226 protein-coding genes and 1 tRNA gene (2 of these 227 only partly in view) are annotated in these 226171 nt (G+C 70.0%); 109 read left to right on the top strand and 118 right to left on the bottom strand.

Annotated features, from left to right (window positions below):
• Positions 1-665: the 5' portion of a hypothetical protein gene (locus tag ABD798_RS09665; RefSeq protein WP_344872820.1), read on the bottom strand. Its footprint begins 130 nt before the window's first position; 665 of the gene's 795 nt are visible here — the first part of the coding sequence; it begins with the start codon at positions 663-665; its stop codon lies beyond the left edge, outside the window.
• Positions 666-721: 56 nt separating this feature from the next.
• Positions 722-1240, bottom strand: a complete 519-nt coding sequence (locus ABD798_RS09660) for a SigE family RNA polymerase sigma factor (RefSeq protein ID WP_086827684.1) — start codon at positions 1238-1240, stop codon at positions 722-724.
• A 122-nt stretch (positions 1241-1362) separates the two neighbouring features.
• On the opposite strand from ABD798_RS09660, the gene ABD798_RS09655 reads away from it, so the two are divergent.
• On the top strand, positions 1363-2394 hold the full coding sequence (locus tag ABD798_RS09655) for a threonine aldolase family protein (protein WP_344872817.1): 1032 nt from the start codon (positions 1363-1365) through the stop codon (positions 2392-2394).
• Positions 2358-2954, top strand: coding sequence for an HAD family hydrolase (locus ABD798_RS09650; protein WP_344872815.1), 597 nt, complete (start codon positions 2358-2360; stop codon positions 2952-2954). Before ABD798_RS09655 ends, ABD798_RS09650 begins: the two co-directional genes overlap by 37 nt.
• 13 nt (positions 2955-2967) lie before the next feature.
• Here ABD798_RS09650 and ABD798_RS09645 read toward each other — a convergent pair whose 3' ends face one another.
• Together ABD798_RS09645 and ABD798_RS09640 are read right to left on the bottom strand one after the other, a co-directional pair.
• Entirely contained in the window at positions 2968-3126 is a 159-nt protein-coding gene (locus ABD798_RS09645) for a hypothetical protein (RefSeq protein WP_344872813.1), read from the bottom strand.
• Positions 3127-3185: 59 nt separating this feature from the next.
• Positions 3186-4343 carry a pyridoxal phosphate-dependent aminotransferase gene (locus tag ABD798_RS09640; protein WP_344872811.1) on the bottom strand — a complete coding sequence of 386 codons (1158 nt, stop codon included), beginning with the start codon at positions 4341-4343 and terminating at the stop codon, positions 3186-3188.
• A gap of 226 nt (positions 4344-4569) precedes the next feature.
• Here ABD798_RS09640 and ABD798_RS09635 point away from each other — a divergent pair, with 226 nt between their 5' ends.
• Positions 4570-5355, top strand: coding sequence for an SdrD B-like domain-containing protein (locus ABD798_RS09635; protein ID WP_344872810.1), 786 nt, complete (start codon positions 4570-4572; stop codon positions 5353-5355).
• Between the two features lie 56 nt (positions 5356-5411).
• Here ABD798_RS09635 and ABD798_RS09630 read toward each other — a convergent pair whose 3' ends face one another.
• From ABD798_RS09630 to ABD798_RS09620, 3 genes are all read right to left on the bottom strand, one after another.
• Positions 5412-6056, bottom strand: coding sequence for a Uma2 family endonuclease (locus ABD798_RS09630; protein ID WP_344872808.1), 645 nt, complete (start codon positions 6054-6056; stop codon positions 5412-5414).
• Positions 6057-6159: 103 nt separating this feature from the next.
• The gene (locus tag ABD798_RS09625; protein ID WP_344872806.1) at positions 6160-8424 is read right to left on the bottom strand and encodes a (Fe-S)-binding protein; all 2265 of its coding nucleotides are present in this window, start codon (positions 8422-8424) and stop codon (positions 6160-6162) included.
• Between the two features lie 230 nt (positions 8425-8654).
• Positions 8655-10826 (bottom strand): LPXTG cell wall anchor domain-containing protein, encoded by a 2172-nt coding sequence (locus ABD798_RS09620; protein ID WP_344872804.1) that lies wholly within the window; start codon positions 10824-10826, stop codon positions 8655-8657.
• Between the two features lie 410 nt (positions 10827-11236).
• Here ABD798_RS09620 and dnaK point away from each other — a divergent pair, with 410 nt between their 5' ends.
• The 5 genes from dnaK (at position 11237) to ABD798_RS09595 (ending at position 16749) form a co-directional block, all read left to right on the top strand.
• Positions 11237-13084, top strand: coding sequence for a molecular chaperone DnaK (gene dnaK / locus ABD798_RS09615; RefSeq protein ID WP_344872802.1), 1848 nt, complete (start codon positions 11237-11239; stop codon positions 13082-13084).
• Complete coding sequence (gene grpE / locus ABD798_RS09610; RefSeq protein ID WP_344872800.1) at positions 13081-13779, top strand: nucleotide exchange factor GrpE; 699 nt, start codon at positions 13081-13083, stop codon at positions 13777-13779. Before dnaK ends, grpE (ABD798_RS09610) begins: the two co-directional genes overlap by 4 nt.
• A gap of 27 nt (positions 13780-13806) precedes the next feature.
• Entirely contained in the window at positions 13807-15006 is a 1200-nt protein-coding gene (dnaJ, locus tag ABD798_RS09605) for a molecular chaperone DnaJ (RefSeq protein WP_344872798.1), read from the top strand.
• On the top strand, positions 15006-15479 hold the full coding sequence (locus ABD798_RS09600; RefSeq protein ID WP_344872796.1) for a heat shock protein transcriptional repressor HspR: 474 nt from the start codon (positions 15006-15008) through the stop codon (positions 15477-15479). Before dnaJ ends, ABD798_RS09600 begins: the two co-directional genes overlap by 1 nt.
• A 133-nt stretch (positions 15480-15612) precedes the next feature.
• Complete coding sequence (locus ABD798_RS09595; RefSeq protein WP_344872794.1) at positions 15613-16749, top strand: sialidase family protein; 1137 nt, start codon at positions 15613-15615, stop codon at positions 16747-16749.
• 38 nt (positions 16750-16787) lie between these two features.
• Here the strand turns inward: ABD798_RS09595 and ABD798_RS09590 are convergent, their stop codons facing one another.
• Positions 16788-17891, bottom strand: a complete 1104-nt coding sequence (locus ABD798_RS09590; protein WP_344872792.1) for an FAD-binding oxidoreductase — start codon at positions 17889-17891, stop codon at positions 16788-16790.
• Positions 17892-18447: 556 nt separating this feature from the next.
• Here ABD798_RS09590 and ABD798_RS09585 point away from each other — a divergent pair.
• The 13 genes from ABD798_RS09585 to ABD798_RS09525 all read left to right on the top strand — a co-directional run bounded on the left by ABD798_RS09585 (position 18448) and on the right by ABD798_RS09525 (position 32002).
• Positions 18448-19143, top strand: coding sequence for a pyridoxamine 5'-phosphate oxidase family protein (locus tag ABD798_RS09585; RefSeq protein ID WP_344872790.1), 696 nt, complete (start codon positions 18448-18450; stop codon positions 19141-19143).
• Between the two features lie 348 nt (positions 19144-19491).
• Positions 19492-19947, top strand: coding sequence for a MarR family winged helix-turn-helix transcriptional regulator (locus ABD798_RS09580; RefSeq protein ID WP_344872788.1), 456 nt, complete (start codon positions 19492-19494; stop codon positions 19945-19947).
• A gap of 57 nt (positions 19948-20004) precedes the next feature.
• Positions 20005-20490, top strand: coding sequence for a MarR family winged helix-turn-helix transcriptional regulator (locus tag ABD798_RS09575; protein WP_344872786.1), 486 nt, complete (start codon positions 20005-20007; stop codon positions 20488-20490).
• Positions 20487-22163: an MDR family MFS transporter gene (locus tag ABD798_RS09570; RefSeq protein WP_344872784.1), complete on the top strand. Its 1677-nt coding sequence runs from the start codon at positions 20487-20489 to the stop codon at positions 22161-22163. The genes ABD798_RS09575 and ABD798_RS09570 overlap by 4 nt, the downstream gene beginning before the upstream one ends.
• Before the next feature lie 121 nt (positions 22164-22284).
• Entirely contained in the window at positions 22285-24885 is a 2601-nt protein-coding gene (clpB, locus tag ABD798_RS09565; RefSeq protein WP_344872782.1) for an ATP-dependent chaperone ClpB, read from the top strand.
• A 115-nt stretch (positions 24886-25000) separates the two neighbouring features.
• A complete protein-coding gene (locus ABD798_RS09560; protein ID WP_344872780.1) occupies positions 25001-25714 on the top strand; it encodes a type III secretion system chaperone family protein in 714 nt (237 codons plus the stop codon).
• A 63-nt stretch (positions 25715-25777) separates the two neighbouring features.
• Complete coding sequence (locus tag ABD798_RS09555; protein WP_344872778.1) at positions 25778-26557, top strand: SDR family NAD(P)-dependent oxidoreductase; 780 nt, start codon at positions 25778-25780, stop codon at positions 26555-26557.
• A gap of 60 nt (positions 26558-26617) precedes the next feature.
• Positions 26618-27136, top strand: a complete 519-nt coding sequence (locus ABD798_RS09550) for a MarR family winged helix-turn-helix transcriptional regulator (protein WP_344872776.1) — start codon at positions 26618-26620, stop codon at positions 27134-27136.
• Positions 27137-27155: 19 nt separating this feature from the next.
• Positions 27156-27704, top strand: coding sequence for an orotate phosphoribosyltransferase (gene pyrE, locus ABD798_RS09545; protein ID WP_246843412.1), 549 nt, complete (start codon positions 27156-27158; stop codon positions 27702-27704).
• 4 nt (positions 27705-27708) lie between these two features.
• A complete protein-coding gene (locus ABD798_RS09540) occupies positions 27709-28353 on the top strand; it encodes a TrmH family RNA methyltransferase (RefSeq protein WP_344872772.1) in 645 nt (214 codons plus the stop codon).
• A gap of 62 nt (positions 28354-28415) precedes the next feature.
• A complete protein-coding gene (locus tag ABD798_RS09535) occupies positions 28416-29585 on the top strand; it encodes a glycoside hydrolase family 76 protein (RefSeq protein ID WP_344872770.1) in 1170 nt (389 codons plus the stop codon).
• 11 nt (positions 29586-29596) lie between these two features.
• Positions 29597-30853, top strand: coding sequence for a phosphoribosylamine--glycine ligase (gene purD, locus ABD798_RS09530; RefSeq protein WP_344872768.1), 1257 nt, complete (start codon positions 29597-29599; stop codon positions 30851-30853).
• Between the two features lie 144 nt (positions 30854-30997).
• A complete protein-coding gene (locus tag ABD798_RS09525) occupies positions 30998-32002 on the top strand; it encodes a cation diffusion facilitator family transporter (protein WP_344872766.1) in 1005 nt (334 codons plus the stop codon).
• On the opposite strand, the gene ABD798_RS09520 is transcribed toward ABD798_RS09525, so the two are convergent.
• Positions 31944-32489 (bottom strand): DUF7507 domain-containing protein, encoded by a 546-nt coding sequence (locus ABD798_RS09520; RefSeq protein ID WP_344872764.1) that lies wholly within the window; start codon positions 32487-32489, stop codon positions 31944-31946. The two genes, ABD798_RS09525 and ABD798_RS09520, sit on opposite strands and share 59 nt — an antisense overlap.
• 49 nt (positions 32490-32538) lie before the next feature.
• Positions 32539-33123, bottom strand: coding sequence for a dCTP deaminase (dcd, locus tag ABD798_RS09515; protein ID WP_344872762.1), 585 nt, complete (start codon positions 33121-33123; stop codon positions 32539-32541).
• A 67-nt stretch (positions 33124-33190) separates the two neighbouring features.
• Between dcd and ABD798_RS09510 the strand changes: the two genes are divergently transcribed.
• Together ABD798_RS09510 and ABD798_RS09505 are read left to right on the top strand one after the other, a co-directional pair.
• Positions 33191-33261: transfer RNA gene (locus tag ABD798_RS09510), tRNA-Gly, on the top strand.
• Between the two features lie 258 nt (positions 33262-33519).
• A complete protein-coding gene (locus tag ABD798_RS09505) occupies positions 33520-34014 on the top strand; it encodes a hypothetical protein (protein WP_344872759.1) in 495 nt (164 codons plus the stop codon).
• Between the two features lie 91 nt (positions 34015-34105).
• On the opposite strand, the gene ABD798_RS09500 is transcribed toward ABD798_RS09505, so the two are convergent.
• Entirely contained in the window at positions 34106-35320 is a 1215-nt protein-coding gene (locus ABD798_RS09500) for a DivIVA domain-containing protein (RefSeq protein WP_344872757.1), read from the bottom strand.
• Between the two features lie 167 nt (positions 35321-35487).
• Here ABD798_RS09500 and ABD798_RS09495 point away from each other — a divergent pair, with 167 nt between their 5' ends.
• Together ABD798_RS09495 and ABD798_RS09490 are read left to right on the top strand one after the other, a co-directional pair.
• Positions 35488-36123 carry a TetR/AcrR family transcriptional regulator gene (locus ABD798_RS09495; protein WP_344872755.1) on the top strand — a complete coding sequence of 212 codons (636 nt, stop codon included), beginning with the start codon at positions 35488-35490 and terminating at the stop codon, positions 36121-36123.
• On the top strand, positions 36120-36617 hold the full coding sequence (locus tag ABD798_RS09490) for a nuclear transport factor 2 family protein (RefSeq protein WP_344872753.1): 498 nt from the start codon (positions 36120-36122) through the stop codon (positions 36615-36617). Before ABD798_RS09495 ends, ABD798_RS09490 begins: the two co-directional genes overlap by 4 nt.
• On the opposite strand, the gene ABD798_RS09485 is transcribed toward ABD798_RS09490, so the two are convergent.
• The 3 genes from ABD798_RS09485 to ABD798_RS09475 form a co-directional block, all read right to left on the bottom strand.
• Positions 36618-36818 (bottom strand): DUF433 domain-containing protein, encoded by a 201-nt coding sequence (locus ABD798_RS09485; protein WP_344872750.1) that lies wholly within the window; start codon positions 36816-36818, stop codon positions 36618-36620.
• Positions 36819-36893: 75 nt separating this feature from the next.
• The gene (locus tag ABD798_RS09480; RefSeq protein ID WP_344872748.1) at positions 36894-38390 is read right to left on the bottom strand and encodes a sodium:solute symporter family protein; all 1497 of its coding nucleotides are present in this window, start codon (positions 38388-38390) and stop codon (positions 36894-36896) included.
• Positions 38391-38564: 174 nt separating this feature from the next.
• Positions 38565-39161, bottom strand: a complete 597-nt coding sequence (locus ABD798_RS09475) for a TetR/AcrR family transcriptional regulator (RefSeq protein WP_344872746.1) — start codon at positions 39159-39161, stop codon at positions 38565-38567.
• A gap of 61 nt (positions 39162-39222) precedes the next feature.
• Between ABD798_RS09475 and ABD798_RS09470 the strand changes: the two genes are divergently transcribed.
• From ABD798_RS09470 to ABD798_RS09455, 4 genes are all read left to right on the top strand, one after another.
• Positions 39223-40389 (top strand): MFS transporter, encoded by a 1167-nt coding sequence (locus ABD798_RS09470; RefSeq protein WP_344872744.1) that lies wholly within the window; start codon positions 39223-39225, stop codon positions 40387-40389.
• A gap of 259 nt (positions 40390-40648) precedes the next feature.
• Positions 40649-41278 (top strand): LysE family translocator, encoded by a 630-nt coding sequence (locus tag ABD798_RS09465; protein ID WP_344872742.1) that lies wholly within the window; start codon positions 40649-40651, stop codon positions 41276-41278.
• A 133-nt stretch (positions 41279-41411) separates the two neighbouring features.
• Complete coding sequence (locus ABD798_RS09460; RefSeq protein WP_344872740.1) at positions 41412-43244, top strand: acyl-CoA dehydrogenase; 1833 nt, start codon at positions 41412-41414, stop codon at positions 43242-43244.
• 181 nt (positions 43245-43425) lie between these two features.
• Positions 43426-43827, top strand: a complete 402-nt coding sequence (locus tag ABD798_RS09455; RefSeq protein ID WP_344872738.1) for a hypothetical protein — start codon at positions 43426-43428, stop codon at positions 43825-43827.
• A 52-nt stretch (positions 43828-43879) separates the two neighbouring features.
• On the opposite strand, the gene ABD798_RS09450 is transcribed toward ABD798_RS09455, so the two are convergent.
• Positions 43880-44662 carry a DUF1206 domain-containing protein gene (locus tag ABD798_RS09450; protein WP_344872955.1) on the bottom strand — a complete coding sequence of 261 codons (783 nt, stop codon included), beginning with the start codon at positions 44660-44662 and terminating at the stop codon, positions 43880-43882.
• A 156-nt stretch (positions 44663-44818) separates the two neighbouring features.
• Between ABD798_RS09450 and ABD798_RS09445 the strand changes: the two genes are divergently transcribed.
• Positions 44819-45199: a hypothetical protein gene (locus tag ABD798_RS09445; protein WP_344872736.1), complete on the top strand. Its 381-nt coding sequence runs from the start codon at positions 44819-44821 to the stop codon at positions 45197-45199.
• Positions 45200-45255: 56 nt separating this feature from the next.
• On the opposite strand, the gene ABD798_RS09440 is transcribed toward ABD798_RS09445, so the two are convergent.
• The 14 genes from ABD798_RS09440 to ABD798_RS09375 form a co-directional block, all read right to left on the bottom strand.
• Positions 45256-48771, bottom strand: a complete 3516-nt coding sequence (locus ABD798_RS09440; protein WP_344872734.1) for a VanW family protein — start codon at positions 48769-48771, stop codon at positions 45256-45258.
• Positions 48772-48845: 74 nt separating this feature from the next.
• Entirely contained in the window at positions 48846-49166 is a 321-nt protein-coding gene (locus ABD798_RS09435; RefSeq protein WP_344872732.1) for a GroES family chaperonin, read from the bottom strand.
• Between the two features lie 108 nt (positions 49167-49274).
• Positions 49275-51119, bottom strand: coding sequence for an NHL domain-containing thioredoxin family protein (locus tag ABD798_RS09430; protein WP_344872730.1), 1845 nt, complete (start codon positions 51117-51119; stop codon positions 49275-49277).
• Positions 51120-51180: 61 nt separating this feature from the next.
• Positions 51181-51516: a hypothetical protein gene (locus ABD798_RS09425; RefSeq protein WP_344872728.1), complete on the bottom strand. Its 336-nt coding sequence runs from the start codon at positions 51514-51516 to the stop codon at positions 51181-51183.
• A gap of 2 nt (positions 51517-51518) precedes the next feature.
• On the bottom strand, positions 51519-51764 hold the full coding sequence (locus ABD798_RS09420; RefSeq protein WP_344872726.1) for a hypothetical protein: 246 nt from the start codon (positions 51762-51764) through the stop codon (positions 51519-51521).
• 499 nt (positions 51765-52263) lie between these two features.
• Positions 52264-52485: a hypothetical protein gene (locus ABD798_RS09415; protein WP_344872724.1), complete on the bottom strand. Its 222-nt coding sequence runs from the start codon at positions 52483-52485 to the stop codon at positions 52264-52266.
• 57 nt (positions 52486-52542) lie between these two features.
• Positions 52543-52917 (bottom strand): PIN domain-containing protein, encoded by a 375-nt coding sequence (locus tag ABD798_RS09410; protein WP_344872722.1) that lies wholly within the window; start codon positions 52915-52917, stop codon positions 52543-52545.
• Between the two features lie 42 nt (positions 52918-52959).
• Complete coding sequence (locus tag ABD798_RS09405; RefSeq protein ID WP_344872720.1) at positions 52960-53223, bottom strand: hypothetical protein; 264 nt, start codon at positions 53221-53223, stop codon at positions 52960-52962.
• Positions 53220-53534 (bottom strand): PadR family transcriptional regulator, encoded by a 315-nt coding sequence (locus ABD798_RS09400; RefSeq protein WP_344872718.1) that lies wholly within the window; start codon positions 53532-53534, stop codon positions 53220-53222. Before ABD798_RS09400 ends, ABD798_RS09405 begins: the two co-directional genes overlap by 4 nt.
• A gap of 240 nt (positions 53535-53774) precedes the next feature.
• Entirely contained in the window at positions 53775-54296 is a 522-nt protein-coding gene (locus tag ABD798_RS09395) for a GNAT family N-acetyltransferase (protein WP_344872716.1), read from the bottom strand.
• Complete coding sequence (locus ABD798_RS09390) at positions 54281-55648, bottom strand: serine hydrolase domain-containing protein (RefSeq protein ID WP_344872714.1); 1368 nt, start codon at positions 55646-55648, stop codon at positions 54281-54283. Before ABD798_RS09390 ends, ABD798_RS09395 begins: the two co-directional genes overlap by 16 nt.
• Before the next feature lie 92 nt (positions 55649-55740).
• Positions 55741-56235, bottom strand: coding sequence for a hypothetical protein (locus ABD798_RS09385; protein ID WP_344872712.1), 495 nt, complete (start codon positions 56233-56235; stop codon positions 55741-55743).
• Between the two features lie 181 nt (positions 56236-56416).
• Positions 56417-57217 (bottom strand): SAM-dependent methyltransferase, encoded by an 801-nt coding sequence (locus ABD798_RS09380; protein WP_344872710.1) that lies wholly within the window; start codon positions 57215-57217, stop codon positions 56417-56419.
• Between the two features lies 1 nt (position 57218).
• Positions 57219-57860 carry a phosphatase PAP2 family protein gene (locus tag ABD798_RS09375; RefSeq protein ID WP_344872708.1) on the bottom strand — a complete coding sequence of 214 codons (642 nt, stop codon included), beginning with the start codon at positions 57858-57860 and terminating at the stop codon, positions 57219-57221.
• A 163-nt stretch (positions 57861-58023) separates the two neighbouring features.
• On the opposite strand from ABD798_RS09375, the gene ABD798_RS09370 reads away from it, so the two are divergent.
• From ABD798_RS09370 to ABD798_RS09360, 3 genes are read left to right on the top strand one after another with little or no spacing between them, the layout of a single operon-like run.
• Positions 58024-58503 (top strand): MarR family winged helix-turn-helix transcriptional regulator, encoded by a 480-nt coding sequence (locus ABD798_RS09370; RefSeq protein WP_344872706.1) that lies wholly within the window; start codon positions 58024-58026, stop codon positions 58501-58503.
• Positions 58475-60997, top strand: coding sequence for a PEP/pyruvate-binding domain-containing protein (locus ABD798_RS09365; protein WP_344872704.1), 2523 nt, complete (start codon positions 58475-58477; stop codon positions 60995-60997). Before ABD798_RS09370 ends, ABD798_RS09365 begins: the two co-directional genes overlap by 29 nt.
• 45 nt (positions 60998-61042) lie before the next feature.
• Positions 61043-61507, top strand: a complete 465-nt coding sequence (locus ABD798_RS09360; RefSeq protein WP_344872702.1) for a hypothetical protein — start codon at positions 61043-61045, stop codon at positions 61505-61507.
• Positions 61508-61673: 166 nt separating this feature from the next.
• Here the strand turns inward: ABD798_RS09360 and ABD798_RS09355 are convergent, their stop codons facing one another.
• Together ABD798_RS09355 and ABD798_RS09350 are read right to left on the bottom strand one after the other, a co-directional pair.
• Positions 61674-61937 carry a DivIVA domain-containing protein gene (locus ABD798_RS09355; protein WP_344872700.1) on the bottom strand — a complete coding sequence of 88 codons (264 nt, stop codon included), beginning with the start codon at positions 61935-61937 and terminating at the stop codon, positions 61674-61676.
• A 68-nt stretch (positions 61938-62005) separates the two neighbouring features.
• A complete protein-coding gene (locus tag ABD798_RS09350) occupies positions 62006-62143 on the bottom strand; it encodes a hypothetical protein (protein ID WP_344872698.1) in 138 nt (45 codons plus the stop codon).
• A 423-nt stretch (positions 62144-62566) separates the two neighbouring features.
• Between ABD798_RS09350 and ABD798_RS09345 the strand changes: the two genes are divergently transcribed.
• Complete coding sequence (locus tag ABD798_RS09345; protein ID WP_344872696.1) at positions 62567-63952, top strand: NsdA family TPR-like regulatory protein; 1386 nt, start codon at positions 62567-62569, stop codon at positions 63950-63952.
• Here ABD798_RS09345 and ABD798_RS09340 read toward each other — a convergent pair.
• Both ABD798_RS09340 and ABD798_RS09335 read right to left on the bottom strand, forming a co-directional pair.
• Entirely contained in the window at positions 63944-65410 is a 1467-nt protein-coding gene (locus ABD798_RS09340; protein WP_344872694.1) for a PH domain-containing protein, read from the bottom strand. The two genes, ABD798_RS09345 and ABD798_RS09340, sit on opposite strands and share 9 nt — an antisense overlap.
• On the bottom strand, positions 65407-65907 hold the full coding sequence (locus tag ABD798_RS09335) for a PH domain-containing protein (protein WP_344872692.1): 501 nt from the start codon (positions 65905-65907) through the stop codon (positions 65407-65409). The genes ABD798_RS09340 and ABD798_RS09335 overlap by 4 nt, the downstream gene beginning before the upstream one ends.
• A gap of 79 nt (positions 65908-65986) precedes the next feature.
• On the opposite strand from ABD798_RS09335, the gene ABD798_RS09330 reads away from it, so the two are divergent.
• Both ABD798_RS09330 and ABD798_RS09325 read left to right on the top strand, forming a co-directional pair.
• Positions 65987-66610, top strand: a complete 624-nt coding sequence (locus ABD798_RS09330; protein WP_344872690.1) for a TetR/AcrR family transcriptional regulator — start codon at positions 65987-65989, stop codon at positions 66608-66610.
• A 69-nt stretch (positions 66611-66679) separates the two neighbouring features.
• On the top strand, positions 66680-67609 hold the full coding sequence (locus ABD798_RS09325) for an NAD-dependent epimerase/dehydratase family protein (protein ID WP_344872688.1): 930 nt from the start codon (positions 66680-66682) through the stop codon (positions 67607-67609).
• On the opposite strand, the gene ABD798_RS09320 is transcribed toward ABD798_RS09325, so the two are convergent.
• The 3 genes from ABD798_RS09320 to ABD798_RS09310 all read right to left on the bottom strand — a co-directional run bounded on the left by ABD798_RS09320 (position 67583) and on the right by ABD798_RS09310 (position 68849).
• Positions 67583-67720, bottom strand: a complete 138-nt coding sequence (locus ABD798_RS09320; protein WP_344872686.1) for a hypothetical protein — start codon at positions 67718-67720, stop codon at positions 67583-67585. The genes ABD798_RS09325 and ABD798_RS09320 overlap by 27 nt on opposite strands.
• Positions 67721-68030: 310 nt before the next feature.
• Entirely contained in the window at positions 68031-68177 is a 147-nt protein-coding gene (locus tag ABD798_RS09315; RefSeq protein WP_168200670.1) for a hypothetical protein, read from the bottom strand.
• A 165-nt stretch (positions 68178-68342) separates the two neighbouring features.
• A complete protein-coding gene (locus ABD798_RS09310) occupies positions 68343-68849 on the bottom strand; it encodes a GNAT family N-acetyltransferase (RefSeq protein WP_344872683.1) in 507 nt (168 codons plus the stop codon).
• Positions 68850-68992: 143 nt separating this feature from the next.
• Between ABD798_RS09310 and ABD798_RS09305 the strand changes: the two genes are divergently transcribed.
• Positions 68993-69598 (top strand): SIMPL domain-containing protein, encoded by a 606-nt coding sequence (locus ABD798_RS09305; protein WP_344872681.1) that lies wholly within the window; start codon positions 68993-68995, stop codon positions 69596-69598.
• On the opposite strand, the gene ABD798_RS09300 is transcribed toward ABD798_RS09305, so the two are convergent.
• On the bottom strand, positions 69599-70894 hold the full coding sequence (locus tag ABD798_RS09300) for an acetyl-CoA C-acetyltransferase (RefSeq protein ID WP_344872679.1): 1296 nt from the start codon (positions 70892-70894) through the stop codon (positions 69599-69601).
• 82 nt (positions 70895-70976) lie between these two features.
• On the opposite strand from ABD798_RS09300, the gene ABD798_RS09295 reads away from it, so the two are divergent.
• From ABD798_RS09295 to ABD798_RS09280, 4 genes are read left to right on the top strand one after another with little or no spacing between them, the layout of a single operon-like run.
• Positions 70977-72314 (top strand): 3-oxoacyl-ACP reductase, encoded by a 1338-nt coding sequence (locus ABD798_RS09295; protein ID WP_344872677.1) that lies wholly within the window; start codon positions 70977-70979, stop codon positions 72312-72314.
• Positions 72314-73153, top strand: a complete 840-nt coding sequence (locus ABD798_RS09290) for a MaoC family dehydratase (RefSeq protein ID WP_344872674.1) — start codon at positions 72314-72316, stop codon at positions 73151-73153. The genes ABD798_RS09295 and ABD798_RS09290 overlap by 1 nt, the downstream gene beginning before the upstream one ends.
• Positions 73137-73466, top strand: coding sequence for a hypothetical protein (locus ABD798_RS09285; protein ID WP_344872672.1), 330 nt, complete (start codon positions 73137-73139; stop codon positions 73464-73466). The genes ABD798_RS09290 and ABD798_RS09285 overlap by 17 nt, the downstream gene beginning before the upstream one ends.
• A 12-nt stretch (positions 73467-73478) precedes the next feature.
• Complete coding sequence (locus ABD798_RS09280; RefSeq protein WP_344872670.1) at positions 73479-74051, top strand: TIGR03086 family metal-binding protein; 573 nt, start codon at positions 73479-73481, stop codon at positions 74049-74051.
• On the opposite strand, the gene ABD798_RS09275 is transcribed toward ABD798_RS09280, so the two are convergent.
• Positions 74044-75021: a TAXI family TRAP transporter solute-binding subunit gene (locus ABD798_RS09275; protein WP_344872668.1), complete on the bottom strand. Its 978-nt coding sequence runs from the start codon at positions 75019-75021 to the stop codon at positions 74044-74046. The two genes, ABD798_RS09280 and ABD798_RS09275, sit on opposite strands and share 8 nt — an antisense overlap.
• A complete protein-coding gene (locus ABD798_RS09270) occupies positions 75014-77005 on the bottom strand; it encodes a TRAP transporter permease (RefSeq protein WP_344872666.1) in 1992 nt (663 codons plus the stop codon). Before ABD798_RS09270 ends, ABD798_RS09275 begins: the two co-directional genes overlap by 8 nt.
• A 180-nt stretch (positions 77006-77185) precedes the next feature.
• Here ABD798_RS09270 and ABD798_RS09265 point away from each other — a divergent pair, with 180 nt between their 5' ends.
• Positions 77186-78322: a glycerophosphodiester phosphodiesterase gene (locus ABD798_RS09265; protein WP_344872664.1), complete on the top strand. Its 1137-nt coding sequence runs from the start codon at positions 77186-77188 to the stop codon at positions 78320-78322.
• 7 nt (positions 78323-78329) lie between these two features.
• Here the strand turns inward: ABD798_RS09265 and ABD798_RS09260 are convergent, their stop codons facing one another.
• Positions 78330-78668 (bottom strand): helix-turn-helix domain-containing protein, encoded by a 339-nt coding sequence (locus tag ABD798_RS09260; RefSeq protein ID WP_344872662.1) that lies wholly within the window; start codon positions 78666-78668, stop codon positions 78330-78332.
• A 120-nt stretch (positions 78669-78788) separates the two neighbouring features.
• Positions 78789-79166, bottom strand: coding sequence for a peptidase inhibitor family I36 protein (locus ABD798_RS09255; RefSeq protein ID WP_344872660.1), 378 nt, complete (start codon positions 79164-79166; stop codon positions 78789-78791).
• Positions 79167-79427: 261 nt separating this feature from the next.
• Here ABD798_RS09255 and ABD798_RS09250 point away from each other — a divergent pair, with 261 nt between their 5' ends.
• Together ABD798_RS09250 and ABD798_RS09245 are read left to right on the top strand one after the other, a co-directional pair.
• The gene (locus ABD798_RS09250; protein WP_344872658.1) at positions 79428-79892 is read left to right on the top strand and encodes an effector-associated constant component EACC1; all 465 of its coding nucleotides are present in this window, start codon (positions 79428-79430) and stop codon (positions 79890-79892) included.
• Position 79893: 1 nt separating this feature from the next.
• Positions 79894-81249 carry a caspase family protein gene (locus tag ABD798_RS09245; RefSeq protein ID WP_344872656.1) on the top strand — a complete coding sequence of 452 codons (1356 nt, stop codon included), beginning with the start codon at positions 79894-79896 and terminating at the stop codon, positions 81247-81249.
• 82 nt (positions 81250-81331) lie between these two features.
• Here the strand turns inward: ABD798_RS09245 and ABD798_RS09240 are convergent, their stop codons facing one another.
• A complete protein-coding gene (locus ABD798_RS09240) occupies positions 81332-82618 on the bottom strand; it encodes an adenylosuccinate synthase (RefSeq protein ID WP_344872654.1) in 1287 nt (428 codons plus the stop codon).
• 75 nt (positions 82619-82693) lie between these two features.
• Here ABD798_RS09240 and ABD798_RS09235 point away from each other — a divergent pair, with 75 nt between their 5' ends.
• Together ABD798_RS09235 and ABD798_RS09230 are read left to right on the top strand one after the other, a co-directional pair.
• A complete protein-coding gene (locus ABD798_RS09235) occupies positions 82694-83350 on the top strand; it encodes a hypothetical protein (protein ID WP_344872652.1) in 657 nt (218 codons plus the stop codon).
• A 141-nt stretch (positions 83351-83491) separates the two neighbouring features.
• Positions 83492-84133 carry an HNH endonuclease family protein gene (locus ABD798_RS09230; protein ID WP_344872650.1) on the top strand — a complete coding sequence of 214 codons (642 nt, stop codon included), beginning with the start codon at positions 83492-83494 and terminating at the stop codon, positions 84131-84133.
• A 49-nt stretch (positions 84134-84182) separates the two neighbouring features.
• Here the strand turns inward: ABD798_RS09230 and ABD798_RS09225 are convergent, their stop codons facing one another.
• Entirely contained in the window at positions 84183-85019 is an 837-nt protein-coding gene (locus ABD798_RS09225; RefSeq protein WP_344872648.1) for a hypothetical protein, read from the bottom strand.
• 101 nt (positions 85020-85120) lie between these two features.
• On the opposite strand from ABD798_RS09225, the gene ABD798_RS09220 reads away from it, so the two are divergent.
• The gene (locus ABD798_RS09220; protein ID WP_344872646.1) at positions 85121-85381 is read left to right on the top strand and encodes a hypothetical protein; all 261 of its coding nucleotides are present in this window, start codon (positions 85121-85123) and stop codon (positions 85379-85381) included.
• 7 nt (positions 85382-85388) lie between these two features.
• Here ABD798_RS09220 and ABD798_RS09215 read toward each other — a convergent pair whose 3' ends face one another.
• The 9 genes from ABD798_RS09215 to ABD798_RS09175 form a co-directional block, all read right to left on the bottom strand.
• Positions 85389-86480 carry an FUSC family protein gene (locus ABD798_RS09215; RefSeq protein WP_344872644.1) on the bottom strand — a complete coding sequence of 364 codons (1092 nt, stop codon included), beginning with the start codon at positions 86478-86480 and terminating at the stop codon, positions 85389-85391.
• A gap of 3 nt (positions 86481-86483) precedes the next feature.
• Positions 86484-87068, bottom strand: coding sequence for an SRPBCC family protein (locus tag ABD798_RS09210; protein WP_344872642.1), 585 nt, complete (start codon positions 87066-87068; stop codon positions 86484-86486).
• 4 nt (positions 87069-87072) lie between these two features.
• Entirely contained in the window at positions 87073-87489 is a 417-nt protein-coding gene (locus ABD798_RS09205) for a DUF3151 domain-containing protein (protein WP_344872640.1), read from the bottom strand.
• 88 nt (positions 87490-87577) lie between these two features.
• Positions 87578-88612: a class II fructose-bisphosphate aldolase gene (gene fbaA / locus ABD798_RS09200; RefSeq protein WP_344872638.1), complete on the bottom strand. Its 1035-nt coding sequence runs from the start codon at positions 88610-88612 to the stop codon at positions 87578-87580.
• Between the two features lie 118 nt (positions 88613-88730).
• Positions 88731-89378 (bottom strand): dihydrofolate reductase family protein, encoded by a 648-nt coding sequence (locus tag ABD798_RS09195; protein WP_344872636.1) that lies wholly within the window; start codon positions 89376-89378, stop codon positions 88731-88733.
• Positions 89379-89440: 62 nt separating this feature from the next.
• Complete coding sequence (locus ABD798_RS09190) at positions 89441-89965, bottom strand: hypothetical protein (RefSeq protein ID WP_344872634.1); 525 nt, start codon at positions 89963-89965, stop codon at positions 89441-89443.
• Between the two features lie 58 nt (positions 89966-90023).
• Positions 90024-90536, bottom strand: coding sequence for a snapalysin family zinc-dependent metalloprotease (locus tag ABD798_RS09185; protein WP_344872632.1), 513 nt, complete (start codon positions 90534-90536; stop codon positions 90024-90026).
• 118 nt (positions 90537-90654) lie between these two features.
• Positions 90655-90993, bottom strand: coding sequence for a thioredoxin (gene trxA / locus ABD798_RS09180; RefSeq protein WP_344872630.1), 339 nt, complete (start codon positions 90991-90993; stop codon positions 90655-90657).
• Positions 90966-91355, bottom strand: coding sequence for a MerR family transcriptional regulator (locus ABD798_RS09175; RefSeq protein ID WP_344872628.1), 390 nt, complete (start codon positions 91353-91355; stop codon positions 90966-90968). Before ABD798_RS09175 ends, trxA begins: the two co-directional genes overlap by 28 nt.
• Positions 91356-91513: 158 nt before the next feature.
• Here ABD798_RS09175 and ABD798_RS09170 point away from each other — a divergent pair, with 158 nt between their 5' ends.
• Positions 91514-91903, top strand: a complete 390-nt coding sequence (locus ABD798_RS09170; protein ID WP_344872626.1) for a hypothetical protein — start codon at positions 91514-91516, stop codon at positions 91901-91903.
• 217 nt (positions 91904-92120) lie between these two features.
• Here the strand turns inward: ABD798_RS09170 and ABD798_RS09165 are convergent, their stop codons facing one another.
• Positions 92121-93098 carry a response regulator transcription factor gene (locus ABD798_RS09165; RefSeq protein ID WP_344872624.1) on the bottom strand — a complete coding sequence of 326 codons (978 nt, stop codon included), beginning with the start codon at positions 93096-93098 and terminating at the stop codon, positions 92121-92123.
• 161 nt (positions 93099-93259) lie between these two features.
• Here ABD798_RS09165 and ABD798_RS09160 point away from each other — a divergent pair, with 161 nt between their 5' ends.
• Positions 93260-93772, top strand: coding sequence for an RNA polymerase sigma factor (locus ABD798_RS09160; protein WP_344872622.1), 513 nt, complete (start codon positions 93260-93262; stop codon positions 93770-93772).
• Between the two features lie 11 nt (positions 93773-93783).
• Here ABD798_RS09160 and ABD798_RS09155 read toward each other — a convergent pair whose 3' ends face one another.
• Positions 93784-94065 (bottom strand): YciI family protein, encoded by a 282-nt coding sequence (locus tag ABD798_RS09155; RefSeq protein WP_344872620.1) that lies wholly within the window; start codon positions 94063-94065, stop codon positions 93784-93786.
• A gap of 143 nt (positions 94066-94208) precedes the next feature.
• On the opposite strand from ABD798_RS09155, the gene ABD798_RS09150 reads away from it, so the two are divergent.
• The 6 genes from ABD798_RS09150 to ABD798_RS09125 all read left to right on the top strand — a co-directional run bounded on the left by ABD798_RS09150 (position 94209) and on the right by ABD798_RS09125 (position 98741).
• Entirely contained in the window at positions 94209-94814 is a 606-nt protein-coding gene (locus tag ABD798_RS09150) for a SigE family RNA polymerase sigma factor (RefSeq protein WP_344872618.1), read from the top strand.
• A gap of 53 nt (positions 94815-94867) precedes the next feature.
• Positions 94868-95788 (top strand): ROK family protein, encoded by a 921-nt coding sequence (locus tag ABD798_RS09145; protein ID WP_344872616.1) that lies wholly within the window; start codon positions 94868-94870, stop codon positions 95786-95788.
• Positions 95785-96930, top strand: coding sequence for an N-acetylglucosamine-6-phosphate deacetylase (gene nagA / locus ABD798_RS09140; protein ID WP_344872614.1), 1146 nt, complete (start codon positions 95785-95787; stop codon positions 96928-96930). The genes ABD798_RS09145 and nagA overlap by 4 nt, the downstream gene beginning before the upstream one ends.
• A gap of 18 nt (positions 96931-96948) precedes the next feature.
• Positions 96949-97221 (top strand): hypothetical protein, encoded by a 273-nt coding sequence (locus ABD798_RS09135; protein WP_344872612.1) that lies wholly within the window; start codon positions 96949-96951, stop codon positions 97219-97221.
• Between the two features lie 66 nt (positions 97222-97287).
• Positions 97288-97965: a DedA family protein gene (locus ABD798_RS09130; RefSeq protein WP_344872953.1), complete on the top strand. Its 678-nt coding sequence runs from the start codon at positions 97288-97290 to the stop codon at positions 97963-97965.
• A 38-nt stretch (positions 97966-98003) separates the two neighbouring features.
• Complete coding sequence (locus ABD798_RS09125) at positions 98004-98741, top strand: hypothetical protein (protein WP_344872610.1); 738 nt, start codon at positions 98004-98006, stop codon at positions 98739-98741.
• A 15-nt stretch (positions 98742-98756) separates the two neighbouring features.
• Here the strand turns inward: ABD798_RS09125 and ABD798_RS09120 are convergent, their stop codons facing one another.
• Together ABD798_RS09120 and ABD798_RS09115 are read right to left on the bottom strand one after the other, a co-directional pair.
• On the bottom strand, positions 98757-100142 hold the full coding sequence (locus tag ABD798_RS09120) for an FAD-binding oxidoreductase (RefSeq protein WP_344872608.1): 1386 nt from the start codon (positions 100140-100142) through the stop codon (positions 98757-98759).
• Between the two features lie 43 nt (positions 100143-100185).
• A complete protein-coding gene (locus ABD798_RS09115) occupies positions 100186-100941 on the bottom strand; it encodes an MBL fold metallo-hydrolase (protein ID WP_344872606.1) in 756 nt (251 codons plus the stop codon).
• A 69-nt stretch (positions 100942-101010) separates the two neighbouring features.
• On the opposite strand from ABD798_RS09115, the gene ABD798_RS09110 reads away from it, so the two are divergent.
• Entirely contained in the window at positions 101011-101676 is a 666-nt protein-coding gene (locus ABD798_RS09110) for a DedA family protein (protein ID WP_344872604.1), read from the top strand.
• Here the strand turns inward: ABD798_RS09110 and ABD798_RS09105 are convergent.
• From ABD798_RS09105 to ABD798_RS09085, 5 genes are all read right to left on the bottom strand, one after another.
• Positions 101659-102144, bottom strand: a complete 486-nt coding sequence (locus tag ABD798_RS09105; RefSeq protein WP_344872602.1) for a hypothetical protein — start codon at positions 102142-102144, stop codon at positions 101659-101661. The two genes, ABD798_RS09110 and ABD798_RS09105, sit on opposite strands and share 18 nt — an antisense overlap.
• 294 nt (positions 102145-102438) lie before the next feature.
• The gene (locus ABD798_RS09100) at positions 102439-103062 is read right to left on the bottom strand and encodes a nucleoside/nucleotide kinase family protein (RefSeq protein ID WP_344872600.1); all 624 of its coding nucleotides are present in this window, start codon (positions 103060-103062) and stop codon (positions 102439-102441) included.
• The gene (locus ABD798_RS09095; protein WP_344872598.1) at positions 103059-103856 is read right to left on the bottom strand and encodes an ATP-binding cassette domain-containing protein; all 798 of its coding nucleotides are present in this window, start codon (positions 103854-103856) and stop codon (positions 103059-103061) included. The genes ABD798_RS09100 and ABD798_RS09095 overlap by 4 nt, the downstream gene beginning before the upstream one ends.
• The gene (locus tag ABD798_RS09090; RefSeq protein WP_344872596.1) at positions 103853-104815 is read right to left on the bottom strand and encodes an ABC transporter permease; all 963 of its coding nucleotides are present in this window, start codon (positions 104813-104815) and stop codon (positions 103853-103855) included. The genes ABD798_RS09095 and ABD798_RS09090 overlap by 4 nt, the downstream gene beginning before the upstream one ends.
• A gap of 5 nt (positions 104816-104820) precedes the next feature.
• The gene (locus tag ABD798_RS09085) at positions 104821-105840 is read right to left on the bottom strand and encodes a substrate-binding domain-containing protein (RefSeq protein ID WP_425549182.1); all 1020 of its coding nucleotides are present in this window, start codon (positions 105838-105840) and stop codon (positions 104821-104823) included.
• Positions 105841-105953: 113 nt separating this feature from the next.
• On the opposite strand from ABD798_RS09085, the gene ABD798_RS09080 reads away from it, so the two are divergent.
• Positions 105954-106946 carry a LacI family DNA-binding transcriptional regulator gene (locus tag ABD798_RS09080; RefSeq protein WP_344872949.1) on the top strand — a complete coding sequence of 331 codons (993 nt, stop codon included), beginning with the start codon at positions 105954-105956 and terminating at the stop codon, positions 106944-106946.
• A 49-nt stretch (positions 106947-106995) separates the two neighbouring features.
• The gene (locus ABD798_RS09075) at positions 106996-107763 is read left to right on the top strand and encodes a sugar phosphate isomerase/epimerase family protein (RefSeq protein WP_344872594.1); all 768 of its coding nucleotides are present in this window, start codon (positions 106996-106998) and stop codon (positions 107761-107763) included.
• 6 nt (positions 107764-107769) lie between these two features.
• On the opposite strand, the gene ABD798_RS09070 is transcribed toward ABD798_RS09075, so the two are convergent.
• Together ABD798_RS09070 and ABD798_RS09065 are read right to left on the bottom strand one after the other, a co-directional pair.
• Positions 107770-108411, bottom strand: coding sequence for an NYN domain-containing protein (locus ABD798_RS09070; RefSeq protein ID WP_344872592.1), 642 nt, complete (start codon positions 108409-108411; stop codon positions 107770-107772).
• Between the two features lie 120 nt (positions 108412-108531).
• Entirely contained in the window at positions 108532-109500 is a 969-nt protein-coding gene (locus ABD798_RS09065) for an alpha/beta hydrolase (RefSeq protein WP_344872590.1), read from the bottom strand.
• Between the two features lie 417 nt (positions 109501-109917).
• On the opposite strand from ABD798_RS09065, the gene pdhA reads away from it, so the two are divergent.
• From pdhA to ABD798_RS09050, 3 genes are read left to right on the top strand one after another with little or no spacing between them, the layout of a single operon-like run.
• Entirely contained in the window at positions 109918-111147 is a 1230-nt protein-coding gene (pdhA, locus tag ABD798_RS09060; protein WP_344872589.1) for a pyruvate dehydrogenase (acetyl-transferring) E1 component subunit alpha, read from the top strand.
• Positions 111147-112169 carry an alpha-ketoacid dehydrogenase subunit beta gene (locus tag ABD798_RS09055; protein WP_344872588.1) on the top strand — a complete coding sequence of 341 codons (1023 nt, stop codon included), beginning with the start codon at positions 111147-111149 and terminating at the stop codon, positions 112167-112169. Before pdhA ends, ABD798_RS09055 begins: the two co-directional genes overlap by 1 nt.
• Before the next feature lie 19 nt (positions 112170-112188).
• Complete coding sequence (locus ABD798_RS09050) at positions 112189-113673, top strand: dihydrolipoamide acetyltransferase family protein (protein ID WP_344872586.1); 1485 nt, start codon at positions 112189-112191, stop codon at positions 113671-113673.
• Between the two features lie 208 nt (positions 113674-113881).
• On the opposite strand, the gene ABD798_RS09045 is transcribed toward ABD798_RS09050, so the two are convergent.
• Positions 113882-114211: a YnfA family protein gene (locus ABD798_RS09045; RefSeq protein ID WP_344872584.1), complete on the bottom strand. Its 330-nt coding sequence runs from the start codon at positions 114209-114211 to the stop codon at positions 113882-113884.
• 111 nt (positions 114212-114322) lie between these two features.
• Here ABD798_RS09045 and ABD798_RS09040 point away from each other — a divergent pair, with 111 nt between their 5' ends.
• The 4 genes from ABD798_RS09040 (at position 114323) to ABD798_RS09025 (ending at position 117811) form a co-directional block, all read left to right on the top strand.
• Positions 114323-114943, top strand: coding sequence for a hypothetical protein (locus tag ABD798_RS09040; RefSeq protein ID WP_344872582.1), 621 nt, complete (start codon positions 114323-114325; stop codon positions 114941-114943).
• 128 nt (positions 114944-115071) lie between these two features.
• Positions 115072-115803: a guanitoxin biosynthesis heme-dependent pre-guanitoxin N-hydroxylase GntA gene (gene gntA, locus ABD798_RS09035; RefSeq protein ID WP_344872580.1), complete on the top strand. Its 732-nt coding sequence runs from the start codon at positions 115072-115074 to the stop codon at positions 115801-115803.
• Positions 115804-115964: 161 nt separating this feature from the next.
• A complete protein-coding gene (locus ABD798_RS09030; RefSeq protein ID WP_344872578.1) occupies positions 115965-116852 on the top strand; it encodes an SGNH/GDSL hydrolase family protein in 888 nt (295 codons plus the stop codon).
• 74 nt (positions 116853-116926) lie between these two features.
• Positions 116927-117811 (top strand): SGNH/GDSL hydrolase family protein, encoded by an 885-nt coding sequence (locus ABD798_RS09025; RefSeq protein WP_344872576.1) that lies wholly within the window; start codon positions 116927-116929, stop codon positions 117809-117811.
• A 111-nt stretch (positions 117812-117922) separates the two neighbouring features.
• Here the strand turns inward: ABD798_RS09025 and ABD798_RS09020 are convergent, their stop codons facing one another.
• Complete coding sequence (locus ABD798_RS09020) at positions 117923-119134, bottom strand: acyl-CoA dehydrogenase family protein (RefSeq protein WP_344872574.1); 1212 nt, start codon at positions 119132-119134, stop codon at positions 117923-117925.
• A 10-nt stretch (positions 119135-119144) separates the two neighbouring features.
• Positions 119145-119699 carry an SCP2 sterol-binding domain-containing protein gene (locus tag ABD798_RS09015; RefSeq protein WP_344872572.1) on the bottom strand — a complete coding sequence of 185 codons (555 nt, stop codon included), beginning with the start codon at positions 119697-119699 and terminating at the stop codon, positions 119145-119147.
• 92 nt (positions 119700-119791) lie between these two features.
• Between ABD798_RS09015 and ABD798_RS09010 the strand changes: the two genes are divergently transcribed.
• Entirely contained in the window at positions 119792-120472 is a 681-nt protein-coding gene (locus ABD798_RS09010; protein WP_344872570.1) for a TetR/AcrR family transcriptional regulator, read from the top strand.
• Positions 120473-120689: 217 nt separating this feature from the next.
• On the opposite strand, the gene ABD798_RS09005 is transcribed toward ABD798_RS09010, so the two are convergent.
• From ABD798_RS09005 to ABD798_RS08955, 11 genes are all read right to left on the bottom strand, one after another.
• On the bottom strand, positions 120690-121568 hold the full coding sequence (locus ABD798_RS09005) for an ROK family protein (protein WP_344872568.1): 879 nt from the start codon (positions 121566-121568) through the stop codon (positions 120690-120692).
• Between the two features lie 85 nt (positions 121569-121653).
• A complete protein-coding gene (locus tag ABD798_RS09000; RefSeq protein ID WP_344872566.1) occupies positions 121654-122427 on the bottom strand; it encodes a DUF7158 domain-containing protein in 774 nt (257 codons plus the stop codon).
• The gene (locus tag ABD798_RS08995; protein ID WP_344872564.1) at positions 122424-126641 is read right to left on the bottom strand and encodes a glycoside hydrolase family 38 N-terminal domain-containing protein; all 4218 of its coding nucleotides are present in this window, start codon (positions 126639-126641) and stop codon (positions 122424-122426) included. The genes ABD798_RS09000 and ABD798_RS08995 overlap by 4 nt, the downstream gene beginning before the upstream one ends.
• Positions 126642-126654: 13 nt before the next feature.
• A complete protein-coding gene (locus tag ABD798_RS08990; protein ID WP_344872562.1) occupies positions 126655-127485 on the bottom strand; it encodes a carbohydrate ABC transporter permease in 831 nt (276 codons plus the stop codon).
• Positions 127482-128336: a carbohydrate ABC transporter permease gene (locus tag ABD798_RS08985; protein WP_344872560.1), complete on the bottom strand. Its 855-nt coding sequence runs from the start codon at positions 128334-128336 to the stop codon at positions 127482-127484. The genes ABD798_RS08990 and ABD798_RS08985 overlap by 4 nt, the downstream gene beginning before the upstream one ends.
• Positions 128337-128814: 478 nt before the next feature.
• Positions 128815-130161: an extracellular solute-binding protein gene (locus tag ABD798_RS08980; RefSeq protein ID WP_344872558.1), complete on the bottom strand. Its 1347-nt coding sequence runs from the start codon at positions 130159-130161 to the stop codon at positions 128815-128817.
• A gap of 123 nt (positions 130162-130284) precedes the next feature.
• Positions 130285-130623, bottom strand: coding sequence for a hypothetical protein (locus ABD798_RS08975; RefSeq protein WP_344872556.1), 339 nt, complete (start codon positions 130621-130623; stop codon positions 130285-130287).
• A 1-nt stretch (position 130624) separates the two neighbouring features.
• The gene (locus tag ABD798_RS08970) at positions 130625-131383 is read right to left on the bottom strand and encodes an amino acid ABC transporter ATP-binding protein (protein WP_344872552.1); all 759 of its coding nucleotides are present in this window, start codon (positions 131381-131383) and stop codon (positions 130625-130627) included.
• 1 nt (position 131384) lies between these two features.
• Positions 131385-132209, bottom strand: coding sequence for an amino acid ABC transporter permease (locus tag ABD798_RS08965; RefSeq protein ID WP_344872550.1), 825 nt, complete (start codon positions 132207-132209; stop codon positions 131385-131387).
• 68 nt (positions 132210-132277) lie between these two features.
• Positions 132278-133081, bottom strand: coding sequence for an ABC transporter substrate-binding protein (locus ABD798_RS08960; protein WP_344872548.1), 804 nt, complete (start codon positions 133079-133081; stop codon positions 132278-132280).
• A gap of 129 nt (positions 133082-133210) precedes the next feature.
• Positions 133211-134629: a M20/M25/M40 family metallo-hydrolase gene (locus ABD798_RS08955; RefSeq protein ID WP_344872546.1), complete on the bottom strand. Its 1419-nt coding sequence runs from the start codon at positions 134627-134629 to the stop codon at positions 133211-133213.
• Between the two features lie 128 nt (positions 134630-134757).
• Here ABD798_RS08955 and ABD798_RS08950 point away from each other — a divergent pair, with 128 nt between their 5' ends.
• Complete coding sequence (locus ABD798_RS08950) at positions 134758-136356, top strand: hypothetical protein (protein WP_344872544.1); 1599 nt, start codon at positions 134758-134760, stop codon at positions 136354-136356.
• A gap of 13 nt (positions 136357-136369) precedes the next feature.
• Positions 136370-137062 (top strand): ubiquinone/menaquinone biosynthesis methyltransferase, encoded by a 693-nt coding sequence (locus ABD798_RS08945; RefSeq protein ID WP_344872542.1) that lies wholly within the window; start codon positions 136370-136372, stop codon positions 137060-137062.
• Positions 137063-137088: 26 nt separating this feature from the next.
• On the opposite strand, the gene mctP is transcribed toward ABD798_RS08945, so the two are convergent.
• Both mctP and ABD798_RS08935 read right to left on the bottom strand, forming a co-directional pair.
• Positions 137089-138747: a monocarboxylate uptake permease MctP gene (gene mctP / locus ABD798_RS08940; protein ID WP_425549181.1), complete on the bottom strand. Its 1659-nt coding sequence runs from the start codon at positions 138745-138747 to the stop codon at positions 137089-137091.
• Positions 138744-139037: a DUF3311 domain-containing protein gene (locus ABD798_RS08935; protein WP_344872540.1), complete on the bottom strand. Its 294-nt coding sequence runs from the start codon at positions 139035-139037 to the stop codon at positions 138744-138746. The genes mctP and ABD798_RS08935 overlap by 4 nt, the downstream gene beginning before the upstream one ends.
• A gap of 167 nt (positions 139038-139204) precedes the next feature.
• Between ABD798_RS08935 and ABD798_RS08930 the strand changes: the two genes are divergently transcribed.
• Complete coding sequence (locus ABD798_RS08930) at positions 139205-140089, top strand: septum formation family protein (RefSeq protein ID WP_344872538.1); 885 nt, start codon at positions 139205-139207, stop codon at positions 140087-140089.
• Here ABD798_RS08930 and ABD798_RS08925 read toward each other — a convergent pair.
• Entirely contained in the window at positions 140055-141305 is a 1251-nt protein-coding gene (locus ABD798_RS08925) for a hypothetical protein (protein WP_344872536.1), read from the bottom strand. The two genes, ABD798_RS08930 and ABD798_RS08925, sit on opposite strands and share 35 nt — an antisense overlap.
• Before the next feature lie 308 nt (positions 141306-141613).
• On the opposite strand from ABD798_RS08925, the gene ABD798_RS08920 reads away from it, so the two are divergent.
• The gene (locus ABD798_RS08920; RefSeq protein WP_344872534.1) at positions 141614-142882 is read left to right on the top strand and encodes an SGNH/GDSL hydrolase family protein; all 1269 of its coding nucleotides are present in this window, start codon (positions 141614-141616) and stop codon (positions 142880-142882) included.
• Here ABD798_RS08920 and ABD798_RS08915 read toward each other — a convergent pair.
• The 3 genes from ABD798_RS08915 to ABD798_RS08905 form a co-directional block, all read right to left on the bottom strand.
• Positions 142879-144546, bottom strand: a complete 1668-nt coding sequence (locus tag ABD798_RS08915; protein ID WP_425549180.1) for a glycosyltransferase family 87 protein — start codon at positions 144544-144546, stop codon at positions 142879-142881. The two genes, ABD798_RS08920 and ABD798_RS08915, sit on opposite strands and share 4 nt — an antisense overlap.
• Before the next feature lie 107 nt (positions 144547-144653).
• Positions 144654-147353: a transglycosylase domain-containing protein gene (locus tag ABD798_RS08910; RefSeq protein WP_344872532.1), complete on the bottom strand. Its 2700-nt coding sequence runs from the start codon at positions 147351-147353 to the stop codon at positions 144654-144656.
• A gap of 94 nt (positions 147354-147447) precedes the next feature.
• A complete protein-coding gene (locus ABD798_RS08905) occupies positions 147448-147849 on the bottom strand; it encodes a DUF5318 domain-containing protein (protein WP_344872530.1) in 402 nt (133 codons plus the stop codon).
• A 165-nt stretch (positions 147850-148014) separates the two neighbouring features.
• Between ABD798_RS08905 and ABD798_RS08900 the strand changes: the two genes are divergently transcribed.
• Positions 148015-148542 carry a PadR family transcriptional regulator gene (locus tag ABD798_RS08900; RefSeq protein ID WP_344872528.1) on the top strand — a complete coding sequence of 176 codons (528 nt, stop codon included), beginning with the start codon at positions 148015-148017 and terminating at the stop codon, positions 148540-148542.
• Between the two features lie 20 nt (positions 148543-148562).
• Positions 148563-149654 carry an inositol-3-phosphate synthase gene (locus ABD798_RS08895; RefSeq protein ID WP_344872526.1) on the top strand — a complete coding sequence of 364 codons (1092 nt, stop codon included), beginning with the start codon at positions 148563-148565 and terminating at the stop codon, positions 149652-149654.
• Between the two features lie 43 nt (positions 149655-149697).
• Here ABD798_RS08895 and ABD798_RS08890 read toward each other — a convergent pair whose 3' ends face one another.
• Complete coding sequence (locus tag ABD798_RS08890) at positions 149698-150372, bottom strand: type 1 glutamine amidotransferase domain-containing protein (RefSeq protein ID WP_344872524.1); 675 nt, start codon at positions 150370-150372, stop codon at positions 149698-149700.
• Positions 150373-150466: 94 nt separating this feature from the next.
• Between ABD798_RS08890 and ABD798_RS08885 the strand changes: the two genes are divergently transcribed.
• From ABD798_RS08885 to ABD798_RS08875, 3 genes are all read left to right on the top strand, one after another.
• The gene (locus tag ABD798_RS08885; RefSeq protein WP_344872522.1) at positions 150467-151321 is read left to right on the top strand and encodes a LysR family transcriptional regulator; all 855 of its coding nucleotides are present in this window, start codon (positions 150467-150469) and stop codon (positions 151319-151321) included.
• Positions 151322-151336: 15 nt separating this feature from the next.
• Complete coding sequence (bla, locus tag ABD798_RS08880) at positions 151337-152242, top strand: class A beta-lactamase (protein ID WP_344872520.1); 906 nt, start codon at positions 151337-151339, stop codon at positions 152240-152242.
• A gap of 91 nt (positions 152243-152333) precedes the next feature.
• The gene (locus ABD798_RS08875) at positions 152334-152639 is read left to right on the top strand and encodes a DUF6355 family natural product biosynthesis protein (protein ID WP_344872518.1); all 306 of its coding nucleotides are present in this window, start codon (positions 152334-152336) and stop codon (positions 152637-152639) included.
• Between the two features lie 25 nt (positions 152640-152664).
• Here ABD798_RS08875 and ABD798_RS08870 read toward each other — a convergent pair whose 3' ends face one another.
• Both ABD798_RS08870 and ABD798_RS08865 read right to left on the bottom strand, forming a co-directional pair.
• Positions 152665-153468: a hypothetical protein gene (locus ABD798_RS08870; RefSeq protein WP_344872516.1), complete on the bottom strand. Its 804-nt coding sequence runs from the start codon at positions 153466-153468 to the stop codon at positions 152665-152667.
• A 230-nt stretch (positions 153469-153698) separates the two neighbouring features.
• Complete coding sequence (locus ABD798_RS08865; protein ID WP_344872514.1) at positions 153699-154454, bottom strand: DNA-processing protein DprA; 756 nt, start codon at positions 154452-154454, stop codon at positions 153699-153701.
• Between the two features lie 107 nt (positions 154455-154561).
• Between ABD798_RS08865 and ABD798_RS08860 the strand changes: the two genes are divergently transcribed.
• Genes ABD798_RS08860 through ABD798_RS08845 form a run of 4 tightly spaced genes read left to right on the top strand, consistent with a single transcriptional unit; the run spans position 154562 to position 159809 of the window.
• On the top strand, positions 154562-155239 hold the full coding sequence (locus ABD798_RS08860; protein ID WP_344872512.1) for a nucleoside/nucleotide kinase family protein: 678 nt from the start codon (positions 154562-154564) through the stop codon (positions 155237-155239).
• Between the two features lie 7 nt (positions 155240-155246).
• A complete protein-coding gene (locus ABD798_RS08855; protein WP_344872510.1) occupies positions 155247-156536 on the top strand; it encodes a hemolysin family protein in 1290 nt (429 codons plus the stop codon).
• Positions 156533-157000: a hypothetical protein gene (locus tag ABD798_RS08850; RefSeq protein ID WP_344872507.1), complete on the top strand. Its 468-nt coding sequence runs from the start codon at positions 156533-156535 to the stop codon at positions 156998-157000. Before ABD798_RS08855 ends, ABD798_RS08850 begins: the two co-directional genes overlap by 4 nt.
• Positions 157001-157046: 46 nt before the next feature.
• Positions 157047-159809 (top strand): FAD-binding and (Fe-S)-binding domain-containing protein, encoded by a 2763-nt coding sequence (locus tag ABD798_RS08845; protein WP_425549193.1) that lies wholly within the window; start codon positions 157047-157049, stop codon positions 159807-159809.
• A gap of 1 nt (position 159810) precedes the next feature.
• On the opposite strand, the gene ABD798_RS08840 is transcribed toward ABD798_RS08845, so the two are convergent.
• Complete coding sequence (locus tag ABD798_RS08840; protein ID WP_344872503.1) at positions 159811-160335, bottom strand: SgcJ/EcaC family oxidoreductase; 525 nt, start codon at positions 160333-160335, stop codon at positions 159811-159813.
• Between the two features lie 221 nt (positions 160336-160556).
• Between ABD798_RS08840 and ABD798_RS08835 the strand changes: the two genes are divergently transcribed.
• Together ABD798_RS08835 and ABD798_RS08830 are read left to right on the top strand one after the other, a co-directional pair.
• On the top strand, positions 160557-161000 hold the full coding sequence (locus ABD798_RS08835) for a MarR family winged helix-turn-helix transcriptional regulator (RefSeq protein ID WP_344872501.1): 444 nt from the start codon (positions 160557-160559) through the stop codon (positions 160998-161000).
• A 138-nt stretch (positions 161001-161138) separates the two neighbouring features.
• Positions 161139-163208 carry a PhoX family protein gene (locus ABD798_RS08830; protein WP_344872943.1) on the top strand — a complete coding sequence of 690 codons (2070 nt, stop codon included), beginning with the start codon at positions 161139-161141 and terminating at the stop codon, positions 163206-163208.
• A 67-nt stretch (positions 163209-163275) separates the two neighbouring features.
• Here ABD798_RS08830 and ABD798_RS08825 read toward each other — a convergent pair whose 3' ends face one another.
• Entirely contained in the window at positions 163276-163638 is a 363-nt protein-coding gene (locus ABD798_RS08825; protein WP_344872499.1) for a hypothetical protein, read from the bottom strand.
• A 136-nt stretch (positions 163639-163774) separates the two neighbouring features.
• Here ABD798_RS08825 and ABD798_RS08820 point away from each other — a divergent pair, with 136 nt between their 5' ends.
• Positions 163775-164167 carry a hypothetical protein gene (locus ABD798_RS08820; protein ID WP_344872497.1) on the top strand — a complete coding sequence of 131 codons (393 nt, stop codon included), beginning with the start codon at positions 163775-163777 and terminating at the stop codon, positions 164165-164167.
• On the opposite strand, the gene ABD798_RS08815 is transcribed toward ABD798_RS08820, so the two are convergent.
• On the bottom strand, positions 164146-165453 hold the full coding sequence (locus ABD798_RS08815) for an MFS transporter (RefSeq protein WP_344872495.1): 1308 nt from the start codon (positions 165451-165453) through the stop codon (positions 164146-164148). The genes ABD798_RS08820 and ABD798_RS08815 overlap by 22 nt on opposite strands.
• A gap of 54 nt (positions 165454-165507) precedes the next feature.
• On the opposite strand from ABD798_RS08815, the gene ABD798_RS08810 reads away from it, so the two are divergent.
• Positions 165508-166194, top strand: a complete 687-nt coding sequence (locus tag ABD798_RS08810; protein WP_344872493.1) for an SDR family oxidoreductase — start codon at positions 165508-165510, stop codon at positions 166192-166194.
• A gap of 136 nt (positions 166195-166330) precedes the next feature.
• Here ABD798_RS08810 and ABD798_RS08805 read toward each other — a convergent pair whose 3' ends face one another.
• The 6 genes from ABD798_RS08805 to ABD798_RS08780 form a co-directional block, all read right to left on the bottom strand.
• Positions 166331-167662 (bottom strand): amidohydrolase family protein, encoded by a 1332-nt coding sequence (locus ABD798_RS08805; protein ID WP_344872491.1) that lies wholly within the window; start codon positions 167660-167662, stop codon positions 166331-166333.
• A 27-nt stretch (positions 167663-167689) separates the two neighbouring features.
• Positions 167690-168910: a VanZ family protein gene (locus tag ABD798_RS08800; RefSeq protein WP_344872489.1), complete on the bottom strand. Its 1221-nt coding sequence runs from the start codon at positions 168908-168910 to the stop codon at positions 167690-167692.
• Positions 168911-169025: 115 nt separating this feature from the next.
• Positions 169026-170198 carry a nitric oxide synthase oxygenase gene (locus ABD798_RS08795; protein ID WP_344872487.1) on the bottom strand — a complete coding sequence of 391 codons (1173 nt, stop codon included), beginning with the start codon at positions 170196-170198 and terminating at the stop codon, positions 169026-169028.
• 165 nt (positions 170199-170363) lie between these two features.
• Positions 170364-171083, bottom strand: coding sequence for a tRNA (guanosine(46)-N7)-methyltransferase TrmB (gene trmB / locus ABD798_RS08790; RefSeq protein WP_344872485.1), 720 nt, complete (start codon positions 171081-171083; stop codon positions 170364-170366).
• A 31-nt stretch (positions 171084-171114) separates the two neighbouring features.
• Complete coding sequence (locus ABD798_RS08785) at positions 171115-172953, bottom strand: Hsp70 family protein (RefSeq protein ID WP_344872484.1); 1839 nt, start codon at positions 172951-172953, stop codon at positions 171115-171117.
• A 36-nt stretch (positions 172954-172989) separates the two neighbouring features.
• Positions 172990-173604 carry a hypothetical protein gene (locus tag ABD798_RS08780; protein ID WP_344872483.1) on the bottom strand — a complete coding sequence of 205 codons (615 nt, stop codon included), beginning with the start codon at positions 173602-173604 and terminating at the stop codon, positions 172990-172992.
• A 391-nt stretch (positions 173605-173995) separates the two neighbouring features.
• Between ABD798_RS08780 and ABD798_RS08775 the strand changes: the two genes are divergently transcribed.
• A complete protein-coding gene (locus ABD798_RS08775) occupies positions 173996-174445 on the top strand; it encodes a universal stress protein (RefSeq protein WP_344872481.1) in 450 nt (149 codons plus the stop codon).
• Between the two features lie 189 nt (positions 174446-174634).
• The gene (locus ABD798_RS08770) at positions 174635-175069 is read left to right on the top strand and encodes a PPOX class F420-dependent oxidoreductase (RefSeq protein ID WP_344872479.1); all 435 of its coding nucleotides are present in this window, start codon (positions 174635-174637) and stop codon (positions 175067-175069) included.
• Positions 175070-175090: 21 nt separating this feature from the next.
• Here the strand turns inward: ABD798_RS08770 and ABD798_RS08765 are convergent, their stop codons facing one another.
• Together ABD798_RS08765 and ABD798_RS08760 are read right to left on the bottom strand one after the other, a co-directional pair.
• Positions 175091-175750, bottom strand: coding sequence for a response regulator (locus ABD798_RS08765; protein ID WP_086818661.1), 660 nt, complete (start codon positions 175748-175750; stop codon positions 175091-175093).
• A gap of 69 nt (positions 175751-175819) precedes the next feature.
• The gene (locus ABD798_RS08760; RefSeq protein ID WP_425549179.1) at positions 175820-177082 is read right to left on the bottom strand and encodes a sensor histidine kinase; all 1263 of its coding nucleotides are present in this window, start codon (positions 177080-177082) and stop codon (positions 175820-175822) included.
• Between the two features lie 75 nt (positions 177083-177157).
• Here ABD798_RS08760 and ABD798_RS08755 point away from each other — a divergent pair, with 75 nt between their 5' ends.
• The 5 genes from ABD798_RS08755 (at position 177158) to ABD798_RS08735 (ending at position 184091) form a co-directional block, all read left to right on the top strand.
• The gene (locus tag ABD798_RS08755; RefSeq protein WP_344872474.1) at positions 177158-178744 is read left to right on the top strand and encodes a dynamin family protein; all 1587 of its coding nucleotides are present in this window, start codon (positions 177158-177160) and stop codon (positions 178742-178744) included.
• A 5-nt stretch (positions 178745-178749) separates the two neighbouring features.
• The gene (grpE, locus tag ABD798_RS08750; protein WP_344872472.1) at positions 178750-179151 is read left to right on the top strand and encodes a nucleotide exchange factor GrpE; all 402 of its coding nucleotides are present in this window, start codon (positions 178750-178752) and stop codon (positions 179149-179151) included.
• Entirely contained in the window at positions 179148-181013 is a 1866-nt protein-coding gene (locus ABD798_RS08745) for a dynamin family protein (protein WP_344872470.1), read from the top strand. The genes grpE (ABD798_RS08750) and ABD798_RS08745 overlap by 4 nt, the downstream gene beginning before the upstream one ends.
• Positions 181014-181107: 94 nt before the next feature.
• Positions 181108-181908 carry a DUF6802 family protein gene (locus ABD798_RS08740; RefSeq protein ID WP_344872468.1) on the top strand — a complete coding sequence of 267 codons (801 nt, stop codon included), beginning with the start codon at positions 181108-181110 and terminating at the stop codon, positions 181906-181908.
• A gap of 371 nt (positions 181909-182279) precedes the next feature.
• Entirely contained in the window at positions 182280-184091 is a 1812-nt protein-coding gene (locus ABD798_RS08735) for a phosphoenolpyruvate carboxykinase (GTP) (RefSeq protein ID WP_344872466.1), read from the top strand.
• A gap of 68 nt (positions 184092-184159) precedes the next feature.
• Here the strand turns inward: ABD798_RS08735 and ABD798_RS08730 are convergent, their stop codons facing one another.
• On the bottom strand, positions 184160-184930 hold the full coding sequence (locus ABD798_RS08730; protein WP_344872464.1) for a deoxyribonuclease IV: 771 nt from the start codon (positions 184928-184930) through the stop codon (positions 184160-184162).
• A gap of 168 nt (positions 184931-185098) precedes the next feature.
• Here ABD798_RS08730 and ABD798_RS08725 point away from each other — a divergent pair, with 168 nt between their 5' ends.
• From ABD798_RS08725 to ABD798_RS08690, 8 genes are all read left to right on the top strand, one after another.
• Positions 185099-186103 carry a hypothetical protein gene (locus ABD798_RS08725; protein WP_344872462.1) on the top strand — a complete coding sequence of 335 codons (1005 nt, stop codon included), beginning with the start codon at positions 185099-185101 and terminating at the stop codon, positions 186101-186103.
• A 137-nt stretch (positions 186104-186240) separates the two neighbouring features.
• Positions 186241-186543 (top strand): 30S ribosomal protein S6, encoded by a 303-nt coding sequence (gene rpsF / locus ABD798_RS08720; protein ID WP_344872461.1) that lies wholly within the window; start codon positions 186241-186243, stop codon positions 186541-186543.
• A 21-nt stretch (positions 186544-186564) separates the two neighbouring features.
• On the top strand, positions 186565-187077 hold the full coding sequence (locus ABD798_RS08715; RefSeq protein ID WP_344872459.1) for a single-stranded DNA-binding protein: 513 nt from the start codon (positions 186565-186567) through the stop codon (positions 187075-187077).
• Between the two features lie 64 nt (positions 187078-187141).
• Complete coding sequence (gene rpsR / locus ABD798_RS08710) at positions 187142-187390, top strand: 30S ribosomal protein S18 (RefSeq protein ID WP_086818670.1); 249 nt, start codon at positions 187142-187144, stop codon at positions 187388-187390.
• A gap of 21 nt (positions 187391-187411) precedes the next feature.
• Positions 187412-187867 (top strand): 50S ribosomal protein L9, encoded by a 456-nt coding sequence (gene rplI, locus ABD798_RS08705; protein ID WP_344872455.1) that lies wholly within the window; start codon positions 187412-187414, stop codon positions 187865-187867.
• 276 nt (positions 187868-188143) lie between these two features.
• Complete coding sequence (gene dnaB / locus ABD798_RS08700) at positions 188144-190342, top strand: replicative DNA helicase (protein ID WP_425549178.1); 2199 nt, start codon at positions 188144-188146, stop codon at positions 190340-190342.
• Positions 190343-190417: 75 nt separating this feature from the next.
• Positions 190418-190846, top strand: a complete 429-nt coding sequence (locus tag ABD798_RS08695) for a VOC family protein (RefSeq protein ID WP_344872941.1) — start codon at positions 190418-190420, stop codon at positions 190844-190846.
• Positions 190847-190862: 16 nt separating this feature from the next.
• Positions 190863-191309, top strand: coding sequence for a nitroreductase family deazaflavin-dependent oxidoreductase (locus ABD798_RS08690; RefSeq protein WP_344872451.1), 447 nt, complete (start codon positions 190863-190865; stop codon positions 191307-191309).
• On the opposite strand, the gene ABD798_RS08685 is transcribed toward ABD798_RS08690, so the two are convergent.
• Positions 191293-192531 carry a serine hydrolase domain-containing protein gene (locus ABD798_RS08685; RefSeq protein ID WP_344872449.1) on the bottom strand — a complete coding sequence of 413 codons (1239 nt, stop codon included), beginning with the start codon at positions 192529-192531 and terminating at the stop codon, positions 191293-191295. The genes ABD798_RS08690 and ABD798_RS08685 overlap by 17 nt on opposite strands.
• A gap of 100 nt (positions 192532-192631) precedes the next feature.
• On the opposite strand from ABD798_RS08685, the gene ABD798_RS08680 reads away from it, so the two are divergent.
• Positions 192632-193288 carry an isochorismatase family protein gene (locus tag ABD798_RS08680; RefSeq protein WP_344872447.1) on the top strand — a complete coding sequence of 219 codons (657 nt, stop codon included), beginning with the start codon at positions 192632-192634 and terminating at the stop codon, positions 193286-193288.
• 31 nt (positions 193289-193319) lie between these two features.
• Positions 193320-194486: an MFS transporter gene (locus ABD798_RS08675; protein ID WP_344872445.1), complete on the top strand. Its 1167-nt coding sequence runs from the start codon at positions 193320-193322 to the stop codon at positions 194484-194486.
• On the opposite strand, the gene soxR is transcribed toward ABD798_RS08675, so the two are convergent.
• Positions 194463-194978, bottom strand: a complete 516-nt coding sequence (soxR, locus tag ABD798_RS08670; RefSeq protein WP_344872443.1) for a redox-sensitive transcriptional activator SoxR — start codon at positions 194976-194978, stop codon at positions 194463-194465. The genes ABD798_RS08675 and soxR overlap by 24 nt on opposite strands.
• 51 nt (positions 194979-195029) lie before the next feature.
• On the opposite strand from soxR, the gene ABD798_RS08665 reads away from it, so the two are divergent.
• Both ABD798_RS08665 and ABD798_RS08660 read left to right on the top strand, forming a co-directional pair.
• Positions 195030-195431 (top strand): PPOX class F420-dependent oxidoreductase, encoded by a 402-nt coding sequence (locus tag ABD798_RS08665; RefSeq protein WP_344872441.1) that lies wholly within the window; start codon positions 195030-195032, stop codon positions 195429-195431.
• A 50-nt stretch (positions 195432-195481) separates the two neighbouring features.
• The gene (locus ABD798_RS08660; protein ID WP_344872439.1) at positions 195482-196426 is read left to right on the top strand and encodes a ribose-phosphate diphosphokinase; all 945 of its coding nucleotides are present in this window, start codon (positions 195482-195484) and stop codon (positions 196424-196426) included.
• Positions 196427-196438: 12 nt separating this feature from the next.
• On the opposite strand, the gene ABD798_RS08655 is transcribed toward ABD798_RS08660, so the two are convergent.
• On the bottom strand, positions 196439-197428 hold the full coding sequence (locus tag ABD798_RS08655; protein WP_344872437.1) for an SMP-30/gluconolactonase/LRE family protein: 990 nt from the start codon (positions 197426-197428) through the stop codon (positions 196439-196441).
• A gap of 99 nt (positions 197429-197527) precedes the next feature.
• On the opposite strand from ABD798_RS08655, the gene ABD798_RS08650 reads away from it, so the two are divergent.
• The gene (locus ABD798_RS08650; RefSeq protein WP_344872435.1) at positions 197528-197968 is read left to right on the top strand and encodes a MarR family winged helix-turn-helix transcriptional regulator; all 441 of its coding nucleotides are present in this window, start codon (positions 197528-197530) and stop codon (positions 197966-197968) included.
• On the opposite strand, the gene ABD798_RS08645 is transcribed toward ABD798_RS08650, so the two are convergent.
• The 3 genes from ABD798_RS08645 to ABD798_RS08635 are packed head-to-tail and all read right to left on the bottom strand — an operon-like array spanning position 197953 to position 199166.
• Positions 197953-198360 (bottom strand): type II toxin-antitoxin system death-on-curing family toxin, encoded by a 408-nt coding sequence (locus ABD798_RS08645; RefSeq protein ID WP_344872433.1) that lies wholly within the window; start codon positions 198358-198360, stop codon positions 197953-197955. The two genes, ABD798_RS08650 and ABD798_RS08645, sit on opposite strands and share 16 nt — an antisense overlap.
• Before the next feature lie 3 nt (positions 198361-198363).
• Entirely contained in the window at positions 198364-198561 is a 198-nt protein-coding gene (locus ABD798_RS08640) for a ribbon-helix-helix protein, CopG family (RefSeq protein ID WP_344872431.1), read from the bottom strand.
• A gap of 32 nt (positions 198562-198593) precedes the next feature.
• Positions 198594-199166 (bottom strand): maleylpyruvate isomerase N-terminal domain-containing protein, encoded by a 573-nt coding sequence (locus tag ABD798_RS08635; protein ID WP_344872429.1) that lies wholly within the window; start codon positions 199164-199166, stop codon positions 198594-198596.
• Positions 199167-199380: 214 nt separating this feature from the next.
• Between ABD798_RS08635 and ABD798_RS08630 the strand changes: the two genes are divergently transcribed.
• A complete protein-coding gene (locus ABD798_RS08630) occupies positions 199381-200238 on the top strand; it encodes a sensor domain-containing diguanylate cyclase (protein WP_344872427.1) in 858 nt (285 codons plus the stop codon).
• A gap of 162 nt (positions 200239-200400) precedes the next feature.
• Here ABD798_RS08630 and ABD798_RS08625 read toward each other — a convergent pair whose 3' ends face one another.
• From ABD798_RS08625 to ABD798_RS08615, 3 genes are all read right to left on the bottom strand, one after another.
• Positions 200401-203505: a beta strand repeat-containing protein gene (locus ABD798_RS08625; RefSeq protein WP_344872425.1), complete on the bottom strand. Its 3105-nt coding sequence runs from the start codon at positions 203503-203505 to the stop codon at positions 200401-200403.
• Between the two features lie 249 nt (positions 203506-203754).
• The gene (locus tag ABD798_RS08620) at positions 203755-204513 is read right to left on the bottom strand and encodes a hypothetical protein (protein ID WP_344872423.1); all 759 of its coding nucleotides are present in this window, start codon (positions 204511-204513) and stop codon (positions 203755-203757) included.
• Positions 204514-204820: 307 nt separating this feature from the next.
• Positions 204821-207037 carry a translocation/assembly module TamB domain-containing protein gene (locus tag ABD798_RS08615; RefSeq protein ID WP_344872421.1) on the bottom strand — a complete coding sequence of 739 codons (2217 nt, stop codon included), beginning with the start codon at positions 207035-207037 and terminating at the stop codon, positions 204821-204823.
• A 123-nt stretch (positions 207038-207160) separates the two neighbouring features.
• On the opposite strand from ABD798_RS08615, the gene ABD798_RS08610 reads away from it, so the two are divergent.
• Positions 207161-208282 (top strand): AI-2E family transporter, encoded by a 1122-nt coding sequence (locus ABD798_RS08610; protein ID WP_425549177.1) that lies wholly within the window; start codon positions 207161-207163, stop codon positions 208280-208282.
• A 194-nt stretch (positions 208283-208476) separates the two neighbouring features.
• Here the strand turns inward: ABD798_RS08610 and ABD798_RS08605 are convergent, their stop codons facing one another.
• The gene (locus tag ABD798_RS08605) at positions 208477-209679 is read right to left on the bottom strand and encodes a GGDEF domain-containing protein (RefSeq protein WP_344872419.1); all 1203 of its coding nucleotides are present in this window, start codon (positions 209677-209679) and stop codon (positions 208477-208479) included.
• 114 nt (positions 209680-209793) lie between these two features.
• Between ABD798_RS08605 and macS the strand changes: the two genes are divergently transcribed.
• From macS to ABD798_RS08590, 3 genes are read left to right on the top strand one after another with little or no spacing between them, the layout of a single operon-like run.
• Positions 209794-210900, top strand: a complete 1107-nt coding sequence (gene macS / locus ABD798_RS08600) for a MacS family sensor histidine kinase (protein WP_344872937.1) — start codon at positions 209794-209796, stop codon at positions 210898-210900.
• Positions 210897-211574 carry a response regulator gene (locus tag ABD798_RS08595; protein ID WP_344872418.1) on the top strand — a complete coding sequence of 226 codons (678 nt, stop codon included), beginning with the start codon at positions 210897-210899 and terminating at the stop codon, positions 211572-211574. Before macS ends, ABD798_RS08595 begins: the two co-directional genes overlap by 4 nt.
• Entirely contained in the window at positions 211567-212142 is a 576-nt protein-coding gene (locus ABD798_RS08590; protein ID WP_344872416.1) for a DUF1707 SHOCT-like domain-containing protein, read from the top strand. The genes ABD798_RS08595 and ABD798_RS08590 overlap by 8 nt, the downstream gene beginning before the upstream one ends.
• Here the strand turns inward: ABD798_RS08590 and ptsP are convergent.
• The 10 genes from ptsP to ABD798_RS08540 form a co-directional block, all read right to left on the bottom strand.
• Positions 212139-213788, bottom strand: a complete 1650-nt coding sequence (ptsP, locus tag ABD798_RS08585) for a phosphoenolpyruvate--protein phosphotransferase (RefSeq protein WP_344872415.1) — start codon at positions 213786-213788, stop codon at positions 212139-212141. The two genes, ABD798_RS08590 and ptsP, sit on opposite strands and share 4 nt — an antisense overlap.
• A gap of 239 nt (positions 213789-214027) precedes the next feature.
• Positions 214028-214417 (bottom strand): D-ribose pyranase, encoded by a 390-nt coding sequence (rbsD, locus tag ABD798_RS08580; RefSeq protein WP_344872414.1) that lies wholly within the window; start codon positions 214415-214417, stop codon positions 214028-214030.
• Positions 214414-215310: a ribokinase gene (locus ABD798_RS08575; protein WP_344872412.1), complete on the bottom strand. Its 897-nt coding sequence runs from the start codon at positions 215308-215310 to the stop codon at positions 214414-214416. Before ABD798_RS08575 ends, rbsD begins: the two co-directional genes overlap by 4 nt.
• A complete protein-coding gene (locus ABD798_RS08570) occupies positions 215307-216236 on the bottom strand; it encodes a substrate-binding domain-containing protein (protein ID WP_344872410.1) in 930 nt (309 codons plus the stop codon). Before ABD798_RS08570 ends, ABD798_RS08575 begins: the two co-directional genes overlap by 4 nt.
• Before the next feature lie 40 nt (positions 216237-216276).
• The gene (locus ABD798_RS08565) at positions 216277-217221 is read right to left on the bottom strand and encodes a substrate-binding domain-containing protein (protein ID WP_344872408.1); all 945 of its coding nucleotides are present in this window, start codon (positions 217219-217221) and stop codon (positions 216277-216279) included.
• Between the two features lie 28 nt (positions 217222-217249).
• Positions 217250-218218 carry an ABC transporter permease gene (locus tag ABD798_RS08560; protein ID WP_344872405.1) on the bottom strand — a complete coding sequence of 323 codons (969 nt, stop codon included), beginning with the start codon at positions 218216-218218 and terminating at the stop codon, positions 217250-217252.
• Positions 218215-219813, bottom strand: coding sequence for a sugar ABC transporter ATP-binding protein (locus tag ABD798_RS08555; RefSeq protein ID WP_344872403.1), 1599 nt, complete (start codon positions 219811-219813; stop codon positions 218215-218217). The genes ABD798_RS08560 and ABD798_RS08555 overlap by 4 nt, the downstream gene beginning before the upstream one ends.
• Positions 219810-220796 (bottom strand): LacI family DNA-binding transcriptional regulator, encoded by a 987-nt coding sequence (locus ABD798_RS08550; protein WP_344872935.1) that lies wholly within the window; start codon positions 220794-220796, stop codon positions 219810-219812. The genes ABD798_RS08555 and ABD798_RS08550 overlap by 4 nt, the downstream gene beginning before the upstream one ends.
• Positions 220797-221042: 246 nt before the next feature.
• Positions 221043-223577 (bottom strand): MMPL family transporter, encoded by a 2535-nt coding sequence (locus ABD798_RS08545; RefSeq protein WP_344872402.1) that lies wholly within the window; start codon positions 223575-223577, stop codon positions 221043-221045.
• Positions 223578-223841: 264 nt separating this feature from the next.
• The gene (locus ABD798_RS08540) at positions 223842-226019 is read right to left on the bottom strand and encodes an MMPL family transporter (RefSeq protein ID WP_344872400.1); all 2178 of its coding nucleotides are present in this window, start codon (positions 226017-226019) and stop codon (positions 223842-223844) included.
• Positions 226020-226158: 139 nt separating this feature from the next.
• Here ABD798_RS08540 and ABD798_RS08535 point away from each other — a divergent pair, with 139 nt between their 5' ends.
• Positions 226159-226171, top strand: partial view of a TetR/AcrR family transcriptional regulator gene (locus ABD798_RS08535; protein ID WP_344872398.1) — the start only. It continues 713 nt past the right edge of the window; 13 of the gene's 726 nt are visible here — the first part of the coding sequence; its start codon is at positions 226159-226161; its stop codon lies beyond the right edge, outside the window.

The raw sequence follows: 226171 nt of genomic DNA, 5'->3' as shown, positions 1-226171 counted from the left end.
GCGGAACCGGGCGGGAGGTCCTTGGTGCCGATGTCGTCAGAGCCGATCTTGGCGTCCGGCGGACCGAGGATCACCGAGACCACTCCGCTCACGCCGCCGTCGCGGACCAGGACCGACATCGCCCTGGAACCGGGGCCGCAGGAGCGGGCCGCCGGGGTCGGCGTGAGCCCGGCAGCGGCCGGGAGCTCGTGGGCGAGGGCGACCGCGAGCTCCCGGTCCGCCGGTCCGCACCCGGTCGGGGTGCTGCTGGTCGGTCGACCAGCTCTTCCCGGATCGTCATCCCCCTGCTTGGACGTCGACTCGGGAATGCTCTTGGGCGGGGCCTGGGTGGTCCTGCCCGGCGGAACCGGTCCGCTGGGCATCGGTTGGTTCGGTCCTGCTGTGAAAGGGACGAGGGGGGTGCCGCTGTCGGTTGCACCGTATTCGGAAGAATTTTGGGCGGCGGCGAGGCTGCCCTCGTCGGGTCCTGGGTTCAGCGCGTTCGCGCCGAACACGGCGACCCCCGCGAGCACCACGACGCCGAAGGCCGAGCCGGTCGCCACGCGCATCCGGTGCCGCGCGGTCGCCAGCTTCGAGGCTCCCAGTACGTCCTGCTCGTCGAACGATGCCGGTGGCGCTTCCCGCACGGCATCGCGGAACAGGTCCGCGAGCTTGTGCTCGTCCACCTAAATCCACCTCCTCGACCGGCGAAGGTCGCCGCACCCCGGCTCGGTACCGGTGTTCACGACGCCGAACGCAGGTCGTCCAGCGCGTCTCCCAGCGAGGTGCGCAGGGCTTCGAGCCCGCGCGCCGTCTGGCTCTTCACAGTTCCCTCGGTGCACTTCAAGGCCGCCGCTGTCGCCGCGACGTCCAAGCCTTCGAGAAACCTCAGCACGAGCACCGCCCGTTGCCTCGGCGGCACCTTGGCCAGGCCGGCGAGCAGCGTCTCCCGCGTGGCGACCGACTCGCCGACCTCGGCATCGGTGACGGGCGCGTCGGGGAACTCCTCGACGGTCCGCTCACGTCGCCACGGCCTGCGAGACTCATCGATCGAGGCTCTGACCAGCGTGCGCCGCACGTAGGCGTCCAGGGCTCCCTTGTCCCTGACCTTCTTCCACCGTCTGTGCAGCGCGACGAACGCCGTCTGAGCCAGGTCGTCCGCACGGTGCCAGTCGCCGCAGAGCAGGTACGCCGTCCGTCTCACAGCCTCGCGCCGTGCGACGAAGTACTCCGCGAACTCCTGTTCTTCGCGCTGGTCCACGCGGGACTCTCCGCTCGTCGTGTCTTGCACTGGTGGGACGGAGCGAGCCGTTCCCAGGGTTGCATCGTGCCGCACTCGAATTCCTCCTGGCCACCGGCCCGGGGTGATGATCTGATCGAGTGGTGAGCCCCGTGGACCTGCGCTCGGACACCGTCACCCGCCCCGACGAACGGATGCGCTCCGCCATGGCGACCGCCGAGGTGGGTGACGACGTGCTCGACGTCGACCCGACCATGCGGCGCCTTGAGGAGCGCGCGGCGGACCTGCTGGGCGTGGCCGCCGCGCTGTGGGTGCCCACCGGCTGCATGGGCAACACCATTGCTTTGATGACCCATATCCAGCGAGGTGATTCGTTCCTCGCGGTGCGGGACGCGCACGTGATCAACAACGAGCTGGGCACCCCCGCGTGGCTGGCCGGGGGCATGCCGCAGGCGCTGCCGGAGCTGACCCCGGAGGCCGTGCGCGCGGCCACGCTCACCGCCGGTCCCTACTACTCGATGCGCACCTCGTTGCTCTGCGTCGAGAACACCCACAACGCCGGGGGCGGCACGGTGCTGTCTCCCGAAGCGCACGCGCGGCTGGTCGCGGTCGCCAAGGAGCTGGGCCTCGCCGTCCACCTCGACGGCGCCCGCGTGTGGAACGCGGCCGTGGCCACCGGGGTCTCGCCTGCCGAGCTGACCGCGGGTGTGGACACCGTGCAGGCCTGCCTGAGCAAGGGCCTCGGCGCTCCGATGGGCTCGGTGGTCGGGGGCTCGGCGGACTTCGTGGCGGAGGCCAGGCGGATCAGGAAGATGCTCGGCGGCGGTGTGCGCCAGGGCGGTGTGGTCGCGGCGGCCGGACTCGTGGCGTTGGAACGGATCGAGGACTTGGCCGTCGACCACGAGAACGCGCGGGTGCTCGCGGACGGGCTCGCCGAGCTGGGTTGGCGGGTGCGCGCGCCCGAGACCAACATCGTGCTGGCCGAGGCGCCCGAGATGACCGTGCCCGCCGCGCTGGAGCGGCTGACCGAGCTGAAGGTGCTCGCCGGGCCGATGGCCGGGCTGGTCCGCTTCGTCACCCACCGGGACGTGGGCAAAGCGGACGTCGACGAGGTGCTGAACCGGATGAAGGGGTTGGCGTGGGCTGGATCGTCTTCGACTACGGCGAGGTCCTGAGCAGGCGTTCGACGATGCTGCCGAAGCACGCCGAGGTCTACGGCGTGGCCGAGGAGGAGTTCGCGCCCGCGTACTGGAAGGTGCGCGACGCCTACGACCGGGGACAGCCCGACCTGGAGTACTGGCGCGCGGTCGGCGCGGAGCTGGGCGTCGAGGTGGACGAGCTGACCTCGGCCGCGCTGACGGAGGCCGACATCTCCGGCTGGCTCGAACTCGACCCGGATTCGGTGGTGCTGCTGGACGAACTGGCCGAGGCCGGGGTGCCGCTGGCGCTGCTGTCCAACGCACCCACGTCCTTCGCCGCGGCCGTGCGCGAGCAGAGCTGGGCGAAGCGGTTCCGGCACCTGGTGTTCTCCGGTGAGCTGGGCGTCGCCAAGCCGGACGCGGAGATCTGGGCGGCGCTGCTCGACCAGCTCGGCGCGCCCGCCGCCGACTGCCTGTTCCTGGACGACCGGCAGGTCAACGTCGACGGGGCGCTGCGAGCCGGGCTGGACGCCGAGCTGTGGGCAGGCGCGACGGCGATCCGGCCGCGCCTGCGCGAGCTGGGCGTGCTGCCCTAGGGCGTGTGCCGTCCTAGTACTTGGGGGCCTTCTTCTTCACCGCGCCGTAGGCGGCGGTCGCCAGGAATGCGATGCCACCGATCACGGCCAGCCAGAACAGGCCCTTGAAGATGAAGCCGATGATGGTCAGCGCCAACCAGATGATCAGCAGCGTCGCGATGATGGCGAGCATGGTGTCCTCCCCTGAGTCCTCTTACTGGCTGAACGGTTGCCGGGGACGTGAAGTTCCCGTCAGCTCAGCCAGCCGCCGATGCGGTGCACCGCTTCGTGCACGTCCTCCAGCGAGCCCGCGAAGGACATCCGGATGAAGCGGTTGCCGTCAACCGGATCGAAGTCGATCCCGGGCACGACCGCCACTCCGGTCTCGGCGAGCAGCCGTTCGCAGAAGGACATCGAGTCCTGCGTCAGGTGCGAGACGTCGGCGTAGGCGTAGAAAGCGCCGTCGGCGGGCGCGACCTTGTCGATGCCGATCTTCGCCAGCCCGGCGAGCAGCTCGTCCCGGTTGCGGCGGTAGCGGGCGACGTGGCCGTCCGCCTCGGCGTAGCCCTCGTCGGTGAAGGCAGCGACACCCGCGTACTGGGCGAGCGCGGGCGGGCAGAGCGTGAAGTTGCCGGTGAGGCAGTCCACCGCGCGCAGCAACGGCCTCGGGAGCAGCATCCAGCCGAGCCGCCAGCCGGTCATCGAGAAGTACTTCGAGAAGGAGTTGACGATGATCGCGTCGCGGGAGGTCTGCCACGCGCAGCCGAGCGGGCGCTCGTAGCTGATGCCGTGGTAGATCTCGTCGCTGATCAGCCGAACCCCGTTGTCCTGGCACCACTGCGTGATCGCGGCCAGCTCCGCCGGGTCGAGCACGGTGCCGGTGGGGTTGGCCGGGCTGGCGACGATGAGCCCGCGCACCGGCTTGTCCAGTGCCTCCAACATCTCCACGGTCGGCTGGAAGCGGGTGCTCGCGTCGCACGGCAGGTCGACGACCTCGCAGCCGAGCGCGGACAGGATGTTGCGGTAGGCCGGGTAGCCCGGCCTGGCCAGCGCCACCCGGTCCCCCGCGTCGAAGGCGGCGAGGAAGGCGAGCAGGAAGGCTCCCGACGAGCCGGTCGTGATCACCACGTCCTGCGGCGCGACGTCCAGGTCGTAGCGGCGGCCGTAGTGCCCGGCGATCGCCGCGCGCAGCTCCGGGATGCCGAGCTGTTCGGTGTAGCCGAGGGTCTGCCGGTCCAGCGCCGCCGCTGCCGCCGCGCGCACCGGCTCCGGGGCGGGCGTCGCGGGCTGGCCCGCCGCGAGGGAGATGACGTCGCCGAACTCCCGTTGCCGCCGCGCCGCCGAGGAGAGGACCTCCATCACGTGGAACGGCGGGACGATGGCGCGCTGAGCGGCGGTGGCGAAGGACATGGGCGTCAGCGTGCCACGCGCCGGGCACTGCTCCATAGGAGTGGCGACGCAGTCCACATCAGACGGTCGGACTGAGCTGTTCCGGTGACGCCACCGCCCTCGCGTTTTAGATCTTCGGAGTGAAAGTAAGATCCCGGGCAACCCGCGTACCGGACGGGGCGTCTCCCTAGCGCCGACGCTCGCAGCACCGGCACCGAGCACCACTTTCCGCGAGGGGAACCACGTCATGTCCAGGGGCATCAGCCGGTCCGCTTACACCGTCCTCGGCGCCGGGATCTCGGCGGCCGTCCTGATGAGCTTCGTGCCGTCGGCCGGCGCGATCTCCAGCACCCTCGGCGCGATCGACGGCTCGGTCTTCTTCGACCGCAACGGCAACGGCCTGATCGACCGCAGCACCACCGGCGGCGAGGCCGGCGCCGACAAGGCCGAGGTCCGCCTCTACAACGCCAACGGCGACGTGGTCGCCGACGCGGTCGCCGACGCCAGCGGGAAGTTCCGCTTCACCGACCTGCGCCCCGGCACCTACAAGCTCGACGGCAGCCAGACCGGATTCGTCTCCACGACCGACGCCGAGCGCAAGGTCGAGGTGCGCAGCAGCCAGACCGAGTTCGTCCGCTTCGGCATCCGCGGCGGCAGCATCAGCGGCCTCGCGTGGGTGGACGAGAACGGCGACGGCATCCGCCAGGAGACCGAGAAGGCGCTGACCGCCTCGCGCGGCTTCATCCTGAGCGGCGCCACCGACCACTACGGCAGGTTCGCGCAGCGCACCGCCAAGGTCGACGAGAAGGGCGAGTACTCCTTCGAGGACCTGCCCTCCGGCCGCTACACCGTGCAGACCACCGCGCCCGAGGGCAGCACCGTCTCCAAGTCCGAGGCCGGTCCCGACGCCACCACCGACTCCGACTTCACCGGCAAGACCGCCACCGTGAAGTCCGAGAAGATCCAGCTCGCGCCCGGCGCGGGCATGGTCAGCCTCGACGCGGGCTTCACCCGCGCCGCCACCACCAACTGACCCTCAGCACGGCGAAAGGGGCGGCTCCCACCACGGGAGCCGCCCCTTTCCTTGTGTCAGCCCTCGGGTTCGATGAGCGCGGCCGTGTCGAAGGCGAGCGGGAAGGGCAGTTCCGTCTCGAACCGCTCGCCGGAGAACACCTTCACCAGCGGCCGGTACCGACCGTTGCGGAGCTGGAGCAGCTCCACCTCGATGTCTTCCCCGTCGATCTCCACCCACATGAAGAAGGGGACACCCGCCTCAGCGCACAACGCGGGCTTGTCGATGCGATCGCGCCGCCTGCTCGACGGTGACACCAACTCGATCGGCATCAGCAGACGCTCGACCGGAACCCAGGTCAACCCTTTGATCGGCTGCTTCAGCACGTTGATGTCCGGCTGAATCCACCGCTGCGGCCCGGGACCCAACGCGATGTTCAGCGTCGGGTACACCGGGCGGTTCGCTTCCTTGGCGGGGCTCCGCATCAGCGCCATGAGTTCGACAACGGCGTACCCGTTCGGACTCCCCTCGTACGGACTCATGATCAGATTCCCGTCCAGGCACTCGTACTTCACCAACGGAGTGCCGGGGATCGGCAGGTATCGCTCTGCCAACTCTGTGGTCCACATGCCCGCGAGATCGATCAACGGATCGAAATGCGGGTCATCAGGCGCGTACCGCGTGCTCGCGGGGTCGTACGGTTTGCCGACCAACTCAGCCACCACCCTCAACCACCTCCGGCCGCGACGTTATCGCCGGAGAGCACGCGAAATCAGTGCAGCACAGATTTGCCCCCTTGTCAGGGCGCCTGCGCGCCGCAGTTGATCACGCTCCGTCAGATTTGTCCTGCTCGGCGAGCGGGGTGCCGGTGGGCGTCTCATCCGTCGGGGTGTCCTGCTCCGCGGGGCGGCCTCGGCGCACGGACTCCAGCAGCATCTGCGCGACGTCGATGACCTGGACGCTCTCCTCGGCCTTGCCCTCGTTCTGCCGCTGGGTGAGGCCGTCGGTGAGCATCACGCGGCAGAACGGGCAGCCGGTCGCGATCTTGGTCGGCGCGGTGCCGAGCGCCTCGTCGACGCGGTCGACGTTGATGCGCTTGCCGATCCGCTCCTCCATCCACATCCGCGCACCGCCCGCGCCGCAGCACATGGAGCGGTCGCCGTGACGCGGCATCTCGCGCAGCTGCGCGCCGGTGGCACCGATCAGATCGCGCGGCGGCGAGTAGACCTTGTTGTGGCGCCCCAGGTAGCAGGGGTCGTGGTAGGTGACGTCCTCGGCGACGGGCGCGACGGGGACCAGGCGGCGCTCGCGGACGAGCTTGTTCAGCAGCTGCGTGTGGTGCACGACCTCGAACTGCCCGCCGAGCTGCGGGTACTCGTTGGCCAGGGTGTTGAAGCAGTGGGCGCAGGTCACGACGACCTTGCGCTGCTTGGCTTCCCGGCCCTCGAAGACGGAGTTGAGCACCTCGACGTTCTGCTGCGCGAGCATCTGGAAGAGGAACTCGTTGCCCGCGCGGCGAGCCGGGTCACCGGTGCAGGTCTCCTCGGAGCCGAGCACCACGTACTTCACGTCGGCCATGTGCAGCAGTTCGGCGACGGCCTGCGTGGTCTTCTTGGCGCGGTCCTCGAAGGCACCCGCGCAGCCGACCCAGAACAGGTACTCGGTCTCGTCGGCCAGTTCTCCGTCGAACACCGGGACCTCGAAGTCCAGCGCCTCGGTCCAGGCGAGCCGGTCCTTGGCGTTCTGGCCCCACGGGTTGCCCTTGTTCTCCAGGTTCTTGAACATCCCGCCCAGCTCGGTGGGGAAGTTCGACTCGATGAGCACCTGGTAGCGGCGCATGTCGACGATGTGGTCGACGTGCTCGATGTCCACCGGGCACTGCTCGACGCACGCGCCGCAGCTGGTGCAGGACCACAGCACCTCGGGGTCGATGACGCCCAACTCGTCGGGGCCGCCGATCAGCGGGCGCTCGGACTCCGCCAGCGCGAGCACGTTGATGTTGGCGAGGCGGGCCTCGGCGTCGTCGCCGGTGATGCCGACCTCGTCGCCGCCCATGTCCTTGCGGCCACCGGCGAGCAGGTAGGGAGCCTTGGCGTAGGCGTGCTCGCGGAGGCTGGTGATCAGCAGCTTCGGCGAGAGCGGCTTGCCGGTGTTCCACGCGGGGCACTGGGACTGGCACCGGCCGCACTCCGTGCAGGTGGTGAAGTCCAGCCAGCCCTTCCAGCCGAAGTCCTCGATCTTGCCGGCGCCGAAGACGTCCTTCTCCGGGTCGGCCTCCTCGAAGTCCAGCGGCTTGCCACCGCTCATCATCGGCTTGAGGGCGCCGAGCGCGACGCCGCCGTCGTCCTCGCGCTTGAAGTAGATGTTGAAGAACGCGGTGAACCGGTGCCAGGCGACGCCCATCGTCATGTTGCGCGCGATGACGATCGCCCAGGTGCCGGAGATGAAGACCTTCAGCGCCGCCACGATCGACACGGCGAGCAGGCTCGCGGGCAGCAGTGCGCCGAGGCCGTGCGAGATCGGCGCGGCCCACACCGGGTACGGCAGCAGCCCGTTGGCGGACTTGAAGGCGCGGATGCCGAAGATGCACAGGCCGACGCCGAGGATGACCGCCTCGACGAAGTAGGCCTGGCGGAAGTTGGAGCCGGAGAAGCGGGACTGGCGGTCGGCCCGGCGCGGGTGGTTGCGCTGCCGGATCGCGATCAGCACGAGGATGCCGACGACCGTGGTCAGGCCGATGAACTCGACGAACACGCCCCAGACGGTCCAGTGACCGAGGATCGGCAGCTCGAAGGTCGGGTCGAAGACCTCGCCGTGCGCCTCGACCAGCGTCAGCACCAGCGAGCCGAAGCCCACCATGACGAACCAGTGCGCGGCGCCGACCGTGCCCCACTTGAGCATCCTCGTGTGACCGAGGACCTCCTTGAGCATGTTCTTCAGCCGCGGCACCACGGGGCCGTTGCGTGTCGGGTCGGGTTGGCCGAGCCGAATCGTGCGCACCATGCGGATGACGGTCTGCGTCAACATCGTGACCCAGACCAGCGTCATCGCGACGCAGATCAGGCCCAACACGACGTGCAAGGCGCCCATGCAACGGCCTTCCTGTCCGGAATCCAACGTGCCGGGAGACTACGCCATATTACTGACCAGTAACCACAGGGAAGTGGCGGTAGTCGCACCGGCTTCGGAGATCAGCTCGCATCCTCGCAAACGCCGCGAACCCACACCGACTGAGCGCTCCCTAACCCGGACGTGAAAGAACGCCGGTGAGTGGCGCCCTGTGCCACTCACCGGCGTTCTACCGCCTTCCGCTCAGGTCATCAGACCTTGCGGCGGCGGAACTTCAGCATCAGCGCGCCACCCGCGACGAGGGCGACGAGACCGCCGACGATCATCTGCCACACGAAGTCGACACCGGTGTCGGCGAGGTCGCCGTTACCGCCGCCGCCACCCGGCTTGTTGTTGCCGGGCTGCGGCTGGGCCGCACCCTTCACCGTGTAGCGGACGCTGGTGACCTCGGAGTCGATCTTCTCGACCGTCTGCCGGGCACCGATCACGCGCTCGCCCACCGCCAGGTCGGCGGTCAGCGGCAGCGACCACTTGCCGTCGGCGGCCACGGTGGCCTCGCCGACCTTCTTGTTGTCGACGGTCACGGTGACCAGCGCCTTGGCGACACCGGTGCCCGCGACGGCGGGGCGGGCGTTGTCGCTGGTGGTGCCGGTCTTCGGCTCGGTGATCTGCGGGGCGACGGGGACCACGGTGAACTTCGAGGCGGTCTCCTTGGAGGAGGTGCCCTTCAGGGTCTGCTTCACCTTGACCTCGTGCGCGCCGAGCGCCAGGTCGGAGCTGACCTTGAGGGTCCACTCCGCCTTGTCGGTGCCGGTGACCTCGCCGAGGTCCTTGCCGTCGAGCTGGACGCTGACCTTGGCGCCGGGCTTGGCGAAACCGCCGAGCGTCGGCTTGGTCTCGGTGATCCTGGCGTCGGCCGCCGGGTCCTTGACCGTGGCCGGGCGCAGGTTCGGCTCGTCCGGGTCCAGGTGCGCGGCGATGCCGTCGCCGTTGGCGTCCTTGGTCTGGGTCGGGTTGGCCGACAGCTCGTCGACGTCCTTGACACCGTCGCCGTCCACGTCACCGGCGGTGGTGAGCACGGTCAGCTTGTTGTTGTTGAACTCCGGCAGCGTGAGGATGTCGGTCGCCAGGCTCTCGCCGAGGTTCTGGTAGGTCATGTTGCCGTTGTTGTCCGGCACCTTGATGCACTTGCCGTCCTCGAAGTACGCGCCGGTGCTCCAGCCGAGCGCGGCACCGCCCGCGACGATCGCGCCGCCGCTGTCGCCACCGGCGACGCAGGCACCGTGGAACTCGAAGCCGAGCTGGGCCTTGCCCTTCTCGGAGCCGTCACCGATGTACCAGAGCGAGCGCTCGTTGACGACCTTGCCGCAGGTCCAGCCCGTGGTGCGGCCCGACTTGCAGACGTTCATGCCGACGATGGCCTGGCTGACCGAGTCGACCTTGACGTTGCCGCCGTTGGCGCCCCAGGTGTAGACCTCGGGGACCGCGCGCACGGCCGGGTTGGTGACCCGGATGGTGGCGTAGTCGTTGCCCTTGCGCTCGTCGATCTGGCCGTTGCCGTTGTCGGCGGTGTCCCACACGGTGGTGGCGAAGGCGCCGATCTTGTCACCGAAGGTCGACTGGCCGCCCTGCTTGACCTCGACGAAGACCTCCTTGAGCGCCGGGGTGTGCATCAGCGCGCAGTGGCCTGCGGTCAGCGGGGTGAGCTTGCCGCTCTGGTCGACGGCGTTGAAGCCGATGGAGCACAGCCCGTAGCTCGGGTTCGCCCCGCCGCTGGAGCCGATGTAGCCGCTGCCGTTGAGCAGGTTGGCCGGGGCCTTCGGCTGGAGCTTGCCGTACTTCACGTCCTGGGAGACCTGCGGCTTCGGCATCTTGCCCTCGATGCGACGGCCGTCCTCGGAATCGGCCAGCACGATGTTGAGCTTGCCTGCCTTGACGTCGATGCTCGCGGAGAAGACCAGCTTGCGCTCGGCCTCCGGCAGCGACTTGACCCAGGCGGACAGCGCGTTGAGCGCGTCCTTGAGCTTGGCCTCGGTGGTCGGGCGCACGTGCGCCTCGGCACCGGCGGCGCGGGCCTTCTTCGCCGCGGCCTCGGAGGTCACCGCGATGTTGACCTTCTTGCTGGCCGGGTCGAACCAGACGCCGCCGAACTCGCGGCCGAGCTCCCTGCGCAGCTCGGCGCCGGTGGCGGCGGCCTTCTGCGCGGCCTTGGCGTCGTTGACGTAGGTGGTGGCGTCGGTCTTCAGGTCGCGCTGGATGGCGTCCTTCAGGCCGGGCGGGAGCTGGCGGACAGTCGCCTCGGTCGAGGCCGCGTCCGGCTCGGCGGCCGGGGCCACGCCGGCGCTGAACGCCACCGACAGGGCGACCAGACCGGTCACCGCCGCAGCGGCGACCAAGCCCCTGCGGAGTCTTCCCTCGGACAATTGATCTCCATTCCCCAGTGACATGCATGCCACCCGGGTCAGCTAGCTCAATCGGGTGACGGGCGGGACCTTAGACACACGGGGAGCGACTCCGTATCCACTTTGTGAAAGAAAGGGCGAGCTTTGTTATCCAGATTTCACCTGCTCAACGTGCCACTACTCCATTCGGACGCATACTTACGTCGTCCGTCGTACGGGTGATCATGATCAACAGAGTGTGACCGCCGTCGCCCCGGTCCCGGGAACCGCGCGGAGGCCCGGCGCGTTGACCCGGTCAGAAAGCTTGAGCGCGGATCACTCAACTTCGGTTTGACGAAGGAGCCGGGGAGAATCCAGACTTGAGCCAGGCGCGCTCAAGGCCCAACGGCGGGGCGCGCGACCACAGACACCGATTCACGGAGGAAACTGCAATGGCGCGAGCGGTCGGAATCGACCTCGGGACGACCAACTCCGTCGTCGCCGTCCTCGAAGGCGGCGAGGCCACTGTCGTCGCCAACTCGGAGGGCTCGCGCACGACGCCCTCCATCGTGGCCTTCGCCAAGAACGGCGAGGTGCTCACCGGACAGCCCGCCAAGAACCAGGCGGTCACCAACGTCGACCGGACCATCCGGTCCGTGAAGCGCCACATGGGCACCGACTGGAAGGTCGAGCTCGACGGCAAGAAGTACACCCCGCAGGAGATCAGTGCCCGCGTGCTGATGAAGCTCAAGCGCGACGCGGAGGCCTACCTCGGCGAGGAGATCACCGACGCGGTGATCACCGTCCCCGCCTACTTCGAGGACGCCCAGCGCCAGGCCACCAAGGAGGCCGGCCAGATCGCGGGCCTCAACGTCCTGCGCATCGTCAACGAGCCGACCTCCGCCGCGCTGGCCTACGGCCTGGACAAGGGCGAGAAGGAGCAGACCATCCTGGTCTTCGACCTCGGTGGTGGCACCTTCGACGTCTCGCTGCTGGAGCTCGGCGACGGCGTCGTCGAGGTCCGCGCGACCAGCGGTGACAACCACCTCGGCGGCGACGACTGGGACCAGCGCGTCGTCGACTGGCTGGCGGAGAAGTTCAAGGTCAGCAGCGGCATCGACCTGACCAAGGACAAGATGGCGATGCAGCGGATCCGCGAGGCCGCGGAGAAGGCGAAGATCGAGCTCTCCAGCTCCTCCACCGCCAGCATCAACCTGCCGTACATCACCGTCGACGCGGACAAGAACCCGCTGTTCCTGGACGAGACGCTGACCCGCGCCGAGTTCCAGCGGATCACCTCGGACCTGCTCGACCGCTGCCGCGCGCCGTTCAACAACGTGATCAAGGACGCCGGCATCCCGATCGGCAACATCGACCACGTCGTCCTGGTCGGCGGCTCCACCCGGATGCCCGCCGTCGCCGAGCTCGTCAAGGAGCTGACCGGTGGTCGCGAGCCGAACAAGGGCGTGAACCCGGACGAGGTCGTCGCCATCGGCGCCGCGCTGCAGGCCGGTGTCCTCAAGGGCGAGGTCAAGGACGTCCTGCTGCTCGACGTCACCCCGCTGAGCCTGGGCATCGAGACCAAGGGCGGCGTGATGACCAAGCTCATCGAGCGCAACACCACGATCCCGACCAAGCGCTCGGAGATCTTCTCCACCGCCGACGACAACCAGACCACGGTCGGCATCCAGGTCTACCAGGGCGAGCGCGAGATCGCGGCCTACAACAAGAAGCTCGGCACCTTCGACCTCGTCGGCCTGCCGTCGGCCCCGCGCGGCGTGCCGCAGATCGAGGTCACCTTCGACATCGACGCCAACGGCATCGTGCACGTGCAGGCCAAGGACCTTGCCACCGGCAAGGAGCAGGGCATGACCATCAGCGGCGGCTCCGCTCTCGGCAAGGACGAGATCGACCGCATGATGAAGGACGCCGAGGCGCACGCGGACGAGGACAAGAAGCGCCGCGAGGAGGCCGAGGTCCGCAACCAGGCCGAGACCCTGGTCTACCAGACCGAGAAGTTCCTCAAGGACAACGACGAGAAGGTCCCCGCCGAGGCCAAGGAGAAGGTCGGCGCGGCCATCTCCGGCGCGCAGGAGGCGCTGAAGGGCACCGACATCGCCGCCATCAAGGACGCGGTGGAGAAGCTCAACGCCGAGTCCCAGGCCCTCGGCCAGGCCATGTACGCCCAGGCCGCGCCCGAGGGTGCCGCCGGTGCGGGCGCGCAGGGCGCCGGTGCCGATGCCAAGGCCGACGACGTGGTGGACGCCGAGATCGTCGACGACGAGAAGGGCAAGAAGTGACGGCGGGGCACTCGGAGCACCAGGAGGGCGAGCCCCGCGTGGTGGTCCGCGACCGGCGCCGCGTCGACCCGGAGACCGGCGAGGTCCGCCCGCCCGCTCCCTCCGGCGAGGAGCCCGGCTCCGGCCCGGTGGCACAGGACGGCGGCAGGCACGCCGCCACCGAGGCGGCCGACGTCATCGACGCCGAGCAGGCCGCGCAGCCCTCGGTCTCCGTTGAGGAGGCCGAGGCGCTGCAGGCCCAGCTGGCCGAGCGCACCGCGGACCTCCAGCGGCTGAGCGCCGAGTACGCCAACTACCGCAAGCGCGTGGAGCGCGACCGGGAGGCGGTGATCGCGGGTGCGAAGGCACAGGTGGTCACCGACCTGCTCGGCGTGCTCGACGACCTGGAGCGGGCCGAGGCGCACGGCGACCTCACCGGCGCGTTCAAGTCGGTCGCCGACAAGCTCGGCGCGGCGCTCACCAAGGCCGGGCTTGAGCCCTTCGGCACGGAGAACGAGCCGTTCGACCCGTCGGTGCACGAGGCGGTCCAGCACAGCACCTCGCCCGAGGTCTCCGGACCGACGGTGACGCTGGTGATGCGGCGCGGCTACCGCTTCGGCGACCGCGTCGTGCGCCCGGCGCTGGTCGGCGTGACCGACCACGAGCCGGCCGCGCAGGTCGTCGAGCCGGACTCCGGCGACCGTGGCGAAGGCTGACCGAGGTTCGAGGGGAGGGGACGCCCGATGAGTGCGCGGGACTGGATCGAGAAGGACTTCTACGGCGAGTTGGGCGTCTCCTCGTCGGCGACGGCCGAGGAGATCAAGAAGTCGTACCGGAAGCTGGCGCGGGAGCTGCACCCCGACGCCAACCCCGGTGACGCGGCGGCCGAATCCAGGTTCAAGTCCGTCTCCGAGGCCTACGCCGTGCTCTCCGACCCGGAGAAGCGCAGGCAGTACGACGAGGCCCGCAGCCTCTTCGGCGGCGGGCGCGGCGGCTTCGACGGGTTCAGCGGCGGCAACACCGGCTTCGACTTCGGCAACATCTTCGGCGGAGGCGGCGGTGCCGGCGGCGGCCAGGGCGCCGGTGGGGGTGGCGGTTTCAGCGACCTCTTCGGCGGCCTGTTCGGCAAGCGCGGTGGCGGCGCGGGCTCGGCGAACCGGGCCCGGCGCGGCTCCGACGTCGAGGCCGAGGTGCGCATCGAGTTCGTCGACGCGGTCAAGGGCGCGACGGTGCTGCTGCGCCTGTCCAGCCCGACCACGTGCGGAACCTGCGGCGGCGACGGCGCGGCCCCCGGCACCTCGCCGAGGATCTGCCCGAGCTGCTCGGGTTCCGGTCTGGTCACCCGCAACCAGGGCGCGTTCGCCTTCAGCGAGCCGTGCCGGGACTGCCGGGGCAACGGCAAGATCATCGACACGCCGTGCGGCGAGTGCGGCGGGGACGGGATCAGCACGCGGACCCGCGCGCTGAACATCCGGATTCCCGCCGGGGTCGAGGACGGCCAGCAGATCCGGCTCTCCGGACAGGGCGAGCCCGGCCGCAACGGGGCCTCCGCCGGTGACCTCTACGTCCGGGTGCACGTCAGCCCGCACGAGGTGTTCGGCCGTTCCGGCAACGATCTGACGCTGAGCGTTCCGGTGACCTTCCCCGAGCTGGCGCTCGGGACCACACTGACCATCCCGACGCTGGACTCCTCCGTGACCGTGCGGGTGCCCTCGGGCACCGCGAGCGGCCGGGTGCTGCGGGTCCGGGGCCGGGGTGTGGTCCGCAAGGACGGGCAGGCGGGCGATCTGCTGATCACCTTGCAGGTGCACGTTCCGTCCACGGTGGACGACAAGGCACGCGCCGCGCTGGAGGCCTACGCCGAGGCGAGCGCGGGCGCCGACCCGAGGGCCGGCCTGAACGCGTTGCTGCAGGAGAAGAAGAAGGACCCAGGGGAGACGTGATGAACCCCAACCCCGGCCGGCAGGGCATCCCGGCGGCTCCCGGCACCGACGAGGACACCCCGGTGTTCGTCATCTCGGTGGCGGCGCAGCTCGCCGGGCTGCACGCGCAGACGCTGCGCACCTACGACCGGCTGGGGTTGGTCTCCCCCGGTCGCTCCTCAGGCGGCGGGCGCCGCTACTCCGCCCGCGACATCACCCTGCTGCGCCAGGTCCAGCGACTCTCGCAGGAGGAGGGCATCAGCCTCTCCGCGATCAAGCGCATCATCGACCTCGAACAGCACGTGGACGCCTTGGGCGCCAAGGTCTCCGAGCTCACCGAACGCCTCGCCGACGCGCATGAGCAACTGGCCGCGGCCCACGCCGCAGCCGAGAGCGCGGCCGCCGCGGTGCACGCCTCCTACCGCCGCGACCTCGTGCCGGTGAAGCCCCAGTCCACCGCGCTCGTCATCTGGCGCCCCCGCCCCCGCCGCTGACCGGTCCACGGGCCTTCACGCGGAGTCGATCACTGCGCCGAATGGGGCAAAAGGCCTAGGGTGATGCGACGTTCGGCCCAGCGGAATGGGAAAGTGTGCCTCCCCGACACGCTCTCCTTCCCCGAGGAGCCCCATGCATCGCCGTGCAGGCCAGGTTCTCCTGGCCGTACTCGTGCTGCTCGCGAGCGCCGTTCCCGCGCTCGCGGAGCCCAGCCCGGTGCGGCCGCTCGAACAGACGCACGCGACCTACCCCAGGGCGATCCGCCTCCAGCACTCCGGCCCGTTCAACGGCCGCGTCATCGCCACCACCACGACCTACACCAACGGCGCCGGGATCGGTTCGATCTACGAGAGCCGCGATGACGGCAAGAGCTTCCGCAAGATCGGCGCGATCAAGGATCCCCTTGCGGCGCACGGGTTGTGCTGCACGCACCTGTACGAGCTGCCGCAGAAGGTCGGCAAGCTGGCCAAGGGCACGCTGCTGTGGGCGGGCAGCGTCGGCCAGGACGAGCGGAACATGTCGCTGCGGGTCTGGCAGAGCCGCGACCGCGGGCGCACCTGGTCGCAGCTGACCTCCTGCTACGACTCCCCGAACGGGCAGGGCCTGTGGGAGCCGGAGCTGTTCGTCGACCGGCAGGGGCGGCTGGTCTGCCAGTTCGCCGACGAGACGGAGAAACCGCGCTTCGACCAGCTGATCGCGCAGCGGGTGTCGGTCGACGGCGTCACGTGGGGCCCCAAGACGCACGTGGTGACGAGCGGGAACCGTTGGCACCGACCGGGAATGCCGAACGTTCGGCGCCTGGGCAACGGCGGCTTCTTCATGACCTACGAGATCTGCGCGCAGTTCGGCAAGTACTTCTGCGCGGTCTACCACCGCAGCTCCGAGGACGGCGTGAACTGGGGCGACCCGTTCAACTTCGGCACGCTGGTGGAGAGCACGCACGGGCGGTACTTCACGCACACGCCGACGATCGCGCTCACGCCGCAGGGCAGGCTGCTGCTGATCGGCCAGATCCTGCAGAACGCGGACGGCTCGGTCGCCCCGGGCAACGGGCGGACGCTGTTCGTCAACGACACCAACGGGAACGGCCGGTGGACCGAGGGCGTCGCCCCGGTTCCGGTTCCCGGCGCGCGGGACAACTACTGCCCGAACTACAGCCCGACGCTCGTGCCCTCGCTGGACGGCAAGCGGGTGCTGGAGATCTCCACCGACTACGTCGCGGACCAGAGCTGCCGGGCGTTCTTCGCCACCGGCCCGCTACCGGCCTGAGGCGGTGCGTGGCGGACCCGGGCGGGTCCGCCACGCACTCAGTCGAGGGTGAACGGGTCGTACTTGATCCGGTCGAGCGGTGTTCCCGCGACGAGCATCCTGGAGACGGTCGCGCGGATCATCGCGGGCGAACCGCAGACCAGCACGTCGCGGTCGTTCCACGAGCCGTAGCGGGTGACGACGTCGGCGAGCGAGCCGTGTTCGACGCCGCGCGCACCGGGGTCGGCCTCCAGCGCGGGCACCACGGTCAGCCACGGGTTGGCCATGGCCAACCGCTGGAGGTTCTCCAGGTCGTACAGGTCGGCGCGGGTGCGGCCGCCGACGAACAGGTTGACCCTCGGGTTCTCGCCCCACTGGGCCATGTCGTCGACCATCGCGCGCATCGGCGCGACACCGGTCCCGCCCGCGACCATCAGCACGTCGCGGCCGCTGGTGCGGTCGACGCCCATCCGGCCCATCGGCGGACCGATCCGCCAGACGTCGCCGATCTGGGCGTGCCCGACGATCGCGCGGCTGACCCAGCCACCCTCGACCGAGCGGACGTGGAACTCCATCATCCCGTCCTCGCGCGGGCCGTTGGCGGGCGAGAGGTAGCGCCACAGGCGGGGGCGCTGCGGGGTCTCGACGCTGACGTACTGGCCGGCGCGGTAGGGGATCGGGTACTCGGTCTGCACGCGCACGACCGCGAGGTCCCAGCTCAGCCGCTGGTGACCGACGACCTGGCCGTTCCACCAGGCAGGGCTCTCATCGGCGTTGGCCGCCTCCTGCATGGTGCGGGCCATGATCGTGTAGGCCTCGGCCCACGCGCGTTCGACGTCCGAGGTCCACGCGTCGCCCGCGTACTTGCGCACGGAGGACAACAGCGCGGTGCCGACAGCCTCGTAGTGGCTGGCCACGACACCGAACTTGCGGTGGTCGCGGCCGAGCTGCCGCAGGAAGGGGACAAGGTCATCGGGGCGGTCCACCATCTGAACGACGTGGACCAGCGCACGCAGCAGTCGGCTGCGTTGCACCTCCATGTTCGCCGGGAACAGCTCGCGAGTGGCCGGTGCGAGGCTGAAAAGCATCCCGTAGAAGAACCTGGCGACATCCTCGGCCACCGGCTCGACGACCGCGAAGCTCTCCCTGATCATCCGCACCATGGCGGAGACCTGGGCAGGGGGCTGGCGGTTAGGTTGCGAGGGTGGCACTGGCATAAGCACGGCGTTCGCGGTCATGGTCCGGGCGCGTCTTCTCCACGTTGTACGGCGTACCGCCTTGGCACACCATTGGTCGATGAGCGTCCCCCGACAGGGTGGACACTAACTCTTCATCCAGCCCAGTGGCCCCTTGATGCCACCTTCGAGTGCAATTTGCTTACTGCGTGTGTACAGACTTCCGGCCAACGGGCGAACCTCCCACCTGCATGTGCGTGGACCCACCTGATCGTGACACCGTGGCGCGGTGATCCCCGACTCCCCCGTCCCGACCGGCACCGCCGGTCCTGACCTACTGCTACTGGAGCTGGCCGAGACACCGCCACGTCCCCCGACCGTGCCGGTGACCCGTCCAGTCGATCACGAGCGGCAGCGGACTCCCGGTGCGTCGAGCGCGGTTCCGCTCCCCCATTCTCCCGTGCGACGGGGTGTTCCAGAAAGCCCTTCCGGCGCACCTGTTCGCCCCACCTCCGACCAACCGACCCAACTGCTCCGGCGGCCGGTGCCCGCCGAGGCGCCGACCAGGCTGATCGCCCTCCCGCCGGAGGACCCGCACGCCGATCCCGGCGACCGGTTGCCCGGCTCGCGCGGCGAACACCTGCTGCAGAACGTGTACGGCACCCACAAGCGGGCCGAGCGCTTCTACAACGACCAGGTGCTCGACCACCTCAACGAGAAGATGGTCGAGTTCGTCGGCCGGATGGAGATGCTGTTCGTCTCCACCGCCGACAACAAGGGCGAGTGCGACGCCTCGCTGCGCGCCGGGCCGCCCGGATTCGTCCGCGCGCTCGACTCCGGCCACCTCGCGTACCCCGAGTACCGGGGCAACGGCGTGATGGCCAGCCTCGGCAACATCAGCGAGAACCCGCACGTGGGCATCCTGATGATCGACTTCGCCGAGGACGTGATCGGCCTGCACGTCAACGGGCACGCCAGGATCGTGGAGGACGCCGACCTGCGCGCCGAGCACTCCGATCTACCGACGGACTTCGAGAAGGGCCGCACGCCCGAGCGCTGGGTGGTGGTGCAGGTCGAGGAGGCCTACATCCACTGCCGCAAGCACATCCCGCGCATGGTGCCGGTCGGTCGCGACCGCCCGTGGGGAACCGACGACGCCAAGCGCAAGGGCGGCGACTACTTCGGCGCGAAGGAGCTGCCCAAGTCCTGGCAACCCACCCAGGCGGGCCACCGCGACTGACCCACCCCGCCCAGACGCACGCCAATGCCGCGTTCGGTCCGTTGAAGTAGCTGAATGACTCATTGAGGTACTTGAGCGCCCTCAATGACTCATTCAGCACGCTCAACCACATGAACGAGTCATTGGCGCGCGTGGCGGGGAGCCCTGAACGACCCGATTGGTGCGTTGAGGGCGCTGAACGGGTCGTTTGGTGCGTCAGGAGCCCTGAACGGGTCGTTTGGTGCGCTCAAGTACCTGAAGGGGTCGTTCAGGGCTCTGCGGGGTGTGCCACCCGGATGGTCACGGGGATCGAACAGGGGTGTGGCCTAGGTTTCCCTTTTGGGCGGTTCGAGGGAAGACCAGGGGACGATGAGCGACGAGGACACGGCGCACTCGCACCGGCGCGCGGCCGGGGACGCGGTGGAGCGCGAGCTGTCGGTGCTGTTCCGGCGCGCGCGGAGCCTGTCGCTGACACTGGCCGCCCGGCTGCACCCGGACCTGGACGCCGCCGCGTACGGGCTGCTGGTCTTCATCGCCGACAGCGAACCGGTGCGCGCCGCCGAGCTGGCCGAGCGCTTCGGGCTGGACAAGTCGACGGTGAGCAGGCAGCTCGCGCAGCTGGAGTCGCTGGAGCTGATCGAGCGCGTCGCCGATCCCACCGACGGCAGGGCGCGGCTGGTGCAGCTGACCGAGAGCGGCAGGCAGCGGCTGGTCGCGGTGCGCTCCGAGCGCAGGCAGCGGTTCTGGCAGAACTTCGCCGACTGGGAGACCGACGACATCCGCGCGCTCGCCGACCTGCTCGGCAAGCTCAACGAGGACCTCTAAGCCCCCACAAAAGGTTGCTGAGCACAACTAACTCCCTTATAGTTGTATTGTGCAACCATGAGGGAGGCAGCCGTGGCACCCACCACCGAGACCTGCGTCGAACTCATCCAGCAGGTCCGCGAACTCGTCCAGCTCCGGCACGCGGTGGCGCACCGCCAGGTCGAGCAGGGCGAACCCAGCCTCGCGTTGATCAGCCTGCTCTCCGAGTTCGAGCGGCGCGGCGAGTGCGCGGGCGGCACGCTCGCCCAGGAACGCGCCGTCGACCCGTCCGTGGTCAGCAGGCAGATCGCCCAGCTGGAGCGCGCGGGCCTGGTGAGCCGCCGCCCCGCGCCGGGCGACGGGCGCGTGCACCTGATCAGCGCGACCGCCAAGGGCATCGAGGTGCTCGACGGGTGGCGACGACGGCAGACGGAATGGCTCCGCCGAGCGCTCGACAGCTGGCCGGATGACGATGTGCACCGGGTCAGCTCACTGATCGAGGCCATGGCGCGCGCCGTCCGCGAAGCGCTCGAACCGACAACTCCGACCGGAGCCACCCGATGAACGAAACACCCATGTCGCACCGCGAAGTCCTGCGGGCGATGACGGGGTTGTTGCTGGCGCTGCTGGTGGCGATCCTCAGCTCGACCATCGTGGCCAACGCCCTGCCGACGATCCTCGCCGACCTGAAGGGCACGCAGAGCCAGTACACCTGGGTCGTCACCGCCACCCTGCTCGCCTCGACCGCGACCACGCCGCTCTGGGGCAAGCTCGCCGACCTGTTCAGCAAGAAGCTGCTCTACCAGGTGGCGATCGGCCTGTTCACCTTCGGCTCGGTGCTCTGCGGGCTGGCCCAGTCGATGCCGGAGCTGATCGCCTACCGCGCTGTGCAGGGCCTCGGGCTCGGCGGCGTGCAGGCGCTGGCCCAGGTGGTCATCGCGGCGATGGTCAGCCCGCGCGAGCGCGGTCGCTACAGCGGCTACACCGGTTCGGTGCTGGCCGTCGCCACCGTCGCGGGGCCACTGGCAGGCGGGTTCATCGTGGACACCGACTGGCTCGGCTGGCGCTGGTGCTTCTTCGTGGTGGTGCCGCTGGCGCTGCTCGCGATGTACGTGATCGGCAGGACGCTGCACCTGCCCGTGCTGCGCCGCGAGGTCAGCATCGACTGGGCGGGCGCAACGCTGATCACCGGCGGCGTGAGCCTGCTGCTGATCTGGATCTCCTTGGTGGGCAAGAACTTCCCGTGGCTGTCCTGGCAGAGCGCCGCGTTCGTGCTCGGCTCGGTCGTGGTCCTCGGGGCCGCGCTGGTGGTGGAGCGCAGGGTGCGCGAGCCGATCATCCCGCTGCGCCTGTTCCGCAACCGCACGCTCGTGCTCGGCGTGCTGGCGAGCATCGCGGTCGGCACCGGGATGTTCGGCGCGTCGGTCTTCCTCGGCCAGTACTTCCAGCTCGCGCGCGGGTTCTCGCCGACGATCTCCGGTCTGCTCACGCTGCCGCTGATCTTCGGACTGCTCGTCTCGTCGACGCTGTCCGGGCAGATGATCACGCGCACCGGGCGGTGGAAGGGCTTCCTGGTCTCGGGCGCGGTGCTGATGGTGCTCGGCCTGGCGCTGATGTCGGGCGTGGACCACGGCACCTCGCTCTGGCTGCTCGGCGGCTACCAGCTGCTGCTCGGGCTCGGCCTCGGGTTGAGCACGCAGAACCTGGTGCTGGCGGTGCAGAACTCCACCGACGTCCGAGATCTCGGCGCGGCCAGCTCGACGGTGACCTTCTTCCGCTCGCTCGGCGGCACGGCCGGGGTGTCGGTGCTCGGCGCGGTGCTGGCGGCCCAGGTCTCCGGGCTCGTCACCGAGAAGCTGCACGGTGCGACCGGGGGCGGCGGTTCACTGGACCTCGCCCACCTGCCCGAACCCGTGCGCACCGTGGTCCGCGACGCCTACGGGGACGCCACCGGAGTGCTGTTCCTGATCGCTGCGGTGATCTCACTGGTCACACTGGCCTCGGTGTTGTTGATCAAGGAGGTACCGCTGCGCGGTTCATCCACAGCCCCTGAGGACAACCCTGTGGACAACGAACTGGGGATTGGGGATAACTCCACCCAACCTGTGGGTACTGGTGTGAAGCATGTGAGTGATGTGGCGCTACCTGGGGGTAAGCCGGGCCAACGTGTGGAGCAGCGCGACGGATCTGTGGATTCTCCTGTGGACAGCTGGGAACCATCCACAGGCCACAGATGACGTGACTCGCGGGGTGACGGACGCCACCCCGCGATGCGGCACCTCAGCTAAGTTGAGCGGAACACACTCAACCTTTCGCACGTTGGTCCGGGTGTTGGCCCGGTTCTGATGAGGTGGGGGAATGGACGCTTTCAATCCGACCACGAAGGCACAGCAGGCGATCTCCGCCGCGATCCAGGCGGCGACCGTCGCCGGGAACCCGGACGTGGGCACGGTGCACCTGCTCGGCGCCCTGCTGGCGCAGGCGGACGGCCTGGCCGCGCCGCTGCTGACAGCGGTCGGTGCGGACCCCAGGAAGGTCCGCGACGAGCTGGACAAGCTCGCCACCGGGCTGCCCGCGGCCTCGGGCACGACGGTGAACGCGCCGAACTTCTCCGGCGACGCCGTCCGGTCGATCACCCACGCGCAGCACCTCGCGACCGAGATGGGCGACGAGTACGTCTCCACCGAGCACCTGCTGGTCGGCCTCGCGGCCAAGGGCGGTCAGGTCGGCGAGCTGCTGGTGCGGCACGGCGCCAACGCCGACGCGATCCGCGAGGCCTTCGCCAAGGTGCGCGGCACCTCGCGGATCACCAGCCCCGATCCCGAGGGCACCTTCAAGGCGCTGGAGAAGTACGGCGTCGACCTGACCGAGCGCGCGCGGCGCGGCGAGCTGGACCCGGTGATCGGCCGCGACGCGGAGATCCGCCGCGTGGTCCAGGTGCTGTCCAGGCGCACCAAGAACAACCCGGTGCTGATCGGCGAACCCGGCGTCGGCAAGACCGCGATCGTCGAGGGCCTCGCCCAGCGCGTCGTCGCCGGTGACGTGCCGGAGTCCTTGCGCGGCAAGCGGGTCATCTCGCTGGACATGGGCTCGATGGTGGCCGGGGCGAAGTTCCGCGGCGAGTTCGAGGAGCGGCTCAAGGCCGTGCTCAAGGAGATCACCGACTCGGCGGGCCAGGTGATCACCTTCATCGACGAGCTGCACACGATCGTCGGCGCGGGCGCCTCCGGTGAGGGGGCGATGGACGCGGGCAACATGATCAAGCCGATGCTGGCGCGCGGCGAGCTGCGCATGGTCGGCGCGACCACGCTGGACGAGTACCGCAAGCACATCGAGAAGGACCCCGCGCTGGAGCGGCGCTTCCAGCAGGTGCTGGTCGGCGAGCCCAGCGTGGCCGACGCGGTGGGCATCCTGCGCGGGCTCAAGGAGCGCTACGAGGTCCACCACGGCGTCCGGATCACCGACAGCGCGCTTGTCGCCGCCGCGACGCTGTCCGATCGCTACATCACCGCGCGCTTCCTGCCGGACAAGGCGATCGACCTGGTCGACGAGGCCGCGTCCCGGCTCCGCATGGAGATCGACTCGCGGCCGGTGGAGATCGACGAGGTCGAGCGCTCGGTGCGGCGCTTGGAGATCGAGGAGATGGCACTGTCCAAAGAGGACGACGCCGCCTCGAAGGTCCGGCTGGACGCGCTGCGCGCCGAGCTGGCCGAGCAGCGGGAGGCGCTCGCCGCGCTGACCGCGCGCTGGCAGAACGAGAAGGGCTCCATCGAGCGCGTCCGCGAGCTGAAGGAGCAGCTGGAACAGCTGCGCGGCGAGTCGGAGCGGGCCGAGCGCGACGGCGACCTCGGCAGGGCCGCCGAGCTGCGCTACGGCCGGATTCCCGCGCTGGAGAAGGAACTCGACGCCGCGACCGCGGCCGTGACGGCCCCCGACGCCGACGTGATGCTCAAGGAGGAGGTCACCGCCGACGACGTCGCCGACGTGGTCAGCTCCTGGACCGGCATCCCCGCAGGGCGGCTGCTGGAGGGCGAGACCGCCAAGCTGCTGCGCATGGAGGAGGAGCTCGGAGCGCGGGTGATCGGCCAGGCCGAGGCCGTGCGCGCGGTCTCCGACGCCGTCCGCAGGGCGCGCGCGGGCGTCGCCGACCCCGACCGCCCGACCGGCTCGTTCCTGTTCCTCGGCCCCACCGGCGTCGGCAAGACCGAGCTGGCCAAGGCGCTGGCGGAGTTCCTGTTCGACGACGAGCGGGCGATGATCCGCATCGACATGAGCGAGTACGGCGACAAGCACACGGTCGCGCGGCTCGTCGGCGCTCCGCCCGGCTACGTCGGCTACGACCAGGGCGGTCAGCTGACCGAGGCGGTGCGGCGGCGGCCGTACAGCGTCGTGCTGCTCGACGAGGTGGAGAAGGCCCACCAGGACGTCTTCGACGTGCTGCTCCAGGTGCTCGACGACGGCAGGCTGACCGACGGCCAGGGCCGCACCGTGGACTTCCGGAGCACGATCCTGGTGCTGACCTCCAACCTCGGCTCGCACGCGCTGACCGACATCGCGCTGGACGAGCGGCAGCGCCAGGAGGCGGTGCTCGGCGTGGTGCAGCGGCACTTCAAGCCGGAGTTCCTGAACCGGCTCGACGACGTCGTCGTCTTCCACCAGCTGGCCACCGAGGAGCTGACCTCGATCGTGGACATCCAGGTGGCCAAGCTGGCCAAGCGGCTGGAGCAGCGGCGGCTGCGCCTGGAGGTCACCCCGGCGGCCCGCGACTGGCTCGCGCTGAACGGCTTCGACCCCGTCTACGGGGCCCGGCCGCTGCGCAGACTGGTGCAGTCGAGCATCGGCGACCAGCTCGCCAGGAACCTACTGTCGGGTGATGTTCGCGACGGTGACACCGTGTTCGTCGACGTGACCGACGACAACTCGTCCTTGCAGGTCAACGCGGGGAACCAGCAGGCGTAGCCGGGGTGCGCCCGGTCGGGTGAGATCGTCCACCGACACGTTTTGTGGCCAATTCGACGCCTTCGAGCGGGCCGCGTCCTACGTTGTGGCCGATCTCACCGCTACGCTGCGCAGTGTGGGTTTCCCAGCGTGGATCTGGTTCCTCATCGCCGTCGTCGCGGCGGTCGCGGGTCTCGCGCTGCTCGCCGGAGATCGGGCGCAGCGCACGGCACGCAATCGTGAGCGCCGCAGATGGGCCGCACTGCGCGGCTGGCGCTTCGCCGAGAGCGACAACGCGCTGCTGACCCAGTGGCAGCACGGCGGTCTGGCGTTCTCCAAGTCCGGCAGCGCGACCGACGTGGTGACCGGCTCGATGTTCACCGCGGACGGGCGCAGGCTCGTCCAGGTCATGGACCACGAGCAGGGCAGCAAGGTCACCATGGTGCTGGCCGCGGTGAAGCTGCGCCGCTCCGTGCCGACGGTGCTGGAGCTGTGGGAGCCGAGCGTGCCGTTCGCCCGCGAGCGCGAGGCCGAGCTGGACCTCTACGGCCCGGTCGGCAACCGCTACGGCTTCACCGCCGACATGGCCGTCGCGCACCCGCTGATCACGCCGGAGTTCGTCGAGGCCGTCGACGAGATCGGCGACGACGTGATGGTGGTCTGGCTGGAGGGCACCTGGGTGCTCGCCGCCGCCCCGCCCAACGCCGACCCGGCGCGCCTGGAGCGGCTGCTCTCCGACCTCGGCGAGGTCGCGGACTTCGTGGACCCGTTCGACTCCGACCCGAACACCCACCACGAGGACCCCGAGGTCTACCGCCCCTCGACCACGCACCACCACTCCGAGCACTAGCTCCTCGACGGGCTTTTCCCACGGGGTGGTGTGCGGGCTGTGCACGGGCGTTAACCTGGAGTTATGCCGACTGCGCTGGTCACTGGTCCCACTGCTGGCATCGGAGCCGCCTTCGCCCGACGACTCGCCGCGGAGGGCCACGACCTCGTGCTGGTCGCCCGCAACGGCGAACGCCTGGAAAAGCTGGCCGACGAGCTGCGCGAGCGGCACAGCATCCACGTCGAAGTGCTGGCCGCCGACCTCGCCGACGAGAAGCAGCGCGGCATGGTGGAGCTGCGCCTCGCCGACCCGGACGCCCCGGTGGACCTGCTGGTCAACAACGCGGGTTTCGGTACTGGCAAGGAGTTCTGGGACTCCCCCGTCGAGGAGCTCCAATCGCAGCTGGACGTCAACGTCACGGCCGTGCTCCGGCTGACCCACGCGGTGCTGCCGGTGATGCGCGCCCGCGGTCGCGGAGCGGTGATCAACGTGTCCAGCGTCGCCGGGTTCTTCCCGGAGCGCGGGTCGGCGTACTCGGCGAGCAAGGCGTGGGTCACCACGTTCTCCGAGGGACTCGCCGCCGCGATGGCGGGCACCGGCGTGCGGATCGTGGCGCTGTGCCCGGGATTCACCCACACGGAGTTCCACGAGCGGGCCTCGATCGACATGTCGAAGGCGCCGAACTGGGTGTGGCTGGAAGCCGACCGCGTGGTGCACGAATGCCTGGCCGACCTCCGTCGAGGCAGGGTCATCTCGGTACCCGGCGCGCACTACAAGGCGGCCGTCGGAGTGGGTCGTCTGCTGCCGAGGTCCCTTGTGCGCATGGTGATGAACAGAGCGGGTGTCAGCCGACTGAAGCGGTGAACAACCCACCGATTTCCTGCTTCGGCGGTGTGCACTTCGCCGAAACGTCCTAGGGTGCGCATGATCGGCGTGAGCGGAGGGGCGGCGGTGGACTACGCGGGAGAGATTCGCCGGCAGCCCATCGGCTACTGGATCAAGCGCACCGGCGAGGTGCTCAACAGCACCATCGACAAGCGGCTGCGCGAGGCCGGGGTCAGCAGGCAGCACTGGCTGGTGCTGTGCCTGGTCCGCGAGGCGCCCGCGGGTGCGACCAGGGACCAGCTGCACGCCTCGCTGCGCAGCATCTCCGACCACCACCTCGACGAGATCATCAGCGATCTGTGCGCGCGTGGCTGGCTCGCCCCCGAGGTGGACCCGCGCTCCGGCGTGGTGCGGCAGACGCTGACCGAGATCGGCCGCGCCGGGCAGCTCAAGCTGGCGCTGGTGATCAGCGGCGTGCGCAGGCAGTCGCTGGACGGCATCTCCGAGGACGACTACGCGTTCATGATCGAGTGCCTGAAGAAGATGATCACCAACCTGGGTGTCGAGCCGGGTGAGGGACCCAAGACGGGCGGGCGCTCGAAGCCCGCGCGGACCTGACGTGCGAAGCTCACCACTCGTGACCGTCGAAGTGGACCCCACCGCCAAGGCCGAACTCGCGAAACTCGTGCGTGAGCTGGCCGTCGTGCACGGCAAGGTCGTGCTCTCCTCCGGTGTCGAGGCCGACTACTACGTCGACCTGCGCCGCGCCACGCTGCACCGCGCGGCGGCCCCGCTGATCGGGAAGCTGCTGGGCCAGCTCACCTCGGACTGGGACTTCTCCGCCGTCGGCGGGCTGACCATGGGCGCCGACCCGGTCGCCTGCGCGATGCTGCACGCCGCCGAGCGCGACATGGACGCGTTCGTGGTGCGCAAGGCGTCCAAGGCGCACGGCCTCCAGCGGCTCGTCGAGGGCCCGGACGTGACCGGCCGCCGCGTGCTCGCGGTGGAGGACACCTCGACCACCGGCGGCAGCGTGCTGACCGCCGTGGCGTCGCTGCGCGAGGTCGGCGCCGAGGTGGTCGGCGTCGCGACGGTGGTCGACCGCGACACAGGGGCCAGGGAGGCCATCGAGGCGGAGGGGCTGCCGTACCGGTCGCTGCTCGGCCTCGCCGATCTCGGCCTGTAGCGCCGTGACCGAGGCTGGCCCCACCGAATGGGGCGCGGAGCCGGTCGGCGTCGGCCCGTGGGAGGGCCCGCTCCCCGAGGGCGAGCACTGGGACCCCGAGCTGCTCGCGGAGGGCGACCGCCGCAACGTTGTCGACACCTACCGCTACTGGCGGCGCGAAGCGGTCGTCGCGGACCTGGACACCCGCAGGCACTCCTTCCACGTGGCGATCGAGAACTTCCAGCACGACCACAACATCGGGACCGTGGTGCGCACGGCCAACGCCTTCGCGGCGAAGGCCGTGCACATCGTCGGCAGGAGGCGGTGGAACCGGCGGGGCGCGATGGTCACCGACCGGTACCAGCACGTGCTGCACCACCCCGATGTCAGCGGTCTCGTGGAGTTCTGCCGCGCGGAGGGCCTCGCGCTCGTCGCGGTGGACAACACTCCCGGCTCGGTGCGGTTGGAGCGCGCGCGGTTGCCCGAGCACTGCGTGCTGCTCTTCGGCCAGGAAGGTCCTGGGCTGTCAGAGGAAGCACGCGAGGCGGCGGAGCTGCTGGTGTCCATCGCGCAGTTCGGCTCGACGCGGTCGATCAACGCGGGTGTGGCGGCGGGTGTCGTCATGCACGCGTGGGTCCGGGAGCACGCGGATCTCGACACGGCTTGGTGATATCGCGTGTCGCAACGTGAATCACCCGCGCATCAGGTGGTGCGAGGGGCGACCATGGCGCCGTGACCGGCGACGGGGTGCCCGAGTTGTGGGCCGCGCGGGCGGCGGTGGCGGAGGTCGCCATCGTCGGTCGGCACCTGCGTCAGGTCTGGGGCATGCCCGGCACGCGGCTCGGCATGACGCGGTGGCCCCCGGACGCGGGGCACCGGGTGCACGCGCCCTGGCACTACGGCTGGCAGGCGCAGTTGTTGGACTGCGCTGTGGACGCGGCCCAGCGGACAGACGACACCGCGCGCAAGGCGACCGTGGTGAAGCTCGTACGCGGCATCAAGCTCCGCAACCCGCACGGCTGGTTGACCGATCGGCACGACGAAGTGGCGTTGATGGGGCTCGCGCTGCTGCGTGCGCACGAGCTGACCGCCATGCCCAAGTCCACGGCGCTGACGGCGATCGCGTCGCGGCTGCGCGCGGCGTGGACCGATCACGCGGGCGGTGGTCTGTGGTCAGCGCGCGGTGGCTCGACGAAGGATGCCGTGACGAACGCCGCGTCCGCGATTCTCTTCGTCAGGCTGGCCAAGGAGTTCGGCGAACGAGCTGATCTCCAGCGTGCACGCTCGGCCGTGGAGTGGTTGTCGGAGAGGTTGATCGATCAGGAAACGGGGCTGCTCGCGGAGTCCGTCGATCCGTCGGTGGACGCAGTGTCCGAAGTCACATGCACTCACTCGCAGGGGTTGCTTGTCGGCGCGTGCGTCGAGCTCGTCGGCGCCACCGGGGAGAGCTGTTGGCGCGAGCTGGCCGAGCGCACGATCGCGGCGATCGCCGACCGCATGACGAAGTCCGGAGTGCTTCACGGCAGCGGCGGCTCGGATTCCGGGCTGCACGCGGGAATCTGCGCGAGGCACCTCGCCTCCGCAGCCGTCGCGCTCGACGGTGAAGCGGCGAAAACCGCTGCCAGCATCGTGTATCGCTCCGCCGAGGCCGCTTGGCGGAACAGGGCCGCCGTGCCGGGCGGACCGCTCTTTGGTCCACAGTGGACAGTCCCGGCCGTCGGCAGGCTCGGCACACTGCCCGCGCGCCTCGACGAGCACCTGGAGGGCATCGGCCGCGACTCGCGGTGGGAGTGCGACCTGTCGGTGCAGGTCTCCGGTTGGACCGTCGTGGAGGCGGCCGCACGCCTCGCGCGGCACGGCGTGTCCGAGCGCGAGTTTCGCGCCGCGCGCCGGGGCATCTAGGGTTGCTCCCCGTGCGCGTTCTCGTGATCGGCGCAGGTGCCCGCGAACATGCCCTGCTCCTCGCACTGTCCCGCGACCCGGGCGTGACCGCTCTGGCCTGCGCGCCCGGCAACGCCGGTACCGCTGCGCTGGCAGAGACCTACGGCGTCGACGCTGTCGACCCGGCGGCGGTCACCAGGTTGGCCGAGGAGTGGCGAGCGGACCTGGTGGCGATCGGGCCCGAGGGGCCACTGGTCGCCGGTGTCGGTGACGCCCTGCGCGAGGCGGGGATTGCCTGCTTCGGCCCCAGCAAGGCCGCCGCGCGGATCGAAGGCTCCAAGGCATTTGCCAAGGACGTCATGTCCGCCGCCGGTGTGCCGACCGCCCGCAGCGAGGTCGTGGACAACCCCGCGCGCCTCGATGCGGCGCTCGCTCGCTTCGGCCCGACGTGGGTGGTCAAGGACGACGGTCTGGCCGCGGGCAAGGGCGTCGTGGTGACCTCCGACCTCGACGCGGCGCGGGCGCACGCCATGCGACTGCTCGACGACGGGCACCCGGTCCTCCTTGAGTCCTTTTTGGACGGTCCGGAGGTGTCGCTGTTCTGCCTCGTCGACGGCAGGACCGCGGTGCCGCTGCTGCCCGCGCAGGACTTCAAGCGCGTCGGCGACGGCGACTCCGGTCCGAACACCGGTGGCATGGGCGCCTACTCCCCGCTGCCGTGGGCTCCTGAGGGCCTGGTCGAGGAGATCATGGACCGCGTCGTGCGTCCCGTGGTCGCCGAGCTGGCCGGGCGCGGCACGCCGTTCTCCGGCCTGCTCTACGCCGGGCTCGCGCTGACCAGCGAGGGCGTCCAGGTCGTGGAGTTCAACTGCCGCTTCGGTGATCCCGAGACCCAGGCAGTGCTGGCGCTGCTGCGCACCCCGCTCGCCGGGCTGCTGCTCGCGGTCGCCAACGGCACGCTCGCCGAGCAGCCCGCGCTGGACTGGGCCGAGGGCTCCGCGGTCACCGTCGTGGTCGCGGCGGAGGGCTACCCCGGCCGCCCGCGCACCGGCGACGTGATCACCGGCAGCGAGGTCGACGGAGTGCTGCACGCGGGCACCCGCAGGCGCGACGACGGCGCTGTGATCTCCGCGGGCGGGCGCGTGCTGTCGGTCGTGGGGGTCGGCGACGACCTCGACGCGGCCCGCGAGGACGCCTACCGCAAGATCGCCAGGGTGCACCTCACCGGCTCGCACCACCGCACCGACATCGCGCTGCGCGCCGCCCAGGGCCAGGTAGCCGTCCACTGACCGCGCCGCTTGCGCGCTGAATGACTCATTGAGGTACTTGAGCGTCCTGAATGAGTCATTGAGGGCGCTCAACTCCCCGAATGAGTCATTCAGGGCTCGCGCGCTCGGCGTGTGGGGGCGGGCGTTGCGCTCTACGGTTTCGGAGTGGCGGAGCAGCAGCGGGAGAACGGCGGCGGCGAGAGCACCTTCACCGTGCTCGTCGCGCTGGCGGTGAACTTCGCGATCGGCGTGATGAAGGCGTTCGCGGGCGTGGTGACCGGATCGGCGGCGTTGCTGGCCGAGGCGGCGCACTCGGTCGCCGACACGTTCACGGAAGGCCTGCTGCTGACCGCGTTGCGGCGGTCGGGGCGGCCGGCTGACCGGAGGCATCCGTTCGGCTACGGCAAGGAGCGGTACTTCTGGTCGCTGCTCGCCGCAGTGTCGATCTTCGTGTCGGGCGCGCTGTTCGCGTTCATCGAGGGCTTCGAAACCCTGGCGGGCGAGAGCACCGAGCAGACCAGTGCGTGGGTCGGCTACCTCGTGCTGGGCTTGGCGTTCGCGATGGAGCTGGTGTCGTGGACGCAGGCCGTGCGTCAGGTCCGCAAGGACGCCAAGGAGGACGAGCGGTCCTTCACCGAGTACCTGAGGGTCTCCGACGACCCGACCGTCAAAACGGTGTTCCTGGAGGACACAGCCGCGCTCATCGGCCTGCTGATCGCCTTCGCCGGAGTCGGGCTGCACGACATCACCGGCTCCTCGGTGTGGGACGGCGTGGCCTCGCTGCTGATCGGTGTGCTGCTCGTGGTGGTCGCCTACATCCTGGGGCGCAGCAACAAGGCGCTGCTGATCGGGCGCCAGGCGGACGTGCGGCTCGTGCGCGAGGTGCACAACCGCCTGCTGGCCCAGCCGGAGGTGGAGGCCGTCGTGGACCTGCTCACCATGCTCACGGGCACCGACCAGGTGCTGGTGTGCGCCAGGGTGGACTTCGAGGACACGCTGACCGCGGCCGAGCTGGAGCGGGCCTGCGTGCGCATCGACGCGGAGCTGCGCGCGGAGTTCGCCGAGCTGGACGAGATCTTCCTGGAGCCGGTGCCGAGGACCGATCCGGAGCTCAGGGCGCGGGTTCTGGCCCGCTACGGCGATCTTGCCCGCCGCTTCGACAGTGGCTGAGCCTGCGGCCTGAGACCAGCAGCAGCGCGCCGACCAGGACCATGCCGATTCCCAGCACTGGCAACGGTTCCAGCTCGACACCGGCCGAGGCGAGCACGTCCGGCTGAGCGCTCGGCTGCGGCGCGACGGTCTCCACCTGCTGCCGGTGCACGATCCCCTTGGTGTCGTAGGTCGCGCGAACCGAGTTCTGCTGCGGATCCACCGCCGTCACCGTGACCGTGCCCGGCGGGCTGTAGTCCTCGACGACCGCGGTGCAGGTGTAGGTGCGCTCGGCCCTGGGCGGCAGCGGCTCGGGGAAACTGTTGCCGCACACCGCGTCCTCGTCGTCGTCGATCGAGACGTCGACGAGCGGGACGTCACCGGTGTTGCGGACGGTCACGGTGAACGTGGCCATCTCGCCCGGCACCGCGGGGCTGATCTCCTTGACCACTTCCAGAGCCGACGCGAGCGGCGCTTCCGGTTCGCTGCGGGGAAACGGGACGAGCACGCCGTCCAGTCTGGACCCGCCCGCGATCATCACCCTGTTCGGGGGCGGCTCACCTGCGCGTGTCGACCCGGTGGAAGTTCAGGTGCGCCCTGGACTGCGTCGGCCCGCGCTGCCCCTGGTACCGCGAGCCCGTCGCGCCGGAGCCGTACGGGTTCTCCGCGGGGCTGCTCAGCCGGAACAGGCACAGCTGACCGATCTTCATCCCCGGCCACAACGTGATCGGCAGGTTCGCCACGTTGGACAGTTCGAGGGTGATGTGACCGGTGAAGCCCGGGTCGATGAACCCGGCGGTGGAGTGGGTCAGCAGCCCGAGCCGCCCGAGCGAGGACTTGCCCTCAAGACGGCCTGCGAGGTCGTCCGGCAGCGTCACCAGCTCGAAGGTGGAGCCCAGCACGAACTCGCCAGGGTGCAGCACGAACGGCTCGGCCTCATCGGACTTCTCCACCAGCGAGGTCAGCTCGTCCTGCTGGAGCGCCGGGTCGATGTGGGTGTACTTCGTGTTGTCGAAGACCCTGAAGAACCGGTCCAGGCGCACGTCGATGCTGGACGGCTGGATCATGTCGGCGTCGAAGGGGTCGAGCCCGAGGCGGCCAGCCTCGACTTCCTTGCGCAGGTCCCGGTCACTGAGGAGCACGGCGCCAGCCTAGCCGGGCCCGGACTCCCGTCCTCGCCCCCGCCTGTGTATGCTCGTGATCGCAACTGCGGGTGTAGTTCAATGGTAGAACGACAGCTTCCCAAGCTGTAGGCGCGGGTTCGATTCCCGTCACCCGCTCGTAAGACGAAGGCCCAGGTCACAGCACCTGGGCCTTCGTCGTTTCCAGCTCTCGGACGCCCTTGCGGTTGACGGCCGAACGCAGCATTCCAATACGGCATTCACAGTCAATTCTTCGGGATTTGCACAGTGCGGCATTAACGAAACTGATGCAGGTCCACGACTTCTGACTCTTCTTCACATACCGGACTGAGACTTACCTTCCTGACAAGACGTCCCTGCGTCCTACGAACATCCCTGCGTCAAAAGGACACGTCGATGAGAAGGTTCGTTCTCGCAGCCCTGCCCGTCTTGGTCGCCTCCGTTCTCTGGGCCGCTGACGCCCCCGTTGCCCAGTCCTCGCCACAGCAACTGCACGCCCAGGTCGCCGCCGGGGAACAGCCGCCGGCCGAACTGGACTCCGAGCCGGTCGTGAAGCTCGCGCCCGACGCCGCGCCGGTGGCGTGGACCATGACCTCCAGCTGTTCGCAGTGGGCCAGCGTGATCCGCCAGGGCGCCAACTACTGGGGCGGCGGCAGGCTGGTGGAGCGCGCGGGCGGCGTTCCGGTCCGCTGTCAGACCAGCTACATCACCAACTGCGGCGTCGCGCGCGCGGTCGGCTGCAACTACGGCGGTTCGGCGATCGCGCTCATGCCGAACGGCACCAGGAGCCCCGGAGTGCTCGCGGCGCACGAGTTCGGCCACTTCTGGTACGGCCACAGCTCGGGCTGTGCGAGTTGGAACAATGTCATGGGAACGCCGATGTGCAATTGATCCCGACTGAGCGGAAACACGCTCCCAGGAAATGATCAACTAAATGGCGACGGCCCCCGAAAGATCAATTCGGGGGCCGTCGCCACGGGAACTAGTGACGGGCGGGCGGAGCCGGGAAGAAACCGGAGTGCTGGGCCCTGGGCGCGGTCCGAGGGGGCATGCGGGGCACGGGGCGGAGGCGCTCGGTCGGCATCACGCCGCTCCACCGGACCTCCAACAGGTCCAGGAACGCGTCCACCTCGCCGTTGTCGTAGCCGCCGTGGCCGGGCGCCGGGGAGTGGAAGCGGACGCGCTGCACGTCCTTGAGCGAGATCTGGTCCTCACCCTGCAACGTCGCCTCGACGCGGTCGAGGAACTGGTCCACCTCGATCTCGTCGTAGCCGACCTCGCCGGGGCGCGGGCGGTGGAAGGCGACCTTGCGAACGTCCTCGGCGGTCAGCATCGGCATCGGCTTGGGCTTGCTGCGCGGCGGCAGCTGGGTCAGCGACAGCGCGAGCCGGTCCAGCAGCGCGTCAACGCCGTCCGCGTCGTAGCCGGGCTTGCCGCGCCGGGGCGGGGTGAAGCGGATGTCGGCGACCTGCTGCGGGGTGATGGAGTCCTTGCCGCGCATGGTCGCCTCGACGCGGGCCAGGAACGCGTCGACCTGCTTCTCGTCGTAGCCCCTGCCACCGGGCACCGGCGGGCGGAAGGCCTGCTCGCGGATCCGGTCGCGGACCGGAGGCGCCTTGCGCTCGGTGATCTCCGTGGGGCGGTCGGCCAGCTCGTCGTCGTCCATCTGCTGCGCCACGCGCGCGAGGAAGGCGTCCACCTCGTCCTCGTCGTAGGCATCGCCCCTGCGCTTGGCGGCCTTGAAGCGGGCCGCGCGGATCTTCGCCGAGGTCAGCGTGTCCTCGCCGCGCAGTGACGCCTCGATCCGGTCGAGGAAGGCGTCGACCTCCTCGTCGTCGTAACCGGCCTTGCCCCGCCCGGGCTTCTTGAAGACGACCTTGCCGATGTCGGCGGCGCGGATGCGGGGCGCCGAGGGCTGCGAGCTCGGGGCGTCGTCGTCTTCGGCGCGCGCCTTGAGCGTCGTGACCGCGCGGTCGAGGAAGTCGTCCACCTCGTCCTCGTCGTAGCCGCGGCGGCGCCACTTGGCGGGCGGGAAGCGGATCTCCAGAACGTCCTTCGGGGTGAGCTTGTCCTCCCCGCGCAGCGTCGCCTCGACCCGGTCCAGGAAGGCGTCGACCGCGTCGTCGGAATAGCCCCGCTCCCCGCGCGGCGGTTTGGCGAACGCCGCGGTACGGATCTCTTCCGGGGTGAGTGTCATGACTGCCGCCGCCTCATGCTCTGTCCTGCCCCGACTACCCGCCGTCAACACGTCGAGCCACACTTTGCCCAATCGGGCGATGCACATCAAGGCTTGTCAGGCGGCAAATGCTTGATGTGGGCGGTTTACCTGACAGCCGTCAGGTAGGCGCGTAAGCTACCTAACCGATGTCAGGTAACGCGGGGTCCACCCCGAGGAAACGGCTCCGGCCGGACGACCGGCGCGCGCTCATCGTGAGCGCCGCGACGGAGGTCTTCGCCGTCAACGGCTACGACAAGGCGTCCATGCGCGCGGTGGCGAAGGCCGCCGGGATCAGCACTCCGGTGCTCTACGACCACTTCCCGTCGAAGGCCGGGCTCTACGCGCACCTGCTCGACACGCAGGCGACCGCGTTCATCGAGCACTGGTCAGATCAGGAACCGGCAGAGACGCCGGAACAGCTGGTCACGCGGTCGCTCGACTCGATCTTCGCGTGGATCGAGGACAACGAGCACGCGTGGCGAATGATCTTCCTCGACTCCCCCGGCGACGCCGAGGTGGCCGAGGCGCACCAGCGCGGGCAGGAGCTGGCCAGCCAGCGGCTCGCGGGGTTGTTCCACCGCATCCCCGAGCTGTCCCTGTCCGTGGAGCTGGAGCGCGAGCGCGCCGACGAGCTGCTGGCCGAGACCTCCAAGTGGACGGTCAACGCGCTCGCGGCCTGGTGGTGGCGCAACCGAGATGTGAACCGAGAGCAGATCGTGCTGCTCGCCCGCGACCTGCTGTGGCGCGGATTGGCGTCGACGACGAGGAGTAGGACGACATGAGCCTGGATGTGGCGAGAACCACCACCGAGACCTTCCGGCGCGCGACCGAGAACGGCGACGTCGAGCTGGCGGTGTCGATGATGTCCGAGGACGTGGTGCTGCGGTCTCCGCTCACCGATCGCGGCCGCTTCACCGGCAAGGCGGACGTGCGCGCGGTGTTCGAGGCGGCGATGGGCAGCTTCAAGGACATCCGCTTCCACACCGACCTCGGCGATGACCGCAAGCGCGCGCTGTTCTACCGGGGGCGCGTCGGCCGCACGGCGATCGAGGAGTGCTCGCTGGTGCGGCTGGACGAGGAGGGCCGCATCGTCGAGCTGACGATGTGGATCAGGCCGCTGCCCGGGATCGTCGCCGTGATGGGCGCGCTCGGGCCGAAGATCGCGCGGGGCTTCGGCAAGCCGAGGATGGCCGTGCTGCTGTCCGTGCTGATCAAGCCGCTTCAGCTGATGGTGGGCTCCGGCGACAAGCTGGCCGCGCGGGTGCTCAAGCGCTGATCAGCGCGAACCAGCGTGCTGGAACTCCACGCAGGCCACGATGTCGGCCGGGGTGAGCTGCGGGTGCCGCGCGATGATCTCCTGCTCGCTGAGGCCCTCGCAGACCAGCGCGACGATCGACGACACCGAGATGGTCGTGCCGGTCACCACCGGAACGCCCTGGAGCACGTCGGGGTCCATTGAGATCTCGGAAAGAGCCACGGCTCCATCATCGTCCATCGCCGCCGGTCAAGACAAACAGCCCCGGAGCCCGGGGCTGTTCGACTTGACTACGGATCACGAGGTCTTGACAGGCACCTCGTCGGTGGAGAGCGAGTCGATCAGCTCGTCGCGGCGGGCGGTGCGCTCCGGGCGGAGCAGGCCGACCACCACGTACAGGACCAGCGAGGTGAGCAGCGGGAAGGCGACCAGCGCCTCCTTGTCGATCGAGACGCCGCTCTGCTGGCTGATGTAGAGGAAGGCCCAGACACCGAGGCCCGCCACCACCGAGGTGATCGCCGCGCTCGGCCCCATCCTGCGGAACCACGGGAGCAGGCCGAGCATCAGCGGCACCGCGATCGGGCCCATGGTCGCGGCGACAAGGTCGACCACGATCTTGAGCACCCAGCCCTGACCGCCGGAGGTGACGGCGATCAGCATGCTGGCCCCGATGAACAGGAACGTGGTGACCCGCGCGAGCTGGAGCTGCCGCTCGGCGGTCAGGTCCCGCACGCCCTTCCACAGGTGCGGCAGCATGTCCCTGGTGATCACCGCGGAGATCACGTTGGCGTCGGAGGACACCATCGCCATGGTGTGCGAGAAGAACCCCGCGAGCACCAGGCCGATCATCCCGGCGGGCAGCATGATCTTGCCGAGCTCGATGTAGGCGTCCTCCGCCGCCGCCAGTCCGGGCACGATCAGCGGGGCGGCCCACATCGGGAAGAACAGGATCAGCGGCCACACCAGCCACAGCGCGCTGGACAGCAGCGCGGAGCGCTTGGCGGCGGCCCCGTCCGGCGCGGCCATGTAGCGCTGCGCCAGGTTCCACATGCCGCCGTTGTACTCCAGCGTCTTGATGATGAACAGCGCCATGAAGAACGTCGCCGTGTAGGGCTCGCGCAGCGGTTCGCTGTTCGCGGCGGGCAGTTGCCCCCAGATCTCCCACATGAACTGGATGCCGCCGAAGTGCGAGGCGACCGCGACGAACATGACGATGCCCGCGGCGGCCTGGATGATGAACTGGCCGAAGTCGGTGAGCGCGTCGGCCCACAGGCCGCCCATCACCGAGTAGACCATCGTCACCACTCCGACGATCACGATTCCCCACGTGATCGGCACGCCCGCGAAACCACGCAGCAGCACCGCGACCGCCGCCCACTTCGCCGCGATGTCCACGACCTTGAGCAGGGTTCCCGCCCACGCCATCACCTGCTGGGTCGGCAGGTTGTAGCGGTTCGCCAGGTACTCCAGCGGTGAGGCGACGCCGTGCTTGGCGCGCAGGCGGTTCCACCGCGCGGAGAACAGGAAGGCACCGATGCCGATGCCGACTCCGATGGTCAGCGCCCACCAGACGTAGACGGTGAGCCCGAGCCGGTACGCCTCGCTGGCGAAGGCCACGAACATCACGGCGCTGTAGCCCGACATGTGGTGCGAGATACCGGAGAGCCACCACGGCATCCGCCCGCCAGCGGTGAAGAAGTCCAGCACGTTCTTGATGCGCGTGCGGGACCACCAGCCGATGCCGACCATCACGAAGAAGTACCCGCCGACCACGATCCAGTCGAGGGTCCCCATGAGACCTCCCAGGGTTGTGCGCGAAGCCTGCGCACCGCGAGGGCACCGGGGGTCGTTCGGCGACGACGGGAGCTGGCGGACTCCCTTGCCCCTCGGCACCCGCACGGGATTGCTGAGTGGCTTACGTCATACGGCTGGGACGGCGGTTAACGGAATGGTTACGAGCGAACCGAGTCACACTCGTGATTGTTGTTCACGTACATGACTCACGCCGCCCTCGGCGAAGTCGCCGATGTGCTTGCGCAGCCGGTCGCGACCGTCCTCGGTGTCGATGCCCTCGCCCAGCACGAGCCGGGCCACCTGCGGCACGACCACCGACCACGAGCAGATCGCCATGAACATGAACAGGAACGGCGCGGCGTCCTCGGCGGTCTCCAGCCCGAGCGCCTCGGCCATCGCCTGGTTCTTGCGCACGTAGTGCTCGACGCGGCTGCGCCGGTTGGGGCAGGAGCCCCCGCCCTGCATGCCCTCCCAGACCAGCAGTCGCACCAGGTCCGGCTGCTGCTGGTGGAAGTCGTGCACGCGCCGCACGTAGGCCGCGATGTCCTTGCCGGGCGCGCCGACGAACTCCATGACCTCCTCGACCACCTCGTCCAGCACGGCGTCGAAGAGCTTGTCCTTGCTGCCGAAGTAGCCGTAGATGCGTTCCTTGCTCACCCCCGCGCGCTCGGCGATCCGGTCGACGCGCGCACCCGCAGCGCCGTGAGCTGCGAATTCGACGCGCGCGGCGGCGAGGAGGCTGGCTTTGGTCGCGCTGGGGTCCCTCGACATGCTCCAACGCTACCAACTGGTTGGTTGACTACCAACCAGTTGGTTGGCTAGCGTTCCCCGCATGCACTCGTCCCCTGCGCTCGTCGATCAGCGGACCCACGCCCCGCTCGGCCCGACCATCACGGCCCTGGGCGTGGCCGCCGTGCTCGTGGTGAGCCAGCTCTACGGCTCCATTCCCCTCGCTCCCCTGGCAGCTCGCGAATTCGGCGTCGCCGAGGCCGCGCTCGCCTGGTCCTCCACCGGCTTCGGCCTGGCCTACGCCTTCGGATTCCTTTTCCTGGGGCCGCTTTCCGACCGCTTCGGCCCCGGCCGCGTGATGGTCATCGGGCTCGCCGCGGCCGCCGTGACCACCGCCGCCGTCGCCGTCGCGCCCGGCGTCAGCGCGCTCGTCGTGCTGCGCGTGCTCCAGGGCTTCGTGGCGGCGGCCTTCGCTCCCGCCGCGATGGCCTACGTCGTCGACCAGATCGATCCACGGCGCCGCGCCATCGCCTTCACCATCCTGACCAGCGCTTTCGTATCGTCTGCGGTGATCGGCCAGGTGGGCGCGCAGTTGCTCGGCGACCTCGCAGGCTGGCGGGCGGTGTTCGTGATCAGCGGGATCGGCCTGCTGGCGTGCGCCGTGTGGCAGAAGTTCGCGCTGCGCCCGGACCTCGACGACCGGCCCACCGTGAGCGTGGCGCCGTGGCGCGTCATGCTCGACCTGTTGCGCAACAAGCGTTTGGTGCTGTTGTACGCGGCCGCTTCGACCCTGCTGGCCGCGTTCGTGGGCGCTTACTCCGGCATCCAGATCACCGGGCTCGCCGACCACGATGGGCTGTTGTGGTTGCGCGCCAGCGCTTTGCCCGCGATGGTGCTGACCGGTGTCGCCGCAGGGCTGGTCACCCGAATTTCGGCTCCGCGCCGAACCGTTGTGGCCCTTGGGTTTTCGGCCGTCGGCGCGGCGATCACCGCGGCATCGGGTGGCAGCCTGGTGCTGATCGGCGCCGGCATGTTCCTGTTCTCCGCCTGCGTGGTGGCCGCCGGCCCGGCCATCGTGGAGTCGATCAGCGACAACGCGGGCGCTGCGCGCGCGACGGCCGTCTCCATCTACTCGTTCGTGCTCTTCATGGGCGCGAGCCTCGGCCCTCAACTCGCCGTTGCCTTGCACGGCGCGGGTTTCGCGGTCATCGCGCTCGCCGCCACCGCCCTGCTCGCCATCGGCACCGTGCTCGCCCGCTTGGCCCGCTAGCGCCCCTGAGGCCGACGTGGTGCTGGACCGCGAAAGCCTCGTTTGGTGCGTTGAGCGCGCTGAACGGGTCGTTTGGTGCGTTGGGAACCCCGAACGGGTCGTTTAGTGCGCTAGAAGCCCTGAACGGGTCGTTTGGTGCGTTGAGCGCACTGAACGGGTCGTTCAGGGCTTAAGCGTGTTGTGGGCGTGGGGCAATGCGGGGGCGTGAGGGGGCGCACAGTCGGCGGGCGTGGTGGCGCGCGGGGCGCAGACTGGGCGCATGGAGGCTCTGACCTGGCCGTTCGTCGTCACCGTGCTCGCGGTCGTGATCGCGCCGGGGCCGTCCCTCGCGGTGATCATCGACCAGTCGCTGCGCGCGGGGCGGATCGCGGGATTGGCGACGGTGCTGGGTAACACGAGCGGGCTGGTGTTCTGGGCGTTCGCGTCCGCCTTCGGGCTCACGGCGCTCGTGCGCACCTCGGAGATCGCCTTCGTGGTGCTCAAGGTCGTCGGCGCGATCTACCTGGTGTGGCTCGGAGTTCAGGCACTCCTGCGCTCGCGGCGGCGACGCGAAGATGCGGAGGGGCGGGCGGTGCAGCGCGGCCTGTTCGCGTCGTACCGGGCCGGGCTCGTGGCGAACCTGGCCAACCCGAAGGCGGCTGTGCTCTACCTCGCACTGCTCCCCCAGTTCATCCCGGTCGGCGGAGACGTGCTGACCGGGACGGCCGTGCTCGCGGCGGCGCAGATGGCGATCAGCGCGTCCTGGTACACGCTGGTCGTGCTGGCCGTCGGAGCGGTGCGGCGGTTCCTCGCCCGGCCCGGTGTGCGCGCACGAGTGGACCAGCTCAGCGGCTTGGTGCTGGTCGGGATGGGTGTCCGCATGGTGACGCTCGGTCGAACCGCGGCCTGAGTTCACCCGCTTGTGACATCAGTTCCCTTGGCCTTCGCTTGCTAGCGGTTACCAACGGGTAATATCCTGTTGTTACCGGCTAGTAGGGCGTGTGTCCCGCTGCCAGCAACCCGCGATACCCGGGAGCGACGAGATGGGCCACTACAAGAGCAACCTGCGAGACCTCGAGTTCAACCTGTTCGAGGTGTTCAAAGTCCAGCAGAGGCTGGGCAGCGGGCCGTTCGAGCAGGCAGACGAGGACACTGCCCGCGGTGTGCTGACCGAGCTGAACGCCCTGGCGACCGGGCCGCTGGCGGACTCCTTCGCCGACGCCGACCGCAACCCGCCGGTCTTCGACCCCAAGACGCACTCGGTGACGCTTCCCGAGAGCTTCAAGAACGCCTACCAGATGCTCATCGACGGCGAGTGGTGGCGGCTCGGCGCGATCGACGAGCTCGGCGGCTTCGGCATCCCCTCCACCGTGCAGTGGGCGGCGGCCGAGCTGATCCTGGGCTCCAACCCTGCGCTGTTCATGTACATGGCCGGCGCCAGCTTCGCCTCCATCGCCTACTCCAACGGCACGGACGAGCAGAAGAGCTGGGCGCAGCTGATGGTCGACCGCAGCTGGGGCGCCACCATGGTGCTGACCGAGCCGGACGCCGGTTCCGACGTGGGCGCCGGACGCACCAAGGCCGTGCTCCAGGAGGACGGCACCTGGCACCTGGACGGGGTGAAGCGCTTCATCACCTCGGGCGACCAGGACATGACCGAGAACATCATGCACCTGGTGCTGGCCCGCCCCGAGGGCCCCGGCATCGAGGCCAAGGCGGGCACCAAGGGCCTGAGCCTGTTCCTGGTGCCCAAGTTCCACTTCGACCCGAAGACCGGTGCGCTGGGCGAGCGCAACGGCGCCTTCGTCACCAACATCGAGCACAAGATGGGCATCAAGGTGTCCACCACCTGCGAGCTGACCTTCGGCCAGCACGGGGTGCCCGCCAAGGGCTGGCTGCTCGGCGAGGTGCACGACGGCATCGCGCAGATGTTCCAGGTGATCGAGCACGCGCGGATGATGGTCGGCACCAAGGCGATCGCCACGCTGTCCACCGGCTACCTGAACGCGCTGGAGTACGCCAAGGAGCGCGTGCAGGGCGCCGACCTCACGCAGATGCTGGACAAGGCCGCCCCGCGCGTCACGATCACCCACCACCCGGACGTGCGGCGCTCGCTGATGCTGCAGAAGTCCTACGCGGAGGGCCTGCGCGCGGTCTACCTCTACACCGCCTCGTTCCAGGACCAGATCCGCGCGGGCGAGAACGTGGAGCTGGCGCACCGGGTCAACGACCTGCTGCTGCCGATCGTCAAGGGCGTCGGCTCCGAGCGGGCCTACGAGATGCTGACGCACTCGTTGCAGACGCTCGGCGGCTCCGGCTTCCTCCAGGACTACCCGATCGAGCAGTACATCCGCGACGCGAAGATCGACAGCCTGTACGAGGGCACCACGGCCATCCAGTCGCTGGACTTCTTCTTCCGCAAGATCGTCCGCGACAAGGGCCAGGCGCTGGGCTTCCTGGCCAACGAGATCCAGCAGTTCATCGCCAACGAGAACGGCAACGGCAGGCTCAAGGAAGAGCGCGCGCTGCTCAAGCAGGCCCTCGAGGACGCGCAGGGCACGCTCGGCACGCTGATCGGGTTCCTGACCTCCTCGCAGGAGGACCAGCGCAACCTGTACAAGGTCGGCCAGAACAGCGTGAGCCTGCTGATGAGCATGGGCGACCTGCTGATCGGCTGGCTGCTGCTGCGCCAGGCCGACGTGGCGATCGCCGCGCTGGACGCGGGCCCCTCGGCGAAGGACCGCTCCTTCTACGAGGGCAAGATCGCGGCGGCGAGCTTCTTCGCCAAGAACGTGCTGCCCGAGCTGTCCTCGCGGCGCAAGATCGTCGAGAGCACGGACAACTCGCTGATGGAGATCGACGAAGCGGCGTTCTGATCTCCCCACTGATCCCGGTCGGGACGAGAAGCGGCGGTGCCTGAGACAGGCGCCGCCGCTTCTTCTTTTTTATACGCGATCGCGGTTCACGTGAACAAAATGCGAGTCGCTGGTCGACGGAGTTCGCCCGTGTTAATTCTGTTGGGACATCGCACAACCAACAGAGAGAGCAAAGAATCCCATGTCGATTTCGACGACCCGGGCCGCGCTCATTACCGCTGCCGCGCTGCTCGCCTTCGCGGCACCCGCCATCGCCTCGCCGACCGCAGAAGCGGCTCCGGCAGCGGCGGCGGCCAAGGACTGCACGAAGAACCCGAAGTACTCCTCCACCGCGACCGCCACCGACACCGTGCTGGTGAGGCGGACGCCCAAGAGCAACGACGCGCTCACGCAGTTCGAAAAGGGCGACGAGGTCAAGGTCGTTTTCGGGCACTCCGATTCGGGGTATTGCTACAGCTATGCCAAGGGCAAGAGCCGCAAGGGCTGCGACAACAAGACCGGATTCTGGTACCGCACCGTTCTCGCTCGCGTGAACGGCAGCACGGTCGTCGGATACGTGCACGAAAATTGCCTGCGCTTCTAGGCACGTCCAGGTGGGTGAGGGCGGCACCAACGGGTACCGCCCTTTCCGCCGTTCATGGCCTGCGGCAGCGGGCGTCGGCGAAGCAGTAGACCCCGAAGGCCGCGAACCCCAGCGCGACGGCGAGCAGGACGAAGTCACCGAACGGCAGCGCGGCCAGCTCGCGCAGGGCTTGGTCCAGCCCACCGGCTCGGTTCGGGTCCGCGGTGAAACCGGCCAGCCCCAGCAGGATTCCCACCACGGCGAACGCAATTCCCTTCGCCGGGTAGCCGATCATGCCGAGACGCCGTGTCCACGTCCGCGTTCCCTTCGGCAGCCTGGTCATGTCCAGCTCGTCGAGGAAGCTCTTGCGTGCGCCCTTGACCACGGCCGCCACACCGACGCCGAACACCACGGCGGCGATCAGCGCGACGATCCAAGACCCACCCGGCAGCGCGAGCAGCTCCGCCGTGAGCGCTTTCTGGCTCTGGTCACCGGATTCCTGCCCAGCACCGACCACGAAGTTCACCGCGACGACGCTCAGCACGGCGCCCGTGACACCGCGCGCGGCCGAGGCGACCCGCTTGATCGTGCGCTTGCGCCGGTCAGAAACCCAGCGGTGGCCGGAGAAAGCGCTCAACAGCTGCCAGAGCGCGAACGCCGCCAGTCCAGCGGCGAGCGCCAGCAGCAGTGCCACACCGAAGGGCTGCGCGACGATCGTGGCCAGCGCGCCCTTCTGGTCTGCCTCGGCAGGACTTCCGCCGAGCGCGACCTGGACGGCGAGCCAGGCCACGACGAGGTGCACCAGGCCGAAGCAGGCCATGCCCACTCGGCCGCCGATCTCGACGACTCGTTCCACAGGCAAGAGATTCACCTTGCGCGGCAACGTGAAACGGGCCGTTCGGAGCAACGCGTTCGTGAAGGAGTTTTTCGCGAAACAAACGCGAACCCCCTAGGCGGGGTCGGCGCGGGCTGTTGTCCTGGTGGGCCCCAGACGACGATCGGCGGTCCCACGATGAACACCACGAAGCGAGTGGCGGCGGTCGCGGTCGTCGCGTTGTTCTCCTTCGGCCTCATGGCCGTTCCAGGGCACTCCGCAGCGCAGGCAGCCATCGACTGCACGAAGAACCCGAAGGTCCTCGGCAGCTACAAGGTGGTCGACACGGTGCTTGTCCGCAAGACGCCGACCAGCGACACCGCCATCGGGCAGATCAACAAGGGCAGCAAGGCCACCGTCGTGTACGGGCACTACACGCCGGACGGCGATTTCTGCGCCGCCGGGACCAGTGGGAAGAAGCGAACGGGCTGCGACGGCAAGAAGAGCACGCACTACACGGTGGTCCGACTACAGGGCGTGGTGGGCTACGCGCACTTCAGCTGCATCAAGTTCTCCTGACGCAGCAACGAAAAAGGCCCCGCCGGAGCAGGGCCTTTCGCGTGTGTCGCCGGTGCTCAGCCGCCGGCGGGCGGCGCGCAGACGACCTTGTGCTGCGGGTTGTAGCGGACCGTCCGCTCCTCGCGGCGCGTGGAACCGGTGGTGAGGTCCTTGATCGTCCTGGTGTCCTTCACGCTGAAGCCACCGGCGCCCTCGCTCGCCTTGCAGGGCTGGCCCGCCGGGATCTCCTTGACCTGCGGGGCGGTCTGCGCGAACGGCTCGCCGGTCTGGCCGCTGACCTCGTAGGTCTTGGTGCCCCACAACTTCACGGTGATCGTCGACGACGTCCAGATCGTCTGCACGAGGATGCCGGTCTTGCTGTCGTTCTTGAACTTCACGTCGATCACGCTGCTGCCGTTGGGGTTCTGGAAGACCGTCGCCTCACGGCCCTTGGGGTAGCGCGAGATGTAGAAGCTGTGCTCCTTGTGCGCCACGTCCACCATGCCCGCGTGGTAACCGGCGTTGTAGAGCGTGGTCGCCATCTGCGAGACACCACCGCCGACCGCGCGGCTCAGCTCGCCCTTCTCGATGATCGCGGCCTCGACGTAGCCGGTGGCCGCGGTGCGCGGGCCGGTGCGGCCGTTCATGCTGAAGGTCTCGCCGGGCTTCACGATCGCGCCGTTGATCTGCTCGGCCGCGCGCTTGATGTTGCGGCCGGAGTCGGCCGCGAAGCCCTTGGTCTCGAACTCCGCGACGACCTGCTTGATGCCGAGCGCGTTGGCCTGCTCGGTGGTCAGCTTCGCGGGCAGCTGCGAGTACGTGGCCTTGATCTGCCGGTCCTGCGGCTTGCGCAGCACCTCCAGCGCGCCGCCGAGGGTCTTCTCCCAGTCGACGCCCCTGCCGTCGGTCGACGGCTTCACCGTGGGCTTGCCGCCCTCGATGACGATCTCGGCGTCCTTGCCCGGCTTGTCGGTCGACGCCAGCTGCGGGCGCGCGACCTCGGCGATCTTCGGCGCGTCCAGCGACGCGGTGAGCCCGCCCTTGCCGTCGGACTCGAAGCGCATCGCGTTGCCGATCGCCACCGGCTGCACGATGGCGTTGCCGCCCTCGCCGAGCACGGTCAGCGGGCCGGACACGGCGGGCTTGGCGACCTCTTCGAGCGCCTTGCGCACACCCTCCGGCGTGGACGTGACGGGGTCGATGACCGCGGGCAGCTGCACGCGCCGCCCGCTCGGCCAGTCCGCCTTGAGCACCGGGATCGCCCCGGCGGCGTCGAGCTTCTGGCCGGGCTTGGGGTCGATCGGCTTGGGCTTGCCGTCGCTGAACTCGATCGTGCCCTCGGCGGGCAGGCGGTCGGTCGCCTCGCGCAGGTGCTCCAGCGCGCCGCTGACCTTGCTCTCCTCCGCCGTGGTGACGACGCCGAGCTCCGTGGTGGTGAAGAAGGAGGAGATCCTGGTGAACGGGTTGTAGGACTGCTCGCCCGCCTGGTCCAGGGTGCCCTTCCAGTTCATCGCCAGCCCGGCCTCCTGCGGGGAGATCTCGGTGTCGACGTCGCCGACGCGCAGCGCGACCGGCTTGCCCAGCCTCGGCTCGATCTGCTCGCGCAGCTTGCGCTCGGCCGACGCCCGGTCGAGGCCGCCGACGTCCACGCCCGCCACGGTGATCCCGCGCGGCACGTTGCCCTGGGTCAGCAGGAGGTCGCCGACGTAGAGGACGCCGAGCAGGCCCACCACGGAGGCCGCGGCGAGCAGGATCTTCCTGCCGCGACCGGAGCGCTCCTGGTCACCGTCGTCGTCCGGCAGCGGGTCCAGCGCGTCGTCGTCGACGGGCGGCGGAGGCGGGGGCGGCGTCGCCGGGGGCTTGGCGTTGAACACCGAGGTGGCCTTGGCCGGGGCCACGGTGGTGGTCGCGTCGATCTTGGGGATGCGGACGGTGTCCGACTCCGGGTCGATCGGGCGGCCCGCGCCGAGCCCGCTGAGCGCGCTGAGCGCCTCCGGCCGGATCGCCGTGGTCGCCTGGTCGATCCGGCTCGTGTTCGGGTCGCCGACCGGGCGGACGAACGTGGTCGCCTGCTCCGGCTTCTGGGTGCCGCCGACCGGGCGGACGAAAGTCGTTGCCTGATCGGGCTTCGGTCCGTCGTCAGCGGAGCGGGAGAACGTCGTCGCCTGCTCCTGCCGGTTCGGATCGCCGACGGGTCGGACGAAAGTCGTTGCCTGGTCAGGCTTCGGCCCGTCTCCGGCGGACCGCGAGAACGCCGTTGCCTGCTCCGGGTCGCCGACCGGGCGCGCGAACGTCGTCGACTGGTCGGGACGTGCTGTCTGCTCCGGCCTGCTCCCGTCACCGACCGGGCGGGCGAACATCGTCGCCTGCTCGGGACGCGGGGCATCGCCAGCGGAACGCGTTGCCTGCTCGGAGCCGTTCGGGTCTCCGACCGGGCGGGCAAACGCCGTTGCCTGGTCGGGCTTCGGCCCGTCACCGGCGGAGCGGGAGAACGCTGTCGCCTGCTCCGGCCCGCCCGGGTCGCCGACCGGACGGGCGAACATCGTCGCCTGCTCGGGACGCGGAGCGTCACCGACGGGCCGCGCGAAGGCGTTCGCCTGCTCCGGCTTCGAGTTCGGCTGCGTGTCGCTGACGGAGTAGGCCTGCTCGGGCTTGGCCTGCTCGGGCTTCTGGGCGTCACCGACGGACCGGGGCGCGTCGGCCTCCGAGCGCGGGGCCGCTTCCTGGCGCTTGTCGGCCTCGGGCTTCGGTGCTGAAGGAAGCTGTTGGAAGACAACGGTTTCGGTCTGGTCCGAAACGTTCTGGAACAGCGCGGCGCCGGAGACCGAGGTCCTCGTCGGCTCCTGCTTCTCCGCCTCGGGCTGCTGACGGCGGACCGGGCCGCTGTCGTGGCGCGGGGCCTGCGGCTGGGGTTCCCGGCGCACGGGACCGCTGTCGTGGCGCTGTGGCTGGGCCTGCTGCGGCTGTTCGCGCCGCACCGCGCCGCTGTCGTGCTGCTGGAGCGGCTGCTGGGCCTGTGGCTGCTGGACCGGGGGCTGCTCACGGCGGAGGGAACCGCTGTCGTGGTGCTGCCGTGGCTGCTCGCCCTGGTACTGGACGTTGCTCGGCTGCTGCTGGGACCACTGCTGGCCCTGCTCGCGCGGCGGCTGCGGAGTCCGGGGCTGCGGGCCGCTGTGGTGCACGGGCGGCTGACCGGGCGCGCCGAAGGAGGACGGCTGCTGCGGCTGGGGCTGCGGCGAGTTGTAGTGCACGCGCGGCAAGCCGTCACTCGGCGCGATGCTCTGCGGCGTGCGCTGGTGCGGGCCGCTGTGATGGACCTGCGGGGGCGCCTGCGGCGCCTGGGGCTGAGCTGCCTGGGGCTGGGGCGTCTGGGGCTGGGCGGCGGCCGGAGGCGCGGGGGCCTCCTCGGCGGGCGCCTCGGCACCGGACTTCGGTGCGGACATCCACTGGATGCGCTTGGTAGGGCGCTCCGCACCGACCGGGTGCTGCGGCTGTCCCGCAGAGTCACCGCCGGGTGGTGTCGCGGGTGTCGACGCAGCCGGTGCGGAGTCGCGCTCCGGCTGCGGGTCGGGCCTCCCGTTGTCGTCCGACACCGCGTTCCCTCCTCCAAGTGCGCTCGGGGTGCACGCGCCGGCGGATCAGCCGACGAGGACTCCGAGAACACGACTCACAGATACAGACCCGTACCGTGCTCGGTCCGCTCGCTGGCGACCGCGTGCAGGTCGCGCTCGCGCATCACGAGGTAAGCCTCGCCCTGTACTTCGACCTCGAACTGGTCCTCGTGGTTGAACAACACGCGGTCAGCGACCTTGACGGTCCTGACGTGGTTGCCCACCCCGAACACCTCGCCCCACGACAAGCGCTTCGCGACTTGGGCGGTTGCCGGGATCACGATCCCACCACCGCTGCGCCGCTCCCCTGCCTCCCGCACGACTTTCACCATGACGCGATCGTGGAGAAGCTGGATTTCGAGCTTGGCATCGGGCACCACCGGAGTTTACTGGGCGCGCCGGGGCGAGCTACCACGGATACCGGTCACACACCAGACCTTCGTTGCGGTGTAACGCGCGCGGACGACACCGGTCAGTGACGGGGATCACTCGGCCTGTTCGTCCATTCCGCCCATGACCAGCGGCAACCGCCGCAGCCCCCGCTGGTCCACCCGGACGGGGACGCCCCAGTCCTGACGGGCCAACCGGCACACCGGGTGCTCCGCCTCGACGTCGCAGCTCGCCGCCTGCGCGACCACGTGCAGCACCCCGGACGGGATGCCTTCGGCGATCACCACGCGGCGGCTCAGCCCGGTGCTCGCGCCCGCGCCCTCGACGAGCAGTTCGGGCGGCGAGGACGTGATCTCCAGCCTGGTGGGCGGGCCGTAGCGCTCGTCCAGCTTCTCGCCGGGAGGCGGCGTGAACACCACGACCAGCTCGATCTCACCGGGCGTGACGTCCGTGGGCAGCCTGCGCACCTGCTGCGCCGCTCCGGCGACCAGCCGCGCGCTCACACCAGGGGGAACGGGCCGTTCCAGGCGGTGCGCCGCCGAGGCGACCACGACCAGCTCACCGTCGACGACCACCGCTCCCGACGGCTCGGCGACGTCCGTCGCGAGTGTGGAAACCTCGTCGGTGACCGGGTCGTAGCGGCGAACCGCGCCGTTGTAGGTGTCGCAGATCGCGACGCTGCCGTCGGGCAGCAGCGCGAGGCCGAGCGGGTGCTGCAGCAACGCCTGCTTCGCCGGGCCGTCCCGGTGGCCGAAGTCGAACAGCCCTTCGCCGATCGCCGTGTGCACCGTGAAACCGTTGTCGCCCTTGGCGATCCAGCGCAGCGCCGAGGTCTCCGAGTCGGCGAGCCACAGCCGGTCCTCCGCGGCGGCCAAGCCCGAGGTCTGCGCGAAGAACGCCTGCTCGGCCGCTCCGTCCCGCAGGCCCTCCACCGTCGTTCCGGCAAATCGGGAAACGTTGCCCGACAAAGGATCGAACAGCCCGATCGTGTGATTTCCTGCCATGGCCACCACAACGCCGTTCGCGGGTGGCCACCACACGACGTCCCACGGGCTCGTAAGATCGACTTCAAGTCCCGGGCCGTCGGTTTCCCCGTCGCGCCACTGGTTCCCAGTACCGGCCACAGTGGACACTCGCCCGTCCGCGAGCCGAACCCCGCGCAGCAGGTGGTTCACCGTGTCCGCGACCACCACGTCGTAGCCCACCCGCTCGGCGACCTCGGGCGGCAGCAGGGCGAGACCGTTGGGCTCCGAGAACGTCGGCGCGTCCCCGTCCGCACGCCCGCGCGCGCCAGAACCGATGCGGCGCAAGAGGTCCTCACCGCTCTCGTCCAGTTCCGCGAGGCTGTGCCTGCCCGAATCCGCCACCAGTACCGAGCCGCTCGGCGTGCGGATCGCCTTGGCCGGGAAGCGCAGCACCGTCTCCGGCGCGGGCGGTGGGACGTACGGGCCGTCGCCCCTGTGCAGCGTGCCCTTGGCGTCGTGCTCGGCGATCACCTCGCGGATCACCCTGCGCAGCGCTTCGGCGTGGCCCTCCCCCGCCGCCACGTGCACCACGTAGCCCTCCGGGTCGACCAGGACCAGCGTCGGCCAGGCGCGCACCGCGTACTGCTGCCAGGTGCCCAGCTCCGGGTCGTCGAGCACCGGGTGGTGCACCTCGTAGCGCTCGACCGCCGCGCGCAGCGCCTCCGGATCGGCCTCGTGCGTGAACTTCGGCGAGTGCACGCCGATGGTGACCAGGACGTCGGCGAACTCCTCCTCGATCGGCCGGAGCTCGTCGAGCACGTGCAGGCAGTTGATGCAGCAGAAGGTCCAGAAGTCCAGGAGCACGACCTTGCCGCGCAGGTCGGCGAGCTTGACGTCCGCCCCTCCGGTGTTCAGCCAGCCACGACCGGTGAGTTCAGGGGCGCGCACCCGGGCGCGGGGCTTCGCAGAGGTCACACCAGCAGTGAACACGACCTGCCCCGCACGGCATTCCAACGCTCACATGGTGGGAGCGCGATCAGGGCGCCGTCTGGTCCGGGGAGGCGAACCACGCGATGTCGCCGGGGTACAGCTCCGCTCCGCTCACCGCTGCTTCCCCGGCCTCCGCCTCGATCCGCGCGGCCGACTCCTCTCGGCTGGTCGGCCAAGGATGAAATCCGGCTTTGGTGTCCCCGGGAACGATCAGCCCGTCCCGGACGAGTCGTGCGGCGTTCGCCCCGGCGATCCGCAGCACCTCTGCGGGGTCCACGTCGTCGTTCAGTCCGTCTTGCGCAGCAACCACGAAGTCCAGCAACGACATCCAATCGAACTTCAGCGACGCTGCCGCGTACTCCTTGAGCTCGTCGTAGTTCATGATCAGCCCTGTCCGTCGTCGATGTGGACCTTCAGCGTCACCTTGATCTTCCCGGGGACCTTCAGGTCCAGGGTTGGATCATCGTCGCCGCCGCTGCTGCTGTGAGTGCGAAAACCCATGATCGTTCTGTTCGGAAACTCGTACATGACACCGTCATAGCGCGGCTTGTCCACCACAACCGCGCCTTCTCTGAGCGCCGCGTGAAGTTCGTGGATCTCCGCGGCCGTATCGACCAGCCGGATGGGCATGCTTCTGCTCCCCTTCGGCGCGTGGCCGATGTCCTCGCCGCCGTTGAGGACATGTTCGGTGGCGGTTTTGCCCTTCCATCTCCCCATCGTCCGGGCAGCGCTCGCGGTGACCGGCTGGACGGGTTTCTGCGCCCCCGCTGACGCGCCCGCAACCGTCCTCCCCATTCGGCTGGCAAAGTCGGTCAGGGCCGTGATGAGCGCCCCCCGCGAACTCGGCGATCCACCGCAACCACCAAGTCGCCTCGCGCGTCTGTGGACAGCTGGTGCGCGGCGAGCACGCGTGAGCGAGCGGTTCGCACGACGTCGGCCGCCACTCGGACGCGGTCGCCAATCTCCCCCTGAGACATGGATCAGCCTCGACACGACTGGCCGAGGCGTTGCCTGTTCGTTCCCAGTACCTGATGCATCGCGCTCCCCCTCGCACAAGCACTCTCGCCATGCTCATTCGCGAGCGGACGAAGAGGAATCACCGACGTGGGTGCGCAATTCAGGCAACCGCTCAGATGCTGAAAGCGCGACGCACGCTCAGTGCGCGGTCTCCGTCGTCTTCCAGGTCTCCGGCGATGATCACACCGTCCCATACGAACTGTGCCGTGGCGTTCGCGGCGTGCTGGACCACGTCGACCCTGAACACTCCGCCCGTGCTCTGCTGCGTCGACGCCACGACGTCGGCGAGCGATATGCAGCCGTACTCCAGAAGCTCGAACAGAAGGAGCTTCACGTCTGAGCTTGACCCCCTGCTCGACTCGGCAGCGCTCACCACCACGGGGTTGACGAGTCAGCGGACGGCGCGCGGGCCGAGGAGGTCGGCACCGAACTCGGTCACGCGGGCGCGGAGTTCGCGGTCGGCGGTGACGACGACGCAGTGCCGGGAAGGCGCGGACCGCACGAGGTCCACGATCGCGTCATCGCCGGAGCCGGGTGCGGAGACCACGCGAACGCCTTCGACGCCAGCGACGTCCCGAGCGGCGCCCTCGACGACGAGCACGACTTCGATGGGCCCGGACAGCGAAGGCAAACCGTTGTCGCGCAAAGGGATCAGCGAATCGCGGAGGCGCTCGTTGGCGCCGCGCCGATCGCGCCACCACCCGTCAGGAACAGAGCCGACGACGTTGGCGGCATCGACGATCAGCAGCGGCGGGTCCCCATCCACGATCCGAGCGTGCCAGGGACTCCGCGTCGCCGCCGAACGGATTCACTGCGGCACGGGCGGAGCGCCAGTGCCCCCGGAGGACATGAAAAGAACAACTCCGGCAAGCATCATGAGCACCACGAGCGCCCCGACGACGCCCACCACGATCAGTGCGACCCGTGTGGCGGGGGACGAAACGGGGGCGGGCGCAGGGGCGGGAGGCGCAAGCGGCGTGGGCTGCTCCTCAAGGGCGGCGCGGACGATCTCCTCCGGCTGGCCGAGGCGGTCGAGGTACTCGCGGACGAGTTGCTCTTCCTTCACCTTCATCGTCCCTCCGAGGGGGCCAGGAATCCTTCGACGGCATCGCGGAACCGGGTCCACTCCGCTGTGAACTCCGCGAGCGAGCCGTGGCCGGCTTCGGTCAGCGAGTAGTAGCGCCGGGGTGGCCCCGACACCGACTCCTGCCAGGTCGTCTCCACGAGCCCGTCGCGGCGCAGCCGGGACAGCAGCGGGTAGATGGTGCCCTCGCTGGTGGTGAGGGCCCCGCTCGCGCCGAGCGTCTGGACGAGTTCCACGCCGTAGCGCGGGGAGTCCCGCAGCAGAGCCAGCACGCAGTGCTCGAGAGCACCGCGCCGCATCTGACTGACCGCTTTGAACGCTCTGGCAGCGAGGTACCACCAGCGCCGAAAATTTGGCAATGCGAGCGCATTGCCAAGAGTGGCGGAACGTGGATACGATGCACATGCATTACAAAAGAGCAGCAGGACCAGGGTGATCGCAGGGGTCTGGACCGAGGGGGTCGGACTCACCTGGGGGACGTTCACCCAACCCCTTGTCGGGGGGACCCACGCGGTCCCCCCGACAACGGTTTCCAGAGGTCAGAGCCTGCGCACGAAGGAGATCCGGTCCAACCCGGGACCGTCGTAGTCCGGCTGCACCCACACGCCGTCGACCACCTTCTCGCTCTGCTCGACGAGGAATCCCATGGCCGTGTGGAAGGCCAGCGACGTGGTGTTCGCCGGGCTGGTGATGCAGTGCACCCGGCTCCGCCCGTGCTCCCGCGCGAGGTCGAAGAAGCACTGGTAGAGGCTGCGCGCGAGACCGGACCGACGCAGCCCAGGGTCCACGCCGACGAAGTGGACGTACGCGGCCTCCTGATCGGTCTGGGACAGGAACCCGATGAGGAAGCCGACGAGGCGGTCCTGCTCGTCCTCCACCAACCAGCTCGTCGTGGTGAAGTGCTGGAAGTACAGGCGGGGCAACAACAACGCGCGCTGCTGCGACCCCGCGTCACCGCCGAGCCCGTCCCACCACTCGTCCAGCACGGCGAGCAGCCGGAGGTGGTCCTCCGGCCTGGGGTGGCGGAGCTGGAGCCCGTCCCCGATCACAGACCGCGCCACCCGGCCTCGTCCACGCCACCGGGAACGGCCGCGTTCGGGTCGTAGGGGGTCCTGGTGAAGATGAACGTGTTGAGGTCGAGGTGGCTGACCGCGCCGTCGGCCCCGCGCACCACGCGCAGTTCCTCGCCCGCGTAGTAGCCGTCCAGCCCGATCCACGCGCCGTTCTCGTCGAGGCGGAAGCGCGAAGCCCTGCCCCGGCCGTTGATCGGCATCAGGTCGAGCATGCCGCCCTGGCGCAGCCGCAGCGCGTAGGCCGACGGCCCCCAGTACCACTGCCCGGTCAGCGCGAGCAGCTCACTGTCCACTTCGGACTGACGAAGCGGCGTCCACGTCGTGGGCACGCGCGGCTCGTGCTCCGCCATGAGGTCGAAGTAGTCGGCGAGCAGGTTGTACCCGCCGCCCGTCGTGGTGTTGGCGAGGAACAGGACACCGGTGCTGTCCTTGGGGTCGACCCACACGGTCGCCAGGAAGCCCGGCATCGAGCCGGTGTGCCCGGCGACGCGCCTTCCCTTGTGCCGCATGAGTTGCAGGCCCAGGCCGTGCCCGCCGCGCCACTCGTCGGCGTCGTCGACGATCGCGGGCTCGCGCATCTCCGCGACGGTGTCGGGGTGCAGCACGTCGCCGGTGTCCCCGCCGAGGAAGGCCGCCCAGCGCGCCAGGTCGGTCGCGGTCGACCAGAGCTGCCCGGCAGGCGCCATGGAACCGCCGTCGTGCGAGGGCTCCGGCAGCAGCACGTCGGCCCACGGGTGCACGGCGTAGCCCTGCGCGTGCGGCGCCTGCGCGAGGAACGTGGTGCGGCCGAGGCCGAGCGGCCGCAGGATCTCCGCCTCGGCGGCTTCCATCCAGCTCATCCCGCGCGCGCGGGCGATGACCTCGCCGAGCAGGCCGAAGCCGAGGTTGGAGTAGTGGAACCGGCGACCGGCGCGGTGCGGCACGGACTGCTTGCCCAGCAAGGAGATCAGCTCGTCGGCGGGCATGCCGGGGACGCGCTCCCACCACTCGCCGGGAGACTCGGCGGTCAGCCCGGAGGTGTGCGAGAGCAGCTGCGCGATCGTGCTCGCACCGGCGGGCGTGCCCTGCACGAAGCGGTCGAGCGGGTCGTTGAGGTCGAGTTTGCCCTCGTCGCGCAGCCGCATGATGAGCGCGGCCACGAAGGTCTTGGTGATCGAGCCGATCCGGTACTGCGTGTCCGAGGTGGGCTCGGCACCGTCGACCTGTCCCCGAGCCCCGATCCACACCGGCGCTCCGTCTCGCACGACGGCGGCGACGATCGACGGGACGCGGTTCTCGCTCTGGTCGACGGCGAGGCGGCGCAGGAGCGCGCGCTGAGTACCGGCCAACAACTCGGGCATGCGGGTTCCTCCCCAGATCAGCTTTTCGCCAGGGCAGTCCACCACATGCGGAGGAGCCGCCCAACCGTTGGCGGGCGGCTCGGTCGGCAGGACTACTCCGAGCAGTCCTGGCCGTTCTGGTACAGGCCGATGTGGATCACCTTGTCGTCCTGGACATCGATCGCATAAGTGGCGTTGGCATTTCCGGGAACCGGAACCCAGCGGCCGTTCGGGCCTTCGGACCACTCCGGATAAGCGGCGACCAGGTCCTTTCGACTGGAGCCGATTCCAATTCCACGCGGAGTGCGGACGCCCGGGTAAGCATCAATCACGGCCACCCCCTTGGTGGGCGAGATCAACACGCGCAGCACGTTCGGCGCCGCGCGGAACTCGAACTTGGAGCACGCGGGGTTGACCCCCGCACCGGGGTCTTCGCCCTGGTAGACATGCAGGAGCGTGGTCTGGTACGCGTCAGGGACGGACATCCCGAGCTTGAGGCCGTCGAATCCTTCCGGTCCGAGGATCTGGCCCGACGGAGCGGCATGCGCCAGCGATCCGACAAGAACAGCTCCGAATGCGACGGCCGCGACGGCAAAGGTGCGCTTCATTTTTCTCTCTCCTTCAGCGGAAGTCCCTCAACTTCCACACAGGAGAAGACGGTCAACCAGCAACAGGGTTGCGAGACAAATGGAAAAAGCTCACCAAACACTTCGACAAGAACCGAAGAAAGGCTGTGGCCAGGATGGATTCAACAGGTGCGAGTGAACGCGGTCATCCGATCGGCCCAGCTCAGCAGGGCGATGGCTTCCTGCCGATCCCGCAGCGCCAGGACTTCCACTGCTCCACCGAGTCCGGCCGCCAGTCGGAGAGCCGCACGAGGCCGGGCGGCACCATCTCCAGGCAGGTGAAGAACGCCGCGACCTCGGCTTCGGTCCGCACGACGATCGGGCTCGCCGTGCGCTGGTAGACCTTCCGCACGGTCTCGAAACCGGAGTTCTCCTCGTCGGAGAAGTCGTCGTTGGTGCCGTGCGAGAGGACCAGGTGGCTCCCGGGTGCGAGCCGGTCGAGGTAGCCCGCGACCACGCCCCACGGGTCCTGCTCGTCCGGTACGAAGTGCAGCACCGCGACCATCAGCACGGCCAGCGGCTCGTCCAGGTCCAGCAGCTCGCGCACCTCGGGCTGAGCCAGCACCTGCTCGGGGTCGAGCAGGTCGGCGCGCACCGCGGCCGCGTCCGGATTGCCCTCCAGGATGCGGCGCCCGTGGCCGACCGCGATCGGGTCGACGTCCACGTAGACCACCCGCGCGCCCCGGCACTCCCCCTGGGCGATCTCGTGCACGTTGCCGACCGTCGGGATACCGGAGCCCAGATCGAGGAACTGGCGGATTCCCTTGTCCACCAGGTACTTCACCGCGCGCCGGAGGAAGGAGCGGTTCGCCCGGATGGCCAGCCGCACCCCGGGGAACGCCTGCTCAGCGGCTGCGGCGGCCTCGCGGTCGACGGAGAAGTTGTGCGAGCCCCCGAGGAAGTGGTCGTACATCCGCGCGGCGCTCGGCCGCGTCAGGTCGATGTCCTCGGGCACCCAGTCCACGTCAGCGGCGGATCTTCGGCAGCACAACGGTCTCCTCGGCGGCGGGGACGCGCGGCAGGACGGCGGTGAGCTCGGCGAGGTCGTCGTCCTCGTCGTCGTCAACCTCGTCCTCGGTGTACCTGCGCAACAACAGCTTCCCCGCCCACCACACGATCAACGTCGCGACGACGCCGACGATCCCGCCCATGACGATGTCCGAGGGCCAGTGCACTCCGACGAACACGCGGGAGAAGGCGACGAGCAGCGCGGGCAGCGCGAGCAGCCAGCCCCACAGCGCGGAGACGAAGATCCCGACGACGAGCGCGACGGTGATCGCGGCCGTCGCGTGGTTGCTGGGGAAGGACACCCCGGGCTCGTGCTCGACGAGCTGGGTGACCGGGCGGGTCTGGAACGGCCGCTCGTGGAAGGCCATCATCCGCAGCACCCGGTTCACCAGGAAGCCGAGCAGCAGGGCCGCGCCGACCTGACCGACCATCCACAGGTTCGTGGTCCGGTCCCGCTTGCGCATGGCCAGCAGGGAGACGATCCCGGCCGCCGCGAACAGCAGGTAGATCAGCGGCCCCGCGGCGAAGAGCATCACCCCGTCGAGGGCGGGGCTGCTGCCTGCCATGCCGTTGATCAGGTCAAATAACACGTCCCGCATCGCGTTGCTACCCCCACTCGGTGAACAGCGGACACCACATCGGCCTCGATCATCCCAGTTCCCCAACGGGCAGCGTTCGCGCCCATCTTTTCATCAACCGTTGATTTTCTCGTCGCGCCCGCGCTAACGTGCATGCATGCACTAGTTGCAAGGACGCAATCATGTGGAGGACTCCGTGAACGACCACGACAGCGACCGGCTCGCCGAGGAGATCGGCGCGGTCCGCCGCGCGCTCCTCTCGGAGTTCCTGGTCTCGGTGGTTCGCGGGGCGGGGGACCTCCAGCTCGTCCACGTCGCCACCCTCTACGTGCTCGACGCGGGCCGGACGCCCACCGTCAAGGACCTCGCCGACCACGTCGGCCGTTCCGTCTCGGCGACGAGCCGGATGGTCGAACAGCTGGTCGCGCGGGGCCTCGTCGGCAGGCGCGAGGACACCGAGGACCGCAGGGCCAAGCGGGTGCACCTCACCGACGAGGGGCGGGAGTTCCTGCGCGGCTTCGAGCGCAGGCGGGCCGAGGCGCAGCTGGAGCTGATGGCGTACCTGTCAGAGGAGGACCAGCGGACCGTCGCGCGGTCGACGACCCTGCTGGCCGAGGCCGCGAGGAGACATCGCGATGAGCACGGGCAAGCAACGGGGGACTAGCCGGCGCGAGGTGGTCGTGGACCTGGCCGCGCTCGACGGCACCATGGGCGAGCTGGTCGGCGGGAAGGCCGCCAACCTGGGAGAGCTGATCAACGCGGGCATCCCGGTTCCGCCGGGCTTCTGCGTCACGACGGACGCCTACCGGCGGATGATCGAGGTCACCGGTCCCGTCCACCAGCACGAACCCGCCGCAGCACGGGAAATGCTGTGCACCGCAACGGTTCCGGCCGACCTGGCCGAGCAGATCGGCAGCGCCTACCGCGCGCTCGGCGAGGACGTGCCGGTGGCCGTGCGCTCGTCGGCCACGGCGGAGGACCTGCCGAACGCGAGCTTCGCCGGGCAGCAGGACACCTATCTCAACGTGGTCGGCACTGACGCGGTGCTGGACGCCGTGCGCAGGTGCTGGGCCTCGCTGTGGACCGACCGCGCGGTGAGCTACCGCGACTCCAACGACATCGACCAGAGCACCGTGCACCTCGCGGTCGTCGTGCAGCGCATGGTCGACGCCGAGGTGGCGGGCGTGATGTTCACGGCGAACCCGGTGACGGGCACGCGCTCGGAGTTCGTGGTCGACGCCAGTCCGGGCCTCGGCGAGGCAGTGGTGTCCGGCGCGGTGAACCCGGATCACTTCGTGGTGGCGGCGGACGGGCGCGTGCTCGACCGCAGGATCGGCGACAAGCACATGGCGATCCGGTCGAGGGCGGGCGGTGGGACGGAGCACGTCGAACTGTCCACAGAGGACTACTGCCTGACCGACGCGCAGCTGAAGCAGCTGGTGGAGCTGGGAAAGCGCGCGCAGGACCACTACGGCTCGCCGCAGGACACGGAGTGGGCACTGGACTCCGACGGCACGCTGTGGCTCACCCAATCCCGCCCGATCACCACGCTGTACCCGATTCCTGAGTCCACAAGGGACGGTCTGCGCGCGTACTTCTCGGCCAACGTTGCGCAGGGCGTGTTCGCGCCCTTCACCCCGGCGGGCCTCGCGGGCATGCAACTGGCGATGGGAGCCGGCGCCCGGCGCGCGGGCATCCCCGTCGCTGATCCCCTGGACGGGCCTCCGATCTTCACGCACAGCGCGGGGCGCATCTACGTCGACATCACCACGGCGCTGCGCAACCCCGTCGGCAGGACGTTCATCCCGCGCCTGTTCGGCATGATGGAGGCCAGGTCGGCGGAGATCTTCCAGCAGCTCACCGAGGACCCGAGGTTCGCGCTCACCACCACCAAGCGCGGCCCCACGCTGCGCAAGCTCGTCAAGACCGCCGTGCGGCTCGGTGCCCCGCCCAGGGCCGCGCACGCGCTTCTGCGTCCAGAAACCGTGCGCGCCAACGCTTTCCGGCACGCGGAGGAGATCGACCAGCTCACCAGGACCCGGCCGGGGCTGACCGCGGAACAGCGGCTGGACTTCATCACGCGGATCTTCACCGACATCACGATCCCGAGGGTCGTGCGCATCATGCCGGTCGTGCTCGGCACCTTCGCGCTGATCGCCACGATGCCGAAGATCATCGGCGACCCCGGCTCCGTCGACGACGTCCGCGTGGTGCTGAAAGGCATGCCGCACAACGTCACCACGGAGATGGACCTGGAGCTGTGGCGGATCGCCAAGCACGGCTCGGACGGCGATCTCGACCGCTTCCTGGCCAAGTACGGCCACCGCGCGGTCGCCGAGATCGACCTGGGTGTCCCGCGCTGGTCAGAAGATCCGGCGCACGTGCGCGGCATGATCGCCAACTACCGCCGCGTCGACGATCCGGAGTGGGCCGCCGACAAGCAGTTCGAGAAGGGTGTGGCCGAGGCCGAGGCGATGATCGAGGAGCTGGCCAGGCGTGCCGGGCGGCGCGGGGGCCTGGTGCGCGCGGCGCTGCGCCGCATCCGCGCGCTGGCCGGAGTCCGCGAGCTGCCGAAGTACTGCTTGGTGCTGGCGTTCGCCCGCGTCCGCGAGCAGCTCAAGCTCGTCGGCGCCGAACTGGCCTCGTCCGGCACGATCGCGACCGCCGACGACGTGTTCTTCCTCGACTTCCGCGAGGCCAGGGAAGCGTTGCAGGGCAAGGACTTCACCGCGCTCATCGCTGAGCGGAGGTCGGACTACGAGCGCGAGCGGCGCAGGCGCCACGTGCCCAGGATGCTGCTCTCCGACGGCACCGAACCGGAGGCGCTCGGCGCGGCGGTCGACGGGGCGCTCTGCGGGACCGGTGCTTCTCCCGGCACGGTCACCGGGGTGGCCAGGGTGATCCTCGATCCGGTCGGCGCGGAGCTGCACCCCGGCGAGATCCTGGTGGCGCCGTCGACCGATCCCGGGTGGACGCCGCTGTTCCTGACGGCGGGCGGGCTGGTGATGGAGATGGGCGGCCCGAACTCGCACGGAGCGGTCGTCGCGCGGGAGTACGGCATCCCCGCCGTGGTCGGTGTCGCACGCGCCACGCAGGAGATCGTCACTGGTCAGACCATCACCGTGCACGGCTCCAGCGGCTCGGTCGAGGTGTCTTGACGCCTACCGTCAAGTACTTTACGGTCGCCGTCAAGGAGGCTCGCGATGACCCTTGAGGTGACCGAGGAAGCGCTGACGCAGCACCTGGCCCGCCTGGTGTCCGGCCACCTGCTCGACCCACTGGAGATCCTGCTCGGCACGGACTGGACGCTGACCAAGCTGGAGCGCAAGGCGGGGGAGCAGGCGGCGGTCTGGGCGCGGGAGCTGCTCGGTCCCGACCTGGAGATCGCGACCCGGACCGCGATGCGCCTGGTCGCGACGCTGTACCCGAGCGACGGCCCGTTCGACCCGCCCGCGGCGTGGTGGCGGGCCCCGCTCGGGCAGGTCGTCGCGCACCGGATCGGTCACCCGACCGCCGACGGCCTGTCGTACTCGACCGCGGGCGCCATGCTCGGCATCTCCAAGCAGGGCGTGTACGACCTCGTCAGCAGGGGAAAGCTCGTCCGGCACGCCGATGGCGGTGTCACGTCGGAGTCCGTGCGGCTACGCCTGCACCAACGAAACTCCTGATCTCACAGGCGGAAGGCGGGGCGTCTTCAAGACCACCAAACCCCCCTGTGGATCATCGCTAACCGCCCCAAACCCAGCAGCCTCACGAGGTTTGCTGTCGTTGAAGACTGCTCGGGTGGGGGTTTGCGGGTCTTGAAGACCGGCAAACCCGACGGCTGGCCGGGCGCTAGCCCGTCTCCGCCCGCGCCGCGAGCTCGTCCTCGATGAGGTCCAGATAGGTGTCGACCTCTTCTTCGTCGAAGCCGCCGACGCCGAGCGAGGTGCTGAACGCGATGTTGTGCACCTGCGCCGCGCTCACCTCGCCCTGGCCGTCGAGGGTGTTCGCCACCTCGGCCAGGAACCCGATGACCTCGACCTCGCTGTAGCCGCGCCGCCCGAGCCGCGCCCTGGAGAAGCGCTTGTCCCGGACCTCGTCCGCGGTGAGACCCATCCCAGTCCTCCCAACGAGCAACCCGCCGAAAGTATTGGCGCCCTTCCCCGCTCCGGCCACTCGAACGCTCAGCGCTGCGCGCCCCATGCCCGGACCACGCGGGTGAACACGTTCTCGGACCAGGTCAGCGGAACAACCGGAATGCCCTCGACGAACTGGGCGTGGTTCGTGCACTCGGGCAGTTCACCGCTGCGCACGAGGAGCACGAGCCGACCGTCGGAATAGTTTCCCTCGTAGACGTCGACGCACGGAGCGCCTTTGATCCATCGAAAAGTGTGCCCGAATTCGTACCGCCACAGCACAGGGCTGGACGCACGACGAGCACAGGGCTTCGCGCAGCTCACATTCGCTTCCCACAGTGAATACAGATCCAAATACCGTCCGGATCAGCACGAAAAACGTGATCGCAAGCCATGTTATCGCTGACCATCTCGAAAAACCCCCGCTCAGAGCCACCGATCCGCAGGCGGTGCCGACACGACCGCTCACCGCAAGAACAGCGCCCCTTTGCCGTACCGGTAAGTGCCTGAACGCGACCGAACGAGCCGAACAAACGCACTCGTCTCACTTGGGTCCTACTTCGGACGGGCGACTTCACAAAGGAACCGCACGGCGCGACCATCAAGCGCATGGGTGGGAACACGGCGCTGCGGCGCCTGTTGTCCGAAGCCGGGCTCAGCAGCTCGGCGCTGGCCCGCGCGATCGTGAAAGCCGGTGCGGAACAGGGAATCCACCTCGGCACGAGCACGACGTCCGTCACGAGAATGCTCGACGGGTGCTTGCCTCGGTCGCCGGTTCCGAGGCTGGTCGCGCAGGTGCTCTCCCGACGTCTGGGCTATCCCGTCCGCCTCCCCGACTGCGGTTGGGAGGCCCGCGCGGACGATGACTCCGACACGTTCGACGGTTTTCGCTACTCGCGGTCGATCGATGGCACGATCGACACCGTGGCTGAGCTGTCAGGGCGGGATGTCAACAGGCGGAACTTCCTCTTGGGCTCCGGATTCGCGGCTGCCGCGTTCTCCGAACCCGCATTCCTGGCCACAGCGCTGCCACCCGAGCCAGGGCGAGCGCCGGGCAACGGTGATCGGATCGGCCTGTCAGACGTTCAAGCGCTTCAGGAAACCGTGCGGCACTTCGAGCGGCAGGGACGGCGCTACGGTGGTGGCGCCACCCGCGAACAGGTCGTTCACCTTCTCCACCACAACGCGGCGCGAGTGCTGCACGGGCGATACTCAGACGACATCGCGCCAATGCTCTATTCCACTGTGGCACAAGCAACCTGGCTCGCGGGGCTCACCTCGGTCGATGCCGGGCGGCACGCGTTGGCGCGGCGTTACTACGCGCAGGCTCTGAACCTGGCCACACACGCGGACGACCGGCCCTACGCGGCGAACGTGCTGGCCGAGATGAGCCGGATGACGGTCGACGTCGCTCAGGCCACGACGGATGCGGCGGAAGCCACGCGGAGCGGTCAGCACGCGGCAGCGCTCGCAAGGTCGGCGTTGCGGGTGGCGGAGGACCGCGCCACTCCTGCGGTCACGGCCTACCTGCACGCCATCGAAGCGCGGTGTTTCGCCTTCCTGGGCGACTCCGCCGCGACGATCACCGCGACCGAGAACGCGCGGAAGGCGTTCGAGCGCAAGGGAAACCCGGAGCCGGAGTGGCTGGGCTTCTACGGTGAGACCGACCTGCTCTCGGATGTGGGGCAGTGCCTTCGCGACGCGGGTCGGCCGCGCCAGGGGACCGCGATGCTGGAGCGGGCGCTGCACGCGCTGCCGCCGGACAGGGCCACCGCGAAGGCCAAGACGCGGATTCACCTGGCCGCCGCGTACGTCGAACTCGAAGAGTACGAGCACGCGGAGGCCGTGACCTCGGAAGCGTTGAGCGCTCTGGGAACGCTGTCCTCCGCACGTGCCGAAGAGCGGATCAAGGGGCTGCACGCGCGCGTCCTGCTGCGCGGCAAGGATCTGTCCACTTTGGACGAAAAACTGCGCGAATGGCGCCGTTCATCGTGAGGCCAGGAACTCGGTGAGGAAGTCGGGGGTCACGGTCTGGGCGAAGTCGACGGCGTCGGTCGCGGCGAGGTCGCGGACGCGGTAGCCCTGCTCGCCCGCTGCGACGGCGGCGGTGGCGGTGACGAGACCGGCGCGGCGCGAGAAGGGGTTGCTGCCGAAGCTCCAGGACAGGATCCCTTCGCGCTGAAGGAAAACGGTGTCCCTGCTGAACACTCCGGAGCGGATCACCAGGTGTGCGCCGGAGATGCCGTGACCGAGGTTGCGGTAAGCGTCGAGGCCGAGCCACGCGGTGATGGGCGCGGCGATGACGAAGAAGATCCACGCGACGTGCACGAGCACGCTGGTCAGCAGGAAACCCAAGAGCAGCAGCACAAAAGTGACCGGCAGCGTCACGAAGACGAAGCCGCGCACGATCCGGCGACGGCGCGCAACGGCGGGGTGCGCGCGCAGGACGGGAGCGGTGTCCTGGGGGAGGCCGAGCACGTCGAGCGCGACGCGAGAGGCTTCGGTGCGCGGGGACGGGGGCAGCACGGAGCTGCGACGACGGGTCTCCTCCTCGTTGCCGAGCCCTCCGGCGACCGCGTCCACGAGTGCTCCGCCACCGGCGCGCAGCAGCAGGGGCTCGCGGAGCTTGGACCCGCGCAGCCTGCGGCGCTCGATGGAGACGAGGCGAGTGGTGAACAGGCCGCGCCGCACCTGGAGGGTTTCCGCGTCCGTCCACTCCAGGCGGTAGGACCACCACGTCTCGACGTAGACCGCGATCGCGCCGATCACCCCGAGCAGCGTGAGTCCCAGTGCCAGCAAGGGAATCGTGAGCCACAGGGCGCTGTGGCCGAAGGCGCTGAACGCCTCCTTGGCGAAGCCGAGCTCCCACCACTTGACGCCCAGACCGTTCAGCAGCCGAGCCGCCCCGCCGCCCACGATGAGCAGCCCGCCGAAGACCCAGAACGTCAAAGGCGCGTAGCGAAGCCACTTCCAGTTCATCGTGGCGATGACCGGATCGTCCGCGTGGGTGCGGTCGGCGCGCGCGAGCAGTTCCTCGCGGAGCCGGTGCGCCTCGGCCTTGCTCAGCGCGTCGAGCACGAGTTCGGTGCCGCCGTCGGAGGCCGCGGTGCCCGCGCGGAGCACGACGAGGCCGAACAGGCGGTGCACGGGGCTCGCGGTGAGGTCGACGTTGCGCACGCGCTCCAACGCGATCGAGCGGCGACGGCGGTGGAGCACGCCGGTGCGCAGCTCGAAGGTGGACGCGGAGATCCGGTACCGCGTGGTGGTCAGCCGCGCCACGCCGTAGACGGTGATCACCAAGAACCCCACCGTGATCCCGGCCAGGGTGAGCCAGCCGCGGAGGCCGACGTCGCCGCCGGTGGCGAGCAGCGTCAGCACGAAGGAGGCGAGCGGCGCGGCGAGCCACGCGCAGTGCACCGCGACGGTGCGGCGATCGAGTTTCTGCCAGCTCATGTGGCATCACCCGGGACGACCTCGGCGGCCTCACCGATGCGGCGGGCCAGGTCCTCGGCGTCCTCGGCGGCGAGCCCGGCGATCTTCACGTCGCCGTGCGTCGACGCGGTCGTCACCACGACCGTGGCCAGGCCGAACGCGCGCTGGATCGGGCCCTGCGTGGTGTCGACGGTCTGCACGCGGGACAGCGGTGTCACGCGGTGCTTCTGCCAGAACCAGCCGGACGCGGCGTAGACGGCCTTCGAGCCCAGCTCCCAGGCGTGCACGCGGTACCGCCACGACGGCATGACCAGCGCGTACAGCAGCCCCGGCACGACGAGCACCACGAGCAGCAACGGTCCGAGCCACCCCAGAGCGCTCGGGAAGAACAGCAGCGACAGCACGAACATCGTCAGCGCGACCAGCAGCATCGGCGCCGCGAGCGACGCCCACGCCTGCGCGCTCCACCAGCGGCGGGCACGCGGGTCGACCCGGTTGGCGGGTGGTCTCAGGTTCACGGCGGTCTCCCCCTCGGTTTCAAGTCGACCGTATTAAGTCAGCTGTAATAAGTCAAACGTATTGGTATAGGCTGGCTCAGTGCCGAAGCAGGTGGACCACGAGGAGCGGCGCGCGGCGATCGTCAGCGCGCTGTGGAAGCTGGCGGGCGAACGGGGCCTGGACCGGGTGAGCCTGCGGGACACCGCGCGCGGGGCGGGGATGTCACTCGGGCAGCTCCAGCACTACTTCGGCACCCGCGAGGACATGCTGGTCTTCGCCATGGACTTCATCAGCCAGAAGGTCACCGAGCGCGTGACGGAACGCGTCATGGCGCTGGAAGAGCGCACCCCGCACCAGATCCTGCGGATGTGCGTCGCGGAGATGCTGCCGCTGGACGACCGCAAGCGGCAGGGCAGCCGCATCAACATCAGCTTCTACGTGGAGGCGCTGGACAACGAGCGGCTGCTGGCGCACTCACAGGAGGGCGCGCGCAAGCTGCTGGACTTCTTCGAGCAGCAGCTCAGCGCCGCGCGCGAGCGCCGCGAGATCCCGGCCGACCGGGACCCGCGGCGGGAGGGCATGATCATGATGAGCGTGATCGACGGCCTCACCAGCTACTACCACCTCGGCCTGCACACGGCCGAGGAAGCGTTGGAGATGGCCATGCGTCACCTGGACACCTTGTTCGGCGCACCAGGTGCCGCACACGAAACGAAACGTTAGTCGGCACCGATTCCCGGGAACGGCGACAGCGGGACTGCAAGACTGCTCGACTCGTGCTCGGATGAGGCCATGCGAGTGGTCGTTCTCGGCGGCACCGGGTTCATCGGCAGGCGCATCGCCGAGGAGCTGCTCGCGCGCGGCGATGACGTCCTCGTCGTGCACACCGAGCGCGAGGCCTTCGCATCGGTCGCGGCGGAGGTGCGGGCGTTCGGGCCGGAGGCGGTGGTCGACACCGACGCGCTGAGCTGGGTGGACGTGAGCGCCGTGCTGCCGCACCTGCCGGACGCGCAGCTCATCGCGCTGTCCAGCGCCGACGTCTACCGCGCGTTCGAGCTGTTCCGAGCGGGCACAAGCGGTGAGCCGACGCCCTTGTTCGAGGAGAGCGCGCTGCGCGAGCACCGCTTCCCCCACCACGGCGAAGGCATCGGCCTCGACGACTACGACAAGCTCGACGTCGAACCGGCGTACCTGGAGCGCGGCGGGACGATCCTGCGCCTGGCCGCCGTCTACGGCGAGCACGACCCGCAGCTCCGGGAGGAGTTCGTGCTGCGCCGGGTCCGCGCGGAGCGCAAGCAGATCCCGATCGGCCCGGCGAACTGGCTGTGGACCCGCTGCTACGTCGGCGAGGTCGCGGCGGCCGTGCTCGCCGCGCTCGGCAACCCCCGCGCGCCTGGCGAGATCTTCAACATCGGCGAGCCGCGCACGCACGACCTCGGGACCTGGGTCCGGCAGATCCTGGCCGCGACCGGGCACGAGGCGGAGCTGGTCGAGGTGCCGAGCGAGTTCGTGCCCGCGGACCTGGCGCTGACCAGGGCGCACGCGCAGCACCTGCTCTTCGACAGCTCGAAGGCGCGCGAGCTGCTCGGCTGGCGGCCCGCTCCGGTCGAGTTCGGCATCGAGCGCTCGGTCAGCTGGCACCTGGAGAACCCGCCCGAGCACTGGGACGAGAACTTCGACGAGGACGACCGCGCGCTATCCGTTGGACATGCGCTGCACTAACCAGTCCGCGACCTCGGCGAACACCGAGATCCCGACGGACAGCAGGGCGCCGAGGGCGACGGCCGCGATGGCGGCCAGTCCGACGACTTTCCAGAACTCGTCGCGCTTCACAGCGGTCATCGTGCCGGACAGGTGTCGCGGACATGGGAAACCCCGCGGTGCTGCCAGGTCGGGGGTCCGACAGCATCGCGGGGTCATAGTGGTCATCGCTACCGCGCCCGAAGTTGTTACACCCTGCCGTGGATGTGACCTAGGTCACGTTTGGCGGACATAGAAGCGGCGTGACGTCTGGAGATGTGAAAGCGCCCCTGGGCGGCGGGAGGCCGCTCAGGGGCGCTGGTAACTCCGTTGGGCGAGGCGGCGGGAGGGCCGCTCGAGCCGGCGGTCGAGGTCGCCGGCGAACGTCCGCCGCCCAGTTGCCTCAGCGGAGGGTGGTCACCTGCTGGCTGGCAATGACCATCAGTTCGTGACGCAGGGCCGGGGTGGCCGCGCCGTCGATCGCGCGGTTCACGGCACGGCGGGTCCGGTTGTCGGCACGACGAGCACGCATCTTCGCGACGAGGTTCATCTGAGTTCGCATCCCCTTGAAGTTCTGGTGTCTGGAGTGACAAGACAAGTATGCACCAGAACCCCAGGTTTAGCACCTGATTGTCCGGTGAGGTGGCTCACCGGCCGGACAAGTAACGGCGTGTTCCAGGTTACGGCCGGATGTTTGCTGCCTGAACGGGAAGCATCAGAGGTGCCTCTGGTAGCGGACGAAGCTCGGGCAGTCCGCCCGCCGCGCCATCTCGTCCAGCCACCAGCCCCTGGTCGAGAAGAAGGACCGCGCCCTGGCGTTGTGCTCCCACACCCACAGCGTCAGGTAGCCGAAGGAGACGCGGAGCCTGCTCACGGCCGCGCGCAGCAGCTCGCCGCCGACGCCCTTGCGCCAGCTCGGCGGTGCCACGTACAGCGAGTACAGCTCGCCGACGCTGGTCGGGTCCGCGTCCGGGTCGTGGCTGGGGCCCGCCGCCGTGAAGCCGACGATCCGGCCGTCGACCTCGGCGCACAGCAACGCCTGGTCCGGCGAGTAGAGGAACCCCTCGATCACGTCCCTGCGCCGCGCGGCCTGCTCGGGGTCGACGAGCACCCGCTCGTCCACGTGGCCGCGGTAGTAGGAGGCACGGGCTCTGGTGTGGATCTCCGCCAGTTCGTCGAGGTCAGCGAGATCGGCAGCCCGTATCCGCAGGTCTTCGCTCATGCAGTTGAGGACGCGTGAGCGCACTCCCGGTGGCCCGCAAGCGATTTCTCGCACAGTTGATGTTCAAACCCTCAAGTTCGGGGATCTTCGCCTCGTTGCGTGCCGCGCCGTTCGCGGGGAGTGTGGGTGAGGTGGCTGAAGTAGTGACCAAAGGGACCGGGGAAGTCGAACGCATCGCCGACCGCGCGCAGCTGTGGGTGTCCTACAGCGCGAACGGGCACGACCGCACCGCCGCGGTGAACGAGCTGACCTCGCGGATCTCGCGGGTCGAGCCGTTGCTGGACCGCGAGGGCGTCGAGGTCCGTTCACGGCGGCTCTCGGTGCACACCAACTGGGAGAACGGGCACCGGGTCGGTTCCGGTGCGGAGCAGTACTACTCGGTGCGGGTCACCGACCGGGAGCAGCTGGACGAGCTGCTCGGCGCGCTGATCGCGGCGGAGCCCGCCTGGCTCAACGGGCCGGACTGGGAGCTGTCGGACCGCAGCGAGGCCGTTGCCGACGCCCAGCACCACGCCGTCGAGGACGCGCGGCGCCGGGCGCAGGGCTACGCGGCGGCGCTGGGCGTGCGGCTCGGACCGCTGCTGCGGATCACCGACGGGGACGACACCTACGGCGGCGGTGGGGTGGAGCGGATGGCCTACGCGGCCAGCGCGACGTCCTACACGCCGGACACGCGCGAGCTGAAGCTGGAGCCGCAGCCCGTCACCGTCTCCGTCCGCTGCACCACCACGTGGGTGCTGCTGGAGTGATCAGCGCTCCAAGATCGCCGTGACGCCCTGCCCACCGGCGGCGCAGATCGAGATCAGACCGCGGCCAGACCCCTTCTCCGCCAGCAGTTTCGCCAGGGTGGCGACGATCCGCCCGCCGGTGGCGGCGAAGGGGTGGCCCGCGGCGAGCGAGGAGCCGTTGACGTTGAGCTTGGCCTTGTCGATCGGGCCGAGCGGGGCGTCGAGGCCGAGCTTCTCCTTGCAGTAGCCCGGGTCCTCCCACGCCTTGAGGGTGGACAGGACCTGCGACGCGAACGCCTCGTGGACCTCGTAGAAGTCGAAGCCGCCGAGGTCGAGCCCGGCCCGCGCGAGCATCCTGGGCACCGCGTAGGTCGGCGCCATCAGCAGGCCCTCGCCGCCGTGCACGAAGTCCACCGCCGCCGTCTCGCAGTGCGTGAAGTACGCGAGCACGGGAAGCCTGCGCTCGGCGGCCCACTCCTCGCTGGCCAGCAGCACGGTCGACGCGCCGTCGGAGAGCGGCGTCGAGTTGCCCGCCGTCATCGTCGCGGCGTCGCGGAACTCCTTGGTCCCGGTGCCGAACACCGGCTTCAGCTTCGCGAGCTTGTCCACTGTGGAGTCAGGACGCAGGTTCTGGTCGCGGGTCAGCCCGAGGAACGGCGTCAGCAGGTCGTCGAAGAACCCGCACTCGTAGGCCACGGCGAGCTTGCGGTGACTGGCGGCGGCCAGCTCGTCCTGCTCCTGCCTGCCGATCTCCCACTCCTTGGCGGTGATCGCGGCGTGCTCGCCCATGGACAGCCCGGTGCGCGGTTCGCCGTTGCGCGGGACGTCGGGCACCACGTGGCTCGGCCGCAGCCTGGGCAGCAGCTTCAGCCGCGCGCCGACGCTCTTGGCGGAGTTGAACTTCAGCAGCAGTTTGCGCAGGTCCTCGTTGACCCCGATCGGCGCGTCGCTGGTGGTGTCCACGCCTCCGGCGATCCCGGCGTCGATCTGGCCGAGCGCGATCTTGTTGGCAACCAGGATGACGGCTTCGAGGCCGGTCCCGCACGCCTGCTGCACGTCGTAGGCGGGGGTCTGCGGCGAGAGCCCGCTGCCGAGCACGCTCTCCCGCGCGAGGTTGAAATCGCGGCTGTGCTTGAGGACCGCGCCCGCGACGACCTCGCCGAGGCGCTCGTCCCGCAGTCCGAAGCGCCCGACCAACCCGTCCAGCGCGGCGGTCAGCATGTCCTGGTTCGATGCGGATGCGTAGGGCCCGTTGGATCTCGCGAACGGGATGCGGTTCCCCCCGATGATCGCGACGCGGCGTGTGGTCCCGGCCATGTGCCCCTCCAGCGGTTACGGGGATACCCTGTCGAGCATAACCTACCGACGAGTAGTCTTACTGATGAGTAGGGAGCCTTCCATGGCGGATCGGTACCAGCGGTTCAGCACCTCTCCGCTCGGGCGGACGCTCGTGCGCAAGCTCGGCCTGCCCAGCCCGGCGCCGCTGCGCAGGCACCGGCCCGGCGACCCGGTTGTAGCAGGTCAGGTGCTTGTCGGCAGCGCGGAGGACGGCAGGCTGGCCAAGATCGCCACCGCCATTCTGACCGGGGCGGGCGTCGAGGTGCTCACCACCCCGCCGGAGGGCGATGCGCGCTTCGCCGCGATCGTCTTCGACGCCACCGGGATCACCGACAGCGCCAAGCTCCAGGACCTGCACCGCTTCTTCCAGCCGGTGATCCGGCGGCTCGGCCCGTGCGGCCGGGTGATCGTTCTGGGGACTCCGCCGTCGGACTGCGCCGACACCAAGGAAGCCACGGCTCAGCGAGCTCTGGAGGGCTTCACCCGATCGCTGGGCAAGGAGGTCAAGCGCGGTGCGACCGTCCAGCTCGTCTACGTCGCACCCGGCGCGGAGGACGGGATCGCCAGCACGCTGCGCTTCTTCGTCTCCGACCGTTCGGCGTTCGTGTCGGGCCAGGTCGTGCACGTCGGCGCGGCCGAGGTCAGCGAGCCGGAGGACTGGGAGCGTCCGCTCGCCGGGAAGACCGCGCTGGTCACCGGCGCCTCGCGGGGGATCGGTGCCGCGATCGCGGAGCTGCTCGCGCGCGACGGCGCTTCCGTTGTGTGCCTCGACGTTCCGGCCCAGGGCGACGAGCTGGCCGAGGTCGCGAACCGCGTCGGCGGCAGCACGCTCCAGCTGGACATCACCGCGCTGGACGCCCCCGCCAGGATCGCCGAGCACTTCGCGCAGCGGCACGGCGGCGTGGACGTGGTGGTGCACAACGCGGGCGTCCTGCGCGACAAGACGCTGGGCAAGATGGACGAGCAGCGGTGGGACTCCGTGATCGCGGTGAACCTGTCCGCGCAGGAGCGGATCAACGACGCGCTCCTGGGCGGTGTGCTCCGTCCGGGCGGCCGGATCATCGGCGTGTCCTCGATCGCGGGCATCGCGGGGAACTTCGGGCAGACGAACTACGCCACCTCCAAGGCCGGGGTGATCGGCATGGTGCAGTCGCTCGCGCCGTCGTTGGCCCGCAACGGGAGCACGATCAACGCCGTCGCGCCGGGCTTCATCGAGACCAAGATGACGGCGTCGATCCCGTTGTTCACAAGGGAGATGGGTCGCAGGCTGAGCAGCCTCGCGCAGGGCGGCCTCCCGGTCGACGTCGCGGAAACCATTGCCTGGTACGCGAACCCGGGTTCGGCCGGGGTGAACGGCAACGTCGTGCGGGTCTGCGGCCAGAGCCTGTTGGGGGCGTGATGAGCGCGGTCAGGACGGTTCGCGAGCTGCACAGCACGCCCAGCCTGGGGCTGCTCTACCCGAAGGCAGCGCTGAGCTTCGGCGCACGTGGCTCGGAGCTGCCCAGCGTGGAGTACGTGCGGCCGGAGGTGGCGGTCGACCGCGCGGCGCTGGCCGCCTACAACGACGTGTGCGGCTTCGGCACCGGCGACGTGCTGCCCGCGACCTACATCCACATCCTGGCTTTTCCTTTGGCAGTGCGGTTGATGACCGAGCGCGGGTTCCCGTTCCGGTTGCCAGGCCTGGTGCACGTCGGCAACCGGATCACCCAGCACCGGCCGGTTTCCGTCGGCGAGTGCATGAGGCTGCGCGTGTGGGCTGATTCGTTGCGCGATCACGAGCGCGGGCGGCAGTTCGACATGAACGCCGAGGCGACGGTGGGGGAGGAGGTGGTCTGGGAGGGCGTCAGCACCTACCTGCGCCGAACGTCGTCCTCCTCGGGCTCAGCGCCTGCTTCGCCCGCCGTGACTTCCCCGTCGGCGTTGTGGCGGGTCGGCTCCGACCTGGGCAGGCGGTACGCGGCGGTGTCCGGTGACCACAACCCGATCCACCTCAGGAAGATCACGGCGCGGCTTTTCGGCTTCCCCAGGGCGATCGCGCACGGGATGTGGACCAAGGCGCACTGCCTCGCGGCGTTCTCCGGCCGGTTGCCGGACTCGTTCACCGTGGACGTCCGCTTCAAGCTGCCCGTGCTGCTGCCGTCCTCGGTGGAGTTCCGGTCGGAGCCCAGTACTTCCGGGTGGGAGTTCTCCGTCCGGTCCTCGCGCGGGCCACACTTGACGGGTGCCATCGTTCACTGACCGCGTCCCCTGGCTGGACCAGGTCCCCTCACTGTCCACAGTGGACACGTCGGAGTGGGCCCTGCCCGTCGGCGTGGTCGCTCTCGTGCGCAGCGCGGCGGAGTTCCTGCTGCAACAGCACGTGATGACGTACCGCGTCGGCGCTCGCCCGCGTGGTCTCGGGCTGTGCCAGGTGCTCCGGTCGGCTTCGCTGTCCCGCCGCGATCGGGTGGTGCTCGGCATCGCGGAGCGGCTCGTGCAACGGCGCGGTGTCTGTTTGGTGGTCTATGCGAAACCCCTGGCGCGTCGAGTGGCGTGTCCCGGCGAGCACTGATGTGGTGGTCCCATGGAGCTGCTCGAAGCACACGACCGCGCCATGGAGGAATTCGACCGACGAGTGCACCTGGTGCGCGCCGACCAGTGGCAGCTGCCGACGCCGTGCCCCGACTGGACCGTGCGCGATCTGGTGAACCACCTTGTCGGAGAACAGTTGTGGGCTCCGTTGCTGCTCCGGGGCGCCACGGTGGCCGAGGTCGGTGACCGCTTCGACGGCGACCAGCTCGGCGACGACCCCGTCGGCACGTGGCAGCGCGCGGCTCGCAAGGCCCGCGACGCCTTCGAGCGGCCGGACGCGCTGGACGACGAGGTCGAGGTGAGCTTCGGCCGCATCCCGGCGACGGAGTACGGCTGGCAGATGACGCTCGACCTGACCGTGCACGCGTGGGATCTGGCCAGGGCGATCGGCGACGACGACGCACTGGACGCGGAGCTGGCCGAGGCCGTCTACACCGCCGTGCGCCCGGAAGTCGCGAAGTGGCAGGGCTCCACCGTCTTCGCCCCGCCCGTCGCGGTCCCCGACGACGCCGACCCGCAGACCCGCCTCATCGCCCTCGTGGGCCGGGACCCCCGGGTCAGGTGAGCGCCTGCTTGGCGCCCGGGTGGAGTTCGACGGGCGCGGTCGCCGTGGCCTTCTCGCGGAGGATGTCCTTGGCGGCCGGGTGCACCTTCTCCAGGTCGGCGCGCTTGTCGAAGAGCAGCTTGGTGATCGCGCAGGCGTTGGCGGTGGGGAAGTCCTCCCGCACCAGCAACAGGTTCGGCACGACGATGGTCGGCACGTCCTTGGCCAGCTTGTAGGTCGCGGCGGGGATGCTGCCCGCGTCGTACACCGGGTTGATCTTCTTCAGCGGCTCCAGCAGCGGTGTGATGTCGAGGAACTTCACCCGCTCGCGCATCGACGTGGTCAGGTCGGTCAGCTGCGCGGTCGGCAGGCCGCCGGACCACACCAGCCCGTCCAGCGTGCCGTCCTTCATGCCGTCGATGGTCTTGTTGAGGTCCAGCCGCTGCGCCTGCACGTCCTTGGCCGGGTCGAGGCCCGCCGCCTGGATCAGCCGGTTGGCGATCAGCTCGGTCCCGGACTTCGGCGAGCCGGTGGAGATCCGCTTGCCGCGCATGTCCGCGATCGAGTTGATGCCGGAATCCGCGCGCACCACGACCTGCGTGTAGTTCGGGTAGATCCGCGACAGCGCCTTGATCTTCTGCGGCTTGCCCGCGAAGGAGTCCTTGCCCGCAACGGCATCCGCCGCCGTGTCGGCGAGGGAGAACGCGATGTCGTAGTCACCGGCGACGAGCTGCTGCACGTTCTGCACGGACGCGCCGGTCTCCGCCGAGGTCGCGCGGATCTTGGTGTTGTTGCTGATCACCTGCGCGAGGCCGCCGCCGACCACGTAGTACACGCCGCCCGCGTTGCCGGTGGCGATGGTGAGCCTGCCTTCCCCGGCCTCGCAGCTCGCGCCGCCCGCGCCGCCGCCCGCGTTGGGGTCGACGCGCTTGCCGCCGCATCCCGTTGCCACCAAAGCCACCGCGACGAGCGCGGCCAGGGTCTTACGCATCGATCTCAACTCCCTTGCTTCGGCGCCGGGTGATCAGGTGCAGCACCACGGCCACGGCCAGGACCGCGAGCCCGATGAGGACCACCACCGGCTGGAGGTAGAGCAGCATCAGCGCGGCGATCGCGCAGAGCACCCGCTCCGGCCACCGCGCGGGGCCGAGCAGCCACCCACCGGTGGTCACCGACAGCGCGGCGACTCCGAGCGCGGACACCGCGAACACCCACAGGACGTCCAGGAAAGGCTTCTGCAGCAACAAAGCAGCGCCGTTGTCGGTCAGCACGAACGCGATCGGCACGAGGAAGGCGGGCAGCGTGTACTTCCACGTCTGCCACATCGTGCGCATGACGGCTCCGCCGGTGATCGCCGCAGCGGCCACCGCCGCGAGCGCGGTCGGCGGGGTCACTTCGGACAGAACCGCGTAGTAGAACAGGAACATCGCGCGCTCGGGCGCATCGACGCCGAGCGTCGCCATGGCCGGGCCGAGCACCACCCACGCGATGATGAACGAGGCGGTGACCGGGACCGCGAGACCGAGCACTCCGACCGCGACCGCCGAGAACAGCACGGTCAGCAGCAGCACGACGGTGGGGTCGGTGGCCAGCGCGGCCGCCAAGTCCACCAGAGCAGACGAAAGCACTTGGCCGAGCCCGGTCTTGGTGATCGTCGAAGTGATCACGCCGGCGGCAGCGCACACCGCGACGACCGGAAGCGCTCCGCGAACGCCCTTGGAGAGCGCCACCGCGACCTCGCGCAACCAGTCCACAGTGGACCCACCGGCGAGGAGCTTGCTCACCAGGGCGAAGACCGCCGCGAGCGCGGAGGCGTAGACCACGGCGGCGAAGGGCGGGATGTCCAGCGCCAGGAACACGACGATGATCGCCAGCGACGCGAAGTGGTAGCCGCCGCGCTTGAGCACCTGCCAGGGGCTCGGAGTGTCGATGTCGATCTCGTTGGCACCGAAGCGCTTCGCGTCGGCCTGCACCGCGAGCACGATCCCGAGGTAGTAGAGCACCGTCGGCAGCAACGCCCACAGCAGCACGTCGAAGTAGGACACTTGGAGGTACTCGGCGATGATGAACGCCGCCGCGCCCAGTGTCGGCGGAGACAGGATCGCGCCGATGCCGGAGGCCGCGAGCAGCCCGCCCGCCTGCTCCTTCGGGTAGCCGGCGCGCTTGAGGATCGGCCAGGTCACCGCGCCGAGGCTGACCGTGGTCGCCGTGCCGGAGCCGGAGACCGTGCCGAGCAGGAAGCCGGAGAGCGCGGTGGTCCTTCCCGGCGCGGTCGCGGACTTGCGGAAGGTCGCGAAGCTGATGTCCACGAAGAACTTGCCAGCGCTGGAGGCTTCCAGCATCGCGCCGTAGATGGTGAACAGCACGATGTAGGTCGCCGCGACGTCCAACGGCGTGCCGTAGAAGCCGCTGGCGTCGTTGTAGAGCGCGTTGATGATCTGGCTGAAGTCCAGGCCCGCGTGCGCGATGGTCCAACTGGGCGGCAGATATCCGCCGTAGTAGGCGTAGGCCAAAAAGGCCACGCAGACCAGCGGGAGGACCAAACCCGTTGTGCGCCTACAGGCTTCGAGCACCAGAACCAGCAGGACGGCGCCGCACAGGATGTCCATTGTGGACAGAGAGCCCTGCCGGTCGAGGAACGCGTCGAAGCCGCCGAGGACCGGGTAGAGGCCGACCAGCAGCGCGACGGCCGCGAGAACCCAGTCGTAGACCGGCGGATTGTCCCGCTCGCGCCGTTGCGAGCGGGACAACCCTGGACGGTAGACCAGGAAAACCAGCGGCAGCACCAGGGCGAGGAAGATGATCAGGTAGTACTGCCCGCCCTTGCTGAACGGAAAGAACACCTGCTTGAGCACGAGCAGTGCGACGGCGAACGCGGCGATGCCGACGCCGAACTCCCAGCGCCCGGTGAGACGGCGGGCGGGGCGTTCCTCGTCGTGGTCGGCGAGCAGCTCGTCGACCGTCGGACCGGTCAACGGCCACCTCCAGCGTGGTGCAGCTCACAGAGGGGACCATCCTGGAGGGCGGATGGCAATACTCCACGGCACGTTTACCGCGTTGTTGCCAGCTCGTAGCCCTACGGTGGCACCACCGACGCCGCGGGCAGCTTGGCTCCACGGGCACCAGAAAGCCCACTACAGGGGAGGTTTCCCACGATGTCTCGCCGCTCGCGGACGTCCCGGATCGCCGGGCTCGCCGTCTCCGCAGTCGCCGTGCTCGGCGTGGTCGGGGTGCCCGCATCAGCCGCTCCTGACTCGACCGCGCAGGAGTTCGCCGCGCACAAGGAGACCGGCCCGCTGGTGCTCGGCCACCGAGGCGCCTCCGGCTACCGCCCCGAGCACACGCTCGCCTCCTACGAGCTGGCCGCGCGGATGGGTGCCGACTACATCGAGCCCGACCTCGTCTCCACCAAGGACGGCGTGCTGGTGGCCCGGCACGAGAACGAGATCGGCGGCACCACCGACATCTCCTCCCGCACGGAGTTCGCCGACCGCAAGCGCACCAAGGTCATCGAGGGGGTCACGCTCACCGGCTGGTTCACCGAGGACCTGACGCTGGCCGAGCTGAAGACGCTGCGTGCCAAGGAGCGCATCCCGCAGACCCGGCCGCGCAACACCCTCTACGACGGCCGCTACCAGGTGCCGACGTTCCAGGAGGTGCTCGACCTGCGCGCCCGGCTCTCCCGCGAGCTGCGCCGCGACATCGGTGTGTACCCGGAGACCAAGCACCCCACGTACTTCGCCTCCATCAAGCTGCCGCTGGAGCCCGGCCTGGTCCGCACGCTCAACCGCAACGGGCTGAACACCCCGCGCGCCAAGGTCTTCGTGCAGTCCTTCGAGGTCGGCAACCTCAAGGCGCTCAAGCGGGAGCTGCGCGTTCCGCTGATCCAGCTGATCGACTCCTCCGGAGCTCCGGCCGACTTCGTCGGCTCCGGCGACCCGCGCACCTACGACGACCTGGTCAAGCCCGCCGGGCTGCGCGAGATCGCGACCTACGCCGCGGGCATCGGCCCTGCCAAGGACCGCATCATCCCGCGCGACGCCCAGGGTTTCCTGAAGCAGCCGACCAGCCTCGTCAAGGACGCGCACGCGGTGAAGCTGAAGGTGCACCCCTTCACCTTCCGCAACGAGAACACCTTCCTGCCCGCCGACTTCCGCAGCTCCACCGACCCGGCGCAGTACGGCCGCGCGTTCGACGAGTACGCGCTGTTCTTCAAGCAGGGCGTCGACGGGCTGTTCTCCGACAACCCGGACACCGCCGTCGCGGCCCGCGCGGAGTTCCTCAACCGCTAGGCGAGCCTCAGCTCGGCCACGGGGGCGCTGCGGAGGGCGGCCAGCGGGGCGGGGGAGACGGTGGGCGGGGCGGTCTTTGCGCCTCGTACCACCGCCTCGCCCACTCCTGCGGGTCCGCCCCGCACGCCTCGGCGAAGGCCACCACCACGGCGCGCGTCGGGAAGTGGTCTCCCCGTGCCGCCGCGGACAGGGTCCCGGCGGAGAACCAGACCCGGTCGGCCATCTCGCGGTAGGTGGGATTTCCCTTGCTGCTGCGGAGATTCCTGAGCTGGGCGGCGATCCTGCCCGCCGGTGACTCACGATCGTTTATGGGGCGCTCCGGCCGCCCCGACTTCCTCGCAGACATCGAACCCCCCGGTCGACGCACTTCGCGGCTACCACGATTGTGCGTTCGCGGAGCCCACCCCCGTCAGGGCCACAGGGGTTCACTGGATCGGCCCAACTGCGGCATTCGGCGCAGCAGGTGTCAGGACGGAACGCAGTTCCCCGACTTCTTCTTGATCGAGTAGACCGGGTGGATGTTCCACGACGGGTCGTTGCCCTTGCGCCCCGCCGGGTGGACCTGCGTGGCGATACCGCGGTAGCTGCCTCCCTCGTAGGCGCACCACTGGGACGTGGTCCGGTTCCAGCCGGACGGGGCCTTGGTGATCCCCTGCTCCGAGGTGTCCTGCGAACCCGACGTGTACGCGGCGATCGTTCCGGTGCCGTTGAGGCCACTGAACAGGCACATGTGGTTGGCGGGGCAGCGGTCGTAGCCGGTGGCGGCCTGGGCCGGGGTGATCAGCAGGCCGGTCGCGAGCCCGGACACCGCGACCGCGGCCGCGAAGATCTTGACGGAACGCATTGTGCAATTCTCCATAGGTGAGTCCATTTCGCGGACACAATTGCCCGCCGGAGCGAGCATGTATAGCAAAAGGTCTCGCCGGGCAAAAATAGAAGAATGCAATATATGCCCCCGTTAATGGGGACAAAATGATCGCCTCACGCCTGAAAAGTAGGCTCTTCCAGACACGCATCAGATCAGCACACGCCGGACGATCGCCTGGTCGCGAACAGGACACGGTGCGGCGAACGGAAAGTCACCCCCTCGCATCCCCTTTGGCAGATGCCGCACTCGAACAGGCATTGGCCGTACGAGGGTCGCCTTCGGTGTAACCCGCTTGGAGTCACAGCGACGCTACCGGCACCGGTAGGCCGCTTCGAGGAGACAGACATGAGCCTTGGTACAGCCGTGGTTCGAACAGGCGAGGAGGACGACCTTCGGGCGCTCGCGCGCTGGTTGCAGGAGGACGACGTCCTTCGAGGTCGCGTCCGCCTCGCTGAACACCCCATTCAGCAGGGACACATGGGCGGTCTGCTGGACGGGATCGTGATCGTGCTGACGAGTGTGACCGCCAAGAGCTTCGTGGAATCGCTGTTCGCCTGGCTCACCGCCCGCAGAACCGCCACTGCGGTCACCCTCACCGTGCGCGCTCCGGATGGTCGCGAAGTCGAACTGACCTGTGGTTCCGCTGCGGATGCCCAGCAGGTGACGTCGTCGATCGGGAAGCTGCTCGACGGAGGCGAGTGACGTGGCGGCGAACCTTCCCAACCCAGCGCTGTCACGAGCGATCCTCATCGGGACCAGTGACTTCCAGCAGGACAAGCTCAATCCACTGCCTGCGGTGCGCAACAACCTGACCGACCTGGCGCGGGCCCTCACAGATGCGGACACCGGCATCCTGCCCAGCGAACACTGCAACATCGTCGACAGCCCCGACTCTCCGGCGAGCTTCATGACTCGTCTCCGAAGGACTGCCGAACAGGCGGAGGACCTGCTTCTCGTCTACTACGCAGGGCACGGGCTGCGGCACCAGACCGAGGAGAAGCTCTACCTCACGGTGCACCAGTCGGACCCCGATGGTCCCGAAGGAACAGCCGTTCCCTTCGAGTGGGTTCGCGGTGTTCTCGAGAACAGCACAGCCCGCACGAGATTGCTCGTCCTCGACTGCTGCTACTCCGGCATCGCGGTGGGCGCGATGTCGAGCGAGGTGCTCGATCCTCGGGACATCGCGGTCGCGGGCACCTGCGTGATCAGCTCGGCGCCGCGCAACCGGGTCGCGCACTCTCCAGCTGGGGAGCGTCACACCGCCTTCACGGCAGAGCTGATCTCCGTGTTGACCGACGGGACCCGCTTCCCCGGCGAAGCCGTGACGGTCAACTCGCTCTACCGGTCGCTGCGCTCCGGCCTGGCCAACCGCGACCTACCCTCCCCGAAGATCAAGCTGAGCGAGACCAGTGGCGACTTGGTGCTCCGGCGGACGGCGGAAACGCTGCGACGGGAACCGCGGCCGACCCCTCCTCCACCTCCGTTGGAAGTGCCTGTCGCGGCGATACCACCGGAACCAACTGCCCATCCGATCCGCGATCTGGCGTGGGCGCGGCAGATAGCCGTCGAACGTGCCACCGCTCTGCTCGCACAACTCCCGATCAAACGTCCGTTGGGGGCGTTCGGGGAGTTTCTGCTCTGGTTCGGCACGCTGTACGGCATCAGCTGGGGAATCGGCTGTGTCACCATCGCGTCGCTTGGTCACTCTGGTGTGGCCCAGAGCGTCAACGACTTCAGCATCGGCAGTGCGGCCGCCGCGATCGGTGCGGTCTGCGCCACCGTCATGTTCGTGCGAGGAAGACGGAATCCAGCGCGAAGTCCGGTCGCGGTGCTGAGTCGAGCCGCTCGCTGGATGCTGTACACCTTCGCGACCTTCTGTTCCTTCGCCTTCGCTTCCGCACTGTTCCAGGGAACGACGTCGTCGACGACCACGTCCGCCAGCGGCCTGGCTGTGCACGTGTCCATGTTGATCTTCATGGCTGCGGTCGTCGCGGTGTGCGGGGTCGGCCTCGTTCTGCAGCGGGGTCCAACACCGAAGCCGGGTTCCCAACGGCTCTAGAGCGCGGGGTTCGGTGCGGTTGACGATGATCGAAAAGGGGGTTGGGGGGTCTTGAAGACACCCCAACCCCCGCATCGGAACCTCAGGTCAGCGCGTGCCGGACGATCGTCTGGTCGCGGCCGGGGCCGACGCCGATCGCGGACATCCGCGCGCCGGAGAGCTCTTCCAGGCGCAGCACGTACGCCTGCGCGTTGGCGGGCAGCTCCTCGAAGGTGCGGCAGTGGCTGATGTCCTCCCACCAGCCCGGCAGCTCCTCGTAGACCGGCTTGGCGTGGTGCACGTCGGTCTGCGTCATCGGCATGTCCTCGTGGCGCACGCCGTCGACCTCGTAGCCGACGCAGACGGGCACGCGGTCGAGGCCGGAGAGCACGTCGAGCTTGGTCAGGAAGTAGTCGGTGATGCCGTTGACGCGCGAGGCGTAGCGGGCGATCACCGCGTCGAACCAGCCGGTGCGGCGGGCGCGGCCGGTGGTCACGCCGACCTCGCCGCCCTTCTTGCGCAGCAGCTCGCCCCACTGGTCGTTGAGCTCGGTCGGGAACGGGCCGGAGCCGACGCGGGTGGTGTAGGCCTTGAGGATGCCGATCACCGTGGTGATCCGGTTCGGGCCGATGCCGGAGCCGACCGCGGCACCGCCGGAGGTCGGGTTCGAGGACGTGACGAACGGGTAGGTGCCGTGGTCGACGTCGAGCAGGGTGCCCTGCGAGCCCTCCAGCAGCACGGTCTCGCCGCGCTCCAGCGCCTGGTTGAGCAGCAGCCGGGTGTCGGCGATGCGGTGCTCGAACTTCGCCGCGTAGGCGAGCACGGTGTCCACGACCTGCTCGGCGTCCAGCGCGCGGCGGTTGTAGACCTTGACCAGCACCTGGTTCTTGAACTCCAGCGCGGCCTCGACCTTCTGCCGCAGGATCTTCTCGTCCAGCAGGTCCTGGACGCGGACGCCGACGCGGGCGATCTTGTCCTGGTAGCAGGGGCCGATGCCGCGCCCGGTGGTGCCGATCTTGGCCTTGCCGAGGTAGCGCTCGGTGACCTTATCGATGGCCACGTGGTACGGCATGATCAGGTGCGCGTCGGCGGAGAGCAGCAGCCGCGAGGTGTCCACCCCGCGCTGTTCGAGGCCCGACAGCTCCTCCAGCAGCACACCCGGATCGACGACGACGCCGTTGCCGATCACGTTGGTGACACCGGGGGTGAGGATGCCCGAGGGGATCAGGTGCAGGGCGAAGTCCTGACCGTCGGGAAGAACCACCGTGTGGCCGGCGTTGTTGCCGCCCTGGTAGCGAACGACCCACTGCACCTGCTCCCCGAGCAGGTCGGTGGCCTTGCCCTTGCCTTCGTCGCCCCACTGGGCGCCGATCAGGACGATGGCAGGCATGTGAATACTCCAAAGAGATCCGGCTGAAGCGACGAGGGCGGATGCCGGTAGTTGAGGGTAGACCAGGAGTCGACTGTGGACGCACTAGCGTTGTGCTGCGGAAACACGGAGATCACCGAGGGTGAGGGGGTCGAGACGCACCGCATCGGCGAGCGGCCGGGCAAGGCCGAGGTCGATCCGCTGCTGGACACCCTCGGCGACCGGCGCCTGGTGGTCGCCGGGACCGATGCCGACCTGGCCGCGGTGGTGCTGCGGCTGCTGCGCACCGAGCAGCTCCAGGAGGTCGCTGTCGGTTACGTCACCTCTGACCGAGATTCCGCTGTGGCGGAACTGTGGGGGCTGCCCACCGAGCCCCGGGCGGCGCTGCGCAGGGCTCTGCGCGGCGAGGTGGACAAGGTCCCGCTGGTGCGCGACGACGTCGGCGGCGTGCTGGTCGGCAGGGGCCGGATCGGCCCGGTGCGCGGCGTGGCCTACTGCGACGACGCCAAGGTGCTGCGCGGTCAGGCCAGCGCGCTGGAGGTCGTTCCGCACCACGCGCTCGGGCTGGAGGTCACCGTGCTGCGGCGCGGGCTGCTCGGCACCCGCAGGGCGGTCACCACGGGCCGCGCGGTGCAGATCGGCTGCCTGCCGACGCTGGTCTGGAAGGACGGCGTGACGCACGAGCGGCAGCTCGACAAGTGGATCTGGTACCGGCACACCGAAGATCTACGGCTCATCAGAGGACTCGATTGAGTGTCCGTTCTTTCCCGACCTTCGGAGGGAATTGCTGATCTGTTGGTACTGATGTAACCGGAAGGTGTTGCCTCACTCACTCTGACGGGTGATGGTCGGATTGCCCCTGCAATTCAGGCCAACGACCCACCGGAGGCCCGAGTGTCCGCCACCACCCGCGCGCTGAGGACCCTGCTCCCCGCAACGCTGATCGCCGGCGTCGTCTCGATCGGCGTGGCCGGCCCCGCGTCAGCAGCCCCTCCCGGAATCCCCGACACCGGAACGGCCAAATCGGAGCTCTCCGCGCTGCGCGTGGCGCCGGAGGGGCCGATGACCGGCTACGACCGGAAGGAGTTCCCGCACTGGGAGCCGGTGTCCGGAACGTGCAACACCCGCGAGGAAGTGCTCAAGCGCGACGGCACCGACGTGAAGACCGACGCGTCGTGCGCGTCCGTGTCGGGCAAGTGGTTCAGCCCCTACGACAACAAGACCTACACCGCGGCATCGGACATCGACATCGACCACGTGGTCCCGCTGGCCGCCGCGTGGCGCTCCGGCGCCAAGGACTGGACCAAGGAAAAGCGCACGCAGTTCGCCAACGACCTGAGCAGTCCGCAGCTGATCGCGGTGAAGGACTCGGTGAACCAGAACAAGGGCGACAAGACGCCCGACGTCTGGAAGCCGCCGTACCAGGGCTACTGGTGCACTTACGCGAAGATGTGGACCCGGTCGAAGACCAAGTGGGGCCTCACGATCACCGAGGCCGAGAAGGGCGCGCTGAACGGCATGCTCGGCGCCTGCTGACAGCTCTTCACTGTCCTAAGAGGACACTCAACGGTCCTCTTAGGACTCCTCAGCTGATGATGGCCCTGCGCAGCGCCTCCTGCATCGCGAGCAGCCGCTCCGGCAGCCGCGACGGCGCCTCGATCTCGTTGCCCTGGAACAGGGTCCGCGTGACCTCGGCATCGCGGGCGCGCTCGGTGTCGAACTGCCTGATCGCCACGTCGAACGCGACGAGTCCTCGGAACAGGTTGTGCACCACGGTGTTCAGCCGTTCGACCTCGTGCTGCATCTCCGCCGCGATCCCGGCGAACGCCGGACGGCCGCGCGCTTCGGCGAGATCGGAGCGCAGCACCAGCTGGTCGCGCAGTTCGACCAGCGTCTCCCACACCCGCTTCTCCAGCGCCGCCATGCCGGAGGGGTCGACGAAGTGCATCTCGCCGATGCCGCTGCGCTGGATGCTGGTCAGCGGTTCGCACAGCGAGCGGGCGAGGCTGTTGTCCTCCGGGTAGCCCTCGAAGTGGCTCCACTCGATGACGTCCTCCTCGTCGGCGACGCCCACCATCAGCTGCTCGACCTCGGCGTGCGGGCCACCGGAGACGCGGCTGCGCACGGCCTCCACCACGAGGTAGCCACCGGCGAGTGCCAGGATGATCAAGCACGGCAGCAGGGCGACCAGGAGCACGTTGGCGGCCTTGAAGCCCAACGCCAGCAGCACCGCCGCTGCGGGAAACCCGAAGGCCGCGCCGATCCCGCCGAAGACGCCGAGCACGGACCGGATGCGCTTGTGCTGGGCCAACCGGCGCACGGCGTTGAGGTCGGAGGCGGGGTTCCACATCCACCACCGAGGGGACCCGGTCAGCACGACGACGTGGCCGGGGCGCGCGGGAAGCCAGCTGTGCCGGTTCACTCCACCCTCCACGCTCGCGGGGCGAGCCGGTGCCGCCCTGCGCCGTGATACCACTCCCGGTACCGTCCGCGCATCCCCTTCGAACGACAAGGACGTGCGGCATGGGCGAACTGACGTCGAAGCTCACCGCGCTGCCCGGCGGCGTGATGACCGATGAGGTCGGTGTGATCACCGGCGACCTCGAACTGCGCACCCGCTACGACGAGGACGGGACGCTGACCACCGAGGTCCGCTACGACGGGGCCGAGGAGTGGTACGGCCTGACCGGGGCGGACTGCAAGCTCTACGACGAGCGCGATCACGAGACCGTGCACACCGTGCTGCGCAACGTCCTGCACCGCGCGCCGATCGAGACGGGCTGAGCGCGGCTCAGCGCTTCTGGTTCTGGCTGAGCGGGGGCAGTGCGGCGATCGCGTCGTTGCGCTTGATCCCCGTCGCCAGCAACAGGTCCACCGCGATCGAGCGGAGCTGGGCGAGCACGACGCGCGAGGAGAACCCGCCCTCACCGATGAGGGCCAGTGTCGCGCCGCGTGCCGCAACGTAGATCTCCTCCCTGGCCTTCACGGGTTCGCGTCCCTCGGCCAGATCGGCCTGGAGGGTCCGCACCGCGTCCGCGAGCCGGTCGAGCACGTCGGCGACCCCGCCCGGCATCGGCTCGTCGTCCCGCAGCGCCGCGAGCGCCCGCCGCACCAGCACCCTGGTGTTGCGCAACGCGTGGTCGACGGCGGTGGCCGCCGTCCGGTACCGCTCAAGATCACTACGGCGGCGCCAGCGTATCGGGGCGATCCTGGCGATCTCCGCCCCGGCGTCCAACCCGGTGCGCAGGTCCTCCACCGCCTTGTGGCTCTCCCTGGCCTTCGCCAGCACGTCGGCGCACTTCGCGGCGTCGTGCCCGCGGACGGCGTCGGCCACCCCGCGCAGCGCGCGCTCCAGCTCGTCGAGCACGACCTTGCCCTGGCGGTGCGCCACGGTCAGCGGGTTGGCGGGCAGCAGACCGGCCACGAGCAGCCCGACCACGCCGCCGATCAGCGCGTCCACCATGCGGTCGAGGCCGCCGGTGTCACCGGGTGGCAGCAGCGTGGCGACCAGCACGGCGGAGGACCCGGCCTGCAACGCGATCACCGCTCCGCTGTCGAGCAGCACGGCCGCCGACATGGCCAGCGCGACGACCAGCGTGATCTGCCACGGACCCGAGCCGATCAGCGAGATCAGCAGGTCGCCGACCCCGATGCCGACGCTGACGCCCACCACGAGCTCGCCGACCCGGCGCAGGCGCTGGCCGAAGGAGACACCGAGGCAGACCACCGCGGCGATCGGCGCGAAGAACGGCCTCGGGTGGCCGAAGACGTAGAACGCGACGAGCCAGGCGATGCCCGCGGCCAGCGAGCACTGGGCGATCGGGATCGCCGTGCGCTGCCAGCGCTTCAGCCTGCGTTCTAGTTCTGCCCAGACCCGGTGCACCGGCTAATGCTGTCTCCTTGAACGCGAAAGAGCCACAGCAATGCCCAGGACAAGCGCCACACCGGCGCCGATGATCCGCCAGCGAGGCGCGGTCGGCGGGTCCGGCACGTGCCGCCCGCGACGGCGGTCCAGCTCCAGCAGCAGACTGCGCTCGCCCATCCGCATCGCCCAGTTGTGGTTGGCCGACAGCGCGGGCTTGAACAGCACGGAACCGTGCCGCAGCAACGGCCGGTCGGCCCGCACCACCCAGTCGAAGACGACGAGCACGTCGCCGTCCCGCTGCTCGTAGCGCCACTCGCCGCGCCCGGTCAGGTCGCCGCGCCCGGTGAAGGCCGAGCCGTCCTCGCCGTGCGCGGCGACGGTCAGCCGCCAGCGCAGCGTGTACGGCAGCCAGCCGTTGGTGAACAGGTCGAAGGCGGCGCCGACGCCGGTGTCGTCACCGCGCTCGACGGCGACGACCTCGCGGTAGACCGCCGGCCACCACCTCGGCAGCTCGCGGGGATCGCCGAGCACGTCGCGGATCTCAGCGACGGTGCTGCCCGGCACCAGCCAGCGGGTCTGGAAGACGTAGTCGTTGGCGCCGCCCATCGGACTAGGCCAGCCCGAGCTCGGCGGGGGCCTTGGGGTCGCTGTCGGCGAGGAACTGGCTGCAGCGGTCGAACTCCTCCGTCTCGCCGATCTCCCCGGCGGCGCGGGCGAGCGCGGCCAGCGCGCGCAGGAAGCCCTGGTTCGGCGCGTGGCTGAACGGCACCGGGCCGAAGCCCTTCCACCCGGCGCGGCGGAGCTGGTCCAGCCCGCGGTGGTAGCCGGTGCGCGCGTACGCGTAGGCGGCGACCGGGTCGCCCGCCTCCAGCGAGCGCTCCGCCAGCGCGGCCCACGCGGCGCTGAAGTACGGGTGCTCGCGCGCGACCTGCGCCGGGTCGGTGCCGCTGTCGAGCGCCGCCTGCGGGACCGGAAGCTCCGGCAGTGCGGTGGGGTCGGGGCCGAGGAGGTTGCCGTGCAAGCTCATCGCACCATCGTGCCACCGGGACGAGAACGGCCCGGCACCCCGTCGCGGGTACCGGGCCGTTCTGCGAAAACGCGGAGCGTGGTGCGGGTCAGCCCGCGATCATGCGGCCCGCGGACTTCAGGTTCTCGCAGGCGTGCGCGATGCGGGCGGCCATGCCCTGCTCGGCGGCCTTGAGGTAGCTGCGCGGGTCGTAGACCTTCTTGTTGCCGACCTCGCCGTCGATCTTCAGCACACCGTCGTAGTTGCTGAACATGTGCGCGGCGATCGGGCGGGTGAAGGCGTACTGGGTGTCGGTGTCGATGTTCATCTTGATGACGCCGTAGGACACCGCCTCGTGGATCTCCTCCAGCAGCGAGCCGGAGCCGCCGTGGAAGACGAGGTCGAAGGGCTTGGAACCGGCGGGAAGGCCGAGCTTCTCCGCGACGACGTCCTGGCCCTGCTTGAGGATCTCCGGGCGCAGCTTGACGTTGCCCGGCTTGTAGACGCCGTGCACGTTGCCGAAGGTGGCGGCCAGCAGGTAGCGGCCGTTCTCCCCGGCGCCGAGCGCGTCGACGGTCTTCAGGTAGTCCTCTGCGGAGGTGTAGAGCTTGTCGTTGATCTCGTTGTCGACACCGTCCTCCTCGCCGCCGACGACGCCGACCTCCAGCTCAAGGATGATCTTGGCCTTGTAGGTGCGGGCGAGCAGCTCGGTGGCGATGGTGAGGTTCTCGTCGAGCGCGACCGCGGAGCCGTCCCACATGTGCGACTGGAACAGCGGGTTGAGGCCCTTGGCCACGCGCTCCTCGGAGACCGCGATCAGCGGGCGGACGAAGCCGTCCAGCTTGTCCTTGGGGCAGTGGTCGGTGTGCAGCGCGATGTTGACCGGGTACTTCTCGGCCACCACGTGCGCGAACTCGGCCAGCGCGACGGCTCCGGTGACCATGTCCTTGACCTTGGTGCCGGACAGGAACTCCGCGCCGCCCGTGGAGATCTGCACGATGCCGTCGCTCTCCGCCTCGGCGAAACCGCGCAGCGCGGCGTTCAGGGTCTCCGACGAGGTCACGTTGATCGCGGGGTAGGCGAACTCGTTCGCCTTGGCCCGGTCGAGCATCTCGCCGTAGACCTCGGGGGTTGCGATCGGCATGGGAAACGTCCTCCTCGTGGGCGTTCTGCTGGCTCGGGGCGACGCCGTCTCCGCTGCATCCTACGAGGACGTGCCGTAACCACCCTCACACACCGACCACATCGATCAAGAGCGGCCGTCACCTGCGCCAGAAGAGGTGGTGCTCCACGCCGCTCGGGCTCGGCACGACGTCGCGGTGGAAGCGGTCGAGCAGCTCGTCCGAGGAGGTCCACAGCCGCGAGCCGGAGCCGATCTCCACCTGCGGCGAGACCGCGACGTGCAGGGTGTCGACGAGGTCGGCGTCCAGGAACTGCCGGATGGTGGCCGCACCGCCGCCGAGCCGGACGTCCTTGCCCTGCGCGGCTTCCTTCGCCTGCTTGAGCACTGTCGCGGGGTCGCTGTCGACGAAGTGGAAGGTGGTGTCGGAGAGGGTGAAGGACGGCCGCACGTGGTGGGTCAGCACGAAGACCGGCGTGTGGAAGGGCGGCTCCTCGCCCCACCAGCCCTGCCAGGAGTGGTCCTCCCACGGGCCCCGCTGCGGGCTGAACTTGTTGCGCCCCATGATCTCCGCGCCGATGTTGTTGGCGAAGTCGCGGGTGAGGTAGTCGTCGAGACCTCGGCTGCCGCCGGGGTCGGTGCGGTTGGGCCAGCTCGCCGTCGCGCCCGCCCACGAGAACATGGCGCCGGGGTCGGCGGAGCCGAACGGTCGCTCCAGGCTCTGGCCCTCACCGGCGCCGAACCCGTCCCGAGAGACGTTGAAGTTCTGGACTTTCAGCAGCTGCGCCACGCGTTCCTCCTGCGCTCGGGTGATGGTTGGACCGCGCGGAGCGGGCGAACTCATCGCCGAGCCTAGGAGACGCCGGTCACACTCGGCCCGCCGAGAACGGGGAACGCGCTCAGCTCACCCATCACCTCGAGCGAGACCACGCCGTCGGTGACCGTGAAGGACCACGGGGGTTCGACGAACGTCGACCACAGCTTGTCGCCCTCGGCCGTCCACGCGGCGAGTTCGAGTTCGGCGGACATCAGCACGACACCGCCGTGCTGGGACCAACTCCAGAAGCCGCAGTCGGTCTCGTCGTGCCACAGCGGACGCGGAGGATCGAGCTGGTAGGCGTGCACACCGCGACCGGCGCCGACGAAGAGCACGCCGGTCTCCGGGACCACGTGCACGGCGAAGGGGAAGCCTCCGACGGAAGGGGCGTAGGCGACGCGGAGGCCGAGCGAGGGCCACGCGTCGGCGCGCCCGGCGAGCAGGAACACGGTCGCGTCGGCCTCGGGGTCCACGACCTCCTCGACGAGAGCGGCATCGTCGAGCCCGCCGAGGCGGTCGGCGGAGAACACGACGTGCACGTCACCGACGGAGAACTCCATCCGGGCAGCGTAAACGGCGGGACCGGAGTCGGGCCGATCCCGCCGTCACGTGCGGTGGCTAGGCCGCTGCTGTGCGCGAACCCGCGAAGTTGCGGTCCACCTCGGCAGCCTCGGCGCCGTTCGGCGCGACGCTCTTGCAGCCGACGCCGCCGGTGCTGCCGGACATCAGGCTGGAGCACGGACCGGGCTTGCGGTCCGGCAGTCCGAGGATGTGGCCCAGCTCGTGGGTGGCGATGCGCGGCACGTGGTAGCCCTGGTTGACCGCGGTGCGGCCCATCCAGACGGTGCCGGAGCCCAGTCGGCCCGGTTGCGCGCGCGGCCAGCCGTTGTCGACGAGGATCCTGATCGAGGAGTTGGCCGAGGTGCCCTTGGCCAGCTTCACGTTCTTGACGCTGTTGTTCCAGACGACCGCGGCGTCCTCCCAGGCCTTGGCGAACTCGCCTGCCTGGCTGTTGTCGAAGTAGACGGTGCGGGCCGCGGGAGCGGCCGACGCGGCGACCTGCATGCCTGCCGCCAGTGGCATCGCCACGACGAGACCGATCACCGCGCGTCGAAGGTGTGAGAGTGCCATTTTCTGAGTTCTCCTTGCTGTTGCAGGGAAAGCGGGGTCCTCAGGTGGCCGGTGGCTTCGACGCTAATTCGTGATCTCGACGTGCTGGCAGGGCCGATAGTCGGGTCTCGTTCACCTTTCAGTCGGTGATGCCCAGCTCCTTGAGCAACCTCGTCTTGGGCTTGGCGCCGACGACCCGGCGGACCAGCTCGCCGCCGTCGAAGACCAGCAGCGTGGGCAGCGACATGACGGCGTAGCGGGCGCCGACCACGGGGTTCTCGTCGTAGTTGAGCTTGACCACGCGCACCTCGCCCGCGTGCTCGGCGGCGATCTCGGCGAGCACCGGCGCGATCATCCGGCACGGCGGGCACCAGGTGGCCCAGAAGTCGACGACCACGGGCAGGTCGCTGCCGAGCACGACCTCCTCGAAGTTCGCGTCGGTGACGGCGGTCAGGTGTTCCTGCGCAGGCGCGGACATGTCTTCTCCTTGTGCTCCTTGGCCCGTTCGAGCTGGCCCTCCAGGTGGGAGCGGACGGCGTGCAGTCGCTCGACGCAGTCGTCGATCTCCTCGATCTTGCGGCGGTAGACCGCGACCGCGTCCGGGCACGCGTCACCGGCGGCGTTGCCCGCGCGCAGGCACGCGACGAACGGCCGGGTCTCCTCCAGCGCGAACCCGATGTCCAGCAGCGAGCGGATCTCGCGGGCGACCCGCAGGTCCAGCTCGTCGTAGTCGCGGTAGCCGTTGGCGGCGCGCCTGGCACCGAGCAGGCCCTGGCTCTCGTAGTAGCGCAGGGCCCTGGTGCTGGTGCCGACCTTCTCGGCGAGTTCTCCGATGCGCATGTCCGCCTCCCGCTCGGCGACGCTAGACCTTGACGCCGATGTCAACGCCAGGGTTTCCGGCAGATTCCGGCACACCAACGGGTGCGCCGGGCACCACGGCAGGCCGACCCTCAGTAGCCTTTCGGGCACGAGCAGTCACATCGGGGAAAGGCGCTGCGGTGGAGCTGGTGTTGGACGTGCCGTGCCCGGTCTGCGAGGGCAGCGGGAAGAACACCGAGCCGGAGATCGAGCACATCGGCGAGGAGGCGTTCCGGAAGCGAAGGCGCGCCGAGCGGTTCCTGCTGGCGCCCCCGGTCGCCGCGAAGATCAACGAGATCGCCGACGAGTGGGACGAGCTGAAGAAGTACGCGGCCGAGCGCGGCGAGGACGAGGTGCTCAACTACGTCGAGTACCTCCAGCTGCGCGAGGGCGACTCGGTGATCACCAGGGCCTACATCACCGCCAACACCCACCCCGCCTGCGAACCGTGCAAGGGCAAGGGCCGCGAGCTGACCGACCAGGGGAAGATGGTGCTGGCCTTCATCAAGCGCTGGCCGCCGGAGGACTAGCCGCTGTCCTGCGAGTGGCTGAGCCGCACATCCCGATCACGGCGCCGCCAGGGGTACGCCAGTCTTCAAGACCACCAAACCCCCCTCTCGATCATCGTCAACCACTGCACACCCCGCTGCTCGGTGAGGGTGTGCCGTCGTTGAAGACGGTGGGGGCGGGGGTTTGTGGGTCTTGAAGACCGGCGAACCCGACGACTTGCAGGACAAGGACTAGTGCTCAGGCGCTGAGCAGGACCAGCCCGGCGCGTTGTGCGCGGACGGCGGCCTCGGTGCGGCTGCGCACGTCCATCTTGTGCAGCACGCGTTCGACGTGCTTGGCGACGGTCTTCGGCGAGATCAGCAGCGCGGTGGCGACCTGGACGTTGGTGCGGCCGTCGACGAGCAGGGTCAGCACCTCCAGCTCGCGCACGCTCAGCCCGAACGGCGGCTCGGCGACCTCCTCCAGCACGAGCACGCGGTCCTCCCAGCGCGTCGTGGTGACCGCGTGCAGCACGCCGCCGCCGGAGTGCCACCAGAACCGCTGCGGCAGCTGCTGCCTCGCGTAGCGCGCCAGCAGCATCCTGACCAGCGGCGATCCCTCGGCGAGGTGTGGGCCGACCGGCCTGCCGGGCACGCCCTCGATCACCGGGCCGGGGTAGAAGCAGACGGCGTTCACCGCGTCGTCGACCTCCCACACCGGCGGCGGGAAGGACCGCGTGCGGTCGACCAGCCCGCCGAGCATGGTCTGCATGGCGACCAGCACCGCGACGTCGGAGTCGGCCGGGTGGCGGGGGTCGTCGGTGGAGATGTGCAGGTTGCCGGTGTAGACGCCGAGCCGGTTGTAGAGGCAGACGGTGACGCCCTCGGTGAACCCGGCGGGCAGGAAGACCTCCTGCGCGGAAAAGGTCTCCCGATACGGAAAAGGCGTGTCCCGCCAGCGCAGCGGCCGGTTGTTCACCTTCCGCATGTGCTCGTAGGCGGGATCGTTGCGCACGAACCACGAGTCGAGGTGGTCGAGCACGTGAGCCGGGTAGTCGATGTTGACGAGCGACTTGTGGTCGACGTCGAAACCGTGGAAAGTCGAGAGGCTGGACGCCGCGTAGGGAACGACCTTCCGCAGGCCCGCGAGAATCTCCTGCGCCTTCTCGGAGGAACCGGCCGAGCCGCCGAGCACGGCGCCGGCCTCGATCAGGAAAGCGATCTGATCCTCGCGCATCCCCACCTCCCCCACGAGGGTGCGTCAGGCTACTTCGAGCCCCCCACCAGCGCAATGGGCACTTGAGCCCATTGGTTCACCCCACGTCGGAAAATAGCGTCTCCATCGTGTGAAAACCGGGGAACGCGGGGCGGAACACCCCGATGTGGGGACGGTGGCAGATGTCGGACGAGAGCTCGGACGAGAACTATGACGCGGACTTCACAGCGAGCATGATCCGCTTCCGGCCGGGTGCGCTGGTGATCGCGAGGGCCATCACCGGGGACCGGTACGACGCCGAGGACGCCGTTCAGGCCGCATATCTGCGAGCCTGGCGAAAACGCCACCAGCTCAGCGATCTCGATGCCGTCGGCCACTGGCTCGCGACGATTGTGCGGCGTGAGTGCTACGCGTTGCTGCGAGCGAAGAAGAAATGGGCGGAAGTCCCACGGGAATCGCGAGAACCCCGAGCGAACGCGTGCGATCCGGCCGAGGTCGTGACGGCGGGCGAGGCGCTGAGCCGGTTGAGGCGCGCGTTCTCCCGGTTGCCGAGCACCGACCAGCTGGTCTGGCACCTCAAGGTGCACGAGCACTTCCGGCACCGGGAGATCGCGACGATCCTGCACAGTTCCGAGGGCGCGGTCGGCGCCCGGCTGCACCGGATGCGGACCACCCTCAGGGAGGCGCTGGCATGAACGCCCTGGAGCTACGCGAGCCAGGCTCCGAGCGCCGGGTTCCACTCGGTCACGGTGGTCTTCACGATCACGCCCGCCTTGGTGTAAGGATCAGCGGCGAGGTGTCCCCGGAGCTCTTCGGCGTCGGAGGTGTCGAAGACCACGATGCCGCCGGTGTCGTCGGCGAGCGGCCCGGCGGCGAGCACGATCCCGCGCTCGGCGAGCGCGCCGAGGTGCGCCCGGTGCTCGGGGCGGGCGGCGTACCGCGTGTCCCGGTCCGCGCTGTACTCCCACTGCACGACGAAGCGCGCCATGACGGCCCTCCTACCTCGGATGATCTCCCGCCGAACGCTAGACCACTGCGCTGAGTGACCGACCGACTGTGGAAGGTCACGTTTTCTGGGACTTCTCCCAAGCTGGTTGCCACGGAGGTGACCAACCTCGGTACGGTCGTCGCGTGGTAGGGGACGACGCGCGGGGCCTGGGTCAACAATCCGGTCCGAGGCCGGTCACCGTCGAACAGACGGTTGAGCGGACACTCGGCCACATCAGGGCGCTCGACCCCGATGACCGCCAGGGCGGGAGCACCCTCACGCTGGAGGACCTCTACCGCCAGCACCGCATGCGCCTGGTCCGCCTCGCCGTGCTGCTCGTCGACGACGCCGCGACCGCGGAGGACGTGGTCCAGGAGGCGTTCACCGGGCTCTACCGCAACTGGTCCGGCCTGCGCGACGGCGCCGCGGCCGTCGGCTACCTGCGCACCGCCGTGGTCAACGGCAGCCGCTCCGTACTGCGCCGCCGCAAGACCGCCCGCGAGTACCAGCCGCCGCACATGATCAACGCCAGGTCGGCGGAGTCGCTGGCCATGCTCACCGCCGAGCACCAGGCCGTCGTCGCCGCGCTCGGCCAGCTGCCGCCGCGCCAGCGCGAGGTGCTGGTGCTGCGCTACTACGGCGGCATGTCCGAGGCCGAGATCGCCGAGTCCACCGGCATCTCGCGCGGAACGGTGAAGTCCACCGCGAGCAGGGCGCTCGACGCGCTCCAGAAGATCATCAAGACCTGAGGCCGCCCGGAAAGGTCTAGACCAAGCACCGCCCGGTACCGCAGGATGCCAGGGTGTCCAGCTCACATGCGGTCGTCGCGGTCGACGTCGGCGGTACCGAGATCAAGGCCGCCCTCGCGCGCGGCCCGGTGCCGTCCGTGCTCCGGCAACTGCGCCGGGCCACGCCGAAACTCGCCGACGGGACCGCGACCGCCGAAGCCGTGGTGGCGGAGGTCGCCGACATCGTCGCCGTGCTCAGCGAGGGCGAGCGCCCGGAGGCGGTGGGCGTCGTCGTGCCCGGCATCGTCGACGACGAACGGCGGGTCGGCGTGTTCTCGGCGAACCTGGGCTGGCGGGACTACCCCTTCGGCGAGGCGCTCGCCGCGAAGATCGCCGGGCCGCTGGCCTTCGGCCACGACGTGCGCGCGGGCGGACTCGCCGAGGCGCGGCTCGGCGCCGGTCAGGGCTTCGACGACCTGGTCGTGCTGCCCATCGGCACCGGGATCGCGGGCGCGCTGATCATCGGAGGTCGGCCGCACTCCGGCGGCGGCTACGCCGGGGAGATCGGCCACCTGGTGATCGCCGACGGGCCGGAGTGCGCGTGCGGGCAGCGCGGCTGCCTCGAACTCATCGCCTCCTCCTCGGCCGTCGCCCGCCGCTACACCGAGCGCAGCGGTCGCACGGTGAGCGGAGCGATCGACGTGGCCACCGCGCTGCGGGCGGGCGACGCCGACGCCAAGCTGGTCTGGGGCGAGGCGGTGGACGCGCTGGCCAGGGCGATCACCCAGCTCGCGACGCTGTTCGCCCCGCAGGCCGTCGTGCTCGGCGGCGGGCTGGCCATGGCGGGGGAGCTGCTGACCGGACCGCTCGGCGCGCGACTGGACGAGCTGATCACCATCCAGCGACGGCCCGAGCTGCGGCGGGCGGCGCTGGGCGACCAGGCCGGGTGCCTCGGGGCGGCGCTGATGGCCATCGAAGCGCGGGAGGGCCGATGAAGCTCGTGGGCGGCAGGGTCGTCACTCCGGACGGGGTGCTCGACCCCGGGTGGCTGCGCGTGGCGGGCGGGCGGATCGCCGCGCTGGGCGCCGGGACCGGGCCGGAGCTGCCCGGCGAGGACGTCGTGGACGTCACCGGCCACTGGATCGTCCCGGGCTTCGTCGACATCCACTGCCACGGCGGCGGCGGCGAGTCCTTCTCCACGCTCGACGGCGACCGGATCGCGCACGCCGTCGCCGCGCACCGCAAGCACGGCACGACCACGATGCTGGCCAGCCTCGTCACTGGCGAGATCCCCGAGCTGGCCAAGCAGGTCGCCGCGCTCGCCGAGGCCACGAGGGACGGTCTGGTCGCGGGCGTGCACCTGGAGGGACCGTTCCTCTCGGCCGCGCGGTGCGGCGCGCACGACCCCGCGTTGCTGCGCGCGCCGGACCGCGACTCGGTGCGGACGCTGCTCGAAGCGGGAGACGGCGCGGTCCGCATGATCACGCTCGCGCCCGAGCTGGAGGGAGCCGTCGAGGCGGTCCGGCTGCTCGCCGACAACGGCGTGATCGCGGCGATCGGGCACACCGACGCGACGGAAGCCCAGGTCAGGCCAGCCGTGGACGCCGGGGCGACGGTGGCGACGCACCTGTTCAACGGCATGCGCCCGCTGCACCACCGCGAGCCGGGACCGATCGGCGCGCTGCTGGACGACGAGCGCGTCACCGTCGAGCTGATCTGCGACCTCGTGCACCTGCACCCGACCGCGGTGCGGCTGGCCGCGCGGCACGCCGGCGCGGGGCGGACCGTGCTGATCACCGACTCGATCTCCGCGTCGGGCATCGGCGACGGCGTCTACGAGCTCGGCGGGCTCCAGGTCACCGTGCGCGACGGGGTGCCGACGCTGGCCGGTGGCTCGCTCGCGGGCAGCACGCTGACCATGGACGCCGCCTTCCGCAACGCCGTCGTCAACGCCGGGCTGAGCATGTCCGACGCCGCGTTCGCCTGCTCGACGCGGCCCGCGAGCCTGCTCGGGCTGTCCGGGGAGACCGGGGCGCTGCGCGCGGGGCTCGCGGCCGACCTCGTGGTGCTGGACGCCGACCTGCGCCTGCGCTCCGTGCTGCACCGCGGCGGGTGGGTGGACCCGGCGGCAGCCTGACCCCGCTACCTTGGAGGGATGGGCCAGGGAGACGATCCGGAGCGCTTGCTAGCCGAAGCGCTGCGGGCGCAGGCCGCCTCCACCCCGGCGAGCGGGTCGAGCGGCGTTCCGACCGAGGCCGCCCTGCGCGCGATCATGGGCACGGGGCCGACCGAGCGCGTCGACTCCGAACCGCCGACCGTGCGCACGGACGGCGAACGGGCTCCGCTGCGGGCGAGGACGCTCCTGCTGCTGGCCGTGCTGCTCGGGCTGGCGGTCGGGACCGTCGCCGGGCTCGTGTCCGTGCTGTGACCCGAATCTGTATCGTGGTCGCTCGTGACGACCGTTTTGCCCGCTCTCGCAAGCACCACGACCGAGATGGCGCTCTTCGGCATCAAGTGGCTCGACCCCGAGTACATCATCACCTCGATGGGCCACTTCGCTCTGGTGGGGATCTGCCTCATCGTCTTCGCCGAATGCGGTCTGTTCGCATTCTTCCTGCCCGGTGACTCCCTGCTGTTCGTCGCGGGCCTCTTCGTGGCGAGCGGCGCGATCAACACGCCGATCTGGCTGGTCTGCCTGCTGATCACGCTGGCGGGCATCCTCGGCAACGTCGTCGGCTACGCGATCGGCTGGAAGGCCGGTCCAGCCCTGTTCGACAAGCCGAACTCCAAGATCTTCAAGAAGGACTACGTCGACAAGACGCACGAGTTCTTCGAGAAGTACGGCGCGCGGGCGATCGTGCTGTCCCGGTTCGTCCCGGTGGTGCGCACCTTCATCACCGCGCTGGCCGGTGTCGGCAGGATGGACCCGAAGAAGTACTTCACGTACTCGATCATCGGCGGTATCGCGTGGGGCGCGGGCATCACGGTGCTCGGCTACTCCCTCGGCGGGGTCGCGTTCGTGAAGAACAACCTCACCGCCGTGCTGCTGGCCATCGTCTTCATCTCGATCCTGCCGATCATCATCGAGGTGATCAAGGCGCGCAAGGAGAAGAAGGCCGAAGCGCGCGAGGCCGCCGACTCGACGCAGATCTTCGAGACCTACCGCGACTGAGCGTGCAACCCCTTGGTGATCACGCCCGTAAGTAGGGCGTGATCACCAAGATGAAGCACCGTCTCGCCGCCAGCGCGCTGGGCGCCCTCGCGGCGGTCTCCCTGCTCACCCCGCCCGCCTCCGCCGCTCCCGCCGACTCGACCTCGCCCCGGATCGGCGTTGACGCCGGGCGCGTGGTTCCCGCCCCGTCGGCCGCGGCGCGCTTCGGCGAGGTGCCCGACATCCCCTGGCCGCCCGCCGGGGTCGTCCCGCCCAAGCACTCCGCCGACAAGCTGCGCGAGTTCGGCGCGGCCATGAGCAACCGCCTGACGAAGTCCTTCCCGGAGGTCGTCACCGAGGCGAAGGACCTGCGGTTCACGCCGTGGAGCGGGGAGTGGGAGGGCGTCATCCACGACGGCCAGGACTACCTGACCACGTGGGCGGTCTACCACGACAAGATCGGCCGCACCGCCACGGCGTACCAGATCGAGGCACCCGGCCACTTCACGCCGTCGCCGCGCAAGTGGTGCGAGGACAACGCGCCCACCTCCTGTACCGGGACCAAGCTCGCGGACGGCTCGCTGGTGGTCAACGCGGTGGTGACGTACGAGACCAGCCAGGGGCCACGGCGCATCGAGTGCGCGCTGCACTACCGCCTCGACGGCAGCGTGGTGTGGACCTCGGCCTACGACTACGACCCGATCTTCGACGAGCACCAGGGACCGATGCGCAAGGAGATCGCGCTGACCACCGCGCAGCTCACCGCGCTGGCCACCGATCCGGCCCTGCACCTCTGACGGGACTCCTCGACCTCAGCTGAACATCGACCCCGGGTTGAACACCGACCCGGGGTCGAGCGCCCTCTTGATCGCCCGGTGCGCCTCGATGCCGACCGGGCCGATCTCCTTGGCCAGCCACTCGCGCTTGATCTTGCCGACGCCGTGCTCACCGGTGACGGTCCCGCCGAGGCTCAGGCCCACCTCCAGGATCTCGTCGAAGGCCTGCTGCGCCTTGGCGAACTGCTCCGGCGAGGACGCGTCGTAGACGATCGTGGGGTGCATGTTGCCGTCGCCCGCGTGGCCGACGACGGCGATCATCAGCCCGCAACGCGCGCTGATCTCCTCGCAGCCGCTGATCAGCTCGCCGATGCGGGTCCTGGGCACGCACACGTCGTCGGTCAGCCAGGAGCCGTAGACCTCCAGCGCGTTCAGCACCGCCCGCCGCGCGGTCAGCAGCATCCGGCCCTCTTCGAGGTCGGTCGTGGAGTACGCCAGCTCCGCGCCGGAGTCGGTGCAGATCTGCTCGATCGCGGCCAGCTCGCGCAGCGCGGCCTCGCCGCCGGAGTCGGACTGGCAGATCAGCAGGGCCGCGCTGCCCGCACCCGCGCCGACCTCGGTGTTGAGGTGCTGCTCGACGGCCTTGATCGAGGCCGCGTCCATGATCTCCATCAGCGACGGGACCAGGCCCTCGCGGACGATCCGGCTCACCGCGGCTCCGGCGGCGGCCGTCGAGGAGAACGACGCGACCATGGTGCCCGGCGCCTGGGGCAGCGGGCGCAGCGCGAGGGTGGCCTTGGTGATCACGCCGAGCGTGCCCTCGCTGCCGACGAAGAGCTTGGTCAGGTCGTAGCCCGCGACGCCCTTGACCGTGCGCCGCCCGGTGCGCAGCACGTCGCCGTTGGCGAGCACGACCTCCAGGCCCAGCACGGAATCCGTGGTGACGCCGTACTTCACGCAGCACAGGCCGCCCGCATTGGTGGCGAGGTTGCCGCCGAGCGTGCACCAGTCGTAGCTCGACGGGTCCGGCGGGTAGAACAGCCCGTGCTTCTCCACGGCCTGCCGGAGGTCGAGGTTGATCACGCCGGGCTCGACCACGGCGAGCCGGTTGTCCGCGTCGATCTCGACGATCTTGTTCATCCTGGTGGTCACGAGCACCACGCAGCCGTCGATCGCGTTGGCCCCGCCGGAGAGCCCGCTGCCCGCACCGCGCGGCACGATCGGCGTCCCGGCGGCGGCGCAGGCCATGACGACCTGGCGCACCTGCTCGGTGTCCGACGGCAGCACGACGGCCAGCGGAGAGCCGACCGGCGCCAGCGGCATCATGTCGCGGCTGTAGCCGGCGGTGACGTCCGGATCGGTCAGCACCCCGTCTGCTCCGATGGCGGCTTTGAGCTGGTCGATGAGGGCGGCGGTGTCCACGCACCGACCGTAGACCGAGGCGCCCCGGCTCGGCGAGGGCTCTTCAGCGCAGTTCGTAAAGATCGTTGTCCGACACCGCCGCCGTGCGCCCACCGAAGACCTTCGCGGCGCGCTCGGCCGCTGCCTCCGGCGTCATCGCGGGGCCGACGTGGGTGATCAGCAGGCGCTTCGCCCCGCCACGGCGCGCGGCCCCGCCTGCGTCCTCCGGCGTGCAGTGGACCTCGGTCGGATCGTCGGAGTCGGCCTCGCAGAGCAGCACGTCCGCGCCCGTGGCCAGCTCGTCCAGCGCGGCGCACGGACCGGTGTCGCCGGAGTAGGCCAGCACCCTGCCGTTGTGCTCGGCGCGCAGCCCGAACGCGGGGATGCCGCCGTGGTGCACGGCGCGGCTGGTCAGGCTGAGGTCGCCGAGGTCGATCTGATGGCCGTCGTGCAGCTCGTGCTCGTCGAAGACGGCGCTCATCGCGGCCACCTGCGAGTTCGTCAGGAACGCTTCGAGCCGCCCACCCCAGCCGACGGGACCGTAGACGGGGATGCGGCGCTGCGGGCGCAGCTCGGAGAACGCCAGCGCGTAGTAGGCGGAGGCGAGGTCGGCGAAGTGGTCGGCGTGCAGGTGCGAGATCCAGATCGCGGTCAGCTGATCGGGGGAGACGTGGCGCTGGAGGTTCGCCAGCGAGCCGGGGCCCGCGTCGACCCACACGGCGTTCTCCTCGGTCCGCAGCAGGTACCCCGAGCAGGCGTTGTCCGGGCGCGGATAGGGCGTTCCCGCGCCGAGGACGGTCAGGCTCAACGAACTGCTCACGGAGTCCTCCCGTCCGGTCAACCAGGAATTCACTGATGACCGCTCGCGGGTCCACGTAGGGTCGACGAGGTGACGGCGACGCAGACCCTCCTGGCCTGGGACCCGCTGGGGACCGGCGGCCCGGTCCTGATCTGGGCCGTGGTCGTGAGCTTCATCTTCGCCGAGTGCGCGCTTGTCATCGGGCTTTTCCTACCCGGCGACTCGCTGCTGTTCACCGCCGGGGTCCTGCTCGCGCAGCAGGGGCTGCCCGGCAACGCGTGGGGGCTGGCCATCGCGACGACGCTGGTCGCGATCTGGGGCAACGACGTCGGCTACCGGATCGGTGTGCGCACCGGGACCCGCGTGCTGGCCCGCGAGGGCGGCAAGGTCCTGAACAGGGAGAACCTCGACCGGGCTCGCAACTTCCTTGACCGCTACGGGTTCTGGGCGATCGTGGCGGCCCGCTGGCTGCCGTGGGTGCGCACGCTCGCGCCGATGATCGCGGGCGCCGCGCGGATGGACCGGGGCCGGTTCTTCTGGTCCTCGGTGATCGGCTCGATCACCTGGGCGCCGCTGCTGATCCTCTTCGGCTACTACGCGGCGGGCCTGCTGGACCGGCACCCGTGGCTGAAGGTCGTGGCGATCGTGGCGTTCCTCGTCGTGGTGCTGACCGGGACCGTCTACGGCGCGATCCGCTTCCGCCAGGACATGAAGCGCCCCATCGACGAGTCCGCGTCCTCACCAGACCGAACGTGACTCCTCGCCGAACTTGAGCAGCGTGGCGCGCGAGGGCCGCACGAACATGTGCCCGACCGCGAACCCGAGCACGCCCATGAACAGGTAGACGACCGGCTCGAAGTAGGTCAGCGGGTTCGTCGGTCCGGGCACGAACGCGATGAGCGCTGCGCCGACCACGACCCCGCCGAGGCAGGCGACCAGGGCGTTGCGGGTGCTGCGGGCTCGGGCGACGACGAGCCGTTCACCGTCGAGGCACCCGCGCGCCAGCAGCAGCGTCACGGCCAGCGCGAGCACGAACAGCGGCGGGACCGCGATGACGACCGCCGTGATCGGGTCGGTGCGCTGCGAGAGGATCGAGCCGACGAAGCGCAGGAACCCGTACATCAGCGGCGTCGTGACGAGCAGCGTGACACCCATGATCACCGTGCCGCTCCGGAAGCGGCGGACGAACAGCGGCGGCAGCGGGACGCGCGGGTCGTGCGGCATGTGCCTGCGACGGAACCGAACGGGTCCGCGTTCCATCGAATCCCGGCGAAAAGATGAAAAAGACAGCTTCATCAAGGGTAGATCAGGAATTCTTGACGACCACCGAACGAGGCTGCCATCTTTTTTCAGAACAATCAGGAAGGGCAAGCAGAAAGAAGAAGCCCATGCGCTCTCAACTGAGGACCGCCTTCCTCGTCGTGCTGGCGATCGCCGCGCTCGGTGCGCTGGCCCTGCCCCCGGCGGGCGCGGACACGCAGGTCAGCGTCACCAGCCAGCAGTGACCGGCATTCTTTTCTAGAGAACTGAGTGAACGCAAAGGTCGGCACGCGACATTGTTTCAGCTACCCGAACCGCGTTCGACTGATCCGAACCCAGAGCTCGTTCTTTCGCTTCTTCGCGGGTACGGCCATAACGTTCGTGCCGCGCGACGAGCCTGCTGAGCCGGACGTCCTCGTCGGGCGCCAGGAACCACACCTCGTCCAGCACCCCGCGCAGCCGTGACCACGGCTCGTCGCCGAGCAGCAGGTAGTTCCCCTCGGTGATCACCAGTGGCACGTCGGCGGCCACCGGGACCGCGCAGGCGACCGGCTCTTCGATCTCGCGGCGGAACTCCGGGGCGTAGACCGTCACCCCGGGCTCCGCCCGCTTCAACCGGCCCAGCAGGTCGAGGTAGCCGTGCGCGTCGAAGGTGTCCGGCGCGCCCTTGCGCTCCGCCCGGCCGAGGCGCTCCAGCTCGCGCTGCGCCAGGTGGAAGCCGTCCATCCCGACCAGTACCGCGCGCTCGCCCAGCTCGGCGGCCAGCCGCTCCGCCAGCGTCGACTTGCCCGCCCCCGGAGCGCCGGTGATGCCGAGCAGGCGCCGCCCACCCGGCTCCACCAACGTCGCCGCTCGCGCCAGGAGGTCAGCGAAAGCGGTCACCGGTAGACCTCGACCAGCTCGCCGCCGTCCTCGGAGAGCCTCAGCGCCCCGGTGATCAGCCCGACGACCTCGTTCATCGTGCGCTCGCGCGGGGACACCACGCCGACCCGCTTGCCGAGGCGGTGCACGTGCACGCGGTCGGCGATCTCGAAGACGTGCGGCATGTTGTGGCTGATCAGCACCACCGGCAGACCGCGGTCGCGGATGCGCCGGATCAGGTCGAGCACCTTGGCCGACTCCGCGACGCCGAGCGCGGCGGTGGGCTCGTCCATGATCACCACGCGGCTGCCGAAGGCCGCCGCGCGAGCGACCGCGATGCCCTGGCGCTGGCCCCCGGAGAGCGTCTCCACGGCCTGCGCCATCGACTTGATCTTGATGTCGAGCTCGCCGAGGATCCTGGCCGCCTCCTCGCGCATGCCCTTCGCGTCGAGCAGCCGGAACACCGTCCCCAACGGCCCTGACCTGCGGCGCTCCCGGCCGAGGAACACGTTGGTCGCGATGTCCTGGGCGGGCGCGAGCGCGAGGTCCTGGTAGACGGTCTCGATCCCGTGCCTGCGCGCGTCCAGCGGCCCGGAGAACCGCACCGGCTCGCCGTTGACGCTGATCTCGCCCTCGTCGGGCACCACCGCGCCGGAGAGCGCCTTGATCAGGCTCGACTTGCCCGCGCCGTTGTCGCCGACCACCGCGAGGACCTCGCCGGGCAGCAGGTCGAAGTCGGCGCCGTCGATCGCGGTCACCTTGCCGTAGCGCTTCACCAGCCCCCGGGCCCGCAGCACCGGCACCTGCTCGCTCATCGCTGCTTCCTCCTGGAGAACCGGTCGACCGCGACGGCGACGATCACCAGCACGCCGGTGGCCACGTCCTGGTAGAGGCTGTCGATCCCGGCCTGGGTCAGCCCCGAGCGCAGCACAGCGACGATCAGCGCTCCGACGAGCGTGCCGATCACGCTGCCGCGCCCGCCGAAGAGGCTGGTCCCGCCGAGCACCACCGCGGTGATCGAGTCGAGGTTGCCCATCTGGAAGGCGTTCGGGTCGGCGTTGGGCACGCGGCCGAGCGCCTGCCAGGCCGCGATCCCGTAGACCAGCCCGGCGACCACGTAGACGCTGAGCACGGTGCGCCGGGCGTTGATGCCCGACAGCCGCGCGGACTCCGGATCGTTGCCGACCGCGTAGACGTGCTTGCCCCACGCGGTCTTCGTCAGCGCGTACCAGGCTCCGCCGAACATCAGCAGCGCCAAGCCCATGCCAACGGTGACCTCGATGTGGCCGAACAGGTACTGCCGGACGCCGAGCAGGCCGAGCACGTCGTCGGTGACGGGGTAGCTGCGGCCCTCGGCGTAGATCCGGCTGACCGCCGTGACGATGGTCAGCATGCCGAGCGTGACGATGAACGGCGGCAGGCTCGCGCCCGTGACGATGCCGCCGATCAGCGCACCGATCGCCACCGCGGCCGCGATCCCGGTGATCAGCGCGACGGTGCCGGAGACCCCGCCGACGACCAGCTTGGCCATCAGCAGGGTGCCCAGCACGGCCGTCGCCGCGTTGGCGAGGTCGATGCCGCCGGTCAGGATCACCAGTGTCTGGCCGAGCGCGAGCGTGCCGACCACCAGCGACTGCTGCACGATCAGCGAGAGGTTGTCGCTGTTGAGGAAGGTGTTGGTGGTCAAGGAGAACACCAGCACGGCGGCCACCAGCGCGATGGCGGGACCAACGGCCGGTGTGCGCAGGATGAACTCGGAAGTCTTGGCGCGCAACAGGATCAGCCCCAGCAGTTCTGAAGACCCCAGGCGGTGTCCTTGGAGTCGATCCCCGCGACCGGCTTGTCGGTGATCACCACGGAGCCGGTGTTGACGAAGCCGCCGGGCTTCTTGCCGGACTTGGTGAACTCCACCGCGGCCTGCACGCCCTGCTCGGCCATCTTCTTCGGGAACTGCATGACCGTGACGGCGTACTTGCCGTCCTTCACGTCCTGGACGCCCTGGCAGCCGCCGTCGATCGAGCCGACCAGCACCTGCGCCGCCCTGCCCCGAGCCGCCAGCGCCGCGTAGCCGCCACGCGCGGCGGGCTCGTTGATCGTGTAGACGGCGTTCACGTCGGCAGCGCGCTGGAGCAGGTTCTCCATCGCCTGCTGGGCCTTGTTCTGGTCGCCGTTGGTCGACTCCTTGCCGAGGATCTTCGCGTCGCCCTCCGCGATGCCGATGCCCGCGAGGAAGCCGCGGTGGCGCATCTCGTCGACGGTGCCGCCCGGCGAGCCGTCGAGCATCAGCAGCTTCGGCTCCTTGCCCGCGAGCGCGGCCTTCACGTAGGCGCCCTGCGACTTGCCCGCTTCGAGGTTGTCGGTGGCGAAGGTGGCGTCGACGGCGTCCTTGGGCTCGGTCTCGGTGTCCAGCGCGATCACCAGGATGCCCTTCTCCCTGGCCTTCTTGATCGCGCCGAGGATGCCGGTGGAGTTGCTCGGCGTGATCAGGATGGCGTCCACGCCCTGCTGGACCAGGTTCTCCAGCGCGGCCACCTGGCCCTCGTTGTCGCCGTCGAACTTGCCCGCGAGCGCGACCAGCTCGGCGCCGTCCTTCTTCGCCTGCGCGCTCGCCGCCTCGCGCAGCGCCACGAAGAACGGGTTGCTGTCGGTCTTGGTGACCAGGCCGACCTTCGTCTTGCCGTCGTCGTTGCCCCGCCCGGTGTCCCCGGCCTTCTGGCTGGTGCACGCGGTGGCCACGAGTGCGAGTGCGGCGGCCGTGAGCACGACGGCGCCTCTGCCTAGGGGACCTCGTCGTCCCATGGGTGCCTCCCGGTTGGGCGGGTTGGTGGCGGGACGCTAATCCCGGCCGGGCCCGGGTGCCAAGCGTTTGCGCAAACGCTTGGCACGGGCGCACCCTGGGGGACGTGGTCACGATGCGGGACGTCGCGCGGCTGGCCGGGGTCTCGATCACCACGGTCTCCCACGTGGTCAACGGGACCAGGCAGGTGGCCGAGGCGACCAGGAAGCGGGTGCTCGACGCCGTCGCGCGCACGGGCTACACCGGCAACGCCATCGCCAGGTCGCTGGTCACCGGCGGCACCAGGACGCTGGGTGTGGCGATCTCGCTGGTCGCCAACCCGTACTTCGCCGAGCTGATGCAGGCCATCGAGGGCGAGGCGAGCGCGGCGGGCTTCACCCCGCTGCTGATCGACACCCACGACGAGGCCGACGCCGAGCACGCCGCGGTGCGCGCGCTGCGCTCCCGCCGGGTGGACGGGCTGCTGCTGACGCCGTCGCACCGGGCCAGCGCGGCCGTGCTGCCGGAGCTGCGCCAGCTCGGGGTGCCGACGGTGCTCGTCGACCGGCTGCCCGCGGACGGCCAGTTCGACCAGGTCGGTCCGGAGAACGTCGGCTCGACCGCCGCTCTTGTCACCCATCTGGCCGAACGTGGACATCGCCGGATCGGGTTGGTCAGCGGGGCCACCGGGCTGACCACGAGCGCCGAGCGGACGCAGGGCTACCTGCTCGGCCTGCACCGCGCGGGTCTGCCGAGCGACGAGGCGCTGATGATCTCCGGCGAGTCCCGGGTGCTGCCCGCCTCCGGCGCTCTGCGCGAGCTGCTCGCCCTGCCGCAGCCGCCGACCGCCGTGGTCGCCGCGAACAACAACATGCTGGTAGGAGTCCTGCGGGCGGCCCGGGAGCTGGGCGTGCGGGTCGGCGAGGACCTGGCCGTCGTCGGCTACGACGAGGTCGAGTGGGCCGAGCTGGTGGACCCGCCGCTGACCACGATGGCGCAACCCATCACCGAGATCGGGCGTACAGCGGTGCGGATGCTGCTCGCCCGGATCGCCGATCCCGGACGCCGGCCGCGCACCGTCCGGCTGCCCGCGAGGCTGATGCACCGCCGCTCCTGCGGCTGCGCATGATCGAGACGCCGCTAAGGTCCGAGCCTGCGGCCGTGCGAGAGGAGGACCAGTGATCATTCCCGGCCTGGTGTCGGTCACCTTCCGGCACCTCGACGTGCCGAGGGTCGTCGAGCTGGTCACCGAGGCGGGGCTGTCCGCCGTGGAGTGGGGCGGCGACGTGCACGTCCCCTCCGGCGACGTGGAGACCGCCGAGCTGGTGCGCGCCCAGTGCGCGAGCGCGGGCATCTCGGTCGCCGGCTACGGCTCGTACTACCGCGCGGGCGCCTCCGATCCGTCCGAAGTGGACAGAGCGCTGCGCACCGCCGTCGCGCTCGGCGCGCCCAGGGTCCGGGTGTGGGCGGGGACCTGGGGCTCGCGGCAGATCACGCCGGGCAAGCGCGCCGAGGTCGTCTCCGCGCTGCGCCTGTGCGCCCGCGCCGCCGCCGAGGAGGGCGTGGAGGTGGCGCTGGAGTTCCACCGCAACACCCTCACCGACACCCTGGAGTCCACCCAGCGGCTGCTCGCCGAGATCGACATGCCGAACGTGACCTCGTACTGGCAGCCGCGCGGCGCCCAGGACACCAAGGAGGCCGTCGACGAGGTGCGCGCGCTGCTGCCGCGACTGCCCACCGTGCACGTGTTCTCGTGGGGCGCCGGGTGGGGCGAGAACCGCCTCCCGCTCGGCGAGCGCGCGGACCTGTGGGAGGCGGTGCTGCCGGAGCTCGACGACGACGGGGTGGACCGCTACGCCCTGCTGGAGTTCGTCCCGGACGACCACCCCGCCGCCTTCCGCCGCGACGCCGGCACGCTCCTCGGCTGGCTCAACCGCCTCGGCTGAGCCCGCTCAGCGCCACTTCTCCGGGCGTTCGTAGGTCCGAGCCCCGGCACTCACCGCATCGGGCAGCAGGGACGCGGCGAGATGTGCTCGGCTGATGAGGAAGGGCACCACGTTCGGCGGGAAGGTTCTCGACGGTGGTTGCCGACCGGGCGGGCACGCGAGGTGGATCGTTCGCTCCGGAGCGATCTCCGCAGAAGCAACGATGGCGGGGTTGAGGTCGCTGTCGGTGGAGATCAACACAGACGTGTCTCCGTAGCCCTCGGCCGCGTCCTTGACCATCGCCACGGCCAATGCGACGTCCGTCAACTTCTCCTCGTAGGTGCGAAACGCGACAGGGGGGTCGCACGCACAGGTCCAGCGGTCCCCGCACGAGCGGCACTTGAAGGTCTTCTTCTGGTACCGGCCTCGGACCACCTGCACTTCTGGTCGGTGCGCGGTGAGCGCGGCGAGGTAGGTCTCCTGGCGTCGAGCAGCATCCGGTTCACCAGCGACGATTGTGGTGAAGTACCGAACGGCGAGGATCTCGTCCTGTGCCCGGATCTGCCGCGCGAGCGCGAACCAGTCCAGCCACAGGAACTCGCGGCCGTACTTGCTGCGGATGCCGTGGTAGGCGTTCATGCCGTCCACGTAGAGGACGGCGCGACCCACGCGAACCTCCGGGTTGAATAGCCGGGCTGAGGGCGGTTATCCTATGACCTAACGACGTTGGTCACGGCCAACAGGGTGGCCCCCTCGGGGGCCACATTTTTTGCCCTCAGCCCGACCCGCTCAGACGCCCAGGGCGCCGAGGAGCAGCGGCAGGGAGTTCTTGAGCTCGCGGCCGTAGTAGGGCCAGGCGTGGGTGCCCTTGCCGTAGAAGTTGGTCTGCACCTTGCCGCCGGAGAGCGCCAGCCTGGTCGCCACCAGCTGCGACATGCCCTCGATCGTCTTCTCCCGCACGTCGAAGCCGGTGCCGGGCGCGTCGAGCGGGCCCGCGTCGCCGTTGCCCGCAGAGAGGTAGACGGGGATCTTCCTGAGGTTGTCGGTCAGCGCGGCGGGGTTGTGCTCCGCCCAGGTCTGGGAGTCCTTGACCGGGTCGCCCCACAGGCCGTTGGGGTCGAGGCCCGCGCCGAGCAGGACGGCCTGCACCGACGCCGGGCCGAGCATGAACAGCTGCGTGTCCACGGTGCCGCTGTAGGAGGCCGCCGCGGCGAACGTGCCGGGCCTGCGCCCCGCGTAGGACAGCGCGCCGAAGCCGCCCATGGACAGCCCGGCGATCGCGCGCTTCTTGCCGCCGCCGTACTTCTTCTCCACCAGCGGCAGGACCTCGTCCAGGTGGAAGTCCTCCCACCTGGGGCCGCCCGCCTGCTTCCAGTTGCTGAAGTACCCGGCCTTGCCGCCGATCGGGGTCACGACGATGACCTTGCGCAGCTCGGCGTAGTTCTCGATGTCGGTCTTCTGCACCCAGCTCTCGTGCCCGTCGCCGTCGCTCCAGCAGCAGCCGCCGAGCAGGAGCAGCACCGGCCAGCTCTGGCCGGGCTTCCTGGTGTCCCAGCCGTCGGGCAGCAGCAGCCGGACGTTGCCGTTCTGGCCGATCGCGGGGGAGCTGACGCTGATGTCGAGCGTGCGCGAGTCGACGCGCTTCTCCGACACCACCGAAGCGGCAGGGGCCGCCGTCGCGGGCACGGCCAGCGCCGAGGGCAGCGCGACCGCCAGTGCGGCGAAGATCGTCAATAAGCGCCGGATCGGCTTTCGCACGCCGGTCCTCCTCAAAGTCAATTAGGGGGAGGACATGCTCTCGATCTACCGCCGGTGCTGGACAGAGCACGTTAAGTAATTTGTCAATCGAATCCGTTCGCAGTGCGCAAACAACTAACGAGTCGGTTACTCGCGAGTAAGCTCGGGTAACCCATCGGGCGTGCGCACGGGCGTGCGAGGCTGGGGCCGAGCCCCGGCCGCGCGCGGTGTGGAAAACAGTGGACAAGCTGATACATAAGCCACATGTGGCAGGGCTCACGGATCACACCTTTGCCGTGTCAGGATGGCGGCAATGCGATCCGTCATCGTCGACGGGGCGACACCCACCCGATCCGGTGGGCGCTCACACCCCGACGGCGTAGTCGTGCCGTACCGCCACAAGCGGGAGGTGCGGCGTCAACCACGAGGAGAAGACGCATGTCGTCGCCGGACTTCTGGACGCAGCCTCCGGCCACACCGCCGGACGCGTCCAGCGAGGTAGCCCCCGCTGCGACCGCAGCCCGACCGACCGCGGAGCAGGTCATCGCTGGATTGCGCGCGACCACCGAAGGTGGAGCCGATCTCGTGCAGCTGCTCACCCCAGAAGGTGAGCGCGTGCACCACCCCGAGTTCGACATCGACATCACGGCCGAGGAGATCCGCGGGCTCTACCGCGACATGGTCCTCGTGCGCAGGGCCGACCGCGAGGGCAACGCGCTGCAGCGCCAGGGCCAGCTCGGCATCTGGGTGCCGCTGCTCGGCCAGGAGGCCGCCCAGATCGGCGCGGGCAGGGCCCTGCGGCCGACGGACATGGCCTTCCCGAGCTACCGCGAACACGGCGTCGCCTGGTGCAGGGGCATCGACCCGACCGAGATCATGGGCATGTGGCGGGGCACCGACCACGGGTCGTGGGACCCGCAGGAGAAGCGGTTCCACCCGTACACGATCGTCATCGGCAACCAGTGCCTGAACGCGGCCGGCTACGCCATGGGCCAGAAGTTCGAGGGCAAGGTCGGCGACGACGACGGCGAGGCCACGATCACCTTCTTCGGTGACGGCGCGACCAGCCAGGGCGACGTGCACGAGGCGATGGTCTGGGGCGCGGTCTACGACGCACCGCTCGTCTTCTACTGCCAGAACAACCAGTGGGCCATCTCCGAGCCGCTGGAGCGCCAGACCCGCGTCCCGCTCTACCAGCGCGCGCTGGGCTACGGCTTCCGCGGCATCCGGGTCGACGGCAACGACGTCCTCGCCACCCTCGCGGTCACCAGGTGGGCGCTGAACGAGGCCAGGCACGGCAACGGCCCGGTGCTGATCGAGGCCTTCACCTACCGGATGGACTCGCACACCACCTCCGACGACGCCACCCGCTACCGGCACTCCGACGAGCTGGAGGCCTGGAAGCTGAAGGACCCGATCGAGCGGGTCCGCGTCTACCTGGTCAAGCAGCAGCTGGCCGACCAGGACTTCTTCGACGGCGTGCAGGCCGAGGCCGACGAGATGGCCGCGCGGCTGCGCGAGTACACGATGAACCTGCCGGACCCGGGTCCGGAGCGGATCTTCAGCAACGTCTACGCGGAGGAGCCTGCGACCCTGCGCTCCCAGCGCGAGGAGTACCAGGCCTACCTGTCCGGATTCGCCGACAACACCGCTGGAGGTGGGCACTGATGGCCGCGCCGACGATGAACAACGCACCCGGTGCCACCGCCCAGCCGCCGAGGACGACCACCCTGGGCAAGGCGCTGAACTCGGGGCTGCGCGCCGCCATGGAGCGCGACCCCAAGGTCATCGTGATGGGCGAGGACGTCGGCAAGCTCGGCGGCGTCTTCCGGATCACCGACGGCCTGCAGAAGGACTTCGGCGAGCAGCGCGTGCTGGACACCCCGCTGTCGGAGTCCGGCATCATCGGCGCCGCGATCGGCCTGGCCATCCGCGGGTTCCGCCCGGTCGCCGAGATCCAGTTCGACGGCTTCATCTTCCCCGGCTTCGACCAGATCGTCAGCCAGCTGGCGAAGCTGCACTACCGCACGCAGGGCCGGGTGAAGGTGCCGATCGTGGTGCGCGTGCCCTTCGGCGGCGGCATCGGCGCGGTCGAGCACCACTCGGAGTCCCCGGAGTCCTACTTCGCGCACACCGCCGGTCTGCGCGTGGTCAGCTGCTCCAACGCGGTGGACGCCTACTGGATGATCCAGCAGGCCATCGACTGCGACGACCCGGTGCTGTTCTTCGAGCCGAAGGCGCGCTACTACGAGAAGGCGGAGCTGGACACCTCGCTCACGCCGGAGCCGCTGTTCGCCTCGCGCGTGCTGCGCAAGGGGAGCACGGCCACGCTGGTCACCTACGGTCCGTCGGTCAAGACCTGCATGGCGGCCGCTGCCGCCGCCGCGGAGGACGGGCTGGACCTGGAGGTCATCGACCTGCGCACGCTCTCGCCGCTGGACCTGGCCCCGGTGTTCGACTCCGCGCGCCGCACCGGCCGCGTGGTGATGGTGACCGAGGCGCCCAGCGAGTCCTCGATCTCCTCCGAGGTCATCGCCCAGGTGCAGAAGGAGTGCTTCTACTCCCTGGAGGCCCCGGTTCTCCGGGTCACCGGCTTCGACACCCCGTACCCGCCGAGCAAGTTGGAGGAGGAGTTCCTCCCCGACCTCGACCGGGTGCTGCACGCCGTCGACCAGGCCCTGACCTACTGAACCCGGGAGGAAGTCCGCTATGCCGCAGTACAAGCACTTCCCCCTGCCCGACGTCGGGGAGGGCCTCACCGAGGCCGAGATCCTGACCTGGCACGTCAAGCCGGGTGACGAGGTCACGGTCAACCAGATCATCGTCGAGATCGAGACCGCCAAGGCCGCCGTGGAGCTGCCGTGCCCGTACGCGGGCGTGGTGACCGAGCTGCTGGCCGAGGCGGGGCAGACCCTCGACGTCGGCACCCCGATCATCACCATCGACACCGACCCGAACGGTGCGGCGGCCCCTGCTCCCGCCGCTGCCGTCGTCGAGCAGCCCGGTGGGGCCTGCCCGGCGGACGCGGTGGCCGCCAACGCCGCCGCGCGCGCCCAGGCCGACGCGGTCAACGGCTCGGGCAAGATCGGCGAGGAGATGCCGGGCGGCCGGATCGCCACGCTGGTCGGCTACGGCCCGCGCTCGACCGCCGCCAAGCGCCGCCCGCGCAAGGGTGCCGCGGCTCCCGAGCCCGTCGCGGTCGCTGCTGCACCCGTGTCGCAGCCGGTCGTCGCCCCGATCTCGCCGGAGCCGATCACGCCCGTCCTCACACAGCAGCCCGTCACACAGCAGCCCGTCGAACAGCAGGTCACCGGGCTGGTCCCGCTGGCAAAGCCGCCCGTGCGCAAGCTGGCCAAGGACCTCGGCGTCGACCTGCGCGGGCTCACCGGCTCGGGTCCGGACGGCGTGATCACCCGCGAGGACGTCTCGCTCGCCGCGTCGGCCCCGGCCCCGGTCGCCGCTGCCGCCGCCACCCCCGCGAGCTACGACGCGGGGACGCGGGAGCGGCGGGTGCCGATCAAGGGCGTCCGCAAGGTCACCGCGCAGGCGATGGTGGACAGCGCGTTCACCGCCCCGCACGTCACCGAGTTCCTGACCATCGACGTCACGCCGATGATGGAGCTGCGGGCGCGGCTGAAGGGCACTCCGGAGTTCCGCGACGTGAAGCTGACCCCGCTGGCCTTCGCGGCCAAGGCGGTCTGCCTCGCGGCCCGGCGCACCCCGGACGTGAACGCGACCTGGGACGCGGCCAGCAACGAGATCGTCTTCAAGGACTACGTGCACCTGGGCATCGCGGCGGCGACCCCGCGCGGGCTCATGGTGCCCAAGGTCCGCGACGCGGACGCGATGTCGCTGCGCGAGCTGTGCGTTGCGCTGGAAGAGCTGACCACGACCGCGCGCAACGGCAAGACCTCGCCCGCAGACATGGCCAACGGGACGTTCACGATCACCAACATCGGCGTCTTCGGCATCGACACCGGCACTCCGATCATCAACCCCGGTGAGTCCGCGATCCTGGCCTTCGGCGCCATCCGCGACATGCCGTGGGTGGTGGACGGGCAGGTCGTCGCGCGCAAGGTCTGCCAGCTCGCGCTGAGCTTCGACCACCGCGTGGTCGACGGCCAGCAGGGTTCGCAGTTCCTCGCCGACGTCGGCGCGCTGATGGCCGACCCGTCGGTGGCGATCACGTACTGACCGGCCGTTCTCGGCTGTTCTTCGAGGCGCCCCCGTCGATCCGGCGGGGGCGCTTCGCTTTGTCCGCGGACGAACTGAGAGGACTGGCGAGCCTCCACGAGATGACCCGCAACGGCGCGCCCGGTGTCACCGAGCTGATCGAGCGCACGACCGCGACGACGGGCGGCGGCAGTTCACCTTCTCCGTCAACGCCCAGGTGCTCGACCGGTCAGCGCGGGCCGTACATGATCACCGCGACCCCCGCCAGGCAGATGAGCGCGCCGATGACGTCCCAGCGGTCCGGGCGGAAGCCGTCGACGACCATGCCCCACAGCAGCGACCCGGCGACGAACACACCGCCGTAGGCCGCGAGGACCCTGCCGAAGTTCGCGTCCGGCTGGAGCGTCGCGACGAAACCGTAGACGCCGAGCGCCAGCACGCCGCCGCCGATCCACAGCCAGCCGCGGTGCTCGCGCACGCCCTGCCAGACCAGCCAGGCGCCGCCGATCTCGGTCAGCGCGGCGAGCGCGAAGAGCAGGACCGAGCGCAGGAGAGTCATGCGGAAAATTTTAGAGCCGCAACAGCTGACCTGGGCTTTTGCCCCCAGGAGTGTCAGACCCCTTCCGTAGTGTCAGCGGTGTTGGGTCTCCGCTGGTCAAGGAGGTACGGGGTGCAGCAGCACATCCCCACTTCGCTCTGGATCGACTACAACAACGCGCCAGGACCCGAGAAGGCGCAGCGGGTGCGCAGGCACCGGCACATGCACGAGAACACCAACGTCTGGGCGATCAGGTACAACATCGACCTGCTCGACGCCATCCAGGCGGGCCGCCGCTCCGGGGACGACCTCTCCGAGCTGATCACCGCGATCGACAACGCCCACCCGAAGAAGCTCCGCAGCTACGAGGAGAACGCCGAGGGCTGGTGCAGCCTCGTGCAGGACTGGAAGCCCGAGCTGACCGACGTCGGCATCGGTGAGTGCGTCTTCGACGACGTCCGGGTGCGCGTGCGGCCGCACCTCGGGCTGGTCGACGGCAAGCACCGGTACGCGACCTACCTGTGGTTCAAGGACGAGCCGCTGACCGAGGCCGCGGCCTGCTCGGTGCTGCGGCTCATGCAGCTGGAGATGCCCGCGATCCTGCCGGGCGGGCGGCCGCTGGTGATCGACGTCCGGCGGTCGCGGTTGATGCACCTGCCGCGCAAGCGCCAGTGGCGGGACTTCGACGAGTGGCTCGCCAGGGAGGCGACGGCCTACGGCGAGTACTGGCGGGCCGCGCCGGTCGCCGCGTAGTCCAAGGGGGGTTCCGTGGCCCATGGGGGTGGTCACGGAACTCCCTCCCGCGCCCTTCCACCGCGGCCGAACTGGTCATTGGTTCAGACTTGCGCCTTGACCAGCCACGACGGTGTTTGACTCGGCTCATGTCCGATCGTGCAGCCGATGCCCACGTCGAGGTCCGCGGCGAGCTGGAGCGGTTCCTGCACAGCACGGAGTTCAGCTGCCTCGGCGCCCGCGCGGCGCTCAAGCGCGGTTCGCTCACGCATCGGCACTACCCGGTCATCGGCGAGCCGGAATCCGCTCGACTGCACCACGCGGACCTGCTCGCGCACTCCCGTGAACTCCCGAAAAAGCTCACCGGAAGGAGTTTTCTCACGTTCGTGGCCACCTTCGACGAACCGGCGCGGATGGACGAGCACGAGTTCGAACGCGTGCTCTGGCGGCACCTCCAGCTCGTCCACGACCTCGACAGCCGGGAGCACGGCGTGCAACAGGGCGCCTCTTCCGATCCCGAGGAGTCGAACTTCGGCTTTCACGTCGGCGGGCACGCGTTCTTCGTCGCGGGCATGCACCCGGGTTCCTCGCGAGCCACCCGCCGCTTTTCCCTGCCCGCGCTCGCGATCACCGCCAACGAGCAGTTCATGGCCCTGGGCGAGAAGTTCCTGTCACTCCAGGAACGCATTCGGGCACGGGAGGTGACGAACAACGGGTCGGTGAATCCGAGCTTCACCCGCTACGAGTACGAGCGGCCCGCCCGGCACTTTTCGGGACGGCTGACGGAACCGGACTGGAAGTGCCCGTACCGTTCGCGCCACACTGAACGGTCGGCAGATCCCCAAATCGGTGAAACCTGTTCTGGTGACGCTTCGCTCTGAATTGAAACCCCTCCAGCGCTGCTTCCGAACACGGGTTATCCTTCACCGGAGATGGCGCCGAGGTCAGCTTTTCATCAAGCAATCGCGCCTTTTCATCGCATTATGCGATGCCGTGTCACAAGGTTGAGCGCGACTGACGCGCTCTCGACAACGGAGCAGACTTGAAGAACAGCACGTTGACGGCTGCCGCCGTCATGGCCGCCGTGATCACCGCCGGCGGCCTCGGCACCACCGCCTCCGCCGCACCGACGACGCCGCTGAACATGGTGGTGATCGGTGACTCCACCGCTTCCGGCACCGGAGCCGGCTACTACTACCGCGGCACGCACGGCACGTGCTGGCGCAGCACGAACTCCTACTCCGAGTTCGCCCTGGTGAAGCTGCGCGAGAGCGGCCGCCAGGCGGAGCTGCGCAACGCCACGTGCAGCGGCGCGGGCATCAACGACGTGCGCAGGCCGTTCAAGGGCCAGCCCGCTCAGCTGGACGCGCTCAAGCCGGACGTCGACGTCGTGATGCTCACCTTGGGCGCCAACGACATCGGCTACGTCGAGTTCGGCGGCCTGTGCATGCAGGGCGACTGCTCGAAGGCGGCGGGCAGCGTCATCGACCAGATCCCCGCGATGAGCGAGAACCTGGCCAAGCTCTTCGGTGAGATCAAGGCCAAGAGCCCCAAGGCCAAGATCGTTGCCACCGGCTACGGCCGCCAGCTCACCAACGGCGCCAACGGTGCCGCGGCCGCCGACCCGATCTGCGACTCCTCCGTGTTCGCCGCCGAGGAGCGCACCGAGGGCAACAAGGTCGCCCTCGCGCTCGACCTGGCGCTGCGCTCCACCGCGGAGAAGGCCGGAGTCGCCTTCGTCAGCCCGTTCGCCGACTCGGTCGAGCTGCGCGCGGAGTTCGCCGGGCACTCGCAGTGCGACTCGGCCGCGACCTACTACCGCGGCTTCGACGCACTGGCGCCCTACCAGGAGGGCCAGGAGGCCGTGCTGCACCTGAACAAGGACGGCCAGGCCGCGCTCGGCGCGCTGGTCCTCGCGCACCTGCGCTGATCGAGGGCAACCAGTCGGCCCGCGCCGACGTGTCCCTCACAAAGACAAAAACCCTTGGCACAGAAGGAGAAAAGGTGAAGAAGCGTCTGCTTTCGGTTGCCGCACTCGCCACCGCGTTCGTCGCGGGCGGGCTCAGCACGGCCGCCGCGTCCCCCGCCTCCGGGCCGCTGAACGTGGTCGCGCTCGGCGACTCCACCGCCTCCGGCACCGGTGCCGGCGCTTACCGCGACGGCACCAGCGGCACCTGCTGGCGCAGCACCAACTCCTACTCCGAGGTCGCCGTCGCGAAGCTGCGCGAGGCCGGCCGCAAGGTGGAGTACACCAGCGTCGCGTGCAGTGGTGCGGGCATCGACGACATGCGCACCACGTTCAAGAACGAGCCCTCGCAGCTGAACGCGCTGAAGCCGGACACCAACGTCGTGACGCTCACCATCGGCGCCAACGACATCGGCTACGTCGAGTTCGGCGGCCTGTGCATGCAGGGCGACTGCTCCAACGCCTCGGGCCCGGTGCTGCAGAAGCTGCCCGCGATGGCCAAGAACCTGACCAAGCTCATCGGCGAGATCAAGGCCAAGAGCCCCAAGGCCAAGGTCGTCCTCGTCGGCTACGGCCGCCAGCTCGTCAACGGCGAGAACGGTGCCGCGGCCGCCGACCCGATCTGCGACGCCTCGCTGTTCTCCGGTGCCGAGCGCGCCGAGGGCAACAAGATCGTCGTCGGCCTCGACCTGACGCTGCGCGCCACGGCCAAGCTCACCGGCTCCGCGTTCGTCAGCCCGCTCGCCGACTCGGTCCGCCCGACCAAGGAGTTCGCCGGCCGCTCGCAGTGCGACTCGGCCCCGAGCTACTACCGCGGCTTCGACGCGCTCGCCCCGGGCCAGGAGGGCCAGGAAGCCGTGCTGCACCTGAGCAAGGACGGCCAGGGCGCGCTCGGCGGGCTCGTCGCCGCGAAGCTGCGCTAGTCCCGAAGCTGGGCAAGTGACGAACGGGTGGTGGACCCCTGACCTGGGGGACCGGGGGCCCACCACCCGCTCAGCTGGCCACCAGCGCGGTTTGGCGGCCGGACGGCACCATCACCGGATGTGCATCCCGGAGATCGCCCGCGCCATGACCAGGCGCTGGATCTCCGAAGTGCCCTCGAAGATGGTGTAGATCTTGGCGTCGCGGTGCATCCGCTCCACCGGGTGCTCACGCGTGTAGCCGTTCCCGCCGAGGATCTGGATGGCCCGCTCGGTGGCCCAGACCGCGACCTCGCCGGCCTTGAGCTTGGACATCGAGCCCTCGGCACTGGTGAACTTCTTGCCGTTGCGGCCCATCCACGACGCCCGCCACACCAGCAGCCGCGCCGCGTCGATCTCCATCTTCATGTCGGCGAGGGTGAAGGCGATGGACTGGTTCTCGATGATCGGCCTGCCGAAGGTGACGCGCTGCTTGGCGTACTCCAGCGAGTACTCGTAGGCGGCGCGCGCGATGCCGACGGCCATGGCGCCGACGGTGGGGCGGGTGACCTCGAAGGTGGCCATGGCGGCCTGGCCCTCGGCCTTCCTGCCCTCGCGGGCGCGGGCCAGGCGCGCGTCGAGCTTCTCCTTGCCGCCCAACAGGCACGAACCCGGCACGCGCACGTCGTCCAGGTAGACGTCGGCGGTGTGCGATGCGCGCAGGCCGTGCTTCCTGATCTTCTTGCCGCCGACGAGGCCCGGTGTGCCCGGCGGGACGATGAACCCGGCCTGGCCGCGCGCCTTCAGCTCGGGGTCGACGACCGCGGTGACCACGTGCACGCCCGCGATGCCGCCGTTGGTGGCCCACGCCTTCTGCCCGTTGAGCACCCACTCGTCCTTGGCCTCGTCGTAGACCGCACGGGTGCGCATCGCCGAGACGTCGGAGCCGGCTTCGGGCTCGGAGGAGCAGAATGCCGCGACCTTGGGGTCGTCCGCGTCGCCGTAGCACTGCGGCACCCACTCGGCGAGCTGCTCGGGGCTGCCGGAGGCGAAGATGCCCGCGACCGCGAGGCCGGTGCCCATGATCGCCATGCCGATGCCGCCGTCACCCCAGAACAGCTCCTCGTTGACGATCGACAACGACAGCCCGGTGGGGTCGGCGTAGCAGGTCGCGAGCGATTCGAAGCCGTAGAGGCCGATCTTGGCGGCCTCCTGGATGACCGGCCACGGCGTTTCCTCGCGTTCGTCCCACTCCGAGGCGGCGGGGCGCACGACGTCCTCGGCGAAGCCGTGCACCCAGTCCCTGAGCTCGGTCTGCTCCTCGGACAGTTCGAGCGAGAAGGTCACGTGTGCTCCCTCATGCCTTGGGGATGTCGAAGAGGTTCATCAGCCCGGCGGCGAAGCCGAGGTCGCCCTTGATCTTGAGCTTGCCCGTCATGAACAGCACGGGGGCGGAGCCGTTGCCGGTGACCAGCTTGAGGAAGTCCAGCGGTGTCACGGTCACCGAGACCCTGGGCTCGCCGAGGTTGTCCTTGTTGACGGAGCACTCGCCGGAGTCGATCACCATCTCGTAGCGGTCGAAGGCGTCCGGGTCCGGCCGGGTGATCCGCCAGTGCACGACGGCCGACGCCGAGCCCGCGCGATCGGCCCTGAAGTGCGCTCCCATCCTCCGGAAGACCTCATCCAGTACCTTGACCCGCAGTTCCGGACGAACCATGACGGCTTCGATCTGACCCTTGGAGGCGCGGGAGACCAGGCGAGCGAACTTCTGCGGCTCCAGCGCGCTGAGATCGACCTCGGCTCCGCTGTCCGCGAGGTCGGATGCCGCGGAGAGCAGTGCGACGAACTCGTCGTCGCTGATCTTCTTGGGATCGACCTCGGCGAGGGCGGCGATCGGGTCGGTGTTCGGCACAGCGCACCTCCAGGCTTACCTACTGATGAGTAAGACTACTTTTGAGTAGGTTCAGTCGCAAGAGCGTCCCGAGACCCCGTTGAGGTGGGTGCATGACCAAGAAGGACGTGGCGGGGGCGAGAACTCCGCCGCGCGCCAAGCGGCTGCCGCGCGCGGTGCGCGAGCGGCAGATCCTCGACGCCGCCGTGCGGGTCTTCTCCGAGCGCGGCTACCACGCCGCGTCGATGGACGAGGTCTCCGACGTCGCGGGCATCTCCAAGCCGATGATCTACGCCTACCTCGGCTCCAAGGAGGAGCTGTTCGCCGCGTGCATCCGGCGCGAGGCGACCAGGCTGATGGAGTCCATCGGCGGCGTCGTCGATGTGAACCTCGACCCCGAGGAGCAGCTCTGGCGCGGGGTGCTGGCGTTCTTCACCTTCGTCGGGGAGAACCGCGACTCCTGGCAGGTGCTGCACCGCCAGGCGGGCACGCAGGGCGCGCCGTTCGCGGCCGAGCTGGCCGAGGGCAGGCGCGCGGCGGTGGCGATGATCTCCGCGCTGCTGGACCGCGCCGCGGGCAAGGAGGGCGTCGGGGCCTTCGCCGAGGGGCAGACCGAGCCGCTGGCCGCCGCGCTCACCGGGGCGGGGGAAGCACTGGCCGAGTGGTGGCTGGAGCACCCCGAGGAAAGCCCGAAAGCCATGGCGCGCAGGCTGATGAACCTGTCCTGGATGGGCTTCGGCAACCTCGTGCTCGGCAGGGCGTGGCACCCGGACAAGCAGCCGGAGACGGCCTAGGCGGCGCGCTTCATGGTCCTCAACGACGGCAAACCTCCTCGAGCACCGGGGTTTGCGGCGGTTAACGATGATCGAGAAGGGGGTTCGGTGGTCTTGAAGACCGGCGAACCCCTGGCGGCACCGTGACCGGGCCGCACAGCTCGACCACCTGCGCGAAGGGGTTGCCCTGGATGCGCGGGCCCAGCGCCTCGCCCGCTCCTGGTCAGGGGCTTGCGGTCTAGCCGATGAGCGCTGCGGCGCCGACGAGTCCGGCTCGGGAGCCCAGCTCGGCGCGCTCAACGCGGAGTTTGTCCAAAAAGGACAGTCCGGCGTGGGTGGTGAGCGTGCGGCGCACCGGGGCGAAGAGCAGTTCGCCCGCCTCCGCGACGCCGCCGCCGATGACCACGAGGTCCAGATCGCACACGGCCGCCGTCGCGGCGATGGCCAGTCCGACCGCGTGCCCGCCGCGCTCGAAGGCAGCACGGGCCACCTCGTCCCCAGCGCGCGCGGACTCCGCGAGACCGCCCGCGTCGGAGCCGTTCCAGCCGCGCTCCCGCGCCCAGCGCACGAGATGTGGGCCCGCCGCAACGGTTTCCGCACAGCCGCGACCGCCGCAGGTGCACGGTGCTCCGCCTGGCTCGACGACGACGTGGCCGATGTGGCCCGCGTTGCCGGTGCGGCCGCCGAAGGGTTTGCCGTCGAACACGAGCCCGCCGCCGACGCCGGTCGACACCACGATGCCGAGCAGGTGATCACTGCTTCGGCCAGCGCCGAAACGGTGTTCGCCGAGCGCCATGCAGACGCCGTCCCCGGCCAGCTCCACCGGGACGCCGGGCACGAGCTCGGCGACCTCGCGGAGGAGCGGGAAGTCCTGCCAGTCCGCGATGTTGATCGGGCTGACGGTTCCCGCGACGGTGTCGATCGGCCCGGCGCAGGCGATACCGACTCCGCGCACGTCAGCGCCGTGCAGCACGTCCTCGATCGCCTCGCGCGCGGCGGCCCAGCCACCGGCCGCGGTGGGCCTCCTGGCCTCGCGGAGCACGGTGCCCCGGCCGTCGACGAGCGCGGCGGCGACCTTCGTGCCACCGACGTCCAGCGCGAGCACCACGTCCGTCACCCAGGAAACGCTACGGGAAGCCCTGAACGACCCGTTTGGTGCGTTGAGCGCACTGAACGGGTCGTTCAGGGCAAAAACGGAGGGATCAGTGGCGGTGGGTGTTGTCGGGTTGGCGGGGGTCTCCGGGGTGCTCGTAGCCGGGCTCCAGGCGGACGAGTTCGGCGCGGCGCGCGTCCAGCCAGTCGCCGAAGGCCCTGCGGCGGGCGGCGGCGAGCAGGCGGACGGTGATCTGCTCGCGCGCCTCGGCGAAGGTGCTGCGGCTCTCCGGGTAGGCGCGCTCGACGAACAGCGTGTGCCAGCCGAGGGGATCGCGGATCGGGCCGACCACCGAGCGCTCCGGCGCGGCGAACAACGCCTGCTCGACCGGCCCGGCGAGCTGACCGCGCACGACCGTCCTCAGTGGACTGTCAGAGAGGTCGGCCAGTTCGGGGCCGGTGAGCACGCGGTGCCGCACGACGCGGCGCTCCGGCGCGGAGAACAGCTCGAAGTTGGCCTCGAAGTAGCGCCTCGCCTCGCACTCGGTCACCGTGATCCCCTCGGTGACCTCGTTGAACACCGCTCGCGCCCGGGGGCTCCTCGTGAGCAGCGACGCGGCGACGCTGCCGAGTTCGAGCATGGCGGCGCGGTCGGCGGCGATCTTCTCCAGCTCCGGCGCGGTCGCCTCCTCGCGCGGGCGCACCAGCCCGACGATGCGTTCGGCGGTGAGGCGCTGCACCAGCCACCTGCGCAGCTGGCGCGCCTCGCTGCTGCCCTGCGCGGGCAGCGTCGTCGCCGCGCGACCGGAGCGCAGCTCGGCCTCGGCTATGTCGACCTCGGAGAGCAGGACCGGCTGGTCACCGACCCAGGCGATGGGGGTCACGCGGTCACCACCAGCGCGACAGCTTCGGAGTACACGATCCGCCCGGCCCCGGCGATCTTCACCAGCGCCCAGTAGTCGCCAGGCTCGGCCCAGGGCGGCGGTGCGATGTCGAAGCCGAACTCGGTGCGGCCGACGACCTCGCGGACCTGCCACCAGTCCGGCGTCGCGTCCCAGGTGCCCCACGGGGTGAGCAGCTGCGCTTCGACGGAGATCGGGGCTGAGGTGTCACCGACCACGTCGACGGCGAGCCGCTCCCGTCCGCCTCGTGCCACCCGGACCGCCCTGGGCGATCCGGCCAGCCGCAGTGGTTGCGCGGGCTCCGACACGGTCGACAGCATCGCCACATCCTCAACCACCTGGAGCCAACTCGGTGGGAGCGCCTCGCCGGTGAGCTGGAGCTGGGCGCGGATCGGGTGCGGTAGCTCCACCGCCCCCTTCGGCGCCCTGACCTGCACCTCCGTCTGCCAGTGCCCGCCGGGGGCGAGGCCGAACGGCAGCTGCGGCGGCGAACAGGTCCACCCGTCCGGCACCACGAACCGGACGACGCCGTGCAGCTCCGCGTCCGTGCAGTCGCTGGCCACGGTCAGCGTGAGCGTGATGTCGCCACCCGGCTGGACCAGGCCGGTGACGGGGTCGAGGTGCACGGCGACCGGCAGTCCGCCCATCGGCGCGGGTCCCCGGTTGTGCATCCAGTAGCGCGCGTAGAGCGGCTGCGCGACCTCGCGCTCCGGCCCGAGCGGCGCACCGTCCATTGTGGACCACCGGGTGAGCTCGGGGCGGGCGACGAGCGTGGCGATCTCGAACGGCGCCAGGGTCAGCGAGAGGTCAGCGAGCGAGTCGCGCCGACCTTCGAGCAGGTCCGCCGTTGCCGGATCGAGGAAGCTCAGCAGCGTCGAGGACACCTGCGCCTCGGTCATCAGGCCCGAGGTCTCCACCAACCGCAACGCGATGCCCTCCGCCGGGTCGGCCGGGCGCGCCGAGCCCCCGGCGAGCGGGTTGCCCAGCGCCTTCAGCGCGGCGAGGCTCACCCCGCCCGCGGGTTCGACCTCCAGCAGGGAGCCGGAGCCGGGCAGTCCGCCGACGCCCTCCTCCGGGGAGAGCACCGCGACCAGCGGGTGCGAGAACTCCGCGCTGCGCAGCGGAATTCCCTTGCGCCAGTCGCCCTCCGAGCTGACCACGGCGTAGTCGAAGACGTGCGTCCAGTGCTGGAGCTGGAAACCGCTGCCGTCCGGCGTGGCGCGGCGCGGCGGGTCGATCCAGACGCCCGACGGCCAGCCGGTGCACGAGCGCAGCAGCGACGCGTGCAGTGTTCCCGCCGAGTCCACCGCGAAGCCGGGGACGCCCCGGTTGAGCAGCGCGACCGTGCGCGACTCGAACTCGCCGATCCCGGAAGCCGCGTCCTGCCGCACGTCGATCTCGTGATCAACTAGATCGTCCACAATGGACTCGATCACCGCGCCGAGGTCAGCACCCGCGATGATCAACACCGGAAGTGCCCGCACAGCCCGCAGATCGGCGCTCGGCACCCACACCTCGGCCAGCGGTCGCTCCGCAGGGACCCAGACGACGGCCCTGCCGGTCGCCGCCAGCTGCCGGTCGAGTTCCGCGCGGTAGGACGGGTCCGCCTCGGCGAGGACCTCGGCGGTGAAGGAGTTGCGGTCGGGACCGCCGAGCGCGAACCGCACGTCCGGCAGGTTCGAGTCGACTTCGAGGTGTCCGTAACGAGGGCCGTCCGCGGTGCTGCACGTCGCGGTGACGCCGGCCTGCGCCAGGGCAACCGTGAGTTCGCGCGCCAGCGGGGAAGCCTCCGCGCGGGTCGGTGCGATCAGCTCGGCGACACCGATCGCGCGGACCCTGTCGCCGACGGACACGCGAGCCGTCGCGGAGAGCCCGAACCAGGTGTAGGCGGGGTTGTCCAGCGTCCACGGGTGCTCGGCGGAGTCGACGTCCGGGAGGCCGAAACCCCTGCCCACCACGGCATCTCCGACCTCGCTGACCGGGAGCGCGCCGGGCACCGGGCACGGCCAGCGCAATCTCAGCAGCTGGTCGGAGCCGATGAACTCGTCGACCTTGGTGGAGCAGTCGACGCGGGAAACACCGCGCCACAAGGTGATCGTCTGGGTGTAGGCGACGGTGCCGAGCTGGCCGCGCACGACCAAGCGCTGGCCGAGCGGTGACTGGAACGCTTGCACAGCCGCGTTGTTGTCGCCGGAGACCTGGACGGGTCCCTTGGGCAGCAGGTGCCACGGGCCTTCGCCGAAGCGCGGATGCCGGTCGTACTCCGCGTAGAGCGCCAGCTCGTTGCCGACGCGTCCGGCCGCGATCAGCTCTCGTCCGTGCGGCATCTCGACGAGGCTGACCACTCCGCCGCCGCGCCCCGGGTCGACCGCGATCCGGTGGTGCGCGTTGGCGATCTCGTATCCGTCCACAGGCAGCCATGTCGAGCTGTCCACAGAATCCACAGGTTCATCCACAATGGACTTATCCACAGTGGACAGTCGGATTGTGTATGAACGCCAACCGAAAGACGGCACGTCACGGGCCAGGAAGGTGACCGAGTGGCCTTCATGATCCACAAGCGCGGGCAGCTCGGTTCCGTCATCATCCACAACGGAGACCCGGTTGTGCACAGGGTCGTCGAGGCGCACGGTGACGAGATCCGTTCGCGGCGCGGCTATCGAGTTCCACACCACCACGCCGCGACCCACAGCCTGAGAAAAGTCCACGCGGTCGGTCAGCACCCGCAACGCGGAGTCCCGCGCGGAGAGCGCCAGTTCCCGTGCTTCGCGCCAGCCCCACACCAGGTCGAGGTAGACCTGGTCGGACTCCGAGCCGGTGATCCCGTCGTGATGAGCACCGTATGCCAGCTGCACCCACGCCTTCGCGAAGGCCGCGTCCGGATAGCGCGCACCGGTCAGCAGCGAGGCGAACACCGCGTAGCGTTCGGCTTCGAGCAACAGGTCCTCGGCCTCGCGCTGCGCCTGCTTGGTGTCGATGTAGGAGACGTCCTTGCCGGTGTAGATCGGGTTCATGTCGCGGCTCTGCGGCGTCGGCTGCTCGCCGCGCTCGGCCAGCTCCGCGCGGACGGCGGCGAAGAACTCCTTCGGCAGCGCGCACACGAACTTCGGCCAGGTGTAGCGGGAGTTCCAGTCGCGGTGGATGCGCGTGACCCACTTGTTCGGCGGCGTGTAGTCGGTGCCGACCGGTAGCAGCACGTTGCGCGTGGTGGCGACCTTCTTGAGGCCCTGGAACAGCTTCAGCGCGGACTTCGTCGCCTCCTCCAGCGAGGGTGCGGCGTCCATCCACCACCCGGAGCTGTAGTGGTCGGCCATGTAGCTGGTCAGCAGTCCGCGCCCGGACGGGGAGATCCACTCGAACTCGCTGGGGAACTGCATGCGGGTCGGATCGCCCTTGACGCCGTCCCGCACCTCCATGGGACCCCACTGGTGGAAGGGTCCGCGCGCCCACGAGCTGGAGGAGAGCCCGGCGTCGGCGGCCATGCCGGGGAAGGCCGGGTCGTGGCCGAAAACGTCGAGCTGCCAGGCGGTCTGCGGGTCCGCGCCGAGCACGTCGCGCTGGAAACCGATGCCGTGCACGAAGTTGCGGATCGCCGACTCCGGGCTGCACAGGTTGGTGTTGGGCTCGTTGTACGTGCCGCCCATGACCTCCACGCGCCCCTCCGCGATCAGCCTGCGCAGCACGTCGCGGTCGGCGGGGAAGGCGTCCCAGTAGGGCTTGAGGTAGTCGACCTCGGCGAGCACGAACTTGTACTCCGGTTCGCGCAGCGCCAGCGCGAGGTGCGCGCGCACCAGGTCGAACCCCGCGAGCTGGTAGGCCGAGCGCGGCGAACCCGGGAAGCCCAACGCGTCCCACGCCGTGGTGTAGGCGGCCTGGGTGTTCCACCACACCGGGTCGTAGTGGAAGTGGCTGACCATGTGCATGGTCCAGCCCGGCTCGGCGACGGTGAGGTCGAAGGCGAACTCGGCTCCGTCGTCGGTGATCACGCGCGCGGGAACGACTGTCCCCGGACTGTCCGAAGTGGACACTGAAACCTCGACGACGCCGTCGCCGCTGACCGGCTCGGGGGTGGCGACGCCCGCGCCGGTGACGCGCACGGTCGCCGGGCCGTCGAGGGTTACCCGGACGACCTGGAGCGGCTCGGCGGCCGGTCCGGTGAACAGTTCGGTCGACTCGGCGGAGAGCACCTTCGGCACGATCGGACCCCTTTCACTTCACCGCTCCCGCAAGGGTGAACGCCCCGCCCAGCCTGCGCGAGACGATCAAGTACAACCCCAGCACGGGCGCGGTGTACAGCAGCGAGTACGCGGCGAGCGGGCCGTAGGACTCCAGCCCGGCGCGGCCGAAGAACGCGAAGACGCCGACCGCCGCGGGCTGCTTCTCGGGATCGAGCAGCAGCGTGAACGGGACGAAGAAGTTGCCCCACGCGGAGATGAAGGTGAACACGCCGACCACCGAGAGGCCCGGCAGCATCAGCGGCAGCACCACGTGGCGCAGCGACTGCATGCCGGAGGCCCCGTCCATCCACGCCGCCTCTTCGAGGCTGAGCGGGACGTTGTCCATGAAGCCCTTCGTCATCCAGATCGCGTAGGGGAGCGAGGTGGCCGCGAGGAAGAGCATCGTGCCGAAGGTGCTGTCGATCAGCTCCAGCTGCACGAACATGCTGTAGACCGGCACCATCACGGCGGTCATCGGCAGACCCGTCGCGAACAGCACGAGGTAGAGGAACGGCCGCTTGAACCGCAGCTGGTAGCGGGAGAGCGGATAGGCGGCGAGCGCGGCGAACACCACGGAGATCAGCGCGGCTCCGCCCGCGAGCACCAGGCCGTTGAGCATCGGCAGCAGGCCGACCTCCCAGTCCAGCACCGCGAGGAGGTTGGCCGGACCGGGTTTCTCCGGGAACTCCGCGCGCAGTCCGGCCCGCTCGTCGACCGCAGCGGTCAGCAGCCACAGCAGCGGGGCCGCGAACACCAGCGCGATCGCGCCGAGCACCAGGTGCACGAAGCCGGTCGCCACGCGTCGGCGCGGAGTGGAGATCACCGCAGCTCCTCCCTCAGCGTCCTCGCGTAGACCGCCGCGAACAGGCCGCCGACCAGCAGCAGCACCAGTGCGGTCGCCGTGCCGTAGCCGATCTCGCGGAACACGAACGCCTGCTCGTACATGAGCAGCGGCAGCGTCTGGCTCGCCTCGCCGGGACCGCCCGCCGTGAGCACGTAGATCAACGCGAACACACCGATCGTCTGCAATGTGATCAACAGCAGCGTGGTCACCACCGTGCGCCTGATCGTCGGCAGTGTGACGTGCCAGAACCTGCGCAGCGGTCCGGCTCCGTCCATCTGCGCGGCTTCCAGGAGATCGCTCGGCACGTCCGACATCGCCGCCTGGTAGCTCAGCATCGAGAACGCCGTGCCGCGCCACACGTTCGCCAGCACCACCGCCGCCATCGGCGCCGTGTAGAGCCAGTTCTGCCCCGGCAGGCCCAACCCGTCCAACAGCGCGTTGAGCGTTCCGTCCGCGTTGAGGAAGGCGTAGATCGCGAAGGCCGCCACCAGCTCCGGCAGCACCCAGGCCAGCACCACCACCCCGCCGACCGCCGAGCGCAGCAGCCTCGACCGCCCCGCGAGCAGCACCGCCAGCAGCATGCCGAGGCAGTTCTGGCCGATCACCGCCGAGCCGATCGTGAAGACCACCGTCAGCCACACCGCGTTCAGCAGCGCCGGGTCCTCGATGAGCCGGGCGAAGTTGTCCAGCCCCGTGAAGCTCGGCGCCCGCGCGGCCGACCCGCTCAGCGCGGTGTTGGTGAAGGAGAGGTAGACCGTCCACAGCACCGGGCCGATGAGGAAGACCCCGAGCAGCACCACCGCGGGCACCAACGGCACAACCCGCCTCACGCCCCGGCTCCCCCGATCGACCGCCACCTCCTCCATGGTCAAGTAGGCGGCGGGACGGGGACACCGCCAGAGGTATGGGCGGTTATCGGGGAATTGCGCCGATTAGCCCGCGCGGGTGGCACGCCGGGGTTTGCTGCACTTGGCGACGGCCGCGACGGGGGTTCGCGGTACTTGAAGACCCCCAAACCCTCCGGGCGGGCGGCACGCGCGGCGGTGACCGTGGTGGCGCCGGACGTGGTGCGACCAGCGGCGGCCAGGGGTCGTATCGGCTGGCGCCCGGGGTTCGCCAGTCTTCAAGACCACCGAACCCCGCCGATGATCATCGTCAACCGCAGCGAACCCCGGTGGGCGCAGAGCAGCCGACCACGGCGCGAGCGGCACCGCCCGGCGAGCCACCGGGGGTTTGTGGTGGTTGGCGACGGCCGCGACGGGGGTTTGCGGTACTTGAAGACTGGCGAACCCCGATGGCCACGAGGGGTCAGCCCGCGCGGGTGTTGGCGGGGCCGACGATGCGGGTGATCTTGGCCGACCACGCGGTCGCGGTGTCGTCGGGGTCGGCGCCGTTGACCACCTGGTCCATGGCGATCTGGAGCTCCTGCGACACCCTCGGGTAGATGGTCAGCGTCGGCCGGTAGTGGGTGATGTCGATCAGGCCGGTCCAGAAGGCCACCGAGGGGTTGCGCTCGACGAGGCGCGGGTCCTCCCTGGCGATGTCCCTGCGCACGGGCAGCTGCCCCGCTCCGACGGCGAAGGCGAGCGCGCCATCGCGGTCGAGCGCGGTGGTGATGAAGCGGAACGCGGCGTCCTTCTTCTTGCTGCGCGCGCCGACGGCGAGGGTCCAGCCACCGGAGAGGCTGACCCGTCCCGGCGCCTGCCCGGCCTGCGTCGGCATGGCGGCGGGCGCCATCGTGCGCGCCCACTCCGCCCACTCCGCCTTGCCACCGGGGCTCCAGTGCGCGGGCAGCCAACTGCCGTCGAGCCGGATGCCGACCCTGCCCTGCTTGGTCATCTCCTCGATGCCGCCGTCGCCGAAGCGCGGGTCGGCGACCTGGGCGGGGCTCGGGCCGAGGCCGCCGGAGAAGACCTCCTTGACGAAGCCGAGCGCCTCGGCCATGCCCTTGCTCGGCGCGACCCACTTCTGCTGGGCCTCGTCGTAGAGGGTGGCGGTCCTGGTGCCGTAGAGCAGCATGCTGAGGCTCTGCATCGCGGCGGCCTCGCCCTGCGCGCGACCGGCGGGCAGGGAGAACGGGATGACGCCGGGCACCTTCTCCTTGATCGTGCGCGCGGCGGTGAGGATGTCCGCCCAGGTCTTCGGTTGCCAGTTCTCCGGCAGCCCGGCGCGGGCGAAGACCTGCCGGTTGAACCACAGCCCCCTGGTGTCGGTGGCCATGGGAACGCCGTAGGTCTTGCCGTCGACGGCGCGCGTGCTCTCCCGCGCCACCTGGATGAACTGCTGCCAGTCGGGCCAGCCCGCGAGGAACTGGTCCAGCGGGGCCAGGTAGCCCGCGTCCACGTCCGCGTTGATGTTGAAGCTGTCCTCGTAGAGCACGTCCGGCGCGGTGGCGGGGGAGCGCTGCATCAGCTGCACCTTGGTCAGGTACTCGTTCTCCGGCGCCACCACCGGGATCAGCTCGACCTCGATGTCGGGGTGCGCGCGCTCCAAGGCCTCCTTGGTGCGCTTCATGTGCGCCTCGACCCGGACGTCCTCGCCGTAGCGCTGGTAGACGACCTTGAGCGTGTGCTCCTCATCAGCGCCGCCGCACGCCGTGAGCGGCAGGAGCAGCGCCGAGACGGCGAGAGCGGCAACGGCCCTGCGCACGGACATGCGCCCTCCAGCCCTCGAACGATCTTGAGACGTGGGTCACACCGACTTCAGTCCATGACCCCGGGAAAGTCAACGCGCCCCGGGGTGAGTTCCTGATGCGGCCGCAGAGTAGCGCGAACCGACCTAGTCGCTCATGAACCAGAGGTAGCTTCCTGGAGTACGGGAACACGCGCGCAGAAGCTGTTCCAGGTCCTGCACGGCCGCAGCGTGCCTGGGGTCCGAACAGCGCTGGAGCAGGTCTGGGATCTCCTTCAGCGCGACCTCGGCCTCCTGCTCGTTGAACAGCGTGTCGCGCCAGGGGTCGATCAGGCTCAACTTGGTCGACCCGTCGTTCGGAAGCCAGGTCAGAACCTCGGCCAACGCGTTCCCGTGGTCGTAGGAGCCCATGACGAGGGTCGTCCTGGACTTCTTCCAGTTGCTGTTCGCGGGCCGTGACGAGTGCAGTTCGAGTTCCAGGCCCACGTCAGGCTCCCGCGTTGTGCACGGGGTCGAGCACGCGGGCGAGGAAGGAGCGGGTGCGCTCCTCGCGGGGCGCGCCGATGACCTGCTCGGCCTTGCCCTCCTCCACCACGTAGCCGCCGTCCATGAACAGCACGCGGTCGGCCACCTCGCGGGCGAACTGCATCTCGTGGGTGACCACGAGCATCGTCATGCCGTCGTCAGCCAGTTGGCGCATCACGCCGAGCACGTCGCCGACCAGCTCGGGGTCCAGCGCGGAGGTGGGCTCGTCGAAGAGCATCACCTCCGGGTTCATCGACAGCGCGCGGGCGATGGCCACCCGCTGCTGCTGACCGCCGGAGAGCTGGCCCGGCATGGAGCCGGCCTTCTCGCTCAGGCCCACCTTGGCCAGGTTCTCCCGCGCCACCATCTCCGCGTCGCCCTTGGGGCGGCCGAGGACCTTGCGCTGGGCAACGGTCAGGTTGTCCAGCACGCTCAGGTGCGCGAACAGGTTGAAGCCCTGGAACACCATGCCGACGCGGGCGCGCGCCTTGTCGATGTCGCAGTCCTCGTCGGTCAGCTCGACGCCGTCGACGACGACCTTGCCCGCGGTGGGCTCCTCCAGCAGGTTCACGCAGCGCAGCATCGTGGACTTGCCGGAACCCGACGGCCCGATGATGCAGACGACCTCGCCGCGCTTGACGGTCAGGTCGATGCCCTTGAGCACTTCAAGCGGGCCGAACGCCTTGCACAGCCCGGTGATCTCGATGATCGGCTCGGTCATGTCAGGCGTCCGCCCCTCGGGTCGTGGTCCCGCCGGAGCCGTACTTCTTCTCCAGCCTGCGGGAGAGCAGCGACAGCGGAATGGTGATGATCAGGTAGCAGAGGCCGACCACCAGGACCGGCGTGAGGCTCTTGAACTGGGTCAGCGCCTGGCGGCCGAACTGGGCCAGCTCCTGCTCCGCCAGCGTGCTGCCGAGCAGGTAGGCCAGCGAGGAGTCCTTGGTGAGCAGGATCAGCTCGTTGGTCAGCGGCGGCAGGATGATCCGGAACGCCTGCGGGATCACGATGGTGATCATCGCGCGGCCCTGGGACATGCCGAGCGAGCGGGCCGCCTCGACCTGCCCCTTGGGCACCGCCTGGATGCCCGCGCGGATCGTCTCGGCCATGTATGCGGCGCCGACGAGGCCGAGCGCGAGCATGATCGCGACATCGCGGCTGAGGAACGTGCCGGGGAAGGCGAGCGGGATGCCGGTACCGATGGCGATGAAGACCAGCAGCGCGGGCAGGCCGCGGAAGAACTCGATGTAGATGGTGGACAGCCACCGGTACGGCGCGACCGAGGACAGTCGCATCAACGCCAGGATCAGACCGAGTGTCAGACCGAACGCGAACCCGAGAACCGTGTAGACGAGGGTGTTCTTGAGCGCGATGACGATGACGTTGGGGAACTGGTCCGCGGCGACTTCGAGGTCGAAGAACGCCCGCTTGATCTGCCCCCAGTTGGCCGACATCGCGATCACCACGACGATCGCGGCCAACAGGACGTACTGCGAGATGCGGAAGATCTTGGCGCGCTGGCGCTTGCTCAGGCCGGCCTTGCCTGCCATGCGTGACTCCTGTTGGGAAAAGTCGTCGGGGCCGGTGCCACCTCCCGGCACCGGCCCCGAGGGGACGCTTACTTGTTGGCAGGCTTCTTGCCGAACCACTTCTCGTAGATCGCGTCGTACTTCCCGCTGGACTTGGCGCTCGCGATGATCTCGTCGATCTTGGCGCGGAGCTTGTCGTTGCCCTTGCGGACACCGATGCCGTAGTCCTCGTTGGTGTCGAACTCCTTGGTGACGTCGAGGTCGGAGTTCTTCTTGGCGTAGTCGAGCAGCACGCCGTTGTCGTTGATGCCCGCATCGACCTGGCCGCTCTTCACGGCCTCCAGCAGCAGCCCGAGGTCCTCGTAGACGCGGACCGTCGTGCCCTGCGGCGCGGCGTTCTTGTTGGCGTAGTCCAGCCCCGTGGTGGCCGACTGCGCACCGAGCGTCTTGCCCTTGAGCTGCTCAAGGCTGTTGATGCCCGAGGACTTCTTCACCAGCAGCGCCTGGCTGGCCTTGAAGTACGGGGCGGAGAAGTCGAAGTTCTGCTTGCGGGATTCCTTGATGGTCATTCCCGCTGCGGCGAGGTCGCACTTCTTGGCGTTGAGGTCCTCGCCGGACTCGATCGTCTCGAACGGGCCGTCGATGACCGTCTGCTCGACCCCGAGGTCCTTCGCGACCAGGTCCACCAGGTCGACGTCGAAGCCGACGATCTTGTTGTCCTTGGTGAACTGGAACGGCTCGTACGGCAGGTGCGTACAGGTCTTGAGCTTGCCCGCCTCGACGAGCGGGACACCCTTGGCCTCGCCCGCCTGCGGCCCGGACCCGCACCCGGCAACAACGATCGCCAGTGCCGGAAGCAGCGCGAGGGCCCTGAGCCCTGTTCGTCTGGCCACGGTGTAACTCCTCGTGATGGAGATCGATCGAGATCTGGGAATCCTGCCACCCGGGTGGGGCAGGCGCACCGTTTCGCTTATTACGGCTGCATGACTATACGGACATTCGAACTACAGTCCGTGTTTGATTCAGCGCTTTCCGTGACCATCCAGCAAATGGGCGATCGCCGCGGTCACCTTGGCCGCGAAATCCAGTCGCAGCGACTCGTCCGGGACGTGCGCGTTGCTGTCGGGGCCGAGCGCGCCGGTGATCACGAACTGGGCGTGCGGGTAGGCCTCCTGGAGCAGGCCCATGAACGGGATGGAGCCGCCCATGCCCAGCGCGCCCCACGGCTGGCCGAACACCTCGGAGCCCGCGCGGTCCAGCGCCTCGCTCAGCCACGGCGCCAGCTCCGGCGCGTTCCAGCCGTCGGCGTGCTCGACGCGGCTCAGCTCGACCTGCGCGTCGTAGGGCACCTCGGTGGTCAGCGCGCGGCGCACGGCGGCGAGCGCGGCCTCGGAGTCCGCGGTCGGCGGCAGGCGGAAGCTCAGCATCAGCGAGGTGGACGGGCGCAGCACGTTGCCCGCGTCTGCCGGGGTGGGCAGGCCGTCCGCGCCGATGACCGAGAGCGTCGGCCGCCAGGTGCGGTTGAGCTCCAGCTCCAGCTCGTCACCGGAGACCGCGCGCACGCCCGGCGTGAACGGGAAGCTGCCGACGACCATGCCGGGCAGCCCCGCGACGGCGGCGGTGGCCTCCTTGACCCGCACCTCGGGGATGTCCACGTGCAGCTCGGGCAGCAGCACCCGGCCGGTCTCGGCGTCCTCGACGCGGTCGAGCAGCGCGCGCAGCACGCGGAAGGAGCTGGGCACCACACCGCTGGCGATGCCGGAGTGCTGACCGCTGTCGAGCACCTGAACCCGAACCTCGACGGCGACCATGCCGCGCAGCGAGGTGGTCAGCCACAGCCGCTCGTAGTCGGCGCCGCCTGAGTCCAGGCACACCACCAGGGAGACCTCGCCGAGGCGGGGCCGCAGGTGTTCGAGGTAGGCGGGGAGGTCGGGGCTGCCGGACTCCTCACCGGTCTCCAGCAGCACCACGCAGCGGCCGTGCGCGCCACCGGCCGCGCGGACCGCGAGCACCGCGCCGAGCGCCGCGTAGGCGGAGTAGCAGTCATCGGCCGAGCCGCGGCCGTAGAGCTTGCCGTCGCGCACGACCGGGGTCCACGGGCCGAGGCCCTCCGACCAGCCACCCACCGGCGGCTGCTTGTCCAGGTGCCCGTAGAGCAGGGCGGTGCCGACCTCTTCGGCGCCCGGGGTCGCCGGGACGTCGATGAGCAGCACCGGGGTGCGGCCGTCGAGCTGGACCACGTCGACCCGCGCGCCGGGCAGCTCGCGCTCCTCCGCCCAGGCGCGGACGTGCTCGATGGCGGCGTCGAGGTGCCCGTTGCGCTGCCAGTCCGCGTCGAAGGACGGCGAGACCGCGGGGATGGACACCAGCTCGGAGAGACTGGACAGGATGGGGCCGTCCCACAGGGTCTGGACGGTCGTCTTCAGGGTGTCGTGGTCCACCTTCGCATCCTGTCACGTCACGACGAAGCCGCAGGCTGAAGCGGGTTTGCTTGGGATGCAAGCAAAGCCGGAAACGCTGGGCCGGATGGCGGGTGCCGGTGGGCCGCTTTGGCTAGTCTTCCGGGGTTGTGGGGGACACCAGGACACGAGCACTCGTCAGCGCGATCGGGATCGGCACCGTCGTGCTGTTCGGCGCGAGCTGGACGGGCAACGAGGTCGTCCGCTGGCTGGCGATCGGTTTGACCCTGCTGGCGACCGGGCTCGTGTGGGTGTTCCCGAAGGCCGCGGCCGGAGTCTTCGCCACCGCGCTGCTGATCTCCGGCTACACGGTTCTGGTCCCGTACCTGCCCTCCGACCTCACGGCGCTGCTGCTCGGCGTCGGCAGGCAGGGGCCGCTCCAGCTCACGGGCTGGTTCCTGCTGATCGCGCCGATCGTGATCCTCGCGCGGGCGCGGCCGGTCCCGGTGGCGGTTCCCTTCGTCGCGCTGGCCGCCGCGCTGCTGCTCGGCTGGAGCTGGTCGGCGTTCGTCGCGCACGGCGCGGACGAGACGCGGATCAACCACACGACGGCTTCGGCGAAGCCGGGCACCGGCCCGGTGGCCGAATGGGTCCGCACGGTGCGACCCGGCATGTACGGCAACGGAGTGCTGGTGCCGGGGCGCGACGTCGTCGTGGAGCTGCGCGACAGCGCCACCCAGAGCACTCAGCCCGACCAGGGCCTGTTCGTCTCCGACGCCGCGAGCGGCACGACGCTGTGGCAGTTCGCGCTGAGCGAGAAGTACCACCTCACCCAGGTCGTGGTCGATCCCGGCGAGGGCGTGCTGTTCGCCAGGATCCGCCGCGCCGGGTTGTTCTTCGACCTGATGACCGGCGAGCTGCGGCACCGCATGGATCTGGCCGAGCTCCAGCCGAACAGCAACTTCCACCTCGTCCGCCACGCGGGCGACAACCGGCCGTCGATCCGGATCGGCCAGGTCGCGGTGCTCAACGCCAGCCGCCCGGGTGCGCGCGACGACGTGGTGTTCGCGCTCGACATCCGCACGCGCACCTGGCGCGAAGTGCTGCGCGGGGCCAACCAGAACTGCAGCGACTTCTGGGTGAGCGGCACCAGCGGCGCGGAGAACTACTTCGTGCGCAACAACTGCACCGACGCGACCGTCAACGTGATCCGCCTGGACGGGCTCGCGGAGGCTTCGCGGGCGAAGTTCCCCATGCGGCCGGACGACCGGCGCTGCAAGGTGAACTGCGCCGTGCTCGACGCGGTCGCCATCGACAACGGGCTGGTGCTGCACACTTCGGACTCCGGCGAAACGGCGCAGCGGGGAGAGCAGAATCACGGGCTGATCTGGCTCCGCCGCGACGGAACGGTCGGCGAGCGGGTCTCACTCAGCCCGTTCACCGCCCTGATTCCCTTGCAGGACAAGGACAACAGCCGGACCAGGGTGGCCGTCCCCGACACCGCGGTGCTCGACTTCCGGGGCGGCGCGATGACACGGACCGAGACTCCGATCGCCGGGACCCACCTCGGTGGCGCTCCCGGCGTTGTGTACCTGAACAACCAGAAAGCCTTGCGAGCACTGGATTCCAGCACCTTGCAGCCGCGCGGCGCCGACACTCCGCTGGCCTGCCCGCCCGGCTACGCCAGCGCGACCGAGCGCCAGGTGCTGGTCAGCTGCCGGACGGCGACGGGCGGCGACATCGCGCTGGTCGTCCTGCCCGCGCGGTGAATACGATCCGAGCATGGTGAGAGCGGACCTGAACAAGGAGACGGCTCAGGTCTCCGCGATGTTCGACGAGGTGGCCGCGGGCTACGACCGCACCCGCAACCGCCTGTGGTGGGGGCGGATGGACGCCTGGGGCAGCCGGATGGCCGCTGCCGCGCACGCGGGGCCCGGCACCACGATCCTGGACGTAGCCGCTGGCACCGCGACCTCCAGCGCGATCCTCGCCCGCGCGGGCGGGACCGTGATCGCCTCGGACTTCTCCCTCGGCATGCTCGACGTCGCCGGGCGCAGGCACCCCGGCCTCAGCCGGGTCGCGGCCGACGCGATGGCGCTGCCCTTCGCCGACGGCTCCTTCGACGCGGTGACGATCTCCTTCGGGCTGCGCAACGTCGCCGACCCGCGCGTCGCGCTGCGCGAGATGCGCCGGGTGACCAAGCCGGGCGGGCGGCTCGTGGTGTGCGAGTTCAGCATGCCGCCCGCCACGCTGCCCCGAGCGCTCTGGCGCACCTACCTCCGCCGCGCGGTTCCGTTGATGGGCAAGCGGATCAGCTCCAACCCGGAGGCCTACGTCTACCTCGCCGAGTCGATCCAGGCGTGGCCGTCGCCGCCCGCGCTCGCCGGGCAGATCGGCGTCTCCGGGTGGAGCGAGGTCGCCTTCAACGGCCTGGACGGCGGTGTGGTCCACCTCCACACCGCCGTCGCGCGCTGATCTCCTGGATCACCGCAGCCAGCGCTCTAGTGCGAGGCGACCGCCTTGAGCTTCGGGTCGCCCTCGTCGGCGTGGTAGTCCTCCGGCGAGGTCTCGTCGATGCCGTTGGGCTTGCGCAGCTTCCTGGCCAGGAACGTGACCAGCACGGCAACCACCACGTTCACCAGCAGCGCCACGAACCCGACGTAGATCTGCACCTTGGAGCCCTCGAACGGCGACCAGCCGAAGAACGAGAGCTTGTCCAGCGTCAGCGCGGATCCGCCGAAGTGCGCCTTGCCCGCAGCCGGGTTGGGGATCTGGTAGAGCAGCCAGAACCCGTAGCCCATACCGGCGATCCAGCCGGTGACCAGGCCCCAGATGTGGAACCAGCGGGTGTAGAGCGCGATCGCCACCGTCGGCAGCGTCTGCAGGATGATCACGCCGCCGATGAGCTGGAGGTCGATCGAGAACTGCGGGTCGACGAACACGATGAACAGCACCGCGCCGAACTTCACCACGAGCGAGGCGAGCTTGGCCTGCTTGGCCTCCTGCTTCGGGGTGGCGTCCTTGCGCATGTACTCCTTGTAGATGTTGCGGGTCCACAGGTTCGCCGCGGCGATCGACATGATCGCGGCGGGCACCAGCGCCCCGATGCCGATGGCGGCGAAGGCGATTCCCGCGAACCAGCCGGAGAACTGCTGGTCGAAGAGCACCGGGACGATCGTGTTGGTGTCCGGGCGCCCGGTGGCCGCGTTGGTGATCGGCTTCGCTCCGGAGACCAGCGCGACGTAGCCGAGCAGCGCGAGCAGGCCGAGCAGCAGCGAGTACGCGGGCAGCGCGACCATGTTCCGCTTGATCACGTTGCGGCCCTTGGACGCCAGGATGCCGGTCAGCGAGTGCGGGTAGAGGAACAGCGCCAGCGCCGAGCCCAGTGCCAGCGTCGCGTACTGGAGCTGGTTGTTCGGCGTCAGCAGCGTCGAGCCCTTGGGCGCGCCGTTGGCGCCGGGCGCCGACAGCAGCTCCGCCGACTTGTCGAAGATCGTGGACCAGCCGCCGAGCTTGGCGGGCAGGTAGATCACCGCGACCAGGATGACGATGTAGATCAGCGTGTCCTTGACGAAGGCGATCAGCGCGGGTGCGCGCAGGCCCGCCTGGTAGGTGTAGACCGCCAGGATCAGGAAGCCGATGAACAGCGGCAGGTGGCCGAGGAAACCGCTGCCGTTGAGGCCCATCGTCCGCAGCACGGCTTCGAGGCCCACGAGCTGCAACGCGATGTAGGGCATGGTCGCGACGATGCCGGTGATCGCGATGATCAGCGCCAGCGGGCGCGAACCGTAGCGGCCCTTCACGAAGTCGGCGGGCGTGACGTAGCCGTGCACCCGGGAGACCGACCACATGCGCAGCAGCGGCAGGAAGACGATCGGGTAGAGGATCACCGTGTAGGGCAGCGCGAAGAAGCCCATCGCCCCGGCGCCGAAGATCAGCGCGGGCACGGCGACGAAGGTGTAGGCGGTGTAGAGGTCGCCGCCGACCAGGAACCAGGTGATCCAGGAGCCGAACTTGCGGCCGCCGAGGCCCCACTCGTCCAAGTGCTCCAGCGTGTCACCGGCCTTCCACCGGGACGCCACGAAGCCCATCACGCTGACCACCAGGAACAGCACGGTGAAGACGATCAGCTCGGTCCACTGCACGTTGTCCAGGCTCATGCCTTGCCCCCCTCGTCGAGGTCGTCGACCGAGAGGTGGTCGGGCTTGCCGGTGGCGACGGGCTCGTCCCTGGTCATGACGTAGACCAGGCCGACGCAGACCACGCCGATCGGCACGAAGGCGAACTGCGACCAGTAGAAGAACGGCAGCCCGAACACGCGGGGCTCGTCAAGGTTGAGCATGGGGGTGAACAGCATGGCGAGCGGGACGATCAGCAACAGGTTCCACGCGTTCCAGCGCAGTCCCGTCGACCTCGTCCTGTCCGCGCCGGACGGTCGTCCTGACGCCATCGGGTCTCCTACAGGTCACGGCGGTGCAGCGATATCGGCGGATGTTAGGACGTGACCGATCGTCACGTCACTCTTCTGGCCCCAAGCGTGACCTCCGCTCACACCACGGGACACCGCCGCGCGGCTCCCGGTACCGTTCCGGCAGGGAGAACACCTTGGGGAGGGACATGCTCAGGCATCGGCGGAGCAGGACCGCGGTCCTCGCGCTCTCCGCGTTCGCCCTGCTCACCGGGTGCACGGCGACGGTGAGCCCGGAACCGCTGCCCGTGACGCAGCAGCCCAGCCAGCCCGGCGAGGCGCGCCCGCAGGCCGCCACCAGCGCCGGGAGCACGGGCACGGCCGTGGCCTCGCAGTGCATCGACGGCAAGAGGTTCGTGGTGGTCGACTGCGCTCAGCCGCACGAGCTGGAGGTCACCCAGCCGGAGCGGTTCCCGGCGACCATGCCCAAGGAGTACCCGGACGAGGCCGCGCTGCTGGCCGTCGCGCTGCCGAAGTGCCGTGCGCACGCGCTGGCCTACGTCGGCGACCAGCTCGACGCGAGCAGGCTCCAGTCGTGGCCGGTGTGGCCGGCCAAGGACGGCTGGGCCAAGGGCGAGCGCTGGCTGACCTGCGCCGCCGTGGAGCTCGGCCCCGACGACAAGCCCGTCAGCCGCACCGGCTCGGTGCGCGCGGCCATGGCGGGCGCCAACTACTACAAGTTCCAGGTGTGCACCGCCGGTTCGCCCTCGCGCGACAACCAGCTCAAGCTCGCGCCCTGCGACCAGGCCCACCTCGGCGAGGCCGTGCCGTGGGTGCTCTCGCTGGGCAAGGCCGGCGATCCCGCGCCGAGCCCCGAGCAGATGAACGCCGCCGCGGAGCCGCACTGCAAGGCCATGGCGAACCAGTACCTGGCCGCGCCGAACGGGCGGAAGGACCTCACCCTGACGTGGCGGCTGCCCGAGGCCAAGGACTGGCCGCTCGGCTACACGACGGCGGTCTGCTACCTGGAGTCGGCGAAGCCGTTGACGAAGACGCTGCTCAACATCGGTGAGAACGCCCCGCTGCCGAGCTGACCGATCTCCTGGTGCGGTGCCACAGGTGCAGCACCACCAGCGCGATCGCGGCCAGGACCGCCAGCATCACCACCGAGGCCCACGGGCCCTGACCCGGTAGCTCCGCACGCGCGTCCGGCGGCTTCGCCACCGCGTGCAGCGCCGGGGGAGTCGTCGTGGTGGTGGTCGGTGCCGTCGTCGGCGCGAACTCCACCTCGCAGTGCACGCGCAGCCGCGCTTCGGCGACCGTGCGGTCGTTGCCGTGCTTGACCTGCACCAGGCCCAGCGTGCCGTCCGTCAACGGCACCGGCACGCGCTCCGCTCCGCCGGGCCCGAGCAGCCCCGCGCGCACCACCTGGCCGTCCACCAGTACCCGGTAGCGCGCCGTCGCCGTGCCCGTCGCGTTGCCGATCTCCACGCTCGTCGTCGGCCCGTCCGCGCAGTTCACCTGCCCGATCCGCGCCGTCGGCATGGGCCTCGTCGTGCTCAGGTCCGAGCCTGTGACCTGGTACTTCCACGGCCCGCCCGTGAGCGCCCCCGGCCGCAGCCGCACGAACGGCACGTACTTCGTGGTGGGCTCGCCCGGCAGCACTCCGGTGAAGGTGTACGGCAGCTGGCCCTGCGGTTCGTAGTCCTCGACCACCTGCCCCGCGCCGTCCACCGCGTCCACCCGGGCCGAGTAGGTGTTGTCCTGCCTGATCTGCACCGTGAAGCGCAGCGCCGCGACGTCCTCCGCTGGCTCCTCCTGGCCCGGTCCGTCCAGCGGGTCCGCGCAGTGCGCCCCCTCTTCGAAGACGAACCTGCCGTTGCGGTTGAACTGGTTGTTCGCGCAGAACTCGCTGCTCGCGCCGTTGACGTAGCGCGTGAACACCACCGGGTCCCCGTCATGGTCCGGCGTCGCGAGCGGGGTCCGGTGGTCCACCGCCTCGCCTTCGAGGACCCGCAGGAACCCCACCGCCGTCGACTCCGGCGCTCCGTCGTAGAACGTCGCTCCCCGGTCCGCCGTCACCGTCGTCGTGAAGGTCGCCGCCGCGTCCGGAGCGCTCTGCGCCAGCTCCGCCGGGCTCACCGCCAGGCCCGGGTCGTAGCCGAAGTGCGGGGGCTGCGTCCGCTGGTCGAACAGCGTCGCCGGGCCGGAGTGCGTGCCGTTGTAGCTCGGCACCGGCGCCGCGAGCGCCGTCGGGCACGCCGAAGCCGCGGCGAGGAGCACCGCGAGCAACAAGGGGCGAATGCGCATCCGAGAGGTCCAGGTCCAGCGGGTGGGGGGACCTGCGGAAGCTAACCCGGATCGGCGCCGTTCACCTGCGGAGATCCGCATCGGCACCCATCGGGGTTACCCACACCCCTCAGACGGCCCCCGTCAGTCGGGTTTGCTGGTCTTGAAGACCGCCCAACCCCCGCCCCAGCGGTCTTCAACGACGACAAACCCCGGCATCGCTGTTCGGCTCCAACGGAAAATCCCCAACGTCCGTACGACCTGGTGCTGGTGCGGCTGATCGGCGAAGGTGGGTTTCCTCCGCCGCACGATCGCAAAGGACGGTCCGCATGTCGATCAAGGGTCAACGGCTGGGGGTGGCCGCAGCCGCGGTCGCCGCTCTGGTGCTGGGCACGACGGTGGCATCGAGCGCGGCCTCGACGGCGGGTGAAGCGCCCGTCGACGCCGCCGCTCCGGTGAAGAGCGCGCTCGGCGGCTGGGTGGGCACCTGGCAGACCGCCCCGGCGGCGGGCGTGGACAACACGCCGAACGGCTACCCGAACCACTCGATCCGCAACGTCGTGCACACCAGCATCGGTGGTGACTCGGCACGCGTGCGGTTGTCCAACGCCTTCGGCAAGGCGCCGTTACCGCTGACCGCGACGGTGGCGGTCGCGGAGAGCGGGAAGGGTCCGAAGGCGGTCGCGGGCACGATGCGCGAGCTGACCTTCGGCGGTTCGAGGACGATCACGATCCCGGCGGGCGCGGAGGTGGTCAGCGATCCCGTGCGGTTGGCGGTGCCCGCCGACGGCGACCTGCTGATCACCACGTTCACGCCGAGCCCGTCGGGGCCGGTGACCTACCACCCCGCCGCGCTCCAGACGTCGTTCTTCACGCGCGAGGGCGACAAGGCCGCCGAGGAGTCGGGCGCTTCGTTCACCGAGAAGACCTCGGTGTGGCACTACGTCGCGGGTGTCGACGTGCTCGCCCCGCAGGTGCGCGGAGCGGTCGTGGCGCTGGGCGACTCGATCACCGACGGGGTCGGCGGGACCGCGAGCACCAACAGCCGCTGGCCCGACTTCCTCGCCGACCGCCTGCTCGCCAGGCCGAAGCCGCGCCAGCTCGGCGTGCTGAACTCCGGCATCAGCGCGAACCGGATCCTGCTCGACGGCGGCAACCCCAGCGCCGGGGTGAACGCGCTGGCCCGCCTGGACCGCGACGTCCTGACCAGCACCGGAGTGCGCACGGTGATCATGCTGGAGGGGATCAACGACATCCAGCAGACCCCGAACCAGACCGACGCCGCCCAGATCGTCGCCGGGATGCGCCAGGTCGTCCAGCAGGCGCACGCGCGCGGCATCCGGGTGCTCGGCGGCACGCTCACGCCGTTCAAGGGCTGGCGGAGCTACACCGAGGCGCTGGAGGCGACCCGGGTGAAGGTCAACGAACTCATCCGCTCCGGCACGGTCTTCGACGGCGTCGTCGACTTCGACAAGGCCGTCCGCGATCCGCAGGACCCGCAGAAGATCCGCGCGGAGTACGACTCCGGCGACCGCCTGCACCCCGGCGACGCGGGCTTCAAGGCCATGGCCGAAGCCATCGACCTGGCCCTGCTCTAGACCACCGGGGTTTGCGGCGGTTGGAGACCTCCGGGGTGGGGGTTCGCTGTACTTGAAGACTGGCGAACCTCCGCCTCGTTGTCCTCGACGGGCACGGGCTTTGGCTTGCGCCGCAACACGAATCGGTCTTCGGCGCGGTCGAGGACCCCGCCGGTCGGATCGTCCTGCCCCGCGTAGCGGACCTTGTCGCGATCCGGTCGGTAGATGTCCCTGACCACAAGCACGCACAGCAGCACCACCATGGCGTCGCGCACGAGCACGGTGCCGAGGAACCAGTCCGCGGGCAGACCCTTGTTGGACACACCGAGGTAGAAGTACATGCGCGGCACCCAGACCAGCGCGTCGACGGCCATCCACGCGAGCAGCAGGCGCCACCTGGGCAGGGCCAGCACCGCGAGCGGCACGAGCCACAGCGAGTACTGAGGGCTCCACACCTTGTTGGTCAGCAGGAACACCGCGACCACGAGGAACATGAGCTGCGCCAGGCGAGGGCGCATCGGGGCGGACAGCGCCATCCACCCGATCCCCAGGCAGCACAGGGCGAACAGCGCCCCGGTGAAGGTGTTCAGGATGACCGGCGCCTCGCCATGCAGCAGCGGACCGTCGAAGCCGAGCCAACCGGTGAAGTACTGCAACGCGTTGTAGATGGTGTCCGGGTCGACGCCGCGTTCGGAGTTGAGCCGGAAGAACTCCCACCAGCCCTTGGGGTACAGCAACATGATCGGCACGTTCACCGCGCTCCACGCGGCCACGGTCGCGCCGGTCATGCGCAGCCACGCGCCCATCTTCCCGCTGCGCAAGCACAGCAGGAGCAACGGCCCGAGTATGAACAGCGGGTAGAGCTTCGCCGCCGCGCCGAGCCCGATCAGCGCGCCCGCCAGCACGGGTTTCTTGCGTGCCCACGCGAGCATGCCGACCGCGGCGAACGCGGTCGCGAGGGTGTCGAAGTTGGTGAACGCGTGCACCACGACGAGCAGTGACAGCGCCGCGATCGCAGCGTCCCACGGTCTTCTGCCCGCGAGCAGCACGGTCGCCCAGATCGTCACCAGCCACGCCAGGGCGAGCCACAGCGCGGTGAAGTTGAAGTAGACGACCACCGGCATCGTCTTCGGCAGCCAGCCGTTGTCCGCCAACGCCGTCCAGCCCGCGGTGAGCTTGGCGTTGACCCACTGGAAGAGCCCGGTCAGCACCGGGTACTCCATGTAGCGCACCTGCTCGTTGGGCTGCCCCTCGTTCTCCACCCACGAGGTGGCGTAAGGGAAAGCGCCCTTGTCCAGCCGCTCGGCCGTGTACAGCGGGACCGTGTCGGAGTAGCACATCGCCACGTACTGCCGGTTGTCCCGCCAGTCCAGCTGGACCTTGCTGTCGGTGTCCACATAGGTCTGCAAGCACGGCGACTTGGCGAACCAGCCGAGCACCAGGGTCACGGTCGCGAGCAGCAGCACCACCCGCAGCGGTGTCCAGAACCAGTGCCGCCCGATCACCGCGTGCCTGCCGAGCGGGCCGCCGAGCGGACGGCTGGCGTGGAACGCCAACGGTTCGCTCCACGTCGGCACGATGCGCTCGGCTGGGCTCAGCGTCTCGGAGTCGGCGACGGAGCCCTGCTGGGGCGAGGCCTCCTCCGCCTGGTCCTGCGACGGCTGCGGGTCACGGCTGCTGGACACCCGCCGGATCGTACGTGAGCACGGAGTGCGTCATCCTCCGACCGCGCGAGCGAACGGCCACCGCCCGGTCTGGGCGGTGGCCGTCATGAGCTCGGTTCGGGTACGGCTCAGCCGTCACCGCGTGGGTTGGGTACGCCGATGCCTCGGCCTTCACCCTCACCTCCGCCGCCACCGCCTCCACCGCCACCTCCACCGCCACCGCCGCCTCCGCCACCGCCGGGCGTCGAGCGCGTGGTGGTGGGCCGGAGGCAACCGGGCTCCCACGGCTTGCACGGACGCGAGGAGCTGGTGGACGGCTTTGACGAGCTGGTCGACGGCTCGGTCGGGGTGGTCGTGGTCGGCGAGCTGCTGGAGGACGGGGGCGCGGTCGTGGACTTCGGCGCCTCGTTGTACTGGCCGATCGGCTCGGCCTTCTCGAACTTCGCGACGGGCTTGCCGGTCAGGTAGGCGTCCATGAACTCCTTCCAGATCTGACCGGGCTCGTCCTTGCCGTAGATGTCGTGCGTGCCGCGCTGGTAGGTGCCCTTGATCGCCATCGGCTGCTCGGAGCCCACCCACACCGCGGTCGAGATCTGCGGGGTGTAGCCGACCGTCCACGCGTCGGAGTTCTGCGCGGTGTCGTTGTACTGGTGCGTACCGGTCTTGGCCGCCACCTGCCGGTTGCCCTTGAGGCCGAGCCTGGAGTAGCTCGCGACCTGGAGCATCGACTCGGTGACGTTGCGCGCCAGGTTGGTGTTGCGGGCGCTGTCGTTCTTGTCGAAGGCCGCTTCCGCGGGGAACTTCGACTTCTCGTAGTCGGCGAAGTAGGGCTTGTCGCCCTGCTTCACGTCCTTGACGAAGTGCGACCTGTGCTTGGTGCCGTCGTTGGCGAACGTGGCGTACGCCGTGGCCATGTCGATCGTGCGCACCGCCGTACGGCCACCGCCGATCGCGATGTCGGCGAAGGGGGCGCCACCGTTCTCACCGACCAGCGACTTCTTGCCGTTGATGATCTCCTCGATGCCCGCCTCGTGCGCGGCGTCCGCGATCTTCTTCGTGGTGACGTCCAGCGCCATCTTCACGAACACGGTGTTGACGGACTTCGTCGTGGCATCGCGCACCGAGCACTGCTTGCCGCAGGAGCTGTCGTTGCCGGAGTTCTTCCACGTGCGCCCGCCGAGCGGGATGCCGGAGGTGCCGTCGTAGTACTCGCCGATGCCCTTGCCCTTTTCCAGGGCGGCCAAGGTGACGAAGGGCTTGAACGAGGACCCGGGTTCCTGGGGCTGCTTGGCGTAGTCGAGACCGGCGCCGTTGTCACCGCCGTAGTACGCCACGATGCCACCGGTACCGGGATCGACGGCGACGAGGGAACTGCGCAGCGTGTCGATGTTGTTGCCCATCACCTTCTTCACCGCGTCCTCGGCGGCGGTCTGGGCACCCGGGTCGATCGTGGTCTGGATGGTGAGGCCGTTCTTGAGGATGTCCTGTTCCTTGAGGTTCAGGTTCGCCTCAAGCTCCGCGAGGACCTGGTCCTGGATGTGCAGCATCGGACCGCTGAGCCCGCTGTTGTGCTTGGTGCGCTTCAGGACCTCCGGAAACTGGAGGGTCTTGACCTGTTCCTCGGTGATCAGGTTGTTCTTCGCCATGCGCGGCAGGACCATCGTGCGCCAACGCTCGGTGACGCCTTCCCGGTTGCGGTCCGGGTCCCAGCGCGAGGGTGCCTGGAGCACGGCGGCCAGCAGGGCGGCCTGGGCCGGGTCGGTGATCTCCTTGACGCTCTTGCCGAACAGCGACTGAGCGCCCGCGTCGATCCCGATCGTGCCCGCGCGGAACTGCGCGATGTTCAGGTAGGCCTCCATGATCTGGGGCTTGTCCTGCTGCACGCTCATCTTGAACGACTTGACCAGCTCGATCCACTTGCGGCGGAGCGAGTTCTCCTTGTCACCGGTGGAGAGCTTGACGTACTGCTGCGTGATACCCGAACCGCCACCGACGCCGGAGGTCGCCTGGTTCCACACCGCGCGCGCGATGCCGATGACGTCGAAGCCCGGGTTCGTGTAGAAGGACGCGTCCTCGGTCGAGGTGATGGCCAGGCGGACGATCTCCGGGATGTCCCCGTGCTTGACGAAGTTGGAGGCCCCGGCGGGCGGAACGATCTTGCTCATCTCCTGGCCGTTGCTGAACAGCAGCGAGACGGTCTTGTCCTGTTGCTTCAGGTAGTCCTCGGGCTTGTCGATGGTCACCATGTAATAGGTGATGATGAACGCGACAACCGGGCCGAGGATCGCCAGGCCGGTCAGCACGTAGGCGGTGCGGCGGACGCGGCGCCAGATCTTCTTCTTGCGCAGCGCGCGCTCCTCCTCCTCGGTCAGCTCCGGGTCGGGGTCGTCGTAGCCGTCGGACTCGTGATCGGTCTCGTAGCCCTCGGGGACCGGCTCGCGGTGGGTCAGCAGCGTGGGCTCGCGCGGGAACTCGGGCTCGACCGGCGCGATCATCTCGGTCGGCTGCTGGATCATCTGCGTCGGCTGCTCGCCGGGCGGGCGCTGTCCAGGGGGCGGGTAGCCACCGGGAGGGCCGTTGCGCGGCGGGCCGGGTGGCCGCGACCCGGGAGGAGGCGGCGGGAAGCCGCCCTGCGGCGGGCCGGAACGCGCCCCCGGGCTCGCCGGGTGCGGGCCCGCAGAACGGCGCGGCGGCTGGGACTGCTGCTGGGGCGGGGCGTCGTCGTCATCCCACTGGGGACTCCAGAAGCCGGTGCTCTCGTTCGGCTTTTCCGGACCAGGGCCGGACCCGCGCCCTCCGCCGTCGGGTCGGTTGCGCTCGTCGTTCACGACTTAGCCTCCAGAAGACCGGCACCACCCGTTGTGGGTGCCGCTCGGTCGTAGTTCTCCGTTCCCCCGTGGGACTCCAGCACCGCGAGTCGGCTCACTCCGCCGCTGTCCTGCGACGCGACGGACTGGGCAGACCACGCGTCCCCAGGACGTATGACTGCACCAGGTGGTTCCAACAGCAGGTGCGGCACACTTCAACCACGTAGACGGTGAACTCCTCGTACAGGGTTGCCAGCTTCGCCAGCTCCTCCGCCGTGCGGGCGGAACCGGCGGCGTGCTTGAGCTCGTCGCCGTAGATCCAGGCCACGTGCGTCAGCTGCTCCTTGCGGCACACCGGGCAGGTCGTGGTGCTCGGCTGCCCGTGGAACTTCGCCGCCCTCAGCAGGTAAGGGCTGGCGTCGCACACCTCCGCGACCCCTCTGCGGCCGGCGTGGACCTCCGCGAGCAGCGCACGGCGCTGCAACGCGTAGTCGACGATCTGCCGCTGGGTTTGCACCGCACCAGCGTACGTGCCAAGCCTGTGAACGCACCTGAGCCGTTCAGGGCAGCCCGAAGCCCCGGGCAGGTCAGCGCGGACGTGTCGGCTGAATCACGTCCTCGGACCGCTGGCCTGACTATATCGGCTCGATATAGTTCCCCGGCGCCCCCGAGGAGGTCGGAGATGTTGGAGCTCGCCGTGCTCGGCCTGCTGCACCGACACCCGATGCACGGCTACGAGCTGCGCAGACAGCTCTGCGGTCTGCTGTGCGGGCAGCGCTCGTTCTCCTTCGGCTCGCTCTACCCGGCGCTGCGCAGGTTGCACCGGGCCGGGCTCGTCGCCGAGGGGAACGCCGGGGACGGGGACGGGAATTCCCGGAACAGGAAGGTGTACAACCTCACGCCGCTCGGGCGGGAGCACTTCGCCGGCCTGCTCGCCGATGACGGCAGGCAGGCATGGGAGGACGAGTGCTTCGTCGTGCGGCTGGCGTTCTTCACGCGGACACCGGCGTCCGTGCGGCTGCGCGTGCTGCGCGGGCGCAGGCAGTGGCTGGCCGACCGGGCGGACGGGCTGCGGGCGGCGCTTGCCCGTACTTCCGGTCACGACGACCACTACGCCCGTGAACTGCACGAACTGAGCCTGGACAGCACCGAACGCGAGGTGCTGTGGCTCGACGGACTCATCGCGCGCGAGTGCGCGAACCAAGACTGATGACAAGGAGGAACCCGGTCATGGGCGGAGACCGCAACACGGTGCGGGTGGCGATCGTCGGAGTGGGCAACTGCGCGGCGTCCTTAGTGCAGGGCGTGCACTACTACCGCGACGCCGAGCCCGAGGCTCGCGTTCCCGGGCTGATGCACGTGCGCTTCGGCGACTACCACGTGCGGGACGTGGAGTTCGTCGCCGCGTTCGACGTCGACGCCAAGAAGGTCGGCCGCGACCTCTCCGAAGCGATCGTGGCCAGCGAGAACAACACGGTGAAGATCTGCGACGTGCCGCCGCTGGGCGTTCCGGTGCAGCGCGGGCACACGCTGGACGGCCTCGGCCGCTACTACCGGGAGACGATCACCGAGTCCGACGACGAGCCGGCGGACATCGCCGCCGCCCTGCGCGCGGCGAATGTGGACGTGCTGGTCTCCTACCTGCCTGTGGGTTCCGAGGCGGCCAGCCGCTTCTACGCGCAGTGCGCCATCGACGCCGGGGTCGCCTACGTCAACGCGCTCCCGGTGTTCATCGCCTCCGACCCGGAGTGGGCGGAGAAGTTCCGCGCCGCGGGCGTCCCGATCGTCGGCGACGACATCAAGTCCCAGGTCGGTGCCACGATCACGCACCGCGTGCTGGCCAAGCTCTTCGAGGACCGCGGCGTGGTCGTGGACCGCACGATGCAGCTCAACGTCGGCGGCAACATGGACTTCAAGAACATGCTGGAGCGCGACCGGCTGGAGTCCAAGAAGATCTCCAAGACGCAGGCCGTCACCTCGCAGCTGGAGCACGACCTCGGCGCCGACAACGTCCACATCGGACCGTCGGACTACGTCGCGTGGCTGGACGACCGCAAGTGGGCCTACGTGCGCCTCGAAGGCAGGGCGTTCGGCGACGTCCCGCTGAACCTGGAGTACAAGCTGGAGGTCTGGGACTCGCCCAACTCCGCGGGCGTGATCATCGACGCGATCCGCGCGGCGAAGATCGCCATGGACCGCGGTGTCGGCGGCCCGATCCTGTCGGCGTCCTCGTACTTCATGAAGTCCCCGCCGGAGCAGTACTCGGACTCGGTCGCCCGCGAGCGGGTCGAGCAGTTCATCCGGGGTGAGATCGAGCGCTGAGCTTCCGGGGCGCAACGGTGTTCTCGTTGCGCCCCTTGGCTTTTCAGCCCTTCAGCGCGGCGAGCACGCCCTGCGCGGTCCCGGTGGCCGACGCCGGGTTCTGCCCGGTCACCAGCCGCCCGTCGCGGACCACGTTGGAGGTGAAGTCCGGGGCGAGGTGGTAACGCGCGCCCAGCTCCTCCAGCTTGGTCTGGAGCAGGAACGGCACGATGTGGGTGGCCCCGGCCGCCTCCTCCTCGGAGTTGGTGAAGCCGGTGATGTCCTTGCCCGCCACCAGGGGTGTGCCGTCGGAGAGAACCAGCGGCACCAGCCCGGCGGGACCGTGGCAGACCGCGGCGACCACGCCACCGTTCTCGTAGATGTCCCTGCCGAGCTCCGCGAGGTCTGCATCGGTGGGGAAGTCCCACATGGTGCCGTGGCCACCGGCGTAGAAGATCGCGTCGTAGTCGGCCGCGTCGAGCTCGGCGGCCTTCGGGGTGACCGCGAGCCGCGCGCCCTCGCTCTCCAGGAACAGCCGCTGCACCTCGTCGTCGGCGTCGTAGCCGGAGGTCGGCGGGTTCCCGCCCTTGACGGAGACGTAGTCGACCTCGTAACCGGCGAGCCGGAACACCTGCCACGGGTGCGCGGCCTCCGACACGTAGTAGCCGGTCGGGTTGCCGGTATCGCCGAGCTTGTCGTGGCTGGTCAGAGCGATCAGCACCCTGTTGGTGCGAGCCATGGGATTGCCTCCTGGACTGGTTGTACGGCCAGGCTAGGTCGACCCACCCATTAGCCACCAATAGCCTGGAGACGCTCCAGGCATAATCTATTTTATGGATCTGGGGCAGCTCCGCACGTTCGGCGCCGTGTACCGCGCGGGTTCGATCACCGCGGCGGCCACGGTGCTCGGCATCACCCAGCCCGCGGTGAGCGTGCAGGTGAAGGCGCTGGAGGAACGGTTGGGGCGACCGCTGTTCCGCAGGCTCGCCCGGGGCGTCGCGCCGACCGCGTTCGCCGACGAGCTGGCCCGGCGGGTCGGCCCGCACCTCGACGCCCTCGCCGGGGTGGAGATGGAGTTGACCCGCGAGGAGTTCGCCAGGACCGTGCGGCTCGGCGGCCCGGCGGAGGCGATGTCGGTGCTCGCCCTGCCCGCGCTGGGCGGCCTGGTCCGGCGCGGGCTTCGGCTGCGCATCGGGCTCGGCCTCGCCGACGACCTGCTGGTCGACCTCGCGGAGGGGCGGCTCGACCTGGTGCTGTCCTCGGTCCGGCCGCGCCGCAAGGGCATGGTGGTGACCCCGTTGGCGGACGAGGAGTTCGTGCTCGTCGCCGCGGCGGGCGCCGAGTTCCCCGACCTGGCGGCGGCGCCGATGCTGGCCTACGCGGAGGAGCTGCCGATGGTCCGGCGCTACTGGCGCACGGTCTTCGGTGCGCCGCCGCCGCACAACGCCGCCGTGGTCGTGCCCGACCTGCGCGCGCTGCTCGCGGCGGTGCTCGCCGGAGCTGGGATCACCGTGCTGCCCAAGTACCTCTGCGCGGCCGAGCTCGAGTCGGGTGAGCTGGTCCTGCTGCACGAGCCGGAAGAACCGCCGATCAACACCCTCTACCTGGCCACACGTGCGGACCAGGCCCGCCTGCCCCACATCCGCGCGGTGACCGAAACCCTCACCGCGGCCGCAAAGCACTGGTAGCTACATTCGGGAGCCATGGCGATCACCACGCGTCGCGCGTTCCTCACCGCGGCGGCGCTCCTGCCGTTGGCCGCGTGCTCCCAGACCGAGAAGCCAGCTCCTCCAGCTCCGCCATCTGCGACCACCACTTCTGCCGCGCCGCCGGTGAATGACGCGCTGCTCGAACTGGAACGGAAGTTCGGCGCGCGCCTCGGCGTCTACGCACTGGCGACCGGAACCGGCAAGACGCTCGCGCACCGAGCGGATGAGCGATTCGCCTTCTGCTCGACCTTCAAGGGCTTGGCAACGGCCGCAGTTCTGCACCACAACCCGATGTCGCACTTGGACACGATCGTCAAGTACACCCGGGACGACGTGCTCAAGAACGCCACGATCACGCCGAAGCACATCGCGACCGGAATGACGATCCGCGAGCTCTGCGACGCCGCTGTGCGCTACAGCGATGGGACTGCGGGAAATCTGCTGCTCCGCGATCTCGGTGGTCCCGCGAAGCTGACCGAGTACCTGCGCGGACTCGGCGACACCGTGACGCGAATGGACCGGATCGAGCCCGCCATCACCGAAGCCACCCCGGGCGATCTGCGCGACACCACGTCTCCGCGCGCCATCGGCACGGCCTACCAGAAACTCGTGATCGGCGAAGCGCTTCCGCAGGAAAAGCGCGCGTTCCTGCGGGATCTGATGGAGCGCAACACCACCGGCGCGCAGCGCATTCGCGCCGGAGTTCCGCGTGGGTGGACCGTCGCCGACAAGACCGGGACCGGTGACTACGGCACCGCCAATGACATCGGCATTCTGTGGCCGCCGAACTCCGCGCCGGTCGTCCTGGCCATCATGTCCAGCAAGCCCACCAAGGACGCCGAGTACAACCAGGCCCTGCTCGCCGAAGCCACATCAGCAACGGTCGCCCTGATCATGTGATTCACACTTGCCTGAAGCGATTTTGACTCGAATCGGCGCAATGGGAAAGATGATCACCCTCCCCCTGCACATCCGAGACGAGGAAATTGTCATGAAGAAGCGAATTCTGGGCCTGGTCACCGCTGCCCTGACCGTCGCCTGCACGCTCGGCGGAACCATGGCCATCACCAGCGGAACCGCCTCCGCTCGCTCGTGCGGCCACACGAGCGAAGGCATCGGCTTCTGGACCACGCACTACTACAAGCACTGCGGCGGGGGCCACGTCTGGGTGGACATCACCGTCAACAACGCGGTTCAGCCCAGCACGTGCGTCGGCCCCGGGGAAGAGCGGAACCTCGGCAGGAACGTCACGAAGGCGCACTCGCGCGGCGTCCCCTGCGGTCCCAGCGCGTGGTGAGCTAGCGGGACCAAGAACCCTCTGGTCAGAACGGCAGCATCAGGCGCGCCCTGCGGCGGCGCCATTCGACGAATCCGTCGAGTTCCGCCCGCAGGCCCGGGTCGGAGATGTTGTGCCGATGGGCCAGCGACACATCGATGAGGAGCTTGTTGGTGCGCGTCAGCGCCGCGCTCCGGCTGGTCGGCAGTGCGTCGAGGCACTCGCGCACCAATTCGTCGGCGGAGGGCAGCTCTTCGCGCAGCTCTTCGTAGCGCTGAGGTTGCCAGTCCTGGAGATTGGCAACCTCAGCGGCCTTCTCGATCGCGTTCGCTTGGCGTTGCCGCGTCTCGGCGTGCTCGTACCCGATCGGCGAGAAGATCTTCGAAATGTGGCCGAGCTCGTACTCGTAGTAGCCGTTGTCGATGAGGACCATGACCGTGACGCCGGACTCCGGCTGAAGATAGGTCTGGTAGTCGTCATCGCGCGTGGTCGGAACGAGGGAAACGCCCCTGCGGTCGAGTTCCGGCTTGAGGTCGTCGAAGTGCAGCGGCCGCTTGAACGGGGACAGCCCGTATCGCGAGCGGACGGCCTTGCTGATGAACCGTGCATCAAGCCGACCGAAACGGTCCGCCTGGACCGTGAAGTGGTGGCCTTGGTAGCCGGGGGCGCCGGGGCGCTTCAGCCAGAAGATCTCCAGGAAGCCGTAGACGTGCCAGAAGTTCTCGGAGAACCGGTTCTCGCCGGTGTTAGCCCCGAAAACGTCGGCGGCGACGTCCGGGCCGAGGTTCGCGTCGATTCCGAGCACCGTGCCCGTCTCGACGATGTCCGCGAAGATGTCGACCCTGCTCACACCGGGACTATCGCCCATCCCCCCGCACGCGGCCACCACGTTTCCGTCACGCTTCGCGAAACGTAGGAGTGACGCCCAGACCGTCTCCCGCACGACGGCAAATCTCCCGAGGCTGCGGGGTTTGCGGCGGTTAACGATGATCGACAGAGGGGTTTGTGGGTCTTGAAGACGCCCCAACCCCACGGCGGCACCGTGAGCGGGGTCCGGCTCGACCGGTGGCGGAGCAGGCGCTAGGCGGCGAGGGCGGGGGCGGCCAGGGCGTCGGGGACCTGGTGCGGGCGCGAGAGCACGGTGACTCCGGGCTGCGCAGCCATCTCCTCCGCCCACCGGCACGCGAGCACGTCGTGCGCGAAGAAGACCGGGCGCCCGGAGGACAGCGCCAATTGGGCGAGCACCCGAGCCTCGCAGTACTCCTCGGCGTCGACCACGACGACCGCCGCGCACGACTCGCTCATCAGCGCGCAGCGCTTGGGGAACTGGTGCCGCGCGGGCGGGGTGTCAGGCAGGAACTGGGAGACCACGGCGCCGCGCCGAGCGATCTCCGCCTCCAACGGGGAGTTCTCCAACGGGTAGCAGTGCCGCAGGCCGGTCCCCACGAAGGCAACGGTCCGCGCTCCGGCGGCCAGCACTCGGCGGTGCACGGCCGCATCGGTCCCGGAAGCGAGGCCGCTGACCACGGTCCACCCGGCCTCGGCGAGCACAGCCGCGATGTCCCACGCCCGGGCGATCCCGCGCTTGGAGGGACGACGGCTGCCCACAACGGCCACCGACCGCGCGTCCCGGGCTTCGAGCACGCCCCGGTAGGTCAGGAACGGCGGCGCGTCGGGCTGGGTGCGCAGCCAGGACGGGTACTCCGGGTCCTCGACGGTGACCAGGCCGATGCCCTCGCGCCGCCAGGCGAGAACCTCCCGCTCGACCGCGTCCAGCGACTCCCCGCCCCGCAGGGCGAGCAGGAACGCGGCCTGGGCCCGCACGTCCACCGTCACGCCGACAGCATATCGAACACATGTTCGAATCCGTCAAGTCGCACATCACGCCCATGGGGCACCCGAGGTCCACGGAGCGCCGGGGGCGGTCTGGCAGGCTTGGCGGCATGAGCGCATCACGGCCGGAGGTGGTCGGCCGACTCGTCGAATGGCTGACCCGGATCGATCTCGCGCGCCCGGTTCGCGTGGCCGTCGACGGGCCGGACGCGGCGGGCAAGACGACGCTGGCCGACGAGCTCGGCGAGGCGCTGGGCGGGCGCGCGCTGCGGATCTCCGCCGACGACTTCCACCGCCCGGCCGAGGAGCGGCTGCGCAGGGGACCGATGTCGGCCGAGGGCTACTTCATGGACGCCTTCGACGTGCCCGCGCTGCGCCGCGAAGTGCTGGAACCCCTTGGCCCGCAAGGAGATCTCCAGTACCGCACGACGGTGTGGGACCACCTCACCAACACCAGCCGCAGCGATGCCAGGCGCACGGCGGCCCGGGACGCGATCGTGCTGGTGGACGGCGTCTTCCTGCTGCGCGAGGAACTGCGGGACTGCTGGGACGTGCGGATCTTCGTGGAGGTCCGCGAGGACGAGCAGATGCGCCGCGCGGTGGAGCGCGACACGGAGATCTTCGGGACGGAGGAGCGGGTCAGGGAGCGCTACGCGGTGCGCTACCGGCCCGCGCACGAGCTGTACTGGAACAGCGCGCGCCCGACGGAGCAGGCCGACATCGTGATCGACAACACCGATCCGGACAGCCCGGTGATCCGGCGCTGGACCGGGAACAGGACGGGCTGAGTCCACAATGGACGGATACGGCTTCACCATCGCGCTCATCGTGCTGCTGATGGTGGTGAACGCGATCTTCGCGGGCAGTGAGATCGCGCTGATCTCCTTGCGGGAAGGGCAGTTGCGCCGACTGGAGCGCGACGGCGGCAAGGGCGCGCGGACCCTGGTGCGGCTGGCCAAGGACCCCACGCGGTTCCTCGCGACCATCCAGATCGGCATCAACCTGGCCGGAGCGCTCGCGTCGGCGACGGCGGCGGTCTCGCTGGCCCGGCCGCTGGTCCCGGCCTTCTCCTTCTTCGGAGCAGCGGCGGAGAGCGTGGCCATCGCGGCGGTCACGCTGGTGCTGACCTACTTCACGCTGGTGGTCGGCGAGCTGGCGCCGAAGAAGCTGGCGATGCAGCACGCCGAGCGCTGGGCGCTGCTGGTGGCCCGGCCGCTGGACGCGCTGTCCAAGATCTCCCGCCCGGCGGTGTGGCTGCTCAGCAGGTCCACCGACGTGGTGGTGCGGCTCTTCGGCGGCAACCCCAAGGCCGACCAGGAGCAGCTGAGCCCGGAGGAGCTGCGCGAGCTGGTCGCCGGGCACCGCGGCCTCAACGCCGAGCAGCGCATGATCATCATCGGCGGCCTGGAGATCCACGAGCGGCTGCTGCGGCACGTGCTCCGGCCGCGCCGCTCGGTGTTCACCCTGGAAGCCGACACGTCGGTCGAGCAGGCCCGCGCCGAACTGGCCGCCTCGGGGCACTCCCGCGCACCGGTGGTCAGGGGCAGCGACCTGGACGACATGATCGGCGTCGTGCACCTGCGCGAGCTGCTCTCCGGCACCGGGACAGTGGCCGACGTGGCGCGACCGGCGACGGTCTTCCCCGACTCGGTGCGGGTCTCCGACGCGCTGCGCAGGTTCAAGGCCGAGCGCCAGCAGTTCGCCGTGGTCGTCGACGAGCACGGCGCGGCGGACGGCATCGTGACGCTGGAGGACCTGCTCGAAGAGATCGTCGGCGAGATCTACGACGAGGCCGACCGCGACATCCTCTCGGTGCGCACCCAGGACGACGGCAGCATGGAGCTGCCGGGAACCTTTCCCGTGCACGACCTCGTCGACCTCGGTGTGGACATCGCGGACGCGCCGAGCGGGGACTACACGACCATCGCCGGGATGCTGCTCACCCGGCTCGGCCGGATCCCGCAGCGGCCGGGCGACCGCGTCGACTTCGCCGAGTGGTCGGCCGAGGTCACCGCGACCGAGCACCACGCGATCACCGGAGTGCGGCTGCGGCCGCGGAAGAAACGAGAGGCCACGGGTTCATGAGGTTCGTGATCGCGAGCGGAACGGGGCTGGACCCCTCGGACTACCTCGCCCAGCTCCCGCAGCTCGCAGGCGCGCTGCCCTCGGGTGCTCGCGCGTTCGCGGAGTCGCCGGGGCACTACGACCTCGACGGTCCGCGCTGCGTCAAGGACTTGGTGCTCAGCCGGGTGGACTTCGACAGCACCGAGACCGAGGTGACGCTGGAGCTGCGCTTCCGGCACCGCTGCGGGAAGCACGTGGAGAACCTGCTGCTGCGCTACTACGGCGTGTCCGGCTTCATGCTGGAGTCGCCGGAGTGGAGCCGCTACGGCCCGCTGCTGCTGGATGAACTGCTGCCGCACGCGCACGGGTGCAGCCACGAGATCGCGTGCCAGGCGGGCTCCCTCGCGGTGATCGCCAAGGACCTCACGGCGACGTGGACGGCCAGTGATTGCCCCGACCGCGACGTGGCGCTGGCGCAGGCTTGACGGCACCTGGCTGCACAATGCGCTGGTGAGCAGGCAACGGGATTTCGTGCGGCAGTTGACGTCCGAGCTGCCGTACGCGGCGCGGGTGGACGACTCGACGCGCGCCGCCTACACCTCCGACGCCTCGATCTACCGTGCTGTTCCCGCCGCTGTGGTGGAGCCGCGCAGCCGGGACGAGGTCGTGCGCGCGGTGCGGGTCGCAGTCGAACACGGGGTCCCGGTCACCTGTCGCGGCGGAGGAACCTCGATCGCGGGCAACTCGATCGGCAACGGCTTAGTGATCGATTTCTCCCGCCACCTCAACCGGCTGCGCTCGATCGAGCCGGACGCGCGGACCGCCGTGGTGGAGCCCGGCCTGGTGCTGGGCAAGCTGATCACGGCGAGCGCGCGGCACGGCCTCACCTTCGGCCCCGACCCGTCGACGCTGTCCCGCTGCACGCTCGGCGGGATGATCGGCAACAACGCCTGCGGGCCGCACTCCGTCGCGTGGGGCACGACGGCGGACAACGTGGTCGACCTCGACGTGCTGCTCGCGGACGGCCGGACGATCACGGCGCGCGCGGGCTCCAGCGGGGACGCGGCGATCGACCAGCGGTTGCGCGCGCTCACCACCGACCACCTCGCCGAGTTCCGCACCGAGCTGGGCCGGTTCTCCCGCCAGGTCTCCGGCTACGGCCTCGCTTCCCTGTTGCCGGAGAACGGTTTCAACGTCGCCCGCGCGCTCGTCGGGTCCGAGGGAACGTGCGGCGTCGTGCTCGGCGCGACCGTGCGGCTCGCTCAGCTCCCGAAGGCGAAAGTCCTTGTGGTGCAAGGGTTCGACGACGTCTACCAGGCGGCTTCAGCAGCTCCCGCGCTCGCGCGGACCGGCGTGCTGACCGCCGAGGGCATGGACGCGCACCTCATCGCGGCGCTCCGCAGCAGGCCGGGCGGCTCCGCGTTGGCCGATCTCCTCCCGCCCGGCCAGGCGTGGGTGTACTGCGAGGTCCCCGGCGACACGATCGACGAAGCCCTTGCGCGCGCCGGAGAGCTCGGCGGCAAGGTGGTCACCGACGCCACCGAGACCGCCGCGCTGTGGAAGATCCGCCGCGACGGCGCCGGGCTGGCCACGCGGATGGCCGACGGGGGAGAGGCGTGGCCGGGCTGGGAGGACTCGGCGGTGCCGCCGGAGCGCCTGGCCGACTACCTGCGCGAGCTGCACGGGCTGATGGATGCCATGGGGCGCAAGGGAATCGCGTACGGGCACTTCGGCGAGGGATGCCTGCACCTGCGCGTCGGCTGGGACCTGACCACCGCGCGGGGGATCGGTGAGTACCGCGAGTTCATCGAGCGCGCGGCCGACCTCGTCGCGGCGCACGGCGGGTCGTTCTCCGGCGAGCACGGGGACGGGCGGGCTCGGTCAGAGCTGCTGCCGAGGATGTACTCGCGGCGGGTGATCGACTCCTTCGCCGCGTTCAAGGGCACCTTCGACCCGACCGGCGCCCTCAACCCCGGCCTGCTGGTCGACCCGAAGCCGTTGGACGCCGACATCCGCCCCGGTCCCGGGCACGACCGGCTCGAACTGACCCCGGTGCACGCGCTCAGCCACGACGGCGGCTCGTTCGCGGGCGCGGTCCGGCGCTGCCTCGGCGTCGGCAGCTGCCGCCAGGCCAGCGGCACGATGTGCCCGTCGTTCCAGGTCACCGGCGACGAAGTGCACTCGACGCGCGGGCGCTCGCGCGTGCTCTCGGAGATGCTGCGCGGGGAGTTCCTCTCCGACGGCTGGAGGTCGGAGGCCGTCCGCGACGCGCTCGACCTGTGCCTGTCCTGCAAGGCGTGCAAGTCCGCGTGCCCGGTGAACGTGGACATGGCGACCTACAAGGCGGAGTTCCTGCACAACCACTACAAGCGCCGTCTCCGCCCGCGCGCGCACTACGCGCTGGGGTGGCTGCCGCTGTGGGCCCGGCTGGCGTCCGTGGCTCCCGGCCTGGCCAACGCGATCGGCGGGAAGACGGTGCTGCGGCTGGCCGGGCTCGAACCGCGCCGCAAGATGATCCGCTTCGCCCGCAAGTCGCTTCGCGGGTGGATGCGCGGTCGCACGCCCGCCCCCGGCAGCGCCGGAACCGTCGTGCTGTGGCCGGACACGTTCACCAACCTGCTCGACCCCACGGCCGGGCGCGCGGCGGTGGAGGTCCTTGAGGCGCTCGGCTACCGCGTCGAACTACCCGATGGGCCTGTCTGCTGCGGCTTGACCTGGCACTCCACCGGCCAGCTCGGCGTGGCGCGCCGCGTGCTGCGGAAGTCCTTGCGCAGCTTGGAGAAGCACCTGCGCGCGGGCAGCGTCGTAGTCGGCCTCGAACCCTCGTGCACGCAGGTGCTCCGCGACGACGCGAGCGAGCTGCTGCCGGGCGATCCCGCCGCTGAGCTGCTGAAGACGCGTGTGCGCACGCTCGGCGAACTCGTTGCGGCGCATGAAGGTCCTTCGCCGTTCAAGCGCTTGGACACCGACGCGGTGGTGCAGGTGCACTGCCATCAGGAGTCCGGCGGCGGCTACGGCGCGGAGCTGTCGGTGCTGCGCGAACTGGGCGTGGACGTGGACCGGATCGGCGCGGGCTGCTGCGGCCTCGCGGGGAACTTCGGCTTCGAGCCGGGGCACTGGGAGGTCGCCCAGGAGTGCGCCGAGCGCGAGCTGTACCCGAAGGCGCGTGCGGCGGGCGCGGACACCGCGATCATCGCGGACGGCTTCTCGTGCCGCACGCAGGTGGCGCAGGGGACGCCGAGGCGGGCGGAGCACCTTGCCCAAGTGCTCCGCCGCGCGCTGCGAGAGGGCTAGCTCAGCCCTGCGGCATCTTCGAGGAGTGGTGGTTGATGATCACCCAGTGGCCGTGGCGCTTCTCGTAGACGAAGGTGTAGCGCGCGTCGGTGTGGGTTCCGTCGCCGAAGGTGAACCGGTAGGTGCCGGCGTCGACGGCGGAGTGGTCGCTCTGGACGTTGACGTAGGAGTGAAGGATCTTTCCGGAGGGCTTCTTCGCCAGGAACTCGGTGAAGTAGTCCTTGATGCCCTCGTGGGTGGTCCGCACCTCGTTGGACAGCGTCGGCAGCAGCACCGCGTCGGGGGCGTAGTGCCGCGCGACCTTGTTCACGTCACCGGTGAGAAGGTCGTGGTTCCAGCTGTCGAACTGCGCTCGGATCTCGCGAGGGGTGGGCAGTAACCGCGCCTCGGAGTTGCTCGCGCCGTTTTCCGCAGGGGCGGACGGGCTGGAGAACGCACTGGCACCGGTACCGGCGACAACGGTGACGGCGGTCAGGACGACGGCACCGGCGGCGAGGCGGAAACGCCCGAATTGTCCACTACGCACAGTAAGTACCTTTCACACTAAAGGAGTACTAGCGCCTACTGTGCGCCTCTTCATCTGTGCGGATACGGCCTCCAGAAAGACCTTGATGACACGGGTTTATAACCGAGGGTAATGATCATGGAAAGGTCGATGGAAAAGGCCCCTAAATCGCCCCCAAACGGACACATCCGGCGTGACTCAGATTACTTAGGTAACCTAAGATAACTGGTTAGGATGCCGAAGTGACTTCCGCGGCAGAACTGGCGCGCGCACTGCGCCCCCTGGTGTTCCGGCTCTACTCGGTCGTGCGCAGGCAGACCCCGCAGGAGTCGCTCAGCCTGACCCAGAGCTCCGTGCTCGGAATGCTCTCCCGCCGCCCGTACCGGATGAGCGCGCTCGCCGAGCAGGAAGGCGTCCGGCTGCCGTCGATGACCGAGCTCGTCGGCCGCCTCGAACGCATGGGACTGGTGGAACGCGAGCGCGATTCGGAGGACGGCAGGGTCACGACGGTCAACATCACACCGATCGGTCAGCGGCTCTCCGACGAGCTCGCCGCCGCCAGGGACGAGTTCCTCGCGGAGCGGCTCTCCGCGCTGGACCAGGAAGATCTGACCAAGATCAACGCCGCCCTGCCCGCCCTCTACCGGCTCGTGGTCCAGCCGCCCCGTGACCTGGACAGGTCGTGACAGTCCGACCACGCAGGGCCAGTTGGTGAAGAGTTCACTCAGAGGTCTTTCATCGCACGCTCATCGGGCTTAACGTCACCGCGTTCCCCAGCTGACGATATGGAGGTCCGCGTGTCGGTAGAACGCGACGGCCGGCGAATGCTCCCCATGCTGCTCCCCCACCTGGGCAGCCGGGCAGCGGTGACCTGCGAGTACCGCTGCAACAACCAGTGCGCACACGACGCGCCCAACGTCTCCGAGAACGAGTACTTCGCCGATGTGGCCCGCAGGGCGCTCTCCCGCAGGGGCGCGCTGAAGGCGGGTGCGGCGCTCGCGCTGACCACGGCGGGCACGGCCGCCCTCGCGGGCACCGCCGCCGCCGCTCCCGGCATCGACGTCGACCTCGACGTCGACGTGGACCTGGAGGCCCGCCTGGGCCGCAGCGTCGCCGGGCTCGACTTCAAGCCCGTCCAGCCCAACGAGCTGGACGCGGTCGTCGTGCCGGAGGGCTACGAGCAGCAGGTCCTGATCCGCTGGGGCGACCCGGTCATCCCCGGCGCGCCGAAGTGGGACATCGACAAGCAGTCGCCCGAGGCCCAGGCCAAGCAGTGGGGCTTCAACAACGACTACTGCGCTCTGGTGCCCATCCCCGGTGAGCACGACAAGTGGTTCATGGTCAGCAGCCACGAGTACTCCAGCGAGCAGTACATGTTCCGAGGCTGGGACCCGAACAACCCCACCGAGCACCAGACCAGGACCGCCTGGGAGGCGCACGGGCACTCCGTCGTACGGGTCGAGCGCAACCGCCGCACCAACCGGCTGGAGGTCAAGCTCGACCCGAAGTACAACCGCCGGATCACCATGACCACGGCCTTCGAGGTGCGCGGCCCGGCGGCGGGCTCGAAGTACCTCAAGACGCCCGCCGACCCGACCGGTCGCAAGGTCTTCGGCACCATGAACAACTGCTCCGGCGGCCTCACCCCGTGGGGGACGATCCTCTCCGGCGAGGAGAACATCCACGGCTACTTCGGCAACGCCGACAAGGTGACCGACCCGAAGACGCTGGAGCAGATGAAGCGCTACGGCGTGACCAACAAGGTCACCACCCGCAAGTGGGAGCGCTTCGACTCGCGCTTCGACCTGGCCAAGCAGGTCAACGAGCCGAACCGGTTCGGCTGGATCGTGGAGATCGACCCGTTCGAGCCGGACCAGCCGCCGATCAAGCGCACCGCGCTCGGCCGGTTCAAGCACGAGGGCGCCAACGTCATCGTCAACCGCGACGGCCGCGTCGTCGCGTACATGGGCGACGACGAGCGCTTCGAGTACATGTACAAGTTCGTCTCCGACGGCAAGTTCATGAAGGGCCACAGCAAGCGGGCCCGCGCGCACAACAAGACGCTGCTCGACACCGGCACGCTCTACGCGGCCAAGTTCACCGGCAACAGCCCGGCCGCCGAGATCGACGGCTCCGGCAAGCTGCCCAAGGACGGCAAGTTCGACGGCCGCGGCGAGTGGCTCCCGTTGGCGCACAACGACAAGTCCTTCATCCCCGGAATGACCGCGGAAGAGGTCTACGTCTTCGCGCGCATCGCGGCCGACAAGGTCGGTGCCACCAAGATGGACCGCCCCGAGGACGTCGAGCCGAGCCTGAAGACCGGACGCATCTACGCGGCGCTGACCAACAACAGCGAGCGCGGACCGGCTGGCAAGGAAGTCGCCACCGAGGTCAACCCCAGGCACAGCAACAAGAACGGCCAGGTGCTGGAGATCGAGGAGGACCGCCGCGACAACACCGCGACGCGCTTCTCCTGGAACCTGCTGCTGGTCTGCGGTGACCCGAAGGCGGCCGACACCTACTACGGCGGCTTCGACAAGTCCAAGGTCAGCCCGATCTCCTGTCCGGACAACGTCGCGTTCGACCCGTACGGCAACCTCTGGGTCTCCACCGACGGCAACGCGCTGGACAAGAATGACGGCCTGTTCGCGCTGCCGCTGGAGGGCAAGGAGCGCGGCCACGTCAAGCAGTTCCTGACGGTGCCGATCGGCGCGGAGTGCTGCGGCCCGATCATCACCGAGCGGCACGTGCTCGTGTCCGTGCAGCACCCCGGCGAGCTCGACGGCGCCACCGTCGAGAAGCCCGCCTCGCACTGGCCGGACGGCGGCACCAGCCAGCCGCGCCCGTCGGTCGTCGCGGTGTTCAAGAAGGACGGCGGCCGTATCGGTCGCTGATCTGCTCGCCCAGCAAGGAGAAGGGGCACCCTCCACTGTGGAGGGTGCCCCTTCTCGTTCCGCCGCGTCAGATCCGTACGCAGGGACGGTCGATCATGTGCGCGCCGACCCACGCCTCACCGCAGGCCCAGGTGCTGCGGTCGAAGTCCTGCCCGACCCTCCAGAACTGGTTCTTGGAGTTGTCCGCCCAGCGGCTCCAGTCCGCGATGAAACCGTGCAGCTTCGCGGGCTCCTTGTTCACCGTGGACACCGTCATGTCCACGACCCTGGCGTAACGCGACCACCGGTAGTCGATCCGGACCGCGACGCAGACCCCGTGACCGCAGTGCGAGCGCACCTCCTCCGCCGCCGAGGCGGGAGCGGCGGCGAGCGTGGTCATGGTCGCGGCGGCGGCGCTCACCAGCAGAGCGGCACCGATTCGCTTCAACATCGAATATCCCCCAACAGGTTTGTGTCCTTTGTGGATAGACGACGGAGTTGGGGGACCTCAAGCATTTCGCGGATCTTGACAACGTCGGCGCCCGATCGTGGGACCGGTCCCGGCTGCGATCCCTAACGTCCGGGAGGTGAACCACGCACACGACGTTCCCCGTCCGGCCCGGCCCGCGACAGTCACCGCGGCAGTCACCTGCTGGGCGGTTCTCGGCGGGCTGATGGCCGTCCTCGGGTTCCTCCAGCCCCCCATGTACTTCTTCACGATCATGTGGTGGGCGCTCAGCGCGTCCGTACTGGTGGGCGCGGTGAAGCTGCGCGCGGGCTTTCGCGGCCCCAGGTACGGGTTCAGCATCGTCGCGGTCGCGATGCTGGTCACCACCACGGCCGTGTCCGCCATGCCCGGCGCGGGCGGCGTCCGAACGACGCTCCTGATCTTGATCACCGCAGGCTCCGCCATAGCCACCGTGCTCGTGTGGCTTCCCGCGACCAGCCGATACATCCGCTACGTGCGGCTGGGTCGCTGACGCTTCAGCACGAGCACCACCACGGCGGAGAGCACCATCGCCCCGCCGACCACCCACATGCCCGCGCGCTGCGTGCCGGTGAGGTCCGAGAGCGCTCCGGTGATGTACGGCGCGGCGAAGCCGGAGAGGTTGCCGAGCGAGTTGATCAGCCCGATGGCTCCGGCCGCCGCGACGCCGGACAGGAACGTCGTCGGCAACGCCCAGAACGTGGGCATCGCCGAGCACACGCCGACCGCGCACACCGTCACGGCGATCATCGCCGCCACCGGGTTGCCGAGGTAGAGCGCGACCGGGATGGCCAGTCCGCCGATGAGCGCGGGCAGCGCCACGTGCCAGGTCCGCTCTCCGGTGCGGTCGCCGTGCTTGGCCCAGAGCACCATCACCACGGCCGCGACCGCGTACGGCACGCTGTTGATCAGGCCGCGCTCGATGACCCCGTACTTCGTGCCGAACTGCTGCTCGAAGCCCGCGATGATGGTCGGCAGGAAGAAGCTCAGCGCGTACAGGCCGTACACGATGCCGCCGTAGACCACGGCGAGCGCGAGGATGCGCGGGCTGGTCAGCGCCTTCTTCAGGGTCCACCCCGCGTGCGCGTCCTGAGTGGCCTTCTCCTCGGCGGCCAGGGTCGAGCTCAGCCAGTCGCGCTCCTGCTCCGTCAGCCACTTCGCCTCGCTCGGCCGATCGGTGAGGTAGAACCAGGTCGCCACGGCCAGCAGCAGCGCGGGAAGGCCCTCGGCGAGGAACATGAACCGCCACCCGGTCAGCCCGAAGATCCCGTCGCCGTAGCTGATCAGCAGGCTCGACACGGTGGCGCCGATCGCGCTGGAGATCGGCACGGCCGCCATGAACAGCGCGACGACGCGGGCGCGCTCCGACGCGGGGAACCAGTACGTCAGGTACAGGATGATGCCGGGGAAGAAGCCCGCTTCGGCGACGCCGAGCAGGAAGCGCAGCACCAGCAACGTGGTCTCGTTGGGGATGAACGCCATCGCGGTGGCGATCACGCCCCAGCTGGCCATGATCCGCGCGATCCACCTGCGCGCGCCGAAGCGGTGCAGCGCCAGGTTGCTCGGCACCTCCAGCAGCAGGTAGCCGATGAAGAACACCCCGGAGGCCAGCCCGAACGCGGTCGCGGTGAGCCCGAGCTCCTTGGTCATCCCGTTCGGCCCGGCGAAGCCGATGTTCACCCGGTCCAGGTAGTTGATGAAGTACAGCAGCCCGAGGAAGGGCACCAGCCGCAGCGCGACCTTGCGCATCACCCGGGACCGGAGAACGTCGGTGTCCATCGCGACATCCCAGGTCAGCGCGGCCGATCCGTCAACCCCCGTAGGGTCAGGCGCATGGACTCACGACCTGTTGCGTTGGTGACCGGGGCGACAAGGGGTATCGGCCGCCGCGTCGCCGAGCTGCTCGCGCCCAGCCACCACCTGCTGCTCGGCGGGCGGGACCTGGAGGCGCTGCACCAGTTCGCGCGCTCGCTGCCCGACGCGCGGCCGTGGCCCGTCGAGCTCACCGACTCGGCGGCGCTCGCGGCGGCCACCTCCGGCATCCCCCGCCTGGACGTGCTCGTGCACAGCGCGGGCGTGTCCTCGCTGGGCACCGTCGCGGAGACGACCGTGGCCACCTGGCGCAGGACCATGGAGGTCAACGTCATCGCCGTCGCCGAGCTGACCCGCCTCCTGCTGCCCGCACTGCGCTCCGCCCAGGGCCACGTGATCGTGATCAACTCCGGCGCCGGGCTGCGCGTCAACCCCGGCTGGACCGCTTACGCCGCGAGCAAGTTCGCACTCCGGGCGTTCGCGGACGGCCTGCGCGGCGAGGAGCCCTCGCTTCGGGTGACCTCCGTGCACCCCGGCCGCACCGCCACCGACATGCAGCGCGGCGTGCGCGAGGCCGAGGGCGGCGCCTACGAGCCCGACAAGTACCTCCAGCCCCAATCCGTCGCGGGCGCGGTCTTCATGGCCATCACCGCCCCCCGCGACGCCCACCTCACCGACCTGGTGGTCCGCCCCGACCCCCGCCTCTGACCCCCACGTTGAAGCCCTGAACGACCCGTTCAGTGCGCTCAACGCACCAAACGACCCGTTCAGGGCTTCTAACGCACTAAACGACCCGTTCAGTGCGTTCAAGTACCCAAACGACCCGTTCAGGGCGAAAACGGCGTCAGCTGGCGATGCGGTCGGCGATGCGGCGGACTTCGGCCTGGGCCTTGGCGCGGTCGACGCGGGTGGGCTCGTGGTCGGCGATGACGTGCTGGCCGGCGACCCACACGTCGGTGACCTGGCTGGCCGCGGCGGACCACACGAGGTTGGACAGCAGTTGCACGTCGGGGGCGTCGGTGCCGCGCGGGAAGGCGGGGCTGTCGACGTCAACGTGCACGACGTCGGCCCAGCGACCGGGCTCCAGCGAGCCGATGTCGGAGCGGCCGACGGACGCGGCGCCGTCGCGGGTGGCGAGCAGCAGCGCGCGCGGTGCGGTCAGCGCGGCGGCGTCACCCCGGTCGAGGCGGGCGAGCAGCGCGGCGAGGCGGACCTCGTCCCAGACGTCGAGGTCGTCGTTGCTCGCGGGGCCGTCCGTGCCGAGGCCGACGCGGACGTTGGCGCCCAACAGGTCCAGCAACCGCGCGGTGCCCGACGCGAGCTTCGCGTTGGAGTTCGGGCAGTGCGCGACGGCGACGTCGTAGCGCTGGAAGATCTCGATGTCGGAGTCGGAGAGGTGCACGGCGTGCGCGGCGAGCACGCGGCCACCGAGCGCCCCGATCTTCTCGAGCAGCTGCGGCACGGAACCGTGCTCCGCGCGCTGCTTCGCGTCCTCCGCAAGGGTTTCCGCGACGTGGATGTGCATCAGCGCGCCGCGGTCTCGGGCCAGCTGGGAGATCTCCGCGATGGCCTCGGGCGGCAGCGTGTAGGCGGAGTGCGGGCCGTAGCCCACCTCGATCCGCTCACCGGGGCCGAAGCGCAGGCCGTCGGTGTCGATCCACCGCGTGGTCTCCTCGGCGAGCTGCTGCCAGGTGCCCAGCCGCTCCAGGCCGGGCGCGGACAGGATGCCCGGGGTGAGCAGCACGCGACCGCCGGTGTCGAGCACCGCCTGCGCCATGTGCTCGCCGTGGAAGAACATCTCCACGCTGGTGGTCACGCCCGCGCGCAGCATCTCCACCGAGCCGAGCAGCATGCCGTCGTAGGAGTCGCGGTCGATCATCTTGGCCTCCGACGGCCAGATCGCCTCGGTCAGCCAGCGCATCAGCGGCAGATCCCCGCCGAGCCCGCGCAGCGGCATCATCGGCGTGTGCGCGTGCGTGTTCACCAGGCCCGGCATCAGGATCCCGGTCAGCTCGCGCAGCTGAGCGCCCTCGGGCAGCTCCGGCGCGGCCACCGACGGTCCACAGTGGACGATCCGGCCGTCCGCGTCGACGTCGACGACGGCGTCCCGCAGGACGGAGCACTCGGGGTCACAGGGCAGGACGACGGGGGCCTTCAGGCGCAGCGATACCAACATGGACGGATACTGCCAGGCGGCCCCCGGCTATTCCGCCCTCGCCCCCTCCACCGGCCGCTCGGCGGTCAGCTCGTCGATGGCCTCCTGCACCTCGACGTGCGTCGTGGGCTCGGGGCGCGGGTTGTCCAGCACGCAGCGCAGCCCGGCGACCTGGTCGTGCCAGGCGCGCTGGTCCTTCCGGAACACCGGCGTGAGCAGGAAGAACACGAAGGCGAGCGTCCCGGCCAGCGCCACGCTGAGCACCAGCTCGTTGCGGGTCAGGCCGTAGGTCTGCGCGATGGCGAAGCGGTCCATCACCTCGAGCACGGTCGGCCCGAAGACGACCACCACCGAGACCAGCAGCACGAGCATGCCGAACGGTCCGAACACCTCGCGCACGACCAGCTTGGCCAGTCCCGGCGGATCGCCGTCGACCGTGCGCACCTTGAACTTCAGCAGCTTGCCCGCGGGCGTGTAGCCGTCGGCGAGAAGCGGGCACAAAACACGGATCACCACGAAGATCGCCAGCATCGCCCACAGCGAGTTCGCCGCGGAGCTGTCAAGGCCGACCCGCGAGACGAGCAGCCCGAAGCCGAACAGGAGCATGTCCAACCCGTAGGCCACGATCTGCCTTGGCAGCCCGACCGCGTCGAGCTGGGCCCTGACCTCGTTGGCGGGCAACACCTTCGGCACGATCAGCGCGGCCGGGGCGATCACCCCGCCGAGCGTGGCGCCCAACGTGTTCGCCATCAGGTCGTCCACGTCGAAGAGCCGGTACGGGCACGGGTAGACGCCGAGGTTGCCGGTCACCTGGATGATCTCCACGGCCAGCGAGGCGAGGAACCCGGCGACCACCACCCACCGCAGCTTCAGCCCGTAGGCCTTGCGCAGCAGCACGCCCAGCGGCACGAACAGCGCGACGTTGAACGCGAAGGACAACATCGACTTGCTGGTGATCGCCGAACCGAAGCCGCTCAGGTTCCGCTTGGTCATCTCCGCCTGGATGTCGGCGATGAACTGCAACGGCACCCACTGCGTCGTCTGGAGCCCCTGCTTGCACACGCTGGCGATCGGCGGGAACGGCATGAACACCAGCGCCAGCACGACGAGGGCGTAGAGCAGCGCCGCGTAGAGCACGAAGGAACGGCGCGGCTCCACCCGGCCGAACCGGAAGTAGTGGAAGGCGACGACCGGGATCAGCAGCGCGACACCCGCGACCAGGAAGTACAGCAACCCGGTCTGGATGCTCTGCAAGTACAAGGGGGACACGACTGACCATTCTGCGGGCCGGGGCGGAGGACGCTCATCATCCGGATGGCTGGCGTCCCCCCGCTTTTCGGCCAGGAATGACCCCGTCGGGGACCCCCGTAAACCGTTGTAAGCCTCAGGAGCTGCCGAGGCGCTGGCGCAACAGCGCGGCGAGCCGGCTGCCGTGCTGCGGTTCGGTGGCCTCCATCGACCCGGCGGGGAACTTCTCGGGCGCACCCTGCCGCGCGCGCTGCGCGGTGTCGGGGTCCACGCGGAAGGCCGGTCGGTTGCCGCGTGTGCGCTGCCGGTTGCGCAGCCACGCCAGCCGGTGCTGGGCCTCGGCGTGGTGGTCGGTGATCGTCATGCCCTCGCTGTCGAAGGAGTGCAGCACCGCGCGGTTGAGCTCGACGACCGCCCGGTCCCGCCACAGCGTCCGCTCGCTGGAGGTGTCGAGGCCGAGCCGTTCGGCCACCTCGCGGGCCACGCCGTAGCCGCCCTCGTCGGCCAGGCTCCTGGTGCCGATCTCCGCGCCGACGAACCAGCTGTTGACCGGCGCGGCCGGGTAGTCGACGCCGCCGATGTGCAGCCGCATGTTGGCGATCACCGGGACGGCGTGCCAGCGCAGCCCCAGCTCGCCGAACCACGTCAGCTCGGGGTGGGTCAGTTCCACCTCGCGCACCACGTCGGCGGGCACGGAGAAGCAGTGCGGCCCCTCGTCGTAGGTCTCCACCACCAGCGGCAGCGGGTCGAACCGGCCGCGCGGCTCCGGCGGCTGCCACCCCATCCGCGTGACGGCCTCGGTGAAGTCGGCGTAGCGCGGGTCGCCCGTGACGCGCCCGGACTTGTCGCGGTGGCCCGCGTAGCGGACGAGCTGCTCGTTCCAGATGCACGGTCCCGGCCGGTCCGGCGTGTCCGGCGCGAACACGGTGATCAGCGGGTGCACCTTGCCGTTGGCGGTGGCCAGGCGCAGGTGCTCGAAGCACTCCGTGGCGACCGCGGCCGTCTTGCGCACCCCGCGCAGGTCCCGGACCTTGAGCCGGCGCCACGGCAGCCCGCTGGTGCACCAGCCGCTGTCGCGCAGCGCGACGCGGGCGCCGTAGGCCAGCTCGGCCGGTGTGTGCCGGTACGTGCCCGTCTTCTCGATCTCCGCGCGGACCTGTGTCAGGCGCTTCCCGAGCGGACCCGCGTCGGAGTGCGAGTCGTGGAACATGCGCAGGAACTCTTCGGCGGCGGCGATGTCAGTGATCCGCCCGGACGGGTTCCCCGAACCCGTCGAGAGGGTGATCAGCTCGTCACGGAGTGCGGTCACGGGCGGGAACCGTACTCGGAAACGCCCGTGACTCGTCACTACCAGATGGGGCAAAGTCCCAGGTCAAGGCTTCCCACTCGATCGTGGCCAGCGCAACGCAGCGTGCGCACTCGGCATGATCAACAGGAGACTTGACTACCCGTCAGGGTGATACGCGCTGGCGCTTCACGCCTCAGCGGAAACCTGAACGCGTTCGAAGAAAAGGTCCCTGGAGATCCGTCCCTCGACCCGGGCGCGCTGCTCGAACTTGGTCACCGGGCGGAAGTCCGGGCGGGGCGCCCAGCCGTCGTGCTGGTTGCGCAGCGACGGCTCGGCCGAGCACACCTCCAGCATCTGGTCGGCGTAGTGCTGCCAGTCGGTGGCCATGTGGAACACCCCGCCGGGCGCGAGCCGCGACGCGACGAGCGCGACGAACTCCGGCTGCACGATGCGGCGCTTGTGGTGCTTGGTCTTCGGCCACGGGTCCGGGAAGTACAGCCGCACGCCGTGCAGCGAGTCCGGTGCGACGTGGTCGTGCAGCAGCCGCACCGCGTCCCCGCGCAGCAGCCGCAGGTTCTTCAGGTCGTGCTCCTCGGCCCGCAGCAGCAGCTGGGACAGCCCGGGCTTGTAGACCTCGGCCGCGACGTAGTTGATCTCCGGGGCGTCCCGCGCGAGCAGCGAGGTGGCCTCACCCATGCCGGAGCCGATCTCCAGCAGCACCGGGGCGCGCCTGCCGAACCAGGCGTCGAAGTCCAGTGGGCCCTCGGGCAGCTCTTCGACGTGCTTGCCGAGATCGGCCCAGTACTGGTTCCACGCCCTGTCCTGGCCGACCGTCTGCCGCTCGCCGCGCTGGACGTAACTCACGATCGTCCGCCAGTGCGACGGACGCTGCTCGCTGGAGGTCACGCCCACGATGCTGTCATTGCCGCCCAGCAGCTCAGACGCCGGGTTTGACCTGCGTCTCCCAGAAGCGGTGCACGACGTCGGCGGCCACTCCGGAGCCCTCCTCGGACTCGACGACGCCGCACAGCTTTCCGCCGGTGTCCAGGTAGATCGTCGTCGACGCCCGCACCGCGGCGACCGTGTAGTCGCGCCAGGTCCCCGAGCGCCCCGCCCCGCTCCACGTCCCCTCGCCGCCCGGCTGCGCCGCGATCGCGAAACTGCTGGCGAACGTCGTGCAGGCGCCCGCCGTGTCGGTGGCGAAGAAGCTCGCGAACATCGGGCGGTCCTGCCCGTCCACCTTGTACTCGCACTGCACCTTCGTCCGTGCCCTGAGCACCAGGTCGACGGTGGGCGAGGAGTACGTCTTGCAGCTCTGCGCGCGGTCGACGGCCTTGCCCGCGAACTCCCGCAGCTCAGCGTCGGTGCCGAACGGCGCGTCCTTGTCACCGGCCGGAACGTTCGGCGAGGACGAACGGCTGGGTGTGCCGGGGTTGCCAGGATCGCTCGGCAGAGTGCCCCGGCCGCCGTTGACGATCATCAGCACCGCCACGACGGCCAGCGCGCCGAGGCCGAGCACGCCCATCCCGATGCCGACCAGCTTGCCCCGGTTGCGCCTGGGAACCGTGGACTGGCCCAGCGGCGGCATGGACATGCTCAGCGCCGGGGACGGGACAGGCGGTGTCGGCGGCAGCGGCTGCGCGCGGTGCCCGACGTAGCCCGGGTGCCCGTGCTGGTGCGGGTAGCGCTCCTGCGGGTCGGTCGCGTCCTGCATCGGCGGAATGGACAGCGCGCCGACGACGACCGTGCTCTCCGGTGACTCGACGGCGACCGGCAGCACGCCGAGCCGGTCATTGATCACCTGAGCCACCAACGGCATCCGCGTCCCGCCGCCGACCAGGTAGATCCCGGCGAAGCGCGAGCGGTCGAGCCCCGAGGACGCGATCGTGCCGCTGAGCATCGACACCGTGCGCTCGATCCCGGGGCGCACCAACGCTTCCAGCTCAGCGCGCGTGACGTGCGCGTCCGGAAGCGGATCGGGAAGCGGGATGTCGGTCTGCGGGTAGCGCGACAACGCCTCCTTGCCCGCGCGGATGTCGTCGGCGAGGGTGCGCGCGGCTCGGCGAGCGGCAGCGGTCCCCGGGCGCCGGATCTCTGTCCACAGTGGATGGTCGCGGTCCACGGTCGCGCGCACGTGCTCGGTCAGCGCCTGGTCGAAGTCGGTCCCGCCCACGTCGGACAGCCCTGCCTCGGCGAGCACCTGCCAGTCGTCCTGGCCGATGCGCTGCACCACGGCGGTGTCCGTCGTGCCGCCGCCGAGGTCGTAGACCACCAGCGCCTGGCCCGGAGCGACGACCGCCCCGTTCTCCGCGAAGTGCGCCGCCGCCGCGACCGGCTCGGCCAGCAGCTGCACCGGGCCCGCCCAGCCCGCGGCTCGCGCGGCGGCGCGCAGCGTGTTGCAGCGGATCAGCCGCCAGTCGGCGGGATGGGTCAGCACGACGCGGTCCGGCTCCCCGCCGAGCTGCCTGCGCGCCTCGTCGGCGACCCGGCGCAGCACCGCGGCGATCAGCTCGACGACGGGGATGACCCGGTCACCCAGCAGCACCTCGACGTCGTCGATGCGGCGCTTCGGGTTGGGCTCGTAGCGGCTGGGGTCCAGCCGGGCCTGCCGCTCGGCGTCGCGGCCCACCACCAGCTGCCCGTCCGGGGCGAGCCACACCGCGGAGGGCAGCACCGGCCAGCCGTCGACCGCGAGCAGCCTGGGTGGCAGGCCGGGCGCGGTCCGCACAGCGGCGACGGTGTTGGAGGTGCCGAAGTCGACCGAGAGCTCGCGCACCCGGCGACCGTACCCGGCGGGTCGCGCGCTCTCGAACTACCAGCTCTCGAACTCCGAGATCCGCGCGCGCAGGTCGAAGGGACCGGCCAGCGCGACCGGCTGGACGATGTCGTTGGCGTTGACCTGGGCCGGGAGCACGTCCACCCAGCCGCGGTGCCGGTCGGTGAGCCGCACGGTGATCGGCTGGTAGACGCCGCTGTCGGAGGGCTCGTACTCCCAGTAGCCGTCCTCGCCCTCGTTCACCCACGGCACGTAGGCCCAGCCGGGGCGACCGGAGAGCAGCTCGTGCACCCCGTCCTCCAAGGTGAACCCGGCCTCGCGGTGCAGCAGGTCACCCCGGCGCACCGCGCGCAGCCACCACGGGGCGGCCGCGTCCGGGGACACCGCGGCGACCTCGCGGTAGAGGGTGAGCACCTGGCGCTCGGGGGCGCGGTGGATCCAGGCCCTGCGGCTGTCGGCGGGGCTGCGGGAGAGCTCGGCGGCGCCGCTGCGGGAGAGCGCCATGGACCACTCCAGGCCCAGCACCGAGGAGACCCGCATGCCGGAGAGCCCGGACGGGGGCTGTCTGCCGATCACCATGCGCCGCTGCTCCGGCGTGCCCGGGCGCGGGGTGCGGACTGCGTCGTGCGCGTTCAGAAGCGGTTCGGTCATGGGTCCACCGGTTCTTCTGCGTGACCGCGACGCGGGCGCCGTTGCCGGCCGTCGTGGTGCCGCTCGTGGGGTGGCCCGGTGCGGGTCACGCATCGGGTCTGCGCAAGTGGCGACCGCGCGACAACCCGTCGCTCACGATCGCGCCGTGCTCTCGAAACTACCGCGTGGAGATCACTTTCGCCTTCGCTCATCCGGCGTATCCCGACCGGCAAACACCGCTTCGACATAGCGCCGGAGGAGCCGTTTGTGCAGCTCAGCTCCATAAGAATCCGATCTCGAACCGGTGTCACGTGCTTGTGCGCCGGTTCACGAGCTCTTGACGCGATCCACACGTTCAGCGCAACCCGCGTGTGGTCTCGACAACACCCCGGGGTTGGTCTTTTCTGAGTCGATGGGAACTCGCACGGTGGAACTACCGCGGATAGTCGGTGGCGTCGTGGTGGGAGTCGACGGGCTGAAGTCCGCCCGTGCACTGCGCACGGCCATCGAGGAAGCCGACCGACGGGGCTGCGCGTTGCACGTGGTCCGTGAGTGGACGTTGCGCACCGCGCCGCGCCCGCCCAGCTGTCCGCCCGGGTCGGTGCCCGCGCTGTCGGAGTACGAGACCTGGCTCGCCGAGGTCACCGACAAGCTCGCGCGCAAGCAGCTCGGGGAGAACCAGAACCTGGAGATCCACGTGCACGTGGTGCACGTCCGCTCGCCCGAGGCGCTGCTCGCGATGTCGGAGGCGGCGGAACTGCTGGTCATCAGCCACAGCGGCGGGCGCTCACCCGGCCCGGTCGCCGACCAGTGCGTCCGGGGCGCGAAGTGCCCCGTGCTGGTGGTGCGGCCCGATCCGTGAGCGAGCCGCCGGCCGAGGGCCGGGCCGGCCCCCGAAGGCAGCCCGGACCTCGGCATCGGTGTGTCCGCTGAACGGCGCACCGCGTGCGTCGGGCTCCACCATCGCCGCTGGCCGCGCCCACCGCGTCCGCCTGGGGTCTGGCATGTGCCTCAGCTCGTAGGAGTACGGCGTTCGCCCTAGGCTCGGCGAATGTCGCATGCGAAGCCCGTTGAAGGCTGGTGGAAGGAGTTCGTCGGCGCGCTGCCCGCGCGGACCGGCAAGCTCGCGGTGGTGCGCAAGGACGGCTCGCCGCACGTCGTGCCCGTGTGGGTCGCCGTCGACGGGGACGAGCTGGTCTTCATGACCGGCAAGGACACCGTGAAGGGCAAGGCGATCGCCAGGGACGGCCGCGTCGCGATCTGCTTCGACGACGAGCGCCCGCCGTTCGACTTCGTCACCGTCGTCGGGACCGCCACCACCAGCGAGGACCAGGAAGCGTTGCTGCACTGGGGAACCCGCATCGCCGCGCGCTACATGGGCGAGGACCTCGCCGAGCAGTACGGCAAGCGCAACGCCGTGCCGGGAGAACTCCTCGTCCGCGTGCGCGTCGACAAGCTCATCGGCGCCCGCAACGTCGCCGACTGACGCACGGCGGCAGTGCTGGGCTCAGGCGTCGCCGGGGCGGACCAGGCCGGTCTCGTAGGCGAGCACCACGGCCTGCACGCGGTCGCGCAGGTCGAGCTTGGACAGGATGCGGCCGACGTGGGTCTTCACCGTGGCCTCGGAGAGGAACAGCGTCTTCGCGATCTCGGCGTTGGACATGCCCTTGGCGACCAGCACCAGCACCTCGCGCTCGCGCTCGGTCAGCACCTCCAGCACGGCCGCGTCGCGCAGCTGCCCGGACTCCGGCGCGCCGAGGAAGCGCTCCAGCAGGCGGCGGGTCACGCTGGGGGAGACGACCGCGTCCCCGCTGGCCACCGCGCGCAGCGCCGAGACGAGGTCGGCGGGCGGGGTGTCCTTGAGCAGGAAGCCGCTGGCGCCGTTGCGCAGCGCGGCCAGCACGTACTCGTCGAGGTCGAAGGTGGTCATCACGAGCACCTTGGAGCTGCCGTCGCCGGTGATCCGCTTCGTCGCCTCGACCCCGTCCAGCAGGGGCATCCGGACGTCCATCAGCACGACGTCGGGCTGGAGCTTGGCGGCCAGCCGCACGGCGGCGTCGCCGTCACCGGCCTCGCCGATGACCTCCAGGTCCTCCTGGGCGTCGAGCACCATGCGGAACCCCATGCGCATGAGCTCTTGGTCGTCCACCAGCATCACGCGAATCACGAAGGCGAGCTTAGAGCGCCCCGTCCGCCATGGGCAGGCCAGGGAGGATGAGATTCGTGATGAACGCGATCAGCGCACCGGGTTGGGCCCGGTCGGCCGAGGGGTGAGCGGCAGCAGGGCGTTCACCCGCCACCCGCCGCCCTCGCGCGGGCCCGCGTCCAGCGTCCCGCCGTAGACCGCGGCGCGCTCGCGCATGCCGATCAGCCCGTTGCCGCCGGTGACCAGGTCGCCCGGGGTGCCGAAGCCGTCGTCGAGCACCTGGACGGTCACCGCGTCCTCGCGCCGCTCCACCCGCACCGTGGCCATCGCGCCCGGTCCGGCGTGCTTGAGGATGTTGGTCAGCGCTTCCTGGACTATCCGGTAGATGCCGAGGCCGACGCCGGTCGGCAGCTTGTCCAGGTCCCCGGTCAGCTCCAGCTCGACCGGCAGCCCGACCGAGCGGACCTTGTCCACCAGCTCCGTCAGCTGCCCGGCGTTGGGCTGCGGCACCATCTCCGGGTTCTCGTCCTCCGCGCGCAGCACGCCGAGCAGCCTGCGCAGCTCGTTCAGCGCCTGCCGCCCGGTGCTGGCGATGGTCTTCAACGAGCGCTCGGCGATCGCGGGTTGGTCCTTGATCACGAAGCTCGCGCCGTCGGCCTGCACGATGATCACGCTCACCGCGTGCGCGACGACGTCGTGCAGCTCGCGGGCGATCCTGGTGCGCTCCTGGGCCACCGCGATCTTGGTCTGCTGGTCGCGCTCCAGCTCCAGCATGCGCAGCCGCTGCTCCACCTCGGCGTGGTAGGCCCGTCTCGCCGCCACGAACTCGGCGAGCAGCCAGCAGAAGGCGGGCAGCGCGACCGACCAGAAAACGTTGATCAACAGCCATTCCACGGCATCGGGGGCGTTCGGGTTCTCGTTGTAGGCGCGGCTGATCAGCAGCGCGCTCTGGGCGAGGGAGAACACCAGGTAGGCGGCGGCGACCTTGCGGTTGCCCAGCAGCACCAGGGTGTAGAGCGCGATGAACATGCCGAACTCGGCGACCCTCGGCAGCGAGAGGTCGTCGGGGTGGGTGAAGATCCGCAGCACCGCGCCGAAGGCGATGATCGACGCGGCGAACACCGGCTGGCGGCGGCGGATGATCAGCGGGCAGAGCAGCAGCGCGCCGACGGAGTAGTAGTTCTCCGGGGAGACCTTGAAGATCTCCCAGAGCAGCACGTCGAGCAGGATCAGGAACGCGACCATGATCGTGTCGCCCACCAGGGGGTGGGTACGCAACCACAGACTGAGCCGCCGCACGCTCGTGAGGTTAGGTAAGCGACCCCGGCGCGGCGTCCCTCCGAGGTCTGACATTTGCTCACGCTTCGGCGAGGCCCGTGACCTGGCGGTTATCCGCCCGGCGTCCGCCGAGCGGGCGATCATGGCACGATGCTGTTCGCTCGTAGTGGGGGTGAACTGGTGACTGGGAGCGAAGGGCACTGGCCGGGACCGTTGTCCGCGGCCGTCGCCAACCTCTGCCAGCGGTTGCAGCCGCAGGTCGGCCCGCGCACCGCGGCGGGGTTCCGCGAGGTGCTGCGCAGGCTGAACGCGCCGTTGCAGGTCGCGGTGGCGGGACGGATCAAGTCAGGCAAGTCCACGCTGGTCAACGCCTTGATCGGGCGCCGCGTGGCACCGACCGACGTCGGCGAGTGCACGCGCCTGGTGACCCGGTTCCAGTACGGGACGGTCGACCGCGTCGAGGTCGTCTTCACCGACGGCCGCAAGCAGGTGCTGCCCTTCGACAACAGCGGCACCATCCCGCCGGAGCTGGGCGTGGACATCAGCACGGTCTCGCACCTGGAGGCCTACCTGACCAACGCGGTGCTCCGTGACCTCACCGTGATCGACACTCCAGGGCTCGGCTCGCTGGACGCCGCGTCGGTCGCCCGCACCGAACAGCTGCTGGGCGCGGCGGCCGAGGCCGAGCCGGAGGTGGCGGCGCAGTCCGACGACCTGGACCCGGTGTCGCGCAACGCCGTCGCGGGCGCCGAGGCCGTGCTCTACGTGGTGACCCAGGGCGTGCGCGCCGACGACCAGCAGGCGCTCGCCGCCTTCACCGCGGCGACCGCGAGCCGCGAGGCCGGGCCGGTCAACGCGATCGCCGTGCTGAACAAGGCGGACACGGTCGTCGCCGACACGGTGGAGGGCTCCGGCGGGGACGTGTGGAAGGCCGCGACGCTGCTCGCGGAGAAGCAGGCGCTGAGCCTCAAGCCGAGGGTCGCCGACGTGCTCCCGGTGATCGGCCTGCTCGCCGAGACCTCGGAGACCGGCGGGTTCACCTCGGCAGACGCCGACGCGCTGCGCCAGCTCGCGCAGCTCGACGACGCCAGCCGGATGACCATGCTGATGTCGGCCGACCTCTTCGTCGCGTGGGACTGCCCGGTCTCGGCAGCCGTGCGGACGCGCCTGCTGGAGAAGCTCGACCTGCACGGGATCGCCGTCGCGCTGCACGCGGTCGACGCCGAGCCCGCGATCACCGCCGGAGCGCTGCGCCGCACGCTGCTGGACTCCTCCGGCCTCGCGGGCGTGCGCGGGCGGATCGACGCCGTGTTCCGCGCGCGCTCCGACGGCATCAAGGCGGCCGCCGCGCTGGCGTCGGTGACCGCGCTCGCGCAGGCCAGCGGCGACCCCGGCGAGCGGCAGCGCGTGCACGACGCGATCGAAGTGCTGCTCGCCAAGCCCGAAGCGCACCAGCTGCGCCTGCTCGAAGCGCTCACGCTGGTCACCTCGGGCGCCGTCGACATGCCGGTCGACCTGACCGAGGAGGTCATCAGGGTCGGCAGCGGCGGCGGGGTGGACGCCCAGCTGGGGCTGCGGGGACGGCCGAAGCAGGAGCTGGAGGCGTACGCGCTGGAGCGGGCGGGCTGGTGGCGCTCGTTCGCCTCCTTCGGCGCCACTCCCGGGCAGAGCCGGGTCGCGCACGTGGTCCACCGGGCCTACTTCCTGCTCTGGCAGCAGATCCGCGAGGGAGGCTGAGAAGAATGTCCGGTGCGGAAGGAACCGAGCACGGCGAGGGCTCGTCAGAGACCGACATGGGGTCTTTGGTGAACCCGGACAACGCCGTTCTCGACGTCACCGAGGACGACTCGCGCCGCAAGCTGGTCCAGCTCTGTCTCTACGCGCACGACCGCGCGCGCAGTGCGGGGGTCGCCGACCGGATCGAGCACGGCCTCGCCGACGTCGGCGTCCTCGCCGTGCGTCCGGACGGGGAACGCTTCGACCCCGCGCACCACGAGGCGGGCGGCACCCTGCCGACCGACGACCCGAACCTCGACGGCGTCATCGCCGAGACCGAGGTCGTCGGCTTCACCGACAACGGCCGCTCGTTGCGGCCGCCGATCGTCACCGTCTACACCAGGCGAAGCGGAGCAAGCGAAGCGTGAGCACTCCCGGCGTGCCCCTGTCCAAGCTCGTCGGGCAGACCCTGGAACGAGTCGTCGACCTGCTCCGCGAGTCCGACGCGGAGGCCGCCGACTGGGTCCGCTCCACTCGCGAGGCCGCGCGGGCGGTCCCCTCCGTCGTCGTTGTCGGTGAGACCAACCGCGGCAAGAGCTCGCTGGTCAACGCGCTGCTGGCGATGCGGAGCGTCTCGCCGGTCGACGCCGACGTGGCGACCGCGACCTACCTGGTGATCAAGCAGGGCGAGGAGTGGGCGGGGCGCGCCTGCTACGCGGGCCAGGTCCCGCCGGTCGAGTTCCCTATCGACGAGCTGCACCACTGGGTCTCCGTGCGGGCCGAGCTGCCGGAGGGCCAGCTCCCGCCGCGCTACGTGGAGATCGAGGCGCCGATCCCCGTGCTCCGCTTCATGTCCATCGTGGACACTCCGGGCGTCGGCGGGCTGGACTCGATGCACGGCGAGCTCGCCGCCGAGGCCGCCGCCAACGCCACCGCGCTGCTGTTCGTCGTCGACGCCTCCGCCCCGCTGACCGCGGGCGAGCTCCGCTTCCTCCAGGACGTCGGCGAGCGCGTCGAGACCGTCCTGTTCGCGCTCACCAAGACCGACCAGCACCGCGGCTGGCGCCAGGTCCTCGAAGCCAACCGCCAGCTGCTGCTCGAACACGCGCCCCGCTTCGCCGACGCGGACTTCCACCCGGTGTCCTCGCGGCTGTTCGAGCTCGCGGGCACAGCGCCGAGCGAACAGGCCGCGACCATGCTGCGCGAGCAGTCCGGCATCGCCGCCCTGCAGAGCGCCCTCCAGCGCGTCGTCGTCGGCAGCGCCGCGATGCTCGGCGAGGCCAACGCGCTGCGGACCTCGGTCACCGCGCTCGCCGAGGCGCAGGCCAGGTTCCAGGCGGAGCAGCGCGCGCTGAGCACCGGTGAGGCCGAGGCCGACGCGCTGCGCGCGCGCCGCGACGAGCTCAACACCGAGCGCCGGTCCTCCACCAGGGGCTGGCAGCTCAAGCTGCGCGGTGACATCCAGCGCACCAGGGTCGAGTGCGGCCACGAGGTCAGCAGGCAGATGCGCGACGTCTCGTCGTGGTTCCGCCGCCAGACCGACGCCGCCGACCGCGAGGCGCTGGCCAACCTCCCCGCGCAGGTGGACGCCGCGCTGCAGATGGTCTCCGGCCGGATCAGCGTGATGCTCAGCCAGCGCCTGGACCGGGTGGCCACCACCGCGCTCAGCGAGTTGTTCTCCGCGGAGGAGCTGGCCGTCATCCGCGCGCAGTTCGCCCGCGCCGGTCAGCCGCCCGTGGTGCTGCGCCCGCCGGAGCGCCGCCCGCCGACCTCCGAGGACAAGCTCCTGGTGTTCATGGGCGTCTCCGGCGGACTCGGCCTCGGCCGGGCCGTCGCGATGATGCCGCTCGCCGGGGTCGGCGTCGCGCTCAGCAGCGCCATCGTGCTGCCCGCGACCATCGCGATCGGGCTCGGCGCCGGGTGGTGGATGGCCCGCACCCGCAAGCACGCCGCCGACAAGCAGCACTTCAAGCAGTGGATCACCGAGGCGATCGCCGACGGGCGCTCCACCATGGACCAGCTCGTCTCCGAGCAGCTCATCGAGGCGGAGCAGCAGCTGACGCTCGCACTGGACGACGCCCTGCTCAAGCGCGTCACCTCCATCGAGGAGGAGCTGCGCGAGGTCGACAGGGCGCTGCGGCTGGACGCCGAGGAGCGCGGACGGCAGCTCCAGGTGGTCAACCGCCGCCTCGCCGACGCGGGCGGCGCCCTCCAGCGCTGCGAGCAGCTGCTCGGCCTGATCCGCCAGCACCACCGCCAGGCCGAACCCACCGAGGCCGCGCCCGCCTGAGCCGCTCGTCAGGGTGAGCGGGAGGGTCCGTGCTTTTCGTGGGAACCGGGGCGGCCTACCTTGAGTCTCACCTGTAGTCAACGAACGAGTTCGGATGGGGGGATTCCCGGTGTACATCGAGGAGACCGGTGGGACCGACGGCGACATCAAGGTCAACGTCGACGGCGACGAGTACACCGCCGAAGCCACCAGTGACCTGAACAACGACGGCATCGAGGACACCGCGATGGTGGCCACCGACGACGGCTACCTGAGCTTCACCGACACCGACCACGACGGCAAGGCCGACGTGATGCGCACCCTGAACGAGAAGGGCGACGTCGTCAGCTCCGCCAAGTTCGACGGCGCGACCGGCGAGTGGGTCTCGGAGAAGGGCGGCGGTCGCGGGCCGGACGACAAGTACGGCGTCTACGGCGCGGGCTCGGGCATGGTCGTGCACGGTCCCGACGGCGACCACCGGGTCGAGGGCCAGCTCGTCGACACCAACAACGACGGCAAGGGCGACACCGTCACGGTGACCGACCACCAGGGCAACACCGTGATCTACGCCGACACCGACGGCGACGGCGACGCGGAGCTGTCCACCACGATCACCAAGGACGGCCAGGTGGTCGTCAAGGAGAACACCAAGGGCAGCGACTGGGTGGTCGTCGAGCAGGAGAAGCTCGGCGCGACCGGCGGGGGCATCGGTGGCGGCGGCGAGGCGCCGTCCGAGCCCGGTGGTGGCGGGTTCTCCACGGCGGCCGAGAGCTGGGGCCTGAGCGAGGAGGCCGAGACCGTCGAGCGGCCCAGCGAGACCAAGACCATCAAGGTGGACCCGACGAGCGGCCAGTGGGTCGGCGACACCGGCCTCCCGCCGAACGCGCCCTCCCCGCAGGAGCCGCGCTGGAAGTAGCCGTTCGCGGCGACCGGCCCCGCCATCCCGATCAGGGAGGGCGGGGCTTTTTGTTGGCCTTCGCAACGAGAAGTTCGTTTCGTCGCGTATCGCACACGTGACCAACATCGCCCCCGATGTGACCGAGCACATTTGGCCGTCACCCGTTTACCGGCGCCCATTCGGGGCTGAATCGATTCCCTGATCGGTTATGTGAGGGAACCGACAACAGGCATGGGGCGCACCGTTGGCGGGTACCGCTAGCCTCACAGGCATCCCTTTTCTTCCACGCCCTCCTCGGGGCGTGGCGCAGCTTTTTCTCGATTTGCCCGGCTACCCCGGCCCCGGCGTTGGAAGTGACGGGCACCCCGCCCAGCTAGGAGACGAGCGCGATGACCGCACTGGCTGTTCCCGGTCTCGACCAGGCCCCGACCAACCACCCGCGCCTGCTGTCCTGGGTGCGCGAGGTCGCCGAGCTCACCACGCCCGAGCGGGTCGTCTGGTGCGACGGTTCGGACGAGGAATGGCAGCGCATGACCGAGCAGCTGGTCAGCGCGGGCACCTTCGTGCCGCTGAAGCAGAAGGAGAACTCCTTCTGGTGCGCGTCGGACCCCTCGGACGTGGCCAGGGTCGAGGAGCGCACGTTCATCTGCTCGATCGACGAGGCCGACTCGGGGCCGACGAACAACTGGATGCCGCCCGCCGAGATGAAGTCCCTGATGACGGAGCTGTACCGGGGCTGCATGCGTGGTCGCACCATGTACGTCATCCCGTTCTGCATGGGCCCGCTGACAGCGGAGAAGCCGATGCTGGGCGTGGAGATCACCGACTCCGAGTACGTCGTGGTGTCGATGAAGATCATGACCAGGATGGGCGACAAGGCGCTGGCCCGCTTCGGCGAGGACGCGGACTTCGTTCCCTGCCTGCACTCGATCGGCGCGCCGCTGGAGCCGGGCCAGCAGGACGTCCCGTGGCCCTGCAACGAGACCAAGTACATCAGCCACTTCCCCGAGGAGCGGGCGATCTGGAGCTTCGGCTCGGGCTACGGCGGCAACGCCCTGCTCGGCAAGAAGTGCTACTCGCTGCGCATCGCCTCCTCGATCGGCCGCAACGAGGGCTGGATGGCCGAGCACATGCTGGTGCTCAAGCTGACCTCGCCGGAGAACAAGGTCCACTACGTCGCCGCCGCGTTCCCCTCGGCCTGCGGCAAGACCAACCTGGCGATGCTGGAGCCGACCATCCCCGGCTGGAAGGTCGAGACCCTGGGCGATGACATCGCCTGGATGCGCTTCGGCGAGGACGGCCGCCTGTACGCGGTGAACCCGGAGAACGGCTTCTTCGGCGTCGCGCCCGGCACCGACTGGAAGACCAACCCGAACGCGATGCGCACCATCGCCAAGGGCAACAGCCTGTTCACCAACGTCGCGCTGACCGACGACGGCGACATCTGGTGGGAGGGCATGGGCGAGCCGCCCGCGCACCTGACCACCTGGAAGAAGAAGGACTGGAAGCCGGGCGACGAGGAGCTGACCTCGCACCCGAACTCCCGCTACTGCACCCCGATCGACCAGTGCCCGATCACCGCGCCGGAGTGGGAGGACCCGCAGGGCGTGCCGATCTCGGCGATCCTCTTCGGCGGGCGCCGCAAGACCACGATCCCGCTGGTCACGGAGTCGCGCGACTGGCAGCACGGCGTGTTCATGGGTGCCACGCTGTCCAGCGAGACCACCGCCGCCGCGATCGGCCAGGTCGGTGTCGTGCGCCGCGACCCGATGGCCATGCTGCCGTTCATCGGCTACCACGCCGGTGACTACTTCCAGCACTGGATCGACATGGGCAAGCGCGCCGACGCCGCGAAGATGCCCAAGGTCTTCTACGTGAACTGGTTCCGCCGTGATGAGGACGGCGGCTTCCTGTGGCCCGGGTTCGGCGAGAACTCGCGCGTGCTGAAGTGGGTCATCGAGCGCATCGAGGGCACCGCCGCCGCGAACGAGACCGCCATCGGCCACGTGCCCACCGCCGAGGCGCTCGACCTGGACGGCCTCGACGTCGACCCGGCCGACGTGGACAAGGCGCTCGCGGTGCACGCCGACGAGTGGCGCGCCGAGCTCCCGCTGATCGAGGAGTGGTTCGCCAAGATCGGCGACAAGGTGCCGAGCCTGCTGCACGACGAGCTGGCCGCGCTGAAGCAGCGATTGGGCTAGACCAATTCGAAGAAAGGCCCCGAATCCGCTCTCGCGGGTCCGGGGCCTTTCTTCATGTGCTTTTCGCCTCAGCGCTTCACAGTTGACCTGAGGAATTCGATGTCCGCGCCCTGACCGTCGCCCGGGGTCTCCAACACGATGGGCGCTCCGGCCGTGTCGCACACCGAGACGAGAACGTCCGGCTCGATCGTTCCGGAAGCGATGTTGGCGTGCCGGTCCCTTGCGGAGTTGAAAGCGTCTCGCGAGTTGTTCAGGTGCACCAGGTCGATTCGCCCGGTAATGCCCTTCACCCGCTCCACGATGCCCGGCAGCTCCTCGCCCGCGGCGAACGCGTGGCAGGTGTCCAGGCAGAAGCCCGCCCCGAACTCGCCGACGGCGTCCCACAGCCGCGCCAGCATGTCGAAGCGGCGGGCCATGGCGTTGTCACCGCCCGCGGTGTTCTCGATCAGGATCGGCACGGCGAAGCCCCCGGACTCCGCCTGGCGCTCGAACAGCTTGCGCCAGTTCGCCAGCCCGGCCTCCGGGTCCTCCCCCTTGGTCACGTGGCCGCCGTGCACCACGAGCCCGGACGCCCCGATCGCGGCGGCGGCCTTGGCCTGCTGCGCGACCGACTTGCGGGACGGGATGCGGATGCGGTTGTTCAGCGACGCGACGTTGATGACGTACGGCGAGTGCACGAAGACCTCGACACCGGCCGCCCGCAGCTGCTCGCCCTGCGGGTGCGGGACCGGAGCGGTCCAGCTCTGCGGGTCGGACAGGAAGAACTGGACGACCTCGGCTCCCAGCCGCTGTGCCGTGGCGAGGGGGTCTTCGGCGCCGACATGGGCCCCAATGCGCATGAACACGAGAGTAGTAGGCCGAACGGGTAGTCCGAGCCGTGCCCGGGTAACGAGTGGTGACCCGGGAAGATGTCCCCAGTGACAAGTCCCGGTGGCGGCGTCACCTTCGCCGCCCTCCGTCGTTGAACTCGGTGACGTTACCGATCGGTACGCACCGGAGGGGTGGCCATGCGCCTGCAGCAGGCTCTGCGGATCTCCGTGGTGGCCGTCGTCATGGGCGGCGCCATGGGCATCGGGCTCGCCGGGAGCGCCGCCGCGGCCGAGCCGATCGTGGTCGGCGACTGCAAGGCCACCGTCATGGGCACCCCCGGTCAGCCGGTCTCGCTGAACCCCGGCGCGATCGCCGCTCCCGTGGTGAACCTCGTGCGCGCGGTGCCGCTGCTCGGCCCGCCCATCGCGGGCGAGGCCGACAAGGCGATCCGGCGGCTGCCGCCCATCCCGATCGGCGCCGTCCCCAACGGCTCCGGCGGCTTCATCACCGGCGGGCACATCGCGGGCGCGGTGATCGACAAGATCGACGACATCCCGCTGCTCGGTCCCGTGCTCGGCGCGGTCCTCGGCGGCGTGCGGCAGGCGCTGACCTCCGGCTGCGGCGTGACGACCACGGTGGTCAACGCCGCGAGCAAGCCCGTCCAGGACGGCACCGGCGCCATCGCGGACGCCTCGCAGCGGCTCACCGGCGGCGGGGGAGCGACCCCGGCCCCGAACCAGCCGCCGGGGCCGAACCCCGGCCAGCAGCCGGGCCCCGGGCAGCAGCCAGGGCCGGGGCAGCAGACGCCGCCACCGCAGCTCCAGCCGGGCGTGAACCCGGGTCCGGGGGTCGGTGGGCTGCCGGACTTCCAGCTGCCCAGGTGGCCCGACAGCGGCTACTACGACTTCGGCAGGGTGCCGCTCTACGACTACTCCAACCTGCCGGTCGCGATGCCCGGCGGGCTCGGCGCGCTCGCTCCCGGGCTGCGCTACGGCCAGAACGTCCCCGGCTACGACCCGGGCTTCGGCCAGCTCGGCGATCCGGCGGACGCCGACGGCGTGCGCTCGGCCGGTCAGGCATCGGCGCTGCCCTCCGGCCAGTCCGGCCGGGTGGCGGGCCCGGTGCTGCTGGCCGCGCTGGCGCTGTCCTGTGTGACGGCCGCCCTGGTCCGCACGTGGGCGCTGCGCCGCCTGCCCGCCTGAGCGGTTCGCGCAGGCTCTGACCAGCCGATTACAAGTCTGTCGGTGGCACTTGTTAGGCTCTTCGGGTTGCTGACGCGACGACCCTCCTGCCACGGATCCGCCGTGGCCACCAAGCCCACAGGAGGTGAGTGGTCTTCATGCGTCACTACGAGATGATGGTCATTCTCGACCCGAACCTCGACGAGCGCACCGTCGCTCCGACCCTCGACACCTTCCTCAACGTGATCCGCAACTCCGGCGGCAACGTGGAGAAGGTCGATGTCTGGGGCCGTCGTCGTCTCTCCTTCGAGATCAAGAAGCAGGCCGAGGGCATCTACGCCGTCCTCGACATCAACTGCGAGACCGCAGCGGTCAAGGAACTCGACCGCCAGCTGTCGCTCCAGGACTCGGTGCTCAGGACCAAGGTCCTGCGCCGCGAGCCCGCCAAGGCCAAGTCCTAACCCGACTCGGAGGGCGACACCATGGCTGGTGAAACGACGATCACGGTGGTCGGCAATCTGACCGCCGACCCAGAACTGCGCTTCACCCAATCCGGCGCGGCCGTTGCCAGCTTCACCGTGGCATCGACCCCGCGCACCTTCGACAAGCAGTCGGGGGAGTGGAAGGACGGCGAAGCGCTGTTCCTGCGGTGCAGCATCTGGCGACAGGCCGCCGAGAACGTGGCCGAGTCGCTGACCCGTGGCATGCGCGTTGTCGTGCAGGGTCGCCTCAAGCAGCGGTCCTACGAACCCAAGGACGGCGGCGAACGGCGCACCGTGTACGAGCTTGAGGTCGAGGAAGTCGGCCCCTCGCTGCGCTACGCCACGGCGAAGGTCAACCGGGTCAGCCGCGGGAGCGGCGGCGGCGGAGGCGGCCAGGGAGGCGGCGGCTACGGCGGCGGCTTCGGTGGCAACAGCGCCCCGGCCGACGACCCGTGGGGTTCCGCTCCGGCGGCTCCCCAGAACAGCGGCTACAGCGAAGAGCCGCCGTTCTGACCTCGGGTGAGGCCACCGCAGTTCCCAGACTGAAACCTTGAACCACATCTTGTGAGGACCACACATGGCCAAGCCGCCTGTGCGCAAGCCGAAGAAGAAGGTTTGCGCCTTCTGCAAGGACAAGAAGAAGGGCAATCTCGCCCTCATCGACTACAAGGACACGACGCTGCTCCGGAAGTTCATCTCCGACCGCGGCAAGATCCGTGCCCGTCGCGTCACCGGTAACTGCAGCCAGCACCAGCGCGACGTCGCCACCGCGGTGAAGAACGCCCGCGAGATGGCGCTGCTGCCGTACACCTCGACCGCCCGCTGATCCGGCCAAGGAGAGAGTCAGATGAAGCTCATCCTCACCGCTGACGTGAGCGGTCTCGGCGGCCCCGGCGACATCGTCGAGGTCAAGGACGGCTACGGCCGCAACTACCTGCTCCCGCGTGGGCTGGCCATCCTGGCCACCAAGGGCGCGGAGCGTCAGGTCAAGACCATCCAGCGTGCTCAGGAGGGTCGCCGCATTCGCGACCTCGACCACGCCAAGGAGGTCAAGGCCAAGCTCGAGGGCCTCGGCGCCATCGAGCACAAGGGCCGCGCCGCGGCCGGCTCGAAGAAGCTGTTCGGTTCCGTCACCGCGGTGGACGTCGTCGCCGCTGTGAAGGCCGCCGGTGGCCCGCTGCTGGACAAGCGCGCCGTCGAGCTCTCCGGTCACATCAAGACGACCGGCAAGCACGCGGTGTCCGTCCGCCTGCACCCGAGCGTCACCGCTTCGGTCAACCTTCAGGTGACCGCGGGCGAGTAAGACTGCGAGTGCCGCCCGCCAGAGTGATCATTGGCGGGCGGCACTTTCGCACTGCACTTTCTGGCACTGCACTTTTTGGCACTGCGCCGTGACCGACGCGTCGCCCCTGATCCACCGCGTGCCGTGGACAACTCGCGCGCGGTGCGTATGACGAGCCCCACAGGATCGGCGGCTTGTTTTCCACATTCGCTCCACAGGGTCTGACCAGGGTGTTTCATGACCGGTGGGGAAGTTGTCCCCAGGTAGTCCCCAGAAGGCGCTTGCGGCTGTGGCCGGGTGTGCACAGGCCATCCCCAGGTTGTCCACAGCTCTGTCCACAGGAGGAGGCATCCGGTGGCACTGGCCGACGACCGCGGAGGACCGCCGTCCGGCAGTCCCTTCGAGCGCCAACCTCCCCAGGACCTCGCGGCCGAGCAGTCCGTGCTCGGCGGCATGCTGCTGTCCAAGGACGCCGTCGCCGACGTGGTCGAGGTGGTGCGCCCCGACGACTTCTACCGTCCGGCGCACCAGTCGATCTACGACGTCATCCTGGACCTCTACGGCAGGGGTGAGCCCGCCGACGCGATCACCGTCTCGGCCGAGCTGGAGAAGCGCGGCGAGCTGATGCGGGTGGGCGGCGCGCCGTACCTGCACACGCTGATCGCGACCGTGCCGACCGCGGCGAACGCCAGCTACTACGCGGAGATCGTCTCGGAGAAGGCGGTGCTGCGCAGGCTGATCGAGGCGGGCACCCGCATCGTGCACCTGGGCTACCACGGTGCCGAGGGCGGCGAGCTGGACGAGGTCGTCGACCGCGCGCAGCAGGCCATCTACGAGGTCACCGACCGCAACACCACCGAGGACTACGTCGCGCTGGAGGAGCTGCTCCAGCCGACCATGGACGAGATCGACGCGATCGCCTCGCGCGGCGGAGTCGCGCTGGGCATCCCGACCGGCTTCGTCGACCTGGACGCGGTGACCAACGGCCTGCACGCGGGTCAGATGATCATCGTCGCGGCGCGACCCGGTGTCGGCAAGGCGCTCGCGCTGGACACCCCGCTGCCCACGCCGACCGGCTGGACCGCGATGGGCGCGGTCGAGGTCGGTGACGAGCTGCTCGGGGCCGACGGCCTGCCGACGCGGGTGGTCGCGGCGACCGAGGTGATGACCGGGCGCCCGTGCTTCGAGGTCGAGTTCGGCGACGGCACGGTGATCGTCGCGGACGCCGAGCACCAGTGGGCGATCGGCGCCGAGGTGCGCACGACCGCCGAGATCGCGGCGTCGATGCGCCGTGGCGTCGTCAGTTCCGTGGTCAACGCCGCCGCGCTGGAGTTGCCGGAGCTGGCCGAGCTGACCGCGCCCTACGCGCTGGGCGTCGCGCTCGCCGGGGGCAGCTCCGATCCCGAGATCACCATGTTCGCGGACGCGGAGGGCGAACCCGAGCTCTCCGTGCCGTACCTGCGTTCTTCGCGGGCTCAGCGCCGCGCGGTGCTCGCCGGCCTGCTGGACGTCCTGGGTTCGGTGGAGGACAACGGTTCCGTCCGCCTGCCGCTGGGCGAGGACGCCCGCGAGCTCGTGCAGAGCCTGGGTTACGACTGCGCTCCCGGCGACGACATCGTGTTCGCCACCGAGGACGAGGTGTTCCGCGTCGAGGCAAAGCGCTTGGCGCACAAGGAACTCCGGTCCGCGACGCGCGGTGTGCGGGCGATCGTGGACGTGCGCCCGATCGCGAGCGTGCCCGTGCGCTGCGTCGAGGTCAGCGCGGCCGACCACCTGTACCTGGCGGGCCGGGCGATGATCCCGACGCACAACTCCACGCTCGGACTGGACTTCGCGCGGTCGTGCTCCATCAAGCACGGCATGGCCAGCGTCATCTTCTCGCTGGAGATGAGCCGCACCGAGATCGTGATGCGCATGCTCTCCGCCGAGGCCCGCATCCGCCTCGGCGACATGCGCGGTGGCCGGATGACCGACGACGACTGGACGCGGCTCGCGCGCAGGATGAGCGAGATCAGCGAGGCGCCGCTGTTCATCGACGACTCGCCGAACATGACCATGATGGAGATCCGCGCGAAGGCCAGGCGGCTCAAGCAGCGCAACGATCTCAAGCTCGTGGTGCTGGACTACATGCAGCTGATGTCCTCGGGCAAGAAGGTCGAGTCCCGGCAGCAGGAGGTCAGTGAGTTCTCCCGTCAGCTCAAGCTGCTGGCGAAGGAGATCGAGGTGCCCGTGATCGCGATCAGTCAGCTGAACCGAGGTCCGGAACAGCGCACCGACAAGCGCCCCATGCTCTCCGACCTGCGTGAATCCGGATCGCTGGAGCAGGACGCCGACATGGTCATCCTGATCAACCGGCCCGACGCGTGGGAGCGCGACGACCCCCGTGCCGGTGAGGCCGACCTGATCCTGGCCAAGCACCGTGCCGGTCCCACCAGCACGATCACCGTGGCGCACCAGCTGCACTACAGCCGCTTCACCGATCTCGCTCAGGGCTGATGTCGAGAACGTCGTGCTAGCTCCGTCCCAGGGGTACGAGCGGCTACGAAAGGCCGCGTGACCTGGGAGGACCCCATGATCTACCGGTTGGATCACGTCGGCGTCGTGGTGGAGGACCTCGCGGCCGCTGTCGCGTTCTTCGTGGAACTGGGCCTTGAGGTGGAGGGCAGGACCACGGTCGAGGGCGAGTGGGTGGACCAGCTCGTCGGACTGGACGGTGTGCGGGCGGACATGGTCTTCGTGCGGACCCCGGACGGTCACGGCCGGATCGAGCTGTCCACGTTCCGCTCGCCGGGGACCGCCGGTGCCGCGCCGAGGGCTCCGGTGAACGTTCCGGGCATTCCCCGCATCACCTTCGCCGTCGAATCCGTCGAGGACGTCCTCGGTCGTCTGCGCGGCGCAGAGCTCGTGGGCGAGGTCGCGCAGTTCGGCGACGGCTACCGCTACTGCTACGTCCGGGGTCCTGAGGGGATCATCGTCGGGCTCGCCGAGCAGCCCAACTGAAGGAAGGAGCTCTGTCATGGCTGTCGCTGATGACCTCGACCGCGCCACCGACTCGCAGTGGGACTGGGTGGCTGAGCAGGTTCGCGCGTACCTGGCCTCGGGTGGCACCGAGGGGCACGAGTCGGACGGCGTGCACATGCTCGTGCTCGCCACGACCGGGCGAAGGACCGGCACTCCGCGCCGCACGTGCCTGATCTACGGCAGGGCGGGGGAGGACTTCGTCGTCGTCGCCTCCAAGGGCGGCGCCGACGACGATCCCGCGTGGTTCAAGAACCTCCGGGCGGAGCCCAGCGTCGGGGTGCAGGTCGGGCCCCGTCGGTTCACCGCTCGCGCCCGGGTGGCGTCCGCGGCCGAGCGCGAGTCCCTCTGGCCCCAGATGGTGGGGATCTTCCCGCTGTACGCGGAGTACGCGCGGAAGACCGCCCGCCAGATCCCCGTCGTCCTGCTCACTCCGCAGGACTGAGCGCCTGGTAGACCGTGGTCCAGAAGTCGTGGATCGCGTGCGCTGAGCTGGGGACCGACATCCCGACCTGGGTGAGCAGGATGCCGACGAGCTGGTTCTCCGGGTCGGCGTAGGTCGAGGTGCCGCTGCCGCCGTCCCACCCGAACTGGCCGACGGGCGCGTAGTCGGCCCGGTAGGTGCGCACGCCCATGCCCATTCCCCAGCCGCCGTGCTGCCCCTGGCCGAAGGACAGGTGGACGTTGTTGGTGGCCATGGTGTTGCGGGCGGCGTTCTGCTCGGGCGTGAGGCGGTTGGTGGTCATCAGCTCGACGGCGGCCCGGGACAGGATGCGCTCGCCATCGTGCACCCCGTGGTTGAGCAGCATCCGGAAGTAGGAGTGGTAGTCGTCGACGGTGGAGACCAGCCCACCGCCTCCGCCTTGGAACGCGGGCGCGCTGCTGTGCCGTCCCCCTTCGGCCTCGTCCCACACGACGAACTCGCCGGACCGCGGGTCGGGGGCGTAGGCGGGCGGCAGCCGGTGGAGCTTGGACTCGGGCACGTGGAAGCCGGTGTCTTTCATCCCCAACGGGTCGAAGACGCGCTCGCGCAGGAAGGACTCGAACGACTGGCCGGTGACCCTGGCGACGAGCACGCCGAGCAGGTCGTTGCTGAGGTGGTACTGCCAGTGCTCGCCGGGCTGGTGCATCAGTGGGAGCGCGCCGAGTCGGCGCATCCACTCGTCGGGCTCGGGCATCGGCGTCGGCAGGTTCGGCGTGAGGCCCTGCTCGAAGATCGCGTTCATGATCGGGGTGCCGAGCGCGGTCAGGTCCATGCCGAGCCCGAAGGTGGAGGTCACCAGGTCCCGTACGGTGATCGGCCTGCGTGCGGGCACGGTGTCCTCGAGCGGGCCGTCGATCCGCTTCAGCACCTTGCGGTCGGCGAGCTCCGGCAGCCACGGGTCCACCACGTCGTCCAGCCGAAGCCTGCACTCGTCGAGCAGGATCATCGCCGCGGCCATCGCGACCGGCTTCGACGTGGAGGCCATCCGGAAGATCGTGTCGCGGCTCATCGCAGCGCCGCCGTCGTGGCGCATCGTGCCGAGCGCTTCCACGTGCGTCTGCCCGCCCCGGCTGACCAGCGCGACGAGGCCGGGGATCTTCCCGGAGTCGACGTGCCCCGCCAGCACGTCGCGCACCCGGCTCAGACCGGTGTCGGAGAAGCCGCCGTTACCCTGCTGTCCCATGATGATTCCTCTCGTGGGCCGTCGAGCTGAACTGCTGACGAGAACCACGATGACCGGCCGCGCTGACAGCGCACCGCCACGATGCTGACGCCGCGCTGACATGCGGCACGAGTGGTTCATCGAGCCGCGTGAGTACGCGCGGCAGGAGCAGCGGCGGGGCAGGCGCTTCGCCTTCACAAGCCTGGTTCCGGCGCGCACGGCGCTGGTGGTGGTCGACATGGTGCCGTTCTTCGTGACGGAGAGCCCGTACTGCCAGGGCGTCGTGCCGAACATCAACCGGCTCGCCGAGGTCCTGCGCGGGGCGGGCGGCACGGTGGCGTGGGTGGTCCCGGCGACGACGGAGCGGACCGCGATCGACGAGGAGTTCTACGGCCCGGAGGTGGCGGAGGTGTTCCGCACGTCCGGTGGCACGGGGCCGGTGCCGGAGCGCCTGTGGTCGGGCTTCGCTCCGCACGAGGACGACCTGTTCGCGGAGAAGTCGGCGGCGAGCGCGTTCTTCCCCGGCCGCTGCGATCTGCCGGAGTTGTTGGCGCGCAAGGGGATCGACACGGTGGTGATCACCGGCACGGTCACCAACGTGTGCTGCGAGTCCTCGGCGCGCGACGCGAAGACCTTGGGCTACCGGGTGATCATGGCGGCCGACGCCAACGCGGCGCGGCGGGACCAGGACCACAACGCGACGCTGCACACGGTCTACCGGACCTTCGGCGATGTGCGCCCCACCGACGAGATCGTTGAGTTGATCTTACGATCGTGAAGCCACGGAGTTGTCGCGAAGTCGCCAGACAGTGGCGCGCAAGGCTGGTGGGCTGTCCTTCGTGCCGACAACAACGCTCACCAGGAACTGGCCTGCCGTCGTTTCGGTGATGATGGGGATCTTCTCCATTGTCACCACGGAGATCCTGCCGATCGGACTGCTCACGTCGATCGGTTCGAGCTTCGAGATCTCCGAGGGCGCCGCAGGCCTGATGATGACGCTGCCGGGGATTCTCGCCGCGATCTCCGCTCCGGTTCTCACCGCGGCGACGGGGCGCCTCGACCGGCGAACGATGTTGTGCGCGTTGATGTTCGTGCTCGCGGTCGCGGATTTCCTGGCAGCCGCCGCGCCGAACTACTGGGTGATGCTGTTCTCCCGTTTTCTGGTGGGCCTGGTGATCGGCGGCTTCTGGTCGATCGGTTCCGGTCTCGCGGCGCGATTGGTGTCTCGGGAATCGGTCGGGCGAGCCACTTCGGTGATCTTCTCGGCGGTTCCGCTCGGCTCGGTGCTGGGCGTTCCCGCAGGTACGTTCATCGGCGAAGCCGCGGGCTGGCGCAGCGCTTTCGCGGCGATGGGACTGCTGACATTCGCGGTGCTGGCCGCGCTGCTGTGGTGGATGCCTCCGCTACCGGCGATTCAGGTGACGCGTCTCGGCGTGCTGCGCGAACTGCTGCGGCAGCGCACCGTTCGACTCGGGATCGCGGTCACCGCGTTGGTCGTCACAGCGCACTTCGCGACCTACACCTATGTCACGCCGTTCCTCCAGGAAGTGACACGGACCAACGCGGTGACGCTCTTCCTGATCGCGTACGGCGTCGCCGGAGTCGTCGGGAACTTCCTGTCGGGAATCTCGCCGCGCACGTTCGCGATCAGTGGTCTCCTGATCGCGTTCGCGACGCTGTCGCTTCCCGTCGCGGGGAGTTCGGAGATCGGCGCGTTCGCGTTGCTCGTGCTCTGGGGAATCGGCTACGGAGCCGTTCCGGCGTGTTCCCAGAAGTGGTTCGCGGCGGCGGCTCCGAACGCGCCGGAAGCCGCCACCGTGCTGTTCACGTCCTCGTTCCAGGCGATGCTCTCCGCAGGAGCGCTGCTCGGCGGCCTCGTCGTCGACGCCACGTCCACCGCCACCGTCATGACGCTCGGCGGGGTGGTCGCGCTGGTGATGGTCGCGGTGCTGCTACTCGCAGACCGGCGCACATGAGTCCACAGTGGACTGACTGCTTTCCCTGGTGCGCAACGTTTCCGGAAGGAGCTTGCGCGGACCGGGGCCCTGCTGGCCGAGCACGTCGCGCGGGTTGGACAGGTGGCAGGTCTTGAGCGAGAGGCAGCCGCACCCGATGCAGTCGCTGAGGTTGTCGCGCAGCTGCACGAGCTGCTCGATCCGCGTGTCCAGCTCGGAGCGCCACTCCTGGGACAGGTGCGCCCAGTCCTCCGGCGTCGGCGTGCGCTCGTCGGGCAGCGACGCGAGAGCCTCGCGGATGACCTCCAGCGGCATGCCGACGCGCTGCGAGACGCGCACGAACGCGACCCTGCGCAGGGTGTCGCGGCTGTACCGGCGCTGGTTGCCGGAGGTGCGGCGGCTGTGGATCAGCCCCTTGCGCTCGTAGAAGTGCAGGGCCGAGACGGCGACCCCGCTGCGTTCGGCGAGCTGGCCGACGGTGAGCTCGGGCGTTCGGAGCGGCACTTGGTTCACGCCCCCACCGTACCTTGACCTCAACTCCAGTTCAGGTTGTTCGCTGGAGTCATGACGTTCACCGAGCACGAACTCCGCTACCTCGCCGAGCAGGTCCTCGGCAGGCTGGCCACCGTCGACGCGCACGGGGCGGTGCAGAACAACCCCGTCGGCTTCCACTACAACGCCGACACCGGCACGATCGACATCGGCGGCTACACCATGGGCGCCACCCGCAAGTTCCGCAACGTGCTGGCCACCGGACGGGCCGCGCTCGTGGTGGACGACGTCGCCTCGTTCAAGCCGTGGCGGGTGCGCGGGATCGAGATCCGCGGCCGCGCGGAAGCCTTGTCGGAGCAGGAGAACACGCCAGCGGGCATGAGCGCGGAGCTGATCCGCGTGCACCCGGACAAGATCTTCAGTTGGGGCGTTGACCCGACAAGCGAGGGCATGACGAGCCGAAAGACCGGCTGATCACGGTTACCATCGGATCGCCTGCCCAGTCGTCGAACAGGGAGCGGTCCGTGCGGGACATCGCAGTCTTCAGCGGTAGTGCACACCGGGAGCTGGCCACCGAGATCTGCTCGCACCTCGAAGTCCCGCTGCACCCGGTGCGCACGCAGCGCTTCGCCAACGACTGCCTCGAGGTCCAGCTCCAGGCGAACTGCCGCGAGCGGGACGTGTTCCTGATCCAGCCGCTCGTGCGCCCGGTGCAGGAGAACCTCGTCGAGCTGCTGCTCATGACCGACGCCGCGCGCGGCGCCTCGGCCGGGCGGATCACCGTGGTCATGCCGCACTACTCCTACGCGCGCTCGGACAAGAAGGACGCGCCGCGCATCTCCATCGGCGGGCGCCTCGTCGCGGACCTGATGGTCGCGGCGGGGGCCGACCGGGTGCTGGCGATGACCCTGCACTCTCCGCAGGTGCACGGGTTCTTCAGCGTTCCGGTCGACCACCTGCACGCGCTGCGCGAGCTGGCCGCGCACTTCCGCCAGTACGACCTGTCCAACACCACCGTGGTGTCGCCGGACCTGGGCAACGCCAAGGAAGCGGCGCACTTCGCCCGCCTGCTCGGCGTCGGTGTCGCGGCGGGCGCGAAGCAGCGCTTCGCCGAGGACAAGGTGCAGATCAGCTCGGTGATCGGCGAGGTGGCCGGGCGCGACGTGATCGTGCTCGACGACGAGATCGCCAAGGGCAGCACGGTGCTCGAACTGCTCGACCGGCTGCGCGAGCTCGGCGCCAGGTCCATCCGGGTCGCCTGCACGCACGGCCTGTTCTCCAGCGGCGCGCTCAAGCGGATCGGGGATCAGCCGGACGTGCTGGAGATCGTCTGCACCAACACGGTTCCGATCTCCGCCGACGAGCGCGGCCCGAAGCTCAAGATCCTCTCGATCGCGCCCGCGCTTGCCGAGGCGATGCGCCGCATCCACAACGGTGAGTCGGTCAGCGCGCTGTTCGACTCGCCCTGATGCTCGCCGTGATCACAGCTTTCGCAGCGTGAACCGGTCGGCGTTCCCCTTTCCGTCGAGCCACACGCCCATGCGCCCGTCGAGCACGTAGCTCCCGTGCGGTGTGCGCGCGATGGTCGAGGGCTGCGAATCCACCCACGGGTCGACCCGGTGCACGGCGCGCGCCTCGGTCCAGTCGCGGTTCGCGCGGAGCACGCTCACCGCAGGCTTTCCGTTGCCACCAAAAGAGTTCGTCACCACGGCAAGGGTGCCGTCGGGGCGCAGGTCGAGGCCGTCACCGCCGAAGAGCGGCTGGTCGGTGCGGACCTCCGTGATGCGGCTCGGGTCGTTGAGCGGGACGCGCAGCAGCGCCCCGGTGTCGTAGCGGGTTGAGAGCAGGAAACCCTTGGGGTGCCAGACGATCCCGTTCATCCCGATGCCGGCGCTGCCGAGCTTCGGGTCACGGACGAGCACCGAGGGCCTGCCGTGCGGGTCCACGCGGTAGAGCGTGTCGGAGGCGGGATCGGTGACGTAGGCGCTGCCCGCGCGGTCGATCGCGAGGTCGTTCGCGGCGTGCCTGCCCGGCCCGATGGCGAGGTCGACGAGGTGCAGCAGTCTGCCCGTGCTGAGGCTGAAAATCCCGATGCCAGAAGACTTCCAGGTCGTCTCCGGGGTCGAGCGGCGCCCGCTGCCCATGTCCCCGAAGGCCACCAGCACCCGGTCGCGCACCGTGTCGACGTGCACACCGAAGGTCTGCACCATCCTGGGATGCGCCGCGAACCGGCGCACGCCGCCGTCCGGCCGGACCACCGAGATCGTGCCCTCGCTGATCGAGGTCACCAGGAACCCGCCGCGCACCGGGTCCCACGCGATGCCTTCGGGGAACAGGTTCTGCGCCTTGGCGGTGACGACCTCCGGTAACCCGTGCCGCGTCGCGGACGCGGTCGGCACGAGGGTGACCGCCGCCGTGGTCGCGACAGCGAGCGCGAGCAACGACCGCCGCCCCATAGTCAGTTTACGCATCACAGTCCGTCCTCATAGTCAGATCAGGACTCACAAAGTAATCAGTACTCTGATGCTCGTCAATACTCGTCATGAGCGGCGGCCTCGTACGATCAGTGGATGGGCATGCCGCTGGAGGAGCGCCTCGGCGCGGACATCAAGCGCGTCGAGCACGAGCTGATGGCCGTGAAGCAGGCGGCGGTGCGGCCGGCCGGGCTGACCGTCGCCCAGTACTCCGCGCTGCTCGTGCTCGCGGAGCAACCAGGGGTTTCCGCCGCCGAGCTGGCCAGGCGCTGCCGGGTCACGCCGCAGACGATGACCACGATCCTGCGCAACCTGGAGGCGGCGGACCTGATCAGGCGCGAGCCGCACGAGCTGCACCGGAACGTGCTGGAGACGCGGCTGACCGAGGCGGGTCGCAAGGCGTTCGAGGCCGCCGACGAGCGCGCGTCCGCGGTCGAACGCGCGCTGGCCGCGGAGTTCAGCGAGCAGGAGCGGGACCAGCTGCGCGCACTGCTCGGCCGCTGCTCAAAGGTGCTGAACAGTCAGCCGAGGGACTGAGTCCACTCGTCCAGGACCTGGGCGATCTGCGGCAGGTCGCGGGCGCCGGTCGCGGCGTCGACAACGAGCCGTTCGCCGTCGTCCACCGACGGCGCGCGCAGATCGCGCTGGTTGAGCACGTAGAAGAGCCTGGTGCAGACCCAGGCCAGCCGCTTGTTGCCGTCGATCAGCGCGTGGTTGCGGGCGAGCGAGTGCAGCAGCGACGCCGCCTTCTCGTGCAGCGTCGGGTAGGCGTCCTCGCCGAAGACGACCGCCTTCGGCCGGGCGAGCGCGGCTTCGAGCAGCCCCCAGTCACGCACGTCGGGGGCGTGGCCGAGCGCGGCGTGGGCGGCGGCGAGCAGGTCGTCCAGGTCGAGGTAGTCGACCGGCTCGACCTGGGGGTCCTCAACCACTGATCACTGCGCCAGGCGCTTGAGCAGCTCGGAGTCCTCGGTCACGATGCGCGCCAGCGCCGCGTCCCTGGTCGCGTTGCGGCGGTTGACGTACTCGCGGATCGCCCGGCGCGCGATGTCCTGCATCGACCGGCGTTCCCGCTCGGCGGCCAGGCGCAGCGCCTCGGTCTCTTCGTCGGTGAGCCGCAGAGTCATCGCCATGCGGGAATGATACCGCGTGATACCAACCCGTATCAGTCCCCGGCCGGAATTCGCCAGCGCCACTCCGTCACACGCGTCTGCCCAGGTAGATCGCCCCGTCCGGTCGCCCAGAGGAGCACTCGCCAGGGGTCGCCGCCCTGGGTCACGTGCGGCATGAGGCGGGCCAGCATCGCGCGGCACACGTCGGCGGGCGGGTCCAGCTGGACGCCGAAGGTCGCGCAGATGTCGTGGCTGTGCAGCAGCGCCTCGCCGACGCCGGTCGCCAGGTACCCGGCGGGATCGGTGAGCCCTGCCGGGTGGAAGGCCCGCGCACTGGGCGGAGCGGCGTCGGCAACGGTCGCGAACAGCTCGCCTGTCGCCCTGATCACCTCGATGACCTGGGCGTTCGTCGCGCCCTCCTCGATCTTGCCCCAGACCTTGAGCTGCTCGGTCGCCCGCGCGGCCAGCGAGGTGGCGTAGTAAAGCAGGTCGTCGGCCAGGTGCTCGGCGGTGTGCGAGCACGTCCACTCCAGCCCGGCGGCCGGGCGGGACCAGTCCTGGTCGGCGACGGCGCTCAGCCCGGTCACGCACGCGGCCACGGCGGCGCGGAGGTCCTCCGGTGTCATGCCCCCTGTCTACCTCAGCACCCCGACGAGCGTTGAGAATCAGAAACCATCCTATTTCTTTGTTCATTGCCGTGCCTGCGCCGTCCAGACCAGGCACGGGAGCCGACCACTCGACAGATATCCCCCATTCGGGTGGTCGCTTGGGCGCTTGCCCGAGCCGATTTACGACAGAGGGGCTTAGCCACAGCCTTCGATCGGCGGAAGGTGCGCAGCCATGACCGTGCGGATGGACTCCACGGCGGCACCGACCACTCACGCGGTGTGGGACGAACTGGTCTCCGAACTGCCCGTGGGGCTGGTGCTGCAGGACGAGCACGGCGACGTGATCGCCGCGAACCGCCTCGCCGGATCGCTGCTCGGGCTGAGCAGGACGGAGCTGCTCTCCGGTCGGCGCCCCGACGGCTGGAAGACCTTCGACGACTCCGGCGCACCGCTGCCCAAGCCCAGCGAGCTGAGCGCGCAGGTGCTGCGGACCGGAGCTCAGATGTCGCTCGCGGTGCTGGTCGAGCACGCGGGGCTGGCGCACACCCGGCTCTGGGTGGAGTTCACGCCGGTGCGGCACCGCGGCCGGGGCTGCGTGCTGATCCAGCTCAACCCGGTGCACGACGACATGCCGCACAGCAGGGGACTGCTGGACTCGCTGACCGGTCTGCCCGGCCGCGCGCTGCTGGTCGACCGCCTCCAGCAGGCCCTGACCAGGGCGCGCACCCTCGGCACCCTGACGACGCTGGTGCTGCTGGACGTGCGCCACCTCGCCAAGGTCAACGCGGAGTACGGCTTCGACAAGGGCGACGAGCTGCTGGCCGCGCTCGGCGGCAGGCTCAGGGCGGGGCTGCGCGCGGACCACACGGTCGCCCGCTACGGCGGGGACGAGTTCGCGGTGGTCGCCGAGCACCCCAACGGCGACGGCGAGGCCATCGCCGACCGCGTCCGCGAGCTGGCGGAACGCCCGGTCCGAATGGGCAAGGGCCGCGCGCTGCGACCGGAGCTGCGCGTTTCCTGGGTGACCAGCGACGGCAAGGCACCGCTTCTCTCGGTCCTCGACTGCGTCGAAAAACGCCTCCACCGCTGACGCTTTTCTCCACTCTCGGGTCACGCCCTGGGAAAACACCGCGAATAAAGAACACGACGAAGCCGGGAAGCGATTTCGCTTCCCGGCTTCGCCTTTCAGAATCGGCAGTGCTCAGTGGTTCCCCGATGCACCCACATGTTCAGGGAACCCCTGGGAGGTGGGTCAGCCCTTCAGGCCACCCAGGCCACCGACCAGGCCCGACACCATGGAGGTGTCGATGGTGTTCAGCGCCGGAGCGTCGAACGCGCGGCCCTGGGCACCCGCGACCGGCATCTGCGCGGCGGGGAGCTTGGGCAGCTGGCCGATCTGGCCGGTGGGCAGGACCTTGGTCAGGCCACCGGTCAGGCCACCCAGGTTGGGCAGCTGCGGCGTGGCGGAGCGAGCGGCACCACCGGTGGTGGGCAGCTTCGGCAGCGACGAGATGCTGGGCAGCTCGGCGGCCTTGAGCAGGCCCCCACCCAGCGCCTTGTCGGTCACCGGCAGCGAGAAGGCAGCGGCCTGGTCACCGGCGGAGACCGCGGTGGCGCGCTCGCCGTCGGCAACGGCCTCGCCGAGGACCTCGATCGGCAGGTCGAAGATCGCAGCCTCGCCCGCGACGGGGAGCAGGGCGTTGACGCCCGAGAGGCTGCCGCCCTCCTCGCCGCTGGTGGCGGCGGAGCCACCGGCGACGGTGGTCACCGCGTTGCTGCCGGTGCCGTCGGTCACGGCCAGGCCGGAGACCGCGTCACCGACGACCTCGCCCGCAACAGCGACCGGGACCTGGGCGATGACGCCCGAGACCGAGCCGTTGTCACCAGCGGTGACGTAGTCGCCACCGGCGACGGCCGCCGCGTCGCCAACGGCGAGCGCGTCGGAGGTGCCGCCGACCGAGCCGGCAACGCCGTCGGCCTGCACGACCGGGGCGAGCGGCGCGGTGATGATGTCGCCACCGAGGAAGCTGGTCACGCCGTTGGTGGCGGTGGAGCCACCGGCCGCCGAGGAGGTCACGTTGTCCGCGACACCCGAGGTGTTGGCGATGAAGCCGACGCCGTCGCCGAACACCTGGCCGGCGCCCGCGAGCGGCACGGAGGCAACGGTGCCGTTGGCGGTGCCGTGCACGCCGCTGGTCACGTTGTCGCCACCGGCGACCGAGGAGGTGGTGTTGGTGGCGGTGCCGTCGTAGATGCCACCGGCGCCGATGCCGTCGCCGAAGGCCTGGACCGGCAGCGCGACCGGGACGTCGACGATGTCGCCGGCGATGCCGCCGTTGTCACCAACGGTGGTGTTGTTGCCCGCGGTGGTCACCTCGGTGACGTTGTCCGCGGTGCCCTCGACGTTGTTGGTCAGGCCGAGACCCGTGCCGAACAGCTGCACCGGGCCGGACACGCGCGGCACAACACCGTTGCCGGTGATGACGCCGTCGGTGCCGTCGGTGTCGACGTCGCCACCGGCGGTGGAGGAGGTGTTGTTGGTGCCGTCGGCCTCGCCGACGACGATCCAGCCGAGGGAGTTGCCGAAGCCCTGGACGGGCAGGGCGACCGGGGCGTGCACCGCGTTGCCCGCGATGCCACCGTCGACGCCGTTGGCCTTGACGTCGTCACCAGCGGTGACCACGTCGGTGTTCTCCGCGACGGCCTCGGTGTGCGTGATCCAGCCACCCGAGTTGCCGAACAGGCCGACCGGGCCCGCGACCGGCACGGACACGGCGTTGCCGCTGCCCAGAGCGTCGTCGTCGTCAGCGGAGACCTCGCCACCGGAGTGCGTGGTGGTGGTGTCGGTGCTGACGGCGTCGGAGTTGACGATCCAGCCGAGGGCGTTGCCGTCGACGTCGACCGGCAGCGCGACCGAGCCCTGAGCGGCGTCGCCGGAGACCAGCGAGTCGTTGCCGCGGGTGCCGACGAAGCCACCGGCGCCGTGGGTGCTGTCGTTCGTGGTCTGCGCGTCGGTGTTGGCGATCCAGCCACCGGAGTTGCCTGCCACCGTGGCGGGCAGCGCGACCGGGACGCTGGGCAGCAGGCCGGAGGCCAGCGAGTCGTCGCCCAGGGTGTAGCTGTTGCCACCGGCACCGGTGGTCGTGGCCTGCTCGTGGTAGGAGTCGGCGTTGACGACCCAGCCAGCGGCGTTGCCCAGGACCTGCGCGGACGGGGCCAGCGGCACGTCCACGACGGAGCCGGAGCCCAGGCTCTCGGAGCCGTTGGTGTGGGTGGTGCCCGCGGCCTCGGAGAAGGACTCGGTCGCGCTGTCGGAGTCGGTGTTCGCGCCGAGCGCGCCGCCCGAGTTGCCGGACGCGACGGCGTCGGCCGAGATGGGCGCCTGGACGACGTTGCCGCCGAGCAGCGAGTCGAGACCGTTGGTGTCGCGGTCACCGTTGGCAACGGCGGTCGCGGAGGTGGTGCCGTTGGTGTCGGAGGTGCCGACCAGCGCGCCGAGCGCGTTGTTGTTCAGCTCGACCGGCAGCCCGATGGGGGCGTGCGCGATGTTGCCGGAGACCGTGCCGTCCTCGCCGGTGCTGGCGGCGTCGCCGCTCACGTCGGCCGAGATGTCGGACTGGTTGTTGGCCTCGGCGACACCGGCGAGACCGCCGATGGCGTTGCCCGAGCCCTGGATCGGCAGCGCGATGGCCGGCTTGATGACGTTGCCCGCCAGCGAGCCCTCTTCGCCGCTGGTGACGACGGAGCTGCCCGACTGCACGTCGGTGCTGGAGGTGTTCCAGGTGGTGGCCGAGCCGACCGCGGCGATCGCGTTACCGGTCAGCTGCACCGGCACGACGCCGTCAACGTCGACGACGTTGCCCGCGAGGCCCTGGTGGGTCCCGTCGGTGACCATCACCTCGGGGTTGTTGTAGCTGTAGGACGACTCGTTCTCGACCTCGACGTTGCCGCCGGCCGCGATCGCGTTGCCCGACAGGTCCACCGGCACGATCAGGTCGGCGTCGACCTTGTTCGAGCGGAACGGGTCCTGAACGGTGCCGGACTCCTTGGAGGCCTTCTTGTTCGGGCCGTAGGCCTTCTTGTCGGCCTTCTTGGCCTCGGCACCCGCGTCGGCGCTGCCGCCGGGCAGGCCGCCCACCAGCGACGACACGTCGACGGTGATGTCCCGCTTGAAGCTGGGCAGGTCCATCTGACCAACGAGCGGCAGGCCCGCCGCGTTGTTGTCGATGTTGACCGGGATCGAGATCTTGCCGCCGAGCGGGGTGGTGGGAGCGTCAGGGTTGACCTGCGCCTCACCGGCCTGCGCGATACCGGCACCGAGGATGAACATCCCACCGGTGAGGAGCGCAGCCTTCATGCCACGCTTCGCCCAGGAATGCATGTGGATCTCCTTCTGGTTGTCCCCTGAGTTCGGGGGTTTTAGGCGGGTGGCTGGACGCTGTCGCGTCGGGGCAAACAGCCACCCATGTCTTGGGGGTGATGGGCGGATGCCCACCGGGCTGTTGGCGCGGCCACTGGCGAAGGAGAAGACGAGCGCTCACACGAGGCGTCAGAAGACTGACCCGGCGGCGCAGGCGTTCAACCTGTCGCTGGCCGCGCGGGGAATTCAGTCAGGAGTGGTGCCGGGCTGCTTGGCAGTCGCGGCGGCCATGCGGTGGAGAGCAGCGGCGCTCAGCGCCTGTCCACGCACGACGAGGTTGTGAGCGGCGGAGAGGTAGCCACCCACGTTGAAACCACCGGTGCCGGGTCCGTCGTGCGGGCACGAGCAGGAACCACCGGGAATCTGCACGGGCGAGGACGGCAGCGGGTACCGCGGCGAGTCGTCCTTGCTCGGCTGGGGGCGCTCGGTGTCACCGGCCGCGGGACCGTGGTTGACCACGGCGGCGGGCAGGGTCACCGGGCTGTGACCGGCGTCGTTCTTCGCGGGCCCGCCGGTCTTGGGCGGGGCGACCGGGTCGGCCTGGGCCGTCCCGGCGTCCTGGGCGGCGGAGGCGGAGCGGGGCGAGCCCGCGCCGGTCAGCACCTTCTCCAGAACGGCGGAGGGAACGTCGATCAGGTTGTTCTGCTTGGGCTTGAGCAGCCCGGCAAGCCCCTCGACGGCGCCGTGCAGCGGGTCCGAGTCCTCCTGCGCGGCGAGGCTGCGAGCCTTGCTGGGCGCGGAGACGACCTGCTGGACAACGGCGGTCACGGCGGAGCCTGCGGTGTCCGCGACGGGCTTGGCGGTGGCCTCGATCGAGTCGACGACACCGTCAAGGGGCGCGGACAGCAGCGGAGCTTCAGCGGCGGCGGCGGTGCCGGAGGCGACCAGCCAGCCGGTGGCGGCGGTACCGGCGACCAGGAGCGCACGGGTCAGCAGCCGACGCACTCGGCCACCCCCCGTGTTCGCGCTCTGGTTGCTGGTCACGTTCTGCCTCCGCTGAGTTCAGATCTTGGTGTCGTTGTCGACGAGCTGAACTCTGTCAGGCGCACAACGCCGAAAGCGAGTAGCGCCGCGCTTTATGCCACCATCGGGTTAATGGACGAGTGTGGTCCAGATCACCAGCATTTCCAACAACCCCGAGCAACCCGATTTGGAATTCGCAGGTGATCAACATTGGCCAACGGAGGTATTTCGAAGCCTCGAACAAAGGTTATCTAGACTAATCTCTCTAGACACATTTCGAGGCCTTCGCTCAGTTCCTCTTCAGCACCCGCGTCGCACCGGCCGCGACCGTGGTCGCGAGCACCCAGCCGAGGGCCACCAGACCGCCGGAGACCCACTGCGAGGTGCCGGTGTAGGCCCACATGTTGTCCTGGCCGAGGTTGATGATCGGCAGCAGCAGATCGGCCGAGACCAGCCACGGGTTCCACTCCGGGTTCTGCCCGTCGTCCAGCCGGGACATCCGGTGGTCGTCGAACCACAGGCCGCCAGCCAGCCAGAACAGCGCGATCCAGATCATCGCCAGCCAGGGCCGGTAGCCGTAGCCGACCGTGCACTCCTGGATCGCGCCCCAGAGCTTGCCCGCCAGGCCCAGCTCCCAGTGCCGCCTGCGCTGCTTCTCCAGCAGCACCCGCACCGCGCGCTCCTCGTGGCCGGAGCGCCGGTAGAAGGTGGCGAACAGGTCGTAGGGTCCGGGCGCGAAGTCGGGGATGACCCGCCGCAGCCACTTGACCCTGGTGCGGACGCTGACCTCCGGCGTCGCGGTGATCGCCTCGAACCGGAAGTCCTCCAGGTCGACGCCGCCCGTTGAGGCCCACAGGAACTCGCCGTCGGTCACCGAGACCGCCGTGGCCCTGGTCAGGATGACGCGCCCGGCGGGCGGCTCGGCGAAGCGCACCACCAGCTGCTGCGCGGACAGCCCGTAGGCGTTGAGCGCGATCCGCGCTTCCTCGCTGCCCAGAACGGAGCCGGTGAAGCTGGCCATCTTGTGCACCTCGACCAGGCGCACGCGGACGCCACCGCTGGCCAGGAAGCCGTGCGTGCACAGGAGGTCCTTGCCGACCATGGCCACGCGCGCGTCCAGCGACGGCTTGAGCGAGCCGTCCGGGCGCAGGCGCGGTTTGGTCAGGTGCGCGCCCGTGCAGTCCAGGGTCGAGCCGATGCTGGCGTTCTGCAGCCGGATCGAGCCCGTCGCGCGGATGTGCCGGAGGAACAGGGTCCCGCCGATGTCCAGCCGGTCGGCGAACAGGGAGTCGATGCCGGGCCCGTGCAGGTGCACACCGGAGAGGCTGGCGCTGCCGCGCACCTTCGCGTCGACGAGCCGCACCTGGCCGTAGGCGCACATCGGGCCGTTGCGCTCGCCCGCCGCCGCGTCGTCCTCACCGCCGACGCCGCGCGCCTCCAGGTCTCCGCCGACCTCGATGCCGTCTGCGATGAACGCGACCGGGACGCGCTGCACCGGCTTGATGCCCTGCTCGTCGAGACCGACGACCGACTCCTCCTCACCGAGGCACGAGCCGGAGAGCCGGAGGTAGCCGCCGATCGTCGCGTTCGGCACGCGCACGGAGCCGGATGCGGTGAAGCCGTTGTCCATCTCCACGTTGCCGTCGACGTGGATGCGGTCGGCGACCAGGGAAGCGGTCGTGTCAGCCATCCCGCGCGGCATCACCAACACCTGGTGGTCCAGCGCCTGCGGGGTGCGCAGTCGCGCTCCGGAGAACACCGCGTCGCCGCCGATCCGAGCGCCCGCGAACACCACGCGGCCCTCGGTGGTGAACTGCCCGCCGTCGCGGTCGCAGAACAGGTTGCCCGCGACGACGACGCCGGAGGCCTCCAGCGCGTCGCCCTCCGGGTTGGCCAGGTAGGCGCCGCCGAGGTGGATGCTGCCGCCGACGTTGGCCCCGCGCAGGCGGACCTCGCCGCTCGCGCGCATCGCCGTGGCCTGCAACGAACCGGAGATGTTGAGCCGGGCGCCGAGCAGCGCGTGCCCCTGCGGGCTGCGCAGCACCGCGCCCGCGAGCCGGACCGTGCCCTGCACAGCGCCGTCGGTGAGGTCGAGGCAGCCGTCGCAGGTGAACCCGGCCTCCAGCACGAGATCGCTGTCCACGCGCAGGTTCTTGCCGTTGAGCCCGGGCATCCGCGATCCCGGCAGTCGCAGTCCGGCCAGCTGCGCCATTCGGACGTCGACCTTGTTGGTGAACACGCAACCGGCCAGCTCGACGAGGTAGGAGACCTTGACCGACTCCAGGTTCAGCGTGCCGGTGACCCTGGCACCGGACAGCCGCAGCGCGGGGATACCGGTGATCTTGACCCGGTAGAGGTCGGTGAGCAGCGCGACCAGCACGGCGGCCCTGACCTGGCGATCGGTCCTGCCGGGAAGCGGGAGCGCGAGCCGGTCCCCCGTCCCGAACGCCCTGCACACCTCGCGTTCGGCCTCGGTCAGGTCCGAGGGTTTGACGTACTCGCCCACGTGCTCCTCCGCCCCCTGCTGGTCCTGTTCGATCTCACCGGTTCGCCGCCCCGGTGGGAAGAGCGGACGACCAAGCCGTGATGAGCGGACGTCGCGGCGCGATTGGCACTACCGTCTTCCCCCGTGAGCGCACCCAGGCAGATTGAACCGACTCCGATCCGTCGGGACGCCGACGAACCGATCCCGTACGGACTTCGGGTGAGTGCCGCGCTGTCGTGGCGGCTGCTGGTGATCGCGGGCGCGCTCGTCGTGCTCGGCTACGTCGCCGCCTACTTCGCCACCGTGGTCATCCCGGTCGCCATCGCGCTGCTGTTGTCGGCGCTGATGGGGCCCGCGGTGAAGGCACTGGTCCGCTGGCGGGTGCCGAGGTGGGCCGCGACGACCGTGGTCCTCGTCGGCGGGCTGGCGCTGGTCATCGGCGTGCTGACGTCCGTGGTGACCGCGTTCATCGAGGGCGTCCCGGACCTCCAGAAGCAGGTGACGCAGAGCCTCGAAACGATCAGGGACTGGCTGATCAACGGGCCGCTGCACCTCAAGCAGGAGGACATCACCGGCTACATCAACCAGGCGATCGAGGCGCTGAAGGCGAACACCTCGGTGATCACCTCGGGCGCGCTGTCCACCGCGGCGACGGTGGGCGAGATCCTGACCGGCTTCCTGCTGGTGCTGTTCACGCTGATCTTCTTCCTGCACGACGGCCGGGGCATCTGGCGCGGCATCCTCAAGGCCGTCCCGACCCGCATCCGCGACCGCGTGGACGTGGCGGGCGCCAAGGGTTTCGACTCGCTGTCCGCCTACGTGAAGGCCACCGTGCTGGTCGCGGTCGTCGACGCGGTCGGCATCGGCATCGGCCTGATCGCGGTCGGCGTCCCGCTCGCGATCCCGTTGTCCGCACTGGTCTTCCTCGGCGCGTTCATCCCGATCGTCGGTGGCCTGCTCGCGGGCACCGTCGCGGTCCTGGTCGCGCTGGTGGCCAACGGGCTGGTGTCCGCGCTGATCGTGTTGATCATCGTGATCGCCGTGATGCAGCTGGAGAGCCACGTCCTGCAGCCGCTGCTGCTGGGCAAGGCGGTGCACCTGCACCCGCTCGCGGTCGTGGTGGCCATCGTCGGCGGTCTGGCGCTGGCCGGTCTCGTCGGCGCGCTGCTGTCGGTCCCGGTGCTCGCCGTGCTCAGCGCCGCGATCCGCTCGCTCGCCGGTCCCCGCGAAGCCCCCGAGGAAGCGGAGGCGGAGCCCGCGGGCTAAGGCTGTCCTGGAAGCCATCCGGTTCGCCGGTCTTCAAGACCACCCAACCCCCAGCCCCACCGTCTCCAACGACAGCAAACCCCGCACAACCGCAGGGTTTGCGGCGGTTAACGATGATCAACAGAGGGGTTTGCTGGTCTTGAAGACATCCCACCCCCCGGCGACGCCGTGCTCAACCACTTGCAGGACAGGGGCTAGGCGAGGGTGACGAGGTTGCGGCCGGCGTTCTTGGCGCTCAGCAGCGCGGAGTCGGCCGCAACCATCAACGCGTCGATCTCGTGGCCGAAGCGGGCCGACGTCGCGACACCGATGCTGATCGTCAAGCCGGTCAACAGGTGCGGGTGCCCGTCGGCCGCGGTGGCAGGCACCGCGAGCCCCGACACGGCGAGCCGGATGCGCTCCGCCTGCCGTTCCGCCGCGACCGGGTCGGTGTTGGGCAGCAGGATCACGAACTCCTCGCCGCCGAAGCGCCCCACCAGGTCCCGGCGCGGCACCTCCTCCTGCAACAGCTCGGCGACGGCCGCCAGCGCCGAGTCGCCCGCGAGGTGGCCGATCTCGTCGTTGACCCGCTTGAAGTGGTCGAGGTCGAGCAGCAGCACCGCGGCCGTCGTCTGCCGGGCCCGCGTCCTGACCAGCTCCGCGCGGGCGAGGCGGTTCCAGTGCGTCGCGTTGGTGAGGCCGGTCTTGGGGTCGCGCTGGGCGGAACGCCGCCACTGCGCGAGCTGCGTCGCACGGCCGAGCAGCACCATCGGCGGCGCCAGCAGGACGACCGCGAGCGGGTTCGCCGTCAGCACCATCGAGCTCAGCACGCCGGTGCACACCGCGACGACGCCGACCCCGACGTCCAGCGGCTCACCGAAGACCTCGCTCGGCCGCGCTTGCGGTTTGCGGAGCCAGAACCCGACGCCCACCAGCAGCGCCCGCGTGCTGAGCAGCGTCCCGCCGACCATCAGCGAGCCGAAGAGGTTGTCCGCGTAGTGGTTCGGGCACGTGCCCGCCACCATGCACGCGACGAAGGTGGCGACCGTCGTCGCGGACGTGGTGAACAGCCAGCGGTGCGGCCCCGGGCGCTGCTCCAGAACTCCTTGCAGCACAGGGCCGATCATCAGCAGCACCACGAGGTTCTTGGGCAGCGTCAGGGCGCCCGCCAACAGGTAGGAGACGTGCACCGCCCACAGGTTCTGCTGCGACTCCGCGCGGAACGGGTCGCAGGCGGAGGTCACCACCACGACCAGCACGGAAACCCCTGCCAGCACGCCGAAGTCGCGGATCTCGTCGTCGGTCGGCACCGGTCCGCCGAGCGAGCTGGTCAGGAAGACCCCGACGGCCGCGGCGTAGACGAGGCACCAGTAGATCAGCGCCGGCCTGCGCAGGCTCAGCAACGGCCACTCGCGCACGCGAACCTCCCCCGAGGCGCATGCGGCAGGATGGCCGGAGCCGACAGAGCCCCATGAAGGAGGAAGAACGCGGTGCCGACGTCCACGGCAGCAGCGGAGACCCTGGCTTCGACCATGGCCCCGCTGTGGCGCGGAGCGGTGCTGTTCCGGGTCGGAACCTTCGTCTTCGCCACCACGGGAGTCCTCCTTCACCAGGGCGAGTACCAGCGGCAATGGCTGGGATGGCTGGTCCTCGGGGTGATGGCGGGCTGGACCGTCTTCACCGCGTACGCCTACAGCAGGGAGCCCGGTCGCCGAGCCCCGATCGTCGTCGTCGACGTCCTGCTCACCCTCGTACTCATCGGCTTGTCCGCGCTCGTTCTGGATAGGGCATATCTGGAGACGCCGCAGCCGACCATCACCACCGTGTGGGGCGCGAGCTCCGTGGTCGCGGCGGCGGTGCAGGGCGGCCAGGTGAGCGGGCTGCTCGCGGGCGCGGTCAACGCGCTGGTCTCCTTCGCCGTGCGGGGGTACTTCACCTTCGACATCGCCAGGGACTCGATGCTGTTGGTCGCGGTCGGCTTCGTGATCGGGATGGCGTCGACCACCGCGCGGCGCTCCGCGACGCAGCTGCACCAGGCGCTGCGGGCGCAAGCCGCGACGGCGGAACGTGAACGCCTCGCGCGGTCGATCCACGACGGCGTGCTCCAAGTTCTGGCGCGGGTCCGCACGCGCGGCGCGGAGGTCACGGGGGAGACCGCGGAGCTGGCGCAGCTGGCAGGGGAGCAGGAGGTCGCGCTCCGATCGCTGATCGCGGCGGCTCCGCCGGATTCCAGCGTCGACGGCGAGAGCGACCTCGGAGCGCTGCTCCAGGTCCTCGCGACGCCCCGGGTGCAGGTCTCGACGCCCGCGACGGCGGTGCGGATGCCGACGAGCACCGCGACCGAGCTGGTGGCGATCGCGCGCGAGGCGCTCAACAACGTGGACAAGCACGCCGGCGCGGACGCGCGGGCCTGGGTGCTCTTGGAGGACCTGGGCGAGGACGTGGTGCTCAGCGTGCGGGACGACGGCCCCGGCATCCCGGAAGGGCGGCTCGCCGAGGCGGAGGCCGAGGGCCGGATGGGTGTGTCGCGCTCGATCCGCGGGCGCGTCACCGACCTCGGTGGGAGCCTGGCGCTGCTGACCGCGCCCGGGGACGGGGTCGAGTGGGAGATCAAGGTGGGGCGAGGGGGAGCGGGATGATCGAGCCGGAGACAGCCGCGGTGTCGGTGATGGTCGTCGACGACCACCCGATCTGGCGCAACGGTGTGGCGCGGGATCTGGCCGAGCGCGGGTTCGAGGTCAAGGCGACCGCCAGCGACGGCGACGCGGCCGTGCGGATCGCGCGCACGGTGCGACCGGCCGTGGTGCTGATGGACCTGAACATGGGCACGAGCACGGGGGTGGAGGCCACCGGCCGGATCACCACCGAGCTGCCGGGGACCAGGGTTCTGGTGCTCTCGGCCAGCGGCGAGCACACCGACGTGCTGGAGGCGGTGAAGGCGGGCGCTTCCGGCTACCTGCTGAAGTCCGCCTCGGTCGAAGAGCTGGTCGACGCCGTGCGGCGGACCGCGAACGGGGACGCGGTGTTCACCGCCGGGCTCGCCGGGCTGGTGCTGGGCGAGTACCGGAGGATGGCCGCGACCGGGCCCGGCTCCGACCCCGCGACGCCCAGGCTGAGCGAGCGCGAGACCGAGGTGCTGCGCCTGGTCGCCAAGGGGCTGACCGCGCGGCAGATCGCCGACCGGCTGGTGATCTCCCACCGCACGGTCGAGAACCACGTGCAGTCCACGCTGCGCAAGCTCCAGCTGCACAACCGGGTCGAGCTGGCCCGCTACGCCATCGAGCACGGACTGGACGGGGACCCGGATGAGTGACCGCGACCTCCGCGTCTCCGACGCCGAGCGGGAGCACGTGCTCGGGCTGCTGCAACGCGCCGTCGGTCAGGGCAGGTTGTCGCTGGCCGACTTCTCCGAGCGCTCCAACCGCGCGACGGCGGCCGTGGTCCGCGCCGAGCTGAACGCGGTGCTGATGGACATCCCCGGGATGGTGCTCGACACCGCCGCCGCGAAGGGCTCGTTGGAGCTGCGGCACACCGGCTCCACCGTGCAGCGCAGCGGGCGGTGGGTGGTGCCGAGAACGTTGGTGCTGCGCGGAAATCTCGGCTCCAGCCGCCTGGACTTCACCGAGGCGGTGATCGCCGAGCCGATGGTGACCGTGGAGCTGGACAGCACGGCGGGCTCCACGACCCTGGTGCTGCCGCCCGGCGCGACGGTGAACATCGACGAGCTCACGCCGGTGATGTCCACCGTGACCGACAAGGTGGGCCCCGGCGAGCACCGGGGCACCCCGCACTTCGTGCTGACCGGCACGCTGCGCATGGGTTCGCTGAGCATCCTGCCGCCGCCGAAGAAGAAGCGCGGTCTGCGAAGGTTCTTCAGCTAGCTCACGGTGCCGAGGGCCGCGCGGGCGGCTTCGCGGGCGTGGGCGGGGTCCTTCGCGGCGAGCGCGGCGCGGGCGGCTTCGCGGCATGCGTCCGCGGTGACTCCGCCGAGCGTCGAGCCCACGCGCGCCAGAGCTGCCGCGTTCATCGACAGGCTGGTCACGCCGAGGCCCACCAGCACGCAGCCGAGCGCGGGATCCGCGGCGGCCTCGCCGCACACGCCGACGGGCTTGCCCAGCGCGATGCCCGCTTCGCCGACGAGGGCGATGAGGCGCAGCAGCGCGGGCTGCCACGGGTCGTTGAGCGAGGCCAGCGCGCCGAGCATGCGGTCAGCGGCGAAGACGTACTGCGCGAGGTCGTTGGTGCCCAGGCTGACGAAGTCGACCTCGGCGAGGATTTCCTTGGCGGACAAGGCAGCCGCCGGGATCTCGATCATCACGCCCGCCCTGGGCAGCCCGGCGGCGCGGACGCGCTCGGCGAACCACGCGGCTTCCTCGGCCGTCGCGACCATCGGCGCCATGACCGAGACCTCAGCGCCGGAATCCGTTGCTGCGGCTGCGATCGCTTCCAGCTGGCGGTCGAGCACGCCCTGCTGCTCACGGCCGATGCGCAGGCCACGGACGCCGAGCGCAGGGTTGGGCTCGTCCTCCGGAGTCAGGAACGGCAACGGCTTGTCGGCGCCCGCGTCGAGGGTGCGCACGACGACCGGCTTGCCCTGGAACGGCGAGAGGACCTTGGCGTAGGCGGCGCGCTGCGCTTCGACGGACGGCTCAGTCGTGGCGGAGAGGTAGCAGAACTCCGTGCGGAACAGCCCCACGCCCTCAGCACCCGCGGCGACGGACGTCGCGGCGTCCTCGGCGGAACCGACGTTGGCGATGATCTTGACGCGCTGGCCGTCGGAGGTGCGGCCGACGCCGTCCCACTCGGGCTCGGCCTGCACTGCGGCGGCGACCACTTCGACCGGGCCGTCGGGGACCTCGACCGAGCCGGTGGCGCCGTCGACGATCAGCCCTTCGGCCTCCAGCGCGAGGACCCCGCGCACGGCGACAACGGCGGGGATGCCGAGCGAGCGGGCGAGGATCGCGGTGTGACTGGTCGGGCCGCCCTCCTCGGTGACGAGCGCGAGCACCTTGGCGGGGTCCAGCCCGGCGGTGTCGGCGGGCGCGAGGTCGCGGGCCACCAGCACGCTCGGACCGGCCAGCTCGGGCACCCCGGGCGGGTCGATGCCGAGCAGCTCGGCGACGATCCGGTCCCGCACGTCGCGGACGTCCTGCGCGCGCTCGGCGAGGTAGCCGCCGGCGGCTTCGAGCGAGGCGGCGAAGACGTTGGCCGCCTCGAAGACGGCGCGCGGGGCAGGCAGGGCGCGCTCACGCACGAGCTTGGCAGCCTGCTTGGCGAGCGCCGGGTCCATGGCCATTGCGGCGGTGGTCTCCAGCACCGCACGGGAGTCGCCCTCGACCGTGGCGGCCTTGGCGTTGAGCCGGTCGGCGACCGCGGCCGCCGCCGGGGCGATGCGCCCCGCCTCGGCCTCGGCGTCGGTGGGCGCGGGGACCGCCGACGGCTCACCCAGCGGTTCGGCGACGCGGACGACGGGGCCCGAGGCCCTGCCGGGGCTGACACCGACACCTGTGAGCTGCAACGCTGCCATGGTCTAGACCATACCGAACCTCGGACCAGCGTCAATGCCGACATAGGAGCAACTAATCATCGCCCCAGGTCACCCGGAAGAGTTACGGAGGGCGACCACCGCGCAGCCCTGCGTCATCAGCAGCCTAGGCTCCGGCGACATGAGCACCGAAACCCGATCCCGCCGCATCCGCCTGATCGCCGGACTCGTCCTGCTGGCCATGGTGCTGTCACCGCTGGCCTTCCTGCTGGCCTGAGCGACTAGAACGGCACCCCGCACCGCAGGACGACGTTCGCGAAGGGACTGGCCTCGCCGGTCCGCACCACCAGCTTCGCGTCGCCGAGCAGCCGCTTGAGCTCCTCGTGCGCGACGCGGCGCGCCTGCGGCAGCCGCTGAGCCAGCGCCGCCGCGCAGGGCGGGTTGCCCGAGTCGATCTCCGCCGCGACGACCGCGTCCTCCACCACCAGCTCGGCCAGCAGTCCGTCGAGCACCTGGAAGAAGCTCGGCACGCCGAAGGTGAAGGCCAGGTCGATCACCTGCGGCCCGGCCGGGATCGGCAACCCGCAGTCGGCGACGACCACGCGGTCGGTGTGTCCCAGCCGGGCCAGCGCGGCGCTCAGTTCGGCGTGCAGGATTCCCCTGCGCCTCACCCGATCACCTCGTCGGCGCGCGGGTACGAGGGCTGAGCCCCGTGCCGCGTCACCGACGTCGCCGCGACGCGGACCGCGAAGCGCGCGGCTTCGACCAGGTCTTCGCCAGCGGCGAGCCTTCCCGCGAGCGCACCGGTGAACGCATCGCCCGCTCCGGTCGTGTCCACCGGCTTCACCTGCGGCGACGGCACGGTGTGCACTCCGGCCCGGTCAGCGACCACGGCTCCCTTGGCGCCGATGGTCACCACGACCGAGCGCGGGCCGACGTCCAGCAACCGGGTCGCCAGATCCTCCGGCGAACCCTCAGCCCCGAGCAGCCACGCGGCCTCGTGCTCGTTGACCACCAACGGGTCCAGCGCCGCGAGCACCTCGTCGGGCAGCTCGGCGGTCGGCGACAGGTTGAGCACCGGGCGAACGCCCAGCTCCGCCGCCGAAGCCACCGCGTGTGCCACCGTGGACAGCGGGATCTCCAGCGACAGCACCATGACCGCCGCCTCCGCGAGCACACCGCGCGCCGCGTCCACGTCGGCCTCGGCCACCGCGGAGTTCGCGCCGGGGGAGACGACGATGGAGTTCTCGCCGTCCGGGGTGACCATGATGTAGGCGTTGCCGGTGGGCCGGTCGGGCCGTGCCACGTGGGCGACGTCCACACCGGCTCCGCGCAGGGAGCCCAGCAGCAGCTCCCCGTGCTCGTCCTCACCGACCGCGCCGAGGAAGACGACCGGGGCGCCGAGCATGCCCGCCGCCACCGCCTGGTTGGCGCCCTTGCCGCCGGGGGAGACCACGAGGTCGGCGCCCATGACGGTCTCGCCCGGCCCGGGACGCCGGTTCAGCGCGACCACCAGGTCGGCGTTGGCCGACCCGATGACCACGACCTTCTTCGGCTCGCTCACTTCTTGAACTCGGCCAGGTTCTCCTTGGTGACGACCTTGACCGGGACGTCCACCTTGGCCGTGACCTGCTCGCCCTTCGCCGCCTTCACGGCCTGCTCCACGGCGAGCTTGCCCAGCTCACGGGGCTGCTGCGCGATGGTGGCCGCCATGGTGCCCGCCTCGATCGCGTCGAGGCCGTCCTTGGTGGCGTCGAAGCCGACGACCTTCACGTCGCGACCGCCCAGCGCCTTGATCGCTCCGAGCGCCATCTCGTCGTTCTGCGCGAACAGCCCCTTCAGCGCGGCCTGCGTCGGCAGCAGGCTGGTGGTGACCTCAAGGCCCTTGCTGCGGTCGAAGTCGGCGGCCTGCTGGGCGGCGACCTTGATGCCCGCGCTGGCCTTGATGCCGTCGGCGAAGCCCTGACCGCGGTCGCGCGCGGCGGAGGTGCCCGGGGTGCCCTGGAGCACCACCACGTCACCGGCGCCGCCGATCGCCTTGGCCAGCGCCTCGGCGGCGAGCTTGCCGCCCGCGACGTTGTCGGAGGCGATCTGCGAGGCGATCTTGGCGTTGTTCACCGCGCGGTCGACGGCGACCACCGGGATCTTGGCGTTCTCCGCCGCCTTGGCCGCCGGTGTGGCCTGGTCGGACTCGACCGCGTTGATGATGATCGCCTTCACGCCCTGCGTCGTGAAGGTCTGCACCTGGTTGACCTGGGTGGCCGGGTCGTTCTGCGCGTCCTGGACCACGAGCTTCACGCCGAGGGCCTTCGCCGCTTCCTGGGCGCCGTCGCGCAGCTGCACGAAGAACGGGTTGTTCAGCGTGGAGACCGAGAGCGCCACGGTGATCTCGCCACCGGAGGAGTTGCCCGCGCCGCCTCCGCACGCGGCGGTCAGCGCGAGGGTGGCCACGGCAACGGCCGCGAACGCGGACCTGCGGGTGAGCTTCATCTGGGTTGTCCCTTTCAACAGATCAACTTCAACAGATCGACTAGTTGCGGAAGTCGGCGACGTTGTCCTTGGTCACGACCTTGACCGGCACCTCGATCAACTGCCGGACCTTCTCCTTGCGGATGGTCTTCACGGCCTGCTCCACGGCGAGGCGCCCCAGCTCGCGCGGCTGCTGGGCGATCGTGGCGGCGAGGGTGCCGTTCTGCACGGCGACGAGCGCGTCGGGCGTGCCGTCGAAGCCGACGATCATCACGTCCCTGCCCGCCCGCGCGCCGAGCGCCTTCACCGCGCCCAGCGCCATCTCGTCGTTCTCCGCGAAGACGCCCTTGAGCTTGGGCTGCGACTGCACGAGCGCGGACATCACGTCCATGCCCTTGGCGCGGTCGAACTCGGCGCCCTTCTTGCTGACCACGCGGACGCTGCTGCGCAGTGCCATGCCCTGGGTGAAGCCCTCGTCGCGGTCGCGGCTGGCCGAGGTGCCGGAGATGCCCTGGAGCGTCACCACGTCACCAGGGCCGACGGCCTTGGCCAGCGCTTCGGCCGCGAGCTGCCCGCCCTGCACGTTGTCCGAGGTGACCTCAGAGACCACGGTGCCGTCGATCGAGCGGTCCACCGCGACGAGCGGGATGCGCGCGTTGGCGGCGGCCTTGGCGATCGGCTCGGACTGGTCGGTCTCGACCGCATTGACCAGGATCGCGTGCACCTTCTGCGTGACGAAGGACTGCACGTCGTTGATCTGCTTGGTGGCGTCGTTCTGCGCGTCCTGGACGACCAGCTTCACGCCCAGCTCCTTGGCGGCCTTCTCCGCGCCGTCCCTGAGCTGGACGAAGAACGGGTTGTTCAGCGTCGACACCGAGAACGCGATGGAGAGGGTCTGCGCGCCGCTGTCGCCGGTGGTGCCGGGATCGCACGCCGTCGTGAGTGCGAGCGCGGTCGCGGCCAGTACCGCGGTGACGGCGCCGCGACGACGACCGGAGTTCTTCATCGAGAGACTGCCCCTTCTCCTGTGGAGATCACTTGGTGCGGCGGCGGAGCGTGTCGAACAGGACGGCGAGCGCGATCACCACGCCGATGACCACCTGCTGCCAGAACGGGGTGACCTGGAGCTGGTTGAGGCCGTTGCGCAGCACCGCGAGCACCAGCGCGCCGACGAAGGTGCCCGTCGCCCGTCCGACACCGCCGGAGAGCGAGGCCCCGCCGATGACGACCGCGGCGATGGCGTCCAGCTCGTAGCCGACCGCCGCCTGCGGACCCGCCGACGCCAGGCGACCGGCCAGCAGCAGCCCGGCCACCGCGGCGAAGACCCCGGCGAGGCCGTAGACCACCAGGGTGGACCGGCGCACGTTGATCCCGGACAGCCGCGCGGCGTCGGCGTTGCCGCCGATCGCGTACATCGTGCGCCCCGCGTAGGTCCTCGTGAGAATGATTCCGGTAAGCCCAAAGACCAGCAGCATCACCAGCAGCGGGACCGGCAGGTAGTCGCCGATCGTGCTGCCGAGCGCGGTGATCTCCTCAGGTGTGGACTTGGGCGTGCCGTCGGAGACGACGAGGGTCAGGCCGCGCGCCACGCTCAGCATCGCCAGGGTCGCGATGAAGGCGGGCAGCCTGCCGTAGCTGACCATCACGCCGTTGACCAGACCGGCGGCCAGGCCCGTCACCAGGCCCGCGACCAGCGCCAGCCAGCCGGGCAGCCCCGCCTCGGTGAAGGACCAGGCGGCGACCATGCCGGAGAGCGCGGCGACGCTGCCCACCGAGAGGTCGATGCCGCCGGAGACGATCACGAAGGTCTGCCCGAACGCGAGCACCGCGACCACGGCGGCCTGCACGCCGACGTTGAGCAGGTTCTGCGGGGTGAGGAAGGTCGGCGCCATGATCGACAGGGCCACCACGAGCACCACGAGGCCGCCGAGCGCCCCGTTGTCCGACAGCAGCTTGCCCAGGTCGGGGCGGTTGCGGCCCCGTTCGGCAACGGTCGTCGTCATGTCGCCTGCTCCCGCGTCGTGTCCCTGATCGTCTCCTCGGAGGGCGCCGGGCGCGGGGTGTCGCGCTCCGCCTCCCGCCACTCGTCGGAGAAACCGTCCCTGTACGACCAGCCCGCCTCGGAGACCGCGAGCGCCATCACGGCGTCCTGCGTCGCCTCGTCGGCCGCCAGCTCACCGGCCACCCGGCCCGCCGACATGACCAGCACGCGGTCGCTCATCCCGATCACCTCGGGCAGGTCGCTGGAGATCAGCACCACCGCGTGCCCGGCGTCTGTCAGCTCGTTGACCAGCTCGTAGATCTCCACCTTGGCTCCGACGTCGACCCCGCGCGTCGGCTCGTCCAGCACGAGCACGCGGACGTCGGCCAGCAGCCACTTGCCGATCACGACCTTCTGCTGGTTGCCGCCGGAGAGCTCGCGGACCAACTGGTCCTGACCGGCCGTCTTCACGCGGAGCCTGCCCGCCATGGCCGAGGTCCGCACGCGCTGCGCCTTGCGGTCGACGAAGCCGCCCCGCGTGGCCGCGCGCATCGTGACCAGGCCGAGGTTCTCGCCGACGCTGGAGGTCAGCACGAGGCCCTGGCCCTTGCGGTCCTCCGGCACCAGGCCGAGCCCCGCGCGCATCACCGCGTTCACATCGCCCCGCCTGGGACGGCTGCCCGCCACCACGACCTCGCCGGAGTCGTAGCGGTCGACGCCGAAGACCGCCCTGGCCACCTCGGTCCGCCCGGAGCCGACGAGCCCGGCAACCCCGAGCACCTCACCTGCTCTGACCTCGAAGGACACGTCGGTGAACGCGCCGCTCCTGGTCAGCCCGGAGACGCTGAGCAGCACCTCGCCGGGCTCCTGCGCGCGACGCGGGTACTGCTCGGAGATCGTGCGGCCGACCATCGTGCTGACCATCTCGTCCACGCTCGCGCCCGCGGGCAGCACGCCGACGCTCTCGCCGTCGCGGAGCACGGTGATCCGGTCGGCGATGCGCCGGATCTCTTCGAGGCGGTGGGTGATGAAGACCAGGCCGACGCCCTGTTCGCGCAGCTCGGACATGATCTCCAGCAGCCGGTCGGTCTCGGTCTCGGTGAGCACGGCGGTCGGCTCGTCGAGCACCAGCACCTTGGCGTCGGTGTCCAGCGCCCTGGCGATCTCGACCATCTGCTGCTGAGCGATGCCGAGCCCGCGCACCGGAGTGCCGGGGTCGACGCGCAGGCCGACGCGGTCGAGCATGTCGCTCGCGCGGCGGCGGATCTGAGCGCGGTCAACGAAGCCGAAGCGCCTGGGCATGCGGCCGAGGAAGAGGTTCTCCGCGACGGAGAGATCCGGCACCAGCGTCAGTTCCTGGTGGATCACGGCGATGCCGAGCTTCGCGGCCTGCTGCGGCGAGCCGAGCCGGACCTCCTCGCCGCCGACCACGATCCGCCCGGCGTCCGGGCTGTGCGCCCCCGCGAGCACCTTGACCAGCGTGGACTTGCCAGCGCCGTTCTCCCCGAGCAGCACGTGCACCTCGCCCGCGCGCAGGTCGAAGTCCACGTCGGACAGGGCCAGCGCGCCGGTGAAGCGCTTGGTGATCCCTTCGACTCGAAGGAGTTCCGTGCTCACAGCCGCTCTCCACAGGACGCTCTGACGACCAGGCGCGCGTCGAGGTGCACCTCTTCCGGCTCCTCACCGTTGATCAGCGCGAGCAGGCTCCGCACGGCCGCTCCGCCCATCTCCTCGGTGGGCTGGGCGACGACGGTGATCGCGGGCTCGAACAGCGGGAACCACGGCTGGTCGTCGTAGATGGCCAGGCCGACCTCGTCCGGGATGCGCCTGCCCAGCCTGCGCAGTTCTTCGAGCGCGCCGAGCCCCATCAGGTTGTCCATCGCGACCAGCACGGTCGGCGGTTCGGGCCGTCCGAGCAGCCACGACGCGGCGTCCGCACCGCTGCGGCGGCGGAAGTCCCCGTGCGTCACGAGGTCCGGCGCGACCGGGTAGCCGAGCGAGCGGAGCGCGTCGTTGAACGCGTGCAACCGTTCCCGGCCGGTGCTGGTGTCCTCGGGGCCGGAGATCACGCCGATGCGGCGGTGCCCGAGCCCGACCAGGTGCGCGGCGAGCTCGCGCAGCGCCGCCGCGCCGTCCGCGTGCACGACCGGGGCTCCGCCGACGTCGATGCGACGGTCCAGCAGCACCAGCGGCACGTTGCGCGCGTTGACCTCGCTGACCCAGCCGTCGTCGTCGGTCGCCGGGCACACCAGCAGGCCGTCCACCCTGCGGTCGAGCAGCGTGCGCACGTAGCGCTCCTGCTGCTCCACGTTCTCGTCGGCGTTGCCGAAGATCACCACGTAGCCGTGCTTGCGCGCCTCGTCCTCGACCGCGCGGGCGATCTCGGCGAAGAACGGGTTGAGCAGGTCGCTGATGACCAGGCCGAGCGTCTGCGTCGAGTGCACGCGCAGCGATCTGGCCAGCACGTTGGGCCGGTACTCCAGCGCGTCGACCGCGGCGAGCACCCTGGCGCGAGTCTCGGGGGTCGGCGCGGAGTGGCCGTTGAGCACGCGGGAGACGGTGGCGGTGGAGACGCCCGCACGACGTGCGACGTCCTTCATCGTGGCCACCGTCGGCGCTCCTCCCATTGTGATCACGGGCGTTTTCACCGTGACACAAGCCGTGCGTGTATTCGATTACACGACCCGGTTAATCGAATACACAAGAAGGATTCTCAACTGAATCGAAACAGGTGACTTCTGTGTCGGCCAGGAGACCTACATCCGGCCCATCGGATGACACCCAGCCGAGGGAAGGAGATGACGCGGTCCGGCTCCGTAGCCGACCGCGTCATCCCCGCCCCTCGCTCAGCCGATGAGCTGCGCGGTCGTCCTGTGCATCACCAGGCGACCGGTGGCGGGCGGCACCCGCTTCAGCCACGAGTCCACGTGGGTCTTGGTGGCGATCCGCATCAGCCAGGGCAGCGGCCGGTCGATGCCGGGGTTGGCGACCTCGGTGCAGGCGACGAACGCGCGCGCCATGGTCTCCTGCACCAGCCGCTCCGCGTGGTTGATGTCGCCAGCCAGCCGCAGGCAGTACTGGAACAGCTCCGGCCGCAGCGGTTCGAGGCGGTGCAGGAAGTCCCGCTTGGCGTTGCGCACCGTCTGCACCAGCTCCGGCTCCAGCACCACCGAGGCCACCGCGATGGCGCGCTGGGCGATCCTCGGGAGCCGGGTCGTGGCCGGAACGGTCTCCAGCGCCTTCGCCGCGTCGGGCACCAGGTCGTCCAGCTCGTCGCGCTCCTGGAGTCCGATCCGCTGCTGCAACCGCCGTAGCGAGGCCGGGGCCCACCAGGTGAACTCGCCCTGGAGCTTCACCAGCGCCGGGACCAGCAGCATCCGCACGATGGTGGCGTCCAGCGCCAGCGCCAGGATCATGCCGATGCCGATGAAGCGCATGAGCGCCATGTCGGAGAAGGAGAAGGCGCCGGTGACCACGATCAGCAGCACCGCCGCCGCGCTGATCACCTTGCCGGTCTTGCCGAGCCCGATGCTCACGGCCTCCTCGGTGGTCGCGCCGCGCTCACGCGCCTCGACCATCCGCGACATCAGGAAGACCTCGTAGTCGGTGGAGAGGCCGAACACCACGGCCGCCATCAGCACGACGACCCCGGCTTCGAGCGGTCCGGGCTCCACGCCGAGCAGGTCGGCGCCGTGGCCGTCCTGGAAGACCCAGACCAGCGCGCCGAAGGTCGCGGTGAGGCTGACCGCGCTCATCACCACGGCCTTGATCGGCATCATCACCGAGCCGAAGGCCAGGAACATCAGCACCATGGTCGCGCCGACGACCAGCAGGATCATCCACGGCAGCTGGGCGGCGGTGGCGGCGAGGCTGTCCACCACCTCGGCGGTGCGACCACCCACCATGACCTCGGTGCCCGCGGGCTCGGAGAGCTCGCGCAGGTCGGCGACGGCGGTCTTGGCCTCGGAGCTGAGCGAGCCGCCGGGCAGCTTCGCGCTGATCGTGGCGACGTCGCCCGCGGACTGGCCGGGCTTCACCTCGGTGACGCCGGAGACCTTCTCGATCTCGCCGATGAACTTCTGCACGGTCTCCGGGGTCGGCGCCTTGCCGTCGTAGCCGCGCAGCACGATCTGCGCGCCGTCCGCGCCGAGCTGCGGGAACTCGCGCATGAGCTGCTCGGCGGACTGGCGGGCGGTGTTCTCCTGCGGCAGCACCTTCTCGGTGACCGCGCCGAAGTTGACGCCGAGGAACGGGGCGCCGAGCACGAGGAGCAGGACCAGGATCGGCGCGGCCACGAAGACCGGGCGCTTCATCACCCAGTCGGCGAGCTTGCGCCAGCCAGGCCACTCGCGGTGCTGCGTGACGTCCTTGCCGCGCCGCCACGGCATGGCCAGCGCGTCCACGCGGCGGCCGAGCACCGCGAACACGGCGGGCAGCAGGGTCAGCGAGAGCACGGCGGCGATGCCGACCGCCGCCATGCCGCCGTAGCCGACGGACTTGAGGAACGCCTGCGGGAAGAGCAGCAGGCCGCCGAGCGCGATCACCAGCAAGGTGGAGGAGAAGGCGACGGTGCGACCGGCCGTGGCGACGGTGCGCTGCACGGCGTCCTCGGTGGAGCGCCCGCCCGCCAGCTCCTCGCGGAAGCGGCCGACCATGAAGAGGCCGTAGTCGATGGCCAGACCGAGCCCGAGCAGCGTGGCCACGTTCACCGCGAAGGTGTTCACGTCGCCGAAGACGGTGAGCAGCCGGAGCACGCCGAGCGCGCCGAGGATGGTCAGGCCGCCGACGGCCACCGGCAGCGAGGCCGCGACCAGGCCGCCGAAGAACAGCACCAGCAGCACCAGGGTCACGGGCAGCGAGATCAGCTCGGCCCGCACCAGGTCGTTGTGCGATGTCTCGTTGATCTCTTTGCCGAGCGCGAAGTAGCCGGTCACGGTCGTCGCAGCGCCCTCTACCGAGATCATCCCCTTGACCTCGTCGAACGCGGCGAGCTTTTCGTCCTCGTTGGCACCGGCGAGGGTGAAGACGGCCACGCCGCGCTGCTTGTCCGGCGTGGCGAACTGCGGGTTCGGCAGCTGCCAGTAGGAGACGACCTTGCTGACCTTGTTCTGCGGCAACGTGCTCAGCCTGCTGGTGATGCGCTGGCCGAGCTGCGGGTCGTCGACGGACCTGCCGGGCGGCACGGTGTAGATCGCGACGAAGTCGCCGCCGGGCTTGCCGAGGGTCTTCTCGACCGCCTTCGTCGCCTGCACCGCCTCGCTGGCGGGGTCGTCGTAGCCGCCCTGGGAAAGCCGGTCGAAGACCCCGCTGCCCCACGCTCCGCCCAGCAGGGCGATCAGCAGCACTGTTCCGACGACCAGCCAGCGTTGGCGGTGAACCATCGATCCCCAAGCAGCGAACACGAGCCCCTCCGGATGGCGGCAGTCCGGCAATCACGACCGTCCGGCGAGCCCGGGCACTGAGCAGCGGGTCAATCACTCTCAGTAGGAGTTACCGGTGTGCTTACGCCAAACGGTGGAACTCGGCAGAGGCTACTCAGGGGTATCAGCTAACGATAGCGTCACAGAAAGAAGTTCGATGTTGAAAGTAGCCTTTTCCAGGTGCAGGCAAACACTTATGGGTGAAGTGATCAACGATCTTGCTAGTCAGGCCACCGGCTGGGGATTCCTGGACGTCTCGACGTCCTCCGGAAGGTCGTCGGACTCCTGGAGGCCGACTCGCTGCTGAAGCCGACGGAGCGGACCCGGCGCCCACCACGCCGCGTCGCCGAGCAACCGCATGACGGCGGGGACGAGCAGCATCCGCACGATGGTCGCGTCCAGCACGAGCGCGAGGATCATGCCGACGCCGACGAACCGCATCATCGCCACGTCGGAGAAGGCGAACGCGCCGGTGACCACGATCAGCAGCACGGCCGCCGCGCTGATCACGCGCCCGGTCTTGGCGATACCGGTGGCCACGGCCTCCGAGTTGCTCGCGCCCTTGGACTTCGCCTCGACCATCCGCGACATGAGGAAGACCTCGTAGTCGGTGGACAGGCCGAACACCACGGCCGCCATCAGCACCACGATCCCGGCTTCGAGCGGCCCCGGCGTCACCCCGATCAGGTCGGCGAGGTGGCCGTCCTGGAACACCCACACCAGCACGCCGAAGGTCGCCGACAGGCTCAGCGCGCTCATCACCACGGCCTTGACCGGCAGCAGCACCGAGCCGAACGCCAGGAACATCAGCAGCAGCGTCGCGCCGATCACCACGACCGCCATCAGCGGCAGCTGCTCGATGATCGCGTCCAGCGAGTCGGTCACCTGCGCGGTGATCCCGCCGACGAGGAGGTCGGTGTTCGGCGGCGGTGAGACCGCGCGGATCGCCACGACCGCGTCCTTGGCCGCGGCTCCCATCGAGTCGCCGGGCAGCTTCGCGCTCAGCGTCACGACGTCCTTGCCCGCCCCGGTCACCTGGACCGCGCTGACCCCGGGCACGTTGTCGACCGACGCGGCGAAGCTGGCGACCGCGCGCTGGTCCGGCGCCGAGCCGTCGCGGCTCTTGAGCACCAGCTGCGCGCCGTCGTTGGCCAGGCCGGGGAAGTTGTTGTTGAGCGTCTCGGTGGCCTGGCGGGTGGCGTTGGAGGCGGGCAGCACCTTCTCGGTGACCGCGCCGAAGCTCGCGCCGAGGAACGGGGCGCCGAGCAGCAGCAGGACCGCCACGATCGGCACCGCGACCAGGGCCGGGCGGCGCATCACGCCGGTGGCCAGCCTGTGCCAGCCGCGACCCTCCTCTGCGGCGGCGCGCTTCTGCTTGTTGCGCCACGGCAGGCCGAGCGAGTCCACCTTCTTGCCGAGCATCCCCAGCAGCGCGGGCAGCAGGGTCAGCGACACCAGCGCCGCGATGCCGACCGCCGCCATGCCGCCGTACGCGACCGACTTGAGGAAGCCCTGCGGGAACAGCAGGAGTCCGGCCAGCGCGATGACCAGCAGCGTCGCCGAGAACGCGACCGTGCGGCCCGCGGTGGCGACGGTGCGGCGCACGGCGTCGGGGGTCGAGCGGCCCGAGGCGATCTCCTCGCGGAAGCGCCCCACCATGAACAACCCGTAGTCGATCGCGAGCCCGAGTCCGAGCAGCGAGGCCACGTTCACCGCGAACGTGCTGACCTCGGCGAAGGAGGAGATGATCCGGATGACGCCGAGCGAGCCGAGGATCGCCAGGCCGCCGACGGCCACCGGCAGCGAGGCCGCGACCAGGCCGCCGAAGATCACCACGAGCAGGATCAGCGTGAGCGGGACCGACACCAGCTCGGCCTTGATCAGGTCGGTCTGGGTGGTCTCGTTGATCGCCGCGGCCATCGGCACGAACCCGGCGATCTCCGCGCGGGCGCCGTCGACCTGGAGCGCGTCCCGCAGCTCCGGGTACTGGCTGATCTTCTCGTTCTCGTCGGTGGACCTCAGGGTCACCACGGCGATCCCGCGCTTCTTCTCCGCGTCGGCGAACTGCGGCGCCCTGGTGTCCCAGTAGGACAGCACGCGCTCGACCTTGTCCGAGGGCAGCGCGCGCAGCCGCTCGGTGACCTTCGTGGCGAAGGCCTGGTCGTCCACGGTGCCGGTCGGCGCGGTGTAGATGACCGCGAGGTCACCGCCCTGGCGCCCGAGGGCTTCCTTGGCGGTGGCCGTCGCGCGCGCCGCCTCGCTGCCCGGGTCCTCGTAGCCGCCCTGCGAGAGCTGGCCGAAGACCCCGGCTCCCCAGGCCCCGCCGACGACGGTGAACAGCACGATCGCGATCGCCACCAGCCAGCGGCGGCGGTGGACGAGGGAACCCCACGAGACGAACACGATCGAGCCTCCGGCAACTGGTGGTCCGGCGAGCGCGGCGGCTACCGTGCGAGAGCCGGCGCGGTCAGTAAACGGTGTTCACTACCGTTCGTGACCGTACGCGACGGTGAACACCGTTTACAACCCGATGGGGTGAGGTATGACCGAGGGCA

It is taken from the genome of Allokutzneria multivorans (assembly GCF_039537405.1).
Lineage (GTDB): Bacteria > Actinomycetota > Actinomycetes > Mycobacteriales > Pseudonocardiaceae > Allokutzneria > Allokutzneria multivorans.
The sequence above is the reverse complement of the archived record's forward strand: the minus strand, read 5'-3'. Positions and strand labels throughout refer to the sequence as shown.

Coding starts and splice junctions, on each gene's coding strand:
- ABD798_RS09645 (WP_344872813.1), bottom strand. CDS start 3,126: ATGCTCGCCATCATCGCGACGCTGCTGATCATCTGGTTGGCGCTGACC.
- ABD798_RS09640 (WP_344872811.1), bottom strand. CDS start 4,343: ATGTCCTTCGCCACCGCCGCTCAGCGCGCCATCGTCCCGCCGTTCCAC.
- ABD798_RS09635 (WP_344872810.1), top strand. CDS start 4,570: ATGTCCAGGGGCATCAGCCGGTCCGCTTACACCGTCCTCGGCGCCGGG.
- ABD798_RS09625 (WP_344872806.1), bottom strand. CDS start 8,424: ATGGGCGCCTTGCACGTCGTGTTGGGCCTGATCTGCGTCGCGATGACG.
- dnaK (WP_344872802.1), top strand. CDS start 11,237: ATGGCGCGAGCGGTCGGAATCGACCTCGGGACGACCAACTCCGTCGTC.
- dnaJ (WP_344872798.1), top strand. CDS start 13,807: ATGAGTGCGCGGGACTGGATCGAGAAGGACTTCTACGGCGAGTTGGGC.
- ABD798_RS09600 (WP_344872796.1), top strand. CDS start 15,006: ATGAACCCCAACCCCGGCCGGCAGGGCATCCCGGCGGCTCCCGGCACC.
- ABD798_RS09595 (WP_344872794.1), top strand. CDS start 15,613: ATGCATCGCCGTGCAGGCCAGGTTCTCCTGGCCGTACTCGTGCTGCTC.
- ABD798_RS09590 (WP_344872792.1), bottom strand. CDS start 17,891: ATGGTGCGGATGATCAGGGAGAGCTTCGCGGTCGTCGAGCCGGTGGCC.
- ABD798_RS09580 (WP_344872788.1), top strand. CDS start 19,492: ATGAGCGACGAGGACACGGCGCACTCGCACCGGCGCGCGGCCGGGGAC.
- ABD798_RS09575 (WP_344872786.1), top strand. CDS start 20,005: ATGAGGGAGGCAGCCGTGGCACCCACCACCGAGACCTGCGTCGAACTC.
- ABD798_RS09570 (WP_344872784.1), top strand. CDS start 20,487: ATGAACGAAACACCCATGTCGCACCGCGAAGTCCTGCGGGCGATGACG.
- clpB (WP_344872782.1), top strand. CDS start 22,285: ATGGACGCTTTCAATCCGACCACGAAGGCACAGCAGGCGATCTCCGCC.
- ABD798_RS09555 (WP_344872778.1), top strand. CDS start 25,778: ATGCCGACTGCGCTGGTCACTGGTCCCACTGCTGGCATCGGAGCCGCC.
- ABD798_RS09550 (WP_344872776.1), top strand. CDS start 26,618: ATGATCGGCGTGAGCGGAGGGGCGGCGGTGGACTACGCGGGAGAGATT.
- ABD798_RS09505 (WP_344872759.1), top strand. CDS start 33,520: ATGAGAAGGTTCGTTCTCGCAGCCCTGCCCGTCTTGGTCGCCTCCGTT.
- ABD798_RS09500 (WP_344872757.1), bottom strand. CDS start 35,320: ATGACACTCACCCCGGAAGAGATCCGTACCGCGGCGTTCGCCAAACCG.
- ABD798_RS09495 (WP_344872755.1), top strand. CDS start 35,488: ATGTCAGGTAACGCGGGGTCCACCCCGAGGAAACGGCTCCGGCCGGAC.
- ABD798_RS09490 (WP_344872753.1), top strand. CDS start 36,120: ATGAGCCTGGATGTGGCGAGAACCACCACCGAGACCTTCCGGCGCGCG.
- ABD798_RS09480 (WP_344872748.1), bottom strand. CDS start 38,390: ATGGGGACCCTCGACTGGATCGTGGTCGGCGGGTACTTCTTCGTGATG.
- ABD798_RS09475 (WP_344872746.1), bottom strand. CDS start 39,161: ATGTCGAGGGACCCCAGCGCGACCAAAGCCAGCCTCCTCGCCGCCGCG.
- ABD798_RS09470 (WP_344872744.1), top strand. CDS start 39,223: ATGCACTCGTCCCCTGCGCTCGTCGATCAGCGGACCCACGCCCCGCTC.
- ABD798_RS09465 (WP_344872742.1), top strand. CDS start 40,649: ATGGAGGCTCTGACCTGGCCGTTCGTCGTCACCGTGCTCGCGGTCGTG.
- ABD798_RS09460 (WP_344872740.1), top strand. CDS start 41,412: ATGGGCCACTACAAGAGCAACCTGCGAGACCTCGAGTTCAACCTGTTC.
- ABD798_RS09455 (WP_344872738.1), top strand. CDS start 43,426: ATGTCGATTTCGACGACCCGGGCCGCGCTCATTACCGCTGCCGCGCTG.
- ABD798_RS09445 (WP_344872736.1), top strand. CDS start 44,819: ATGAACACCACGAAGCGAGTGGCGGCGGTCGCGGTCGTCGCGTTGTTC.
- ABD798_RS09425 (WP_344872728.1), bottom strand. CDS start 51,516: ATGAACTACGACGAGCTCAAGGAGTACGCGGCAGCGTCGCTGAAGTTC.
- ABD798_RS09420 (WP_344872726.1), bottom strand. CDS start 51,764: ATGCCCATCCGGCTGGTCGATACGGCCGCGGAGATCCACGAACTTCAC.
- ABD798_RS09405 (WP_344872720.1), bottom strand. CDS start 53,223: ATGAAGGTGAAGGAAGAGCAACTCGTCCGCGAGTACCTCGACCGCCTC.
- ABD798_RS09400 (WP_344872718.1), bottom strand. CDS start 53,534: ATGCGGCGCGGTGCTCTCGAGCACTGCGTGCTGGCTCTGCTGCGGGAC.
- ABD798_RS09390 (WP_344872714.1), bottom strand. CDS start 55,648: ATGCCCGAGTTGTTGGCCGGTACTCAGCGCGCGCTCCTGCGCCGCCTC.
- ABD798_RS09385 (WP_344872712.1), bottom strand. CDS start 56,235: ATGAAGCGCACCTTTGCCGTCGCGGCCGTCGCATTCGGAGCTGTTCTT.
- ABD798_RS09375 (WP_344872708.1), bottom strand. CDS start 57,860: ATGCGGGACGTGTTATTTGACCTGATCAACGGCATGGCAGGCAGCAGC.
- ABD798_RS09365 (WP_344872704.1), top strand. CDS start 58,475: ATGAGCACGGGCAAGCAACGGGGGACTAGCCGGCGCGAGGTGGTCGTG.
- ABD798_RS09360 (WP_344872702.1), top strand. CDS start 61,043: ATGACCCTTGAGGTGACCGAGGAAGCGCTGACGCAGCACCTGGCCCGC.
- ABD798_RS09355 (WP_344872700.1), bottom strand. CDS start 61,937: ATGGGTCTCACCGCGGACGAGGTCCGGGACAAGCGCTTCTCCAGGGCG.
- ABD798_RS09345 (WP_344872696.1), top strand. CDS start 62,567: ATGGGTGGGAACACGGCGCTGCGGCGCCTGTTGTCCGAAGCCGGGCTC.
- ABD798_RS09340 (WP_344872694.1), bottom strand. CDS start 65,410: ATGAGCTGGCAGAAACTCGATCGCCGCACCGTCGCGGTGCACTGCGCG.
- ABD798_RS09325 (WP_344872688.1), top strand. CDS start 66,680: ATGCGAGTGGTCGTTCTCGGCGGCACCGGGTTCATCGGCAGGCGCATC.
- ABD798_RS09315 (WP_168200670.1), bottom strand. CDS start 68,177: ATGAACCTCGTCGCGAAGATGCGTGCTCGTCGTGCCGACAACCGGACC.
- ABD798_RS09310 (WP_344872683.1), bottom strand. CDS start 68,849: ATGAGCGAAGACCTGCGGATACGGGCTGCCGATCTCGCTGACCTCGAC.
- ABD798_RS09300 (WP_344872679.1), bottom strand. CDS start 70,894: ATGGCCGGGACCACACGCCGCGTCGCGATCATCGGGGGGAACCGCATC.
- ABD798_RS09295 (WP_344872677.1), top strand. CDS start 70,977: ATGGCGGATCGGTACCAGCGGTTCAGCACCTCTCCGCTCGGGCGGACG.
- ABD798_RS09290 (WP_344872674.1), top strand. CDS start 72,314: ATGAGCGCGGTCAGGACGGTTCGCGAGCTGCACAGCACGCCCAGCCTG.
- ABD798_RS09280 (WP_344872670.1), top strand. CDS start 73,479: ATGGAGCTGCTCGAAGCACACGACCGCGCCATGGAGGAATTCGACCGA.
- ABD798_RS09275 (WP_344872668.1), bottom strand. CDS start 75,021: ATGCGTAAGACCCTGGCCGCGCTCGTCGCGGTGGCTTTGGTGGCAACG.
- ABD798_RS09265 (WP_344872664.1), top strand. CDS start 77,186: ATGTCTCGCCGCTCGCGGACGTCCCGGATCGCCGGGCTCGCCGTCTCC.
- ABD798_RS09260 (WP_344872662.1), bottom strand. CDS start 78,668: ATGTCTGCGAGGAAGTCGGGGCGGCCGGAGCGCCCCATAAACGATCGT.
- ABD798_RS09255 (WP_344872660.1), bottom strand. CDS start 79,166: ATGCGTTCCGTCAAGATCTTCGCGGCCGCGGTCGCGGTGTCCGGGCTC.
- ABD798_RS09250 (WP_344872658.1), top strand. CDS start 79,428: ATGCCGCACTCGAACAGGCATTGGCCGTACGAGGGTCGCCTTCGGTGT.
- ABD798_RS09240 (WP_344872654.1), bottom strand. CDS start 82,618: ATGCCTGCCATCGTCCTGATCGGCGCCCAGTGGGGCGACGAAGGCAAG.
- ABD798_RS09220 (WP_344872646.1), top strand. CDS start 85,121: ATGGGCGAACTGACGTCGAAGCTCACCGCGCTGCCCGGCGGCGTGATG.
- ABD798_RS09210 (WP_344872642.1), bottom strand. CDS start 87,068: ATGGGCGGCGCCAACGACTACGTCTTCCAGACCCGCTGGCTGGTGCCG.
- ABD798_RS09205 (WP_344872640.1), bottom strand. CDS start 87,489: ATGAGCTTGCACGGCAACCTCCTCGGCCCCGACCCCACCGCACTGCCG.
- fbaA (WP_344872638.1), bottom strand. CDS start 88,612: ATGCCGATCGCAACCCCCGAGGTCTACGGCGAGATGCTCGACCGGGCC.
- ABD798_RS09190 (WP_344872634.1), bottom strand. CDS start 89,965: ATGGAGTTCTCCGTCGGTGACGTGCACGTCGTGTTCTCCGCCGACCGC.
- ABD798_RS09185 (WP_344872632.1), bottom strand. CDS start 90,536: ATGGCACTCTCACACCTTCGACGCGCGGTGATCGGTCTCGTCGTGGCG.
- trxA (WP_344872630.1), bottom strand. CDS start 90,993: ATGTCCGCGCCTGCGCAGGAACACCTGACCGCCGTCACCGACGCGAAC.
- ABD798_RS09175 (WP_344872628.1), bottom strand. CDS start 91,355: ATGCGCATCGGAGAACTCGCCGAGAAGGTCGGCACCAGCACCAGGGCC.
- ABD798_RS09165 (WP_344872624.1), bottom strand. CDS start 93,098: ATGCGCGAGGATCAGATCGCTTTCCTGATCGAGGCCGGCGCCGTGCTC.
- ABD798_RS09160 (WP_344872622.1), top strand. CDS start 93,260: ATGTCGGACGAGAGCTCGGACGAGAACTATGACGCGGACTTCACAGCG.
- ABD798_RS09155 (WP_344872620.1), bottom strand. CDS start 94,065: ATGGCGCGCTTCGTCGTGCAGTGGGAGTACAGCGCGGACCGGGACACG.
- nagA (WP_344872614.1), top strand. CDS start 95,785: ATGAAGCTCGTGGGCGGCAGGGTCGTCACTCCGGACGGGGTGCTCGAC.
- ABD798_RS09135 (WP_344872612.1), top strand. CDS start 96,949: ATGGGCCAGGGAGACGATCCGGAGCGCTTGCTAGCCGAAGCGCTGCGG.
- ABD798_RS09130 (WP_344872953.1), top strand. CDS start 97,288: ATGGCGCTCTTCGGCATCAAGTGGCTCGACCCCGAGTACATCATCACC.
- ABD798_RS09105 (WP_344872602.1), bottom strand. CDS start 102,144: ATGCCGCACGACCCGCGCGTCCCGCTGCCGCCGCTGTTCGTCCGCCGC.
- ABD798_RS09095 (WP_344872598.1), bottom strand. CDS start 103,856: ATGAGCGAGCAGGTGCCGGTGCTGCGGGCCCGGGGGCTGGTGAAGCGC.
- ABD798_RS09085 (WP_425549182.1), bottom strand. CDS start 105,840: ATGGGACGACGAGGTCCCCTAGGCAGAGGCGCCGTCGTGCTCACGGCC.
- ABD798_RS09080 (WP_344872949.1), top strand. CDS start 105,954: ATGCGGGACGTCGCGCGGCTGGCCGGGGTCTCGATCACCACGGTCTCC.
- pdhA (WP_344872589.1), top strand. CDS start 109,918: ATGTCGTCGCCGGACTTCTGGACGCAGCCTCCGGCCACACCGCCGGAC.
- ABD798_RS09055 (WP_344872588.1), top strand. CDS start 111,147: ATGGCCGCGCCGACGATGAACAACGCACCCGGTGCCACCGCCCAGCCG.
- ABD798_RS09050 (WP_344872586.1), top strand. CDS start 112,189: ATGCCGCAGTACAAGCACTTCCCCCTGCCCGACGTCGGGGAGGGCCTC.
- ABD798_RS09045 (WP_344872584.1), bottom strand. CDS start 114,211: ATGACTCTCCTGCGCTCGGTCCTGCTCTTCGCGCTCGCCGCGCTGACC.
- gntA (WP_344872580.1), top strand. CDS start 115,072: ATGTCCGATCGTGCAGCCGATGCCCACGTCGAGGTCCGCGGCGAGCTG.
- ABD798_RS09010 (WP_344872570.1), top strand. CDS start 119,792: ATGACCAAGAAGGACGTGGCGGGGGCGAGAACTCCGCCGCGCGCCAAG.
- ABD798_RS08980 (WP_344872558.1), bottom strand. CDS start 130,161: ATGTCCGTGCGCAGGGCCGTTGCCGCTCTCGCCGTCTCGGCGCTGCTC.
- ABD798_RS08970 (WP_344872552.1), bottom strand. CDS start 131,383: ATGACCGAGCCGATCATCGAGATCACCGGGCTGTGCAAGGCGTTCGGC.
- ABD798_RS08965 (WP_344872550.1), bottom strand. CDS start 132,209: ATGGCAGGCAAGGCCGGCCTGAGCAAGCGCCAGCGCGCCAAGATCTTC.
- ABD798_RS08945 (WP_344872542.1), top strand. CDS start 136,370: ATGGTGAGAGCGGACCTGAACAAGGAGACGGCTCAGGTCTCCGCGATG.
- mctP (WP_425549181.1), bottom strand. CDS start 138,747: ATGAGCCTGGACAACGTGCAGTGGACCGAGCTGATCGTCTTCACCGTG.
- ABD798_RS08935 (WP_344872540.1), bottom strand. CDS start 139,037: ATGGCGTCAGGACGACCGTCCGGCGCGGACAGGACGAGGTCGACGGGA.
- ABD798_RS08930 (WP_344872538.1), top strand. CDS start 139,205: ATGCTCAGGCATCGGCGGAGCAGGACCGCGGTCCTCGCGCTCTCCGCG.
- ABD798_RS08925 (WP_344872536.1), bottom strand. CDS start 141,305: ATGCGCATTCGCCCCTTGTTGCTCGCGGTGCTCCTCGCCGCGGCTTCG.
- ABD798_RS08920 (WP_344872534.1), top strand. CDS start 141,614: ATGTCGATCAAGGGTCAACGGCTGGGGGTGGCCGCAGCCGCGGTCGCC.
- ABD798_RS08900 (WP_344872528.1), top strand. CDS start 148,015: ATGTTGGAGCTCGCCGTGCTCGGCCTGCTGCACCGACACCCGATGCAC.
- ABD798_RS08895 (WP_344872526.1), top strand. CDS start 148,563: ATGGGCGGAGACCGCAACACGGTGCGGGTGGCGATCGTCGGAGTGGGC.
- ABD798_RS08890 (WP_344872524.1), bottom strand. CDS start 150,372: ATGGCTCGCACCAACAGGGTGCTGATCGCTCTGACCAGCCACGACAAG.
- ABD798_RS08885 (WP_344872522.1), top strand. CDS start 150,467: ATGGATCTGGGGCAGCTCCGCACGTTCGGCGCCGTGTACCGCGCGGGT.
- bla (WP_344872520.1), top strand. CDS start 151,337: ATGGCGATCACCACGCGTCGCGCGTTCCTCACCGCGGCGGCGCTCCTG.
- ABD798_RS08875 (WP_344872518.1), top strand. CDS start 152,334: ATGAAGAAGCGAATTCTGGGCCTGGTCACCGCTGCCCTGACCGTCGCC.
- ABD798_RS08860 (WP_344872512.1), top strand. CDS start 154,562: ATGAGCGCATCACGGCCGGAGGTGGTCGGCCGACTCGTCGAATGGCTG.
- ABD798_RS08855 (WP_344872510.1), top strand. CDS start 155,247: ATGGACGGATACGGCTTCACCATCGCGCTCATCGTGCTGCTGATGGTG.
- ABD798_RS08850 (WP_344872507.1), top strand. CDS start 156,533: ATGAGGTTCGTGATCGCGAGCGGAACGGGGCTGGACCCCTCGGACTAC.
- ABD798_RS08830 (WP_344872943.1), top strand. CDS start 161,139: ATGCTCCCCATGCTGCTCCCCCACCTGGGCAGCCGGGCAGCGGTGACC.
- ABD798_RS08825 (WP_344872499.1), bottom strand. CDS start 163,638: ATGTTGAAGCGAATCGGTGCCGCTCTGCTGGTGAGCGCCGCCGCCGCG.
- ABD798_RS08815 (WP_344872495.1), bottom strand. CDS start 165,453: ATGGACACCGACGTTCTCCGGTCCCGGGTGATGCGCAAGGTCGCGCTG.
- ABD798_RS08810 (WP_344872493.1), top strand. CDS start 165,508: ATGGACTCACGACCTGTTGCGTTGGTGACCGGGGCGACAAGGGGTATC.
- ABD798_RS08805 (WP_344872491.1), bottom strand. CDS start 167,662: ATGTTGGTATCGCTGCGCCTGAAGGCCCCCGTCGTCCTGCCCTGTGAC.
- ABD798_RS08780 (WP_344872483.1), bottom strand. CDS start 173,604: ATGACCGAACCGCTTCTGAACGCGCACGACGCAGTCCGCACCCCGCGC.
- ABD798_RS08775 (WP_344872481.1), top strand. CDS start 173,996: ATGGGAACTCGCACGGTGGAACTACCGCGGATAGTCGGTGGCGTCGTG.
- ABD798_RS08770 (WP_344872479.1), top strand. CDS start 174,635: ATGTCGCATGCGAAGCCCGTTGAAGGCTGGTGGAAGGAGTTCGTCGGC.
- ABD798_RS08760 (WP_425549179.1), bottom strand. CDS start 177,082: ATGTCAGACCTCGGAGGGACGCCGCGCCGGGGTCGCTTACCTAACCTC.
- ABD798_RS08755 (WP_344872474.1), top strand. CDS start 177,158: ATGCTGTTCGCTCGTAGTGGGGGTGAACTGGTGACTGGGAGCGAAGGG.
- grpE (WP_344872472.1), top strand. CDS start 178,750: ATGTCCGGTGCGGAAGGAACCGAGCACGGCGAGGGCTCGTCAGAGACC.
- ABD798_RS08740 (WP_344872468.1), top strand. CDS start 181,108: ATGGGGGGATTCCCGGTGTACATCGAGGAGACCGGTGGGACCGACGGC.
- ABD798_RS08735 (WP_344872466.1), top strand. CDS start 182,280: ATGACCGCACTGGCTGTTCCCGGTCTCGACCAGGCCCCGACCAACCAC.
- ABD798_RS08730 (WP_344872464.1), bottom strand. CDS start 184,930: ATGCGCATTGGGGCCCATGTCGGCGCCGAAGACCCCCTCGCCACGGCA.
- ABD798_RS08725 (WP_344872462.1), top strand. CDS start 185,099: ATGCGCCTGCAGCAGGCTCTGCGGATCTCCGTGGTGGCCGTCGTCATG.
- rpsF (WP_344872461.1), top strand. CDS start 186,241: ATGCGTCACTACGAGATGATGGTCATTCTCGACCCGAACCTCGACGAG.
- ABD798_RS08715 (WP_344872459.1), top strand. CDS start 186,565: ATGGCTGGTGAAACGACGATCACGGTGGTCGGCAATCTGACCGCCGAC.
- rpsR (WP_086818670.1), top strand. CDS start 187,142: ATGGCCAAGCCGCCTGTGCGCAAGCCGAAGAAGAAGGTTTGCGCCTTC.
- rplI (WP_344872455.1), top strand. CDS start 187,412: ATGAAGCTCATCCTCACCGCTGACGTGAGCGGTCTCGGCGGCCCCGGC.
- ABD798_RS08695 (WP_344872941.1), top strand. CDS start 190,418: ATGATCTACCGGTTGGATCACGTCGGCGTCGTGGTGGAGGACCTCGCG.
- ABD798_RS08690 (WP_344872451.1), top strand. CDS start 190,863: ATGGCTGTCGCTGATGACCTCGACCGCGCCACCGACTCGCAGTGGGAC.
- ABD798_RS08685 (WP_344872449.1), bottom strand. CDS start 192,531: ATGGGACAGCAGGGTAACGGCGGCTTCTCCGACACCGGTCTGAGCCGG.
- ABD798_RS08680 (WP_344872447.1), top strand. CDS start 192,632: ATGCGGCACGAGTGGTTCATCGAGCCGCGTGAGTACGCGCGGCAGGAG.
- ABD798_RS08665 (WP_344872441.1), top strand. CDS start 195,030: ATGACGTTCACCGAGCACGAACTCCGCTACCTCGCCGAGCAGGTCCTC.
- ABD798_RS08655 (WP_344872437.1), bottom strand. CDS start 197,428: ATGCGTAAACTGACTATGGGGCGGCGGTCGTTGCTCGCGCTCGCTGTC.
- ABD798_RS08650 (WP_344872435.1), top strand. CDS start 197,528: ATGGGCATGCCGCTGGAGGAGCGCCTCGGCGCGGACATCAAGCGCGTC.
- ABD798_RS08640 (WP_344872431.1), bottom strand. CDS start 198,561: ATGGCGATGACTCTGCGGCTCACCGACGAAGAGACCGAGGCGCTGCGC.
- ABD798_RS08635 (WP_344872429.1), bottom strand. CDS start 199,166: ATGACACCGGAGGACCTCCGCGCCGCCGTGGCCGCGTGCGTGACCGGG.
- ABD798_RS08630 (WP_344872427.1), top strand. CDS start 199,381: ATGACCGTGCGGATGGACTCCACGGCGGCACCGACCACTCACGCGGTG.
- ABD798_RS08625 (WP_344872425.1), bottom strand. CDS start 203,505: ATGAAGGCTGCGCTCCTCACCGGTGGGATGTTCATCCTCGGTGCCGGT.
- macS (WP_344872937.1), top strand. CDS start 209,794: ATGGCCCCGCTGTGGCGCGGAGCGGTGCTGTTCCGGGTCGGAACCTTC.
- ABD798_RS08595 (WP_344872418.1), top strand. CDS start 210,897: ATGATCGAGCCGGAGACAGCCGCGGTGTCGGTGATGGTCGTCGACGAC.
- ABD798_RS08590 (WP_344872416.1), top strand. CDS start 211,567: ATGAGTGACCGCGACCTCCGCGTCTCCGACGCCGAGCGGGAGCACGTG.
- ptsP (WP_344872415.1), bottom strand. CDS start 213,788: ATGGCAGCGTTGCAGCTCACAGGTGTCGGTGTCAGCCCCGGCAGGGCC.
- ABD798_RS08570 (WP_344872410.1), bottom strand. CDS start 216,236: ATGAAGCTCACCCGCAGGTCCGCGTTCGCGGCCGTTGCCGTGGCCACC.
- ABD798_RS08565 (WP_344872408.1), bottom strand. CDS start 217,221: ATGAAGAACTCCGGTCGTCGTCGCGGCGCCGTCACCGCGGTACTGGCC.
- ABD798_RS08560 (WP_344872405.1), bottom strand. CDS start 218,218: ATGACGACGACCGTTGCCGAACGGGGCCGCAACCGCCCCGACCTGGGC.
- ABD798_RS08550 (WP_344872935.1), bottom strand. CDS start 220,796: ATGAAGGACGTCGCACGTCGTGCGGGCGTCTCCACCGCCACCGTCTCC.
- ABD798_RS08545 (WP_344872402.1), bottom strand. CDS start 223,577: ATGGTTCACCGCCAACGCTGGCTGGTCGTCGGAACAGTGCTGCTGATC.